At 52.1% G+C, this 230,686-nt stretch carries 198 protein-coding genes and 7 tRNA genes (1 of these 205 running past the window's edge); 91 read left to right on the forward strand and 114 right to left on the reverse strand.

Going from position 1 to position 230,686, the window contains the following annotated elements; genetic code table 11:
- Positions 1–264: 264 nt before the first annotated feature.
- A complete protein-coding gene (locus OGV74_RS06020; RefSeq protein WP_086504452.1) occupies positions 265–765 on the reverse strand; it encodes an anti-virulence regulator CigR family protein in 501 nt (166 codons plus the stop codon).
- A gap of 309 nt (positions 766–1,074) precedes the next feature.
- On the opposite strand from OGV74_RS06020, the gene melR reads away from it, so the two are divergent.
- The 6 genes from melR to galE all read left to right on the forward strand — a co-directional run bounded on the left by melR (position 1,075) and on the right by galE (position 7,971).
- Positions 1,075–2,013: a transcriptional regulator MelR gene (gene melR / locus OGV74_RS06025; RefSeq protein ID WP_086504453.1), complete on the forward strand. Its 939-nt coding sequence runs from the start codon at positions 1,075–1,077 to the stop codon at positions 2,011–2,013.
- Positions 2,014–2,206: 193 nt separating this feature from the next.
- Positions 2,207–3,667, forward strand: coding sequence for a Na+/H+ antiporter NhaC (gene nhaC / locus OGV74_RS06030; RefSeq protein WP_086504454.1), 1,461 nt, complete (start codon positions 2,207–2,209; stop codon positions 3,665–3,667).
- A gap of 124 nt (positions 3,668–3,791) precedes the next feature.
- Complete coding sequence (locus tag OGV74_RS06035) at positions 3,792–4,964, forward strand: MalY/PatB family protein (protein WP_286520527.1); 1,173 nt, start codon at positions 3,792–3,794, stop codon at positions 4,962–4,964.
- Positions 4,965–5,118: 154 nt separating this feature from the next.
- On the forward strand, positions 5,119–5,754 hold the full coding sequence (locus OGV74_RS06040) for a carbonic anhydrase (protein WP_003839748.1): 636 nt from the start codon (positions 5,119–5,121) through the stop codon (positions 5,752–5,754).
- Between the two features lie 209 nt (positions 5,755–5,963).
- On the forward strand, positions 5,964–6,902 hold the full coding sequence (locus tag OGV74_RS06045; protein WP_003839746.1) for a glucosamine inositolphosphorylceramide transferase family protein: 939 nt from the start codon (positions 5,964–5,966) through the stop codon (positions 6,900–6,902).
- Between the two features lie 52 nt (positions 6,903–6,954).
- Positions 6,955–7,971 (forward strand): UDP-glucose 4-epimerase GalE, encoded by a 1,017-nt coding sequence (gene galE, locus OGV74_RS06050; RefSeq protein WP_286520530.1) that lies wholly within the window; start codon positions 6,955–6,957, stop codon positions 7,969–7,971.
- 46 nt (positions 7,972–8,017) lie between these two features.
- On the opposite strand, the gene OGV74_RS06055 is transcribed toward galE, so the two are convergent.
- From OGV74_RS06055 to tctD, 13 genes are all read right to left on the reverse strand, one after another.
- Entirely contained in the window at positions 8,018–9,409 is a 1,392-nt protein-coding gene (locus OGV74_RS06055; protein ID WP_086504457.1) for a DUF4832 domain-containing protein, read from the reverse strand.
- 31 nt (positions 9,410–9,440) lie between these two features.
- Positions 9,441–9,848, reverse strand: a complete 408-nt coding sequence (locus OGV74_RS06060; RefSeq protein WP_016150846.1) for a hypothetical protein — start codon at positions 9,846–9,848, stop codon at positions 9,441–9,443.
- A gap of 2 nt (positions 9,849–9,850) precedes the next feature.
- On the reverse strand, positions 9,851–10,963 hold the full coding sequence (locus OGV74_RS06065; protein ID WP_003037168.1) for a glycosyltransferase family 4 protein: 1,113 nt from the start codon (positions 10,961–10,963) through the stop codon (positions 9,851–9,853).
- Between the two features lies 1 nt (position 10,964).
- The gene (locus OGV74_RS06070) at positions 10,965–12,176 is read right to left on the reverse strand and encodes a glycosyltransferase family 4 protein (RefSeq protein ID WP_016150847.1); all 1,212 of its coding nucleotides are present in this window, start codon (positions 12,174–12,176) and stop codon (positions 10,965–10,967) included.
- Positions 12,177–12,190: 14 nt separating this feature from the next.
- Positions 12,191–13,180, reverse strand: coding sequence for a glycosyltransferase family 2 protein (locus OGV74_RS06075; RefSeq protein ID WP_003037172.1), 990 nt, complete (start codon positions 13,178–13,180; stop codon positions 12,191–12,193).
- 4 nt (positions 13,181–13,184) lie between these two features.
- Positions 13,185–14,555 carry a hypothetical protein gene (locus OGV74_RS06080; RefSeq protein ID WP_016150849.1) on the reverse strand — a complete coding sequence of 457 codons (1,371 nt, stop codon included), beginning with the start codon at positions 14,553–14,555 and terminating at the stop codon, positions 13,185–13,187.
- Complete coding sequence (locus OGV74_RS06085) at positions 14,552–15,763, reverse strand: lipopolysaccharide biosynthesis protein (RefSeq protein ID WP_016150850.1); 1,212 nt, start codon at positions 15,761–15,763, stop codon at positions 14,552–14,554. Before OGV74_RS06085 ends, OGV74_RS06080 begins: the two co-directional genes overlap by 4 nt.
- Complete coding sequence (locus OGV74_RS06090; protein ID WP_286520534.1) at positions 15,760–17,889, reverse strand: GumC family protein; 2,130 nt, start codon at positions 17,887–17,889, stop codon at positions 15,760–15,762. Before OGV74_RS06090 ends, OGV74_RS06085 begins: the two co-directional genes overlap by 4 nt.
- A 2-nt stretch (positions 17,890–17,891) precedes the next feature.
- Positions 17,892–18,449, reverse strand: coding sequence for a polysaccharide biosynthesis/export family protein (locus tag OGV74_RS06095; RefSeq protein WP_003037180.1), 558 nt, complete (start codon positions 18,447–18,449; stop codon positions 17,892–17,894).
- 1 nt (position 18,450) lies between these two features.
- Positions 18,451–19,737, reverse strand: coding sequence for an outer membrane beta-barrel protein (locus OGV74_RS06100; protein ID WP_086504460.1), 1,287 nt, complete (start codon positions 19,735–19,737; stop codon positions 18,451–18,453).
- The gene (locus OGV74_RS06105) at positions 19,727–21,142 is read right to left on the reverse strand and encodes an undecaprenyl-phosphate glucose phosphotransferase (RefSeq protein WP_086504461.1); all 1,416 of its coding nucleotides are present in this window, start codon (positions 21,140–21,142) and stop codon (positions 19,727–19,729) included. The genes OGV74_RS06100 and OGV74_RS06105 overlap by 11 nt, the downstream gene beginning before the upstream one ends.
- A gap of 453 nt (positions 21,143–21,595) precedes the next feature.
- Entirely contained in the window at positions 21,596–23,008 is a 1,413-nt protein-coding gene (locus OGV74_RS06110) for a sensor histidine kinase (RefSeq protein WP_086504462.1), read from the reverse strand.
- Positions 22,995–23,669 carry a transcriptional regulator TctD gene (gene tctD, locus OGV74_RS06115; protein WP_003826032.1) on the reverse strand — a complete coding sequence of 225 codons (675 nt, stop codon included), beginning with the start codon at positions 23,667–23,669 and terminating at the stop codon, positions 22,995–22,997. Before tctD ends, OGV74_RS06110 begins: the two co-directional genes overlap by 14 nt.
- A 153-nt stretch (positions 23,670–23,822) precedes the next feature.
- On the opposite strand from tctD, the gene OGV74_RS06120 reads away from it, so the two are divergent.
- The 3 genes from OGV74_RS06120 to OGV74_RS06130 are packed head-to-tail and all read left to right on the forward strand — an operon-like array spanning position 23,823 to position 26,774.
- Positions 23,823–24,800: a Bug family tripartite tricarboxylate transporter substrate binding protein gene (locus OGV74_RS06120; RefSeq protein ID WP_086504463.1), complete on the forward strand. Its 978-nt coding sequence runs from the start codon at positions 23,823–23,825 to the stop codon at positions 24,798–24,800.
- A 14-nt stretch (positions 24,801–24,814) separates the two neighbouring features.
- Positions 24,815–25,249: a tripartite tricarboxylate transporter TctB family protein gene (locus OGV74_RS06125; protein WP_008321484.1), complete on the forward strand. Its 435-nt coding sequence runs from the start codon at positions 24,815–24,817 to the stop codon at positions 25,247–25,249.
- 10 nt (positions 25,250–25,259) lie between these two features.
- Positions 25,260–26,774: a tripartite tricarboxylate transporter permease gene (locus tag OGV74_RS06130; protein WP_003826025.1), complete on the forward strand. Its 1,515-nt coding sequence runs from the start codon at positions 25,260–25,262 to the stop codon at positions 26,772–26,774.
- A gap of 79 nt (positions 26,775–26,853) precedes the next feature.
- Here OGV74_RS06130 and OGV74_RS06135 read toward each other — a convergent pair whose 3' ends face one another.
- On the reverse strand, positions 26,854–27,744 hold the full coding sequence (locus tag OGV74_RS06135) for a LysR substrate-binding domain-containing protein (protein ID WP_086504464.1): 891 nt from the start codon (positions 27,742–27,744) through the stop codon (positions 26,854–26,856).
- Between the two features lie 98 nt (positions 27,745–27,842).
- Here OGV74_RS06135 and OGV74_RS06140 point away from each other — a divergent pair, with 98 nt between their 5' ends.
- The gene (locus tag OGV74_RS06140; protein ID WP_003037207.1) at positions 27,843–28,448 is read left to right on the forward strand and encodes a short chain dehydrogenase; all 606 of its coding nucleotides are present in this window, start codon (positions 27,843–27,845) and stop codon (positions 28,446–28,448) included.
- A 52-nt stretch (positions 28,449–28,500) separates the two neighbouring features.
- On the opposite strand, the gene OGV74_RS06145 is transcribed toward OGV74_RS06140, so the two are convergent.
- Positions 28,501–30,675, reverse strand: a complete 2,175-nt coding sequence (locus tag OGV74_RS06145; RefSeq protein ID WP_061548184.1) for an extracellular solute-binding protein — start codon at positions 30,673–30,675, stop codon at positions 28,501–28,503.
- A gap of 334 nt (positions 30,676–31,009) precedes the next feature.
- Here OGV74_RS06145 and OGV74_RS06150 point away from each other — a divergent pair, with 334 nt between their 5' ends.
- The 9 genes from OGV74_RS06150 (at position 31,010) to csiR (ending at position 41,387) form a co-directional block, all read left to right on the forward strand.
- Positions 31,010–31,834 carry an MBL fold metallo-hydrolase gene (locus OGV74_RS06150; protein ID WP_003037212.1) on the forward strand — a complete coding sequence of 275 codons (825 nt, stop codon included), beginning with the start codon at positions 31,010–31,012 and terminating at the stop codon, positions 31,832–31,834.
- A gap of 11 nt (positions 31,835–31,845) precedes the next feature.
- Positions 31,846–33,081, forward strand: coding sequence for an MFS transporter (locus OGV74_RS06155; RefSeq protein ID WP_003037215.1), 1,236 nt, complete (start codon positions 31,846–31,848; stop codon positions 33,079–33,081).
- A 31-nt stretch (positions 33,082–33,112) separates the two neighbouring features.
- The gene (locus OGV74_RS06160) at positions 33,113–33,826 is read left to right on the forward strand and encodes an MgtC/SapB family protein (RefSeq protein ID WP_003037218.1); all 714 of its coding nucleotides are present in this window, start codon (positions 33,113–33,115) and stop codon (positions 33,824–33,826) included.
- A 239-nt stretch (positions 33,827–34,065) separates the two neighbouring features.
- Positions 34,066–35,043 (forward strand): glutarate dioxygenase GlaH, encoded by a 978-nt coding sequence (gene glaH / locus OGV74_RS06165; RefSeq protein WP_049016144.1) that lies wholly within the window; start codon positions 34,066–34,068, stop codon positions 35,041–35,043.
- Between the two features lie 19 nt (positions 35,044–35,062).
- Positions 35,063–36,331 carry an L-2-hydroxyglutarate dehydrogenase gene (gene lhgD, locus OGV74_RS06170; RefSeq protein ID WP_049016145.1) on the forward strand — a complete coding sequence of 423 codons (1,269 nt, stop codon included), beginning with the start codon at positions 35,063–35,065 and terminating at the stop codon, positions 36,329–36,331.
- A 23-nt stretch (positions 36,332–36,354) separates the two neighbouring features.
- Positions 36,355–37,803, forward strand: a complete 1,449-nt coding sequence (gabD, locus tag OGV74_RS06175) for an NADP-dependent succinate-semialdehyde dehydrogenase (protein WP_003037227.1) — start codon at positions 36,355–36,357, stop codon at positions 37,801–37,803.
- A gap of 25 nt (positions 37,804–37,828) precedes the next feature.
- Positions 37,829–39,112, forward strand: a complete 1,284-nt coding sequence (gene gabT, locus OGV74_RS06180) for a 4-aminobutyrate--2-oxoglutarate transaminase (RefSeq protein ID WP_086504466.1) — start codon at positions 37,829–37,831, stop codon at positions 39,110–39,112.
- A 142-nt stretch (positions 39,113–39,254) separates the two neighbouring features.
- Positions 39,255–40,655 carry a GABA permease gene (gabP, locus tag OGV74_RS06185; protein ID WP_003839698.1) on the forward strand — a complete coding sequence of 467 codons (1,401 nt, stop codon included), beginning with the start codon at positions 39,255–39,257 and terminating at the stop codon, positions 40,653–40,655.
- A gap of 45 nt (positions 40,656–40,700) precedes the next feature.
- Positions 40,701–41,387: a DNA-binding transcriptional regulator CsiR gene (csiR, locus tag OGV74_RS06190; protein ID WP_003037236.1), complete on the forward strand. Its 687-nt coding sequence runs from the start codon at positions 40,701–40,703 to the stop codon at positions 41,385–41,387.
- Positions 41,388–41,399: 12 nt separating this feature from the next.
- Here csiR and lysM read toward each other — a convergent pair whose 3' ends face one another.
- Together lysM and OGV74_RS06200 are read right to left on the reverse strand one after the other, a co-directional pair.
- The gene (gene lysM, locus OGV74_RS06195; RefSeq protein WP_003037241.1) at positions 41,400–41,849 is read right to left on the reverse strand and encodes a peptidoglycan-binding protein LysM; all 450 of its coding nucleotides are present in this window, start codon (positions 41,847–41,849) and stop codon (positions 41,400–41,402) included.
- 95 nt (positions 41,850–41,944) lie between these two features.
- Positions 41,945–42,103 (reverse strand): YqaE/Pmp3 family membrane protein, encoded by a 159-nt coding sequence (locus tag OGV74_RS06200; RefSeq protein WP_003037242.1) that lies wholly within the window; start codon positions 42,101–42,103, stop codon positions 41,945–41,947.
- A gap of 184 nt (positions 42,104–42,287) precedes the next feature.
- Here OGV74_RS06200 and OGV74_RS06205 point away from each other — a divergent pair, with 184 nt between their 5' ends.
- The 3 genes from OGV74_RS06205 (at position 42,288) to OGV74_RS06215 (ending at position 43,394) form a co-directional block, all read left to right on the forward strand.
- Positions 42,288–42,587 (forward strand): ArsR/SmtB family transcription factor, encoded by a 300-nt coding sequence (locus OGV74_RS06205; protein ID WP_003037247.1) that lies wholly within the window; start codon positions 42,288–42,290, stop codon positions 42,585–42,587.
- A 9-nt stretch (positions 42,588–42,596) separates the two neighbouring features.
- Positions 42,597–43,124, forward strand: coding sequence for a rhodanese family protein (locus tag OGV74_RS06210; RefSeq protein ID WP_032949883.1), 528 nt, complete (start codon positions 42,597–42,599; stop codon positions 43,122–43,124).
- A 90-nt stretch (positions 43,125–43,214) separates the two neighbouring features.
- Complete coding sequence (locus OGV74_RS06215; RefSeq protein WP_003037253.1) at positions 43,215–43,394, forward strand: GDFGVC terminal motif YodC-like protein; 180 nt, start codon at positions 43,215–43,217, stop codon at positions 43,392–43,394.
- Positions 43,395–43,430: 36 nt separating this feature from the next.
- Here the strand turns inward: OGV74_RS06215 and stpA are convergent, their stop codons facing one another.
- The gene (gene stpA / locus OGV74_RS06220; protein ID WP_003839690.1) at positions 43,431–43,832 is read right to left on the reverse strand and encodes a DNA-binding protein StpA; all 402 of its coding nucleotides are present in this window, start codon (positions 43,830–43,832) and stop codon (positions 43,431–43,433) included.
- Positions 43,833–44,388: 556 nt separating this feature from the next.
- Here stpA and alaE point away from each other — a divergent pair.
- Positions 44,389–44,838, forward strand: a complete 450-nt coding sequence (gene alaE, locus OGV74_RS06225; RefSeq protein WP_003037259.1) for an L-alanine exporter AlaE — start codon at positions 44,389–44,391, stop codon at positions 44,836–44,838.
- Between the two features lie 36 nt (positions 44,839–44,874).
- Here the strand turns inward: alaE and OGV74_RS06230 are convergent, their stop codons facing one another.
- Both OGV74_RS06230 and pdxR read right to left on the reverse strand, forming a co-directional pair.
- A complete protein-coding gene (locus OGV74_RS06230) occupies positions 44,875–45,225 on the reverse strand; it encodes a DUF2002 family protein (protein ID WP_003037262.1) in 351 nt (116 codons plus the stop codon).
- A gap of 248 nt (positions 45,226–45,473) precedes the next feature.
- Positions 45,474–46,808 carry a MocR-like pyridoxine biosynthesis transcription factor PdxR gene (gene pdxR, locus OGV74_RS06235; protein WP_086504467.1) on the reverse strand — a complete coding sequence of 445 codons (1,335 nt, stop codon included), beginning with the start codon at positions 46,806–46,808 and terminating at the stop codon, positions 45,474–45,476.
- A gap of 90 nt (positions 46,809–46,898) precedes the next feature.
- Between pdxR and OGV74_RS06240 the strand changes: the two genes are divergently transcribed.
- From OGV74_RS06240 to emrB, 14 genes are all read left to right on the forward strand, one after another.
- Positions 46,899–47,330 (forward strand): carboxymuconolactone decarboxylase family protein, encoded by a 432-nt coding sequence (locus OGV74_RS06240; protein WP_003037267.1) that lies wholly within the window; start codon positions 46,899–46,901, stop codon positions 47,328–47,330.
- Between the two features lie 279 nt (positions 47,331–47,609).
- Positions 47,610–47,855, forward strand: a complete 246-nt coding sequence (nrdH, locus tag OGV74_RS06245; protein WP_003846033.1) for a glutaredoxin-like protein NrdH — start codon at positions 47,610–47,612, stop codon at positions 47,853–47,855.
- Positions 47,852–48,262 (forward strand): class Ib ribonucleoside-diphosphate reductase assembly flavoprotein NrdI, encoded by a 411-nt coding sequence (gene nrdI, locus OGV74_RS06250; RefSeq protein WP_086504468.1) that lies wholly within the window; start codon positions 47,852–47,854, stop codon positions 48,260–48,262. Before nrdH ends, nrdI begins: the two co-directional genes overlap by 4 nt.
- Entirely contained in the window at positions 48,235–50,379 is a 2,145-nt protein-coding gene (gene nrdE, locus OGV74_RS06255) for a class 1b ribonucleoside-diphosphate reductase subunit alpha (protein WP_086504469.1), read from the forward strand. Before nrdI ends, nrdE begins: the two co-directional genes overlap by 28 nt.
- A gap of 10 nt (positions 50,380–50,389) precedes the next feature.
- Positions 50,390–51,349 (forward strand): class 1b ribonucleoside-diphosphate reductase subunit beta, encoded by a 960-nt coding sequence (gene nrdF, locus OGV74_RS06260; RefSeq protein WP_086504470.1) that lies wholly within the window; start codon positions 50,390–50,392, stop codon positions 51,347–51,349.
- Between the two features lie 354 nt (positions 51,350–51,703).
- On the forward strand, positions 51,704–52,906 hold the full coding sequence (gene proV / locus OGV74_RS06265) for a glycine betaine/L-proline ABC transporter ATP-binding protein ProV (RefSeq protein ID WP_003037282.1): 1,203 nt from the start codon (positions 51,704–51,706) through the stop codon (positions 52,904–52,906).
- The gene (proW, locus tag OGV74_RS06270) at positions 52,899–53,963 is read left to right on the forward strand and encodes a glycine betaine/L-proline ABC transporter permease ProW (RefSeq protein ID WP_003846040.1); all 1,065 of its coding nucleotides are present in this window, start codon (positions 52,899–52,901) and stop codon (positions 53,961–53,963) included. The genes proV and proW overlap by 8 nt, the downstream gene beginning before the upstream one ends.
- A gap of 68 nt (positions 53,964–54,031) precedes the next feature.
- On the forward strand, positions 54,032–55,027 hold the full coding sequence (gene proX, locus OGV74_RS06275; protein WP_003037288.1) for a glycine betaine/L-proline ABC transporter substrate-binding protein ProX: 996 nt from the start codon (positions 54,032–54,034) through the stop codon (positions 55,025–55,027).
- A gap of 191 nt (positions 55,028–55,218) precedes the next feature.
- A complete protein-coding gene (locus OGV74_RS06280; protein WP_003839673.1) occupies positions 55,219–56,403 on the forward strand; it encodes an MFS transporter in 1,185 nt (394 codons plus the stop codon).
- 122 nt (positions 56,404–56,525) lie between these two features.
- A complete protein-coding gene (locus tag OGV74_RS06285; RefSeq protein ID WP_003839672.1) occupies positions 56,526–57,263 on the forward strand; it encodes an AzlC family ABC transporter permease in 738 nt (245 codons plus the stop codon).
- Positions 57,253–57,588 (forward strand): L-valine transporter subunit YgaH, encoded by a 336-nt coding sequence (gene ygaH / locus OGV74_RS06290; RefSeq protein WP_003037297.1) that lies wholly within the window; start codon positions 57,253–57,255, stop codon positions 57,586–57,588. Before OGV74_RS06285 ends, ygaH begins: the two co-directional genes overlap by 11 nt.
- A gap of 90 nt (positions 57,589–57,678) precedes the next feature.
- Positions 57,679–58,209 carry a multidrug efflux transporter EmrAB transcriptional repressor EmrR gene (gene emrR / locus OGV74_RS06295; RefSeq protein WP_003037300.1) on the forward strand — a complete coding sequence of 177 codons (531 nt, stop codon included), beginning with the start codon at positions 57,679–57,681 and terminating at the stop codon, positions 58,207–58,209.
- A 130-nt stretch (positions 58,210–58,339) separates the two neighbouring features.
- Positions 58,340–59,512, forward strand: a complete 1,173-nt coding sequence (emrA, locus tag OGV74_RS06300) for a multidrug efflux MFS transporter periplasmic adaptor subunit EmrA (protein WP_003037303.1) — start codon at positions 58,340–58,342, stop codon at positions 59,510–59,512.
- 16 nt (positions 59,513–59,528) lie between these two features.
- Positions 59,529–61,067: a multidrug efflux MFS transporter permease subunit EmrB gene (emrB, locus tag OGV74_RS06305; RefSeq protein WP_086504472.1), complete on the forward strand. Its 1,539-nt coding sequence runs from the start codon at positions 59,529–59,531 to the stop codon at positions 61,065–61,067.
- A 48-nt stretch (positions 61,068–61,115) separates the two neighbouring features.
- Here the strand turns inward: emrB and OGV74_RS06310 are convergent, their stop codons facing one another.
- The 15 genes from OGV74_RS06310 to mltB all read right to left on the reverse strand — a co-directional run bounded on the left by OGV74_RS06310 (position 61,116) and on the right by mltB (position 73,980).
- Positions 61,116–62,483 (reverse strand): carbohydrate porin, encoded by a 1,368-nt coding sequence (locus OGV74_RS06310; protein ID WP_086504473.1) that lies wholly within the window; start codon positions 62,481–62,483, stop codon positions 61,116–61,118.
- Positions 62,484–62,829: 346 nt separating this feature from the next.
- Entirely contained in the window at positions 62,830–63,345 is a 516-nt protein-coding gene (gene luxS / locus OGV74_RS06315; protein WP_003037312.1) for an S-ribosylhomocysteine lyase, read from the reverse strand.
- A 149-nt stretch (positions 63,346–63,494) separates the two neighbouring features.
- Positions 63,495–65,051: a glutamate--cysteine ligase gene (gene gshA, locus OGV74_RS06320; RefSeq protein ID WP_003037314.1), complete on the reverse strand. Its 1,557-nt coding sequence runs from the start codon at positions 65,049–65,051 to the stop codon at positions 63,495–63,497.
- Positions 65,052–65,128: 77 nt separating this feature from the next.
- Positions 65,129–65,557, reverse strand: coding sequence for a YqaA family protein (locus OGV74_RS06325; RefSeq protein ID WP_003037317.1), 429 nt, complete (start codon positions 65,555–65,557; stop codon positions 65,129–65,131).
- The gene (gene yqaB, locus OGV74_RS06330) at positions 65,554–66,120 is read right to left on the reverse strand and encodes a fructose-1-phosphate/6-phosphogluconate phosphatase (RefSeq protein WP_003037319.1); all 567 of its coding nucleotides are present in this window, start codon (positions 66,118–66,120) and stop codon (positions 65,554–65,556) included. Before yqaB ends, OGV74_RS06325 begins: the two co-directional genes overlap by 4 nt.
- Before the next feature lie 247 nt (positions 66,121–66,367).
- Positions 66,368–66,444: transfer RNA gene (locus tag OGV74_RS06335), tRNA-Arg, on the reverse strand.
- A 171-nt stretch (positions 66,445–66,615) separates the two neighbouring features.
- Positions 66,616–66,692, reverse strand: a tRNA-Arg gene (locus tag OGV74_RS06340).
- Between the two features lie 90 nt (positions 66,693–66,782).
- Positions 66,783–66,859 (reverse strand) — tRNA-Arg (locus OGV74_RS06345).
- Positions 66,860–66,862: 3 nt separating this feature from the next.
- Positions 66,863–66,955, reverse strand: a tRNA-Ser gene (locus OGV74_RS06350).
- 346 nt (positions 66,956–67,301) lie between these two features.
- Positions 67,302–67,487: a carbon storage regulator CsrA gene (gene csrA / locus OGV74_RS06355; protein ID WP_000906486.1), complete on the reverse strand. Its 186-nt coding sequence runs from the start codon at positions 67,485–67,487 to the stop codon at positions 67,302–67,304.
- 237 nt (positions 67,488–67,724) lie between these two features.
- Positions 67,725–70,352 carry an alanine--tRNA ligase gene (gene alaS, locus OGV74_RS06360; RefSeq protein WP_003037323.1) on the reverse strand — a complete coding sequence of 876 codons (2,628 nt, stop codon included), beginning with the start codon at positions 70,350–70,352 and terminating at the stop codon, positions 67,725–67,727.
- A gap of 128 nt (positions 70,353–70,480) precedes the next feature.
- On the reverse strand, positions 70,481–70,981 hold the full coding sequence (gene recX / locus OGV74_RS06365; protein ID WP_003037326.1) for a recombination regulator RecX: 501 nt from the start codon (positions 70,979–70,981) through the stop codon (positions 70,481–70,483).
- A 72-nt stretch (positions 70,982–71,053) separates the two neighbouring features.
- Positions 71,054–72,118 (reverse strand): recombinase RecA, encoded by a 1,065-nt coding sequence (gene recA / locus OGV74_RS06370; RefSeq protein ID WP_003037330.1) that lies wholly within the window; start codon positions 72,116–72,118, stop codon positions 71,054–71,056.
- 92 nt (positions 72,119–72,210) lie between these two features.
- A complete protein-coding gene (pncC, locus tag OGV74_RS06375; RefSeq protein ID WP_048218485.1) occupies positions 72,211–72,708 on the reverse strand; it encodes a nicotinamide-nucleotide amidase in 498 nt (165 codons plus the stop codon).
- Positions 72,709–72,900: 192 nt separating this feature from the next.
- Positions 72,901–73,980, reverse strand: coding sequence for a lytic murein transglycosylase B (mltB, locus tag OGV74_RS06380; protein ID WP_003037336.1), 1,080 nt, complete (start codon positions 73,978–73,980; stop codon positions 72,901–72,903).
- Positions 73,981–74,245: 265 nt separating this feature from the next.
- On the opposite strand from mltB, the gene srlA reads away from it, so the two are divergent.
- The 7 genes from srlA (at position 74,246) to gutQ (ending at position 79,234) form a co-directional block, all read left to right on the forward strand.
- Positions 74,246–74,809 carry a PTS glucitol/sorbitol transporter subunit IIC gene (gene srlA, locus OGV74_RS06385; RefSeq protein ID WP_003037339.1) on the forward strand — a complete coding sequence of 188 codons (564 nt, stop codon included), beginning with the start codon at positions 74,246–74,248 and terminating at the stop codon, positions 74,807–74,809.
- Positions 74,806–75,777 carry a PTS glucitol/sorbitol transporter subunit IIB gene (srlE, locus tag OGV74_RS06390; RefSeq protein WP_003840246.1) on the forward strand — a complete coding sequence of 324 codons (972 nt, stop codon included), beginning with the start codon at positions 74,806–74,808 and terminating at the stop codon, positions 75,775–75,777. Before srlA ends, srlE begins: the two co-directional genes overlap by 4 nt.
- A gap of 13 nt (positions 75,778–75,790) precedes the next feature.
- Positions 75,791–76,153: a PTS glucitol/sorbitol transporter subunit IIA gene (srlB, locus tag OGV74_RS06395; protein ID WP_003846051.1), complete on the forward strand. Its 363-nt coding sequence runs from the start codon at positions 75,791–75,793 to the stop codon at positions 76,151–76,153.
- A gap of 17 nt (positions 76,154–76,170) precedes the next feature.
- Positions 76,171–76,950, forward strand: a complete 780-nt coding sequence (gene srlD, locus OGV74_RS06400) for a sorbitol-6-phosphate dehydrogenase (protein WP_003037345.1) — start codon at positions 76,171–76,173, stop codon at positions 76,948–76,950.
- 55 nt (positions 76,951–77,005) lie between these two features.
- Positions 77,006–77,365, forward strand: coding sequence for a transcriptional regulator GutM (gene gutM / locus OGV74_RS06405; RefSeq protein WP_086504475.1), 360 nt, complete (start codon positions 77,006–77,008; stop codon positions 77,363–77,365).
- Positions 77,366–77,502: 137 nt separating this feature from the next.
- Positions 77,503–78,276: a glucitol operon DNA-binding transcriptional repressor SrlR gene (gene srlR / locus OGV74_RS06410; protein WP_003037350.1), complete on the forward strand. Its 774-nt coding sequence runs from the start codon at positions 77,503–77,505 to the stop codon at positions 78,274–78,276.
- Entirely contained in the window at positions 78,269–79,234 is a 966-nt protein-coding gene (gene gutQ / locus OGV74_RS06415) for an arabinose-5-phosphate isomerase GutQ (protein WP_086504476.1), read from the forward strand. The genes srlR and gutQ overlap by 8 nt, the downstream gene beginning before the upstream one ends.
- On the opposite strand, the gene norR is transcribed toward gutQ, so the two are convergent.
- On the reverse strand, positions 79,231–80,751 hold the full coding sequence (gene norR / locus OGV74_RS06420) for a nitric oxide reductase transcriptional regulator NorR (RefSeq protein ID WP_086504477.1): 1,521 nt from the start codon (positions 80,749–80,751) through the stop codon (positions 79,231–79,233). The two genes, gutQ and norR, sit on opposite strands and share 4 nt — an antisense overlap.
- 188 nt (positions 80,752–80,939) lie before the next feature.
- Here norR and norV point away from each other — a divergent pair, with 188 nt between their 5' ends.
- Together norV and norW are read left to right on the forward strand one after the other, a co-directional pair.
- On the forward strand, positions 80,940–82,388 hold the full coding sequence (gene norV / locus OGV74_RS06425) for an anaerobic nitric oxide reductase flavorubredoxin (protein WP_003037359.1): 1,449 nt from the start codon (positions 80,940–80,942) through the stop codon (positions 82,386–82,388).
- Positions 82,385–83,518, forward strand: a complete 1,134-nt coding sequence (gene norW, locus OGV74_RS06430) for an NADH:flavorubredoxin reductase NorW (protein WP_086504478.1) — start codon at positions 82,385–82,387, stop codon at positions 83,516–83,518. The genes norV and norW overlap by 4 nt, the downstream gene beginning before the upstream one ends.
- A gap of 161 nt (positions 83,519–83,679) precedes the next feature.
- Here norW and hypF read toward each other — a convergent pair whose 3' ends face one another.
- The 3 genes from hypF to OGV74_RS06445 form a co-directional block, all read right to left on the reverse strand.
- Positions 83,680–85,920 (reverse strand): carbamoyltransferase HypF, encoded by a 2,241-nt coding sequence (gene hypF, locus OGV74_RS06435; protein ID WP_286520551.1) that lies wholly within the window; start codon positions 85,918–85,920, stop codon positions 83,680–83,682.
- 143 nt (positions 85,921–86,063) lie between these two features.
- Positions 86,064–86,609, reverse strand: a complete 546-nt coding sequence (hydN, locus tag OGV74_RS06440) for an electron transport protein HydN (protein WP_003037366.1) — start codon at positions 86,607–86,609, stop codon at positions 86,064–86,066.
- Between the two features lie 145 nt (positions 86,610–86,754).
- Complete coding sequence (locus tag OGV74_RS06445) at positions 86,755–87,768, reverse strand: LacI family DNA-binding transcriptional regulator (RefSeq protein ID WP_016150882.1); 1,014 nt, start codon at positions 87,766–87,768, stop codon at positions 86,755–86,757.
- 264 nt (positions 87,769–88,032) lie between these two features.
- On the opposite strand from OGV74_RS06445, the gene ascF reads away from it, so the two are divergent.
- From ascF to OGV74_RS06460, 3 genes are all read left to right on the forward strand, one after another.
- A complete protein-coding gene (ascF, locus tag OGV74_RS06450) occupies positions 88,033–89,487 on the forward strand; it encodes a PTS cellobiose/arbutin/salicin transporter subunit IIBC (RefSeq protein ID WP_086504480.1) in 1,455 nt (484 codons plus the stop codon).
- Positions 89,488–89,509: 22 nt separating this feature from the next.
- On the forward strand, positions 89,510–90,934 hold the full coding sequence (locus OGV74_RS06455; protein ID WP_086504968.1) for a 6-phospho-beta-glucosidase: 1,425 nt from the start codon (positions 89,510–89,512) through the stop codon (positions 90,932–90,934).
- Positions 90,935–91,106: 172 nt separating this feature from the next.
- Positions 91,107–91,346, forward strand: coding sequence for a SymE family type I addiction module toxin (locus OGV74_RS06460; protein ID WP_003037379.1), 240 nt, complete (start codon positions 91,107–91,109; stop codon positions 91,344–91,346).
- 56 nt (positions 91,347–91,402) lie between these two features.
- Here OGV74_RS06460 and hycI read toward each other — a convergent pair whose 3' ends face one another.
- The 9 genes from hycI to hycA form a co-directional block, all read right to left on the reverse strand.
- Positions 91,403–91,873: a hydrogenase maturation peptidase HycI gene (gene hycI / locus OGV74_RS06465; RefSeq protein ID WP_003037382.1), complete on the reverse strand. Its 471-nt coding sequence runs from the start codon at positions 91,871–91,873 to the stop codon at positions 91,403–91,405.
- On the reverse strand, positions 91,866–92,276 hold the full coding sequence (locus tag OGV74_RS06470) for a formate hydrogenlyase maturation HycH family protein (protein ID WP_003037385.1): 411 nt from the start codon (positions 92,274–92,276) through the stop codon (positions 91,866–91,868). Before OGV74_RS06470 ends, hycI begins: the two co-directional genes overlap by 8 nt.
- Positions 92,273–93,040, reverse strand: coding sequence for a formate hydrogenlyase subunit HycG (hycG, locus tag OGV74_RS06475; RefSeq protein ID WP_003037388.1), 768 nt, complete (start codon positions 93,038–93,040; stop codon positions 92,273–92,275). Before hycG ends, OGV74_RS06470 begins: the two co-directional genes overlap by 4 nt.
- On the reverse strand, positions 93,040–93,582 hold the full coding sequence (gene hycF / locus OGV74_RS06480) for a formate hydrogenlyase subunit HycF (RefSeq protein WP_003037391.1): 543 nt from the start codon (positions 93,580–93,582) through the stop codon (positions 93,040–93,042). The genes hycG and hycF overlap by 1 nt, the downstream gene beginning before the upstream one ends.
- Positions 93,583–93,591: 9 nt before the next feature.
- Complete coding sequence (gene hycE / locus OGV74_RS06485; RefSeq protein ID WP_003037393.1) at positions 93,592–95,301, reverse strand: formate hydrogenlyase subunit HycE; 1,710 nt, start codon at positions 95,299–95,301, stop codon at positions 93,592–93,594.
- A gap of 17 nt (positions 95,302–95,318) precedes the next feature.
- Positions 95,319–96,242, reverse strand: a complete 924-nt coding sequence (locus tag OGV74_RS06490) for a respiratory chain complex I subunit 1 family protein (protein ID WP_003037395.1) — start codon at positions 96,240–96,242, stop codon at positions 95,319–95,321.
- A gap of 2 nt (positions 96,243–96,244) precedes the next feature.
- Positions 96,245–98,071, reverse strand: coding sequence for a formate hydrogenlyase subunit 3 (gene hycC / locus OGV74_RS06495; RefSeq protein ID WP_032938321.1), 1,827 nt, complete (start codon positions 98,069–98,071; stop codon positions 96,245–96,247).
- Positions 98,068–98,679 carry a formate hydrogenlyase subunit HycB gene (gene hycB, locus OGV74_RS06500; RefSeq protein ID WP_003825909.1) on the reverse strand — a complete coding sequence of 204 codons (612 nt, stop codon included), beginning with the start codon at positions 98,677–98,679 and terminating at the stop codon, positions 98,068–98,070. The genes hycC and hycB overlap by 4 nt, the downstream gene beginning before the upstream one ends.
- 143 nt (positions 98,680–98,822) lie before the next feature.
- Positions 98,823–99,281: a formate hydrogenlyase regulator HycA gene (gene hycA, locus OGV74_RS06505; protein WP_003840271.1), complete on the reverse strand. Its 459-nt coding sequence runs from the start codon at positions 99,279–99,281 to the stop codon at positions 98,823–98,825.
- A 198-nt stretch (positions 99,282–99,479) separates the two neighbouring features.
- Between hycA and hypA the strand changes: the two genes are divergently transcribed.
- From hypA to OGV74_RS06540, 7 genes are all read left to right on the forward strand, one after another.
- Positions 99,480–99,851, forward strand: coding sequence for a hydrogenase maturation nickel metallochaperone HypA (hypA, locus tag OGV74_RS06510; protein WP_003037406.1), 372 nt, complete (start codon positions 99,480–99,482; stop codon positions 99,849–99,851).
- A 103-nt stretch (positions 99,852–99,954) separates the two neighbouring features.
- Positions 99,955–100,827 (forward strand): hydrogenase nickel incorporation protein HypB, encoded by an 873-nt coding sequence (hypB, locus tag OGV74_RS06515; RefSeq protein WP_003037409.1) that lies wholly within the window; start codon positions 99,955–99,957, stop codon positions 100,825–100,827.
- The gene (gene hypC / locus OGV74_RS06520) at positions 100,818–101,090 is read left to right on the forward strand and encodes a hydrogenase 3 maturation protein HypC (RefSeq protein ID WP_003037411.1); all 273 of its coding nucleotides are present in this window, start codon (positions 100,818–100,820) and stop codon (positions 101,088–101,090) included. Before hypB ends, hypC begins: the two co-directional genes overlap by 10 nt.
- Positions 101,091–102,212 (forward strand): hydrogenase formation protein HypD, encoded by a 1,122-nt coding sequence (gene hypD, locus OGV74_RS06525; protein ID WP_003037413.1) that lies wholly within the window; start codon positions 101,091–101,093, stop codon positions 102,210–102,212. It abuts the gene before it with no gap.
- Entirely contained in the window at positions 102,209–103,219 is a 1,011-nt protein-coding gene (gene hypE, locus OGV74_RS06530) for a hydrogenase expression/formation protein HypE (RefSeq protein ID WP_003037416.1), read from the forward strand. Before hypD ends, hypE begins: the two co-directional genes overlap by 4 nt.
- Positions 103,220–103,346: 127 nt before the next feature.
- The gene (flhA, locus tag OGV74_RS06535; RefSeq protein WP_061547642.1) at positions 103,347–105,425 is read left to right on the forward strand and encodes a formate hydrogenlyase transcriptional activator FlhA; all 2,079 of its coding nucleotides are present in this window, start codon (positions 103,347–103,349) and stop codon (positions 105,423–105,425) included.
- Positions 105,426–105,469: 44 nt separating this feature from the next.
- Positions 105,470–105,898, forward strand: coding sequence for a TOBE domain-containing protein (locus tag OGV74_RS06540; protein ID WP_003037421.1), 429 nt, complete (start codon positions 105,470–105,472; stop codon positions 105,896–105,898).
- 121 nt (positions 105,899–106,019) lie between these two features.
- Here the strand turns inward: OGV74_RS06540 and OGV74_RS06545 are convergent, their stop codons facing one another.
- Positions 106,020–106,364 (reverse strand): nitrous oxide-stimulated promoter family protein, encoded by a 345-nt coding sequence (locus OGV74_RS06545; protein ID WP_003037424.1) that lies wholly within the window; start codon positions 106,362–106,364, stop codon positions 106,020–106,022.
- 187 nt (positions 106,365–106,551) lie between these two features.
- On the opposite strand from OGV74_RS06545, the gene OGV74_RS06550 reads away from it, so the two are divergent.
- Genes OGV74_RS06550 through sitD form a run of 4 tightly spaced genes read left to right on the forward strand, consistent with a single transcriptional unit; the run spans position 106,552 to position 109,989 of the window.
- A complete protein-coding gene (locus OGV74_RS06550) occupies positions 106,552–107,469 on the forward strand; it encodes a metal ABC transporter substrate-binding protein (RefSeq protein WP_032949907.1) in 918 nt (305 codons plus the stop codon).
- Positions 107,466–108,281 (forward strand): iron/manganese ABC transporter ATP-binding protein SitB, encoded by an 816-nt coding sequence (sitB, locus tag OGV74_RS06555; RefSeq protein ID WP_086504481.1) that lies wholly within the window; start codon positions 107,466–107,468, stop codon positions 108,279–108,281. Before OGV74_RS06550 ends, sitB begins: the two co-directional genes overlap by 4 nt.
- A 2-nt stretch (positions 108,282–108,283) precedes the next feature.
- Entirely contained in the window at positions 108,284–109,141 is an 858-nt protein-coding gene (gene sitC / locus OGV74_RS06560) for an iron/manganese ABC transporter permease subunit SitC (RefSeq protein ID WP_286520556.1), read from the forward strand.
- Positions 109,138–109,989 (forward strand): iron/manganese ABC transporter permease subunit SitD, encoded by an 852-nt coding sequence (gene sitD, locus OGV74_RS06565; protein ID WP_071696690.1) that lies wholly within the window; start codon positions 109,138–109,140, stop codon positions 109,987–109,989. Before sitC ends, sitD begins: the two co-directional genes overlap by 4 nt.
- 6 nt (positions 109,990–109,995) lie before the next feature.
- Here sitD and OGV74_RS06570 read toward each other — a convergent pair whose 3' ends face one another.
- From OGV74_RS06570 to OGV74_RS06610, 9 genes are read right to left on the reverse strand one after another with little or no spacing between them, the layout of a single operon-like run.
- Positions 109,996–110,355 (reverse strand): hypothetical protein, encoded by a 360-nt coding sequence (locus tag OGV74_RS06570; protein ID WP_115490140.1) that lies wholly within the window; start codon positions 110,353–110,355, stop codon positions 109,996–109,998.
- Positions 110,339–110,863 carry a chemotaxis protein CheW gene (locus tag OGV74_RS06575; RefSeq protein ID WP_086504483.1) on the reverse strand — a complete coding sequence of 175 codons (525 nt, stop codon included), beginning with the start codon at positions 110,861–110,863 and terminating at the stop codon, positions 110,339–110,341. The genes OGV74_RS06570 and OGV74_RS06575 overlap by 17 nt, the downstream gene beginning before the upstream one ends.
- 11 nt (positions 110,864–110,874) lie before the next feature.
- On the reverse strand, positions 110,875–112,551 hold the full coding sequence (locus tag OGV74_RS06580; RefSeq protein ID WP_071696689.1) for a diguanylate cyclase: 1,677 nt from the start codon (positions 112,549–112,551) through the stop codon (positions 110,875–110,877).
- Between the two features lie 17 nt (positions 112,552–112,568).
- Complete coding sequence (locus tag OGV74_RS06585) at positions 112,569–112,928, reverse strand: response regulator (protein ID WP_286520561.1); 360 nt, start codon at positions 112,926–112,928, stop codon at positions 112,569–112,571.
- Positions 112,929–112,950: 22 nt separating this feature from the next.
- On the reverse strand, positions 112,951–115,083 hold the full coding sequence (locus tag OGV74_RS06590) for a hybrid sensor histidine kinase/response regulator (RefSeq protein WP_286520563.1): 2,133 nt from the start codon (positions 115,081–115,083) through the stop codon (positions 112,951–112,953).
- Between the two features lie 11 nt (positions 115,084–115,094).
- Complete coding sequence (locus OGV74_RS06595) at positions 115,095–116,507, reverse strand: CheR family methyltransferase (protein ID WP_086504486.1); 1,413 nt, start codon at positions 116,505–116,507, stop codon at positions 115,095–115,097.
- Positions 116,504–117,571, reverse strand: a complete 1,068-nt coding sequence (locus tag OGV74_RS06600; RefSeq protein ID WP_071696685.1) for a chemotaxis protein CheB — start codon at positions 117,569–117,571, stop codon at positions 116,504–116,506. Before OGV74_RS06600 ends, OGV74_RS06595 begins: the two co-directional genes overlap by 4 nt.
- Positions 117,568–119,658 carry a methyl-accepting chemotaxis protein gene (locus OGV74_RS06605; RefSeq protein ID WP_071696684.1) on the reverse strand — a complete coding sequence of 697 codons (2,091 nt, stop codon included), beginning with the start codon at positions 119,656–119,658 and terminating at the stop codon, positions 117,568–117,570. The genes OGV74_RS06600 and OGV74_RS06605 overlap by 4 nt, the downstream gene beginning before the upstream one ends.
- A 27-nt stretch (positions 119,659–119,685) precedes the next feature.
- Entirely contained in the window at positions 119,686–121,695 is a 2,010-nt protein-coding gene (locus tag OGV74_RS06610; RefSeq protein WP_228099671.1) for a sensor domain-containing phosphodiesterase, read from the reverse strand.
- Positions 121,696–122,524: 829 nt separating this feature from the next.
- On the opposite strand from OGV74_RS06610, the gene OGV74_RS06615 reads away from it, so the two are divergent.
- The 5 genes from OGV74_RS06615 to OGV74_RS06635 are packed head-to-tail and all read left to right on the forward strand — an operon-like array spanning position 122,525 to position 129,158.
- Positions 122,525–124,717, forward strand: a complete 2,193-nt coding sequence (locus OGV74_RS06615; RefSeq protein ID WP_086504488.1) for a putative bifunctional diguanylate cyclase/phosphodiesterase — start codon at positions 122,525–122,527, stop codon at positions 124,715–124,717.
- Positions 124,710–125,642, forward strand: a complete 933-nt coding sequence (locus OGV74_RS06620; protein ID WP_086504489.1) for an amino acid ABC transporter substrate-binding protein — start codon at positions 124,710–124,712, stop codon at positions 125,640–125,642. The genes OGV74_RS06615 and OGV74_RS06620 overlap by 8 nt, the downstream gene beginning before the upstream one ends.
- Positions 125,643–125,658: 16 nt before the next feature.
- On the forward strand, positions 125,659–126,519 hold the full coding sequence (locus tag OGV74_RS06625) for a transporter substrate-binding domain-containing protein (protein ID WP_234400778.1): 861 nt from the start codon (positions 125,659–125,661) through the stop codon (positions 126,517–126,519).
- Positions 126,520–126,521: 2 nt separating this feature from the next.
- The gene (gene lapG, locus OGV74_RS06630; protein ID WP_407712526.1) at positions 126,522–127,214 is read left to right on the forward strand and encodes a cysteine protease LapG; all 693 of its coding nucleotides are present in this window, start codon (positions 126,522–126,524) and stop codon (positions 127,212–127,214) included.
- 9 nt (positions 127,215–127,223) lie between these two features.
- A complete protein-coding gene (locus OGV74_RS06635; protein WP_086504492.1) occupies positions 127,224–129,158 on the forward strand; it encodes a bifunctional diguanylate cyclase/phosphodiesterase in 1,935 nt (644 codons plus the stop codon).
- An 83-nt stretch (positions 129,159–129,241) separates the two neighbouring features.
- Here the strand turns inward: OGV74_RS06635 and OGV74_RS06640 are convergent, their stop codons facing one another.
- Together OGV74_RS06640 and OGV74_RS06645 are read right to left on the reverse strand one after the other, a co-directional pair.
- Complete coding sequence (locus OGV74_RS06640) at positions 129,242–129,502, reverse strand: hypothetical protein (RefSeq protein ID WP_071696678.1); 261 nt, start codon at positions 129,500–129,502, stop codon at positions 129,242–129,244.
- A gap of 58 nt (positions 129,503–129,560) precedes the next feature.
- Positions 129,561–138,998 carry a retention module-containing protein gene (locus OGV74_RS06645; protein WP_286520572.1) on the reverse strand — a complete coding sequence of 3,146 codons (9,438 nt, stop codon included), beginning with the start codon at positions 138,996–138,998 and terminating at the stop codon, positions 129,561–129,563.
- A gap of 332 nt (positions 138,999–139,330) precedes the next feature.
- On the opposite strand from OGV74_RS06645, the gene OGV74_RS06650 reads away from it, so the two are divergent.
- The 3 genes from OGV74_RS06650 (at position 139,331) to OGV74_RS06660 (ending at position 144,316) form a co-directional block, all read left to right on the forward strand.
- Positions 139,331–140,674: a TolC family outer membrane protein gene (locus tag OGV74_RS06650; protein ID WP_086504494.1), complete on the forward strand. Its 1,344-nt coding sequence runs from the start codon at positions 139,331–139,333 to the stop codon at positions 140,672–140,674.
- Positions 140,675–140,763: 89 nt separating this feature from the next.
- Entirely contained in the window at positions 140,764–142,956 is a 2,193-nt protein-coding gene (locus OGV74_RS06655; protein WP_234400779.1) for a type I secretion system permease/ATPase, read from the forward strand.
- Positions 142,943–144,316, forward strand: a complete 1,374-nt coding sequence (locus OGV74_RS06660) for an HlyD family type I secretion periplasmic adaptor subunit (RefSeq protein WP_081366203.1) — start codon at positions 142,943–142,945, stop codon at positions 144,314–144,316. The genes OGV74_RS06655 and OGV74_RS06660 overlap by 14 nt, the downstream gene beginning before the upstream one ends.
- Before the next feature lie 42 nt (positions 144,317–144,358).
- On the opposite strand, the gene OGV74_RS06665 is transcribed toward OGV74_RS06660, so the two are convergent.
- Positions 144,359–144,964, reverse strand: coding sequence for a helix-turn-helix domain-containing protein (locus OGV74_RS06665; RefSeq protein WP_071687043.1), 606 nt, complete (start codon positions 144,962–144,964; stop codon positions 144,359–144,361).
- A 455-nt stretch (positions 144,965–145,419) separates the two neighbouring features.
- On the opposite strand from OGV74_RS06665, the gene OGV74_RS06670 reads away from it, so the two are divergent.
- The 3 genes from OGV74_RS06670 to mutS all read left to right on the forward strand — a co-directional run bounded on the left by OGV74_RS06670 (position 145,420) and on the right by mutS (position 149,500).
- Positions 145,420–146,214, forward strand: a complete 795-nt coding sequence (locus tag OGV74_RS06670; protein ID WP_086504496.1) for a winged helix-turn-helix domain-containing protein — start codon at positions 145,420–145,422, stop codon at positions 146,212–146,214.
- Positions 146,214–146,726, forward strand: a complete 513-nt coding sequence (locus OGV74_RS06675) for a YqeJ family protein (RefSeq protein WP_071696828.1) — start codon at positions 146,214–146,216, stop codon at positions 146,724–146,726. Before OGV74_RS06670 ends, OGV74_RS06675 begins: the two co-directional genes overlap by 1 nt.
- Before the next feature lie 206 nt (positions 146,727–146,932).
- Positions 146,933–149,500 (forward strand): DNA mismatch repair protein MutS, encoded by a 2,568-nt coding sequence (gene mutS / locus OGV74_RS06680; protein ID WP_086504497.1) that lies wholly within the window; start codon positions 146,933–146,935, stop codon positions 149,498–149,500.
- A 109-nt stretch (positions 149,501–149,609) separates the two neighbouring features.
- Here mutS and OGV74_RS06685 read toward each other — a convergent pair whose 3' ends face one another.
- The 4 genes from OGV74_RS06685 to OGV74_RS06700 form a co-directional block, all read right to left on the reverse strand.
- On the reverse strand, positions 149,610–149,762 hold the full coding sequence (locus tag OGV74_RS06685) for a Hok/Gef family protein (protein WP_003034202.1): 153 nt from the start codon (positions 149,760–149,762) through the stop codon (positions 149,610–149,612).
- A gap of 240 nt (positions 149,763–150,002) precedes the next feature.
- On the reverse strand, positions 150,003–150,239 hold the full coding sequence (locus OGV74_RS06690; RefSeq protein ID WP_071696826.1) for a non-oxidative hydroxyarylic acid decarboxylases subunit D: 237 nt from the start codon (positions 150,237–150,239) through the stop codon (positions 150,003–150,005).
- Positions 150,240–150,249: 10 nt separating this feature from the next.
- Complete coding sequence (locus OGV74_RS06695) at positions 150,250–151,677, reverse strand: non-oxidative hydroxyarylic acid decarboxylases subunit C (protein WP_086504498.1); 1,428 nt, start codon at positions 151,675–151,677, stop codon at positions 150,250–150,252.
- Positions 151,677–152,270 (reverse strand): non-oxidative hydroxyarylic acid decarboxylases subunit B, encoded by a 594-nt coding sequence (locus OGV74_RS06700; protein ID WP_003034196.1) that lies wholly within the window; start codon positions 152,268–152,270, stop codon positions 151,677–151,679. The genes OGV74_RS06695 and OGV74_RS06700 overlap by 1 nt, the downstream gene beginning before the upstream one ends.
- Before the next feature lie 157 nt (positions 152,271–152,427).
- On the opposite strand from OGV74_RS06700, the gene OGV74_RS06705 reads away from it, so the two are divergent.
- Entirely contained in the window at positions 152,428–152,832 is a 405-nt protein-coding gene (locus OGV74_RS06705; RefSeq protein WP_032938341.1) for a MarR family winged helix-turn-helix transcriptional regulator, read from the forward strand.
- A 142-nt stretch (positions 152,833–152,974) separates the two neighbouring features.
- Here the strand turns inward: OGV74_RS06705 and rpoS are convergent, their stop codons facing one another.
- The 12 genes from rpoS to cysD form a co-directional block, all read right to left on the reverse strand.
- A complete protein-coding gene (rpoS, locus tag OGV74_RS06710) occupies positions 152,975–153,967 on the reverse strand; it encodes an RNA polymerase sigma factor RpoS (protein ID WP_000081498.1) in 993 nt (330 codons plus the stop codon).
- A 62-nt stretch (positions 153,968–154,029) separates the two neighbouring features.
- Entirely contained in the window at positions 154,030–155,112 is a 1,083-nt protein-coding gene (nlpD, locus tag OGV74_RS06715; protein ID WP_223232897.1) for a murein hydrolase activator NlpD, read from the reverse strand.
- Between the two features lie 184 nt (positions 155,113–155,296).
- Positions 155,297–155,923: a protein-L-isoaspartate(D-aspartate) O-methyltransferase gene (locus OGV74_RS06720; protein ID WP_003034172.1), complete on the reverse strand. Its 627-nt coding sequence runs from the start codon at positions 155,921–155,923 to the stop codon at positions 155,297–155,299.
- Positions 155,917–156,678, reverse strand: a complete 762-nt coding sequence (surE, locus tag OGV74_RS06725; RefSeq protein ID WP_003825728.1) for a 5'/3'-nucleotidase SurE — start codon at positions 156,676–156,678, stop codon at positions 155,917–155,919. The genes OGV74_RS06720 and surE overlap by 7 nt, the downstream gene beginning before the upstream one ends.
- On the reverse strand, positions 156,659–157,708 hold the full coding sequence (gene truD / locus OGV74_RS06730; protein WP_016150904.1) for a tRNA pseudouridine(13) synthase TruD: 1,050 nt from the start codon (positions 157,706–157,708) through the stop codon (positions 156,659–156,661). The genes surE and truD overlap by 20 nt, the downstream gene beginning before the upstream one ends.
- Complete coding sequence (gene ispF / locus OGV74_RS06735; protein ID WP_003034167.1) at positions 157,705–158,184, reverse strand: 2-C-methyl-D-erythritol 2,4-cyclodiphosphate synthase; 480 nt, start codon at positions 158,182–158,184, stop codon at positions 157,705–157,707. The genes truD and ispF overlap by 4 nt, the downstream gene beginning before the upstream one ends.
- A 55-nt stretch (positions 158,185–158,239) precedes the next feature.
- Positions 158,240–158,935, reverse strand: a complete 696-nt coding sequence (gene ispD, locus OGV74_RS06740; protein ID WP_003034165.1) for a 2-C-methyl-D-erythritol 4-phosphate cytidylyltransferase — start codon at positions 158,933–158,935, stop codon at positions 158,240–158,242.
- 18 nt (positions 158,936–158,953) lie between these two features.
- On the reverse strand, positions 158,954–159,265 hold the full coding sequence (gene ftsB / locus OGV74_RS06745; RefSeq protein ID WP_003034163.1) for a cell division protein FtsB: 312 nt from the start codon (positions 159,263–159,265) through the stop codon (positions 158,954–158,956).
- Between the two features lie 215 nt (positions 159,266–159,480).
- Complete coding sequence (locus OGV74_RS06750; protein ID WP_003034160.1) at positions 159,481–159,804, reverse strand: DUF3561 family protein; 324 nt, start codon at positions 159,802–159,804, stop codon at positions 159,481–159,483.
- 47 nt (positions 159,805–159,851) lie between these two features.
- Positions 159,852–160,457, reverse strand: a complete 606-nt coding sequence (gene cysC / locus OGV74_RS06755) for an adenylyl-sulfate kinase (protein WP_003034157.1) — start codon at positions 160,455–160,457, stop codon at positions 159,852–159,854.
- The gene (gene cysN, locus OGV74_RS06760; protein WP_086504500.1) at positions 160,457–161,884 is read right to left on the reverse strand and encodes a sulfate adenylyltransferase subunit CysN; all 1,428 of its coding nucleotides are present in this window, start codon (positions 161,882–161,884) and stop codon (positions 160,457–160,459) included. The genes cysC and cysN overlap by 1 nt, the downstream gene beginning before the upstream one ends.
- A 9-nt stretch (positions 161,885–161,893) precedes the next feature.
- Entirely contained in the window at positions 161,894–162,802 is a 909-nt protein-coding gene (cysD, locus tag OGV74_RS06765; protein ID WP_003034152.1) for a sulfate adenylyltransferase subunit CysD, read from the reverse strand.
- Positions 162,803–163,204: 402 nt separating this feature from the next.
- Between cysD and OGV74_RS06770 the strand changes: the two genes are divergently transcribed.
- Positions 163,205–164,248 carry an aminopeptidase gene (locus OGV74_RS06770; protein ID WP_071696820.1) on the forward strand — a complete coding sequence of 348 codons (1,044 nt, stop codon included), beginning with the start codon at positions 163,205–163,207 and terminating at the stop codon, positions 164,246–164,248.
- A 44-nt stretch (positions 164,249–164,292) separates the two neighbouring features.
- On the opposite strand, the gene cysH is transcribed toward OGV74_RS06770, so the two are convergent.
- From cysH to cysJ, 3 genes are all read right to left on the reverse strand, one after another.
- On the reverse strand, positions 164,293–165,027 hold the full coding sequence (gene cysH, locus OGV74_RS06775) for a phosphoadenosine phosphosulfate reductase (RefSeq protein ID WP_003034149.1): 735 nt from the start codon (positions 165,025–165,027) through the stop codon (positions 164,293–164,295).
- Positions 165,028–165,110: 83 nt separating this feature from the next.
- On the reverse strand, positions 165,111–166,823 hold the full coding sequence (gene cysI / locus OGV74_RS06780; RefSeq protein WP_086504502.1) for an assimilatory sulfite reductase (NADPH) hemoprotein subunit: 1,713 nt from the start codon (positions 166,821–166,823) through the stop codon (positions 165,111–165,113).
- Positions 166,823–168,622: an NADPH-dependent assimilatory sulfite reductase flavoprotein subunit gene (gene cysJ / locus OGV74_RS06785; RefSeq protein WP_032949926.1), complete on the reverse strand. Its 1,800-nt coding sequence runs from the start codon at positions 168,620–168,622 to the stop codon at positions 166,823–166,825. The genes cysI and cysJ overlap by 1 nt, the downstream gene beginning before the upstream one ends.
- 305 nt (positions 168,623–168,927) lie before the next feature.
- Between cysJ and queD the strand changes: the two genes are divergently transcribed.
- On the forward strand, positions 168,928–169,290 hold the full coding sequence (gene queD, locus OGV74_RS06790) for a 6-carboxytetrahydropterin synthase QueD (RefSeq protein ID WP_003034142.1): 363 nt from the start codon (positions 168,928–168,930) through the stop codon (positions 169,288–169,290).
- A 91-nt stretch (positions 169,291–169,381) separates the two neighbouring features.
- On the opposite strand, the gene queE is transcribed toward queD, so the two are convergent.
- From queE to OGV74_RS06805, 3 genes are all read right to left on the reverse strand, one after another.
- A complete protein-coding gene (queE, locus tag OGV74_RS06795) occupies positions 169,382–170,053 on the reverse strand; it encodes a 7-carboxy-7-deazaguanine synthase QueE (protein ID WP_003034139.1) in 672 nt (223 codons plus the stop codon).
- Between the two features lie 71 nt (positions 170,054–170,124).
- Positions 170,125–170,814: an N-acetylmannosamine-6-phosphate 2-epimerase gene (locus OGV74_RS06800; protein ID WP_003034135.1), complete on the reverse strand. Its 690-nt coding sequence runs from the start codon at positions 170,812–170,814 to the stop codon at positions 170,125–170,127.
- On the reverse strand, positions 170,814–172,370 hold the full coding sequence (locus OGV74_RS06805; RefSeq protein ID WP_003034134.1) for a maltose/glucose-specific PTS transporter subunit IIC: 1,557 nt from the start codon (positions 172,368–172,370) through the stop codon (positions 170,814–170,816). The genes OGV74_RS06800 and OGV74_RS06805 overlap by 1 nt, the downstream gene beginning before the upstream one ends.
- Positions 172,371–172,535: 165 nt before the next feature.
- Between OGV74_RS06805 and OGV74_RS06810 the strand changes: the two genes are divergently transcribed.
- Positions 172,536–173,360 carry a MurR/RpiR family transcriptional regulator gene (locus OGV74_RS06810; RefSeq protein ID WP_003034131.1) on the forward strand — a complete coding sequence of 275 codons (825 nt, stop codon included), beginning with the start codon at positions 172,536–172,538 and terminating at the stop codon, positions 173,358–173,360.
- Positions 173,361–173,415: 55 nt separating this feature from the next.
- Here OGV74_RS06810 and eno read toward each other — a convergent pair whose 3' ends face one another.
- From eno to rlmD, 5 genes are all read right to left on the reverse strand, one after another.
- On the reverse strand, positions 173,416–174,714 hold the full coding sequence (gene eno, locus OGV74_RS06815) for a phosphopyruvate hydratase (RefSeq protein WP_003034129.1): 1,299 nt from the start codon (positions 174,712–174,714) through the stop codon (positions 173,416–173,418).
- Positions 174,715–174,801: 87 nt separating this feature from the next.
- Positions 174,802–176,439: a glutamine hydrolyzing CTP synthase gene (pyrG, locus tag OGV74_RS06820; RefSeq protein WP_003034127.1), complete on the reverse strand. Its 1,638-nt coding sequence runs from the start codon at positions 176,437–176,439 to the stop codon at positions 174,802–174,804.
- A 224-nt stretch (positions 176,440–176,663) separates the two neighbouring features.
- Complete coding sequence (mazG, locus tag OGV74_RS06825) at positions 176,664–177,455, reverse strand: nucleoside triphosphate pyrophosphohydrolase (RefSeq protein ID WP_003840346.1); 792 nt, start codon at positions 177,453–177,455, stop codon at positions 176,664–176,666.
- 123 nt (positions 177,456–177,578) lie between these two features.
- Entirely contained in the window at positions 177,579–179,813 is a 2,235-nt protein-coding gene (relA, locus tag OGV74_RS06830; RefSeq protein ID WP_003034123.1) for a GTP diphosphokinase, read from the reverse strand.
- 100 nt (positions 179,814–179,913) lie between these two features.
- Complete coding sequence (gene rlmD, locus OGV74_RS06835; RefSeq protein ID WP_086504503.1) at positions 179,914–181,212, reverse strand: 23S rRNA (uracil(1939)-C(5))-methyltransferase RlmD; 1,299 nt, start codon at positions 181,210–181,212, stop codon at positions 179,914–179,916.
- A gap of 57 nt (positions 181,213–181,269) precedes the next feature.
- On the opposite strand from rlmD, the gene barA reads away from it, so the two are divergent.
- Positions 181,270–184,026, forward strand: a complete 2,757-nt coding sequence (barA, locus tag OGV74_RS06840; protein WP_003840349.1) for a two-component sensor histidine kinase BarA — start codon at positions 181,270–181,272, stop codon at positions 184,024–184,026.
- Positions 184,027–184,069: 43 nt separating this feature from the next.
- On the opposite strand, the gene OGV74_RS06845 is transcribed toward barA, so the two are convergent.
- The 8 genes from OGV74_RS06845 to syd all read right to left on the reverse strand — a co-directional run bounded on the left by OGV74_RS06845 (position 184,070) and on the right by syd (position 192,453).
- Positions 184,070–185,212: a glycerate kinase gene (locus tag OGV74_RS06845; RefSeq protein WP_003034114.1), complete on the reverse strand. Its 1,143-nt coding sequence runs from the start codon at positions 185,210–185,212 to the stop codon at positions 184,070–184,072.
- Between the two features lie 81 nt (positions 185,213–185,293).
- Positions 185,294–186,634 carry a glucarate dehydratase gene (gudD, locus tag OGV74_RS06850; RefSeq protein ID WP_003840351.1) on the reverse strand — a complete coding sequence of 447 codons (1,341 nt, stop codon included), beginning with the start codon at positions 186,632–186,634 and terminating at the stop codon, positions 185,294–185,296.
- A gap of 20 nt (positions 186,635–186,654) precedes the next feature.
- Entirely contained in the window at positions 186,655–187,995 is a 1,341-nt protein-coding gene (locus OGV74_RS06855) for an enolase C-terminal domain-like protein (protein ID WP_048218513.1), read from the reverse strand.
- Positions 187,996–187,997: 2 nt separating this feature from the next.
- The gene (gene gudP, locus OGV74_RS06860) at positions 187,998–189,350 is read right to left on the reverse strand and encodes a galactarate/glucarate/glycerate transporter GudP (RefSeq protein ID WP_003034105.1); all 1,353 of its coding nucleotides are present in this window, start codon (positions 189,348–189,350) and stop codon (positions 187,998–188,000) included.
- Positions 189,351–189,692: 342 nt separating this feature from the next.
- On the reverse strand, positions 189,693–190,142 hold the full coding sequence (locus tag OGV74_RS06865) for a flavodoxin (RefSeq protein WP_003034096.1): 450 nt from the start codon (positions 190,140–190,142) through the stop codon (positions 189,693–189,695).
- A gap of 31 nt (positions 190,143–190,173) precedes the next feature.
- The gene (truC, locus tag OGV74_RS06870; protein WP_086504504.1) at positions 190,174–190,944 is read right to left on the reverse strand and encodes a tRNA pseudouridine(65) synthase TruC; all 771 of its coding nucleotides are present in this window, start codon (positions 190,942–190,944) and stop codon (positions 190,174–190,176) included.
- Positions 190,944–191,273: a YqcC family protein gene (locus OGV74_RS06875; protein ID WP_003034091.1), complete on the reverse strand. Its 330-nt coding sequence runs from the start codon at positions 191,271–191,273 to the stop codon at positions 190,944–190,946. The genes truC and OGV74_RS06875 overlap by 1 nt, the downstream gene beginning before the upstream one ends.
- Positions 191,274–191,907: 634 nt before the next feature.
- Positions 191,908–192,453 carry a SecY-interacting protein gene (gene syd / locus OGV74_RS06880; protein ID WP_086504505.1) on the reverse strand — a complete coding sequence of 182 codons (546 nt, stop codon included), beginning with the start codon at positions 192,451–192,453 and terminating at the stop codon, positions 191,908–191,910.
- A 68-nt stretch (positions 192,454–192,521) separates the two neighbouring features.
- On the opposite strand from syd, the gene queF reads away from it, so the two are divergent.
- From queF to xni, 5 genes are all read left to right on the forward strand, one after another.
- Positions 192,522–193,370: an NADPH-dependent 7-cyano-7-deazaguanine reductase QueF gene (queF, locus tag OGV74_RS06885; protein WP_286520583.1), complete on the forward strand. Its 849-nt coding sequence runs from the start codon at positions 192,522–192,524 to the stop codon at positions 193,368–193,370.
- Between the two features lie 112 nt (positions 193,371–193,482).
- Entirely contained in the window at positions 193,483–194,847 is a 1,365-nt protein-coding gene (ppnN, locus tag OGV74_RS06890) for a nucleotide 5'-monophosphate nucleosidase PpnN (protein ID WP_003034076.1), read from the forward strand.
- A 560-nt stretch (positions 194,848–195,407) separates the two neighbouring features.
- Entirely contained in the window at positions 195,408–196,697 is a 1,290-nt protein-coding gene (locus tag OGV74_RS06895; protein WP_003840368.1) for an HAAAP family serine/threonine permease, read from the forward strand.
- Positions 196,698–196,750: 53 nt separating this feature from the next.
- Entirely contained in the window at positions 196,751–198,118 is a 1,368-nt protein-coding gene (locus OGV74_RS06900) for an L-serine ammonia-lyase (protein ID WP_003034070.1), read from the forward strand.
- 166 nt (positions 198,119–198,284) lie between these two features.
- The gene (gene xni, locus OGV74_RS06905; protein ID WP_003840372.1) at positions 198,285–199,040 is read left to right on the forward strand and encodes a flap endonuclease Xni; all 756 of its coding nucleotides are present in this window, start codon (positions 198,285–198,287) and stop codon (positions 199,038–199,040) included.
- A 76-nt stretch (positions 199,041–199,116) separates the two neighbouring features.
- Here the strand turns inward: xni and fucO are convergent, their stop codons facing one another.
- The 7 genes from fucO to OGV74_RS06940 all read right to left on the reverse strand — a co-directional run bounded on the left by fucO (position 199,117) and on the right by OGV74_RS06940 (position 207,291).
- Positions 199,117–200,265, reverse strand: coding sequence for a lactaldehyde reductase (gene fucO, locus OGV74_RS06910; RefSeq protein ID WP_086504506.1), 1,149 nt, complete (start codon positions 200,263–200,265; stop codon positions 199,117–199,119).
- A 27-nt stretch (positions 200,266–200,292) separates the two neighbouring features.
- On the reverse strand, positions 200,293–200,940 hold the full coding sequence (gene fucA, locus OGV74_RS06915) for an L-fuculose-phosphate aldolase (protein WP_003846518.1): 648 nt from the start codon (positions 200,938–200,940) through the stop codon (positions 200,293–200,295).
- 141 nt (positions 200,941–201,081) lie between these two features.
- Positions 201,082–202,080: a LacI family DNA-binding transcriptional regulator gene (locus tag OGV74_RS06920; RefSeq protein WP_003034060.1), complete on the reverse strand. Its 999-nt coding sequence runs from the start codon at positions 202,078–202,080 to the stop codon at positions 201,082–201,084.
- Positions 202,081–202,146: 66 nt separating this feature from the next.
- Complete coding sequence (locus tag OGV74_RS06925; RefSeq protein ID WP_086504507.1) at positions 202,147–203,727, reverse strand: FGGY-family carbohydrate kinase; 1,581 nt, start codon at positions 203,725–203,727, stop codon at positions 202,147–202,149.
- Positions 203,728–203,780: 53 nt separating this feature from the next.
- Positions 203,781–204,731 carry an ABC transporter substrate-binding protein gene (locus OGV74_RS06930; protein ID WP_003034057.1) on the reverse strand — a complete coding sequence of 317 codons (951 nt, stop codon included), beginning with the start codon at positions 204,729–204,731 and terminating at the stop codon, positions 203,781–203,783.
- A gap of 73 nt (positions 204,732–204,804) precedes the next feature.
- Positions 204,805–205,788, reverse strand: coding sequence for an ABC transporter permease (locus tag OGV74_RS06935; RefSeq protein ID WP_003034055.1), 984 nt, complete (start codon positions 205,786–205,788; stop codon positions 204,805–204,807).
- 3 nt (positions 205,789–205,791) lie between these two features.
- Positions 205,792–207,291, reverse strand: a complete 1,500-nt coding sequence (locus OGV74_RS06940; protein WP_003034052.1) for a sugar ABC transporter ATP-binding protein — start codon at positions 207,289–207,291, stop codon at positions 205,792–205,794.
- A 464-nt stretch (positions 207,292–207,755) separates the two neighbouring features.
- On the opposite strand from OGV74_RS06940, the gene fucI reads away from it, so the two are divergent.
- The 4 genes from fucI to fucR all read left to right on the forward strand — a co-directional run bounded on the left by fucI (position 207,756) and on the right by fucR (position 212,282).
- Complete coding sequence (gene fucI, locus OGV74_RS06945; protein ID WP_086504508.1) at positions 207,756–209,531, forward strand: L-fucose isomerase; 1,776 nt, start codon at positions 207,756–207,758, stop codon at positions 209,529–209,531.
- A gap of 122 nt (positions 209,532–209,653) precedes the next feature.
- Positions 209,654–211,072 (forward strand): L-fuculokinase, encoded by a 1,419-nt coding sequence (gene fucK, locus OGV74_RS06950; RefSeq protein ID WP_086504509.1) that lies wholly within the window; start codon positions 209,654–209,656, stop codon positions 211,070–211,072.
- A 1-nt stretch (position 211,073) separates the two neighbouring features.
- Positions 211,074–211,496: an L-fucose mutarotase gene (gene fucU / locus OGV74_RS06955; protein WP_003840383.1), complete on the forward strand. Its 423-nt coding sequence runs from the start codon at positions 211,074–211,076 to the stop codon at positions 211,494–211,496.
- Positions 211,497–211,553: 57 nt separating this feature from the next.
- Positions 211,554–212,282, forward strand: a complete 729-nt coding sequence (gene fucR, locus OGV74_RS06960; protein ID WP_003034043.1) for an L-fucose operon activator — start codon at positions 211,554–211,556, stop codon at positions 212,280–212,282.
- Positions 212,283–212,317: 35 nt separating this feature from the next.
- Here the strand turns inward: fucR and rlmM are convergent, their stop codons facing one another.
- From rlmM to OGV74_RS06980, 4 genes are all read right to left on the reverse strand, one after another.
- Positions 212,318–213,418, reverse strand: coding sequence for a 23S rRNA (cytidine(2498)-2'-O)-methyltransferase RlmM (rlmM, locus tag OGV74_RS06965; RefSeq protein ID WP_086504510.1), 1,101 nt, complete (start codon positions 213,416–213,418; stop codon positions 212,318–212,320).
- Positions 213,411–213,806 carry a DUF423 domain-containing protein gene (locus tag OGV74_RS06970; protein WP_086504511.1) on the reverse strand — a complete coding sequence of 132 codons (396 nt, stop codon included), beginning with the start codon at positions 213,804–213,806 and terminating at the stop codon, positions 213,411–213,413. The genes rlmM and OGV74_RS06970 overlap by 8 nt, the downstream gene beginning before the upstream one ends.
- A gap of 18 nt (positions 213,807–213,824) precedes the next feature.
- Entirely contained in the window at positions 213,825–214,742 is a 918-nt protein-coding gene (gene gcvA, locus OGV74_RS06975; RefSeq protein ID WP_003034035.1) for a glycine cleavage system transcriptional regulator GcvA, read from the reverse strand.
- 363 nt (positions 214,743–215,105) lie between these two features.
- Positions 215,106–215,333, reverse strand: a complete 228-nt coding sequence (locus tag OGV74_RS06980) for a YgdI/YgdR family lipoprotein (protein ID WP_003034032.1) — start codon at positions 215,331–215,333, stop codon at positions 215,106–215,108.
- 192 nt (positions 215,334–215,525) lie between these two features.
- Between OGV74_RS06980 and csdA the strand changes: the two genes are divergently transcribed.
- Both csdA and csdE read left to right on the forward strand, forming a co-directional pair.
- The gene (csdA, locus tag OGV74_RS06985; RefSeq protein WP_048218526.1) at positions 215,526–216,731 is read left to right on the forward strand and encodes a cysteine desulfurase CsdA; all 1,206 of its coding nucleotides are present in this window, start codon (positions 215,526–215,528) and stop codon (positions 216,729–216,731) included.
- A complete protein-coding gene (gene csdE / locus OGV74_RS06990) occupies positions 216,731–217,177 on the forward strand; it encodes a cysteine desulfurase sulfur acceptor subunit CsdE (RefSeq protein ID WP_048218527.1) in 447 nt (148 codons plus the stop codon). The genes csdA and csdE overlap by 1 nt, the downstream gene beginning before the upstream one ends.
- A 77-nt stretch (positions 217,178–217,254) precedes the next feature.
- On the opposite strand, the gene tcdA is transcribed toward csdE, so the two are convergent.
- Complete coding sequence (gene tcdA / locus OGV74_RS06995; RefSeq protein ID WP_048218528.1) at positions 217,255–218,061, reverse strand: tRNA cyclic N6-threonylcarbamoyladenosine(37) synthase TcdA; 807 nt, start codon at positions 218,059–218,061, stop codon at positions 217,255–217,257.
- Positions 218,062–218,195: 134 nt separating this feature from the next.
- Entirely contained in the window at positions 218,196–219,293 is a 1,098-nt protein-coding gene (gene mltA / locus OGV74_RS07000; RefSeq protein ID WP_003034021.1) for a murein transglycosylase A, read from the reverse strand.
- 205 nt (positions 219,294–219,498) lie between these two features.
- On the opposite strand from mltA, the gene OGV74_RS07005 reads away from it, so the two are divergent.
- The 3 genes from OGV74_RS07005 to OGV74_RS07015 all read left to right on the forward strand — a co-directional run bounded on the left by OGV74_RS07005 (position 219,499) and on the right by OGV74_RS07015 (position 219,820).
- Positions 219,499–219,575 (forward strand) — tRNA-Met (locus tag OGV74_RS07005).
- A gap of 48 nt (positions 219,576–219,623) precedes the next feature.
- Positions 219,624–219,700: transfer RNA gene (locus tag OGV74_RS07010), tRNA-Met, on the forward strand.
- 43 nt (positions 219,701–219,743) lie between these two features.
- Positions 219,744–219,820, forward strand: a tRNA-Met gene (locus OGV74_RS07015).
- A 74-nt stretch (positions 219,821–219,894) separates the two neighbouring features.
- Here the strand turns inward: OGV74_RS07015 and amiC are convergent.
- Positions 219,895–221,148, reverse strand: a complete 1,254-nt coding sequence (gene amiC / locus OGV74_RS07020; protein WP_003034016.1) for an N-acetylmuramoyl-L-alanine amidase AmiC — start codon at positions 221,146–221,148, stop codon at positions 219,895–219,897.
- Between the two features lie 234 nt (positions 221,149–221,382).
- On the opposite strand from amiC, the gene argA reads away from it, so the two are divergent.
- Positions 221,383–222,714, forward strand: a complete 1,332-nt coding sequence (gene argA, locus OGV74_RS07025; RefSeq protein WP_003034012.1) for an amino-acid N-acetyltransferase — start codon at positions 221,383–221,385, stop codon at positions 222,712–222,714.
- Positions 222,715–222,837: 123 nt separating this feature from the next.
- On the opposite strand, the gene recD is transcribed toward argA, so the two are convergent.
- The 3 genes in view from recD to ptrA are tightly spaced (each overlapping or abutting the next) and all read right to left on the reverse strand, a layout consistent with a single transcriptional unit that may run on beyond the window.
- Complete coding sequence (recD, locus tag OGV74_RS07030) at positions 222,838–224,667, reverse strand: exodeoxyribonuclease V subunit alpha (RefSeq protein ID WP_086504512.1); 1,830 nt, start codon at positions 224,665–224,667, stop codon at positions 222,838–222,840.
- Positions 224,664–228,209 carry an exodeoxyribonuclease V subunit beta gene (gene recB, locus OGV74_RS07035; protein WP_086504513.1) on the reverse strand — a complete coding sequence of 1,182 codons (3,546 nt, stop codon included), beginning with the start codon at positions 228,207–228,209 and terminating at the stop codon, positions 224,664–224,666. The genes recD and recB overlap by 4 nt, the downstream gene beginning before the upstream one ends.
- A protein-coding gene (gene ptrA, locus OGV74_RS07040; RefSeq protein ID WP_086504514.1) for a pitrilysin crosses the window boundary here: on the reverse strand, positions 228,202–230,686 show its 3' portion. Its footprint extends 404 nt past the window's final position; only the last 2,485 of its 2,889 coding nucleotides appear in the window; its start codon lies beyond the right edge, outside the window — the gene reads right to left on this strand; the stop codon is at positions 228,202–228,204. Before ptrA ends, recB begins: the two co-directional genes overlap by 8 nt.

Here is a 230,686-nt window from a genome sequence, read left to right on the forward strand (position 1 = left end):
ACAATATTCCGATGAAAGTGAAGACGAGGAGAGACCGAATGTTCATAAAACGTAACCCTTGTTAAAAAAGGCACATAATGGAGATTCCCCAATGGCAATAAAAATTATTTAACTACGATTGTGATCCACGTCGGAACTATCAGGTATTAACTGGATAATGTGCAAAATATAATTCTTTGACCATTCAGGTGATCCTTACTGAATAACGCATAAAAAAAAGCCATGTTAATGACATGGCCTTTCCTCAACACATGGTGTTGAAACTTAATCAAACACACCATTAATAACAGCGGTGACAATCGCCGTGCTCAGTGCAATCAGCACCAGATTATCGCCAATGACCTGCCATTCATAGCCAGGGTAATACGGAAGTTGATTCAACATTGATGGTGGAACGCTCTTCCTGGCGATCCCCGGAGGAAGCGGTTTTCCTCGCGCCAGATTTTTGGCAATACCTGGCGGCAGTGACTTATAGCCCGTTAGACCGTATCTTACGGCATACTGCCTGGCCACGTTATAGCTGATATCACTATCAACATGGTCCGGCTTACCATAATTTTTACGCTGTTCTGATTGTGCGTTATTTTTTTGGCCCGCGTTTCCTTTCTGGCTATGACCACTATTCCCCTTGTTCCCGCTATTACCATGGTTGCCACTATTACCATTTCCGTTGCCATTACCGGGGTTAGCCAATACAGGAGTGGTACACATCGTCATCGCAGCAACGGCAACTACCGCTGCGACTAAAGTACGAAGCTTGGGCATGATGATTCCTTAACCTGTGGATACAAATAAAAATGTACGGTATTCGATGAATACTGGCTATCGCTACAACTCCGATTTATGGGCAAATAAAGGATGTTGTTTTGCCATGAGCTCCCCAGTTTGAGCGTTTTTGAGATTACAGCTCGCCATTCCCGCTATCTCAGATCGACAAGCGACAGGCACAGGATCTGAGTTTTCGGGAATAACTTCGCGAAAATGGAGAGAAAACGACGTTTTTTTTCGGTTAAGCTATGTTCATGCTTTGGCGTTACCCCATGGCCGGAATCACTATCCAGGAACCCAACCATAATGGCAAAAAGTACCCCGCAGCTGCCGCTCGACCCACATATGTGTCGCAGCTATGAGAAAAAGTCGCGAAGTCCGCTAGCGCTCTATTCAGAGTATCAGCGTATGGATGTCGAACTGCGGGCGCCACTGGCCATGACCTACAGCCACTGGCATGGTCAGGTTGAGGTGAATGTGCCGTTTGATGGTGATGTGGAGTATCTTTTTAATGACGAAGTGGTGAAGAGCAAACAGGGCTTTATCACCTTGTTCTGGGCCTGTACTCCCCATCAACTCACGGATGCCGGGCACTGTAAACAGATGGCCATCTTCAACTTACCGATGCATCTGTTTTTGTCCTGGCCGCTGGACAGGGATCTGATTAATCACGTGACCCATGGGATGGTGATTACTTCGTTGGCTTCACAGCAGCTGAGCGCGTTTGAAGTGCAGCGTTGGCAGAATGAACTCAATAGCGATAACGAACAAATTCGCCAGTTAGCCATTGATGAAATCGCGCTAATGCTCAAGCGCTTTAGCCTCGCTGGCTGGCGGCCGGTACTGGGTAACAAAACGTCGCGCACCCAGAAAAACAGTATTTCACGGCATTCACAGTTTTACGTCAGCCAGATGCTGGAGTTTATTGCCGCCAACTGCAACAAACAGCTTACGGTTGATGCTATTGCCGAACACGTTAAGCTCAATCCAAATTATGCGATGGGTATTTTTCATCGGGTGATGCAACTGACGATGAAACAGTATATTACCGCGATGCGCATCAACCATGTGCGGGCTTTACTCAGCGATACGGATAAAACAATTCTGGATATCGCTACAATTGCAGGTTTTCGCTCCAGCAGTCGATTTTACAGCTCATTCCATAAATACGTCGGCATGCCGCCGCAGCAGTATCGCAAACTGAGTCAACAACGCCGACATCATTCACCTTATGCCGAGGGGTAATTTATTCGCCAAACGTTCTCTTACCTTACTTCTAAAATATAAGCACCAAAATAGCAGGTCAAAAAATATAATCTGCAGCAGTTAATAAAATAGGGTTCAGCCATGAGCCCTGGCAACTATGTCACTCAGATATGAGTGACCTGTAGCAGGTATTTATTTGACGTGTTCAACCATTAACGATTGGGATGGAATTATGGAATTAAATAACTGCACCGCCAACAACAGAAAGCCATTGTCTTTCTTTTGGTCAGTTTTACCCATGGTAGTCATGCTGGGCGGGATTAGTATCGGATATTTTATCTTCAATATTCGTGCTGAGCCCATGATCCTGATGGGAACGGCAACCGCCTCGTTTATCGCCATCGCTCACGGCTATACGTGGGATGACATTCTACAATCTATTTGCAATAAAATATCTGAAGCGCTGCCGGTCATATTAATCGTCGCCAGTATCGGTTTCTTAATTGGCGCATGGATGGTGTCAGGCACTATTCCAATGATGATTTATTATGGTCTGAAGTGGATTAACCCGCAGTATTTCTATATCTCGGCATTTATGCTGGGAGCCTTAATCTCAGTATGCACCGGTACCTCCTGGGGTTCTATCGGGACCGTTGGTATTGCCATGATTGGCGTCGCAATTGGTCTGAATGTCTCACTGCCCGTTGCCGCTGGTGCCATTGTTTCAGGCTGCTGGTTTGGTGATAAGCTCTCACCGGTTTCTGATTCAACCAACATGGCCGCACTGGCTGCCGGGGTAAACCTGTACTCGCATATCGGCCACCTGCTGTGGACTACCGGCCCAGGTTTTATTATTTGCTGCGTCGTTTACAGCTATATGGGCATGGGCATTGATGCCTCGTCCAGCGCACCTGAAAATATCACCAACTTGATGAATTCTATTGGTCAGATTTATCACTTTAATATTCTGCTGCTGCTCCCGCCGATCATCGTTTTATATGGCTCACTGTCAAAAAGACCGCCCATTCCGATGCTCTTTTTATCTACGATTGTTTCAATGATATTGGCGTTAGTCTTTCAGCAATTTACCGCATCCTCTGTCGGTGAATCCGTGGTTAGTGGCTTTAAGCTCGCAATGCTTACCGGAGATAATCTGCCGACACTGTCTTCCGATGTTTCCCGCTTACTGGAGCGAGGCGGCGCTATTTCAATGTTTAGCAGCTTCGTTACCGTCTTCAGCGCCTTCAGCTTTGCCGGAGCAATGAGTGCGACAGGCTCTCTGCACACCGTAATAAACGCACTGACAAAAGGCGTTAAATCCACATTCCGCCTGGTGGCTACCACGATTGTGACGACATTTACCATCTGTGCCTGCACGGCAAATGGGACCTTGCCGCTACTGCTGTGCGGTGATGCCTTTAAAGAGGAGTACAAAAAACGAGGGCTTGCGGCAAAAAACCTCTCGCGAACCACTGAAGATGCCGGAACCGTTGTCGAACCGATTATCCCCTGGTCCGCTTCAGGCGTTTATTGCGCCACTATGCTGGGTGTTGCCACACTTGATTATTTGCCCTGGGCAATCCTCTGTTACAGCGGCGTCATCTTTGCCCTACTGTGGGCGGCAACCGGTATTGGCATTGCTAAATATGAGCCTAATGAAACCACTGAGAATATGGTTGAGCAAAAATCATAAACTATTAATTAGCTAAATATTAGCTATCACCAGGGTAAATTTAATATATCCATTAGATATACATAAATATTCTTCGCTTTTAGCGTGGCTTACACTATTTTCAGAGACTTTCCAGGAGTCAGCAATGTCTTTGTTTGATGATATTGTCACAAGGGATGTTAATTGTCGTAAATACGGGCAATTACAACAGATGTACGGTACCATCGATGTAGTACCGCTGTGGATTGCAGATATGGATTTTGCGACACCAGAGCCAATCATGAGCACGCTGCGTTCGGTGGTATCGCAGCCGGTGCAAGGCTATAACCTGGATTATCCACAATGGAAAGAATCTGTTATCCATTGGTATGCACAACAGTATGATGCCGATATCAAGGCAGACTGGTTACATTTTATTCCCGGTGTCATAAAAACTATCGTACTCTCTTTAATAGCGTTTACCCGTCCGGGCGATAATATTTTAACCTGTACGCCAATCTATGATCCCTATCCTAATCTGGTAAACACCAGCGGCAGGAATTTGATTCAGACGCGCCTCATTGAGAAGAACGGGCACTATGAATTTGACTGGCATGATTTCAGCGAGAAACTCAAGCAGTGCAAAATGTTTTTGTTCCCTTCACCACATAATCCAGGTGGAATGGTTTGGTCGCGGGAAACGCTGGGAAAAATAAGCCACTATTGCCAGCAGGCTGGCGTCATCATTCTGTCTGATGAAGTGCATAGTGATTTAACCCTGCCAGGGAAGCATCATTTGCCGTTTTTTACTCTTGATGAAGCGTCAGATAGTCGGGCAATCGTGCTTACTTCCATCAGCAAGACCTTCAATACGGCGGCGATCCAGGGTGGAATCGCCATTATTAAGAATGATGAATTACGCCATCAGTTCTACCACTTTCTGGATAACTGCTACCTTGCCGAGACGCATTCATTGCAGCAGGCGGCTATTTATAGCGCTTTTACCCATTGCGCCGACTGGCACCAAAAATTATTAGCCTATCTGGCCGACAATGTAGCGTTTGTAAAAAGTGAAATCGAAAGGCACTGTCCCTTGATTTCCATTGTGTATGGCGGCGCATCGTATCTTTTATTTCTGAACGCGGAAAAAATGGAGCTAAGCGATGATCAGCTAAGCGCTTTTTTTGTGCATGACGCCAGGCTTGGCCTTTCGCCTGGCGCGCAATATGGTCCCGGTGGAGAGGGGCACATGAGGCTCAACGTTGGCTGCTCACGTTCCATCCTGGTAGACGCGATGAACAGGCTAAAAGCGGCATACCAGAAATGGCAGAACGCATAGCGTACATCACACGATTTGCCCTGCCACGGTGGGGCAAAATTATCCAAAGATGTTGCTGAACTGCTATAAAGTCTTTCCCTTCTGTCGGCTGGTGTTAAACTGGAAAGTGTGATCTTCATCATAACCTGCTTAAACAGAGACAAGAGACACTGCTATGCAACATATCATCGAGGGCTTCCTCAACTTCCAAAAAGAGATATTCCCTCAACGCAAGGAACTCTTCCGCAGCCTGGCATCCAGCCAGAATCCTAAGGCACTTTTCATCTCCTGTTCCGATAGCCGCCTGGTACCTGAACTCGTTACTCAGCAAGATCCAGGACAGCTTTTCGTTATCCGCAACGCCGGTAATATCGTACCGTCATTTGGTCCGGAACCGGGTGGTGTATCCGCAACCATCGAATACGCGGTTGTCGCACTTGGCGTAACGGATATCGTCATCTGCGGTCACTCCAATTGTGGCGCGATGAAAGCCATTGCCGATAGCCAGCCCTTGGATCCGATGCCCGCTGTCGCTCACTGGCTGCACTATGCCGATGCCGCGAAAGCCGTGGTCGAGAAAAAAACCTGGGATAACCCAATCGACAAAGTTAACGCCATGGTAGAAGAGAACGTTATCGCACAGCTTAACAACATTAAAACGCATCCTTGTGTCGCGGTTGGGCTGCGCAATAATGCGCTTCGTTTGCACGGTTGGGTGTATGACATCGAAAGCGGTGAAATCCGTACCCTGGATAAAAACAGCAAAACCTACGTTTCCCTTGCAGAAAACCCACAAGTGCATTTCGAGTAATTCCTCCACTGGAGCAAGGATGCTCTGGACATCTCCTCCCCCTATTTCTGTTAGTAGACAAAAAACGGACTTGCGACTAGCTTTAAAGTGGCCACTGGTGTTCCCACATCGGTTTTCGCACATTTTATAAAATATTGCGACAGGTCTCATTTCCTGAGTCGCAAACAGCTGTTCATACATGGTGCAGGCGATAAAAGGAGCCGGTACGAATGCAAGCAAAAATAAAAAGAATAATGAATATGTTATTTTATCATGAGTCGTGGGATATCATGCTTATTAAGGATAATGGCACACACTTATTCCCTGATAACACCCTGGAGATATTAAGCAAATCCACTGCACAGCAGTTAAAAAAGAAATATACATTTCAGGCTGACCCTTTTCTGATTGAAAAAGACGATAAACTGTATGTTTTCTATGAAGCTCTTAGCTTTCGCAACTCAAAAGGCACGCTACGATGTCGCGTTCTTGACCGTGAACTGGTTGAACTTGATGATATTAAGCTTGAGGGCTTTGACGACTTAAAGTGTCATTTGTCATTCCCTTATCTGATTCATATCAACGATCAACTCTTCATGATCCCCGAGTCTTCAGAAAGAAAAGAGGTAATACTGTTTCAGTCAATAGAGTTCCCTGCACGCTGGAAGCAAGTTAAAGTTTTAATCTCTGATATCGAATTAACCGACAACGTATTTATATCAATTAATGAAGCCTGTTATCTTTTGTCCACCACGATGGATAATGAAATAATTATTCATTCGGCAGATCATATTTATGGACAATGGCAGCGGATTACCCCCTCATTGAAGGTGAGCAATCCTCATCATCGAGGCGCAGGAGCCTCCTATCAGGTCGAAAATAAAATGTACTTCCTTACTCAGGAGTGCACACCTGAAACTTATGGAAAATCAATCTATATCAAAGAATTAGTGACACTGAACGACGCTAATTTTGATGAGAACCTAATCGAACAAATCAATTCGTCGATCAACCACAGTGACGGCGTCCACACGCTGAACTTCTCAAATAACTATATTGTTTATGATACAAAAATAAACCAATTCAGCTTTTTATCTATACTTAAAAAAATATCTTATAAATGCATGGTGAGGTATCGCAACTATAACCTTACCAAACGTCACCAATAACGCGTTCTCTATGGTACTGGCGTGACTCAATCCCCGTTTATCTGGAGTCTGTATGGCAATTCTGGTCACTGGTGGTGCAGGTTATATTGGTTCACATACTGTTTTAACGCTACTGGAAAGAGGCGATGATGTCGTTGTTATCGATAATCTGGCGAACGCCAGCCAAACCTCGCTGGACAGGGTCGCGGAACTCACTGGTAGAGAACCTATTGTCTATATCGCCGATGTTCTCGACAGGTCGGCATTGAAAAACATTTTCGCCAACCATAACATCACCGATGTCATTCATTTTGCCGGGCTTAAATCGGTTTCAGAGTCGATAAAAGAGCCCCTCGCCTACTATGAAAACAACGTCACCGGAACGCTGGTTTTACTGGATGAGATGCTGGCCGCAGGCGTTAATCGTTTCATTTTTAGCTCATCCGCCACGGTATATGGTAATCCGGAAAGCGTACCGCTTAGCGAGCAATCGCGTACGGGCGGCACCACCAATCCGTACGGCACGTCTAAGTTGATGGTCGAACAAATTCTGGCTGACTTCTCTCGTGCACAACCCGATTTCCGCATTACCTGCCTGCGCTATTTCAACCCGGTCGGCGCCCATCCATCGGGTCGGATTGGTGAGGATCCTAACGGTATCCCCAATAATCTGGTTCCGTACATCTCCCAGGTCGCGATTGGTAAGCTGGAAACCGTGTCGGTGTACGGTAATGATTATCCCACTCCCGACGGTACCGGCGTGCGTGATTATATTCACGTCATGGATCTGGCGACCGGTCATTTAGCCGCGCTGGATTGCCTGAACAAAGGCGCGGCTTACAAGGTGATTAATCTCGGTACCGGTGTCGGTTATTCCGTGATTAAGTTGATTGAAGCATTTGAAAAAGCAGCGCAGACTAAAATTAATTATAAGGTTGTCGCCAGAAGACCTGGAGACATTGCCGAATGTTGGTCTGACCCATCGCTGGCATATAAGGAGTTAGGTTGGAAGGCCATCTACAGCCTTGATGAAATGATGCGTGACACCTGGAACTGGCAAAAAAACAACCCGAATGGGTATCAAATTTAATGTTCACAGCAGCGAGCCTGACCGTCAGGCTCGCTGCTGTGTCTGACTATTGTACTGTTATTGTTGATACCCGGTACCAGCCGCTGTTCTGCTTCCCTTCATTGGCAAAGTTAATTCTCGCCGCCCCCGACTTATCCAACATCGCAACCTCAATCGCGTACTGCCCTTTTGCCAGTCGGCCTGGCATAGATAACGCATAACTGACCTGATACTTACCGGGGAGCCAGCGGCGAATATCCTCCGCGGAATTCCCCTGTGCCACCACCTTATTAGCATTGTCCACAACACGGAATGCCAGCATATAAGGCAGATAAATCGGAGCGATACCCTCATTGTACCAGGTACTGTTCAATGTCAGCGTTTGTCCGCTGTCCCACACGGACTCATGGCTCAGGGACGCCAGGCGAAATCGATAGCCCAATTTGGTCAGCGCATCGTCGACAATAGGTCGATAGTCGCTCGGTATCGCTCTCGATTTCAGGTTAATGGTACTGGCGTGCTGTTTGACCGCCCAGTCAAAAATCCCCTGCACTTCAGCACGTGTATAGTGAAAGGTATTCTTCCAGTCCTGCATATACGAGCAGATCTCCAGGCTCACCGGCGCACGTTTCCATGCGTCGTTGAACCCTGAATAACTCTGCTGCGCAGCCAGCAATCGCTGCGGGTAATCATCAGTCATATGGTTCCAGGAGTCCGAAAATACGCGCAGGTCCCCCCAACAGTCCGCACGCCATCCTGCCCCACGCTCCACCGCATTCGCCAGACTTTGTCCGCCGCTTATCAGCATGGTTTTTGGCGTCACCGGAAAAGCAGAAAAGTGCATCGCGACGTAGCGATCCAGTTGCGCCGTGGTGTATCGCTCCAGTAATGGCTTCAGGTTCGGGAAGTTGCTGTTATGCCATTCTCCCCATGATCCCACCATGCCAATATCAACAAACGCGAGATTCTCATTACCATCGTAGCGCTTACCAAATGCGTTCAACAGACGCTGGCTGTATTGAATAAACAGAGGATCGTCTAAATCCGGGGCAAATGTCTTTTTATCCGGCGTCCAGGTACCTTTCACGCCTTTTTTAATCAGCCAGTCAGGAATTTGCGAGCCGCTTTCCGGCTCTGCCAGTACCATAAATCGTAGCCCGACATTCATCGCTGGACGATGTGCCGCCGCGTATTTGAAGGCATCATCCACCAACGCAAAATTGTACTGGCCTTCGACTGGCTCCAGGTCCCGCCAGTAAAAACGCTCGTATTCAAATCCGGTATTGGGATAGTCCGCCAGCCCCAGCGTTTCACCGTATCCCTGATGAAAACTTGCCACGCCAATCCCCGGATTGGTTAGCGGGCCCGTCAATGCTTTGGGGGTAACGGTCGTCAATGCGGCCATGACCGTCAGCGGGAAAAACATGCTCAACAACGCACAAACCCATTTACGTTTCATCGCAATGACATCCTCCACCAATTTGTAAACGCTAGCGGTCTTTAAGGCTTAACCACCAGTCCCAGATACCTACGTGAAAATTTTGGAACACATCAATACCTAACGCGGATTTGATCATATACAGCGTCAGCAATATGCAGCAGGTGACGAATAGCACGGCAATCAACAGCAAAAATGTGAGCAGCATTCTCGACAGGGTTGATTCCTGGCGATGCTGACGGCGTAAATCTCTGCCAAACAAAAAAACCAGATAATAACGCTTACTGAAAAAGGGAAAGCTTCTGCGAATATCGATCTGATGCCGCGAAGCCAGCGTCGAGGCCAGGATCGCATTTTCCACCCCTTCTTTTTGTTCAGGGGTCAACCCCTGCGCAATCGTCTCATCAAGATGAGTATAAAATCGTTCGATTACGGGGGGACGATTTTGAGGACTGGTCAAAATTAACCTATATCTTTATCAATTGAGTGATAGACGTTAACCGTCTTTTTGGCGATTTCATGCCAATTGTAGTTTTGCAAATATACACGATAGTCCACGCTATTTGCTGTTACCCCTTGGCCTAATTTTTCGGCCAGACCGGTTACATCTCCCACCTTAAAATAGGTCTCGGCAGGCAGTTGAACTTCAAGGTTAGCAGGAATATCACTGACGACGGCCGGAAGAGAAAATGACATTGCCTCCAGCAGAGCAATGGGCAATCCTTCATGGTATGAAGGCATCACAAATAGCCTGGCCTGCGAAAACACCGCCTGCAGCTCATCACCACGTAAGAAACCGGTCATCACTACGCCTGGCGTGTCGGCGGCAAGCTTTTTGAGGCGAATGCTGTATTCGGTTGGATGATCCGCATCACCAATTAACACTAACGGCATGGTCAAACCGCTGTGTTGATAGGCGGCAATGGCATCATGCATCCCTTTTTCTTCCACAAACCGTCCAACCACAACGAGATAATTTTTCGGCTGCAGCCCAAAGCGGGAGAGCGTATTGTCGATGGTGAGCTCTGATAACAACCGCGGCTCGTTTACGCCATTGTGAATTAAATGCGCATCATAGCGACCATGTTTTTTCTGGATCAGTTGATTAATAACTTCAGAAATCACAATCACCTCGTTGGCATATCTCACCGCCCAACGTTCGCCCAGCAGCAATATTTTTTTTGCAACGAAACCCCATTTCTGACGATCGTAATCAGGTCCGTGGTGGGTGAAAACCACCTTCTTACCCATCACGCGTAAGAGTGGGATCACAAGGCCAGGGCCGATAGCATGGACATGCACAATATCCGAATGGTCGATACGTGTCCTAAACGCCGCTAAAACGGAATGGACAATAGCTTCCAGCGAGCGCTTTTTGGGGGCCCACAGCGCGTAGGTTTCGACTTTTTTATAGACCGAACGTTTGTAATTTACATATGGCGAGCGAGCAATCACGCAAATATCCACATCGAACTGCTGTTTAATGGCAGGATAAAGATTCTGACAGTGTGTCTCCACACCGCCCAATACATCGGGAATACCACGCGTTCCAAAAACCGTTATTTTTTTACTCATTCTATGGCCTGCTCAGCAGTTCTTTATACAACGCCTGTAAGGTATCCATATGTTTACTCAGCGCATATTTTTCACTCAACCGCGCACGGCCATGTAAGCCCATATTCCGCGCCTTCTCTTGCGAGCCTGCCAGGACGTCCATCGCATTTGCCAACTCCTGCGCATTGCCTGGTTCGAATAAAATCCCTTCGATACCGTCACGAATTTGTTCCGGGATGCCGCCAATGCGCGACCCAATAACCGGCTTGCCTAAGGACATCGCTTCCAATATCGCCATAGAACAGTTTTCATAGCATTCAGAAGGAAGGATCACCGCTCGCGCATGCTTAATAAGCTTGTCGAGGGCTTCTCCTTGTTGCACATAACCTAAAAATTCAACATCAGGGTATTTGGCGGCTAATTCATCATGCAACGGACCGTGCCCCACAACTTTCAGCGGCGCACTGTTCTGCATTTTTTTATGCGCTGCCAACAACGTTGCCACGCCCTTTTCACGGCTCAGACGGCCAAAGTACAGCATATAGCCCTCATCGCTCACTTCGGCCTGGGGACGACTGTCATCAACGCCATTGACGATGACATCAATGCGCGAATTTGGCAGCGTACGCAGCAGGATACCTCGTAAAAAAACACTCGGTGAAATAATCACATCCAGCGCCTGATAGTTTTGTGCAATGTACTGCCAGGTTGCCTCCAGGGAGAGCAGAAAGCTTTTTGAGGCTGAACCTTCCTGGCAACGATACCTGAAGGCATTGAAAACCGTCCCGGTAATACAGGAATCGCACACTTTGCCGTCACGCAGCATGGAATACGAGGGGCACACAATCTTATAGTCATGCGCAGTCAGCACCGTTTTGCAGCCAAAATTACGCGCAACTTTAATCAACGCCGGTGTTAACTGATGGTAGATGTTGTGAAAGTGGACAATATCCGGACGCTCTTTTTCTAATAGCGCCAGCATTTTTTTGCAGGCCTGCGAATTATGAATAAAGTTAACCGCCGTTTTGATACCGCCCAGCAGATTGCTCTCTTTGTGGTAGTCCACATTGCTGACGAAATAATCCGCATAGTCCGAGGGGAAATTATTATCATGATGCATAGAGAAATCAATAACCTGCACTCCGGCCTGTTTCAGCATATCGCGCTCTTGAAAATAAACCGTTTCCGCGCCGCCTTTAATGAAAAAAAACTTGTTAACTAATAATACTTTCATGGCGCCTGCCCCGGTTATTCATGAATGATTTTACTGTTAGGTGGAGTCAACGGATCGCGTACGGGATAAAAAATACCTTTGATCAGCCCCGCTGAGCGTACGATTAAGTTAATAACGCTTTGCAGCCCATCTGTTAACGAGCGGTTTTGCACAATCTTCAACAAGGTAAATGCCAGTAATGGTAGAAGCGCAACGGCAAACACGTCGATATTAAAAGTGAGCAGCGCCACAAATAAGAGAATAAGGTAGAGCGCAAATACCGCCTCATTCTTCACGATGTTGAATGACTGGGAAAACCAGGGTTTCCCCCAACTACAACGCAAAAGCTCACCCGGAGCCTGGTAATAACCGCTGGTCCAGCGTCGCGCCAGCATCTTAAACGTCGGTAGCGTATGTGACGTATGGCTGAAGTAAGGAATATCCAGACGCCGCAGTTTATAGCCCGCTTCGATTAAACGCAGACCCAGCTCAGCCTCTTCATACGCGTGCAAATTACGGTTAGTCAGATAACCAATTTTCTCAATCGCAGAGCGACGATATAATCCACCACCGCCTAAATGGTCACTATCCCCGAGCGGATATATTTTATTAATGCGTTGCTTACGAGACTTAAATTCATAGTTAACGGCATCATCCATTTCAACGGTTCCCGCAACGCCTGCATATTCTGGTTCAGCCTGCAAAAAGGCGACGGCCTGATCCACAAATCCTTCTTCCAGCTCCATGTCGCCGTCCATCAACAACAGATATTCCCCTTCACTATACAGATAACCTAACTGGTGCCCGACGCCACAACAGCGATCGCCAGGGTCAGTTAAGGACACTACGGTCACCCCTTTATCGATCGCAAGCTGTTGGGTGTTATCCGTTGAGAGACTATCTGCCACAATAATTTTATGTGGATAGTCAATAAGCTGCTTACGGATGCTGTCAATCGTCTTCTCAATACATTTAGATTCATTGAGTGTTTTAATGCTCACTGAAATAAACGGTTTTTGGTCCATACAATTACCCTACGCAGCGAAGGACGGTTCGACGAATCACTAAACTTGCCCCTAGTGATAAATAGAACAGGAATTGTAACATCGGTGTAATCATCAGTATCTGGCTGTAAGGTAAGCTAATTAAGCAACTGATAGCAAAAGCGTTAAACGCCGGTGCAAAACTCAGCAACTGGAGATCCTGCTGGTCCAGTTGTTCAAGTCTCAGTAATGGCTTTGGCTGACAAACTTTCAGGATATAAATGAATAAGCTAACAAAGAGTAATGTACCAATCGCCCCCACTTCCCACAGCAGCATACTCAGGGAAGTCGAGTCGAGAATTAAGTTGTAGATAATATTCAAAAATCCCGGAGACACCGTACTACCACTGTTAGTGGCGTTGAGTCCGTAGCCAAATAACGTTCCTGAAAGCCCCCACAGATCGTTATTTTTCAACCAGAACAGGAACGTCGTAAAGCGCCCTAATTCACCGGTAGACATAATGTAGTTCGGATCAAAGATATAGCTTAAGGAGTCGATAAAAATACTTAACGAGCTTTTCGATGGATCGCCACCGAACGCCGTAGAATAATAGTACGCGAGGATCACAATCGACAGGCTAATGAGCAACAGCATTCCCGCCACAATAACCAATAACGTCTTCAGATTAACCTTACTAACGTCTTTGACGTAGCTCGGTGAGAGCCACACCCACGCCAGGAATATTGGCGATAGCAGGATGACAAACTTCACTTCACCAATTATGCATAACCCGATACCGAGAACAATATGCAGCGCCATGGATTTGAACGTGGTGAGCCCATGCTTATATTCGGAGACTTTTAACAACATAATTAACAGGCAAAACAGCCCCATTGCGGCAGTATTCCCGCCACCCATGGGGTCACCGCCAAACGTGCCAACCACGGAGTCCCATTTCTCATCTTCGCCGCGCACCGCAACGCGCTGAGGAACGACCAGTAAAACCTGATAAATCATTACCGGGATCTGCGCGTAAAAAATCCAGTACAGATAGCGTGTTACACGATAAATCTGCGACTCCCGGCAAAACCCTAGCAGCAAACAGATCATCACCAGCGACAATGCAATTTCGTTTTTAAATGCCACAATCGCGACGGTGATCCCGCCCTGAATCAACGTCGATGTCCCAGCCAGTACCAGGAACGAGAAATACAACGCCAGAACAATCGTCTCCTGCGCATCCAGTTGCAGCGAGCCATCACGCGTCTGCATCACCAATAATCCCACCATCAATAAGGTGAGGAAAAAAGGTATCCACAGCACTGACTGCATACCGGTAAAGTATTGCACCAAGCCACACAGGATCAGCGTGACAAAAGTATAAACCTGTAAATAGTATCCGGTATTCAGTGTCATATTATCACCGGCTTGTCTTTCAGGAGATTGGCTCGCTTATTCATTTTCAGATAAATGAAGGCGTAGCGAATAAATGTCAGTGAAGAAAACAAGATGACCGACGTTGCATAATCTTTATAAAAATAGGGCGTCACGACAAAAGCGAATAGTACAATCGCCAGCTGTTCCAGTTGGATACGCAGAAAATAGCGATGGGAACCAAAAATAAGTTCTATCACCGTCAGAGGGCTTATCGCCAGCGCAGGGAATAAATAGGGCAACATGTAGCGCGACGTCTCAATGGAGTTAATCCAGTCTTCGCTAAAACCGAGGCGCATCACAATCGGATAGAAAATAAAAACCCCAAGGGTACAGATAACCCCTAGTACCAGCAATAGCATACGTACCTTGGTATATTCCTGATAGTTAAAGGTATTATTTCTGAAGTCGATAGACCACTTGGAAAAAATAGTATTGCGTACCGCGTTGCCGATGATCACCACCGGTGCCAGGCAAAAGCGGCTAACCACGGAAAAATAACCCGCCGTCAGCGCCGAGAACCAAAAGTTAATCAGCATAATCGGCAAATTGCTGCTGGCCATCGCCAGCACTTCCGCACTGCCCACTTTGGTAATGTGATGAATATTCTGTTTGAAAAAATGCCAATTACTGGCGGGTCGCAGATGTCTGGCTGCCACCGAACGAATATCAAACGAATGCAAAATACAGCTTATGGTCAGCACCATCGTCGCGCAGGCCCACGACCAATAAAACAGCTGTACATAATGCGTAACCAGAACCGAAAGTAATACCACCACTGAAACAGAAATACGCTGGAAAATCAGAAAACGAAAGTTGGCCGTGCGTAGCGACAGGTTTTCCGAGATCAAAACCCACGCCGTTGCCAGCGTCAGCAAATAGAGAAACAGGATGTTCTGGTGAAACAGCCACGCGGTGAGCACGGCGTAAGGTAAGGCAATGATCGTGCTTTGGATCAGGCAAAACACAACATTCTGTACCAGTTCGTCATCCTGCTGTTTAGGAATTAACAGCTGTGATGCAAAGGTACATACCTGAGCGCCCACCACGGCGATACTGTAGTTGAGCGCATAAAGCCCCACCTCAGCCATATCGTACTTGTGTGAAATCAACCAAATAGACAGTGCACCAATCAGCTGCGAGATGACTGATGAACCGGCTATCGTGGAAGCGCTCTTCAGTAGACTCATACGCGGCCTGGCGTGGTCATCAGTTGATCGGTACTGAAGTTCAGTGAACGCAGACCTTCTTGCGTCTCAAGATCTTTTTCTTCAACCGCATTAAGTACCGCGCCAATTACCACGCCGTTATTTTCTTCCAGCTTATCCAGCGCGTTGGCGATTTGCCCGGCGGACCCCGTCCCGGCTTTCACAATGAAAATCACCCCATCAACGGCGCGTTTAATCAGTTGAACATCCTGACTCTGATTCACAGCAGCGACATCAATAATAATGCGCTGATAGTGCGATTTCAGTTCACGCATTAAGGGCTCAACGTGCCCCGACGACAGCATCAGTAAAGAAGAGATGGTTGTCTTGCCGTGCGGAATAAAATCGAGATGATCACCGAGCGTAATCCGCGCCTGTTCAAGCTGAACCTCCCCGCGCAACAGTTCCGCCAAACCTGCGGATGTTGCCGACGCCAGTTCAGAAGATAGCCCGTCAGTGTTAAAGAAATCCGCATCAATAAGCAGTGTTTTCTGGTCGAAACTAAAAGAGTTAGCTAACAGATTCGCCAACAAAGAACGCCCATCACCGTGCTCCGTCGACGCCACGGCAAGCGTCTGTAAAGGTCGATTATCCAGCATAATCCGGGTACGGATACCGTGCACAATATCGGCATTCAGCGGGTTCTTCATGATCATGTCCCGCACCTGCGCGCGCCCTGAGGTTCCGCTAAAACGACGGATTTCACCCAGCGGAGCAACATTGAGCCGTTTTTTCATGCGACTGAGAGTACCGATTGAGTTATCCATTGCCGCTTTAACAATGAAATACATGATGCTGAACACCACCACTAGCATGACCACCATCAGCAACAGCAAAGATTTATTCGGTTTCGCCGGTTTTAACGCGGGTGCCGCAGGGTCGTATAACACCGCATCAGCATTCACACCGGACAGCGACAGCTCTTGAGTACGTTGATAAAGCGATTTATACAGGTCTTCCATTTTATCTAACGACAGCTTTTGACTGTTCCAGGCATCCCGTTTTGACGCCATTTTCTGGAAGATCTCTTTCTGCTCAGTCACCTGCTGTTGATAGTTTTTTTCGTCCGCCAGCGCCGCCAGATATTGCTGGCGTAAACCGACTTTCAGCTCACCCAATACTCGTCCAGTCTGGTTTTGGATCGACTGAACATCGGCCTCTGCTTTTAAAATGGCGGGATTTTTTGGCCCGTAGACTTTACGCTGTTCGGACAACGTTCGTTGCGCCTGAATCAACGCAATGCGCAAATCCTGGATCTGAGCATGATTAGAGACCGAAGGCAGCGAGATAACGCTCTCAATGGACTTACCTCCCCCGTTCACCTCGTTATAGACGGATTCAGCGGCAACCCGACGCTGAGTTGCATCGGCAAGGCGATTGGTTACGATACTTAGCTGCTCGGTTTCAAAACCATCGATTCCACGGAAGGTCAGCAGCCCGGCATTTTTCAGATAGTTGTCCATCTCGTCTTTTTGCTTAGCTATCGACGTCTGAATCTCTTCCATTTTTTCAAAATTCAGTTCACGAGCTTGCTCCACTTTCAGACGCTTCTGCTCCACCGTGTAGTTGATGAAAGCCTGCGCGACGCCATTCGCAATGTCAGCCGCAACCTGTGGGGACGTTGATTCATAGGTAATAGACGCCAGGTTCGTCGTACGAATACCAATGACATTCAGATTTTTCGCCAGCGTTTTCAGCGCCTGTTCCATTCTCAGTTGCCGACTTTCATTGCTATCAGCCCCCCGAGCACCGGCTTTTTCCCCGGTAAACTCCGGGTTTTCATCCAGCTTCATATCACGTATGGCTTTCTCCAGCACAATACGTGAATGCATCAACGCATATTGTGTTTCGTAGTAACCACTACGCGTTGAATCGAAACCATCAACCTGTGGAAACGGAGAAACGTTATCAGCTTGCGCCTTAATCAGCACCGTCGCCGTTGAAACATACTTTGAGGACATCATACTGATTAATGGATACGCGACGACCCCAGCAACGATACCGGCCAGCGCGATTTTCCAGGCGTTCTTTTTCAGCTCTTTGGCAAAGCGGGAGAATTCGACACTGCTTTCTCGTTTTTTGCCGTTTTCCACTATAGATAGTTTCATCGTTAGAAGAACCCCATGCCAATAATCACGACATCCCCTGGATGAACAGAGTGCGTTAAATCGACATTCTCAAGCAGCTGATTGCTACCCGACAGACGAATGTTGATATCTTGACGGTCCGCACGGTCTGTAAACCCACCCGCCTGCGCAATAGACTTCTCGACGGTAAGCCCTGGCTCATAGGCGAAGCCATTTGGACTTTTCACCTCGCCTGAAACATAGTATTTGCGGAACTCGGCAATGCTCACCGTCACCATCGGAGTGGTAAAATAATCTCCGGTCAGGCGTTGAGTTAATTCTTTTGTCACTTGATCAACGGTTTTATCTTGTAATTTAAGAGCACCAACAAATGGGAAATTAATTTCCCCACTCTTATCCAAAATAAACCGCATCGTCATATCGGGTTGACCATGAACAGCGATATTGACCGTATCCCCCGCCCCAAGTCGGTAATCCTGCTGAACAGTAGCAGGATCGTCCATTAATCGCGGGCTGGACGTTGTGCATCCGACCAACAGGATACTGAAAAGCAAAACCGCGCACAGTTCTATTATTTTCATTTTAGATCTGAACCTTAGCTTTAAGCATAATCATAGAATTATCATAACCCAACGTTCTAATGACTTCCTGATTGTCGTTGGGACCGATATAAAACGAGTCAGTATCCCTATTCGAATTTAATGTATCTATCTGATATTTAATCTCAAAATTAACCGACGGCGTATAGTCATAGCTCATGGTTACGCTAAACACACCATCTTTATCATGTCGATCCTTGTTCTGTTTTTTATAGTCTTCCGAAGTGAATGAGTAGTCCAATAAAGTAGAAAAACGAGTGCCTAACCAGAAATGCTGGTAAGAAAGGCCATACTGGGTCACTAAAATATATCCCCCAACTTCCGAGGGGTCTTTAATGCTTTGCGCAGAGTGGGCCGTGAAAACAGATTGTTGTAATGGCTTCCACTCCGCTTTTATGTCCCAGTTTAGACCATTAAAATCATGCGAGTTTGCGTTGTTTTCAAATGTTTTATACAGCCATGAAATATTCATGTCGACATTGGTTTTCCCCGTCAACTGCGACTTCAGGCCATACAGCAAATAGTACTCATTAGTGTCTTTTTCTGAGTTGTTATCATAGCGACGCTGGTTAGTAATAAAACTATAGCGAAAGCGTGTTCTGGATGAGTATTGGTCAAAAACTTCCGCTATCAGGCTATTTTCATGCCATTCCTGTTCCTGAATATAATTGTAGAAGTCTTCACTGCTGTCCCGAACATCAGAAGTGTTACCGAAAGTCAGTTTTTTGTATAACAACGCCAGTTCCGCTTTGCCGCGACCATCAGGCGCACCATAGCTGTAGCGCAATTCACTATTGATAAAATTTGTCGTCAGCGGGGATTTAATCCCATATTGCTCAAATTGACTCGGTAGAAAACCCTCGGTGATGTCACGACCACGGGATTCATGCCCAAGCGAATCCTCCAGATTAAGGGTTAAACCATGCTTGAGCCCATAACGCCAGGCACCGTTAAAACGGAAAAAATGATCGTTGTAGTTATCAGCAGAATCGCTTGAGTAGTTACGGTAATCCCCGGAGTACATCAACAAATACTTATCCTGACCACGCTCTCCACTCATACTCAGCACTGGCGCTGCACTCTGAAATGAGGAACCGATAGCATCATTGCTATGTGGCTGATAAGAGACGTTATCATTATAACCGTAGTCCACAGCAACCTTGCCCTGGAAGTCTATCCCCGCAAAGCCAATGTGTGATTTCGGTGTTAAATCAGCCCATGCGGACTGCGATATCACGATTCCGGTAATAACGAGTAATTTAGTATGCATTCTTACCGACAAATCCTTTGAAAATAGTTTTAATAATAATTTTTAAATCCAGCCATAACGACCAGTTTTGAATGTACTCAATATCGTACTGAACCCGTTTTTCCATCTTATAAAGCGCATCAATTTCCCCACGGAACCCGTTGATCTGCGCAAGCCCAGTGATCCCAGGCTTAACTTTATGGCGGATCATGTAATTTTCAACCTGTTTGCGGTACTGCTCATTATGCGTAACCGCATGAGGTCTGGGACCGACAATCGACATACTTCCCTGCAAAACGTTAATAAATTGCGGAAGTTCATCCAGCGAAGTGCGGCGTAAAAAGCTCCCGAATTTGGTTACCCGCGGATCGTTTTTCGTGGCCTGAACAACCGTATCGGAATTCTCCATGACGCGCATAGAACGAAACTTCCAGACCTTAATTTTTTGCCCGCTAAGACCATAGCGGTCCTGTTTGAAAAACACCGGCCCGCGGGACGTGAGTTTGATACCAATGGCAATAGCCAGCATCAGGGAGGAAATCATCACCATAATGATGCTGCCAAGAACCAGATCTTCCGCCCGCTTAATAAACGACCCCGCCCCTTCAAACGGTGAACTGAAGATACCGATAGTTTGCAGGTTGTGGATGGAGCGTAACTTGGACATGTTGTTACTATAGGTATAAAAGTCAGGGACAATATAGGTATCTACGGTGGTGTCAGACATCATCGCTAAAAAATGACGAATTCGGTGTAAAGCAACCATCGGTAAAGCGATGTAGATTTCGTCTATATTTCCCTGCCGGGCTTCCTCAACCAGATTGATCACCGGACCACGAAAGGGACTTTTAACTTTATCAACGATATCGCCACAGCGAGATAAGGCGCGCTCATCATAAAAAGCCAAATCTAATGTGATATTGGCGTATTCATTCATTAGCGCAGTTTCTGCAGCCAGACCATTGTCGGTCAGACCAATAATCGCCACGCGTATACTCTTTTTCGTTGAATACTTAAAAATAAAAAAGCGAATGTAGTAAAGAAAAGGTAATGGAATGAAGTACCAGTAAATAATCGCTGAATAAAATGGTGAAGGCAGTCTGTCTAAGTAGCCGAGTGATTCAGGCTCAGCCACCGTCATACTGACCAGTTCGTTAAAAAAAATCGCCAGCAGCGTACAAAAAACCAAGCGTTTTTGATTACGTAAACCGATCGTCTTAATCTTTTGCTGGTACATTTTAATGTATTCAGCAAACAGTAAGAAAAAGATCGAGAAGAGAAGACTCAAAATCGCAATGGTGTTAAAGGGCAGCAAACCCAACAGATGGGCGCTAAAAATTAACACCACATTGATAACAATGAAATCGACCAGTTTTAAAAAGACTGGATATCCTTGGCTGCTAATCTTTAGCGATTTTTTAAGCATATCTCAGCCCATTATTTATTGATCTTTAATTGTTTTTTTCTCATTTCATGTTGCTAATTATATCACAAGTCTAAAAAACGCAATGGTACATTGTCAGTAAATGTAAAAAATAATACTCATTACTGTGACAAACCTCTCCAGAAAAATCGTATCTATATGATTTTAATGCAAATAAAATCAATAACAGTTTTATCCACCTCAGCAAAAAAGATAATATTTAACAACATCATTGCTATTGACAGGTAACAATTCATGGTCTATGAAAAAGTGTTTTATGTATGATGAATTGCAAAAAATATTGTTTCATTGACGCTGAATCACCTTAGAGGTGCTGTTTAATACGGTAATTAAAATAAAAACAACGGCCTTAAGACAACATTTCAAATGATATTAATAATAAAGTTAATTACTTTTTATTATAATAAAACAACAAATATCATCATCGCGAATATATCATGCCGTAACTCTTAAAAAGCGGACCCGAACCATCAGCCCACCCAATGTCTCACTACGTGTTAACTGAGGATGCGTGCGGTGCAGACGAGCAATATCATTAACCAGCGCCAGGCCGATCCCGGCGCCTGGGATATTGCCTACGTTATCAAGACGATGAAACGGTAGCAGAGCCTGATGAACCATCTGCTCGTCTATGCCCGGCCCACTATCTTCGACTACCAGCACCACGGCCTCTCCTTCTCTTTGCAGCCGGGCGGTCACCATCCCCTGCGTCGGCGTGTATTTCAGTGCGTTATCCAGCAGATTCCCACACAGTTCGCCGAGCAGCACTTCATCTCCCTCAACCCATACCGCGTCCTGATCCCCTTCATAGCCCAGATCGATCCCTTTACTACGCGCTTGCGCCAGTCGGGTAAAACAGCTGGTTTGCACCACCTCATACAGATTAACCGGCGAGAAATGCCTTTCCCCTTGCTCTTTGCGCTTCACCGCAGACAACTGCAACAGCCTCTCTGTCAGTTGAATGGTGTTATCCAGCGTGGTACTCATGGCTTGCAGACTCTCGTACCACTGCTGCGGCTGCTGACTGGCGAGAGCCACCGCCGCCTGAGTTTTCAGCACTGCCAACGGCGTTTTAAGCTGATGGGAAGCATCCGCGCTGAAGCGCTCCTGGCGAGAAATCAGGCCGCGAAGTCGGTCCAGATAGCGGTTAAACGCCACAATCAGTAGACGGGTTTCCGACCACGGCAGCAGCTCCGGCAGCGGCGTCAGTAGCCCCGGCTCACGACGCACCATCAGCGATGACAGCTGGCGCATCGGGCGTAGCACCCGGCGCAGCAGCCAGCCAACCAGCACCAGAGTCAGTAGTACCAGCAGCCCTTGCGAGACCCACGAGGAAAACAACAGCTGTCGCGCCAGATAACGCCGCGATTGCAGCGTTTCGGCAACATAAATCTCCGCCATGCCAACAATGCCACCTTCGTTGACAGGCTGCAGCAGACGCGCCACACGGATTGCCTCACCGCGATATTCAGTGTGATAAAACCATGCCAGCGCCGGATAAAGCCGCGTGCGCGAGGTAGCAGGCGGCATCGCCGGTAAATCGTCATAACCAGAGATAACCTTCCCCGCCGGATCAACCACTTTGTAATACAGTCGGTCGTTCATATTCAATTCAAAGCTGTCCAGCACCACCCATGGCACATTCACTTCTAACTGTTTATTGCGCACCACCAGCCGCTCGGAGACGGTCCTGGCGGATGAAAGCAGCGTGCGGTCATACGCCTGGGTCGCCGCCTGTAGCGCACTGACATAGCTGTTAAATGCTGACAGGCCCCACAGCAACATTAGCGGCAGGCCCAAAAACATCAGCAGTTGCAGGTATAACGATTGGGGTTTAACCCACTTCATCGCTACGCTCCAGCACATAGCCCAGACCACGCAACGTGGCGATGCGCACATCACTTCCCTGTAGCTTTTTGCGCAAACGATGGATATACAGCTCAATGCTTTCAGGACTGACCTCATCACTCAGGCTGAAGACCTGCTCAAACAACTGCTGGCGTGAAACCGGTCGCAACCGACGGTACATCAGCACCGTCAACAGCGCCTGTTCGCGCGGCGTGAGCGCCAACGGCTGCCCCTGCAAGAGAAAATAGCCTTCATCGTGAAACGCCAGTTCCCCCAGTTGCTGGATGCCTTGTACCTGCCCCGCGCTGCGCCGTAGCAAGGCCCGCAGCCGGGCATCCAACTCCTCGATTTCAAACGGCTTTGCCAGATAATCATCGGCCCCGACGTTCAGTCCCTTCACCCGATCGGCCACCGCGCTGCGCGCCGTAAGCAGCAGAACGGGAAGCGTCTGTCCGCGTTTACGCAGGCGCTGAACGACTTCGAGGCCGTCCAGCCCCGGCATATTGATATCCAGCACCGCCAGCGCGTACGTTTCACTATGTAAAAGGTGATCGGCCGCCAGGCCATCAAAAACGCAGTCAACGGCAAAACCGTTTTGCACCAGCGCTTTCTCCAGCCAGTGAGCTAACTCACGGTTATCTTCCGCTAATAAGAGACGCATATCACATCCTGTAAAGTTTCTGCCGCATTGAAAGGGAATTGAAAGGTTAATGTTTTAACAATCACGCAACCGAACTGCTACACATCGGCTCACATAATCACAAAAATCTTCTTCCGTACCCGAAAATCCGGTTTTCCGGCGTGAGGATAAACAATGAAAAAACAGTTACTTCGTACCCTTACTGCAAGCATTTTACTGATGAGTACCTCTGTACTGGCCGAACAAGCGCCATCGCGCACTGAATGTATCGCCCCTGCTAAACCCGGCGGTGGTTTCGATCTCACCTGTAAGTTGATTCAGGTGAGCATGATGGAAACCGGCGCTATCGAAAAACCGATGCGCGTAACCTACATGCCCGGCGGCGTTGGTGCCGTGGCCTATAACGCTATCGTCGCTCAACGCCCGGCTGAAGCGGGAACCGTGGTGGCCTTCTCCGGCGGCTCCCTGCTGAACCTGTCTCAGGGCAAGTTTGGTCGCTACGGTGTGGATGATGTCCGCTGGCTGGCAAGTGTCGGCACCGACTACGGCATGATTGCCGTACGTCAGGATGCGCCATGGAAGACGCTGAAAGATCTGCTTACGGCAATGGAGAAAGACCCTAACAGCGTGGTCATTGGCGCAGGTGCTTCTATCGGTAGCCAGGACTGGATCAAGTCGGCGCTGCTGGCGCAAAAAGCCAATGTCGATCCGCATAAGATGCGCTATGTGGCTTTTGAAGGCGGTGGCGAACCGGTTACCGCATTGATGGGAAATCACGTACAGGTGGTTTCCGGCGATCTCAGTGAGATGGTGCCCTACCTCAGCGGCGACAAAATCCGCGTGCTCGCGGTGTTCTCTGATGAACGCCTACCGGGCCAGTTAGCCAACGTGCCAACCGCCAAAGAGCAGGGTTATGACCTCGTGTGGCCTATCATTCGTGGCTTCTACGTTGGGCCAAAAGTCAGCGACGCTGAGTATCAGTGGTGGGTTGATGCCTTTAACAAACTCCAGCAGACCGATGAGTTTAAAAAACAACGCGATCTGCGCGGTCTGTTTGAGTTCAACATGAGCGGCAAACAGCTCGACGACTACGTGAAAAAACAGGTTACGGATTATCGTGAGCAGGCGAAAGCCTTCGGTCTGGCGAAGTAAACGCAGAGGCAAAGATGATGAGCGATCGTATTTTTGCAGGTATCTGGCTGTTGCTCTGCATAGCCGGGCTGTTCGTGGCCTGGCAAATCAGCAGCGAATACAGCTATGAACCCGTAGGGCCGCGTCCCTTCCCGCTGGGCATTATCAGTCTGATGTTGGTATGCGCCGTGGCGCTGCTGTTGCGCCATCCGGATACCATCAGTTGGCCCCGTCGCCACGTGCTGCAAAAGCTGCTGACGATGGTAATTGTTCTGTTGATGTACGCCTGGGGTTTTGAGTGGCTCGGTTTTCCCATCGCCACTGCCATTCTCACCGTGGTGATTGGCATGCTGTTCGGCGCAACCATCCCGGCTGCGGGTATTTCCGGCGCGGTGCTCGGCATTCTGCTGTGGTATGCCTTTGACCGACTGCTTGACGTCACCTTACCACTCGGCGCCTGGCTGGGTTAACGGAGAAACGATGGATACCTGGATTTATCTTTCTCAGGGTTTCGCGGTGGCAATGACGCCGGAAAACCTGGTCATCGCCTTGATAGGCTGTTTTGTAGGCACCATTGTGGGTTTGCTGCCTGGCCTTGGGCCAATCAACGGCGTGGCGATCCTGCTGCCGCTGGCCTTTGCTTTGCATCTGCCCGCAGAATCCGCGCTGATCCTGCTGGCTACGGTCTACATTGGCTGTGAATATGGCGGGCGCATCTCCTCCATCCTGCTGAATGTTCCCGGCGATGCGGCGGCGATTATGACCGCGCTGGATGGTTATCCGATGGCGCAGCAAGGACGCGGCGGCGTGGCGCTCTCTATCTCGGCGGTCAGCTCTTTCTTTGGTTCACTTATCGCCATCGGCGGCATCATTCTGTTTGCCCCGGCGTTAGCCCAATGGTCGCTGGCCTTCGGTCCGGCAGAATACTTTGCCTTAATGGTTTTCGCCATTGCCTGTCTCGGCAGCATGATGGCGCAAAATCCGCTGAAATCATTTCTGGCAGCGCTTATCGGTCTCGGACTTGCGACCGTCGGCGTAGACGCCAACACCGGGGTTTATCGCTTTACTTTTGACAGTGTCCATCTCTCCGACGGTGTGCAGTTTATCGTAGTGGTGATTGGGCTGTTCTCTGTCTCTGAAATACTGTTAATGCTGGAACATACCAGCAGTGGCCAGACGCTGGTGCGTAAAACGGGCCGCATGTTGTTCAACGCCAAAGAAGGCGCACAGTGCGTAGGAGCCACCCTGCGTTCATCAGTGATTGGCTTTTTCGTCGGCGTTCTGCCTGGCGCTGGCGCCACCATTGCCAGTGCCATCACCTACATGACCGAGAAAAAGCTCAGCGGCAACAGCGACAGCTTTGGCAAGGGGGATATTCGTGGCGTAGCGGCACCAGAAGCCGCCAACAACGCCTCGGCCTGCGGCTCTTTCATCCCAATGCTGACGCTCGGCGTGCCGGGCTCCGGTACCACGGCGGTGATGATGGGTGCGCTGACGCTGTACAACATCACCCCGGGGCCGGCGATGTTCACTGAACAGCCGGATATCGTCTGGGGGCTGATTGCGGCGCTGCTGATCGCTAACGTAATGCTGCTGGTGATGAACATTCCACTGATCGGTCTGTTTACCCGCATGCTGACCATTCCGCTGTGGTTTTTGGTACCCGCTATTGCGGCAGTCTCCGCGGTAGGTGTGTACGCTGTCCACAGCACTACCTTCGATTTGGTGTTGATGGTCGCCCTCGGCGTGCTGGGCTACATTTTGCGTAAAATGCACTTCCCAATGTCGCCATTGATTCTGGGCTTCGTTCTCGGGGAAATGCTGGAGCAGAACCTGCGCCGGGCGTTGTCTATCAGTAACGGGAGTATGGATATTCTGTGGGCCAGCGGCGTGGCGAAAGTGCTGCTGGTGATGGCGGTACTGGTTATCGTGGTCCCGCCGGTGCTGCGCATGATCCGTAAACGCAACAGCAAACCGCAGGTGGATATCGGTTAGTAACGCGCCTTGTCCGGCCTACGATTAATCGCCACTGTAGGCCGGATAAGCGCAGCGCCATCCGGCATTTTCATCTTATTCATCTTAATTCCTGAACTGCACTAAGAACGTGTTCAACAAACCGTGTCAGCTTGGGCAACGGACGCAAATCCTGTCGCCACAGCAAATGAATCGGTCGCGGCTGTGGCGTAAATCCTTCCAGAATACGAACCAACTTGCCAGTAGTCAGCTCTTCTGCCAACAGCACCTCCGGTTGCAATAACAGCCCAGCCCCCGCTACCGCCGCCATACGCAGTCCATGACCATCGTTACAGCGCAGGATCGCATCGCGTTTCCATCTGACTTCCCCCGTCACGCCAGGCAGTATCCACTCGTTGCGGGCCGTCCACACGGTATGGGACAGACACAGATGATCCACCAGATCCGCGGGCGTCCGGGGGGTGCCATGGCGGGCAAGATATTCTGGCGAAGCACAAATTGCCATACGGTAGGGACACAGGTATTTCGCCACCACGTCAGTCTGATGGATATCGCCAATGCGGATCGCCAGATCAACACCTTCATTAACCAGATCAACCATCCGGTTGGTTAGATCCAGTTCAATGCGCACCTCTGGCCAGGTCTGTAAAAACGCAGCGGCCAGTGGCGAGATCACGCAAGCGCCAAAAGACGTGGGCGCGCTTATGCGCAGCGTCCCTGCTGGTGCCAGCCGCAGACGCTCTACCGAACGTTCAGCTATCGATACCTGCTCCAGCACGCGACGAGCTTCTTCAAAATAGACGCGTCCGGCATCGGTCAGACTCTGGCGACGCGTATTGCGCTCCAGCAAACGCGTGCCGAGCTGCGCTTCCAGTTGGGCGATATATTTTCCCACCATCACCGCAGACATCTCGAGCCTCGTCGCCGCAGAAGTAAAGCTCCCGCTCTCCACCACGGCGACAAACGTTTCCATGCCGCGTAACTTATCCATATTGCAAACCTCTGGTTAGTAATCATCTAACTTTTAGCCAGTTTATCCGATTTCATTTTCATTAAAGAATAGCGGCTCACACTATTGCGGAGGTGGTTATGAAAATCGTCATTATTGGTGCCAGTGGTACAGTGGGTCGCGCAGTCACAGAAACGTTAAGCCGTAAACATGAGGTGATCCGCGTAGGTCGCACGCAGGGGGATTACCAGGTCGATATCACCTCGCAGGAGAGTGTCGAGGCATTGTTCGAAAAAGTCGGTCGGGTAGATGCGATCGTTTCCGCCACCGGCAATCTGTTCTTTGGACCGCTGTCGACAATGACCGACCAGGACTTTAATCAGGGGCTTCAGGATAAACTGTTAGGCCAGATACGTCTGGCCTTAACCGGGCAGCATTTCCTCAATGATGGCGGTTCGATAACGTTAATTAGCGGCATTATCGCCCACGAGCCCATCGCACAAGGCGCAAATGCGGCAACGATCAATGCCGGTCTGGAAGGATTTGTGCGCGCTGCTGCCTGTGAGCTAGAGCGTGGTCAGCGTATTAACCTGATAAGTCCGACCGTACTGAGTGAATCCGCCGAAGCCTTTGACGGGTTCTTCCCCGGCTTTGAAAGCGTCCCCGCCGTCACGGTCGCCAACGCCTATCGCCGCAGCGTCGAAGGCATCCAGAGCGGGCGCATTTATAAAGTGGGTTACTGTTAACCGCTTTTTCTCGCCTCTTACGTCATCAGTAAGAGGCGAGGAGTCGCATATTTCAGGCACCCGTTTCGTTTCTGATCCGCGCATTGATGTATTCCACGGCCTGCGTGACGTCCATAATGCCGTTAATCGCATTCGTCACGCCTTGCCCGATAATAATCTCTGCCTGTCGCAGGTTAAAAGACTCACCTTTACTTCCCTGAGACTCCCGTATTCCCGTCATGCCTTTTTCATTCAGTAAATTAAACCACGGGTAGAGATTGAGAACATTTTGATCGTGACATATTCCAGACCAGGCGCTGTTGCCCCCCAATAGAACCAGATGGCGCGAAATTTCATCGGAATAAAGCCAATGAAAAAACTGCTCAACCTGTTTTTTCTTCTTACTGTAGCGAGACATTCCAATAGAGCCACCGCCCAATTGTGGAAGCTGCCCCGGAACGGGAGCATAGCCGATCGTGGGGGCGATGGTCGTATGCGCAACATCGTTAAACAAATTGAGATACATAATCAGCATGGCGAGATTTCCACGCTCAAACTGTTTAACCGCATCACTCCACCACTCACCAGGGAGATTCACGGCGATAGAAAGCTGGTGCAGATATTCTTCGAGTGCAGCGGCAGCAAGCGAAGCATCAAGTTGTACCGGCTCGCCCTCACGCACCAATCGTCCACCTAACGCGTAGTAACGTAGCAAGTACTCAGTGGCGATAAGTCCTGAGCTGCCCAACGTCACCGCCGTTCCCATTGGGCGCTGTCTGTTTTCTGGCTGATGCAATTGACTAAAGAAAGCGGCAATCTCATCAAATTGTGCGAAATTCTCTGGTAGCGTTAACTCTTTGCCTGTTGATTCATAAAACATCCGTTTAATCGTCGCATCTTCAAACAGATCTCGTCGATAAAACAGAAGCTGCATACTGGCATCAAAGGGAATTGCCCATGCAGTCCCATTCACCAGGCTGAAGTGCTGCTGAATTTGCTCAGAGAAGTTATCCAGCAATAACGGGAGTTCGGGGGAGACCGACTCCAGCGGCAATAATGCTTTTTCTGCAAACCAGGGAAAACATGCCATATCGATTCGCAGTAAATCGTAATAAGGGTGCAGGTGAAGATGAGAGAGAATTTCAAAAACCTCATCATACGGATAAACCGCAAGATTAACCTTAATACCGGTCTGGCGATAAAAGTGAGGTAACAGTTTCTTCAGCGCATCGGTCGAAGGGCTGGGCAAAATTAACATATTCAGCGTCGCCTCCGTCTCATGAGGCGGAGCGTATTGCCCATTCCAGGAAAAACCGCAATTCGTCAGAATACGGTGCTTCTCTTTACTTTTGGGTTGGCGAATACATGAAGCAATAGTTGTCCCCAGGCGGGCATAATCCATCTGATAGCTGGTGATTCCATCAAAAGATGCAGGAAGATTATCACTCAGTTGTACTATCGGCGGGCAGGACTGAGAACTCCCAAACCAGGACGCTTGCGTCAACGCACGCGTCTTCTCACTGTCCTGAACAATAAACAGATCGGGTATCGCCCCCCGGAAAAAGTCAAACGCGACGGTGTTAACTTCACTGGCATGCGCAGGTATAACCGTAAGCTTTGTGTGCGGACTTAACTCCCGGCATACCTTCTGTATCGCTTGAGTAAAGCGTGCGCTGTGGGCAAATTCCAGCGGCTCGCAGAAAACACCAATATGACCCGGCAACTGCGCCAGTGCCCTTCTTGCGGTTTCTTCCCCTGCGGTCACATAGTCAAGGCTAAAATAACAAACTGCACCGGCTGGCTGGCGATACGCAAAAAGCACATTCTCCGGGGAGAGCCTGAGCATATCGTAATAGGGCTGGCTGTTGTCCAGGCAACTCACGGTAACAACAGCCTGGTAAGACTTTGCCGCCAGTGTTTGCAAAATATCCAGTTCCAGATTGGGCAAATCATTAGTCAGGTAAAGATCAACCGGTTCGCTGAGTGAAGGTTGCCAGGCCTGGTGTAATCCCCGATAAAGTTGATAGTAACGTTCCGCATTGATGTCCGGCAGAATCAAGGCCACTCCCTGACTTTTGCTGGCTCTCAATGATTGCGCCTGCGCATTCAACTGATAGCCAACTTCTCGGGCCGCACGTTGAACCGCTTCAATCTTCTCAACGCTTACATTTCCTCTGCCATTGAGCACATTCGAGACAGTCCCATGCGATACACCGGCAATTCTTGCTATGTCTTTGATAGTTGGCATTTTTACACCCTTCCCCTGATGTTTTGATGCTAGCACGGCGCTCATCAGGAAACTATCTCCAGCAAGATAATTTGAACGTTACAATATTAAAAAGTGCATTTTATCAACACATTCTTATAACCACCTCTCAACCCCACATAGCACGAAGAAATGAACTAAAAATCTCAACACCATGAAATATAAAAATAAATTATTAAATTCTTGAAGAGGATCACTTATGCAACAAAAGATCGTTGTTGCCTTGAAGCTGCAGGATAATAATTGACACGTTCCAATTACGTTTCATTACATTTTCGTTCAAAAAACAACACTCTGTTTTGATCAAGAGGGAAACATGAATATTCATTTTCTGGGAACCGCAGCATCCGAAGGGATACCCAATCCTTTTTGCCGTTGTGAGCACTGTCAGCAAGCCCGTATTCGTAAAGGCAAAGACATACGCACGCACTCCTCAGCGATCATCGACGATGAACTGTTGATTGATGTCGCGCCTGAATTCAGCCAGCAACTGCTGCGAGATGGCCTGGACGCAACAGAGATCAAATCGCTGCTGTTCACGCATACACATCCCGATCATTTCAACGTCGGCGATCTTTTTAGCCGAATGGAAGGGTACGGATTTGAGATTACTCATCCGTTGCACATTTTTGGTAATGACCGTGCGATTAACGGCGCGGCACAAGTGTTACCAGGCTACAGCGCAGAAAGATTTGCTTTTCATTGCCTGGTTCCCTTCGTAACCGTTGAAACCCGCGGATACCGAATCACTCCACTGCTGGCGAACCATGCCAAATGGGAGCTTTGTTATACCTGGTTTATCGAAAAAGATGGTCAGTCAATTTTCTATGGACATGATTCGGGCTGGTTCCCTGAACTCACCTGGCAATGGTTGAAAGGGAAAAAGATCGATTTAACGGTGCTGGAATGTACCTACGGTTTTAATGGTGATAACCGTACAAATAACCACATGAGTCTGGAAACCGTTTTCGCCGCCAGAGACAGGCTTGCAGAACTGGGCTGCCTTGAGAAAAATAGCCAACTCATCGTCTCGCATGTCTCACACAGCGGCGGTCTACTGCACGACGATCTCGTGGCGGCGTGCGACAAAGAGAACATTCTTGTCGCCTGGGATGGGCTTAACCTGAGCATCAACCAATAAGGATATGCAATATGGACCTTAATAAAACACCACGCCTGCTGGTTATGATGTTCATACAATATTTCATGCAGGGCGCCTGGAATATGACCATGGGACTGGTATTAAGTACCTATGGTATGGCGACCATTATTGGCTCATCTTATGCTTTGCTTGGTCTGGCGACCATTCTTTCGCCACTCTTTATTGGCATGGTAGCCGACCGTTTCTTTTCGTCACAAAAAGTCATGGCGATCCTGCATTTAATTAATGCTGGCGTACTGTTGTTTGTTCCACAATTTATTGAGGCGCAAAACACGGGCATGACGTTGACCATGATCTTCCTGGTCGGTCTGCTGTTTTATCCAACAACTGCGCTGGCTAACAGCATCAGTTTCAGCCACATTAACGGGGTGAAATACTTCCCCTTTATTCGTGTGTTCGGCACATTTGGCTTTATGGTCATCGGTTTTATTATTGGTGAAATGGGCTATTCTGGAAATACCATCACCTGGTATATTGCGTCAGCCTCCGGTGTCGTGCTCGGCCTTTACTGCTTTACGTTGCCAAACACCCCACCGAAAGCAAAAGGAAGCGTATTTACACTCCGCGATCTGTTATGTCTGGACGCTCTGGCACTCTTCAAGGACCGCAGTTTCTCGGTTTTGATGCTCAGTATTTTTGTCCTGATGATCCCCAAAACAGCTTATTCCGCCTATATCCCGGTCTTTTTAAAAGCGCTTGGATTCGATAACGCCGCGTCAATGATGCAGGTCGGCATCGCCTGTGAAGTCATTTTTATGTTCCTGCTCTCGTTTTTCTTACTGAAAGCCGGCTTCAAAATTACTCTCATGTTGGGCGCCGTTTGCTGGATCATCCGCACACTGTTGTTTGCTCATGCATCACTGGATGCCAACATGATGTTTGTGCTGATCGGCCTGATGTTGCAGGGATTCTGCTGGGACTTTTTCTTTACCGTGGGCGACATTTATGTTGACCGTAAAGCCGCGCCAGAGATCAAAGCACAAGCCCAAAGCTTGCGATTTATCGTCTCCAACGGCGTCGGTTTGCTGTTTGCCTCTACCGTATGCGGTCAAATCTTCAACAGCACCGTGACGGAACAAGGCCCACAGGCGTTACCGCAATGGGAAACATTCTGGCTAGTTTCAGCAGGCGTTGCCGCAGTGGTCAGCGTATTCTTCCTGATATTCTTCCGGGACGATATTTCAAAACGCAAAGCAGACCTCCCATTGAAAAAAGCAAACTCCTGATCGTTAAAGACTCTTTCATTAAGGTAATTGCATGAATAATCTGGCCGCCATCATCAATGAGCAAGGATTGTTGCCTTTAACTACGATCATCAAAATCAGCATTGCATTTATTCTGGGTGGCATTATAGGCCTGGAAAGAGAATCGAAAGGGAAACCGGTTGGCTTCAAAACTTGCGTTATTTTATCCGTAGCCAGCTGTGTGTTAACTGTCGTATCAATACAATCTGCAGAATACTATGCTGAAATTTCGATGAACATCCGTAGCGATCCTATGCGTCTGGCGGCTCAGATTATTAGTGGCGTTGGTTTTCTCGGTGCGGGAGTCATTCTGCACCGACACGACGATGCTATTTCTGGTCTCACTACTGCGGCAATTGTCTGGGCATCTGCTGGGGTGGGAATCACCTGTGGGGCCGGTTTTTATTTTCATGCTTTTTTTGCCACGGCTTTATTTTTATTGGCAATTAAATTAAGCCCGTTCATTATTTTCTTACAGACTAAAAACCAGTTCCCCGGAAAAGTAAAAGTCAGGGTTATTCTTGATGAACGCGATGCGCTCGAAAATCTGATAACCCGCATCCATCAACAGAAAAACATTATTGAAAACATAACGATCAGGGATATTAAGAAGGGTAAAATCGAGGTTAATCTCAAAATCGTAATTCGTAAGAAGATGACCTTGCCTGACTTGTACCACGATCTCACTCATGTTGAACACGTCTGCGCTATTGCTCTTGAACATTAAGATGCTTTATTTCCCTCTTTAAAATCAGGTGGTTACCACCTGATATAACCGCTCTATCCCTGTCTTCGCTTTAAATCCCTATTGTTTGAAATGTTAAATATTTGTTGCTTTTGATCACAAATAATAAACAAACAAGCTCATTATGTGCGCGTTTTTCAAAAATGTAGATATTTTTAATTTATGGCTACGAAACGAGCTGCGCCATATCTCCCTGACAATCTACTGAGAGGAACGATTTGATGAACGCACTGACTGCCGTAAAACCGAACGCTGAAGATCCAGCCCAGCACTACAGCGGTTTCACGCTGAAACCATCAGCCCAGTCCCCACGCCTGCTGGAGCTGACTTTTTCTGCTGAGACCACTGAGCAATTTCTGCAGGCCGTCGCGCAGTGGCCGGTGCAGGCGCTGGAATACAAATCCTTCTTGCGCTTCAAAGTGGGCAAGATCCTCGACGACCTGTGCGGCAATCAGTTGCAGCCTCTGCTGCTGAAAACGTTGCTCGATCGTGCCGAAGGCGCACTGCTGATCAATGCCGTTGGCGTGGATGATGTGGCGCAAGCGGAAGAGATGGTCAAGCTGGCGACGGCGGTAGCGCATCTAATTGGACGCTCGAATTTTGATGCGATGAGCGGCCAATATTACGCACGTTTTGTGGTGAAAAACGTCGATAACTCAGACAGCTATCTGCGCCAGCCTCACCGAGTGATGGAATTGCACAACGACGGAACCTATCTCGAAGAAATCACCGATTACGTGCTGATGATGAAGATTGACGAGCAGAACATGACCGGCGGTAACTCGCTGCTGCTGCACCTCGACGACTGGGAACATCTGGATCAGTACTTTACCCATCCGCTGGCGCGTCGCCCTATGCGCTTTGCCGCACCGCCAAGCAAAAACGTGAGCCAGGAAGTGTTCCATCCGATATTTGACGTTGACCAGCAGGGTCGTCCGGTGATGCGCTACATCGACCAGTTCGTCCAGCCAAAAGACTATGAAGAAGGCGTCTGGCTGAGTGACCTGTCCGACGCGCTGGAAACCAGCAAAAGTATTATTTCCGTACCGGTTTCAGTGGGTAAATTCCTGCTGATCAACAACCTGTTCTGGCTACACGGTCGCGATCGTTTCACCTCGCATCCTGACCTGCGCCGCGAACTGATGCGCCAACGTGGTTATTTCGCTTACGCGACAAACCACTACCAGACTCATCAGTAAGCGCGAAGGAAAAAAGCGGATGTATGATTTTGTGATTATTGGCGGCGGCATTATCGGCATGTCGACCGCCATGCAGCTGATTGATGTCTATCCGGACGCCAGAATTGCGCTGTTGGAAAAAGAGTCCGGCCCGGCCTGTCACCAGACGGGCCACAACAGCGGCGTCATTCATGCTGGGGTCTATTACACTCCCGGCAGCCTGAAGGCGCAGTTTTGCCTGGCCGGAAATCGCGCCACAAAAGCCTTTTGCGACCAAAACAGCATCCGCTACGACGTCTGCGGAAAAATGCTGGTTGCCACCTCCCCTCTGGAAATGGAGCGCATGCGCGCGCTATGGGATCGCACCGCCGCTAACGGTTTGGAGCGCGAATGGCTGAATGCGCAGGAGCTTCGCGAGCGTGAACCGAATATCACCGGTCTGGGCGGCATTTTTGTTCCGTCGAGCGGGATCGTCAGCTACCGTGAAGTCACCGCCGCGATGGCGAATATTTTCCAGGCCAAAGGCGGTGAGATTATTTACAACGCCGAGGTCAGCGCGCTGAAAGAGCACGCTACGGGCGTGATTGTCCATACCCGTCAGGGCCAGGAATATGAAGGCGCGACGCTGATTAGTTGTTCTGGCCTGATGGCGGACCGACTGGTGAAAATGCTCGGCGTTGAACCTGGCTTTATCATCTGCCCGTTCCGTGGCGAATATTTCCGCCTGGCGCCAGAACATAATCAGATAGTTAACCATCTGATCTACCCCATCCCCGACCCGGCAATGCCGTTTCTCGGTGTTCATCTGACCCGGATGATTGACGGCAGCGTCACGGTCGGCCCCAACGCGGTGCTGGCATTTAAACGTGAAGGCTACCGTAAGCGTGACTTCTCGCTCAGCGATACGCTGGAGATCCTCGGCTCTTCTGGTATTCGCCGCGTGCTGCAAAACAACCTGCGCTCAGGGCTTGGCGAAATGAAGAATTCGCTGTGCAAAAGCGGTTATCTGCGGCTGGTACAAAAGTACTGTCCGAGCCTGACGCTTAAGGATCTGCAACCGTGGCCTGCGGGCGTGCGGGCACAGGCGGTATCACCTGATGGCAAGCTTATCGACGATTTTCTGTTTGTCACCACGCCACGCTCAATTCACACCTGTAACGCGCCTTCTCCGGCGGCAACATCGGCAATCCCTATCGGTGCACATATTGTCAGCAAAGTTCATGCGCTGCTGGAGAACCAGAGTAATCCCGGACGCACGCTGCGTGCGGCACGTAGCGTGGAGACATTACACGCCGCATTTACCCGTTAAACCGATTAAGACAGGAAGCAATCATGCAACTTAACGATCCAACCTTATTTCGCCAGCAGGCACTGATCGACGGCAACTGGCGTGACGCTAACAGCGGCGAGACCATCGCGGTGACCAATCCCGCCAACGGTCAGCAATTGGGTAGCGTACCTAAAATGGGGGCAGATGAAACCCGCGAAGCGATTAACGCCGCAAACCGCGCTCTGCCGGCCTGGCGTGCGCTGACTGCCAAAGAGCGAGCCAATATCCTGCGCCGCTGGTTCAACCTGATGATTGAGCATCAGGACGATCTCGCCCGCTTGATGACCCTGGAACAGGGTAAACCGCTGGCGGAGGCCAAAGGCGAAATCACCTATGCCGCCTCATTTATTGAGTGGTTTGCCGAAGAGGGCAAACGCATCTATGGCGATACAATCCCTGGTCATCAGGCCGATAAGCGTCTGATCGTCATCAAGCAGCCGATCGGCGTTACCGCCGCGATTACGCCGTGGAACTTTCCCTCAGCGATGATCACCCGTAAAGCTGGTCCGGCGCTGGCAGCAGGCTGTACGATGGTGCTTAAACCCGCCAGCCAGACCCCCTACTCCGCTCTGGCGCTGGCAGAACTGGCTAATCGCGCCGGGATCCCGGCTGGCGTTTTCAGCGTGGTGACAGGTTCTGCGAGCGCGGTCGGTAACGAGCTGACCGGCAACCCGCTGGTGCGCAAACTGTCATTTACCGGCTCAACCGAAATTGGCCGTCAGTTAATGCAGCAGTGCGCCAAAGACATCAAAAAGGTATCGCTGGAACTGGGCGGCAATGCGCCGTTTATCGTCTTTGACGATGCCGATCTTGATAAAGCCGTGGAAGGTGCGCTGGCCTCGAAGTTCCGTAACGCCGGGCAAACCTGCGTCTGCGCCAACCGCCTGTACGTACAGGACGGTGTGTATGAGCGTTTTGCCGAAAAACTCCAGCATGCAGTGAGCAAACTCCATCTCGGCGATGGTCTGCAACCAGAGGTCACCACCGGACCGCTGATCGACGATAAAGCGGTTGCCAAAGTGCAGGAGCACATCGCCGATGCTCTGGATAAAGGCGCGCGCATTATCGCGGGCGGTAAACCTCATGCGCTCGGCGGTAACTTCTTCCAGCCCACCATTCTGGTGGATGTGCCTGACAACGCGAAGGTCGCCAAAGAAGAGACGTTCGGACCGCTGGCTCCGCTGTTTCGTTTTAAAGACGAAGCCGACGTCATCGCTCAGGCCAACGACACCGAGTTTGGTCTGGCCGCCTATTTCTACGCCCGTGATTTAAGCCGCGTCTTCCGCGTTGGCGAAGCGCTGGAGTACGGCATCGTCGGGATTAACACCGGCATTATCTCCAACGAAGTCGCCCCGTTTGGGGGAATCAAAGCCTCCGGTCTTGGCCGTGAAGGATCAAAATACGGCATCGAAGACTACTTAGAAATCAAATATATGTGCATCGGCCTTTAATAAAATAAATACTGGAGAACACCTGATGAGCACCAACAAAGAACTTATGCAACGTCGCAGCAACGCCGTTCCCCGTGGCGTAGGCCAGATCCACCCTATTTTTGCCGAGCGTGCAGAAAACTGTCGGGTCTGGGACGTTGAAGGCCGTGAATTCCTTGACTTTGCTGGCGGTATTGCAGTGTTGAACACCGGTCACCTGCACCCGCAGATCGTCTCTGCGGTAGAAGCGCAGTTGAAAAAGCTGTCCCATACCTGTTTCCAGGTACTGGCCTATGAGCCATACCTGGAGCTGTGCGAAATCATGAATAAGAAAGTGCCGGGTGATTTCGCCAAGAAAACCCTGCTGGTGACCACCGGTTCTGAAGCGGTAGAAAATGCGGTGAAAATCGCCCGCGCCGCCACCAAACGCACCGGCACAATCGCCTTCAGCGGTGCTTACCACGGCCGTACCCACTACACCTTGTCACTGACCGGGAAAGTGAACCCATACTCTGCCGGAATGGGGCTGATGCCGGGCCACGTGTATCGCGCACTTTATCCTTGCCCGCTGCACGGCATCAGTGACGACGATGCTATCGCCAGCATTCACCGCATTTTCAAAAACGATGCCGCGCCAGAAGACGTCGCCGCCATCGTAATTGAACCCGTCCAGGGCGAAGGTGGTTTTTACGCCGCTTCTCCTGCTTTTATGCAACGTCTGCGCGCTATTTGTGACGAACACGGGATCATGCTGATTGCTGATGAAGTACAGAGCGGTGCGGGCCGCACCGGTACGCTGTTTGCCATGGAGCAGATGGGCGTTGCGCCCGATCTCACCACCTTCGCCAAATCCATCGCCGGAGGCTTCCCGCTGGCAGGCGTGACCGGACGCGCCGACGTCATGGACGCTATTCCACCGGGCGGTCTGGGCGGTACCTATGCCGGTAACCCAATTGCCTGTGCCGCTGCGCTGGCGGTACTAAACATTTTCGAGCAGGAAAATCTGCTGCAAAAAGCCAACGAGCTGGGGCAAACCCTGCGTGAAGGCCTGTTGGCTATCGCGGAAACCCACCGCGAGATTGGCGACGTACGCGGGCTGGGCGCGATGATTGCTATCGAACTGTTCGAAAACGGCGATCGCACGAAACCAGACGCCAAACTGACAGCTGAAATTGTCGCTCGTGCCCGCGATAAAGGGCTAATCCTCCTCTCCTGCGGACCGTACTACAACGTGCTGCGCATTCTTGTCCCGCTGACTATTGAAGATGCGCAAATCCGCCAGGGGCTGGACATTATCGCCCAGTGTTTTGCCGAGGCAAAGCAGGGTTAAACCCGTATCAAAACGGGGAGTTTTAAGCCGGATAAGGCGGAGCCGCCATCCGGCAAACAGGGTCAATAACAATAATACGCGTGCCCCGGCGCGGGAATGCCGGGGTGCTCTCCCAAGTGAAATACTTTCGAGAGGTTTAAAGATGGGGCAAGTGTCACAATCACATGATTTAGGGGGCGGGCTGAAATCACGCCACGTCACCATGCTGTCTATTGCCGGGGTAATCGGCGCAAGTCTGTTTGTCGGTTCAAGCGTGGCGATTGCAGAAGCCGGCCCCGCTGTATTATTAGCCTATCTGTTCGCCGGATTGCTGGTGGTGATGATTATGCGCATGTTGGCCGAAATGGCCGTCGCCACACCGGATACCGGTTCTTTTTCCACATACGCCGATAAGGCCATCGGCCCTTGGGCAGGTTACACCATCGGCTGGTTGTACTGGTGGTTCTGGGTGTTGGTTATCCCGCTGGAGGCGAATATCGCCGCCATCATTCTTCACTCCTGGGTGCCTGGCATTCCTATCTGGCTGTTTTCTCTGGTTATCACGCTGGCATTAACCGGCAGTAATTTACTGAGCGTCAAAAATTACGGTGAGTTCGAGTTCTGGCTGGCGCTGTGCAAAGTGATTGCCATTCTGGCGTTTATAACCCTCGGCGCAGCGGCGATTAGCGGTTTCTACCCTTATGCCGATGTCAGCGGGGTTTCGCGCCTGTGGGATCAGGGCGGCTTTATGCCCAACGGTTTTGGCGCCGTGATCAGCGCAATGTTAATCACTATGTTCTCCTTTATGGGCGCAGAGATAGTTACCATCGCCGCCGCCGAATCCGATACCCCGGATAAACATATCGTTCGCGCCACCAACTCGGTTATCTGGCGTATCTCCATCTTCTATCTGTGCTCTATTTTTGTGGTGGTGGCGCTGATCCCGTGGAACATGCCGGGACTGAAAGAAGTCGGTTCTTACCGCTCGGTACTGGAGCTACTGCATATCCCGCACGCGAAACTGATCATGGATTGCGTCATTTTGCTGTCGGTGACTAGCTGTCTCAACTCCGCGCTGTATACGTCCTCGCGTATGCTCTACTCCCTGAGCCGCCGTGGCGATGCCCCCGCTTTTATGGGTAAAACGAACCGCAGTAAAACGCCTTATGTGGCGGTGTTGCTGTCTACCGGTGCCGCATTCCTCACCGTCATCGTCAACTATTACGCCCCGGCCAAGGTGTTTAAATTCCTGATCGACAGTTCCGGTGCCATCGCACTGCTGGTCTATCTGGTCATTGCCGTTTCTCAACTGCGGATGCGCAAAATCCTGCTGGCGCGAGGCGGTGAAATTAAACTGAAAATGTGGCTCTATCCGTGGCTTACCTGGCTGGTCATCGCGTTTATTATCTTTGTGCTGGTGGTCATGCTGTTTCGCCCGGCACAACAGCTGGAAGTTATCTCTACCGGGTTGTTAGCCATAGGAATTATTTGCACCGTGCCCATTATGTCACGCTGGAAAAAACTGCTATCGTGGCAAAAAGCACCATTGCAAAATACGCATTAAACCTGTTCCCGGCGCAGGCCGGGAAATCCTTTCAGGAGTATGACCATGACCGCCATTCCCCAACCGACGGCCATTGATGGATACCGCTGGCTGAAGAACGACATCATCCGCGGTGTGTATCAGCCTGATGAAAAACTGCGTATGAGCCTGCTGACCTCACGCTATGAGCTTGGCGTGGGACCGCTACGCGAAGCGCTTTCGCAGTTAGTTGCCGAGCGGTTAGTGACGGTAGTAAATCAGAAAGGGTATCGTGTTGCCCCGATGTCAGAGCAGGAGTTGCTCGATATTTTCGATGCCCGCGCCAATATGGAAGCCATGCTGGTCGCGCTGGCCATTGAACGCGGCGACGACGCCTGGGAAGCTGAAATTCTGGCGCGCGCGCATATGCTTAGTAAGCTTGAAGCCATTGATGCCAGCGAACAGATGCTCGACGAGTGGGATCAGCGCCATCAGGCGTTTCACTCGGCGATTGTCGCTGGCTGTGGTTCACAATATCTGCTGCAAATGCGCGAACGACTGTTCGATTTGGCGGCGCGCTACCGGTTTATCTGGCTGCGAAAAACGGTGCTGTCGGTGGAGATGCTGGAAGACAAACACGATCAGCACCAAACGTTAACCGAAGCAATTCTGGCACGCGATGCCGCGCGCGCCAGCGAATTAATGCGCCAGCACCTGCTGACGCCGATTCCGATTATTCAACAGGCGATGTCCGGTAAATTGCTGACGGAATAAGCCTGAATAATATTACTGCTCCGGAATACGTAACACCTGCCCAGGATAGATTTTATCCGGACTTTTCAGCATGGGTTTATTCGCTTCAAATATCTGGTTATACAGGTTGGCATTACCGTAAACCTGTTTAGCAATAGCGCTCAGGGTATCCCCTGATTTCACGGTATAAAACTGGCTTTCGCTCGCGGGCGCAGAGGTTTTAACCTGATCATCTACGCTGGCAATACCGGAGATATTACCAATCGCGATCAGAATTTTTTCTTTCGCCTCCTGACTTAATCCATCACCAGAAACAGTGGCTTTGCCTTCGTTAATTTGCACGTCCACTTTATCCGCATCAGGGATGCCAGTTTTGTTCAGGTGTTCCTGCACTTTTTTTGCCAGATCGGCTGTGTCATGGTTTCCAGTGACCGCATCCCACAGTTTTTCACCCGCATCTTTTACAAAATTGAAGAGTCCCATATCCACCTCGGTAATTAACAATTAACACCCAAAAGTGTAGCAGAGGAGAAAGGGGGCCAAAGAAAACGGCACCAAAGCGCCGTAGTTGAAAGGAATTAATTACGCGTCTGTATCCAGAAGGCATGGATCAAACCAGGGATGTAGCCCAGCAGCGTCAGAACGATATTGAGGATAAATGCCCAGCCGAACCCCTTCCCCAGCAGCACGCCAAGCGGGGGCAGAATAATAGTAAAAACGATTCTCCAGAAACCCATACACACTCCCTACAAGCAAAAAATTAATCATTGTTTAAAAAGAGATTTTATCTCTAAGAGTAGCCATTCTACCCAACTCCGCCAGCATTCCGCGGCTGTTTTACCCTCCTTTACGCTCTTTACGCTGGCGTACGTTGGTTGTTTATTTTAGAATATGCTTAATTTAGATCATGCTTAAATACATATGACTGAACTTGAACAACTCCAGGCCAGCGCAGAACAAGCTGCCGCCCTGCTAAAAGCGATGAGTAACCCGAAACGGTTGCTGATTTTGTGCATGCTCTGCGGTTCACCCGGTACCAGCGCAGGCGAGTTAGCCCGTGTTACCGGCCTTAGCCCTTCCGCCACTTCCCAGCATCTGGCGCGTATGCGTGAAGAAGGTCTGATAGAAAGCCAGCGCGATGCCCAGCGCATCCTCTACTCCATTAAAAATGCGGCCGTGAATTCGCTGATCGCCACATTAAAAACACTGTATTGCCCATAAGGAGCCATCATGACTATTGGGACGATTTCCCCGCGCGAGGCGCAGACACTGGTCGCGCAAGGTGCAAAACTGATTGATATCCGCGACGCTGACGAGTATCTGCACGAGCATATTCCTGAGGCTCATCTGGCGCCGTTGCCCGCGCTTGAACAGGGATCGCTGCCTGCGAATTTACGCGCCGAGCAGGTGATTTTTCACTGCCAGTCAGGCAAACGTACACAAAATGCGGCAACAAAACTGAGCGCCATTGCTGCGCCAGCGCAGGTCTGGCTGCTGGAAGGTGGAATTGACGGCTGGAAAGCCGCAGGGTTGCCGGTGACGAAAGACAGTTCACAACCGTTACCGCTGATGCGTCAGGTGCAGATAGCCGCGGGTAGCCTTGCCTTACTCGGTGTTATTCTGGGTTACGCCGTCAGCAGTGCTTTCTTCCTGCTGAGCGGTTTTGTCGGGGCCGGGCTGATTCTCGCTGGCGTGACTGGCTTTTGCGGCATGGCGCGTCTGCTGGACAAAATGCCCTGGAACCGACGTACTCATTAAGCGGTAATCATTGAAACAGCACTGTACCCGCCGGTTGACGTGATCTATGGTGAGTTCTGCGATAAATGATAAATAAAGGAGCGCAACAATATGTTTAAACCTGGCGATCTGGTTCAACCGCGTATGGGCGGTCCAAAACTGAAGGTTGTTGAAGTCAATGACGATCAAATTGTGGCGGTACAAGCCAGTAATGAAAACGGTGATAAATTCACGCTGAAAGCAGCTGATGTCACGCGATATACCGAAGAGGGTGATTTCGGCGTTTGCTGAAAATAAGCGGTGAGGATCTCCTCACCGCCTTCGTAATTAGATCAAAAAGTCATCAAGAGATTTACCAGTAGCCAGCGCCTGGGCAATTGGCTTCGGTGTGCGACCTTGCCCGGTCCATGTTTTCGTTTCACCATTGAGATCGATAAAACGATATTTCGCCGGGCGCGGTTGGCGTTTTTTAACTGAACGTGTCGTAGCCGGTGTTATGCTCAGCAGCTCCTCCGGGCTAATCCCGTCTGCCTGCATCTGCGCCAGCAAGGCATTAATTTTTGCCTGCTGTTCTGCGCGTTGGCGCTGTAGCTGTTCTTCTTCATCGCGCCGTTCTTTGGTCACTACCCTGAATTTTTCAAGCATATCTTCCAGTACATCAACGGAAAATTCACGAGCCATTGCACGCAGCGAGCGGATATTATTTAAGTTTTTTAACATTGAACTCATATTAACAAAACCTCTTTAACGTAAAACATAAAAACGGTATTACGCTAAATATTGTATGCAACTGATTATTATATTTCCAGTCTAATTTATTCACAGGTCATTAAACAAATAGCCAACTCTGATATTTATAGCATCCATTCTGCTATCGCTCAGACAATATATTCTATTACCCTGATTGCAGCTTTGAATATACCTGCAAGGTATCTCAGTGCGTCACTTAAGAAACAGGCCACAGCATCGCGTGGAACCAACGAGTATACATATTGCACATCAGTCAACATTCAGAAAAGGAGCGCAAAAAATTCAGAAAAACAAGCAAAAATAACTCTTTGATCTAAAAGAATTTTAATTAACACAGCAACGAAAACACCAAAACGAACAAAAAACAAACCATTGCAGAGCATTTTATCGACAAAAAGACAATAAATAAAAATTTTAAGCTAGTTGCTAGTTATTATCCAGGCAGATATCCTATTAAAACGCGAAAGCAGCAAGACAAATCACTAGCAGTTAAGGTATTCAAACCTTTTTCCCCCTTTTTACAAGGAGCATTAACATGTTCTCTCCGCAGTCACGCTTGCGTCATGCAGTAGCAGACACGTTCGCGATGGTTGTTTATTGTTCTGTCGTGAACATGTTGATCGAAATATTCCTTTCTGGAATGAGCTTCGAACAGTCGCTGTATTCCAGATTAGTCGCTATCCCTGTCAACATACTGATCGCGTGGCCATACGGCATGTACCGTGATTTGTTCATGCGCGCGGCGCGTAAAGCCACGCAGGCAGGATGGGCAAAAAATCTGGCGGATGTGCTGGCTTATGTCACCTTCCAGTCGCCGGTGTATGTGATTATTCTGCTGACGGTTGGCGCAGACTGGCACCAGATTACGGCTGCAGTAAGTTCGAACATCGTGGTGTCAATGCTGATGGGCGCTGTCTATGGCTACTTTCTTGATTATTGCCGCCGCTTGTTTAAGGTCAGCAGCTATCATCAGGCTAAAGCCTGACACGCTTCTTTGCGACTGGCACTGCCAGTCGCGTTATTAGTTAGAATTAACGTCGCCAAACAACCCACTCAGATAACGCTCCAGCGCAATTCGCGAGCTAAAGCCGTGCGGAATACCATAATGTTCGTGTGTCTCACCGGCTAAATACAGTGGGAATTGCTGATAATGATCGCAGGTTTTAATATCCGTCGCTGGTTCTGCCAGCGAAGAGCTGCGCTCTTTTAGCGTGGGATGGATAATTAATGCGGTACGTCCCATGCGTGCTTCACGGTTAACGTACACATAATTTTCGCCACGACGATAGCCGTACGTTTTCTGCGTCACTACATCAACGGTAAAGCCCACTTTTTCAAGTACGCGCGCCACCTCATCAGGTCGTAAATACATATTATTTTCCTCGTTATCTTTTACTGCGGGCTTACCTTACCTGATTCAGCATTAGCAACGCTTTCAGAAAAGTCCATAAACGGGTGGCGATGGTGGGACACATATCGTAAGAACCTTATATACCCTAAATAATTCGAGTTGCAGGAAGGCGGCAAGGGAGCGAATCCCCAGGAGCTTACTAAAGTAAGTGACTGGGGTGAACGAACGCAGCCAACGCACATGCAACTTGAAGTATGACGGGTATAGATTTATGTCAGCGCCATCCGCAGTTGGTACGCCGCCTGTTGCGCCATTTCCGCCGAGCTGATATTGGTAAATGACAGCAATATTCCCCCCTTTCCTTCTGACGTTATGCGCCAGCGGCTTAAAGCCTGAACAGCTAACCCGGCTTGATTCGCTTTGCGCACCAGCGCAATATCATCTCCGTCCACACTCATCACCAGTTGAATCCCACCTTCCTGAGGAATGACGCTAAATCCTTGTTCGGTCAGGGCGTTTTCCATCCATTGTCGTCGTTCGGCATAATGTTGTCGCATACGTTTTAAGTGTCGCCAGAAGTGGCCGTCTCGCATAAAATCCGCCAGCGTTTGCTGCCATAGAACCGGAACGCTACAGGCCGTTAGCGCCGCTTGTTGGCGAAAGTGTTCAACCTGGGTCAGGGGCACCACCAGCCATGCCGTACGCAAAGCCGGAAACATCGATTTGCTGAACGTTCCGGCATAAATCACCCGCTGGGGCGCATCCAGACTTTTTAGCGGCGGCAACGGCTTACCGTGGTAACGAAATTCACTGTCATAATCATCTTCGATTACCCACGCCTGCGCACGAGTCGCCCACTTCAGCAACTGGTGGCGACGGTCTAAAGACAGTGCTACCCCCAGTGGGCTTTGATGTGCGGGAGTGAGCAGTACAAAACGCGCCTGCGGGTAGTCGCGGATCCCGGCGCTGACATCCAGACCATCGGCATCCACCGCTACCGGCTTCAACTCAATGCGTTCTTGAGCCACCACAGGCCGAATCAGCGGAAAGCCGGGATCTTCGACCCACATTCCCTCTCCGGGATGCGCCAGAGCGCGCAGGATTAACGTCATTGATGCCGCATAGCCTGAAGTGATAAAAATCTGCTCAGGCTGGCATTCAATGCTGCGTGAGACCCGCAGGTAATCCACAATCGCCTGACGTAACGCCCGCTCGCCACACACATCGCCCACCGCCAGATCAAAACGCGTTTGGGTGCGTAAACGCCGTCCCATCACCCGCGCCCAGACTTCGCGCGGAAAAAGATCGAGTGCGGGTAATCCCATCTGAAAAGTTTGCGGTCTGGGATTTTCTCCGGCAAAAATGGCAGGAGAAGCAGGTGCCCTTTCTGGTCGCAGTTGCTCACTGACAAACGTTCCTGCCTGTCCACGCCGCGCGAGCCAGCCCTGCGCCACCAGCTCTGCATAGGCATTTTCTACCGTCGAGCGTGATACTCCCAGCTCCTGGGCCCAGGTCCGACTGGAGGGCAATCTGGTACCGGGCTTGAGTTCACCTTTCTCAATTGCGTTTTTTAACTGACGGGCGATTTGCTGATAGCGCGGCATTTATGGTCTGCTTTTTTGGCAACAATATGGCTCTCTGTAGCAGTCCATTATAGTGCTACATTGCGGGTCATCCAAACGAGGAGAAATACCATGACCATGTTACGCCAGCCCTATTATGAACTCAGCCCTGAAATCTATAACGCTCTGGTTCAGGCAAGCAAAGCGCTGGAGAACTGCGCGCTGGAACCTACGCTGACGGAACTGATTTACCTGCGGGTCTCGCAAATCAACGGCTGCGCCTTTTGTCTGGAAATGCACAGTAAAGCACTGCGCAAATCCGGAGTTGCGCAGGCCAAACTGGATGCGCTGGCAGGCTGGCGGGTGAGTCACCACTTCAGCGAGCAGGAACGTGCGGCGCTGGCGTGGGCCGAATCGGTCACTCAAATTGCCACTAGTCACGCCGAAGATGACGTTTATCTGCCGCTGCTCGACCATTTCAGCGCGAAAGAGATTAGCGACCTGACATTTGCCATTAGCCTGATGAACTGCTTTAACCGCCTGGCGGTGGGGATGCGCATGTGATTCTGCGCTTCCGGATGGCGGCATAAACGCCTTATCCGGCCTGGGAAGTGCTTTCCTGTAGGCCGGATTTGACGCGACGCGCGCCATCCGGCAACCTGCGATGGTACATATCACTTCCCCTGCCATGCCCATAACCCAGCCCATCATCAATCTAAAATTCCCATATCTTGTATGGTTGAATCTTTTTAAAACTACATCTAGTATCTTTCCTATCAGGACACACACAACCCGACGCCCTCTATCGCGCCGATCTTTTATTTTTAAATGGAAATACGAATCATGCGTATTATTATTTACACTCGCAATAACTGTGTTCAGTGCCATGCCACCAAACGGGCAATGGAAAGCCGTGGTTTTGACTTTGAGATGGTAAACGTCGATTTACAGCCCGATTTGGCTGATAACCTGCGCGATCAAGGGTTTCGCCAGTTACCGGTCGTAGTCGCGGGTGAAACCAGTTGGTCAGGGTTTCGCCCGGACATGATCAACCGTCTGCATCCGGAACACCGTGTGGTCAGCGCATGAGTCAGCTCGTCTTCTTCTCCAGCAGCTCCGAAAATACGCACCGCTTTATGCAGCGTCTGGGGCTGCCTGCCATCCGCATTCCGCTTAACGAACGCGAGCCGATCCGGGTAGACGAACCTTACATATTAATCGTGCCGTCCTACGGCGGCGGCGGCACTGCTGGCGCGGTCCCAAGACAGGTGATCCGCTTTTTAAACGATACGCACAACCGGGCGTTAATCCGTGGAGTGATCGCCTCCGGCAATCGTAATTTTGGTGACGCCTACGGTCGCGCGGGTGATGTCATCTCACAAAAATGCGGCGTGCCGTGGCTCTATCGCTTTGAGCTGATGGGCACCCAAAGCGATATCGACAACGTTCGAAAAGGAGTGAGCGAATTTTGGCAACGACAACCGCAGAACGTGTAATGCAGCCAACGCTGGATTATCACGCCCTGAACGCCATGCTGAATCTGTATGATAAAGCCGGGCGCATTCAGTTCGACAAAGACCATCAGGCGGTGGAGGCTTTCTTTGCCGCACACGTCCGCCCCAACTCGGTGGCGTTTGCCAGCCAGCAGGAGCGCCTGGAAACGTTGGTGGATGAAGGCTATTACGATGCCAGCGTGTTAGCCCGCTACGATCGCGCGTTCGTGCTGAAGCTATTTGCCCACGCCCACGCCAGCGGATTCCGTTTCCAGACGTTCCTCGGCGCATGGAAGTTCTACACCAGCTATACGTTGAAAACGTTCGACGGTAAGCGCTATCTCGAAGACTTTGAGGATCGGGTAACGATGGTGGCACTCACGCTGGCGCAGGGCGATGAAGCACTCGCGACGCAACTGACCGATGAAATGCTCTCCGGGCGCTTTCAGCCCGCCACACCAACCTTTTTAAACTGCGGTAAACAGCAACGCGGTGAGCTGGTCTCCTGCTTCCTGTTGCGTATTGAAGACAACATGGAGTCTATTGGTCGGGCGGTCAACTCCGCACTTCAGCTCTCCAAACGCGGCGGCGGCGTGGCATTTTTGCTCTCCAACCTGCGCGAGGCAGGTGCGCCCATTAAACGCATTGAGAACCAGTCCTCTGGGGTGATCCCGGTAATGAAAATGCTGGAAGATGCGTTTTCTTATGCGAATCAACTCGGGGCTCGTCAGGGCGCAGGCGCGGTGTATCTGCACGCACACCATCCGGATATTTTACGTTTTCTCGATACCAAGCGCGAAAACGCCGACGAGAAAATCCGTATCAAAACGCTCTCGCTTGGCGTGGTGATCCCCGACGTCACCTTCCGGCTAGCGAAAGAAAATGCCCGGATGGCACTGTTCTCACCGTATGACGTGGAACGGATTTACGGCAAACCGTTCGGTGATATCGCCGTGAGTGAACGGTATGACGAACTGGTGGCCGACGAACGCGTGCGCAAAAAATACATTAACGCCCGCGAATTCTTCCAGCGGTTGGCCGAGATCCAGTTTGAGTCTGGTTATCCTTACATCATGTTTGAAGATACGGTGAATCGCGCCAATCCGATTGCCGGTCGGATCAATATGAGCAACCTGTGCTCGGAGATTTTGCAAGTTAACAGTGCCTCCACCTACGATGAAAATCTCAATTACGAGCAGATCGGGCACGATATCTCCTGCAATCTCGGCTCCTTGAACATTGCCCATACCATGGATTCACCCGATTTTGGTCGTACCGTGGAAACGGCGGTTCGCGGCTTAACCGCCGTTTCGGACATGAGCCACATCCGCAGCGTGCCTTCGATCGACGCCGGGAACAGCGCGTCGCACGCGATTGGTCTTGGGCAGATGAATCTGCACGGGTATCTGGCGCGGGAAGGGATCGCCTACGGCTCGCCGGAAGGGCTGGATTTCACCAATCTCTATTTCTACACCATCACATGGCATGCGCTGAATACGTCAATGAAGATCGCTCGCGAGCGGGGTCAAACCTTTGCCGGATTCAAACAGTCACGCTACGCCAGCGGCGAGTATTTTAACCAGTATCTGCAGAGCGACTGGCAGCCAAAAACCGACAAGGTCCGCACACTGTTTGCCGCCAGCGGCATTACGCTACCGACGCGCGAGATGTGGGCACAACTGCGTGAAGATGTGATGCGCTACGGTATTTATAACCAGAATTTACAGGCGGTTCCGCCCACCGGTTCTATCTCCTACATCAACCATGCCACGTCAAGCATTCACCCGATCGTGTCGAAAGTGGAGATTCGCAAAGAGGGCAAAACCGGGCGCGTTTACTACCCTGCCCCGTTTATGACCAATGAGAATCTGGCCTTGTATCAGGATGCCTACGAGATCGGTCCACAAAAAATCATTGATACCTACGCTGAAGCAACACGACATGTCGATCAGGGGCTTTCACTGACGCTCTTTTTCCCCGATACCGCCACCACGCGCGATATCAACAAAGCGCAGATTTACGCCTGGCGTAAGGGCATCAAATCCTTGTACTACATCCGACTACGCCAACTGGCGCTGGAAGGCACCGAAATCGAAGGCTGCGTGTCATGCGCGCTGTAAGGAGGAGAAAATGACATTATCCCGCGTGAGCGCCATCAACTGGAACAAGATTGAAGATGATAAAGATCTTGAGGTATGGAACCGTCTGACCAGTAACTTCTGGCTCCCGGAAAAGGTCCCGCTCTCCAATGACATTCCGGCCTGGCAAACGTTGAACGCAGCCGAACAGCAGCTAACAATCCGCGTTTTTACCGGGCTGACGCTGCTCGACACCATTCAGAATGTTGCCGGAGCACCATCGTTAATGACTGATTCGTTAACGCCGCATGAAGAGGCGGTGCTGTCGAATATCAGCTTTATGGAGGCGGTGCACGCCCGTTCCTATAGCTCTATTTTCTCCACCCTTTGCCAGACCAAAGATGTGGATGCAGCTTACGCCTGGAGTGAAGAAAATACCCCACTCCAGCGCAAGGCGCAGATCGTTTTGGCACATTACGCCAGCGACGAACCGCTGAAGAAAAAAATAGCCAGCGTGTTTCTGGAATCCTTCCTGTTCTATTCTGGCTTCTGGTTACCGATGTATTTCTCCAGTCGCGGTAAACTGACCAATACCGCCGATCTCATTCGTCTGATCATTCGTGATGAAGCGGTTCATGGATATTACATTGGTTATAAATATCAAAAAGGTCTGGAGCATATTTCCGAATCAGCACGCGAAGAGTTAAAGCATTTTGCCTTTGACCTGTTGATGGAATTGTATGATAACGAAGCGCGTTATACGGAAGAATTGTATGCACAGACCGGCTGGGTTGATGACGTCAAAGCCTTCCTTTGTTACAACGCCAATAAGGCATTAATGAATTTGGGATATGAGGCGCTATTTCCGCCTGAAATGGCGGAGGTTAATCCGGCAATCCTTGCCGCGCTGTCGCCCAACGCTGACGAAAACCACGATTTCTTCTCGGGTTCCGGTTCATCCTATGTGATGGGAAAAGCGGTCGAAACCGAAGATGACGACTGGAATTTCTAGCACTCATTTTCACGGGAAATACCGTACATTTTTCGCGGAAATATTTTAACAGGATCACACTTTTGTCGTGCAAATATAATTGTGTGATCTACACTCAATATCAGCCGCATTATTCGCCTGCATTCCAGCAATTCAGGCGATTTTTCATTGCCATTTACAAAAAATATTAAGCCGCTCACATTCGCGCTCAGCCCTTATATCATGGGAAGTCCCGCCACCTGGCCTTTGGCAATATTCATGCCACAACCAAATTCAGGGTTGTCTCAGATTCTCAGTATGTTAGGGTAGAAAAAGGTCACTATTTCCATCAGGTAATATATCGATATAAACAAATAACAGGAATCATTCTATTGCATGGCAATTAAATTAGAAGTTAAAAATCTCTATAAGATATTTGGAGAGCATCCCCAGAGAGCCTTCAAATATATTGAAAAAGGACTTTCAAAAGAGCAGATTCTGGATAAAACGGGGCTATCGCTTGGCGTTAAGAACGCCAGTCTGGCCATTGAAGAAGGCGAGATATTTGTCATCATGGGATTATCCGGTTCGGGTAAATCCACAATGGTACGCCTTCTCAATCGCCTGATTGAACCCACCCGCGGGCAGGTATTGATTGACGGCGTAGACATCGCCCGGATATCCGATGCTGAGCTTCGCGAGGTGCGCAGAAAAAAGATTGCGATGGTGTTCCAGTCCTTTGCCCTGATGCCGCACATGACGGTGCTGGACAATACGGCATTCGGCATGGAATTAGCCGGTGTTGGTGCGGATGAACGTCGTGAAAAAGCGTTAGATGCGCTACGTCAGGTTGGTCTGGAGAATTATGCTCACGGATACCCGGATGAACTTTCCGGGGGTATGCGCCAGCGTGTAGGCCTCGCCCGCGCATTAGCCATTAACCCTGATATCTTATTAATGGATGAGGCCTTCTCAGCCCTCGATCCATTAATTCGTACTGAGATGCAGGATGAACTGGTAAAACTACAGGCGAAGCATCAACGCACCGTGGTCTTTATATCGCATGATCTCGACGAAGCTATGCGTATTGGCGACAGAATTGCCATTATGCAAAACGGTGAAGTGGTCCAGGTCGGCACGCCGGATGAAATCCTGAATAATCCAGCCAATGATTATGTACGCACCTTCTTCCGCGGCGTTGATATTAGCCAGGTCTTCAGTGCGAAAGATATTTCACGCCGTAGCCCCGAAGGTTTAATTCGTAAAACGCCCGGGGTGGGCCCACGTTCGGCGCTGCAATTATTGCAGGACAAAGATCGCGAATATGGTTACGTGATCGAACGCGGCAATAAATTCGTTGGCGTTGTTTCAATCGACTCCTTAAAAACAGCGTTAAGTCAGGCGCAAGGTATTGAAGCGGCATTGATCGATGAGCCGTTAGCCGTAGATGCACAAACTCCTCTCAGCGAGTTGCTTTCTCATGTCGGCCAGGCCCCGTGCGCGGTGCCGGTTGTTGATGAGGAACAGCAGTATGTGGGCGTCATTTCAAAACGCATGCTGTTACAGGCTTTAGATCGTGAGGGGGTAAACAATGGCTGATCAAACTAATCCGTGGGATACCACACCAGTGGCCGACAGCGCCGCACAAACTGCCGATGCCTGGAGCACGCCATCCGGTGCGCCCACTGATGGCGGTGGCGCGGACTGGCTGACCAGCGCCCCCGCGCCGGCACCAGAGCATTTCAATATTATGGATCCGTTCCATAAAACGCTGATCCCGCTGGACAGCTGGGTCACAGAGGGGATCGACTGGGTCGTTACCCATTTCCGTCCAGTCTTCCAGGGCATTCGTGTCCCGGTGGATTACATTCTCAACGGTTTTCAACAGCTGCTGTTAGGTATGCCAGCCCCGGTGGCGATTATCCTGTTCGCGCTGATTGCCTGGCAAATTTCCGGCGTTGGGATGGGCGTTGCTACGCTGATTTCCTTGATTGCCATCGGTGCCATCGGCGCGTGGTCGCAGGCCATGATAACCCTGGCGCTGGTGTTGACCGCGTTGCTGTTCTGCGTGGTGATCGGTCTGCCGATGGGGATCTGGTTGGCGCGCAGTCCACGGGCAGCAAAAATTGTTCGCCCGCTGCTGGACGCCATGCAAACCACACCCGCGTTTGTCTATCTGGTGCCTATTGTCATGTTGTTCGGTATTGGTAACGTCCCGGGCGTAGTGGTGACGATTATCTTCGCCCTGCCGCCAATCGTACGTCTGACTATTCTGGGAATTAACCAGGTGCCAGCCGATCTGATTGAAGCCTCGCGTTCGTTTGGTGCCAGCCCGCGTCAGATGCTGTTTAAAGTGCAGCTCCCGCTGGCAATGCCCACCATTATGGCCGGGGTTAACCAGACGCTGATGCTGGCGCTCTCAATGGTCGTCATCGCGTCGATGATTGCCGTGGGCGGGCTGGGTCAGATGGTTCTGCGCGGAATTGGTCGTCTGGATATGGGGCTTGCCACCGTCGGCGGAGTTGGGATTGTGATCCTCGCTATCATTCTGGATCGCCTGACGCAGGCCGTTGGTCGCGATTCGCGTAGCCGTGGCAACCGTCGCTGGTACACCACTGGTCCCGTTGGGCTTATCACTCGCCCTTTCACGAAGTAATTCACCCGTTGCCCGGTGGCGCATTGCTTACCGGGCCTACACGTCCCTCCAATAATTAAGGAACAACGATGCGACAGAAAGCAATTATTGCCACAGCGTTTGCCACCCTTGTCTCCACCAGCACTTTCGCTGCCGACCTGCCGGGCAAAGGCATTACCGTACAGCCAATCCAGAGCACTATCTCTGAAGAATCCTTCCAGACGCAGTTAGTCGCCCGTGCGCTGGAGAAACTGGGTTACACCGTTAACAAAACCAGCGAAGTTGACTACAACGTCGGCTATACCTCCATTGCCTCTGGCGATGCAACTTTTACCGCCGTGAACTGGCAGCCGCTGCATGATGATATGTACGCCGCGGCGGGCGGAGACAAAAAGTTTTATCGCGAGGGGGTATTCGTTACGGGTGCCGCACAGGGTTATCTGATCGACAAAAAAACCGCTGAGCAGTACAAAATCACCAATATCGCCCAGTTAAAAGATCCGAAGATCGCCAAAATCTTTGACACCAACGGTGACGGAAAAGCCGATATGATGGGCTGTTCACCGGGCTGGGGTTGTGAAGCAGTAATCAACCACCAGAACAAAGCTTTCGATTTGGAAAAAACCGTCGAAGTCAGCCACGGTAACTATGCAGCGATGATGGCTGACACCATTACCCGCTTCAAAGAAGGTAAACCCATTCTTTACTACACCTGGACACCGTACTGGGTCAGCGACGTAATGAAGCCGGGTAAAGATGTGGTCTGGCTGCAGGTGCCGTTCTCTTCCCTGCCTGGCGAGCAGAAAGATATTGATACCAAGCTGCCAAACGGCGCCAACTACGGCTTCCCGGTGAACACGATGCATATTGTCGCCAATAAAGCCTGGGCGGAGAAAAACCCGGCTGCGGCGAAACTGTTTGCCATCATGAAGCTGCCGCTGGCGGATATCAACGCGCAAAACGCAATGATGCACGACGGGAAAGCGTCTGAAGCCGACGTGCAGGGTCACGTTGACGGCTGGATCAAAGCCCACCAGCAGCAGTTTGACGGCTGGGTGAACGAAGCGCTGGCCGCGCAGAAATAACCCACTCGCAGGCCTGATGAGCGTAGCGTCATCAGGCACAATAACCATACCAATGCCGGATGGTGGCGCGATGCGCCTTATCCGGCCTATCCACCCTCCACCAATCGCACAATCCATCACTCAACAAATCAGCAACATTTAATCACTTCCGTTATGATTGTTTTCTGCAATCCATTATTCAGTTGAAAACCATGACGAAAACAACTCAGGGACTTAGCCCTTCGCTAATCCTGTTAATGTCTATCGCCACCGGCCTCGCCGTCGCCAGTAACTATTATGCGCAGCCGCTGCTCGACACCATCGCGCGCAACTTTTCGCTCTCTGCCAGTACCGCAGGGTTTATCGTCACCGCGGCCCAGCTCGGCTACGCCGCCGGCCTGCTGTTCTTAGTGCCGCTCGGCGATATGTTTGAACGCCGGATGCTGATTGTCTCCATGACACTGTTAGCGGCTGGTGGCATGCTGATCACCGCCAGCAGCCAGTCGCTGGGTATGCTGATCCTCGGTACTGCCCTGACCGGGCTGTTCTCGGTAGTGGCACAGATTTTGGTTCCGCTGGCGGCAACGCTTGCCACACCGGACAAGCGCGGTAAAGTTGTTGGGACGATTATGAGCGGCCTGCTGCTAGGTATTCTACTGGCGCGCACCGTGGCGGGATTACTGGCGAATCTTGGCGGCTGGCGCACCGTATTTTGGGTCGCATCAGTATTAATGGCGCTGATGGCGGTTGCACTGTGGCGCGGCCTGCCGAAGATGAAATCCGATACCCATCTCAACTATCCGCAGCTGTTAGGCTCCGTATTCAGCCTGTTTATTCACGATAAATTGCTGCGTACCCGCGCGATGCTGGGCTGCCTGACTTTTGCCAATTTCAGTATTCTGTGGACCTCGATGGCATTTTTGCTCGCCGCGCCACCGTTTAACTATTCGGAAGGAATGATTGGTCTGTTCGGTCTGGCGGGTGCCGCAGGGGCGTTAGGCGCACGTCCGGCGGGCGGTTTTGCCGATAAAGGTAAATCCCACCTGACCACAACTATGGGGCTGCTATTACTACTGCTCTCCTGGCTTGCTATTTGGTTTGGGCATGCTTCAGTCCCCATGCTGATTATCGGTATTCTGGTGTTGGACCTCACCGTTCAGGGAGTGCACATCACCAACCAGACGGTTATCTATCGCATTCATCCTGACGCGCGTAATCGCCTGACCGCCGGATACATGACCAGCTATTTTATTGGCGGAGCGGCAGGTTCGCTGATTTCAGCCTCTGCCTGGCAGCATGCCGGGTGGGCTGGCGTTTGTCTGGCAGGTACGACCGTTGCCATACTCAACCTGTTGGTCTGGTGGCGAGGTTTTCACCGTCAGGAAGCCGTAAATTAAGCGTATAACGCATGTTTACCGCTGATTGGGCCCCACAGGGTGTTAAGGAGCCCATCAGTCTGCTAAGGTTATAACTCATTGAACCAAGTTATATTAATTTCGGTAATGAAACCTATAACCCTATGGAAAGCCCTGTACCCCAGTCTGAATCCAGTTCGGCAACGTTAACGGAAGGATTCAAAGACAGCCTGCCAATAGTTATCAGCTATATTCCGGTCGCTTTTGCATTTGGTCTCAATGCCACTCGCCTTGGCTTTACGCCGGTTGAAAGCGTCTTTTTCTCCTGCATTATCTATGCGGGAGCCAGCCAGTTTGTCATTACCACCATGCTCGCCGCAGGCAGTTCGCTGTGGGTCGCCGCGCTGACCGTCATGGCCATGGATGTCCGTCATGTTTTGTACGGCCCTTCCCTGCGTAGTCGGATCGCCCAGCGACTGAGTAAACCCAAAAGCGCGCTGTGGGCTTTTGGCCTTACCGATGAAGTCTTTGCCGCTGCAACGGCGAAACTGGTACGGGATAACCGGCGCTGGAGTGAAAACTGGATGATCGGCATTGCGCTATGCTCCTGGGCCTCCTGGGTGTTTGGTACGGTGCTCGGCGCGTTTTCCGGCAGTGGTTTACTCAAAGATTACCCGGCGGTTGAAGCGGCACTGGGCTTCATGCTCCCGGCGCTGTTTATGAGCTTCCTGCTCGCGTCATTCCAACGAAAACAGGCGCTCTGCGTGACTGCGGCCCTGGCCGGGGCGCTGGCTGGCGTCATGCTGTTTTCCATCCCTGCCGCTATCCTTGCAGGTATTGTCTGTGGATGCCTGACGGCGCTCATCCAGTCATTTTGGCAAGGAGGTCCTGATGAGCTATGAAGTTCTGCTACTTGGCCTGTTGGTCGGCTGCGTAAATTACTGTTTTCGCTATTTGCCGCTCCGTCTTGGGGTCGGCAATGTTCGCCCGACGAAGCGCGGCGCGACGGGCATATTACTCGACACTATTGGCATTACATCAATTTGCGCCCTGCTGGTGGTGTCTACCGCGCCAGAAGTGATGCACGACGCTCGTCGGTTCGTGCCTACTCTGGTGGGGTTTGTCATACTGGGTGCAAGCTTCTATAAGACCCGCAGCATCATCATTCCAACGTTACTGAGTGCTCTGGGCTATGGATTAGCCTGGAAAATGCTGGTTGTCTTATAGATAAAAACAATCATTTTAAATTAATAATACATTTACTTTATTTGTCACCGTCGTTACTATATCGGCTGAAATTAATGAGGTTATACCCAAATGGATAGTTCGTTTACGCCCATTGAACAAATGCTAAAATTTCGCGCCAGCCGCTACGAAGAGTTCCCTTATCAGGAAGTGCTTCTGACTCGTCTATGCATGCACATGCAGGGCAAGCTGCTGGAAAATCGCAATAAGATGCTGAAAGCTCAAGGGATTAACGAGACGTTGTTTATGGCGTTGATTACGCTGGAGTCTCAGGAAAACCACAGTATTCAGCCTTCTGAACTGAGTTGTGCGCTTGGCTCGTCACGTACTAACGCTACCCGCATCGCGGATGAGTTAGAAAAACGTGGCTGGATCGAACGTCGCGAAAGCGATAACGATCGCCGCTGTCTGCATCTGCAATTGACCGAGAAAGGCCATGCATTTTTGCAAGAGGTGTTACCGCCTCAGCATAATTGCCTGCACCAGCTCTGGTCGTCTCTTAGCACCACCGAAAAAGATCAGCTTGAGCAAATTACCCGTAAACTCCTGACCCGTCTTGATCAGATGGAGCAGGATGGCGCGGTGTTAGAAGCGCTGCGCTAAGGCGTTGACTCGCTCAGAAATCCAGATTTATAAATGAAAAAACCGACAGGCCAGCACGCATACTGCTGGCCTGTCTGATAAACAGGTCGGCTCAGCCGATGTGAATAAAAAGAAGATCGTGGAGAACAACATGAGCGCAAATGCGGAGACTCAAACCCCGCAGCAACCGGTCAAGAAGAATGGCAAACGTAAAAGTCTGCTTCTCCTTCTGACCTTGCTCTTTATTATCATTGCCGTGGCATATGGGATTTATTGGTTTTTAGTACTGCGTCATTACGAAGATACAGACGATGCATACGTGGCAGGGAACCAGGTTCAAATCATGGCGCAGGTATCAGGCAGCGTGACGAAAGTCTGGGCTGATAACACTGACTTTGTAAAACAAGGCGATGTGCTGGTCACCCTCGACCAGACAGATGCCAAACAGGCATTTGAAAAAGCCAAAACTGCGCTGGCCTCCAGCGTGCGTCAGACGCACCAGTTGATGATCAACAGCAAGCAGTTACAGGCCAACATTGAAGTGCAGAAAACAGCTCTGGCGCAGGCACAAAGCGATTTTAATCGCCGAGTCCCGCTGGGCAACGCCAACCTGATTGGCCGCGAAGAGCTGCAACATGCGCGTGATGCCGTCGCCAGCGCTCAGGCTCAGCTTGATGTCGCAATCCAACAATATAATGCTAACCAGGCAATGATTCTCGGCAGCAAGCTGGAAGATCAACCCGCCGTACAACAGGCCGCCACCGAAGTGCGCGATGCCTGGCTGGCGCTGGAACGTACCAGAATTGTCAGCCCAATGACCGGTTATGTATCCCGCCGCGCCGTACAGCCTGGTGCGCAGATTAGCCCAACCACGCCGTTAATGGCGGTTGTTCCGGCCACCAACCTGTGGGTGGATGCCAACTTCAAAGAAACACAGCTCGCCCACATTCGTATTGGTCAACCCGCGACGGTTGTCAGCGATATTTATGGCGATGACGTGAAATATACCGGTAAAGTTGTCGGCCTCGATATGGGAACGGGCAGCGCCTTCTCCTTGCTGCCAGCACAAAACGCGACCGGGAACTGGATCAAAGTCGTCCAGCGTCTGCCGGTGCGTATCGAACTGGATGCGCAGCAGCTGGCACAGCATCCTCTGCGGATCGGTTTGTCTACGCTGGTTACAGTCGATACTTCCAATCGTGACGGACAAATTCTGGCAAGCCAGGTCCGCACCACGCCGGTATCAGAAAGTAATGCACGTGAAATCGACCTTGCTCCGGTCAATAAGATGATCGAAGAGATCGTGCGGGCCAACGCGGGCTAATTCAAAGGTGCGTGTGATGCAACAGCAAAAACCGCTGGAAGGCGCGCAGCTCGTCATAATGACGATCGCGCTGTCCCTGGCGACATTCATGCAGGTGCTGGACTCCACCATTGCTAACGTGGCGATCCCCACTATCGCCGGGAACCTCGGCTCTTCATTGAGCCAGGGAACCTGGGTGATCACCTCATTCGGGGTAGCGAACGCTATCTCTATTCCGATCACCGGCTGGCTGGCAAAACGCTTTGGCGAAGTAAGACTCTTTATGTGGTCAACTATCGCCTTCGTCATTGCGTCATGGGCATGCGGGATGTCCACCAGCCTGAACATGCTGATTTTCTTCCGCGTAATCCAGGGTATTGTCGCCGGTCCATTAATTCCGCTGTCACAGAGCCTGTTGCTGAATAACTATCCACCCGCCAAGCGTTCCATCGCCCTCGCGCTATGGTCGATGACGGTGATTGTTGCCCCGATATGTGGTCCTATTCTGGGGGGCTATATCAGCGACAACTATCACTGGGGCTGGATATTTTTTATCAACGTGCCAATCGGGGCTTCGGTGGTATTGATGACGCTGCAAACCCTGCGCGGTCGGGAAACCAAAACCGAGCAGCGGCGCATTGACGCCATTGGTCTGGCACTGCTGGTCATCGGTATCGGCAGTTTGCAGATTATGCTCGACCGCGGCAAAGAGCTGGACTGGTTCGCCTCGCAGGAGATTATCATCCTGACGGTGGTCGCCGTGGTTGCTATCAGCTTCCTGATCGTCTGGGAACTTACCGACGAGCACCCCATTGTCGATCTCTCGCTGTTTAAATCGCGTAACTTTACCATCGGCTGCCTGTGTATTAGCCTGGCCTATATGCTCTACTTCGGTGCCATCGTCTTGCTGCCGCAGCTGTTGCAGGAGGTATACGGCTATACGGCAACCTGGGCCGGTCTGGCGTCCGCGCCGGTAGGGATTATTCCGGTGATCCTGTCGCCAATTATCGGCCGCTTCGCGCACAAGCTGGATATGCGTCGGCTGGTGACGTTCAGTTTTATTATGTACGCCGTCTGTTTCTACTGGCGTGCGTGGACTTTCGAGCCGGGTATGGACTTTGGCGCATCGGCCTGGCCGCAGTTTATTCAGGGGTTCGCAGTAGCCTGCTTCTTTATGCCGCTGACGACCATTACGCTGTCCGGTTTACCGCCTGAGCGTCTGGCGGCTGCATCGAGCTTGTCTAACTTTACGCGAACGCTAGCCGGCTCTATTGGTACATCGATTACAACAACGATGTGGACTAACCGTGAGTCGCTGCACCATGCGCAATTGACGGAATCCGTTAACCCCTACAACCCAAATGCTCAGGCAATGTACGACAAGCTGCAGGATTTAGGGATGACGCACCAGCAGGCGTCAGGGTGGATAGCCCAGCAGATCACTAATCAGGGTCTGATTATTTCCGCCAACGAAATCTTCTGGATGTCGGCGGGGATCTTCCTGGTTTTGCTTGGTCTGGTGTGGTTCGCTAAACCGCCCTTCGGCGCGGGCGGCGGCGGCGGTGGAGCGCATTAACTATCTGATAAAAGGGATCTGCGGATCCCTTTTTTATTGTGGCCAGCATCAGAAATAATATTTGAATCTCAGGCGTCCGCCGTAACGTGCATCTTCGCTGTTGTCGCCATTGTTCGGATCGGCCTCAACCCATGAGGCATAAGCACCGAGATAGATATTAAAGTTTTTCATATCCATCACATTGGGGAATAAATATGAGGCATGAATAGTGTGAATGTCATAATTGCCGGGATCGGTGATCCAGCAATCGTTCTCACAAACGGCATCGATATTGGTAGCATTGAAGGCTTCGATTTTGTTATGCGCATAGATATAGCCCAGTTCGAATCGATGCCACAACGCGTTCACCCCAGCGGTAAAATCGGTCTCATCGGTCGCGTCCATATAAGCAGTATTCAGGTTAATCACCGCGCCGTCTTCCGCATCGGTTTTTTGTCCGTCCCAGGTCATGGTAAAACCATACCCCGTACGATCGGACTGATCGATCCACTTCCCGTTCTCATAATAGCCGTAGGCGTTGTTAACGACGTTACTTTCTATCGCCACTGCCGTCGAGAAACGCCCGTTTTGCCAGGCGATCACCGGGCGCACGTAAGCCACGTTTTTATCATTGGTTAAGTCCATCCCGTGGTACTGCTTCTCGGTATAGAGCGTACTGCCATTTTCCATCAATGTATTCACTTCAAAATACCAGTTATCGATGGTTTTACTGATCAGGAAATTACCGCCGCTGTCGCTACGTCCACGCCCCTCTTTCATCATATAAATATAGCCATAGCCATCACTGTAAAGATCATTCGCCGTATTACCTGAATATTCAATAAACGTATCCTGATTCAGCGGGAACATATCGTACGCTTCAAAACGTCCGACCTTAATTTGCCAGTCTTTTTCCTGGCCAAAAAAGAACACTGCATCATCGAGATTCATTTTTCCGGTCAGGTCTGCCAGCGGCTGAACTGAGAATCCGGCGAAATTACCGTTGTTCAGTCGTTGGTAGCCATCAAACCCTAATAGCAGACGCCCGTTGATATCCCAACGTTCATTCGTTCCCGGCGCCCAATCTTTATTTGCCGAAGTTCTGGTTGATGTCAGACTACCAGAGCGGCTTGCCGCATCCATATTAAACTCAACGTCGCCATAGAACTTGATATCGCTAAAACCGGATAGCGTTAACTTGGGTGGATTTTCCGTAGAGGCGGAGGGTTCAGCAGACTGTACTTGCACCGTCGGCGCTGCAGCTACCTGCTGCTGCCTCAGCGAGCGAATTTGCGATTCAGCATCTGCAGCTCGCTGTTCGGCATTAATCACGCGCTGCTCCAGTTCGACAAGACGCTGTTCAATAGCGGTATTTGCTGCCCAAAGGTTATGCGAAAAGCAAGCGCCGACCACAAGCGCTAAATATTTCACCTTCATTTTTTATCCCTAAAGTTTAATGTATACCAGATAAGATTTGATAAAAACCCCATCCACCAGCGATGAAAAGAGTCTTTTTATTACCTGGATACCTGGCGTATTCCATTATGTTTTTCTATTAATTATTTATGATTTTTGATTTATGTGATCGGTGTGGGCTGGCATCGTTAATTATCCATTATTTTCTGTTTGCCAGATCACGTTTTATTATTTAACAGGTCACCCATTAATTAACTGAAATTATATTCCTGTCGTAAATATAATAGATATAGATTATATTACGAAATAAAAAACCCCGGACATAAACCGGGGTTAATTTAAATACTGGAACAGTTAATCAATAAGACTAAATATGCAGTTCCTGCAATTTCTCTTTCGGCAGCGCCAGCTCTTCATTGCTGTTCACGCGTACATCCCGCTCCAGAATATGACGCGCGATATCCTGTGCTTCGCTAAGAGAGTGCATCTGATACGTACCGCACTGGTAAACGTTCAGCTCCGGGATCTGGTTCTGATCCTGTACTTTCAGCACGTCCGCCATTGCCGCTTTCCACGCATCGGCAACACGCTGCTCGTCCGGCGTACCAATCAGGCTCATGTAGAAGCCGGTACGGCATCCCATCGGAGAGATATCAATAATCTCAACGCCATTACCGTTCAGGTGGTTACGCATAAAACCTGCAAACAGGTGCTCCAGCGTATGGATACCTTTCTCAGGCATGACTTCTTTGTTCGGAATGCAGAAACGCAGATCAAACACGGTGATTGCGTCGCCATGCGGGGTATTCATCGTTTTTGCAACCCGGACTGCGGGAGCTTCCATCCGGGTGTGATCGACAGTAAAACTATCTAACAACGGCATTTAGCCACCTCCGATAAATTTTTTAAAAATAATCTGAACTCTTTGTTCCGGGGCGAGTCTGAGTATATGAAAGACGCGCATTTGTTATCATCATCCCTGTTTTCAGAGATGAAATTTTGGCCACTCCCGAGTGGCCTTTTTCTTTTGTATCAAGCGTGCTTTTCCAGCCACACGCTAAACGGCTCAGTATCAGCCGCTTCTATCTCCTGCTGACGACGCTTCGAAGCCTCGGTTTCAGCAATAAATTCAGCTTCCTGCAATATTTCTAATGGCTCTTCACGCAGCAGATTTCGGTAAGCCTCACCCAGCGCTTTGCCCGTGCCGCCAATGCCTTCATCAATCATAGACCGTAGGATCCGGGCAGAGAAAGTCAGTTCAGGATTGTCAAAACAGACAACCAGTTCATCACAGACCTTCTGATACTCCTCTCCCCCATCGATGCTGTCCAGCGTTTGTGCCACACGTTTAAGATCGCGGAACAAATCTTTCCCAACCTTAGGCAGCGGGAACTGGGCTGTTTCACAGCCAATACCTAACGTCAGTCCAGGCTTACGCCCTTCGAGAATCACACGATTCCAGTTTTTACGCGTGCACAGCAATTCATCGCTGCTCATTTCCGGGGCATCGGCCAGCGCACACCAGACCATAAACAGATCGAGGAAGCGCACCTGCTGCTCGTCCACGCCGATCGGTGAGAACGGGTTGATATCAAGCGAGCGTACTTCGATGTACTCGATACCGCCACGCAGAAGCGCATCAGATGGTGTTTCACCACGACGAGTAACGCGTTTCGGGCGGATAGGCGCATACAGCTCATTTTCAATCTGCAGAACGTTGCTGTTGATTTGCAGACGCTTACCGTCTTTCTCCAGACCGATCGCCGCGTACTCCTCGGAAGGAGTCTTAATCGCGCGCTTTAATCCTGCCACATACTCATGCAAATCGTTAAACGTAATTCCAAGATTGCTTTGCGACTTATTGGTATAGCCCAAATCACTCAGACGCAACGAGGTCGCGTACGGCAGGTAGTACATCCCGCAGTCGGTTTTTTCAAACGGCAGGGTTGTTGGTTTTCCTTGCAGGAATGAGGAACAAATGGCCGGAGAGGCGCCAAACAGATACGGGATCACCCAACCAAAACGGTAGTAGTTGCGGATCAGACGGAAGTAGCCCGCGGAGATCTTCTCTTTAGCATCTTCGCCTTCGGTTACGCCGCACTTCGCCTGCCAGAAAGCCATTGGCAGCGAGAAGTTGTAGTGTACGCCTGAGATTGTCTGCATCAACGCACCGTAACGGTTTTTAAGGCCTTCACGGTACAGCGTCTTCAGGCGACCGGTGTTCGACGTGCCGTACTGCGCCAGTTCGATATCCTGGCCTTCGGCAATATAGCAAGGCATGCTCAACGGCCACATACGCTCGTCGCCCAGGTTTCTGGCGGTATAACGATGCAGGTCGCGCATGAATGTGAGCATTTTCTCAATGTCATCGCCTGGCGGAGTGATAAATTCCAGCAGCGCTTCGGCAAAGTCAGTAGTTATCCATTTATGCGTTAGCGCTGAGCCTAACACCTCAGGATGGCCTGTCGTTGCTAATGACCCATCTGCATTAACACGCAGCGTTTCGCGCTCCAGACCACGTTGAATCCCCTTTAACGCCTGAGGATGGTTTTCCAGCCAGGCCAGCGCCTGTGATACGTCCGGGATCAAATTGACCTCCCGCCTGTCAAAATCGTTTTAATTAGCATAATGGTATTGGTTACCCTGAAGGCTATCTCACAACACAATTAGTGCCACCACATAATGCCTTGCGTCGTAACCGCTGCGACAACAACATAGCGCAGCGCCTTGCCAAGGCATAAGAAAAAGAGAACTGGACCCCACGAGATGCGCATCCACCCGGCTAACAGGCACAATAAATCACCTACAACCGGCATCCAGCTTAATAATAGTGTGACAGCGCCATAGCGCTGCAGCCAGCCAGTGGCTTTTTCTTGCCAGCGCGATGTTTTACGCAAAGGAAAGAAACGCCCAAGGATAACGTTAGTTAACCCTCCAAGGCTATTACCCATTGTTGCTGTTAAGACTAAGACCCAGGGATGACTTATCCCGGAGACCAGCAAAGCAACTAAAACGACTTCAGAATTACCGGGTAATAGCGTGGCGCTGAGAAAACTGCTGGCAAACAGTGACAGGAGCGACAGTCCATCACTCACAATAACCGGACATCCACGGCGTCCATTCCCGCAGCGTGCGCCGCCTGTATTCCAAAATCGGCATCTTCAAACACGACGCAACGAGCCGGAATAACCCCCATACGTTCGGCACAAAGCAAAAACGTATCAGGAGCAGGTTTGTGGCGTTGTACGTGATCGGCTGCGACGACAGCATCAAAATAGCGACGCAGTCCAAGGTGAGCGAGCAGCGCTTCTGCAATTGCGCTTTCACTCCCCGTTCCTACCGCCATAGGCCGGCGACCATACCAGGCTTTCACGACGTCAACCAACGGTAGAGGCTGGACGCTATCCAGCAACATGCTTTTCACCTTGTCAGTTTTCTCGCGCGCTAAGGCATGGGGGTCAAGATCGGCATGATTCAATTCAATTACCGACTGGGCAATACGCCACGTTGGGGAGCCGTTGAGGGCGACCATGGCTTGTTCATCAAACCGCAGCCCATAATGCCCCAATACCTCATGCCACGCCTTACGGTGCGTTGGCTCAGTATCCAGGATGGTGCCATCCATATCAAAAATCAAACCCGCATAACGTTCGTACATCGTCTTCTCACAAGCCGAATGACCAGACGTTATTTTATCGTAATTGATTGATTTTGTCGCTGACAGCGAATTGAGGGGTGTTCAGAGAGTATGTGGAAATAATTTAAAGGGGGAGATGGTGCATCCGGGAGGATGACTCACTAGCGTTCGCCCTGCGGGCCGTTGCTGGAGCAACGTTATCCTTCCTGGTGCTCGCGATTATCTCGCAGACCATGAAACAACAGTTTTGCTGCTATCTCGGAGAAGATGGTGCATCCGGGAGGATTCGAACCTCCGACCGCTCGGTTCGTAGCCGAGTACTCTATCCAGCTGAGCTACGGATGCATCGGGAATTGCTGATTACTACTGATACTGCAAAGAAGATGGTGCATCCGGGAGGATTACTCGGCTGCGCCTCGCCCTGCGGGCCGTTGCTGAAGCAACGTTATTCTCCCTGGTACTGGCGATTATCTCGCAGACCATGAAACAACAGTTTTGCTGCTATCTCGGAGAAGATGGTGCATCCGGGAGGATTCGAACCTCCGACCGCTCGGTTCGTAGCCGAGTACTCTATCCAGCTGAGCTACGGATGCATCAGGAAAACTTACTTACTGCAGATTTGATATCGCTACTAAAGTGATATCGATTTCCGTAACAACGCTAATGCGTTATTGCAGAGAAGATGGTGCATCCGGGAGGATTCGAACCTCCGACCGCTCGGTTCGTAGCCGAGTACTCTATCCAGCTGAGCTACGGATGCAAATGGCGGTGAGGCGGGGATTCGAACCCCGGATGCAGCTTTTGACCGCATACTCCCTTAGCAGGGGAGCGCCTTCAGCCTCTCGGCCACCTCACCAACACGCCTCTTGCGAGTGCTTCGAAGAACTTGTTTCTGCTCATCGTCGCTGCGTGGCGCACATATTACTTTCTGGGACTTATAAGTCAAACAATTTTTCCAGAGCTTTTATCGTTTGCACATTTCACGCGCAATTAGTCTGCAAAAACGGCAAAAAGAGTGTTTTATCAACAGATAAATTGGCAATTTCCTGAAGCAGTGAACAAACGGAAACTTCGTCGGGAAAGGCATTACGCCCAGTAGAATCGAAAAAATGGGGAGGACGAAGAAGAAAAGAGAAGAAAAGAAAAGAAAAAGGGTGACTCAATCAGGTTGCGCCTCACCAGAAAGGTGAGACGCGAAAACCTTAGTAACTGGACTGCTGGGATTTTTCAGCCTGGATACGCTGGTAGATCTCTTCACGATGGACAGAAACTTCTTTCGGGGCGTTTACGCCAATGCGCACCTGGTTGCCCTTCACCCCTAAAACTGTCACGGTGACCTCATCGCCTATCATGAGGGTCTCACCAACTCGACGAGTCAGAATCAGCATTCTTTGCTCCTTGAAAGATTAAAAGAGTCGGGTCTCTCTGTATCCCGGCATTATCCATCATATAACGCCAAAAAGTAAGCGATGACAAACACCTAAGTGTAAGCAGTCACGGCATCACATTCTGTTAAACCTAAGTTTAGCCGATATACACAACTTCAACCTGACTTTATCATTGTCGATAGCGTTGATTCGCATGCCGTAACTTAGGGTTTCGGCATGCGCTGACGCTTATAGTTATTACAGTTTTGCGCTGACCCAGCCTTTCACACTGGCTAACGCTGCAGGCAGAGCCGCTGCATCCGTACCACCGGCTTGCGCCATGTCCGGACGACCGCCACCCTTACCGCCGACCTGCTGAGCGACCATTCCAACCAGTTCCCCTGCTTTCACGCGATCTGTCACGTCCTTAGACACACCCGCAATCAGAGAAACCTTACCTTCCACTACCGTTGCCAGAACGATAACGGTAGACCCCAGTTGATTTTTCAGATCATCAACCATGGTACGCAACATTTTCGGCTCAACGTCCGCGAGTTCACTGACCAGCAGCTTCACACCGTTGATATCAACCGCTTTGCTGGAAAGATTTGCACTCTCCTGCGCCGCAGCCTGTTCCTTCAATTGCTGCAATTCTTTTTCCAGTTGACGTGTACGCTCCAGCACGGAACGAACTTTGTCAGCGATATTCTGGCTATCGCCTTTCAGCAGCTGCGCAACATCGCTTAAGCGATCGCTCTCAGCATGCACGGTTTGTATAGCGCCTTCACCGGTTACCGCTTCGATACGACGAACGCCTGCCGCAGTACCTGACTCGGACACTATGCGGAACAGACCGATATCACCCGTACGGCTGGCGTGAGTACCGCCACACAGTTCGGTAGAGAAATCACCCATGCTCAGAACGCGCACATGGTCGTCATATTTCTCGCCAAACAGCGCCATTGCGCCTTTGGCTTTTGCCGCTTCGAGATCCATGATGTTCGTTTCAATCGGCAAGTTGCGACGGATTTGCGCATTCACCAGATCTTCAACAGCACGGATTTCAGCAGGCTTCATCGCTTCGGTATGAGAGAAGTCGAAGCGCAGTAGTTTATCGTTAACCAGCGAGCCTTTCTGTGCCACATGTGTGCCCAGAACCTGGCGCAGCGCCGCGTGCATCAGATGCGTTGCGGAGTGGTTCAGGCGAATACGCGCACGACGTGCTTCATCCACATCAGCCTGTACTGCATCACCAATTTTCAGAGAACCCGCAGACAGCTTGCCAATGTGACCAATGGCCTGGCCATATTTCTGTGTGTCGCTAACGGCAAACGCAAAACCTGCGCCTTTCAGTTCACCCTTATCGCCAACCTGACCACCAGACTCCGCATAGAACGGCGTCTGATCCAGTACGACAACAGCGTCCTGACCTGCGTTAATTGCGTCTACCGCTTTACCATCAACAAACAGCGCGGTGACTTTGCCGTTCAGTTCCAGGTGCTCGTAGCCTTTAAATTCAGAGGCGCCATCAACACGAATCATTGCATTGTAGTCTGCGCCAAAACCGCTGGCTTCACGTGCGCGACGGCGCTGTTCTTCCATTGCAGCTTCAAAGCCAGCTTCATCAACCTTGATGTTACGCTCGCGGCAAACGTCTGCCGTCAGGTCAACCGGGAAACCGTAAGTGTCATACAGACGGAATGCGGTTTCGCCGTCCAGCGTATCGCCAGACAGTTTTGCCAGTTCTTCATCCAGCAGCGCCAGACCACGCTCCAGAGTACGTGCAAACTGCTCTTCTTCGGTTTTCAGAACCTGCTCAACCATAGCCTGCTGACGCTTCAGTTCTTCACCTGCAGAGCCCATGACGTCCACCAACGGACCAACCAGCTTGTAGAAGAAGGTATCCTTCGCGCCCAGCATGTTGCCATGACGTACCGCGCGACGAATGATACGGCGCAACACATAGCCACGGTTTTCATTCGACGGCACAACGCCATCAGCAATCAGGAACGCACAGGAACGGATATGGTCGGCGATAACGCGCAGCGACTTGTTGCTCAGATCGGTCGCGCCGGTGACTTTCGCCACGGACTCAATCAGTGAACGGAACAGGTCGATTTCATAGTTGGAGTTAACGTGTTGCAGCACGGCCGCAATACGCTCCAGACCCATACCGGTATCCACGGACGGTTTCGGCAGCGGTTCCATGGTGCCGTCAGCCTGACGGTTGAACTGCATGAAGACGATGTTCCAAATCTCAATGTAGCGATCGCCATCTTCTTCTGCGCTTCCCGGAGGCCCACCCCAGATATGGTCGCCGTGGTCGTAGAAAATTTCGGTGCATGGACCGCAAGGACCGGTATCACCCATCTGCCAGAAGTTGTCGGAAGCATAAGCCGCACCTTTGTTATCACCGATGCGGATGATACGTTCGCGCGGAATACCGACTTCTTTTTCCCAGATTTCATAGGCTTCATCGTCAGTTTCATAGACGGTGACCCACAGACGCTCTTTTGGCAGGGCAAACCAGTTTTCACCGGTCAGTAGTTCCCATGCATATTGAATAGCATCGTGTTTGAAGTAATCGCCGAAGCTGAAGTTGCCCAGCATTTCGAAGAAAGTGTGGTGACGTGCAGTGTAACCGACGTTTTCCAGGTCATTGTGCTTACCACCCGCACGTACACAACGCTGCGAGGTGGTTGCGCGGGAATAATTACGCTTGTCGAGGCCAAGGAAAACATCCTTGAACTGGTTCATCCCGGCGTTGGTAAACAACAAAGTAGGGTCATTGTTCGGTACCAGGGAGCTGCTGGCAACTACCTGGTGTCCTTTACTATGGAAAAAATCGAGAAACGCCTGACGGATCTCAGCGGTGCTCTTGCTCATAATTATCCTGAAGAAATCAAGCTAACGAAATGTCATTACCAGCATCGGCAAGCAAACTGCGCCTCTGGCAATCGAAAAGTGGGAATAAGATAAGTTTTCTTTACTGGGAAGTAAAATCCCGTATGCGGTCAATCGTCAAAATTTCGCCATATTGCCTGAATATCTTCCATCAGATAGCCGCGATAGAGCAAAAAACGCTGGACCTTTACCTTATCTGAAAAATCGACAGGTAAAGGTTCACCGTACTTCCGAATGGCCTGCTCACGCGCAAGCACTGCCCAGTCAATTTCGCACTCACGCATGGCCCGCTCGATAGCTTCACGCGTGATCCCTTTTTGGTTTAATTCCTGGCGCACCCGGGCAGGTCCATAACCTTTGCGGCTACGGCTGGCGATAAACTGTTGCACGAAGCGATCATCATCCAGATAACGACTTTCAATACACCAGGCGATGACCTTGTCGTAATCCTCCGGCGTGGCATCAATTTCTTCTGGTCCATTTTTCCCCATCACCGGAGCGGCCAGCTTGCGCCGCAGTTCCTGCTCGCTGTGATCGCGCATCGCCAGAATACGTACGGCGCGGTCAAGCAGTCGGGAATAAGCGGAACGGCGGGAAGTTGCTTCTGTCATAGTAAACCTTCAGAAATGAAAAAGGGCTGCATGATATGCAGCCCTTTACTATATGCGATTCAAAACAGATTATCAGAAATCTTCGTTCGTTTCTTTTACGTCTTCGCCGCTGTCATCAACGGAGAAATCAGGCGTTGAATCCTGGTTATTGAGCAGTAGCTCACGTAATTTCTTCTCAATTTCTTTCGCAGTTGCCGGGTTTTCTTTCAGCCAGTTGGTCGCATTCGCTTTACCCTGACCGATTTTCTCACCGTTGTAGCTGTACCATGCACCAGCTTTTTCAATCAGCTTCTCTTTCACGCCCAGGTCAACCAGTTCGCCGTAGAAGTTGATGCCTTCACCGTAAAGGATCTGGAATTCAGCCTGTTTGAACGGCGCTGCAATTTTATTTTTCACAACCTTAACGCGGGTTTCGCTGCCGACCACGTTGTCACCTTCTTTCACCGCACCAATACGACGGATATCCAGACGAACAGACGCATAGAATTTCAGGGCGTTACCACCGGTGGTGGTTTCCGGGTTACCGAACATAACGCCAATCTTCATACGGATCTGGTTGATGAAAATCAGCAGCGTGTTGGACTGCTTCAGGTTACCGGCCAGCTTACGCATCGCCTGGCTCATCATACGCGCCGCAAGGCCCATGTGAGAGTCGCCAATCTCGCCTTCGATTTCAGCCTTCGGCGTCAATGCGGCAACGGAGTCGACAACGATAACGTCAACCGCACCGGAGCGCGCCAGCGCATCACAGATTTCCAGCGCTTGCTCACCGGTATCCGGCTGAGAACACAGCAGGTTATCAATATCAACGCCAAGCTTACGGGCATAGACCGGGTCCAGTGCGTGTTCTGCATCGATAAATGCACAGGTTTTACCTTCACGCTGCGCAGCGGCAATAACCTGCAGGGTCAGCGTTGTTTTACCGGAGGATTCAGGCCCGTAGATTTCGACGATACGGCCCATTGGCAAACCGCCCGCGCCCAATGCGATATCCAGAGAAAGCGAACCGGTGGAGATAGTTTCCACATCCATGGAACGGTCTTCACCCAGGCGCATGATGGAGCCTTTACCGAATTGCTTTTCGATCTGACCCAGCGCTGCCGCCAACGCTTTCTGTTTGTTTTCGTCGATAGCCATTAATTACTCCTGTCATGCCGCTTTCGGGTTAAACCGCGAAACGTGATAGATAATGTTCTGTTGAGGCAATTATACTGTATACTCATACAGTATCAAGTATTTTGTAGAAATTGTTGCCACAGGGTTTGTAACGCGTAGGCGGTCGCCTGTCGACGGACCGCATCGCGATCGCCGCTAAAGCATTCCCGGCGGGTAATCCCCTCGCCGCTCGCGCTGGCAAAGGCAAACCATACCGTTCCCACGGGTTTTTCTTCACTACCGCCATCCGGCCCCGCAATACCGCTTATCGAAACAGCGAAATGCGCGCGGGCGGCTTTTAACGCGCCTATCGCCATCTCCACCACCACAGGCTCACTCACCGCGCCATGCTGGGCCAGCGTCTCTTCGCGCACGCCAATCATCTGCGCTTTGGCTTCATTGCTGTAGGTCACAAACCCACGTTCAAACCAGGCGGAGCTTCCGGCAATATCCGTAATCGCTTTGGCTACCCAGCCGCCGGTGCAGGATTCCGCCGTCGTCATGGTTGCCCCGCGCGCTTTCAGCGCCAGGCCAACCTGCTCGCTTAACTGCATCAGTTCACTGTCGGTCATTTCAGCCTCTGTCAGTTAAAAAAATATGCCGGACAAGATAGCACTTTCATGACCAATGTGGGGATGGGGAGAACGTTTTACGAGGGGGATTCCAAAAATTGCTCCGTTGCACAAATAAGACCTGCCGGATGGCGATGCCAGGACATCTTATCCGGCCTACCAGAGATATCTTCCGGTAGGCCGGTGGAGCGATTACTGTACGCGCGCCAGCGCCACCGCCTGACCTAACTGCCAGACTGCCATCGCGTAATGCGTGCTGTGGTTATAGCGGGTAATCGTGTAGAAGTTCGGCAGTCCGTACCAGTACTGATAACCCGTGCCAATATCCAGGCGCAGCAGGCTGGCCTGCTGATGATTCCCCAACGACTGCTGCGGCGTCAGACCCGCGGCAGCAAGCTGAGAAATGCTGTACTGGGTTTTAAAGCCGTTCGCAAGCCCAGGTGCCTGACCATTTGCCGGAACCGCGACCGTATCGCCTTTCACCCAGCCGTGGCCCTTGAAGTAGTTCGCCACACTACCGATGGCATCAACCGGATCCCACAGGTTAATGTGTCCATCGCCATTGAAATCAACGGCATATTGTTTATAGGAAGACGGCATAAACTGGCCGTATCCCATTGCCCCCGCGAAAGAACCTTTCAAATCGAGCGGATCGTCGCTTTCATCTCGCGCCATCAGCAGGAAGGTTTCCAGTTCACCAGAGAAGTATTCCGCACGACGAGGATAGTTAAACGACAACGTCGCCAGCGCATCCAGAATCCGCGTTTTACCCATCACGCGGCCCCAGCGAGTCTCTACACCAATAATACCGACAATAATTTCCGGCGGAACTCCGTAGACCTGCCACGCACGGTTCAGCGCATCTTCATATTGATTCCAGAAAGCCACGCCGTTTTGCACGTTGTCAGGTGTGATGAACTGTTTGCGATAGCGCAGCCATGCGCCGTTAGGTCCGGCTGGCGGTTGAGTCGTCGGTGCCTGGCGGTCCATCAAACGCAATACCGAGTCCAGACGCTTGGCCTGCGACAGGATCTCCTGCAGCTGCTGGCGGTCAAAGCCGTGCTTGTTCACCATTTTCTCGATGAACTGCTGCGCGTTCGGATTATTGGCAAAATCGCCGCCCGTTTGCATGACGTTGTGCTGTGGCTCAAGCAGGAAGCCGCCGGATGGCGCACCCGTAGTCGTTTGAGTCTCTGAAGGTTTAGGTTTGCTGCTACAGGCAGCGAGCAGTACGAAAAGGGGGAGTAACGCTACATAACGACGCTTGAACATGAGACATCCATTAAACAAATTCAGCCTGGGAGAAGTATGGTAAAGCATCCTCCGCCATACAAGGAAGCGGTAGTCGCTCTCCTTCACAGAATTTACATCCCCTTTCATCTCTGACCATCACATTTGCGAGCTTTCACGCAAAAACTTTCAAATTAAAATATTTATCTTTTATCTTGAGATCAAAATAACACTTTTATATCTTTCAATCTGATTAAAATCAGCCACCGTTTGGCAAGATAACTAAAAATCCCTACAGGAGAGAATAATGATCGACACCATCACACTCGGTGCTGAGTGGTTTATCGGGCTGTTCCAGAAAGGCGGAGAAGTGTTTACCGGCATGGTGACCGGTATTCTGCCCCTGCTGATCAGTCTGCTGGTCATCATGAATGCGCTGATTAACTTTATCGGTCAGCAGCGCATTGAACGTTTTGCCCAGCGTTGCGCCGGAAACCCGCTGTCCCGCTATTTGCTACTGCCGTGCATCGGCACATTTGTATTTTGTAACCCAATGACGCTGAGTCTGGGTCGCTTTATGCCAGAAAAATACAAGCCCAGTTACTACGCCGCCGCGTCTTACAGTTGCCATTCCATGAACGGCTTATTCCCGCACATCAACCCCGGCGAACTGTTTGTCTATCTGGGGATCGCCAGCGGACTGACCACGCTGGGGCTTCCGCTTGGCCCACTGGCGGTGAGCTATTTACTGGTCGGTCTGGTGACCAACTTCTTCCGTGGCTGGGTGACCGATTTCACCACCACTATCTTCGAGAAAAAAATGGGCATTCAACTTGAGCAGAAGGTACATCTGGCGGGAGCAACATCATGACACGTATTCGTATTGAAAAAGGCACCGGCGGCTGGGGTGGCCCGCTTGAACTGGATGCCGTTCCGGGCAAGAAAATTGTCTATATCACCGCAGGAACTCGCCCCGCGATCGTCGACAGGATAGCAAGCCTGACCGGCTGGCAGGCCGTTGATGGCTTCAAAGAGGGCGAGCCGCCGGAGAGCGAAATTGGTGTGGCGATCATCGACTGCGGCGGCACGCTGCGCTGTGGGATCTACCCTAAACGCCGTATACCGACGGTGAATATTCACGCTACGGGTAAATCCGGCCCACTGGCTCAGTACATTGTCGAAGATATCTATGTCTCTGGCGTAAAAGAGGAAAATATTACTGTTGTCGGCGAAGCGTCCGCCACGCCAACGCCCGCAAGCAGCAGCATGGGACGCGATTACGACACCAGCAAGAAAATTACCGAGCAAAGTGATGGTCTGTTGGCAAAAGTGGGGATGGGCATGGGTTCAGCCGTTGCGGTTCTGTTCCAGGCCGGGCGCGACACCATCGATACCGTCCTGAAAACTATTTTGCCATTTATGGCGTTCGTCTCAGCACTGATCGGCATCATTATGGCTTCGGGTCTGGGGGACTGGATTGCCCATGGACTTGCACCACTGGCCAGCCATCCGCTGGGATTGGTCACTCTGGCACTTATCTGCTCTTTCCCACTGCTGTCGCCTTTCCTCGGCCCCGGTGCGGTTATCGCCCAGGTTATCGGCGTGCTAATCGGTGTACAGATTGGTTTGGGGAATATTCCCCCACATCTGGCGCTACCAGCCCTGTTCGCCATTAACGCCCAGGCCGCATGTGACTTTATTCCTGTCGGGCTGTCGCTTGCCGAAGCGCGTCAGGACACGGTCCGCGTCGGCGTGCCATCTGTTCTGGTGAGCCGCTTTCTGACCGGCGCGCCAACCGTTCTCATCGCCTGGTTTGTTTCCGGCTTTATTTACCAATAAGAGGCACTCAAAAATGACCGTGATTTATCAAACCACCATCACCCGTATCGGCCAGAGCGCCCCGGATGCATTGTGCGACCAGATGCTGATTACCTTTCGTGAAGGCGCGCCCGCGGATATCGAGGAGTTTTGCTTCATCCATTGCCACGGCGAGCTGAACGGTTCGTTGCAAGCTGGGATCCAGTTTGAACTAGGCCAGCATCACTACCCGGTCACCGCCGTTGGCAGCGTGGCGGAACAAAACTTACGTGAACTCGGGCATATCACTCTGCGCTTTGACGGACTGAGTGAAGCGGAATTCCCCGGTACCGTACACGTTGCAGGTCCCGTACCGGACGGTATTGCGCCGGGCTGTATTTTGAAGTTTGTTGCTTAAGATTGAAGGAGATAAAGATGAATCAGGTTGCCGTTGTCATTGGTGGAGGCCAGACCCTTGGGGCATTCCTTTGCCGTGGGCTTGCGACAGAAGGATACCGCGTCGCGGTGGTGGATATTCAAAGCGATAAAGCCGCCAACGTGGCGCAGGAAATTAACGCCGAGTTTGGCGAAGGTACAGCCTACGGTTTTGGCGCAGATGCCACCAGCGAACAGAGCGTGCTGGCGCTGTCGCGCGGAGTGGATGAAATATTCGGTCGTGTTGATCTGCTGGTTTACAGCGCGGGTATCGCTAAAGCCGCGTTTATCAGCGACTTTCAGCTTGGGGATTTCGACCGCTCGCTGCAGGTCAATCTGGTTGGCTACTTTCTCTGTGCACGTGAATTCTCACGCCTGATGATCCGCGATGGCGTGCAGGGACGCATTATCCAGATCAACTCCAAATCAGGGAAAGTGGGCAGCAAACACAATTCAGGCTACAGTGCGGCAAAATTTGGCGGCGTGGGCTTAACCCAGTCACTGGCGCTGGATCTGGCGGAATACGGCATTACCGTGCATTCACTGATGCTCGGCAATCTGTTGAAATCACCGATGTTCCAGTCGTTATTACCGCAATATGCAACCAAACTTGGCCTTAAGCCAGATGAAGTTGAGCAGTACTACATTGATAAGGTTCCGCTTAAGCGCGGCTGCGATTATCAGGACGTGCTAAACATGCTGCTGTTTTACGCCAGTCCGAAAGCCTCTTACTGCACCGGGCAGTCCATCAACGTCACCGGCGGTCAGGTGATGTTTTAATGTTGAATTGCCGGATGGCGTCTGCGCTTATCCGGCAAAATCAAAGGAGTAGATAATGGTTTCCGCACTGATTACCGTCGCCGCTATCGCCTGGTGTCTGCAACTGGCGCTTGGTGGCTGGCAAATATCCCGCTTTAACCGGGCGTTTGATAGGCTTTGCCAACAGGGTCGGGTTGGTGTTGGTCGCTCCGGTGGGCGTTTTAAACCACGCGTGGTAGTGGTCATCGCGTTGAATGAGCAGCAGCGGGTGACCGACACGTTATTTATGAAAGGTCTTACAGTATTCGCCAGACCCGGCAAAATTGCCACGATAACCGGCAAACATATTGATGATTTACAGCCTGATGTGATCTTTCCCCATGATCCGTTAGCGCAGAATGCACTATCATTGGCGCTTAAACTGAAACATGGGTAATTTCGTTGTGAATGCTAATAGCTTGCGAAATTATCATTTTGCAACCTATACCCCAAATAATTCGAGTTGCAGGAAGACCAACGCACATGCAGCTTGAAGTATGACGGGTAAATACATAAGTCAGGGTAATCACGCCTATGAAACCTCGTCAGCGTCAGGCTGCCATATTGGAGCACCTGCAAAAGCAGGGAAAATGCTCGGTTGAAGAACTGGCCCACTACTTTGACACGACTGGCACGACCATTCGCAAAGACCTGGTCATTCTGGAGAACGCCGGAACCGTCATTCGTACCTATGGCGGCGTAGTATTAAATAAAGACGAATCCGATCCGCCAATCGATCACAAAACGCTAATTAATACGCATAAAAAAGAGCAGATTGCCGAAGCTGCCGTCCGTTTTATACACGATGGAGACTCTATTATCCTGGATGCGGGCAGCACCGTACTGCAGATGGTGCCGATGCTCACGCGCTTTAGCAATATCACCGTCATGACCAACAGTCTGCACATTGTTAACGCCCTTTCGGAGCTGGACAACGAGCAAACCATCCTGATGCCGGGCGGGACCTTTCGCAAAAAATCTGCGTCATTTCACGGTCAGCTGGCAGAAAACGCCTTTGAGCAGTTCAGCTTTGATAAACTCTTCATGGGCACCGATGGCATTGATCTCAATGCCGGCGTGACCACTTTTAATGAGGTGTTTAGCGTCAGTAAAGCGATGTGTAATGCCGCTCGCGAAGTGATTCTGATGGCTGACTCGTCAAAATTTGGGCGCAAAAGTCCTAATGTTGTATGCAGTCTGGAAAGCGTCGACAAGCTGATTACCGATGCAGGTATCGACCCTGCATTTCGTCAGGCGCTGGAAGCAAAAGGGATTGAAGTGATCATAACCGGAGAAACCAATGAGTGATGCACTACTGAACGCGGGCCGTCAGACGTTAATGCTGGAACTACAGGAAGCCAGCCGTTTGCCTGAGCGACTGGGCGATGATTTTGTCCGCGCCGCCAATACTATCATCCACTGTGAAGGCAAAGTCATTGTCTCCGGTATTGGTAAATCAGGTCATATTGGCAAAAAAATTGCGGCGACCCTCGCCAGTACCGGCACGCCTGCCTTTTTTGTGCATCCGGCGGAAGCGCTGCACGGTGACTTAGGGATGATCGAAAGCCGTGATGTCATGCTGTTTATCTCCTACTCCGGCGGTGCGAAAGAGCTGGATCTCATCATTCCGCGCCTGGAAGACAAATCCGTCGCCCTGCTGGCAATGACCGGAAAACCGACCTCACCGTTGGGCCTGGCCGCCAAAGCCGTGCTGGATATTTCCGTTGAGCGCGAAGCCTGTCCGATGCGCCTGGCACCGACGTCCAGTACCGTAAATACGTTGATGATGGGCGATGCGCTGGCAATCGCCGTAATGCAGGCGCGCGGCTTTAACGAGGAAGATTTTGCCCGCTCGCATCCGGCAGGTGCGCTGGGCGCTCGTCTGTTAAATAAAGTGCATCATCTGATGCGCCGTGACGATGCCATCCCGCAGGTGACGCTTACCGCCAGCGTCATGGACGCGATGCTGGAGCTCAGCCGCACGGGTCTTGGCCTGGTCGCGGTCTGCGACGAACAGTCACTGGTGAAAGGGGTCTTTACCGACGGCGACCTGCGCCGCTGGCTGGTTGGCGGCGGAGCGCTCACCACTCAGGTTAGCGAAGCAATGACCCAGAATGGCATTACACTGCAGGCGCAGAGCCGCGCGATTGACGCCAAAGAGATCCTGATGAAGCGCAAAATCACTGCCGCACCGGTGGTCGATGAAAACGGTAAACTCACCGGTGCTATCAACCTGCAGGATTTCTATCAGGCCGGTATTATCTAATCCTTCAACCCCAGACGCTTCGCCAGCCGGTGCAGGTTGGCGACGTCTGTTTCCAGCGCCCGCGCACTTGCCGCCCAACTATGGTTATTTTGTGCCAGCGCCCGGCGGATCATCTCCCGCTGGAACGACGCTGTTGCTTCACGCAGGTTGTGATGCTGTGGGATCTCCGCAACAACTTCCGCCGCCGGTGTTACTGGCGCTTCATCCTGCAGGGCAAAATGCTGCGTCTCCAGCACCACTTCATCCCCTGCTCTGGTCGCCCTTGCCAGAACCACCGCGCGGTGAATGGCATGTTCCAGCTCGCGCACATTCCCGGGCCAGGCGTAGCTCAACAGATGGCTACGCGCACCGGGGCTTAACACCACGCGGGACAGTCCCAGCCGCAGCCGACATTGCTCGCAAAAATAGCCTGCCAGCAGCACCACGTCTTCACCGCGTTCACGAAGAGGCGGTACCGAAAGGGGAAAGACGCTCAGCCGGTGGAACAAATCCGCACGGAAATTCCCAGCCAACACCTCTTCGCGTAAATCACGGTTCGTCGCCGCCAGCACTCGTACATCCACGCGCAAGCTGCGATCGTCACCTACGCGCTGAATATCACCGTACTGCAATACGCGCAGCAGCTTAGCCTGTAGCGCCAGCGAGAGTTCGCCTATCTCGTCGAGAAATAGCGTCCCATTGTCGGCCATTTCAAACTTACCGCTACGATTGCTGATAGCCCCGGTAAACGCGCCTTTTACGTGACCAAACAGTTCGCTTTCGGCAACGCTTTCCGGCAACGCCGCGCAGTTCAGATACACCAGTGGATTCACCGCGCGCGGTGAACCTTCATGGATAGCTTTAGCCACCAGCTCCTTCCCGGTCCCTGTTTCGCCGCTAATCAGCACGTTGAGATCGGACCCCGCCACAATCTCAATCTCTTTTTTCAACTGCATCATATTGGGCGACAGGCCAATCATCTGGGTTTCCGTCACCTGCTCGAAAGCCGTCGACGAACCTGGCAGCATATTCTGGCTTTCCAGCTGTTCAATCAGCAACGCATTGCTCAATGCGCCAGCCGCCAGCGCGGCAATCAGCCTAAGCTCCTCATCGCTGAAAACATCGAACTGATCAGGCTCCATGCCATCCAGGGTTAACGCACCAATCAAATTTTGACCGGCGAACAACGGCAGCCCAATACAGGCATGCACCTTCAGACTCTCCTGCCCCGGAATCAGACCATCATACGGATCTGGCAAATCGCTGTTGGCAGGGAAACGAACCACGTCCCCGGCGCGGGCAATCGCCTCCAGACGCGGATGCCCTTCCAGAGTAAAGCGTCTGCCGAGAACATCCTGCGCCAGCCCATCGATCGCCAGCGGAATAAACTGTCGCGACTCGTAGCGCAGCAGTGCCGACGCGTCGCACTCCAGCACCTGACGCAAGGTGGTTATCAGTCGTTGAAAACGGTCCTGATGCCCAATACCGCTTTGTAATTCAATGGCGATGCCCGCCAGCACGTCTACGGAAAAGCTCATGGCTACCTCATTGTCATTTTGACAATTCATATTGTCATATTGACAATAAAACATATAGTCATTTTGACTACCACCTTATAGGTGGTATAACAACTAATCCTTTAAAATCAAACAAATAAAAAGTTGGCACGCAACCTGCAATTAGCAAAACATCTTTTTTGAAAAACGCTGAATTAATTGAGGTTGTTATGTCTATTCTGGTTAAAAATAACATTCATTGGGTTGGCCAACGTGACTGGGAAGTGCGTGATTTCCACGGAACTGAATACAAAACGCTGCGCGGCAGCAGCTACAACAGCTACCTCATCCGTGAAGAAAAAAATGTTCTGATTGATACAGTAGACCACAAGTTTAGTCGTGAATTCGTGCAGAACCTGCGCAGTGAAATTGACCTCGCGGATATCGACTACATCATCATTAACCACGCTGAAGAAGACCATGCCGGGGCGCTGACCGAGCTGATGTCCTGCATCCCGGACACGCCGATTTACTGCACCGCCAACGCCATTGACTCTATCAACGGGCACCACCATCACCCGGAATGGAACTTTAACGTAGTGAAAACCGGTGATTCGCTGGACATTGGTAACGGCAAGCAGCTGATCTTCGTTGAAACGCCGATGCTGCACTGGCCGGACAGTATGATGACCTACATGACCGGCGATGCGGTGCTGTTCAGTAACGACGCCTTCGGTCAGCACTACTGCGACGAACGTCTGTTTAACGACGAAGTTGACCAGACTGAACTGTTCGAACAGTGCCAGCGTTACTACGCCAACATCCTGACGCCATTCAGCCGTCTGGTTACACCGAAAATTACTGAGATCCTCGGCTTCAACCTGCCGGTCGATATGATTGCCACTTCCCATGGCGTGGTATGGCGCGACAACCCGACACAAATCGTTGAGCTGTACCTGAAATGGGCGGCAGATTATCAGGAAGACCGCATCACCATTTTCTACGACACTATGTCCAACAACACCCGCATGATGGCGGACGCGATTGCCCAGGGCATCAACGAAGTTGACCCGAATGTAGCGGTGAAAATCTTTAACGTCGCCCGCAGCGACAAAAACGAAGTTTTGACCAACGTCTTCCGCTCTAAAGGCGTGCTGGTCGGGACTTCCACAATGAACAACGTGATGATGCCGAAAATCGCCGGTCTGGTGGAAGAGATGACCGGCCTGCGTTTTCGTAACAAGCGTGCCAGCGCCTTTGGTTCACACGGCTGGAGCGGCGGTGCAGTAGACCGTTTGTCCACGCGTTTGCAGGATGCAGGTTTCGAGATGTCACTGAGCCTGAAAGCGAAATGGCGTCCGGACCAGGATGCACTGGAACTGTGCCGCCAGCACGGCCGTGAAATCGCGCGTCAGTGGGCGCTGGCTCCATTGCCGGAAACAACCGTGAAAGCCGTAGCCCAGGAAGAAGCCTGTGCATGTGCCGCTGCGGCTGCCGCCGATCTTGGTCCAAGCATGCAGTGCAGCGTGTGCCAGTGGATTTACGATCCGGCGAAAGGCGAACCGTTGCAGGACGTTGCACCGGGTACGCCATGGAGCGAAGTTCCGGACAACTTCCTGTGCCCGGAATGCTCACTAGGTAAAGACGTCTTCGACGTACTGGCAACGGAGGCAAAATGAGTCACGGCATTGTCATCATTGGTTCGGGCTTCGCCGCCCGCCAGTTAGTCAAAAATATCCGTAAGCAGGATGCGAATGTTCCGCTGACCTTGATTGCCGCGGACAGCATGGATGAGTACAACAAGCCCGATCTCAGCCATGTTATCAGTCAGTCGCAGCGTGCAGACGACCTCACCCGCCAGTCGGCGGGGGAGTTTGCCGAACAGTTTAATTTGCGCCTGTTCCCACATACCTGGGTAACCGACATCAACGCCGATGCCCACGTAGTGAAAAGTCAGGACAAGCAGTGGCAGTATGACAAGCTGGTGCTGGCGACGGGCGCTTCAGCCTTTGTACCGCCGGTTACCGGACGTGAGTTAATGCTCACGTTGAACAGCCAACAAGAGTATCGCGCTTGTGAAACGCAGCTGCGTGACGCCCAGCGGGTGCTGATTGTCGGCGGCGGCTTGATTGGTAGTGAACTGGCGATGGATTTTTGTCGTGCCGGTAAAGCGGTAACGCTTATCGACAACGCCGCCAGCATTCTGGCTTCGCTGATGCCGCCGGAAGTCAGCAGTCGCTTACAGCATCGTCTGACCGATATGGGCGTACACCTGCTGCTGAAATCACAGCTTCAGAGTCTGGAGAAAACCAGCACCGGTATTCGCGCCACGCTCGATCGTAGCCGCAACGTAGAAGTCGATGCGGTGATTGCCGCCACCGGCCTGCGCCCGGAAACCGCACTGGCGCGTCGCGCCGGATTGAACATCAATCGTGGTGTCTGCGTCGACAGCTACCTGCAAACCAGCCACCCGGACATTTATGCTCTCGGCGACTGTGCAGAGATTAACGGTCAGGTGCTCCCGTTCCTGCAGCCGATTCAGCTGAGCGCCATGTATCTGGCGAAAAACCTGCTCGGCGGCAATGCGCCATTGAAACTGCCAGCCATGCTGGTAAAAGTCAAAACGCCAGAACTGCCTTTACATTTGGCCGGGGAAACCCAGCGCCGCGATCTGAACTGGCACATCACCGCCGAAGCACAGGGAATGGTCGCCAGAGGGATAAACGATGAAGGCCAGCTGTGTGCGTTTGTCGTCAGTGAAGACCGCATGAAAGAGGCCTTTGCGCTGCTGAAAACGTTGCCCGTGTAAGTCTGTGATGCCGGATGGCGCCGCTTCGCGTCTTATCCGGCCTATGACTTTGCCCGGCAACGCTGCTACTGATTTATTAACCTCACACACATGGATGTGCGTTGCCACTTGTCGGTATGCCCCGACATGTTTTTCTTGCCCCGCCAGTCCCGGGGCTTTTTTTATTTTTGCATCAACACCCGCGCCGCGGCAATCACGCCCTGCCCCAATGACAACCCGCCGTCGCCCGCCGGTAAACGCTGCGGGAACAGTAAGGTAAAATCACGCAGATAAATCGCCAGCCGGGATGACAGCAAGCGGTTATGCATCACGCCACCACTGAATACTAACGTTTTAATTCCGCGCGCTTCGGCCTGCTCACGCATCAGCGTGGCAAAACCACACGCCAGCGCGTCGTGAAACGCCCACGCTCTTTCTGCAGGGGCGGTCTGCCAGGCCAGCCATTGCTGCCAAAAAATTGCTAAGTCCAGTTGATTGCCATTAAGCGGCACCGTAACAGGGTGATCAACACCTGCACACTGCGATGCCAGCGCCTCCAGCGCACAGGCCGCCTCACCTTCATAACTCAACGATTCCGGCGCACAATGCAACGCGGCGGCAACCGCATCAAACAGTCGTCCGCACGACGATGCCAGCGGGGCATTGATTCTCCGCTCGATGGCGCGCGCCAGTACGTTCCAGTTTTGATGCTGTAGCCCCGATGTTTCTGGGTAACGCTGCCAGTCAGGAACAAAACGCAGGCACTGCACGAGCAGATTGCGCCATGGCTGTTTTGCCGCTAAATCGCCGCCCGCCAGCGCTACCGCCGGTAAGCCGCCAAGGTGTTCGTATTCACGATAGTTGACCCGCAGACATTCGCCGCCCCACAGCTCGCCATTTTCCCCCATGCCGATACCGTCCAGCGTCAGAGCAATCACATCGCCGCCATCGAGCGGCCAACCGTGCTCGGCAAGACATGCAGCGGCATGAGCATGGTGATGCAATACCGTTTCGGTTGGCAGATTCATTTCGCTGGCCCACTGACTGGAAACATAGCCAGGGTGGGCATCATGCACGATACGCTGTGGCGTAAAATCATAAATATTCTGGATCAGGCGTAGCGCATCACGCCACTGCTGCTGAATGCCGTCATCGCTGAGATCGCCTAAATGCTGGCTGATAACCGCCTGTTCGCCACGCACCAGGCAGAAGGTATTTTTCAGATCCGCGCCTAAGCACAGCATCGGTGGCACGTCGCGAAATCCTGGCGGCAGCGCGACCGCATCCGGCACGTAACCCCGGGAACGACGCAGCATTTCCCCACTGTCACGCACCACGGAGTCATCCATCCGCTGCACAATTTCGCGGTTATGCAGCAGGAAACCATCAGCAATCGCACTTAAATCTTCCAGCGCCTGGGCGTTGGTAATGGCCGGAGGCCTGCCGCTGAGGTTGCCGGAGGTCATCACCAGTGGACAATTCATCTCTTGTAAGAGCAAATGCTGCAACGGATTCGCGGGCAGCATAACTCCAACCTCCGTTAACCCTGGCGCAATGCCCTCGCTCAATGCAGCGACATAGCGTTTCTGCACCAGCACGATCGGTGCGGCGGGGGTTGTGAGTAAACGACGCGCGGGTTCAGGCAGTCCGTCATCACCTGGCAGCATTACCGCCAGCGGTTTCGCCGGACGGTGTTTACGCAGCCTGAGCAGCGTGACGGCGTCATCATTGCGCGCATCGCACACCAGATGAAACCCACCAATGCCTTTAACCGCCACAATACCGCCGGCTTTCAGTCGCGATACCGCCGCCTGCAGCGCCTCTTCTTTCTCCGCCCGCTCATCCGTGCTGAACCACTCAAGATGAGGGCCGCACGCCGGACAGGCAACGGGCTGGGCATGGAAGCGACGATCATACGGGTCACGATACTCTTTGTCGCATTGCGCACAGAGTGGGAACGACGCCATCACGGTGAACGGGCGGTCATAGGGCATGGCGCGGATAATCGTAAAGCGTGGACCACAGTGGGTGCAGTTGATAAAGGGGTATCGGTAGCGACGTTCGCCGGGGGTATTCATTTCAACAAGGCATTCGGGACAAGTCGCGGCATCCGGAACGATTTGCGTATTCATCGTACCGCCAGCACTTTGACGAATCGAGAAATCGGCAGGCTGCTGCGTCCAGGCGATTGCTTCGCTCTCAACGCTGTCAATGCGCGCCAGCGGTGGGCAGTGTTGATGTAACTGCGCAATAAATTCCGCCGGATCTTCCTGTAAACGCACAACCACACCATCACCGTCGTTACACACATCGCCATGCAGTTGTAACCGCTGCGCCAGTTGCCAGACGTAGGGGCGAAATCCGACGCCCTGTACTTTGCCGCGAATACGCAACTGTACGCCGGAGAGGGTGTTTATTGTCATTAGATTATTCCCGCAGTCATCAATCCCGGTTAGCCTGATGGCGCGATGCTTATCAGGCCTACGGGGATGCAAACAGTAGGCCGGATAAGGCGAAGCCGCCATCCGGCATAAGTACTACCGTATTTTACGCGGATTTTCAGATATCAGAACAGCAAAGATGCGGTGGAATCCAGCGCCGCGCGACGGCGTTTTTCCGCACTAAGTTGCTCAAGCTTATTGCGATCGACATAAATCAGCGCGTGAGTCGGGCACACTTCCATACAGGCAGGACCGGCCTCGCGATGGTGGCACAGGTCGCACTTATTGGCTTCAGCTTTTTCTGCACGGACGTTCAGACCCGCGCCGCTGTTACGCACAACCGGACGCACGACTACTTCCATTGCGCCGTAAGGACAAGCCACAACGCAAGTTTTACAGCCAATGCAGCGTTCCTGCATTACGTGAACAAAACCTTTATCACGGCTGATCGCACCGTTCGGGCAGACGTTAGCGCACGGCGCGTCTTCACACTGGCGGCACAGCGTCGCCGTGGAGACATTAACGCCTTTGATGACGTGAATGCGGGGTAAAAAAGTTTCAGGGGTCAGCGATGCGCAGTCCTGGTTATCCTGATGGGATACCACGCAGGCCACTTCACAGGTACGGCAACCAATGCATTTATTGGCGTCTGCAATGATGAAACGGTTCATCAATTTCTCCAGCAATGACAGAATATCTGCCGAAGCATTCACAAATCGTGCCAGAATTTAATTCACTGTTATTAAAGGAATTTTATTTTGAAGAACGCAAGAAGAGCGTGTCATCGTCACTAGTGACGATGACAAATGACAGCCGTCAGCGCGAAGCGGGCGGCGCAACTGAGTCGCGCTGGATGAGTTCACCGGTGAAAGTCTTTGGCGGCGTAAACGCCCCGTCACCCAACATAAAGATCAGGCGCCCAATCGTTTCCTGAATCATTTCTGTTACCGGAATTTTAACGCTGGAAAGCGCCGGAATAGTGTATGCCGCGAGGGCGATATCATCAAAGCCAATCACCGACACCTGTGCAGGAACGCTCACGCCATGCTCGTGCAACTGCTTCATCGCGCCGATCGCCATATCGTCATTACTGGCCACCAGCGCGGTAAAATTGACCTTGCGCGAAAGCAAAGTATCCACACCCGCTGCGCCGCAGGCTGGCGTCCATTTCCCTTTAACAATCAGATCATTATTTAGCGCGATACCATGATGTGCCAGCGCGTCTTTATAACCTGAAAGTCGCTCCACGCCGGTTGGAGAATCCATCGAGCCGGTAATAAAACCAATCTCTTTATGCCCGGCGGCAATGAGCTGAGTAACGGCGTTAAAGCTGGTCTGCTTTTGATCACACCATACACTGTGGCTACTGTTTTTCCGCAGGCGTCGATTAAGCACCATAATCGGCTGGCTGTGGGCATCGATGATATCGTCTATCTCATCCACGCTGAGAAAACGCGGATAAATCATAATCGCGTCACAGCGCAGGTCGAGCAGGTACTGGATCGCCTGACGCTCTTCCTCAGCGCTGTGCTTACCGTCAGCCAGCAACAACTGGCGTCCTTTATCTTCCGCCATCCGCGCGGTATGAAACAGCAGCTCGCTGAAATAGACGCCGTGATAAAGGGTATTTGTTACCACCAGGCCCAGCGTCTGCGTGGTTTTCGCCGCCAGACTGCGCGCCAGCAAGTTTGGGCGGTAACCACTCTCTTCAATGGCCTGAAACACGCGGTCTTTGGTCTCCTGGCTGACGTAGCCGTTCCCGGAAAGCACCCGGGAAACTGTCGCTTTCGACACCCCGGCACGCTTCGCCACCTCCAGCATCGTGGTCATATTACTCATCCCTATTCTCTCAATGTGACGCAGTGTACTGCACCGTTTCGCCGCTGTCCTTGCTGCTAAATCGCAGACGCTGACATCTGGTGATCGGAGTCACAATTACAAAAAATAATCAAAATTAAATCTTGCTCACTAGTAATATTTTAAACATTATTTTGTGGAACCGGTTTCCTATCTGCGTTTCATAACCCAGAAAAGCGACCCAACGTAAACGGATAAAACATAACGTACCCTACTGATAAAACAGGATTAAATCCGATGTCCAAGAATTATGCAGCGCTGGCGCGCTCCGTTGTGACGGCTCTGGGAGGCGTCGACAACATCACAGCAGTGACCCACTGTATGACCCGTTTGCGTTTCGTTATCAAAGATGACTCGCAGGTCGACAGCGCGACGCTGAAGACGCTTTCTGGCGTACTTGGCGTGGTGCGTAGCGATAACCAGTGCCAGGTGATCATCGGCAACACCGTTTCGCAGGCGTATCGCGAAGTGGTCAGCCTGTTGCCTGCCAATATGCAGCCCGCTGAGCCGCAAACCAAACCCCGACTGACGCTGAAGCGGATTGGCGCGGGGATCCTCGACGCGCTGATCGGCACCATGTCGCCGTTGATCCCGGCAATTATCGGTGGATCAATGCTCAAGCTGCTGGCAATGATCCTCGAAATGACCGGCGTGCTGGAGAAAGGATCGTCCACGCTCACCATTCTTACCGTTATCGGTGACGGCGCATTTTTCTTCCTGCCGCTGATGGTCGCCGCGTCGGCCGCTATCAAATTCAAAACCAACATGTCGTTGGCAATCGCCATCGCGGGCGTACTGGTGCATCCCAGCTTCATCGATCTGATGGCGAAGGCTGCGCAGGGTGAGCACGTTGAGTTTGCCCTAATCCCGGTGACGGCAGTGAAATACACCTACACGGTGATCCCGGCGCTGGTGATGACCTGGTGCCTGTCATACATCGAACGTTGGGTCGATCGTATTACTCCGGCGGTAACCAAAAACTTCCTCAAACCAATGCTAATCGTGCTGATCGCCGCGCCACTCGCCATCGTCATCATTGGCCCGATCGGTATCTGGATCGGTAGCGCAATTTCAGCGCTGGTCTATACCATTCACGGCTATCTCGGCTGGCTGTCGGTGGCCATTATGGGTGCGCTGTGGCCGCTGCTGGTAATGACCGGTATGCATCGCGTCTTCACGCCAACCATTATTCAGACCATTGCCGAAACCGGAAAAGAAGGCATGGTGATGCCGTCGGAAATCGGCGCCAACTTGTCGTTAGGTGGTTCATCGCTGGCAGTGGCATGGAAAACCAAAAACCCGGAACTGCGTCAGACGGCGTTAGCGGCAGCCGCCTCCGCCATCATGGCGGGGATTTCCGAACCTGCGCTTTATGGCGTAGCGATCCGCCTGAAACGACCACTAATTGCAAGTCTTATCAGCGGTTTTATCTGCGGTGCCGTTGCCGGAATGGCCGGACTTGCAAGCCACTCCATGGCAGCTCCTGGCCTGTTCACCAGCGTCCAGTTTTTCGATCCGGTCAATCCGATGACCATCGTTTGGGTATTTGGCGTGATGGCGCTGGCGGTAGTGCTTTCCTTTGTATTAACGCTGATTCTCGGCTTTGAAGATATCCCTGTCGAAGATGCAGCCGCGCAGGCCAGAAAAAACCAGGCCGCACAACCGGGCAATATCAATGGAGCCAGCATTTGACTGGTATGAACTGAGGTTAATTATGTCTGTTTTTCCGCAAGGATTTTTATGGGGCGGCGCACTGGCCGCCAACCAGTCTGAAGGGGCATACCGGGAAGGCGGCAAAGGACTGACTACCGTCGATATGATCCCCCACGGCACACATCGGATGCCCGTCAAGCTGGGTCAGGAAAAGCGCTTTGCGCTGCGGGATAACGAATTTTATCCTAGCCATCAGGCGATCGACTTTTATCATCGCTATAAAGAAGATATCGCGCTGATGGCAGAAATGGGTTTTACGGTATTTCGTACTTCCATTGCCTGGAGCCGTCTCTACCCTAACGGCGATGAGCTGACGCCGAATAAAGAGGGCATCGCGTTTTACCAGAGCGTGTTTGCCGAGTGTAAAAAATACGGTATTGAGCCATTAGTCACGCTATGTCACTTCGATGTGCCAATGCATCTGGTCACCGAGTACGGCTCCTGGCGTAACCGCAAAATGGTTGAGTTCTTTACCCGCTACGCCCGTACCTGCTTCGAGACCTTTGACGGTCTGGTGAAGTACTGGCTGACGTTCAACGAAATCAACATTATGCTGCACAGCCCCTTTTCAGGCGCCGGGCTGGTATTTGAAGAAGGTGAAAATCAGGATCAGGTGAAATATCAGTCCGCTCACCACGAACTGATAGCCAGTGCCCTGGCGACTAAAATAGCCCATGAAATTAATCCGCAAAACCAGGTCGGTTGTATGCTGGCTGGCGGTAATTTTTATCCTTATTCCTGTAAACCAGAAGATGTGTGGACCGCGCTGGAAAAAGACCGCGAAAACCTGTTCTTTATTGATGTGCAGGCGCGCGGGGCCTACCCGGCTTATTCTGCCCGCGTGTTTCGCGAAAAAGGCGTGGTCATAGAAAAATCCCCAGAAGATGACGACATCCTGAAAAACACCGTCGATTTCGTCTCGTTCAGCTATTACGCATCGCGCTGCGCCTCGGCGGAAATGAACACCGGCAATACCAGCGCCGCCAACGTGGTGAAGTCGCTGCGTAATCCGTATATTGCGGCCAGCGAATGGGGCTGGGGCATCGATCCGCTTGGTCTGCGCATCACCATGAATATGATGTATGACCGCTACCAGAAACCGCTATTTCTGGTGGAGAACGGGCTGGGAGCGAAGGATGAAATCGATGCCAATGGTGAGATCAATGACGACTATCGCATTAGCTATTTACGCGAACATATTCGCGCCATGGCAGACGCGATTGAAGATGGCGTGCCCCTGATGGGTTACACCACCTGGGGCTGTATCGATCTGGTTTCTGCCTCAACCGGTGAGATGAGCAAACGCTACGGTTTTGTGTATGTGGACCGCGATGACGCGGGCAACGGCACGCTGGAGCGCACCCGTAAGAAATCATTCTGGTGGTACAAAAAAGTAATCGCCAGCAACGGCGCCGATCTGGCATAACAGATCTGCCGGAGGGGGTTACAGTCTTCCGGCAGAATTACATATTTTCATTTCATTTATTACATTCCAGATGTGGAATCGTCCTTCCAGTTTCAGGTTTGCCCTCATCCTTTTTTACTGGCATTTTATTCAGTAGTTTTTAATCCTGGCCGTTCACCACAAGGAAGCGTGCATGTTTGATAAAAAGGGTAAATCAGCAGAGGTAATCACCAAACCGGTACGTCGCTTGAAAGTCAGCTATGTCAGAAAACGCCATGAAGATCCAAAAACGGGTTACACGCGACGAATCAGTCGGCACGCCTCGCTCACGCTGAACGGCGACTGGCTGGAACAAGCTGGATTTCCGACCGGTACGGCAGTGAATGTATCAGTGATGCAGGGGAAATTAATTATTGAGCAGGCAATTGAATGACGAGGATACACTGGGAAAACAGGCCGGATGTCGTTCACATCCGGCACTGATACGGTTTACTCTTCTGGCGCTTCCAGCTCGGAGAATCCACCGTGTCCTTCCCAACCGGCTAATCGCTGATAGACGGTATCAACAGCATCTTTGATCGGCTGTGTCATCGGGTAGTAAAAACCGACGATGTCCGGTTGAATGCCGAGGAAAATCACCTCACCAACGTCGTCTTTCAGCTGATCGACCAGGTAATTCAGCGGCATGTTATGGGTGGTCATCATGAACATCTCGGCAATGTCATCGGGATCGATAATGCGGATTTCACCTGGGTTCAGCCCCATATCGGTAGCATCAACAATCAACAAACGTTGCGGACGCAGTTCACGGATGGCGACAATATCGTTTTCTGGCGCACTACCACCGTCGATGACAACCCAGTTGCCTTGAGGATTTGCAGCACACATTTCAGCCAGCAGCGGGCCCGCGCCGTCATCGCCCATCATGCTGTTACCCACACATAATAAAACGTCAGTCACGGTGTCTCCTCACCATCAGATAGATGGCGCTTTCCTGGTGTATGTCGTGCAGCATGCTAAGCATCAGTTTGCTCCACTCCTGCTGCTGCGGGGTCTGTACGGCACGCGCATCATCGAACGCGCGTGCCAGCATTTGCACATGGTTGAAATCGATAACGATCTCGCCGTATTTCGGCACACCTTCCATTTTCCGGCGAGCTTCGCTTCCCTCAGCAAGGGTAGCAATCCATGCCAGATATTCGTCCCATGGACAAGTTAACGCCGCTTCCAGGCAATCGATGATCCCAAGGTGGTGACCAATCGCCAGGCTGTAATAGACAACCTGCTGCGCCTCAGCGGGCGTCGCATCGTTCTCATCAATAAACTTACGGCTCAGTTGACTGAACACCACCGTTTCACTCATCGGATACGCGCCTCTTCGACAACATGGTTAAGATGCGTGACGATCTCGGTCAGACGCGGATCGTTTTCCGCCTCCAGCCAGCGCGCCACCTGATGCTCGCCCTGCCCTAACTGCGTCATATAGTCATCAGCAATCTGGCGACCGTAGCGGTATCCCGCCAGACGGCGAGCCTCGCGATCCACCTTCACTCGCAGCGGCTGAACCATATCCGGATGCAGAATTTCGGCGGGCTGTTCGTCCAGTTCACCCGGCGCACGCGCGTGAATTTTTTGTTCCAGCAGACCCAGCGCCATGGCAAAACCATACAGCGTGGCTGCAGGCGTTGGCGGGCAGCCAGGGATATAGACATCCACCGGTACGATTTTGTCCGTGCCGCCCCATACGCAGTATAAGTCGTGGAAAATACCGCCGCTGTTACCGCAAGCACCGTAAGAGATACAAATTTTCGGGTCTGGCGCAGACTGCCAGGCGCGTAGCGCCGGAGAGCGCATGGCACGGGTTACCGCGCCGGTAAACAGCAGGATATCCGCATGGCGCGGGGACGGTACCACTTTGATGCCAAAACGTTCGGCGTCAAACAGCGGAGAAAGCGTGGCGAAGATTTCGATTTCGCAACCGTTGCAGCCGCCGCAGTCCACACGGTAAACGTACGCTGAACGCTTGATGCTTTTTAGCAGCGACGCTTTCATGCTGGCAATGGATTCATCCACCGTCATCGGTACCGGAATACCGTTGGCGTCACGTGGGCCTAATAAATTGCTCATCAGCTGGCCTCTTTCATATGGCGAGTCAGTTCAATACGATCAGACGGCACCAGGCATTTCTGGCGCTTACAGTCCGGGCAGGTCTCAAAGCTTTCACGGTGGTTTTCCGCGCGGCTATCACCGTTGTGCTTAAGCAGCGCAATGGCGTAATCAATCTCTTTTTGTACCGCAAACGGACGGTTACATACGCGGCAATTACACAGCGCAAAGCGGGACTGCTGCAGGAAATCCTCTTTCTTCCACACCGCCAGCTCATACTCCTGCGACAGCTTGATCGCCGCCGTCGGGCAAACTTCTTCGCAACGGGCGCAGAAGATGCAGCGACCGAGGTTGAACTGCCACGCCAGCTCATTGGTGGCCAGATCGGTTTCGACCGTCAGCGCGTTCGACGGGCACGCATTCACACAGGCCGCACAGCCGATGCACTGTTGCGGATTATGTTCCGGTTTGCCACGGAAGTTTTTATCGACCGCGATCGGCTCCAGCGGATACGACGACGTCGGTGCCCCGGTTTTGATGACTTTTTTGATAAAGGTAAACATGGCGATTCCTTATTTCAGCGGCGAGTTTTTACGCTCGATGCTGTAGCGCTCAAGTTCTTTGTACGGCACGACTTTGCTCTTCTTCTTACGTACATCGACCACGGTCATACGGTCAGTACAGGAGTAGCAGGGATCGAGGCTACCGATAATCAGCGGCGCATCGGAAACGGTATTACCACGCAGCATGTAGCGCAGCGTCGGCCAGTTGGCGTAGGTCGCCGCACGGCAGCGCCAGCGATACAGTTTCTGGTTGTCGCCGGTCATGCTCCAGTGAATGTCATCTCCGCGCGGCGCTTCAGCAAAGCCCAGTGCGAAACGGTGAGGAATGTAGGTAAAGCCTTCCACCATCAGCGGGCCGCCCGGCAGGTTATCCAGACCAAAGTCGATCATATTTAGTGCGGTGTAGACTTCATTAATACGAACTTTCAGACGAGAAATAACATCGCAGCCTTGCTCGCTATGAACTTCCATCGGCAGCAGACCATAGCCGACAAACGGGTGATCGGCGCGGGTGTCACGCGCGTGGCCGCTGGCGCGAACCATCGGGCCGACGTTACTGAAGTCACGGGCAATTTCCGGATCCAGACGACCAATACCAACGGTACGCTGTTCCATATTCGGCGTACTGAGCAGCATATCGACCAGTTCCTGCACGTCACGACGCATCTGCTGCGCCAGTTGACGGGTCTGGATCATATCTTCTTTCAGCAGATCACGACGGATACCGCCGATCAGGTTCAGACCGTAAGTTTTACGTGCCCCGGTGAGGATCTCAGCCATCTTCATCGACGTTTCACGCACGCGGAAGAACTGCATAAAGCCGGAGTCAAAACCGGTGAAGTGACAGGCCAGGCCCAGGTTCAGCAGGTGCGAGTGCAGACGCTCAACTTCCAGTAGAATGGCACGGATCATCTGCGCACGTTCCGGCACCACGATGCCCATCGCATTCTCAACGGAAGTGGTATAGGCGGTGCTATGCGCAAAGCCGCAGATACCACACACGCGATCTGACAGGAACGTCACTTCGTTGTAACCCATACGGGTTTCCGCCAGTTTCTCCATGCCGCGGTGGACATAGAACAGACGGTAGTCGGCATCGATAATGTTCTCGCCGTCCACGAACAGGCGGAAGTGACCAGGTTCATCGGAGGTGACGTGCAACGGGCCAATCGGCACCACGTTATTTTTCTTGTCGCCCAGTTCGTTGATGAACTCGTAGGTTTCAGCATCGGTAGTCGGCGCCGGGCGCTGACGATAATCCATGCTGTCTTTACGCAGCGGATAGAGTTCGTCCGGCCAGTCATCGGGCAGTACCAGACGGCGCTCATCCGGCAAACCAACCGGGATCAAACCGTACATATCGCGCACTTCGCGCTCGCCCCAGACCGCAGCCGGAACGCGCGGCGTGACGGACGGGAACTCCAGCTTGTTGGCATCGACTTCAACGCGGACGGTTATCCAGCATTTGGTGCCCTGCTCCATCGACATCACGTAATAAACAGCGTAATGGCCGCACAGCTGGCGTTCGTCGTTACCAAACAACACGGACAACCAGCCGCCCTGTTTGTAGTACAGGAACTCCACCACTTCCGGCAGGTAGTTCACCTTGACGGTGATCGTCAGCTGATCTTTGGTCTGCCAGGCTTCATCCAGTACCACGCCCGGAAAGGCCTGATGCAGCGCAGCGAGATATTGTTGACCTAATTTTTCTTCAGACATGCTCAAACTCTCTTAAATCACGCCACCAGCAAGGAGACGAACGCTAAAAACGCAAACCCAAAACCGGCCCAGGTCACGCGTGAAGTGGCGCAAAAACGCAAACGCGCCATGCTGTTTTCGAACAGGGCGATGACCAGCACGCCGAGGACCAGCTTAACGACGGCAATCACCAGCGCCAGCAGCAGCCCACCCGCGGTGAAGGTTTCCATCTGTCCCCACGGCAGGAACACACCAACGAACATTTGCAGAACGACCAGTTGCTTGAGGCTAATGCCCCATTTCAGCACGGCAAAACCGCTGCCGCTGTATTCAGTCAATGGACCTTCCTGCAGCTCTTGCTCTGCTTCTGCCAGATCGAATGGCAGTTTGCCCATTTCGATAAAGGTGGCGAAAGCACAGGCACACAGTGCCAGAATCAGCGGGATGCTGTGCGCAGCAGGCCAGTGGTAAATGGTATCGGCGATATTGCTGATATGGGTTGAACCCGCAACCTGTGCCGCTACCCACAGCCCCAGCAACAGGATAGGTTCAACCAGCACGCCGAGCATCGCTTCACGGCTGGCACCAATGGCGGTAAACGGGCTACCGGTATCCAGTCCCGCGATAGAGAAGAAGAAACGGGCAATGGCGAACAGGTAAATTAAGGTGATCAGATCGCCCAGTTGTGGCAGCGGTGAGCCAACGGTCACTACCGGTAGCGCAGTGGCGATAGTCAGCATCACGCCCACCATCACAAACGGCGTCAGGCGGAAGACCCAGCTGGAATCCGCAGGCGCAATGCTCTGACGACCCAGCAGTTTGATAATGTCGCGGTATTCCTGCAAAACGCCAGGACCACGGCGATTGTGCAAACGCGCACGCGCCACGCGGGTAACGCCGGACAGCAGCGGCGCAACGGCAAACAGCACCAGCGCCTGAATTAACGGATATAAAACACTCATTTTCAGGCTCCTCGTGAAACCACAATCACCACCAGCACCGCCAGTTCAATCAGCGCCAGGCGACGGAACAGCACCGGCGCAGCCGCATTCTGCCAGCCCGGAACCAGTGATACCGGATTCAACCACTTACGCAGTTTGAGTACCGGGGCAAAGGCTTCTTTCACCGGCATGGCAAAACCGTGCGCGGTAATGACCATTGACTGCTCGTGATCGTAACCACACACCCATGCCGCACCGCGTGAACGCGACGGCAGACGGTTGCCTTTGAAAATTGCCATGATGATGAACGGCAGCAGCGGACATGCGATCAGCAGCAGCGTGATCATTGGCTGAGAAACGGTGGTGTTCGCAGTTTCCAGCGGCAGCGGAACGGCAGAGGAGATCATCGGCAGCAGCCACGGCGCAGCCACGCCGCCAATCACACAGCAGATAGCCAGCGCAACGACGCTCACGCTCATCAGGATTGGTGCGCAGCAGGCATTCTCAGCTTCCTTCGTACGCGGTGCGCCAAGGAACGTTACGCCATAGACTTTCGCCATACACATCACCGCCAGCGCGCCGGTAATTGCCAGCCCAACCGCCAGCAACGGTCCTAACAGACGACCGACAAACGCCCCGCTGTTACCCAGCTTGAAGAAGGATTGATAGATAACCCACTCACCGGCAAAACCGTTCAGCGGCGGCAGCGCGGCCATCGCCATCAGGCCAACCAACATCGCCAGAGAGATAACCGGCATGCGTTTGCCGATACCGCCCAGTTTTTCGATATCACGATGACCGGTACGGAACCAGATGCTGCCTGCGCCCAGGAACAGAACGCTTTTGAACAGGCTGTGGTTTACCAGGTGGTACAGACCGCCGGTCAAACCCAGCGCAATCAGCGCCGGTTGATTCAGGGAAATCCCGGTCACGCCAGCGCCTAGCCCCAGCAGAATAATGCCGATGTTTTCCAGCGTGTGGTACGCCAGCAGGCGCTGGATATTGTGTTCCATCAGCGCATACAGACCGCCAACAAATGCGGTGATCATGCCCAACACCAGAAGCGTAACCCCCCACCACAGCGGTGCATTACCGCCCAGCAGCGACAGGGAGAGAATACCCAGTAGACCAACCTTCATGACGACGGTAGAGAACAGTGCCGCAGCCGGTGCGCTGGCATTGGCGTGTGCCTGTGGCACCCAACCATGCAGAGGAATAATCCCGGCCAGCAGGCCAAAACCTGCCACGCCCAGCAGCCAGATGTCAGACCCGAGCGGCAGCTCCTGGGTGCGCAGGTCTAGCAGACGCAGCTCCAGAGTGCCGTAACGTTGCCACACAAGGTAGCAGGCAACCGCCAGCAGCAGCGTACCAATACGCCCCAGCGCAAACCACAGTTTGCCTTCTTTACTGCAGCCGGTGAGGAACACGGCACACAGCGCCATGATTTCCGCCATCACCACCAGCGTACCGAGGTTGCTGGCAACCACCGCACATACCGCCGCGGCCATCAGCAGATTCACCAGCAGGCCGTTAGCTTTCACCTGCGGATGACGATGCCAGTCAATGTTGTACAGGCTGACAAACAGGCCGCACAGTCCCAGCGTAATCAGCCAGATAGCATTCAGCGGAGTAATTTGCAGACTGTGCCCAATAAACGGCATCACGCCGCTCACCGCCAGCGCATTAGTCAGAACGGTAAAACCAGCGGCTGCCGTACACAAGCTGCCGACCGCACCGCCAACTCCAGCAATCCAGCCGCTCAGCGATTTATGAAATGAAAACAGAAATGCCAGAACCGCAGCCGCTGTAAACCAGGCCACGCCGCTGTTAATCAGTGAAATTGCGCTCATTTTGCATCCCCACTCTGAGCCTGCTGAAACAAGGTGAGATCGCCGAAATCGGTATTGAAAGTCAGCTCACGCTTACGTTTGCTGGCGCGGGCGATATCCATGTTGCTCACCAGGTGCAGGGCTTTGGTCGGACACATGCGCACGCAGGCCGGACCTTGCTCATCAAAACTGCACAGATCGCATTTCACCGCGATGGCACGAACGCCTGGAACCCAGTCCAGCAGCGAACTCACGCGAGCAGGCGCTGGCGGAGCCGGAGGCGCTTTTGGCGTATTGGCGTTTGCCGGGATATGCAGCGGACGGCTACCAGAAAACTCTATCGCGCCAAACGGACAAGCGATCCCGCACAGTTTGCAGCTTACGCACAGGCTTTCATTCAGCTGTACGGCGCCATCAACGCGGTTAATGGCATTAACCGGACACACGGTGGCGCAAGGCGCATCTTCACACTGGTGGCAAAGCTGCGGCGCGGATTCTTTTTCATTTAACATCACTTTCAGGCGCGGCATTGACTGCAGGCCATGCTGGCGATGTGTCTCTGAGCAGGCGGCTTCACAGGTGTGGCAGCCAATACAAAGAGTGGAGTCAGCAATTACAAAACGATTCACCAGGCATTCCTCAGGTGATAGTCATTTTTGACGAAAACATGTCTGCAAAATGTCATTTCGACATTTTTCGACATGTCCATTCCCTAAAACATCGTGACGCAGTATGTAAACCGCATCATGACAAAGTGGACAGCACCTGAGGCTTAAGCCGGGCTATGTCCCTCAACCAGTTGGCTTAAATTCACCGGCATATTGTTCTCAACCGCGGTGTACAGGCTGTCGTAGACGGTGGCGATTTTCTCGAGATAGTGCTCCAGCACCTGTTCGCGATCGCGGTTACTGAAACGCTCATCGACTTGACCGTCGATGGTCAACTGTGCCTGTGCAATCAGTTGCTTATCATCACCATCTTTTGTTTCGACGTAGTACTCGATGGTGTGGCTATTGAAGCCATCCGCCAGCGTGACGTAGATAGTGAAGTGTTCAAAAAGGACAAAGCAGAGATCTTTGTCCGGCGCACAGCTCATTGCATGATGCAAACGCGCTTTCGACAGGGTGATCCCCTGAACCAGCGAGTTACAGTAAATACGCCACTGGTCCTGTAGGCGACGATGCCGTTCAGCGATGTAATCGGCTTTTTCGCTTATTTCCCAAATAGTCATGTCAGGTTACCCGTTTAGCAGAGATGAACAGCCTTAAGCATATTTCATGCCAAAATTAAATTTCTTAATTTTCATATAGATAAAAAATTAAAGGCGGGTGACGACATGTCATTTCGTCATTATCGTCATTGTCACGAATGAAAAAAATCAACCTGGCATGCTTATTGCTTTTGATACGGCAACTTCACAGGAGGCGGTATGCACGAAATAACCCTCTGCCAACGGGCACTGGAATTGATTGAACAACAGGCCACGCAACACGGTGCTCAGCGAGTAACTGGGGTCTGGCTCAAAATTGGCGCATTTTCTTGCGTAGAAACCAGCGCTCTCTCCTTTTGTTTTGATCTGGTATGCCGCGGGACCCTTGCAGAAGGTTGTAAACTCCACCTCGAAGAACAAGAAGCCGAATGTTGGTGCGAATCTTGTCAACAATACGTCACGTTACTGACGCAACGCGTGCGCCGATGTCCGCAATGCAACAGCGATATGCTGAGAATTGTGGCCGATGACGGCCTACAGATTCGACGTATTGAAATAGATCAGACTCCAGCGCCGGATGGCGACGCTTAAGCGTCTTATCCAGCCTACAGAAAGAGCTCGTTTGTAGGCCGGATAAGGCAACGCAGTCATCCGGCAACAGATGTATCGCAAGTAAAAAGATCAGGAGTGAGCGATGTGTACGACATGTGGTTGCGCTGAAGGCAACCTATATATAGAGGGTGATGAGCATAATCCCCACTCGGCGTTTCGCAGCGCGCCATTTGCCCCAGCGGCTCGTCCAGCGCTGAATATTACCGGTGTGAAGACCTCAAATTTCACACCGAGCCAGACCGAAGAAGGCGATTTGCACTACGGTCACGGTGAGGCAGGAACCCACGCACCAGGTATGAGCCAACGCCGTATGCTGGAAGTGGAAATTGACGTACTGGACAAAAACAACCGCCTGGCCGAACGCAACCGTGCCCGCTTTGCGGCCCGTCAGCATCTGGTGCTGAACCTTGTTTCAAGCCCGGGCTCCGGTAAAACCACGCTGCTGACCGAAACGCTGATGAAGCTGAAAGATAGCGTGCCGTGCGCCGTTATTGAAGGTGACCAGCAGACGGTGAACGATGCTGCCCGTATTCGCGCCACAGGCACGCCCGCCATTCAGGTCAACACCGGTAAAGGCTGCCACCTTGACGCACAAATGATTGCTGACGCCGCGCCGCGTTTGCCGCTTGACGATAACGGCATTCTGTTCATTGAAAACGTCGGCAACCTGGTCTGCCCTGCCAGCTTCGACCTCGGCGAGCGCCATAAAGTGGCCGTGCTTTCCGTCACCGAAGGTGAAGACAAACCGCTGAAATATCCACATATGTTTGCCGCCGCATCGCTGATGCTGCTCAACAAAGTGGATCTGCTACCGTACCTCAATTTTGACGTTGAAAAATGCATCGCCAGCGCCCGGGAAGTGAACCCGGGAATTGAGATTATCCTGATTTCCGCCACCAGTGGTGAAGGGATGGATCAATGGCTCTCCTGGCTGGAGACGCAGCGATGTGCATAGGTGTTCCGGGTCAAATCCGCACCATTGATGGCAACCAGGCCAAAGTCGACGTTTGCGGTATTCAGCGCGACGTCGACCTGACGCTGGTCGGTAGCTGTGATGAACATGGCCAACCGCGCCTCGGCCAGTGGGTACTGGTCCACGTCGGTTTTGCCATGAGCATCATTAATGAAGCTGAAGCGCGCGATACGCTCGACGCGCTGCAAAACATGTTTGACGTTGAGCCGGATGTCGGCGCGTTGCTGTACGGCGAGGAAAAATAAATGCGTTTTGTTGACGAATACCGCGCACCAGAGCAGGTGATGCAACTGATAGAGCACCTGTCTGAACGTGCCGCCCACCTCCCCTACACGGCTGAACGCCCACTGCGCATCATGGAAGTTTGTGGTGGTCATACCCACGCTATCTTCAAATTCGGCCTCGACCAGTTGCTACCGGAAAACGTGGAGTTTATTCATGGTCCGGGTTGCCCGGTTTGCGTTTTGCCGATGGGTAGAATCGACAGCTGTGTAGAAATCGCCAGCCATCCAGAAGTGATTTTCTGCACCTTTGGCGATGCGATGCGCGTCCCGGGTAAGCAAGGCTCCCTGCTGCAAGCCAAGGCGCGCGGTGCAGATATCCGTATCGTCTATTCACCGATGGATGCGCTGAAGCTGGCACAGGAAAACCCAACGCGTAAGGTGGTGTTCTTTGGTCTGGGTTTTGAAACCACAATGCCAACGACCGCTATCACTCTGCAACAGGCAAAGCAGCGTGACGTGCAGAACTTTTACTTTTTCTGCCAGCACATCACGCTTATCCCTACGCTGCGCAGCCTGCTGGAACAGCCGGACAACGGTATTGACGCCTTTTTAGCACCAGGCCACGTCAGCATGGTGATTGGCACAGATGCCTATAATTTCATTGCTTCAGACTTCCATCGTCCGTTAGTGGTCGCCGGTTTTGAACCGCTCGATCTCCTGCAAGGCGTGGTGATGTTAATTGAGCAGAAAATTGCCGCGCACAGCCAGGTAGAAAACCAGTACCGTCGCGTGGTACCGGACGCCGGTAACGCGTTAGCGCAACAGGCCATCGCCGAGGTGTTCTGCGTCAATGGCGACAGCGAATGGCGCGGTCTGGGCGTTATCGAATCCTCTGGCGTTCACCTGACGCCTGACTATCAGCGCTTTGATGCCGAAGCCCATTTCCAGCCAGCGCCGCAGCAGGTGTATGACGATCCGCGCGCGCGTTGTGGGGAAGTGCTGACGGGCAGATGTAAACCACATCAGTGCCCATTATTTGGCAAAACGTGTAACCCGGAGACAGCGTTTGGCGCCCTGATGGTCTCCTCAGAAGGCGCATGTGCCGCCTGGTATCAGTATCGTCAGCAGGAGTGTGAAGCATGAGCAGCGTACAACTCGCCCACGGTAGCGGCGGTCAGGCTATGCAGCAGTTGATCAACAGTCTGTTTATGGAGGCATTCGCGAATCCGTGGCTGGCGGAACAAGAAGATCAGGCACGTCTGGAACTGGCGCAACTGGTCGCTGAAGGCGATCGTCTGGCGTTTTCAACCGACAGCTATGTTATCGATCCGTTGTTCTTCCCGGGCGGTAATATCGGCAAGCTGGCTATCTGTGGTACGGCTAACGACGTGGCGGTCAGCGGCGCGATCCCGCGCTATCTCTCCTGCGGTTTTATCCTCGAAGAAGGTTTACCAATGGAGACGCTGAAAACCGTCGTTAACAGCATGGCGGCAACCGCGCGCGAAGCGGGTATCGCCATCGTCACCGGCGACACCAAGGTTGTACAGCGCGGCGCGGCGGACAAACTTTTTATCAACACCGCCGGAATGGGCGCGATCCCCGCCAACATTCACTGGGGCGCACAGACCCTGAGCGTGGGCGATGTGCTGCTGGTCAGCGGTACGCTTGGCGATCACGGCGCAACCATCCTTAACCTGCGCGAACAGTTGGGTCTTGATGGCGAACTGGTCAGCGACTGCGCGGTATTGACGCCGCTTATCCAGACGCTGCGTGATATTCCTGGCGTGAAGGCGCTGCGTGACGCCACCCGTGGCGGCGTGAATGCGGTAACGCATGAATTTGCCGCATCATGCGGGTTTGGTATTGAGCTGTCTGAAGCAGCCTTGCCCGTGAAGCCCGCAGTGCGTGGAGTTTGCGAACTGCTGGGACTGGATGCGCTCAACTTTGCTAACGAAGGTAAGCTGGTGATTGCCGTTGAACGTCAGGCCGCTGAAACGGCACTTGCCGCGCTGCGCGCGCATCCATTAGGACGCGATGCCGCAATGATTGGCGAAGTGGTAGAACGCAAAGGTGTGCGTCTGGCCGGACTTTACGGCGTGAAACGAACCCTCGATTTACCACACGCCGAACCTTTACCTCGTATATGCTAACTGCCCATTAGCAGCAACGTGTAGGCCGGATAAGCGAAATCGCTATCCGGCAATAATTTACGACTTATACCTATAATTCATTTACCGTTTTCGCACCGTTCTGCGGTGCTTTTCCTGGAAAAGCAATATGTCGTATACACCGATGAGTGACCTCGGACAGCAAGGCCTGTTCGATATTACTCGTACATTATTACAGCAGCCCGATCTCCCGTCTCTTAGCGAGGCGCTTTCGCAGCTGGTCAAGCGTTCAGCTCTGGCCGACTGTGCGGCTATTGTCTTATGGCAGGCACAAACGCAGCGTGCGCGTTATTTTGCGACGCGTGAAAATGGTAAACCCATCGATTATGAAGACGAAACGGTACTGGCTCATGGCCCGGTACGCCGTATTTTGTCTCGCCCCGATGCGCTGCACTGCAACTATCACGAGTTTACGGAAACCTGGCCACAGCTGGCCTCTGGCGGACTGTATTCTGAATTTGGCCACTACTGCCTGCTGCCGCTAGCGGCAGATGGGCGCATCTTTGGCGGTTGCGAGTTCATCCGTAACGAGGATCGTCCGTGGAGTGAAAAAGAGTACAACCGACTTCAGACCTTTACCCAGATAGTCGGCGTCGTTGCTGAACAAATTCAAAGTAGGGTCAGCAACAACGTCGATTACGATCTGCTGTGTCGTGAGCGTGACAACTTTCGCATCCTGGTCGCCATCACCAATGCGGTACTCTCCCGCCTGGACATTGACGAACTGGTCAGCGAAGTCGCCAAAGAGATCCATCACTACTTCGACATTGATGCCATCAGCATCGTGTTACGCAGCGATCGCAAAAACAAGCTCAGCATTTATTCCACCCACTATCTGGATGAACATCATCCGGCTCACGAACAGAGCGAAGTGGACGAAGCGGGCACGCTCTCTGAACGCGTTTTCAAAAGCAAAGAGATGCTGCTGATTAATCTGAGCGAACGCGATACGCTCGCCCCTTACGAACGGATGCTGTTCGAAACCTGGGGCAACCAGCTACAAACCCTGTGTCTGTTACCGCTGATGTCCGGCAATACTATGCTCGGCGTACTCAAGCTGGCACAGTGCGAAGAGAAAGTTTTCACTACCGCCAACCTCAAGCTATTGCGCCAAATTGCCGAGCGAGTGGCAATTGCCGTGGATAACGCGCTTGCCTATCAGGAGATTCACCGCCTGAAAGAACGTCTGGTAGATGAAAACCTGGCGCTGACTGAACAACTCAACAATGTAGAGAGTGAGTTCGGTGAAATCATTGGCCGCAGCGAAGCGATGTACAGCGTACTCAAGCAGGTCGAAATGGTGGCGCAAAGCGACAGCACCGTCCTGATTCTGGGTGAGACCGGAACGGGTAAAGAGCTGATCGCACGGGCCATTCACAACCTGAGCGGACGTAACGCCCGTCGGATGGTGAAGATGAACTGTGCGGCAATGCCTGCCGGATTACTGGAAAGCGATCTGTTTGGTCATGAGCGTGGCGCGTTTACCGGCGCCAGCACGCAGCGGATTGGTCGTTTCGAGCTGGCAGATAAAAGTTCGCTGTTCCTCGATGAAGTTGGCGATATGCCGCTGGAGCTTCAGCCTAAGCTACTGCGCGTTCTGCAAGAGCAGGAGTTTGAACGTCTGGGCAGTAATAAGCTGATCCAGACCGACGTGCGCTTGATCGCCGCTACCAACCGCGATCTGAAGAAGATGGTCGCCGATCGCGAATTTCGTAACGATCTCTACTATCGACTGAACGTCTTCCCGATCCATCTGCCGCCGCTGCGTGAGCGCCCGGAAGATATTCCGCTGCTGGTAAAAGCCTTTACCTTTAAAATTGCTCGTCGGATGGGACGCAATATCGACAGTATTCCCGCCGAGGCTCTGCGCACGCTGAGCTGTATGGAATGGCCGGGTAACGTGCGTGAGCTGGAAAACGTGGTTGAACGTGCGGTTCTGCTTACCCGAGGCAACGTACTGCAACTGTCTCTTCCGGATATTGCCCCTTTGACGCCGTCTACCCCTCCGGTGGCAACCGAAGTCGCACAGGACGGCGAAGATGAATACCAGTTGATTATGCGCGTACTGAAAGAAACCAACGGTGTGGTTGCCGGTCCCAAAGGCGCGGCACAACGGCTGGGGCTGAAACGTACAACGTTACTCTCACGCATGAAGCGATTGGGTATTGATAAGGATGCACTGGTTTAGCCAGTGTGGCTATACTGGGTGATATCTCAACGAAAGGAGGCAGTATGGCGGTATCAGCACGTAATCAATTAACCGGTACAGTGAGCGCAGTCGCTACAGGCGCAGTGAATGATGAAGTTGAACTGACGCTGGCTGGCGGCGCAAAACTGGTCGCGATTGTGACCCATAGTAGTCAGCAGGCACTGGGTCTGGCGAAAGGAAAAGAAGCCATTGCGCTGATCAAAGCGCCGTGGGTGACGCTGGCGACTGAAGACTGTGGCCTGAAATTCTCTGCCCGTAACCAATTTGCCGGTAGCGTTTCACAGGTAACCGAAGGCGCCGTTAACGCCACCGTACACATCAAAACTGATGCCGGTTTTGACATTGTCGCGGTCGTGACGAACGAAAGTCAGCAAGAGATGAAACTGAGTCAGGGAAGCCGGGTCATCGCGCTGATCAAAGCCTCGGCCATTCTGATTGCCACCAAAGCGTAATCGCCATTCATCACCGCATGGCCAGATTACCCGATGGCGCTACGCTTATCGGATTTACACAACGGTTCCGTTTACCTTGTAGGCCGGATAAGGCATCGCCACCATCCGGCACACAAAGACGCTATTTTTTCCGCTGGTATTTCTCTGGCAATTCCGGGACAGGGCGTTTGTCATCAATCAGATGACGCACGGTCAGAATCGGATGACGCCAGAGCATTCTTGGCCCAGCCCAACGCATAATTTGCTTCATCTCTTCGCGTTTGGCAGATTGATAGCAGTGCACCGGACACTGCTTACAGGCCGGTTTTTCCTCACCAAAGACACACTTATCGAGGCGCTTTTGCGCATAGGCAAACAACGCATCGTAATGCCCCGGCTCGTCTGAAGCCTGCGGACACTGGCGCTCGTAGAGTGAGATCATTCTCTGGATCGTCATTTTTTCACGTGCAATACGTTTGCCGGACATGATGCCTCCATAATTAAGTTGCATAAATAATACACCTTAACTAAGCACAGGACTATTGCTGGAGGTCATCCATTCCTTAGCACCCTACGCAAATAAGAATTATTTTCATTTATTTATGCCATGTGCTATATAACATAGCAAAGGCTATATTCGATGATAAATTAACCATTTTGTTGTGAGGGATACTATGCCGCATCTGCCCCATCTCAAGTCATTTCTCCTTGCCAGCGCGTTAACGGCGCTGACGCTGTCACCCGCCTGGGCGAAAGAAAAATTCAAAGTGGTAACCACCTTTACGGTGATTGCCGATATGGCAAGCAATGTAGCAGGTGACGCGGCGGACGTTAGTTCTATCACCAAACCGGGGGCTGAAATTCACGAATATCAACCAACCCCAGGTGATATTAAACGGGCGCAAGGCGCACAGCTTATTCTCTCCAACGGTCTGAACCTCGAACTATGGTTTGCCCGCTTCTACCAAAATTTGTCCGGCGTACCAGAAGTGATGGTCTCAAACGGCGTCCAGCCAATGGGCATCAGCGAAGGACCGTACAACGGTAAACCAAACCCGCATGCCTGGATGTCAGCGGAGAACGCACTTATCTACGTGGATAACATTCGCGATGCGCTGATGAAATACGATCCGGACAATGCCGCGACCTACCAGAAAAACGCACAGAATTATAAAGCGAAAATCCAGCAGACCCTGGCGCCACTGCATACAGAACTGGCAAAGCTCCCTGCTGATAAACGCTGGCTGGTCACCAGTGAAGGCGCATTCTCTTACCTGGCACGTGATAACGGCCTGAAAGAGCTGTATCTGTGGCCGATCAATGCCGATCAGCAAGGTACGCCGAAGCAGGTACGCAAGGTAATCGATGCGATCAGAGAGCATCATATCCCAACGGTATTTAGCGAAAGCACCGTGTCCGACAAACCAGCGCGTCAGGTTGCCCGTGAGTCTGGTGCGTATTACGGCGGCGTGCTGTATGTCGATTCGCTCAGCGCTGCCGATGGTCCGGTACCGACCTATCTGGATTTACTGCGCGTCACCACGCAAACCATTGTTAACGGCATCAACAAGGGTCTGGAGAGCCAACCATGAGTCACTCTGCGATTACCGTAAATCAGGTTACGGTGACGTATCGCAACGGTCATACCGCATTGCGGGACGCCACTTTTCAGGTTCCGGGCGGCTCAATTGCCGCTCTGGTCGGCGTCAACGGGTCGGGAAAATCAACGCTTTTTAAAGCGCTGATGGGTTTTGTCCGCCTGGCGCAAGGGGAAATCTCAATTCTGCAACAGCCGGTAAACAAGGCGCTCAAACAGAATCTGATCGCCTATGTCCCTCAGTCAGAAGAGGTGGACTGGTCGTTTCCGGTACTGGTGGAAGATGTGGTGATGATGGGACGCTTTGGCCATATGGGCTGGCTGCGTCGACCAAAACAGATCGACCACGCCTGCGTGGATGCGGCGCTGGCGCGGGTTGATATGCTGGACTATCGCCATCGTCAGATAGGTGAACTGTCCGGTGGGCAGAAAAAGCGAGTTTTTCTGGCAAGGGCCATCGCACAGGACGGACAGGTTATTTTACTGGATGAACCCTTCACCGGCGTGGATGTAAAAACCGAGGCCCGGATCATCGACCTGCTGCGTGAACTGCGTGATGAAGGTCGAACCATGCTGGTCTCTACCCATAATCTGGGATCCGTCACCGAGTTTTGTGATTACACGGTGATGATTAAGGGCACGGTGCTGGCAAGTGGACCAACCGATACCACCTTTACCCCCGATAATCTCGAGCTGGCATTTAGCGGCGTACTGCGTCACGTTGCGCTGAGCGGCGGCGAACAACACGTGATTACCGACGATGAACGCCCGTTTATTTCGCGACGTGCGGCAAGCGAGGGGAAATAATCATGAACTGGCTGACAGAGCCGTTTGGTTACCAGTATATGCTCAACGCCATGTGGGTCTCGGCGATGGTCGGCGGCCTGTGCGCGTTTCTCTCCTGCTATTTGATGCTCAAAGGCTGGTCGCTGATCGGCGATGCGCTGTCGCACTCTATTGTTCCGGGCGTGGCAGGCGTTTATATGTTAGGGCTTCCCTTCGCGCTTGGCGCATTCCTTTCCGGCGGCCTGGCGGCGGGCAGTATGCTGTTTCTTAATCAGCGTTCGCGCCTGAAGGAAGATGCGATTATCGGACTGATTTTTTCGTCTTTTTTCGGTATCGGGCTTTTTATGGTGTCGCTCAATCCGATGTCAGTGAACATTCAGACCATTATTCTCGGCAACGTGCTGGCGATTGCACCGGAAGATATTCTGCAACTGGCCATCATCGGGGTTATCTCGCTGACTATCCTGTTTTTGAAGTGGAAAGATCTGATGGTGGTCTTTTTTGATGAAAACCACGCGCGCTCTATCGGTTTGAATCCGGGCCGGTTGAAGCTGTTGTTTTTTACGCTGCTCTCCGTTTCAACGGTAGCCGCCCTGCAAACCGTCGGTGCATTTCTGGTGATTTGCCTGGTGGTTACGCCCGGAGCGACGGCCTGGCTGCTGACCGATCGTTTTCCACGCCTGCTCACCATCGCCGTAGCTATCGGCAGCCTGACCAGCTTTTTCGGCGCCTGGCTGAGCTACTGGCTGGACGGCGCAACCGGCGGAATTATCGTCGTTCTGCAAACATTGCTGTTCCTGCTGGCATTTGTCTTCGCACCAAAACACGGTCTGCTGGCGAATCGCCGACGCGCCCGGCTGGTGAACAAGGAGTCAGTATGATCTTAACAACGCTATTAGAACCCTTTCAGTTTAGCTTTATGGTCAATGCGCTGGTTATCTCCACCATTGTCGCCGTGCCCTGCGCGCTGCTATCGGTATTTTTAGTACTCAAAGGCTGGGCGCTGATGGGCGATGCCATGAGCCACGCGGTTTTCCCGGGAATTGTACTGGCGTGGATTGCGGGTATCCCACTGGCAATTGGCGCATTTATCGCTGGGCTGTTCTGTGCAGTAGCGACGGGTTATCTCGACGATAACAGCCGCATCAAACGCGATACCCTGATGGGGATTGTCTTCTCCGGCATGTTCGGTGCGGGGCTGGTGCTGTACGTCTCTATCCAGTCGGAAGTCCATCTCGATCATATTCTGTTCGGCGACATGCTGGGCGTATCGTTCAGCGACATCATACAAACCGCGGTTATTACGCTTGGGATAGCGCTTATTATTGGGCTTAAGTGGAAAGATCTGCTACTGCATGCGTTCGACCCGCATCAGGCAAAGGCCAGTGGGCTTAACACTGCACTGCTACATTACGGCCTGCTGTGCATGATCGCCCTGACGATTGTCGCCACGCTAAAATCAGTAGGGATTATTTTGTCGATCTCCTTACTGATTGCGCCTGGCGCCATTGCGATTTTAATGACGCGGAAATTTTCCCACGCCTTGTGGCTAGCGGTGATTATGTCGGTCGTTACCTCGTTTATGGGCGTGTACCTGTCTTTTTTCATCGACAGTGCACCGGCCCCCACCATCGTCGTACTATTTTCACTGCTGTTTGTGATGACCTTTATTTATTCCACCCAGCGCGATCGCCGTTTAGAACGGCAACGCCTGCATGATGTGCTATAGGCTATATCATCGCCAGCTTAATAACGGGCTAAACGCCTCGCAACCCACCAGGGCACGAAGCGCAGGCAAATGACAGTTACGCGCCAGAAGCGGAGGTACGGCAAAAATAATGTCGCTGGAGAGCATCACATTCTCAAGTTGTCCCCATAGGTACCAGCCGGTTTCAACACCACTGTCGGGGACGCGCAAATGCAAATGCCATCCTTCCTGTGGCTCATCAGTAATCCCCAGCCATTGGCTGAATTGGGGGATTTCAGGCACAACCTGAGTCACTAACGAGCACATACCAACCTGGTTTGCCGGTATATACAAAGTTAGCGCTCCCAAAGTAATACGTACCGCCGCCAGATTAGTGGGAGCCGTCATAACCGCTGGTCTCCTGATAACGCTCAAAGACCAGATTCAGATCGAGCAACGTGTACCAGGTTTCCATCACGTTAACTACACCCACAGCGATGCTTTGTAACGCCGGGGGCAACGAATCTCCTGGCAAATGAATCTGGCTTTCGGCGACTTCCAACACATCAATCAATTTATCTATCAGGATCCCGCTTTGCATTTTCTCGGCGCAACCAATCAGAATAGTGCGCTTACCTGCCGAATTGACGGTAGGTTTATCGATCAGGCTGTCCAGCCTCATCACCGATTCCACCCGTCCACGATAGTTGATGACCCCTTCAAGCATTGGCGCGCAACAGGGAACCCTGGAAATCGGGCGCTCTGCAAGGATCTCTTTAATTTGCGCCCCATAGAAGGCAAAATTCTTACCCGCCAGTTGGAATAACACCAGCGTACGCTGGGGTTCATCAACGTTTTCACACTCCGGCTTTTCACCATGGTTCAGCGCAAGAATCTGCTCCAGCTGTTGGCTCATATTGACTCCTTTTACTCGGCAATGCAGAAAGTGTTACGGCCATTTTGTTTCGCGGCGTACAGCGCCTGATCGGCACGTTCGCGTAGCGTTTCAATCCGATCGCCAAACTGCCACTGGGCAATGCCCGCGCTGAAGGTGCTGTGAAAACTGGCGTCGTTAACGGAAAAGGCGACCTGCTCGTAATCCTTGCGCAATCTTTCAACCACCCGCGCCGCTTTCTCACTGCTGGTATTAGGCATAATGATGACAAACTCTTCACCGCCGTAACGGCCTACGATATCGGTACTGCGTAGGCGATGGGAAAACAGTTGCGAAATGCCTACAATAACCTGGTCGCCAACGGCATGGCCGTAGGTGTCGTTAATGCTTTTGAAACGATCCAGATCCACCATCACCATACAGAACTGATTACCGCTGTAGTTCGACTCGGCAATCGCGCTTTTGAGAAAATGGGTAGTCGTCGAGTGGTTATATAATCCACTCAGGCTGTCCTGTGACATGCGGGCACGCAGGACGCGCATTCTTTCAGCGCGGATCGTGACGGCACGGATAAGCTCCTCTGGGTCGGCCTGTTTAAGAATAAAATCCTCCGCGCCAATGCTCATTGCGCCAAGCTGCGCATGCTTGTTGGTCTCGCTGGAGAGATAGGCGATTGGCAGGCCAATATGCTGCGGTATCTGGCGAATGAGTTTCGTCAACTCTTCACCGCTGAACTCGGGCATATGGTAGTCCATCAGCACCAGATCGATAGGTTGCGCATTCAGTACGTGCAACAAATGGTGTGGTTTCTCCAGCACATGTACTTCCATTCCCGCCATGCGTAGCATTTCAGCGTTATATTCCGCCACCGCAGGCTCATCATCGATCAACAGCACCTGATACGGTTTTTTCAGCGACGGTTGGGTTAAACGATGCAACTCCTGCACTAAATCGGTGATAGATGCGGGTTTAACATAGTAGCCGTCGCAGCCGGATTTAATGGCATTTATCCGGGCGTTAAAATCACTGTGACACGAGAGGAACAGCACCGGAAAGGCCTTGCCAACTTTTTGTTTCAGGTCCGACATCGTCAACGGCCCGCCGTAGGCATTGTCCGGAAAGCTGACATCCATAATCACCACAGCAGGCGGTTGCGACAGTACGGCCTGAGTAAAATCCTGGGTGCTTGAGAACACATGACAGGTAAAACCAAAGCAGCGCAATTGGGTGGCGAGCAGCTCAACCTGATCGACGTCATCATCGCACAGGTAGATAGGCTGACTGGCCCGCCGAACATATCCCTCTTCCGGACGCTGCGCGGTGATCGGTAAAGTGAAATCCGTATCGCTGATACGATGCTCCAGGTTGAGCTGCTCCTGGGTCAGGGTATACAACCACCTGATAATTCGCCGCAGCTCGTCATAATGCAGCGGGCTTTGCTCTGTTTCCGGTTCGGTAAGTAAACGCTCACCTTCTGCTGAGGCATCCGCCAGTGGGCTAAAGCCAAAGGAACCCGCCGAACCGTGAATACTGTGCAGCAGAATATGCAGCTGTTTGCGACAGGCTTCGCTGGGCTCTGCGACCAGTTGAACGAGTAATCTTTCCGCTTGTGCCAGCATGTCTGGGATTCGGCGTAAAAAACCCTGGCGCAAACGCGCTATTTTTTCCTGCGCAGCCGCCATCGCTATATGCTTATTTTCTTGTTTCATCAAACACGTAGGCTTATTCAGTTAATCGCAGACGGTTGCAGTAGCGCATTGACAGCAGCCCCCAGATTTTCCGCAAGGTTTTCATCTTTTTTCACCCAACGGTCGTACAGAGTGTCGCTGGCCATCACTTCATTGGCGCTCAGTAAAATAAAAGGCTTAACCCAATTCTGAGCGCGTAACAGCGTCAGCAAATCCAACCCGCTGATCTCTGGCATATGCAGATCGCTAATCACCAGATCGATGTTGCTATCCGAGTCCAGGCACACCAGGGCGGAAATCGCGCTTTCCACAATCACTACATCGTAGCCGTCCATTTGCAAAAATATGGTTGCCAGTTCAGCCGCAAAAAGATCATCATCAACTAATAAAATTCGCATTTTCTCTCTCGATTTTGCGCCATCAGCACAAAAGCATTTTTAATGTTTTTATCAAACTGTCCTGCTCGAAATCGCCCTTGGCGATGTAGGCATCCGCGCCCACCTGAATCCCTCGTCGCCGGTCCTCTTCCTTCGCGCGGGACGTCACGATGATGATTGGCGTATGCTGGTAGTTTTTCTCCCCACGCAACGATTTGGTGAAGGTGAAACCATCCATAAACGGCATTTCGACATCCGTCAGTACGGCATCAAACTGGGTCAGTTTCGCTTTTTGCAGTCCCGATAGCCCGTCTTCTGCCAGTGTCACCTGATAGCCGTGCGCTTCCAGCACGTTCTTTTCTATCTCACGAGTATTCAGTGAGTCATCGACCACCAGCACATGCCATGCATCCTGCGTTACGCTCGTGGCAGGAGCAGGTGTACTGGTTTGCCGTGATTGTTGCGCCATCGCCATCAGCGCGGGAACGTGCAGGATGCTGACCAGTTGGTTTTCCGGCGTTTGTACCATCCCGGAGACCAGCGACTGCTGTTGCATATGCTTCGGTAACGGTTTGATCATCATCTTGCGTTCATCGAGCAGCTTATCCACCCGCAGCGCCATTTTGCTGTACGGGTTTTGCACCACGATTAATCGCTGTCCAGGCGTTGAAAAACTGCTCTGGCGTTCATTAATACCCAGCAAGGCGCCTGCGCAGACCACCGGGATAAACTCGTTATGCAAGATAATGGCAGGACGTCCGGCGATATCGCTAATCCCCTGCGCCGTGCATTCCACTACCTCAACCACATACTGCGCAGCCAGTCCAAACAGGTGTCCCTGCTCTTCAAATTGCAGAATTCGCATCATGGTTAACGAAACAGGCAACCGCAGGTTAAAGCTGGTTCCGACCCCTGGGCAGCTATAAACCTGCAAATCGCCTTGCAGGTCAGTCACCACCGTTTTACGCACCACATCTAAGCCAACGCCGCGACCGGAAAGCTCGGAGACTATCTTGCTGGTCGAAAAGCCGGGATGAAAAATCAGCTCATTACACTCCAGCTCGGAGAGTTGCCCGGCCATTGAAGCAGGAACCAGACCTTTACTGACCGCCTTCGCGCTGATGGCATCATAGTTAAGACCACGGCCATCATCTTCGATACGCAGTAGTATCCCGCTGCCATCCTGCTGGGTGGTGATGGTAATCGTGCCGCGGGTGGATTTACCGAGCGCCAGACGTTCGTCGATCTCACCAATCCCGTGATCGACGGCATTACGCAGTAGATGCGTCAGCGACTCCGATAAGCGGTCAATCAGCTGACGATCGATTTCCACTTCTCCGCCGACAAAGCGGCATACCACCTGCTTATTCAGCGTGGAAGCCAGCTCACTAACCTGCAGCGAAATCGGTTCAAACAACGTTGAAAGTGGCAGCATGCGGATCCGCGCCGCCACGTCGTATAGTTCAAACATCTGCAAATGCTGGAGCTGAACACTCTCTTTTAACTGGGCGCTGAAATCATGGATTTGCTGGCGAAGCTGTTCAGCACTCAATCCCGGTAACCGCGGTACCAGCTGACTCAGGTTTTGTATCTGCTGTTCCAGGCGGTCATGTCCGGCGAGCACCTCCCCCAGAATGTCGATCAGGCCATCGAGCTTATTCAGCTTTACCCGCACGAAATCCGCCTGCTTAATACCGGCATCCATACTGGCTGGCGTCGCAGGCGTAGGGACCACCAGTTTTTCTGTTACCCCGGCAGTTTCGACAGTCAGCGTGATGTCCTCTCCCCGACTGGCGCGGGCAAGACGTTCGCACAGCCCGGCATCAGCCGGTGGTAACTGATTATCCCCTTCATTGACAAAAAGCTGAGTAAGCTGACCAGAAAGATACTCCACGGACTCATGGATCAGATTGCCCAACGCCCTGTCCGGTGTCAGTTTGTTATCACGCAGTTCACTCAATACATCCTCAAGATGATGCGTGACATCGGCAATACTTTGCAGCTTCAGCATCCGCGCCCCCCCTTTCAGGGTATGCGCAGCACGAAACATCTCGCCTATCCAGGCGTCGGTATGTTCATCAGCAGAGAGAAGAAACGCCCCTTCGCTGATCATCTGCAAATGACCTCTCCCTTCATCAATAAAGCGCAGAACGAATTTTTTCAGATCGATAGCCATAATCGCTCTTATTAGCCACTTTGATGGGCGAATTGCGCCAGTTGATGTTCACACAGGAAACGAAACGTATTGCCAGGAAATACTATTGGCAAACGTAGACGACAAACCGAGGACGGATTGTTTATCTCGTCGTTCAGTAACCGCATCACCACGCGATAAGTCCGTTGAGCGGGCTGACGTAACTCGCTTTGCCGGTACATTTCGGCCAGATAATAGTGTGCAGGCCAGTAGCCGGGCTCCTGATAAACCACCTGCTTGAACCAGGCGATGGCCTGCTGGGTCTGGTGTTGCCACATCGTCGCCAGCCCCAGCAGCATTTTTGCCTCTGCCGACCACTCATCCTGCGCGAGGATCTTCTGCGCGTTTCCCGCCGTCTGAGAAAACTCCCGCTGCTCAAGGGCAATCACCCCCTGAATCAACAGCGCATCCTGATTACGGGGATCGTCGCGTAATACGCAGGCGATACATTTTTTGGCTTCAGAAAAACATTTTTCATCGAGACAGGCCCGCGCCTTCGTTAGCCAGTCATCACACTGCGGCGCCAGCAGCTCGTCAGGTGCATACCTGAGCGATGTTTTCGGCGGCGAAACGCGTACCGCCAGCCTGGGGACGGGGGCGCTCCTTGCCGCTTCACGATGGGGGCAAAAATAGAAAATCCCCTCTTCCTGCTCCAGCTTCAGAATGTCGAAATTGTTGGCCAGCGTTTCCGCATTGCCAAAAAATAAGGCTCCCTGCGGCTGCAGCATCTTCAGCAAATTAGCGTGTAATTCACGGCGCGTTGGCGTGTCGAAATAGATGGACACGTTGCGCAGCAAAATGATGTCCACGCCTGGCAGCAGTTGCTCTTTGACAATATTGCTGCGGTGAAACGAGACTTTCTCACGAATCTCATCATGCAGCCGGTAGAGGTTGCCCGAACGGGTAAAGTAGCGCTGCTGAATACTCGCCTCGACGCCGCGAAACGAATAGCTTGAATAGCTGGCGTTTCGGGCCTTCGCCAAGATAACCGGGTCAATATCGCAGCCGTAGATTTCAATCTGCTGAGTCATAGCGTCGCGGTATTGTTCATGTAGCTTAATCGCCAGCGAGTAGGCCTCTTCGCCGGATGAACATCCGGCACTCAGAATGCGTACCGGGCCGCTGCGCTGTTGCAGCAGACGCGGAACCCATTTGTCGCAGATTAAATCCAGCGTATCGCTTTCACGGAAAAAGTAAGTTTCGTTAATCGTAATCAGCGTAATGAAGCTATCGAACTCAACCTGCGAAATACGCAGTTGTTCATAGTATTCATAGTAATCCGCGATTTTTCGCTCGCCCATACGCCGACTCAGCGCCGATTTCAGCAAGTCTTCCATTGCATTATCAAAGTGCAAGCCCACCCGCTCTTTGATCAACCGGGCATAATCAGGAAGATTGGGGATCATGGCAATTTACTCTCAACAAGCCCGTGAAAAGCCATCGCAAGCAGCACCTTCGCCAGACCGTCCAGCGGGATCGTACGGTGTATCAGTTGCTTGTCGATCGCGTTCTTATTCATACCGAATACCACCGAGCTTTCTTCATCCTGCGCCAGCGTCCTTCCTCCACGGCGGAAAATCAGCTCAATGCCACGGCAGCCATCGCTGCCCATGCCCGTCATAATCAGCCCCACGGCCTTTTCACGAAACACCTCAGCCACCGACTCCAGCAGCAGATTGCAGCTGGGATGATAAACATCGCTTTCCTGTCTGGGGATCGCCGCTAAACGCTGGTTGCTTTTGACGATCAGGTGCTGCTCCGGTGGCAATATATACACATACCCCGCTTCCACCCGATCGTCTTCCTGCGCCAGTCGCACCTTCAGATCGGTCACGCTGTCCAGCCAGTGCACCATCTCTTTGGCGAAACCGTCGGCAATATGCTGCGCGATGAGCACCGGGCACGGGAACGTCGCGGGTAGAGCCTGCAAGAGTTTACTCAACGCCTGCGGCCCGCCCGTCGAACAGGCAATTGCCAGCACAAAAGGCCAGTCCTGCGGCGTCTGTACGATGTCCATTATCGGTCGTACAGGCGGCATTATCGGTTCGGTTGGATGGCGTAATCCTTTGATATGGCGAATCACCTTCACGCCGACCAGCAATTCCACTTTGCGGTGCAGCGCATCGGTTGAGAGTGTGAAATCGCTGCTATGGTGCAGCACCGCCAGTGCGCCACGAGAAATGTAATCGTCATCCCATTGGTTTTCATGGCAAAATCGCATAACCAGGATGGGAATAGCACTGGTCGCCATGATGGTTTCCACAACCTCGACGTTATCCGCGCTCGAGGTATCCAGCGTGAGGATCAACAGGTCGGGCATCAGCTGTTGCACCAGTCGAATCGCCTGTCTGCGATGAGCAGCTTGTCCCACCACCTTAATATGCGGGTGCTCTTCCAGTTGCCTGACCAACGCATTACGCGATACGCTGTCAAGGTCAAGGATCAGCACCCGAATGTTGCCGCTACTCATGCATCCGTTTCCGTCAGTGTGAATGAGGACGAAGCCTCTTTCAGCGCTTTCGACAGTTGTGTCATATCCTGACTGACAACCAGAATGTCTTTGATAGATTGCGAGGTATAGTTACTGGCAACAACGATCTCACGCAGCGCCATGACCACCTGATTACTCGCCGTTTTCTGTTGCTGTGTTGATAGCGATATTTGCAGCGCCGCCGTCGAGGTTTGCTCGGCCGTAACAACGATATCGTTCAGATGCTCGGCGCTGACTTTACAGGCCCTGGCGCCTGCTTTAATACTCTCGCCGCCTTTTTCCGCGTTCAGCACCAGACGGTTAATCGCGTTTTGGATCTCGCTGATCTTATTTTCAATTTCAACCGTTGATTCGGTCACCGAATCGGCCAGACGACGGATTTCAGCCGCTACCACCGAGAAGCGTTTACCAGCTTCTCCGGCGCTGGCGGCTTCCAGCGCCGCGTTAAAGGCGATCAATTTCGTTTGATCCGCGACGCTGTTAATGATCACCATCACCCGGCTGATTTCCGCCGATTTATTGCCGAGCATCATAATTTCACGCATGTTTTGCTGATTGTCGGTATCAATATCCGCCATACGCATCAGCAATTGCGACATCGATTCTGAGCCTTTATTGCAATCCTCAAGTGTCTGGTTGGCAATATCCACAACAGCCCGCGAGTGTTCGGCGATCTGCGTCGATGAGGCGGACAACTCTTCCATAGTTGAGGTAATTTCAGCCACCGAAGAGGACGTTTCCACGCTGGTGGACGCCTGCCCATCTACCGCTTCAGTGATATGCAGGGAAGCCTGGTGTACCGAACTGGCGTGAGAAACCATCCCGCCCACCAGCGAATGCAGGCGCTGGCGCATCGTTTCTACCGCACTCAAAAGTTCGCCGATCTCATCGTGATGATCGACCTGAACATCCACCGTCAAGTCACCTTCCGCTATGGTCTGGGCAATCCCCAGTACGCGGTTTAAGCGGCGAGAAATCAGAAAACGGCTGGCAACGGCAATCAGCAGTAAAATAATCGGCAACAGCAAGACGGTGAACAGCAACAGGCCGTTGCGTACCAAATTGCTGCTCTTGGCGACATCATCAACATAGCTGGTGGTCGCGATTATCCAATTGATCCCTTCTACGTATTCATAGACGGCGACTTTGGTCTTCGGCGGTGTGCCATAGCCGCTCACCCAGTTGTAATAGGTGATGCCATTTTTATGTTCGAGCATATCGGCGAAGAGCTTATAACCGTTGGCATCGGTGATATTAATCACCTGCTGGTGACCCAGCGACGGATGAACCAGCATCCGACCCGGTTCAAATCCGGCATCGAGCACGTAGGCGTAGCCATCTTTACCAATACGTACACTCAATAAATGCTGGATGATCGGTTGCAGACTTTGTTTGACATCAAAGCCCACCGCAACTGCCCCAATCACCTGACCATACTTATCGGCAATCGGTTCGTAGTGGCTAATAAATTGCTTACCAAACAGCGTGACCACACCGGAAAAAGGTTTATTTTTCAATAATAATGGTAATGCCGGGTTGTCATGCCCCAATGCCGTTGCTGTTGCCGTATTACCTGAACTCGCCAGCAAGGTGCTGCTGACGCGCACAAACTGCTCGCCTTGCAGAATAAACGTACTGGCAAATACACTGGTTAATTCGGTGAAATGCGCGTTGGTATTGGGGTTGCTCAATACAGCTTTTAATTCAGCGGAGTCCATGTAGCGCAGCGGTTTATTCGCCACGTTTTGGTAGTTATTAATGTAAACATTGCTGTAATGCTCCGCATCCTTATTAATTCGCTGAAATTCATTCGCAATACTGTTATGAAAAATACGGGTGTTAGTTTTAATCATCTCCAGCGCATTCACCTGCAGCTCTCTGGACAGATAAGACGATAATATAAAAGAGGCGCCAATCAGCAACGTGGCGATGCAAACCACCAAAATCATACCGAGCTTCATCGCCACACCTGGATGGATATTGTGTAGCCAGGATATCAGTCGCGCGCGCAGTCCCTCACCGGTAGTATCCGTCGTTCGATTTTTCACTTTGATAAGGTCACTCATGATTTTTATTCTCTACCTGAGAAGAAATTACTTTTTTGGTCGTAAGGTGTTCGTACGATGCGTTTCCAGCGTGATCAGCGGCATAGGCTTGCCAATGTGATATCCCTGTAACCACCCCACATCCATTTTTTCCAGGCACGCCTGAATCGTGGCGTTTTCAACAAATTCAGCGACGACTTGCATATTTTTCATTTCGGCAACGCGACAGAATGACTCGACGATGTAGTAGCTGATTTCACTTTCGGTGATCCGTCGAATAAAAGAGCCATCTATTTTCAGGATATCGGCTTCGATATTCATCAAACGTGCATGGCTGGCAAACCCAGTACCAAAATCATCAATCGCCACCCGGCACCCCAACTGGCGGATTAAACGCAGGGTTTCAACAGTTTGTTCTTTATCTGAAAGCGTATCGGCTTCCGTTATCTCAAAAATAATCCGCTGCGGTTCCACAGCGTAGTCGTGCAGAAGCTGGGTTATCTGCGTGACAATATTTGATCGACATACCGTCACTGGCGCAAGGTTAATGGAAAAACAGTGCTGCGGATGGTTACACATAAATTTCAGGGTGTTTTCGATAACCCACAGATCGATATCCGGCGCCAGCCCCGCATCATGCGCAACCGGCAGGAAACTGTTCGGTGGAATGAATTCCCCCCGCTCGTTAAGCATACGGATCAATATCTCATGATACGGTTCTTCACCGTTGGTACTGACTATCGGCTGGGCCATCAGGACAAACGCATTGTTATCCAAAGCATTTTGCAAAGCGGTACGGATTTCTGTTTTATCAACAATGTGATTGCCGAGGATCCGGCTGTGCTGCGCTTCGAGGTTTTCCGGTCTGCCGTTGGTCAGTGATAACCCCGCAACCATGCCGAGTTTACCCACCAGCTGGTAGACATCATCGCTAACATCGTTAATCAGGCAGTAGCCCAAGCCGCTGCGAAAACCCAGCCGATGGTTGTTATAAAACAGGCGGAAACTGTTGGCGGCTTGGTATAAGTCGCATAACCGCTCCCAGGTGCTATTTTCGAGTCGGATAAGCAGATCGTAGCCCGCGTGGTAATAGACCTTTTCGCTTTTGACGAGGTGCCTTTGGAGGTGCTCCGCAAGAATTTTCTGGTAGCGGGCGCGAAAATGAAAACCATAGCGACGCGAAAATAGCTCAAGCTCGGGGATCTGTATCAGGCACACGGTCGCGCGTTCAGTGGTAAACAACTCCGTCTTCAGCGCGCGCAGGTTCGCCATGCCCGTCATCGGGTCAGTCAGCCCCAGCAATAGAACCTGGTTAAACCGTTGGCGGGTAAATTTTGCCAGCGCCCCCATGATCACAATGGTGAGGGAAAAAACAAAGATCAGCGTTGAAACCAGCGCCTGATGCAGCATGAAGTTAATGTCGCTGGCGATATAGCTGTCGTTATGCTTACCTAAAATAATCAGTACGACCGTCCACACCAGCATGGTAAACGAGTGACCAATCTTGATCGCCCCCCACAACATCAATGGAAACAGCAGGATCAGGCTATAGAAAGAGAAAAAGATATTTGGATTATGCGGCGACGTTAAACAAAACATCAGTAAAATCAGTAGGACACACCAAAAGCCAATGCCACAGGCACTGATATTGCCTTTACACTGAAAGGCAATCGCCTTGATAAAGGTAAAGAGGTAAGACGGTCGACGAATGATGCGATAAATCTTGTAGATAAAGGGAATGCCCGTCAGACAGCCGTTGATGATCCCCTGAATACGCACCAGCATTTCCAGACTCATCACCGGAATGCTATCCACATCCGGGCGATGGCCGTGTGCGACGAACAGCGCAAATATTCTGCTCAACACCAGATACAGCAATATGTTGAAGCCGCATAGCCAGATCAGACGATTCAGGCTAATTTTTATACGACCAAAACTGGCGCAACTGCGTCTTCCCGTCGCCTGGCGGTAAATAGCGTAGCTTAAGGTCGAAGCCATAATCAGGCACAACGCTTCCACTCGTTCGCTTTGTGGACCGACCGCAAACATGAGCGCCATGAATAGCATGAATCCCGGCAATACCCGAAAACCAAACAGGACTAAGGCAGCGGAAAATACGGCGAGTTTGAGATCGTAAACTGTTAAAATATTATTATTGAAAATACAGTAACCGTTAAGATATTGTGCCAGTGGGTAAAAAAGGCCCGGTAAAACAAGTGGCAGACACCATTTCCGAATGTTTTTTGCAGTATATGTATTTATTATCGCGTCCAAACCAATTTATCCGTCATGCACTATACCAATAGGACTTTAATCCAGACTCGAATGTCACAAACAAATCCTTTTGGGTCAGTCGATGAACCATAACAAAATTGTCAACATTGACCGCGCACTGAGAAAATAAAATAATGTTCTATATTGAAGCGAGCATCTTAGGCAGTTCACATCAGGAAATAAACACCCACGTATAGACAAAAATGGACATCTCGTCGAGATAAAATCATTCGGATACGCGATAAGAGAAAAGCTAATTCATTGATGCTGCGTAAAAAAACAAAATTACCTATCGTGATTTCCCAACACCTCCAACCAGTACGCACAAAAAGCATTCTCAGACGGCGTTAATGTCAACTTTAATAGCGTACGCTGCACCTGATGAAAAATGTATTTTTATGTGCAATTTTGCCTGTTGACGAAAAGAACTGCACTATCTATATTCGCATACCGTTATTTTTGTCATTACTCTGCATGGTTCAATGTTAGCTATTTGTTACGTCGTTGCATTTCATATCTTTCATCTACTTATTTGTAGCAGCGGTATTCCATTAAGTAATAACAAAAATTAAATTCAGCAATGAGCACTCTTTTTCAGGAATTAGCATAATCCGTGGCAAAATCTCTGTTTTCCCTTAAAGCAATAAAAGGGTGGCAACATTCAATCACTGGCAAAATAACGCAATTTTTGCTGACAGGTATCATTATTGCTTTTAGCGCTGGCGCCTTTACCAACTGGAGCCTGATAGACAACTTTTCTTATCAGCAGTGGGTGCAACGGGCTGAGGCGAATGCACAGATTATGACCTACATCATCCGTAGCGTGTATACCACCGTTTCGGTTGAAACCAGCGATACCGGGCAGATATCCCGCATCGTATCCGACAGACAGATCGGCGACGCCGACTCCATTATGCAAACCGGTTATAACCCGGTCGATGTCCTGGCACTGGCATCAGTCCAGACCCATAACCCCACCTGGCTGTTTCTCTATACACCCGAGAAAGGATTTATTGGCATCAACAACAGGTCAGAAGATGGCGAAGGAGTCATCACCTTTTCCGGTCGCCTGCCGCGCGATGTGCTGGTCAACTACTATGTTGGCTTCGCCCAGATTAACGGCGAAGAGTGCTTTATCAGCGCCATACCTATTTTGACGCCTTCCGGTGAGATCCTCGGGAGCCTGATAAGCAGCATCGGTAAAAAAAGCGAGTTATACGCAACCTACGATGCGATGCTAAAAAAGAGCAGCATCATTTTTGTCCTGATTTTACTGGTGACGCTGGCACTGGTAACGATGTTTATGCGCAGATTATTCCGCCCGGTTCCGCTGCTGATTAACTCTCTCACCCGCATCGCCCATGAAGAGACGGACTGTATTACCCCCTACCTTGACCAGGATGATGAGATTGGACATCTGGCGGGGGCGATTGAAAAATTGCGCGTCGCCATGGAAGAGCGCGGCTATCTGCAACGCATGCATGAAATGTCGCAAAAAATGGAGCATATGGCCCACCACGATTCGCTGACCGGATTACCCAACCGCGTTTCGTTTGGCCAGGCGTTAGATAAGCGCGTGAATGAACTTCATCAGGAAGAAAAATCGTTCAACCTGCTGCTGATTGACCTCGACAACTTCAAACCGGTGAACGACACCTTCGGCCATAAGGCGGGCGATGAACTGCTCATTAGCGTTGCTCAGCGTCTGCAGCTCTTGCTGGGACCCAATGATATCGCCGCGCGCCTGGGTGGTGATGAATTCGCCATCCTGCAACATGTCAGCGACAACGCCATCAGGGAGGCGAATCGTCTGGCGAAACGTATCATCCGCGCGCTGAGTACCCCGTTTACCTGGAGTACCCATACTTTTTCGATCAGCTGTAGCATCGGTATTACTACCGCCCCCTGGCAGGGCAATAATACCTCGACGTTGATGATCAATGCCGACCTTGCCATGTACGCGTCAAAACATCATGGTCGCGGTTGCTTCCATTTCTTCGAAGACGGCATGGTCATGAAGCAAACCCACAGCCTGTTTATTAATCAGGAAATCATTGATGGTATTGATAACAAAGAGTTCGAACTTCATTACCAGCCCATTATTAATCTGGATGATGAAAGCGTTTATGGCTATGAATCGCTGATCCGCTGGAATCACCCCACCAAGGGCCTGATTTACCCCGATTATTTTATCAGCATCGCCGAGAGTTCCGGTCTGATTGTCCGCTTAGGCGAATGGATTATTCGTCAGTCCTGTGAAGCCGCCGCCAAATGGCCGGAGCGCATCAGGATTGCCGTGAATATATCCGCCTACCAGTTGCACAGCCCGGGGCTGGTTGACGTTATCAAAGATGCGTTACGCATCAGCCAGCTTTCAGCCGGACGCCTTGAAATAGAAATTACAGAATCCGAGAAACTGGATAAGTCGATTGCGTTACCCGTACTGCAAGAGATCCGCGCTCTGGGTATCGAAATCGCGATGGACGATTTGGGCACCGGCTACGCGGCTCTGGATTACCTGCTGATCTACCCTTTCACGCGCATCAAGATCGCGCGCACACTGGTCGACAAGCTGCAGCAAGATAATGCCAGCCAGTATTTGATTGTGATGCTGATCCAGTTTGCCCATAAGTACGAGATGTCGGTTACCGCCGAAGGGGTGGAGACCGCGCAGCAACGCGACATTCTGCGCGATACTGGGTGCCAGAATGTCCAGGGCTATTTCTTTAGCTACCCACTTCGCGAGCGTGAGGTACTTTCCGCGTTTACCGAAGAGGTCATTGATGAAGGGCTTTGCAATGTCTGACATCCTTCGCCTGGCCTGGCGCATGCTGGTGGGGATTTTCCTGCTGATGGTATTGGAGATGCCGTGCATGGCGAGCACTCCGCAGCAACTGCACACGCTGGAGCAGATCGCCAGTAAGAAAACCATCACCCTCGGTTATCAGGATGATGCATTTCCATTCTCCTGGCAGAACGGAAACGCCCCCGCAGGCTACTCCATTGATATTTGCAACAGTATCGTTAGCGCGCTCAAAACAAAACTTCAGCTCAAAAACCTGAAAATCGAGTGGGTAAAAACCAATTCGGCATCGCAGTTTGTGCTGATTAAAAATCACATGGCAGACATCATGTGTATCCCGGCCTTTTATTCAAAAAACCGCCACAGCATTAGCGAGTTCTCGCTGCCGTTTTATTTTTCCAGCACTCGCTTTGTGATGCGAAAAAATGAAAGCAACAACAACCTGGCGCAACTTTCCGGGCACAGCGTGCTGGTAAAAAGCGGGACAATTTACGTTGAGCAGTTGCAAAAAGTGAATGTCGCCAATGACCTGGATATTAACATCCAGCTCGACACGAATAATATTACGGCCTTTAATGAACTGAAAAATGGCGAATATTATGCGCTCATTTCCAGCACGGTTTTGCTCAAAGGGATGATTGCGCAAACGGCAAACCCTGAAGACTATGAACTTTCCGACATTGCGCTTAGCGCACCGCTGCCAGCAGGCTTGTTACTCCCGTTACACGATAAAGAATTTAAAGCGTTTGTTGACGGTGCAATCTCCTCGCTGATGACCAGCAACGAATTTACTGCGCTGTATAACAAATGGTTTCAGTCGCCGATTCCGTCGAAAGCCATTAATTTGAACATTCCTATGTCAGATAACCTGAAAGCACTAACGGCTGCTAAAAAGAAGATCAGTTTTGATTATGAAAAATATAATTAATCGAGGGACGACAAGGGTGAAACGCACGGTGCAATGGCTTATTTTACTGGCAGGCATCATCATCTCCCCCACGCTGATGGCGCAGCAGAATGCCGCAACGCTCGACCATATTCAGAACAGCAGCGTGCTAAACGTGGGTTATCGACAGCTGCCGCCGTTCTCATTTACCGACAGCAATGGCAAGGTCACGGGGTATACCATCGCGGTATGTAAGATGATTGCCGATAAGTTACGCCTGTACCTGAAGCTCAACAGCTTAACCATTAATTATATTCCTGTGAACTTTGGCGAACGGTTCGCCGCATTAAGCTCACATAAAATAGATATGGACTGCAGCGTTAATACCAATGCGCCAGAGCGGATGTCCAGCGTGTCATTTTCTACCGACTATTACGTTGCCAAAATGCGCATCATCTCTTTACGTAAAAATAACATCCATTCGCTTGCCGATCTCAAGGGGCGCACGGTAAGCCTGACCGGAAGCTCAAAAGATTTGCTGGAATTCAATAAAACGAACAGAGAGCAACATCTTAATATTTCGATAATTACCGCCCCGACTATCCACGGCGCATTTAATAAAATGGCGCATAATGAATCCGCCGCTTTTTTTGTCGATGATATTCTGGCCTGGCCGCTTATCAGCCATAGCGAACAACCTGAATTATTTAGCGTGTCTAGCGAGAGCATCGGCAACGATATGCATTATGGCATTATGATGAGGAAAAACGATCCGCAGTTTGTGACGTTTGTTAACAGTACGCTGAAAGATATATTTGCCTCGCCGGTCAACGCGCAACTACGCAACAAGTGGCTGTCTCCGTGGTCCTGCGAGAAGTTGAAAAACCCATCACCAGGCAGCTGTCAAAATAACAATTGAATATTATCAGCCGCTGTTTACGCCGCCGCCTGCTTCGCCTGTGGAAAATCCCCGGGGCGTTGCTGTTATTGCTATCGATCCATTCCCTGCGCGCGGCCTGGGATTTTGCCAATATTTTGCAGAAGTCCGATGCGCTTTACGGCCCTTCCACCCCAGAAGCGCAACAGCGGATCAACGCCTGGCAACAACTTCTGATCCAGTTGCACAAAGCCGACGAGCAAATGCAATTACGCGCCGTAAATCAATTCTTTAACGATAAGATCCGCTATGCCGAAGATATTGATGTCTGGCATAACGTGGATTACTGGGCCACCCCCATTGAGTCGTTACGCAAAGGCGAGGCGGATTGTGAGGATTACGCAATCGCCAAATATTTCACCCTCCGCCAGTTAGGCGTCTCCGAAGACAAACTGCGCATCACCTACGTCAAGGCTCTGCGCTATAACCGGGCGCATATGGTGCTGACCTGGTATGCCACGCCTGAAGCGATCCCTCTGGTGCTCGATAGCCTGACGAGCACCATTTCACCTGCAACGCAGCGTATGGATTTATTACCTGTTTACTCCTTTAACAACAATGGCCTATGGCTTCCGGGCAACCAGAACAATCAACGTGTTGGAGACAGCAAGAGACTTTCTCGCTGGCAGCAAGTTTTCACCAAAATGCGGGAAGAGGGCTTCCCGATGGATAAATAGGAATCACCTGTGTCTCTTTTTAAACAGTTACTCCTGGCAATCTCTCTCTTTATGATGGTTGTGTTTAGCGGCAATTTTATTGTGACGCTGAAGAGTTCTCGCAATCAATCCAATAACCAACTCCTTTCGCATGCCCAGGATGCGGCAACCGCGCTGGGCGTTTCGTTGACGCCCAATGTCAACGACCCGGCGATGATCGAGCTCATGGTCAGCTCCATTTTCGATAGCGGCTACTACAAAAAGATTCGTATCGTTAATCTGGAAAACGGCAAGATTATGCTTGAGCGTAGCGCGACGGCGTCCATTCCTGATGTCCCCGGTTGGTTTGTTGATCTGGTGGATGTCACCCCGCAAACCGGCGATGCGACGATTATGCGCGGCTGGAAGCAAGCAGCGCGCGTGGAAGTCACCAGCGATCCTCTCTTTGCGGTACAGCGCCTGTGGGACAACACATTAGGTAATCTATTGTGGATGCTGTCATGCAGCTTCGCCTGCTTAATCGCTGGCATTCTGCTGCTGCGTAAGCTCCTGCGCCCGCTCAATTATCTGGCAAAGCAGTCGGAAGCCATTACCCGCCGCGAGTTTCTGACGCTACAAGAGCTGCCCAAAACGCCGGAATTACGCCGGGTGGTTGGCGCGATGAATTTGATGGCTGCAAAGCTCAAGTCATTATTTGAAGAGCAAGCCGTCAACAGCGAACGTCTGCATAATGAAGCTTATCTCGACAGCCAGACCGGTGTTGCCAATCGTCGGGCGTTTGATATGCAACTTCAGGTGCGACTGAGCGATGCCGATACGGCGCCGGGATACCTGATGTTGCTCCGCGTTCAGGATTTAGGTGGCCTGAATCAGCGTTTCGGCGGACCGCATACTGATAAGCTGCTGCTCAACATCGCTAACCTGCTAAACGCGCACAGAGAAAAATATGCGTCTCTCGACAGCACGCTCGCCCGCATTCGCGGCGGAGAATTCGCCCTGCTCTGTCCTGGCGTTACGCACGATGAAATGCTGGATATGTGCAACTCACTGAGCCAGAAACTCACGGCCTTTTACGCCACCGGAATGTCAGACCAACAACCGGTCGCCTATACCAGCATGGTGCCATTTAGCGCCGGAGATAACGCGCAATCATTGCTGATTCAGGCCGATCGCCTGCTGGTGGAAGCAGAAACACATACCGACCACCAGGTGGGGCCTGGCACAGAGTTACCAGCAGCTACTGAAGACCAGCATTTGTGGTTTGTTCGTCTGGAGCATGCGCTGGAAAATCAGCAGTTCCAGTTGGTTTATCAACCTGTGGTGGATTGCCGCCAGCCGGAAAAAATCCTGCATTACAAGGTACTGTCGCGAATTATTGATGAGCAGGGCAACACCATTACCGCCGGGCGCTTCCTGCCGTGGATCCATCGCTTTGGTTGGAGCCATCGCCTTGATAAAGTAATGCTGAAGCTGACGCTGAACCAATTAAAAACCGCGCCGGGAAAATTAGCGCTGAGTATTTCTGGCAGTTCTGTCGCCAGCGCGGTCACCATTTCTGATCTGCTCCATCCGCTACGGTATTCACAGCGATTAGCCAGCCAGTTGATTCTGGAACTGGATGAAAACCAACTGCCTGTGCCACATCAAATGGCGGTGTTTGTGAAAGCCGTAAGCCAGCATCGTTGCGCGCTGGGTCTGCAACACTTTGGCAGCCGTTTCGATATGATCGGTCATCTGTCACAGTGGGGGCTTGCTTACCTGAAAATAGACAGCAGCTATATCCGCAACATTGATAAAGAAAACGATAAACGTTTATTTATTGAAGTGTTATGCAACGCCACGCGCAATATTGACTTACCGCTAATTGCCGAACGCGTTGAAACGGAAGGCGAACTTAAGGTGCTGCGGGAGTTAGGTGTCGATGGCGCAATGGGTCAACTATTAGGTGAACCCGCGCCGCTGTGATAAACGCAGGAAGCCTTGATACGCTTGTATGTTGCCGGATGGCGCTTCGCTTATCCGGCCAGGAAACTGACTGCCTGCGTCAGCTAAAAAATACTGTCATCGCCACCGAGCAGTTGTTCTAACCCGCCAAGCTCCTGACGTGCGTTTGCACGATTCATTAATTTAACCTGCGCCATCGGCGGTAGATCGGTAATGGCGATCACGCCTTTGCGGATTAGCAGGTAAATCAGATCATCGAGTACACGCACCATCTCCAGATCGCTTTTTTGCAGCATGGCTAAAGGCTGCTGCGGGTCATTTTCGCAGCTTTTGCCGCTCTCTTCGTTTGGTGGAACAGAATTCATATTGTTGCCTTATCGATGAGATGCCACTGCCCTGTTGACACAGGGCAGTGAACATACGCTAGTGATTGTGATTTTGCTCAGGTTTAGCTATCAGGTGATCCAGCGAATAGGACGGAGAATGTAAATCTCCGCTCACCGGGGTAGAAAGCGCAAGAGCCATCCCGTGTGCGGCCTTCGCCGGGCTGGCGATAAACTGGTGATCGCCGCCGCTTTGAATGTACTTCGCAATATCGACGCCTTCGTGCAGTTCTCGCGCCAGATCGCTGAGATCGACCTTAGCGAGAATGCTCTGCGCTTTATCGTCAGCACTCAATGCGCCCACCGTCTGGCCGTGCGCGGTTGCCGCAGGCGCGTAAGACAGAGACAACGTGCTGTCATCAAACAGGTTGTGCAGTGCCTGTTGAAAAGCAGCATGTTGCCCCTTATCTGCCGTGTGCCCTTTGTGTGAAAGCGGATCGTCCATCATGACATCAACCTGCTGCCCATATAGCGCCACGTTGCCGTGATTATCATGCGCTTCAATGCTCACCATGACCCTGTTATGACCGCCATGAAATTCAGAAACGTTCGCAGCAATGTCGTAGCGCAGCTCGTTATTGTCCAGATACACCACCACATCGTGATCATGGCCGTTAACCAGCGCGTTGATATGATCGCCAGCGTGCACATCACCTGTCACGCTGCCGGTGATGTGCATAATGCCGGACTGCGATTCGGCCGCGGATATATGGTTATCCCCGGTTATCTTGTCCACCACGATGCTGGCATCGGTATGCGTATCAAGCACCACATTTTTATGATTCGTCACCTCCAGCGTATTTCCGGCGTCATCGTGTAACGTCGTTTTCACCTCAACGTTATTGTTGCCTTCATGCAGGTACGTGCCCGGAACCGCAATCTGATAATCCCTGGAGGTGCCGGGGATCAGTGTGGCCACCGCGTCGTGACCATTGATGCTGACCGTGACAACGTCCGTCGGATGTGCGTCCCCTGAAACCGTAAAGCGGATCAACGTGTCCGACTGCGATTCTTGCAGGTTCACGGTGTTGTCGCCTGCGATACTGTCATGGATGGTAATCGCGCCGTTGGCGTGCTCATCAACCGAGTAAGTATGCGTGGACTGTGCCGTGAATGAATTCCCAGGCGCATCATGCCCGGTAAGCTCAACCTTGATTGACGTGTTGGCGCGCAGAGTGGCTGAATCCACAGCGATCTGATATCCCAGATCACCGTTGTTCAGCTTAGTCACGTTGCCATGAAACGTATGCCCGCCAATGGTTAAGTTGATCGGATCATTAACCTGCGCATCGCCGCCCACAAGACCCGTGATCGTGACGTTCGGCCCCGACAGTTCCTGATGGTTCAGAATGTTGTCAGCGCTGACGTCATCAATCCCCACGGTTCCAGAAGCCAGGCGATCGACAGTAATCGTCTTGTCAGTATCAATCTGCTGGCGGTTACCGGCATCATCATGCGCCACGACGCGGGCGGTAATGTGCTGGTCATGCACCAAATCAACCGTACTGGCTTCAACACTGAATACCTTGTCACTGCCGTTGGCCCTGACTTTAGCCACCAGTTCTTTACCGTTCACGGTGACGGTAACCTGATCGCCAACCTCAACGTCGCCGGTCACGTGGCCAGTGATGGTCGTGGTTGCTTTCCCGGCTTCATCATTGTTCAACACATCGTCCCCGGACACCGGATCCAGAACGAGCATCGCATCCGCATGGGTATCAATCGTCACAGTTTTGTCGTTGACCGCCGTTTGGCTATTGCCCGCTGCATCATGCCCCGTCACGCTGACATGAATCGTGGGATCCGCCTGAAGATCGGTGGTGCTGACAAACTGTTTATAGCCCAGTTGGCCGTTCATATGCGGTAATTCTATGACGGTAGCGTCGACCGTAACGCCATTAACGGTGATCTGCACCGTATCGCCTTTGTGAACATCACCCGAAACGGTACCGCTAATCTCAACCTTACCGGCCTTGACCTCATCAGCATTAAGCGTGTTGTCACCGCCCACGGTGTTGATTGTCACGGTTCCCGTTGCCGTGGTATCCACAGCAAATGTTTGGGTAAAGGTAGCGTCCTGCACGTTGCCGTGAACGTCATGGCCGGTTACCGAGGCCTCAATGGAACGATCGGCCAGCAGATCCGCCGTGTTCACATCAACAACGTAGTGATTGTTCGCATCGATAACCGCGGTATACGTTTGACCATTCACCATCAGCGTCACGCTTTCGCCAGGGTGTACATCACCCGAAACTGTCCCGCTCACCGCGATCGTCGGTTGCAATGTTTCCTGAGCATTCAGTACGTTATCGGCGGTGATTTTATCAATCGACACACTCGCATCGGCCTTGAGGTCGACATCGACATGGCGGTTTGTCGAATCCGTCCCTGGATTGCCAGCCACATCGCTGGCGGCTACCGTCGCGACAATGTCCGGGTTGCTACGCAGGTCGTTGATACTGACATCCTGCGACCAGACCCACTGACCGTGATCCGCATGCACCACGGCAGTTAACGTATTGCCGTTCACCTGCAAAGTCACCACGCTGCCGTCGTGGATCCCATCACCGCTGACCGTACCGCGTACCGTCGTTACGCCGGTTTTCGCTTCCTGACCATTGATAACGTCATCACCCGCGATCTTATCCATCGTGATATGAACAGGATTATCGGTGTCGACGGCGATCGTTTTCGTTTCCTTCGCCGTGTCGCTACCCGCTGAATTGTGTACGGTAATTGATACATCAAACGTCGGATGCGCCGTCAGCACATCCGTTGGGACATTCACCTGATAGCCCAGCAATCCCGCAATCGCAATCGCTTTGCCGTGATAGGGAATGTTGTTAATAGTGACGATGACGTCATCACCAACATGCGCATCCCCGCTAACCAGGCCACGTATTGGCGTGGTATTTTTTTGCGCCTCCTGCTGATTAAGAATGTCGTCACCCGCCACCTTATCAACAGTGAGATGGACATGAGGCTGCGGTGGTTGCGTCGTTCCCATACCGGTGGTTGGGGTGGTGACGACCGGCGGTGTACCGAATCCGTAAGGCGTATTGCCGATTACGGCCATATGGTGCATCCAGGGCAGATTAATAAATTTATGCTCTGCCGCCGTCGCCGTGTTGCCATGATTATCATGAGTGGTGATAGACACCACAATATTGCCATCGTTATCGAATTTATCGGAGCTGATATTGGCCTGATAGCCCAGTTTACCGTCAGGTAATTTTGTTACCTGAGTGGTTATAACGACGCCATGCCCCACCGTAATGGTCACCGTGTCGCCAAAAACCGCATCGGGATCGACATGCCCGGTGACGGAGATAAAGTCAGGCCGCCAACCCGGCTGTAAATCATTCGCAACGGTTTGGCCGGGCACCAGTCCGCTGGAAGCAGTGTCAATGGTAATCCCCGCATCAGCAACGGTATCAATCACCACCGGCAGGCTATCTTGCCCATTCGCGACGTTGCCTGCCGCATCGGTTGCCGAGACCTTCGCCTGAATATTCGGGTCCATGAGCAGATCCAGCGTTGAGACCTCGGTGCTGAACACATGCTGACCATGGTCATCCCGTACCTGCGCGTAGTAGGTTTGATTGTTGATGGTGAGTGTGACCAGATCGCCAACCTGCACATCGCCGCCAACGCTTCCGGTGACGGTGGTCAGCGGGTTATGCGCCTCTTTGCCGTTGATTACCGCGTCATGGTCGTCAGTCACCAGCGGATCAATATGGACGCTCGCCACGGCGCTATCGTCAATCGTTAGCGTACTCTTCGCCTCCGCCGTCGCGGTGTTGTCGTGAGGATCTGTCGTGGTAATTGTCGCCGTGATATGCGGATCGTTTTGCAGCCACTGGGTATCAACATCGATCGAATAGCCTAACGCGCCCCCCAAATGCGGCAATGGGATCACCTTAGCATCCACCAAATGACCACCGATGTTCAGATGTACCACATCGTTTATCCGGGCATCGCCGCCGACCGTGCCGCTGATGGTTGTTTTCGGCGCCTGTAATTCAACGCCGTTCAAAACATCATCGCCCGTTACGCGTTCGAGGGTAATCGTCGCAGCGGCGCTATCGTCCAGACTGACGTTATGATGCGCAACGAATTGCGCGTGGTTCTGCGCGCCGTCGGTGACATCCATGGAGACTTCAATATGCGGGCTGGCGAGCAGATCGGTCGTGTCGACCGAGATATGGTAGCCCATCTTATTGCCGCCAAGATCGTCAACAACGCCATGATAAATATGACCGTTGATCTTCATTAGCAGCGGGTCGCCAGGTTTAACCTCTCCGCTCACGGTGCCGCTAACGAGGGTATGGGGCTGATGCTGCTCAGCATAGTTAAGCGTGTTATCAAGCGTAACGTCGTCGACCGTAATCGCGGCAACCACCCGGGTATCGATGTTTACCGTAGCCTGGGCATTGGCCGTGGCCGGATTGCCTGCTGCATCGGTGGTGCTGACGGTTGCCGTTAAATGCGGGTCGGCCAGCAGATCGGCAGTGCTGACCTTGATGCTATAGACTAAATCACCATTGCCCTGAGCAAACACTTTCCCCGTCAGCACATGACCATTAACGGTCAGATACACCGTATCGTTGACATGCACATCGCCGCCGACTGTGCCGGTGACCAGGGTAAATTGCTGGAGAGACTCCGCCCCGTTGATCGTATTGTCACTGGTGACCGGGTCGATAGTGAGGGTTGCATCCGCCTTAAGATCAACCTGCAAATCCTTATCCGCCTGCCCATCCTGAGTATTGTCAGCCGTATCAACACCTGTGATATGCGCGGTAATATGCGGATCGGCGACGAGGTCGCTGGTCGGGACATCCAGTTTATAGCCCTTCGCGCCGTTATGTTCAGGTAAGCGCTGAACGGTGGTCTCGTAGGTTGTGCCGTTAACGGTCACTTCAACTTTGTCACCCACTTTCACATCGCCAGAGACCGTCCCCATGACTTCGGTGGTGGGCTTAACGGATTCTGCGCCATTAATCATATTGTCGCCCGCCACGGTATCGAGGGTAATCGAAGCCCTGGCATGGTTATCAATATGGACGTCACGGTCAATAGGGGTGATGACCTCATTACCCACCGCATCGTGCGAGGTGACCGTCGCCCTGACGTTCACATTTTTATCCTGGTTGCCCTGGTTGTTGCTGAATGCCGAAGAGTCGACCGGGATGTGATAACCCAGTTGGTTATTGCCAAGCGCAATGACCTTGCCGGTATAGATGCGCCCATTAATCTCCAGGGTGACCACATCGTCAACTTTCGCATCCCCCCCGACGGTACCGGTGATGATTTGCTGTGCCATATTCAGCTCAGAATGGTTCAGCACATTGTCGCTCGTCACCTTATCAACGGTGATGCTCGCCTCAGCGTGCAGATCGATATGCACAATTTGGTCATGCGTTGCCGTGTAGGGGTTGCCGTGATCGTCGACGGTTGAGATAGAGACATGAACTTTTTGATCGCTGCCATCAGGCAGTTTGTCGGTGCTGACCTCAATGCGGTAGCCCAGCGAGTGGTCAGGAAGTTCAATAACCGTACCCGAATAGGTTTTGCCGTTGAAGGTTAAAGTGACATCATCTCCGGGCTTCGCATCGCCGCCTACCGGCCCGGTGATAGTGGCGATATGCTGGTCGGATTCCACCTTGCTGATAATGTCATCCCCTGCAACGGTATCAATACCGATGGTGGAGTCGGCATGCAGATCCACGCCAACGCGACGATCTGCCGTCGCGGTGGTTTCATTACCATGGTCATCCCGGGTATGAATACTCGCGTGAATAACCGGATCGTTGACCAGATCCCTGGTGTTAACAGGAATACTGTAGCCGAGGCCGCCGTTCGCCAGCGTCACCACCTCCCCCGAATAGTGCTGACCATTAATCACCAGCTCGACAGTATTGTGTGCCTTCGCATCGCCGCTGACCGAGCCGCTGATGGTCGTCTTGCCGTGGTTATCGGTAGATTCTTTAATATTGATAACGTTATCAGCCGTTACGCCATCAATGGTGATATGCGACTGGGTGTACATATCGCTGCTCACGGTCAAGGTAGCGTGATTTGTTATGCTGTTCCCCGCCGCGTCTCTGGAGGTTACCGAAACGGTCATCTCGGGGTGAGTCATCAGCATATGGGTATTGACCGGGAAACTATAGCCCAGACCGCCGCCGACCAGCGCGAGAACCACGCCCTGAATCACCGTACCGCCTTTCAGCTCCAGCGTAACGATATCCCCCGCTTTCGCATCCGCCCCACTGACGGCACCGGTAATTTGCGTAATACCGCCGTTTGCCGAAAACTCGTTGATATTGATAACGTTATCGCCAGCAACAGCGTCAATATGCACGCTGTTCTCAGCATAGTTATCGAGATGCACGCTGTGGGTATCGGTGGCAATCGCCAGGTTGCCCGCCGCATCGTGCGAGGTGACCGTGACCTTCACGTCCACGCTGGCGTCGACATTAAGGCTGTTACCGGCAAAGTCAGAAGTATTCACCGAAATACGGTAGCCCAGCGTGTTGTTGCCGAGATCGACTACCTGACCGTGATACTGATGGCCGTTAATCTCCACCAGCACCGGGTCGCCCGCTTTGGCGTCTTCCCCGCTCACCGTGCCGGAAATCACCTGGTTACGTGTGTACAGCTCACTACGATTCAGGGTGTTATCGCCGTCTACATCATTAATTGTCAGAGAGTTGTGCGCCTGGGTGTCCAGCGTGACGGTCCGGTGCTCAAGCGCGGTGACTTCATTGCCCGCCGCATCGTGGCTGACCAGCGTCACCACCACATCGTTTTTACCTTCCAGCAGCGTTCCTTTCGGTAATGCCACTTCGTAACGCATCTGGCCGTTATCATCGACCACCGTTCCGGCAAATTTAAGCCCCTGCACGCTAATGACAACGGCATCGCCCGCTTTCGCATCACCGCCCGCCACGCCGCTAATCAGCGTGGGCATACTGTTTTCAATGGCGTTGACCACATCATCATGTGCCACCGTTTCGACAGTGACAGCATTTTGGGCAACGTTGTCGAGATGCACGCTGTGGGTCCCGGTGGCGATCGCCATGTTGCCCGCCGCATCGTACGAGGTGACCGTGACCTTCACGTCCACATTACCGTCAATCGGTACGCTGTTGTTAGCAAAGTCTGAAGTGTCTACCGTGATACGGTAGCCCAGCGCGTTGTTGCCTAAATCGATAACCTCCCCGCGGTACTGGTGGCCGTTAATCTCCACCAGCACCGGGTCGCCCGCTTTGGCGTCTTCCCCGCTCACCGTGCCGGAAATCACCTGGTTACGTGTGTACAGCTCACTACGATTCAGGGTGTTATCGCCGTCTACATCATTAATTGTCAGAGAGTTGTGCGCCTGGGTGTCCAGCGTGACGGTCCGGTGCTCAAGCGCGGTGACTTCATTACCCGCCGCGTCGTGGCTGACCAGCGTCACCACCACATCGTTTTTACCTTCCAGCAGCGCCCCTTTCGGTAATGCCACTTCGTAACGCATCTGGCCGTTATCATCGACCACCGTTCCGGAAAAGGTCTGCCCCTGCACGCTGACGGTAACCGGATCGCCCGCTTTGGCATCACCGCTGGCGACGCCAGAAATGAGGGTCGGCATATGAAACTCATGGGCGTTGACCACATCATCCGTCGCTACCACGCCAATGTTGACCTGATTAGTCGCGAGATTATCAATGTGTACGCTGTGGGTATCGGTGGCAATCGCCTGGTTGCCCGCCGCATCGTGCGAGGTGACCGTGACCTTCACGTCCACATTACCGTCAATCGGTACGCTGTTGTTGGCAAAGTCTGAAGTGTCTACCGTGATACGGTAGCCCAGCGCGTTGTTGCCGAGATCGATAACCTCTCCGCGATACTGGTGGCCGTTAATCTCCACCAGCAGCGGGTCGCCCGCTTTAGCGTCTTCCCCGCTCACCGTGCCGGAAATCACCTGGTTACGCATATACAGCTCTACACGGTTCAGGGTGTTATCGTCGGTAACGTTGTCGATGGTCAAGGCGTTATGCGCCTGGGTGTCCAGTACCACAGTGCGGTGCGTAATTGCAGTAGCTTCATTGCCTACCGCGTCATGGCTGACCAGCGTCACCTGCACATCGTTTGCCCCTTCTTTGAGGGTTGCGGAAGGCACAACGATTTCATAGCGTAACTGGCCATGATCGTCGAAAACCGTGCCGTGAAACGCTTTGCCCTGAATGGTCAACGTAACCGGATCACCTGCTTTGGCATCACCGCTGGCAACGCCAGAAATAATGGTCGGCATACGAAACTCATTAGCGTTTACGACATCATCATTCGCCACCATTTCAATGGTCACGGCATTTTGCGCATACAGATCGTTATCGACATGATGATCCGTGGAAACAATGGTGGTGTTTCCTGCGTCGTCAGTAGAGGTTAATGTGGCGTGAATGCTCGGGTCATTCAGTAATCCCTGGGTCAGTACCGGAATGGTATAAGTCAGAGTCCCATTACCTGGATCGGTGACAAAGCTGGTATATTCGTTACCATCAACCAATAAAGTGACGATATCGCCGGGTTTAGCATCGCCGCCGACCATCCCGTGGATCAGGGTTTGCGGCTGACGTGACTCTTCGTAGTTAATGAGGTTATCCGGCGTGACGTTTTCAACGCTAATACTGATATTTGGCCCGGTAATATCAATCAGCGCATGGTCAACACTTTCAGCCGTTCGTCCCGTCACATCGGTCGCGATGGCCACCACTGTTACATTTCCCGGAACCAGTCCCCCCAGATCAGTCTCAATATTCCAGTGCCCGTTGCTCACCGGAACAGTAACGGTAAATGTGTTTTTTTGGCTATCGGTGAAGGTGAGTGTGATGTGATTTTGATTACTGGTGCCGCTTAAATGGGTCTGGTGGAATTCATTTTTGTTAATGAAACCGTCGTTGCCGGCAAACTCGGTAATTTGCACCTCAGGCGGGAAAACACTCGCGGAACCGGCATCAATCCCCCCAATTGGCAAGTTGATATCCCAGTTCGGGCTTCCCAGACCTTTGGTGTTAAAACCTGCAGTCGGATCAACCACCTGTCCGGTTAATTCAAGCTGAACCAGAGTATGACCACCGCCGCCACCTTCTAATGTTACCGGTGCTTCATTACCCGCCGCGGTGGCTTCCAGCACCTGCGTCGGGTCAGCACCATCGGCAATGGCCTTTTGTGCAGCAGCAATATCCTGAGCGCTACTTTCCTGATTATGACTGGCCCGTAGACCGTGCTCACCCCAATGGCTATTGCGGCCTATATCAAGCGTTTTTCCGTCTGGTAAAGAGATACTTACCGCGCCGCTGACTCCGGTTACAATTTCCTCACCGCTATATACCCTGTCGCCTTCATGAACCTGTCGTTGTGCGCCATTGGCATCAACAACGTAAACCTGTCCAATGATTGCTTTGATCACACCGAGTAATTTGCTCACCGTAACCTCACTTAATTACCATCATTATTTTTATAAACTCGTTAATATATTAACGAACAAATATCACATTCAATTAATGTAAACATTAATATCTCAATGTAGAAAAAAACACATTTTACAGAATGCAATTACATGAGACTTGACTGGCAAATGAATATAATAAAAAATAACCAAAAATAAAACACGATGTGACAAAACATATCGCTGAATAGCTGATTACAGCCATCAATCAAGATAATTCACATTTGTTAATTAATATAACGTGTTTGTAAAAATGGATGATAGCGACGACAACTGGATGTCATAACCGTGAGATATAAGGCATTCATGTCATGAAGAAGTTTTTAGTTTTTCTGCTTTCATGTTTTTCAATAAATGCAGTTAACGCAGAAGACTTACAAAATACCGTTAAAGATGCATTAGCGAATCATCCTGAAGTTAATGCTGCAATAAATAGCCGTTATTCCTCAGAGCAAGAACTGCGAGCGGCACAAGGTGGCTATTTACCATCACTGAATTTAAATGCAGAGGCCGGGCGCAAAAATGTTGATGATGCAACTACCCGTGCGACAGGCCGCAATAACGGTCTGACTCAGTCACCTAACGAGGCGACTATCAGCCTCGAGCAAAATGTGTTTAACGGCTTTGCGACCAACAGCGAAGTGGCGCGGCAAAAAGCGACCGTTGACTCACGCGCCTACGGTGTGATGAACACCAGCGAAAGCACTGCTTATGCGGTGATCCAGGCCTATTTTGATGTGCTGCAACGCGAAGAGTTTGTGCGTCTTGCTGAAGACGATCTGGCTAACCACGAACGCATTTACGACCAGATAAAACTGCGTACCGATCAGGGAGTTGGGCGCTCCGGGGACTTTATGCAGGCCGAAGCACGTCTGGCACAGGCGCGTAACAACCTGCTAACCGAGCAGACTAACCTTGAAGATGCGAAAACCACCTTTGTCAGCGTGACCGGCATGGATCCGCTGGACTTAAGCCAGCCAGAGAGCATTGACTCTCTGTTGCCAACCTCGCTGGAAGATGCCAAAAGCCGGATGGAAAAAAACAGTCCATTACTGAAGTCCGCCAATGCGGATATAGAAGCTGCGCACCAGCAGTATGAAGCCTCGAAATCGACCTTCTATCCGCGAGTGGACGTTGAACTTTCCCGCGGAATCAGCAATAACACCGATACCACCCAAGCCCACACCGAAGAGTGGGAAGCGATGGTAAAACTGCATTACAACCTGTACCAGGGCGGCAGCGACAAAGCCAACATGAACTCCCGTGCTTATCTGCACAAGCAGGCTCAGGATGTACGTAATAACACGCTGCGCCAGCTGAATCAGGAGCTGCGCCTGGCCTGGACCGCACTGCAAAACGCACGCGCTCAGCTTCCTTCGGCAGAAGAATACGCCGACCGCAGCGTCAAAGTGCGCACGGCTTATCAGGATCAATTTAGTCTTGGCGAGCGTACGCTGCTGGATTTACTCGATAGTGAAAATGAAGTGTTTTCCTCTAAACGCCGTCTTGTTGAATTACGTTATCTGGCTATGACCAGTGGCTATCGTATTAGCGAACGCACCGGTGAATTAATGAATATTCTAAAAATCACACCTCCGCCTTCGGGGCAACCGGTAGATTCAGCAGAAGAAAATAACTTACCGGAACTTCATTAATAATTATTAATCCCCAATAAATCTCTGACCTGCATGCTTATAATTAGCTTGCTATTATTTAACCATGCACTGTCAGAATGGTTGCGAAAATGAGTGCACAAGCCGAATTATTAAATGACGTCCCTGAGAATTACGCTAGCCCTAATTCTCAACATCACGACCCACGTAGCCATAATGACGACCCGTTATTAGATAGCTTACTTATTCTGTGTTCTCTGCACGGCAAACCGGCGAGTCGTTCAACATTAAGCAATGGCCTGCCATTAGAAAACGATCGGCTCACGCTGAATATATTTCCACGCGCTGCGGCAAGGGCCGGTTTAAAGGCGCGAGTCGTCACGCGCACGCTCGATAAAATTCCAGCGATGTCGCTGCCAGCGGTCTTGTTATTGAACTCTGGGGGAACCGGGGTGTTGTTGGCCTGGAACGATGACGGCAGCGCCCGCTTTATGCCCAGCGAAAGCGAAGGCGGGGAAATCTGCGTTGATTTACCCACGCTCAGGCAGAACTATGCGGGCAAAGTCATTTTTGCGCATCCGCGCCACGAATTCGATTTGCAGGCAGAGGCCTTTCTGCCGCGTACCAAATCCTGGTTTAAAGACACACTGAAACTGTCGCGTTTTCTGTATATGGATGCGGTGTTGGCCAGCCTGCTGATCAACCTGATTGCGCTCGGCACACCGCTCTTTACCATGAATGTCTATGATCGCGTTGTGCCGAACCAGGCAACGGCCACACTGTGGGTGTTAGCGATCGGCATCTGCCTGGCCTTTATCTTTGATCTGATTTTAAAAATGCTGCGCGGTATCTGCCTTGATATTGCAGGTAAGAAAAGCGATCTCATCATCTCCTCGACCCTGTTTGAGCGCATTATCGGTATGGAGATGAAAGAGCGCCCGGCACGCGTGGGCAGCTTTGCACAAAACATTCACGAGTTTCAGTCACTGCGTGATTTCCTCTCATCACTCACTCTGACGACAATTATCGATCTGCCCTTCACCCTGCTGCTGTTGATCGTCATCGGCATTATCGGCGGATCGCTGGCCTGGATCCCCGTGCTGACGCTACCGATTGCCCTGCTGTGCAGTTGGGCACTACAAAAGCCGGTCAACGCCGCGGTAGCAAAAACCATGAGCCTCGCCAGCGAACGCCAGGCGCTACTGATTGAAACCCTGAGCAGTCTGGATGCCATCAAAGTAAATAATGCCCAGAGCGAACGCCAGTTCCAGTGGGAACAAACGCTGGGTAGCCTGAGCCGCCTCGAACTACGGGTGAAAACCTTATCCAGCCTGGCCAGCAACCTCACCGGCTGGTTCCAGCAAATTTCAGGCGTGGTGATGATCATCGTCGGGGTGTACATGATTATCGACGGCAAACTGAGTATGGGTGGCTTGATCGCCTGTTACATGCTCAACGGTCGGGCACTCATGCCACTGGGCCAGCTTACCGGCCTTATCGCCCGCTATCAGCAGGCGAAGCTGACCATCAAAAATACTGAGAAAATGATGTCGCTGGCGCAGGAGCGCCGTGCGGATGAAAACCCACTCAAGCGTGAACAGTTACAGGGCAGCATTGAATTTCGCGATGTGGATTTCAGCTATCCGGAGCAACAAAACCTGTCTCTGCACAAAATTAACCTGACCATTCAGCCTGGCGAGCGCATCGGCATTATCGGGCGCAGCGGTTCCGGTAAAAGTTCACTGAGTAAACTTATCGTCAATTTATACCAGCCGAGCGCCGGGAACCTGCTGATCGATGGTATCGACTCTCGTCAGCTGGATGCGAACGATCTGCGCCACAGCATCGGTTACGTGCCGCAGGATATCCAGCTATTCAATGGCACACTGCGCGATAACCTGCTGTGCGGGGCGCGTTATATCGATGACGAAACCATGCTGCGGGCAGCGGAACTGGCGGGCGTCAACGATTTCGCACGCCTGCATCCCGACGGCTATAACCTGCAGGTCGGCGAACGCGGATCTCAGCTTTCCGGCGGGCAACGGCAGGCTGTGGCACTCGCGCGTGCGCTGTTGCTAGATCCCCCTCTCCTGCTACTGGATGAACCCACCAGTTCGATGGACAACACCAGCGAAGAGAAGATCAAACACGCGCTGGCTCCCTTCATCGCGGGAAAAACGTTATTGCTGATCACCCACCGCGCGTCGATGCTGTCGCTGGTTGACCGCCTGATTATTGTTGATAAAGGACGCATCATCGCGGATGGCCCGAAAGCTGTGGTGATGGATGCGTTGAAAAAGGGGCAGATTAATGCATCTCGCTGATTTCCTGGCTCACGCTCGCCGCTATATGCAGCACTATTTTCGTGGTCGTGACGAAAATCAAACCGACAGTATTAATGAGGTCAGCCAGGCCATTATTGATGACTCCCCAAGAGTGATTCGACTGACGCTGTGGACGATCCTCGCCCTGGTCGTACTGTCTTTCGTGTGGGCCGGCTTTGCGAAAATTGATGAAGTCACCCGCGGCGAAGGCAAAGCAATCCCTTCATCCAAACTGCAAAAAATCCAGAACCTGGAAGGGGGAATTGTCACCGAGTTGTATGTGCACGAGGGGCAAATTGTTAACGCCGGAACGCCGTTACTGCACCTCGACGACACGCGTTTCGCCTCCAACGTCGGCGAAACGGAAGCCGACAAACTCGGTCTGCGCGCCAAGGTAGAACGTCTGACGGCTGAAGTCGAAAACCGGGACTTTGTTATTTCACCAGAGATTGCCAGCCAGGCGCCGGATGTCGCCAGAGGAGAAACCGAACTGTACAACAGCCGCCGGAAGCAATTTCACAACGAAATTTCCGGGCTTGAAGAACAACTGGTGCAGAAAAAACAGGAACTGCGCGATTTTGAATCGAAGGAGGAACAGTTTAAGCACAGTCTCGGGTTACTGCGTCAGGAAATCAAAATGTCCGAGCCGCTGCTCGCCTCGGGCGCCATTTCAAAAGTCGAGCTGCTGCGCCTGCGTCGTACCGAAGTGGAAACCGCCGGGCAGCTCAATTCTATTAGCCTGTCGCTACCCAAGGCCACGTCAGAAATTAAAGAGATTGAGAATAAAATCGGTGAAAGCCGTGGCCGTTTCCAGAGTGATGCACTGGCCCAACTCAATGAGGCGCGTACGAATCTGAGCAAAACGCAGGCCAGCGTTAAAGCACTGGAGGATCGGGTGAACCGTACCATGGTCACCTCACCAGTGCGGGGTATCGTTCAGCAGGTGATGGTGAATACTATCGGCGGCGTCATTCAGCCGGGCAGCGACCTAGTGGAAATCGTTCCGCTGGATGACAAGCTGTTAATCGAGGCCAAAATACAGCCGCGCGATATCGCCTTCCTCCACCCGGGTCAGCATGCGATGGTGAAATTTACCGCTTACGATTACACCATCTATGGCGGTCTGCAAGGAGAAGTGGTGCAAATAAGCCCGGACACCGTTACCGATAAACAGGGGCGAAGCTTTTATATTGTGCGTTTGCAGACGGATAAAAATTACCTGGGTACAAAAGAGCATCCAATGTTGATCATTCCCGGGATGGTGGCGAGCGTCGATATTCTCACTGGTAAGAAAACGATTCTGAGCTACCTGTTAAAACCGATTATTCGCGCACGTGCGGAAGCACTCAGAGAACGTTGAGCGATTGCGCTCCCTTTCATTATTGCCGGAGAGCGCATAGGTTTATAACGGCGTGCAAAAAGAGAGCTTTCCACGATTCAGGATGATCTTCCCGTCATTAACCAGTTCCTGTAACACCTTATGGATGGCGCTACGAGAGATATGGTTACGGGTCAAAATAAAAGTATACACGGACGTTTTCTCACGCACCCCAGGCTCCATCGCCCAGATATATTTTACGTGTTCAATAATCTGCTCACGTATAGTGCGGTGCGACTGCAACGCCTCACGCTGGAAATAACGTTGAAGATGATGCGTTAAGATATCAAACGCCTGCTTCCATAAGTTTTTAGCTGTAAACAGGAGATCGGCATTTTGTACGCTCATCGCCCACATTTCGCAATCGGTATCACAACGTAAATAGTGACCGGCCACTTCCGTACGCATTTGTGGCAGGCCGAGAATGGCAGGTGCAGAAATACTCACCGTGACTAAATCGTTTTCCACACGATAAACAGAGACAGTCCCTTTCTCCAGAAACAAGATATGTCCATCGGTCTTCAAATCAATACGCTGACGTTTTTTACGTAACGACAGCCAGGCATTATCCGACTTCTTCATTTCATCGCCAACGAGCACTACAGCATTTTCAATTTCTTTCTGGAACATGGGACTCTCTACCGCAAATTATGGCTTTGTCAAAAAGATGGTTAAATTTACTCAGCACTAAAAATAAATGTCAGCCCGCAAACAAGCTGACATTTATTCCCATCTACATCTACCACCGGCATTCCCTGGTGCCGTTGACGCGTTAAGGTTCATGCTGTTTTCGCGTGGTGGTGTCAGGCAGTATATGGCGCTGTCCATAAAGAATTAATGGCAATCATCTTTGTCGACATTTTTTCATCTTTCTGTTCTTTGTATAGTAGCAAAAAAGATACAATTAATTGATTTCAATGGATTTTATTTTCATTAAAAAATTATCATTCTTGTTATATCATGATACTAAATTGCAACACTTCTCGGTTCTCGCTGTGGGATTAGGTCCATGCTGGTGGTCTTTATAGGCTCAGTGGTATCATGACTAATCAACCATCTGACGCATCATCAAGAGTAGAGACAATATGTCTGAGACTGGCAATGTCAGTTATCTGATTGAAAATAGAATAATATTTACGCCAGCCGCACAATGTCTGGCGCGGGTAGATCACCCCAATCAGCGGATAAAACTCAAACACTCAGCGTCGTTATGTCTTTTATTACTTATTCAACATCGCGGGCAAGTGGTTTCTCAAAACGAATTGCTGGAATTCGGTTGGGGTAAAAATCACCGCCAGGTAAGTTTCAACGCCTTTTATCAAAGTATTCTCTCGTTGCGTAAAAGCTTGCTGCAGCTGGAGCTTGAACAACCGCTGATCACAACGATTCCCCGCAAAGGGCTGATCATTCAGGAAGAGTTTGATATTCAGGTCATTGATACACCGGAGAATAACTCTGCTTCTGTTGAAGAATCCTTAGCGCCATTAGCGCCAGATGCCGCCATTGAGGAACTTTTGTCTGACACGCCGCGTCAACCTTTGATAACGACAGCAGAAACGATTATGTTGGCACTTACCCTGATAATTTGTGTGCTTATATTATATCCGTGGCAAGCCAGTGATGATTATTTCTCCGGCTATATCGCCGCGAGCAAAACACCAACAGACTGTCAGTATTATTTCAATAGCGATGCCAGTAACTTTTCCCGGCATACCGCGTTTATCGACAAAAACCCAGGATTGTGTCAGAGCCATAAATTTATTTATATCACAACCTATCCTGAGTCTAAGAAACTGTCCGCGCTAGTGTGTCGCTCGCCGATAAAAGCCAGGCAGGAAAACGCCTGTCAGCCGGTATATTACCCGCGGTATGATAGCTAATGAATTTATATCCCCGAACCTCCCGCATCCAGACAGGTATTATCCTGCTGCTTTGTTTTGCTACGCTAATTCTTACTGTCGTCTATCGGTACAGTAAGAACAATGGTGAGTTACAAGATCTTACCTGCCGCTCTGCCATCGAAATTGTACGCAATACAAGCTCGTTCCGAGGGATTATTGATATCAAAACCGGGGGCAGTAAAGGTATTGTTAATATTGATGGTATTATCAAAGATGCCGAAAATAATGAGCAGACCGTGCAACGCATGGTACTTTTTACACAATCCAGCTACGGCTCAAGCCCGGTTTGGATTTCACAGAAAATCCAAATTTCCAATCGCGAAACGGCTCCCGCCAGCCTTATTCAGGAACTCCTCCCCGACTTTTTCCTGACCAACACCAGCGTATCCAACGTCGATTTTTTTGCGCTGAACAGCGAGACATACCTGATTACCAAAGAGGGGATCCCCTATCTGTATTGCCAGAATTATGCTTTGCCGGAAAATGAATAATCAATAAGCGTTCTGGCGGCAAAACCTACGGATGAATCTCAGCCGTTGTCGGTGATAAGATAGACCATTCAGGCCGAGCCAACGCTCGTCGTTACTGCCCTTCAGGCGGCTTTCGAATGACAAATTTGTGGGTTTATGTGAGTTTCCAGGGGCTCACGTGAGACTGCCCAGGCACCCAAAAAGATTAAAAAAAGAGCAAAAGCGATATGAAAGAGTCACTTGATACGGACTTCACGAACCACACCCCGATGATGCAGCAGTATCTCAAGCTAAAAGCCCAGCATCCGGAGATACTGTTGTTTTACCGCATGGGCGACTTTTACGAACTGTTTTATGACGATGCGAAACGCGCGTCTCAGCTGCTTGATATCTCCCTGACCAAACGCGGCGCATCAGCAGGCGAGCCTATCCCGATGGCGGGTATTCCTCACCATGCGGTAGAAAACTACCTCGCCAAGCTGGTCAATCAGGGGGAATCTGTCGCTATTTGTGAGCAAATCGGCGATCCGGCAACCAGCAAAGGCCCGGTTGAGCGCAAAGTGGTGCGTATCGTCACGCCTGGCACCATCAGTGATGAAGCGCTGTTGCAAGAACGCCAGGACAACCTGCTGGCCGCTATCTGGCAAGACAGTAAAGGTTACGGCTACGCCACGCTGGATATCAGCTCCGGGCGTTTTCGCGTCAGCGAACCGGCCGACCGCGAGACCATGGCCGCAGAATTGCAGCGCACCAATCCCGCTGAACTGCTGTATGCCGAAGATTTCGCTGAAACATCACTGATTGAGGGGCGTCGCGGATTGCGTCGTCGTCCACTATGGGAATTTGAAATCGATACTGCTCGCCAGCAACTAAACTTGCAGTTTGGCACGCGGGATCTGATTGGTTTTGGCGTGGAAAACGCCCCGCGCGGATTATGTGCTGCTGGCTGTCTGCTGCAATACGTAAAAGATACCCAGCGCACCTCGCTGCCGCATATTCGTTCTATCACCATGGAACGTCAACAGGACAGCATCATTATGGATGCCGCCACGCGCCGCAATCTGGAAATTACCCAGAACCTGGCGGGCGGCGTTGAAAACACACTGGCTTCAGTACTCGACTGCACCGTGACGCCGATGGGCAGCCGTATGCTCAAACGCTGGCTGCATATGCCGGTCCGTGACACCAGAGTCCTTATCGAGCGTCAACAGACTATCGGCGCGCTACAGGATTCCACCAGTGAATTGCAACCCGTGCTGCGTCAGGTCGGCGATCTGGAACGTATCCTGGCGCGTTTGGCCCTGCGTACTGCGCGTCCGCGCGATCTGGCCCGTATGCGTCATGCCTTCCAGCAATTACCGGAACTGCGCGCGCAACTGGAAAGTGTAGACAGTGCCCCCGTGCAGATGCTGCGCGAGAAAATGGGTGAGTTTGCTGAGCTGCGTGAACTGCTGGAACGCGCTGTTGTGGAAGCTCCGCCAGTGCTGGTTCGCGACGGTGGCGTCATCGCCCCGGGCTATAACGAAGAATTGGACGAATGGCGAGCGCTGGCTGATGGCGCAACTGACTATCTGGACAGACTGGAAATCCGTGAGCGCGAGCGCACCGGTCTGGATACGCTGAAGGTTGGGTTTAACGCCGTTCATGGCTACTACATTCAGATCAGCCGTGGGCAGAGCCATCTGGCGCCGATTAACTATGTGCGTCGTCAGACGCTGAAAAACGCCGAACGCTACATTATTCCGGAACTGAAAGAGTACGAAGACAAAGTTCTGACGTCAAAAGGTAAAGCACTGGCGCTGGAAAAACAGCTGTACGATGAGCTGTTCGACATGCTGTTGCCGCATCTGGCTGATTTGCAACAGAGCGCCAGCGCGCTGGCGGAGCTGGACGTACTGGTCAACCTTGCAGAACGCGCTTATACCCTGAATTACACCTGCCCGACCTTCACCGATAAACCCGGCATTCGTATTACTGAGGGACGTCATCCGGTGGTTGAACAGGTGCTAACCGAGCCGTTTATCGCCAACCCGCTTAACCTCTCGCCTCAGCGACGGATGCTGATCATCACCGGTCCGAATATGGGGGGTAAAAGTACCTATATGCGCCAGACCGCGTTGATTGCGCTGTTGGCCTACATCGGCAGCTACGTTCCGGCGCAGAAAGTGGAAATAGGCCCGATCGATCGGATCTTTACCCGCGTGGGCGCGGCGGATGATTTGGCATCCGGTCGTTCTACCTTCATGGTAGAAATGACCGAAACCGCCAACATTCTGCATAATGCCACCGAGAACAGCCTGGTGCTGATGGATGAGATTGGACGCGGCACCTCCACCTACGACGGCCTGTCGCTGGCATGGGCGTGCGCGGAAAACCTGGCCAATAAAATCAAAGCATTAACGTTGTTTGCCACCCACTACTTCGAACTGACTCAGTTACCGGAAAAAATGGAGGGCGTCGCGAATGTGCATCTGGATGCGTTAGAGCACGGCGATACCATCGCCTTCATGCACAGCGTACAGGATGGTGCGGCGAGCAAGAGCTATGGTCTGGCAGTAGCAGCCCTGGCTGGCGTGCCGAAAGAGGTTATTAAACGCGCGCGGCAAAAACTGCGCGAACTGGAAAGCATTGCGCCAAACGTTGCTGCGACCCAGGTCGATGGAACACAGATGTCGCTGCTTTCAGTGCCTGAAGAAACCTCGCCCGCCGTTGAAGCGCTGGAAAACCTCGACCCGGATTCACTAACGCCTCGCCAGGCGCTGGAGTGGATCTACCGGTTGAAAAGTCTGGTGTAACGTTGTAATGCCCGATGGCGCTTTGCTTATCGGGCCTACGGCAATGCGAGAATGGGTGCAAGAGGACGAAACCAGACCATCAAGACGCGGGGTTTCCCCCGCGTTGTTGCTACTTCTTCGGTTCGTAAGCGAGAACAGCTTTAAACTCCATACCACGTTCTTTAATGCTTAACTCGCACAACGAATCTCGCACCATTAACGTGAATCCCAGCGCCGTGAAACACAGCACTACAATTGCCACAAGAGCATATTTTGTCAGCATGTCTTGCCTCCCTGCAAAGAAGAGACTAACATCCAAATTGTTCAGGTTTGTACGCTAGCCTCAGGTTGATAGAACTATCTCTTGGGGCTTTTGTCTTTCCGGGACCTTACAAATGCTCAAAGCCCAGATAGCCTCAAGCACCCGCAGCTATTCTATTCCCGATGCCGCTGTAACAAATCAATTTATCAATACGTTACGAGTCTGCTCGCAAAAAAGACCCGGAATCCCGGGCCTTCAGTATTAGCGCTTACCTTCCGCCAGCAGCGGTGGAATACTCGGCACCATCGGTGCGTCATCCATATCCTTCTGCGTCATACGAAACGCCTCCGGGTAGTGCTCGCGGCTGGTACGACGTAGCGGTTCGGTATTACGCCAGGTGTACAGACAATGCTGGCACTGATATACCGTCCAGACATCTTTTACCGGCGAGTTTGCCATCACTTCAATATGTTCATCGGCACAACGTGGACAAATCATCTGCTACTCCTTATTTACGGTTGGCCAGCATGGCGGTCAGTTTTTCTGCCCAGGCTTTCGTTTCCGGTAAATCACATACCGGCTGGCTGTAGTGCCCACGGTTATCCGGCGCGACCGGCGTGGTGGCATCAATAATTAACTTGTCGGTAATCCCCGCCGGACTGGAACCCGGATCAAGCTCAAGCACCGACATATTCGGCAGTTGCACCAGATCGCCCGCCGGGTTGACCTTCGAAGACAGCGCCCACATCACCTGCGGCAGGTTGAACGGGTCAACATCCTCATCAACCATAATCACCATTTTCACGTAACCCAGGCCATGCGGCGTCGTCATTGCACGCAGCCCCACCGCGCGGGCAAAGCCGCCGTAGCGTTTTTTGGTGGAGATAATCGCCAGCAAACCGTGGGTGTACATGGCATTCACCGCCTGCACTTCCGGGAACTCGGCTTTCAGCTGTTGATACAGCGGTACGCAGGTTGCCGGCCCCATCAGGTAGTCAATCTCCGTCCACGGCATCCCCAGATATAGCGATTCAAAAATCGGTTTGGTGCGATAAGAGACTTTATCGATACGTACGACCGTCATATTACGTCCACCGGAATAGTGCCCGGTAAACTCGCCAAACGGCCCTTCGATTTCACGCTTACGGCTTTCAATGACCCCTTCGAGGATCACTTCCGAACCCCAAGGCACGTCAAAGCCGGTGAGCGGTGCGGTAGCGATCGGGTACGGGCTTTCACGCAGCGCTCCCGCCATTTCGTATTCCGACTGATCGTACTTCAGCGGCGTGGCCCCCATCAGGGTGATGATAGGATCGTTACCCAGCGTGATGGCAATCGGCAGATCTTCACCGCGCTCTTCAGCTTTATGCAGATGCAGCGCGATATCATGCATCGGCACCGGCTGCAGGCCAAGCTTGCGTTTGCCCTTCACTTCCATACGATAAATGCCGACGTTCTGTTTGCCGAAGTTGTCCGGATCCAGCGGATCGCGCGACACCACGCAAGCTTTATCAAGATAGAAACCGCCGTCACCATCGTTCAGACGAAACAGCGGCAGAATATCAAACAGGTTGATCTCCTCACCATCAACACAGTTTTCAGCCCACGTCGGGTTGGCACGACGCTCCGGCGTAACCGGAAATTTATCCCAACGACGGATAAACTCATCAATTTGTTTTTTCACCGGCGTATTGGGCGGCAGGCCTAATGAAATGGCATGATTCTGCCATGAGCCGATGGTATTCATCGCCACGCGGGCGTCGGTAAAACCACTAATATTGTCAAACCACAGCGCTGGCGCACCGTCGCCAATACGTCCGGTCGCGTTAGCCGCCGCAGCCAGATCCGGCTCAGCGTTGACTTCTTCACTGATTTTCAGCAATTGTCCCTGGTCGTCCAGCGCTTGTAAAAAGCTGCGCAAATCATCAAATGCCATTATTCATTCTCCTGTGAAAAATTCTGCGCCTGCCGTAAACCCTGCCAGCGACGGGCGTTTGGATGCTCCAGACCAAACTGATCGAGCACACGCGCAACGATATGCTGAGTGATGTCATCGACCGTTTGCGGGTGGTTGTAAAACGCGGGCATCGGCGGGACCATCGCCACGCCCATGCGGGAAAGTGCGAGCATGTTTTCCAGATGAATAGTGCTGAGCGGCATTTCGCGCGGAACCAGCACCAGCTTGCGCCCTTCTTTCAGCACCACATCAGCAGCGCGCCCCACCAGTCCTTCCGCGTAGCCTGCTCGAATACCGGCCAGCGTTTTCATACTGCAGGGGATAATGATCATGCCGTCAGTACGAAACGATCCTGAGGATATGGTCGCCGACTGGTCCGCCGGGTTGTGGCAATAATCGGCCAACGCCGACACATCACGGACGCTGTATGGTGTTTCCAGTTCAATGGTGGTTTTGGCCCACTTTGACAGCACCAGATGGGTTTCTACCCCCGGCATTTCCCGCAGTGCCAGCAATAGCGACACACCAAGCGGTGCGCCGGTCGCCCCGGTCATTCCTACAATCAGTCTCATTTCGCCCTCAATTTTGTTCGTGTACGAACATTTTATTAAAATACTCCCTCGATACATTCCGGACAAGAGCACCTCGCACAGATTGCTAAAGCAGCAATGGTTAAACTATGACGCGTTACCCGTTAAGATAGAGACTGACAGATATTCCGGAGCTCTCATGCCGTTAAGAAACACAGCCTTTCACCTTTTACGTCAGCTTTTTCAGCAACATACGGCTCGCTGGCAACATGAATTACCGGATCTGACCAAACCGCAGTATGCGGTGATGCGCGCCATTGCCGAGCATCCCGGCATTGAGCAGGTCGCCCTGACCGAAGCCGCAGTCTGTACCAAGGCAACGCTTGCGGAAATGCTGAGCCGGATGGAAAAACGGGAGTTGGTCAGACGTGAACACGACCCGGCAGATAAGCGTCGGCGGTTTGTTTATTTGACCGCGCAAGGAGAAGCATTACTGGCCAGCGCAACCCCGTTAGGCGATAGCGTGGATGATGAGTTTCTGGGGCGATTATCTGATGAAGAACGTGAGCAGTTCACACGTCTGGTGCGTAAGATGATGAACTAATCTGCCGGATGGCGACATAAATGTCTTATCCGGCCTACAAAGTCCGGCTCCCCATAGGCCTGATAAACGCAGTGCCATCAGGCAACAAACATAGAAAAAGGCCAGTCTCAATGAGACTGGCCTTTCTTGATAGAACTTGTGCTTACTCGCGGAACAGCGCTTCGATATTCAGTCCCTGAGTCTGCAGGATTTCACGCAGACGACGCAGACCTTCAACCTGAATCTGGCGAACACGTTCACGGGTGAGGCCAATTTCGCGGCCCACATCTTCCAGTGTCGCAGCTTCATACCCCAGCAGACCAAAGCGACGTGCCAGTACCTCACGCTGTTTGGCGTTCAGTTCGAACAGCCATTTGACGATGCTCTGTTTCATATCATCGTCTTGCGTGGTGTCTTCCGGGCCGTTTTCCTTTTCATCGGCCAGAATATCCAGCAACGCTTTTTCGGAATCGCCACCCAGCGGGGTGTCTACCGAGGTAATACGCTCGTTGAGTCGGAGCATACGGCTGACGTCATCAACCGGTTTGTCCAGTTGTTCAGCAATCTCTTCTGCGCTCGGTTCGTGGTCCAGTTTATGCGACAACTCACGCGCGGTACGCAGATAGACGTTCAGCTCTTTTACAATGTGAATTGGCAGTCGGATCGTACGGGTTTGGTTCATTATCGCCCGTTCGATCGTCTGGCGGATCCACCAGGTTGCGTATGTTGAGAAGCGGAACCCGCGTTCCGGGTCAAACTTCTCGACTGCACGGATCAGTCCCAGATTGCCCTCTTCAATCAGGTCCAGCAATGCCAGACCACGATTGCCATAACGACGAGCAATTTTCACCACCAGACGCAGGTTACTTTCAATCATGCGACGGCGGGATGCGACATCCCCACGCAGTGCGCGACGCGCAAAATAAACTTCTTCTTCGGCTGTTAACAGTGGTGAATAACCAATCTCACCAAGGTAAAGCTGAGTCGCGTCCAACACACGCTGTGTGGCCCCCTGCGATAACAGCTCTTCTTCAGCCAGGTCGTTATCACTGGGTTCCTCTTCACTCAAGGCTTTTTCATCAAAAGCCTCTACTCCGTTCTCATCAAATTCCGCATCTTCATTTAAATCATGAACTTTCAGCGTATTCTGACTCATAAAGGTGGCTCCTACCCGTGATCCCTAACGGAACTAGCACGTGAAAGCCTGGTTCCGCCGAATTATCGCTGCGGTAAATAACGCAGCGGGTTTACGGATTTCCCCTTGTAACGAATTTCAAAATGCAAGCGTGTTGAACTGGTTCCGGTACTACCCATGGTAGCTATTTTCTGCCCCGCCTTGATTTCTTGTTGTTCCCGGACCAGCATTGTATCGTTATGGGCGTAGGCACTCAGGTAATCATCGTTATGTTTGATGATAATAAGATTACCGTAACCACGCAGCGCGTTACCGGCATAGACGACGCGTCCATCTGCGGTCGCGACAATAGCCTGTCCCTTGCTGCCTGCAATGTCGATCCCTTTATTGCCACCTTCGGTAGCCGCAAAGTTTTCGATCACTTTGCCGTCGGTCGGCCAGCGCCAGGTAGAGATTGGCGAGCTGGTTGACGTTGAGCTTGCAGTTGATTCGGTTGCGCTAACTGCCGGAGCCGTTACAGGCGCTGTGACCACAGTCCCAGCAGGCTTGTTGTTCGGCAACATTTTATTAGCACTTTGTTCACCTGAATCCTCAGAATACGTAATTGTTGGTTTCGAAGCAACAGCAACGGTGGAATTTTGTGCAGGGTTGGTCACAACTCCTTGCTGTGCTGCATCCGCCTGGGTGATGGCATTTCCACCGGTAATCGGTGCGCCAGACGCATTGCCCACTTGCAGAGTTTGACCGACATTCAGGCCATACGGGGCCGGAACGTTATTGCGTTGTGCGAGATCACGGAAATCGTTCCCGGTAATCCAGGCAATATAGAAAAGGGTATCGCCTTTCTTAACAGTATAGGTACTGCCGCCCGTATAGCTACCTTTCGGAATGTTCCCATACTTACGGTTGTACACAATACGACCGTTTTCCATCTGCACAGGTTGTTCCGCAACAGGCTGGATCTGTGTTGACTGTGTGGTCGGACGCTGCACCGGCTGGATCTGCGGCGTTTGCTGTACTGTCGACGTCGAGCCCATTTTTGGTGGAGGCGTAATCAGCATACCGGAATTGGTGTTCGTTGATGCACCGCCATCAACGGAACTGACCGGTGCAGGTGGATTCGAGGTATTTGAACAACCTGCCAGCCATAATGAAACCAGTGACAATGCCGCAATGCGGCGAACGGTAAATTTGTGGCTTCCCGCGCTCATTTATCCCCCAGGAAAATTTGGTTAAAACCAGTGACGTAATCACCGTGCAAGGCATCGGACTGGGCACTGGAAACGTGACCACGATACGCTTACTAATTCCAGAATATCCAGGAAAACTCCAGGTATTCAGAGCCTGTATCTACGCAAGCTCCCCTTTTACTAAGGGAACGAAGCGTACGGCCTCCACGGTATCGATAATAAATTCGCCTCCCCGACGACGCACCCGTTTCAGAAACTGGTGCTCGTCACCCACGGGTAAGACGAGAATGCCGCCTTCATCCAACTGCATCATCAATGCGGTTGGGATCTCAGGCGGCGCTGCCGTAACAATGATAGCGTCAAAAGGGGCTCGCGCTTGCCAGCCTTGCCATCCATCACCATGACGGGTAGAAACATTATGTAAATCAAGCTGTTTAAGTCGACGACGCGCCTGCCACTGCAAACCTTTAATGCGCTCAACAGAGCACACATGGTGCACCAGGTGCGCCAGAATCGCCGTTTGGTAGCCAGAGCCGGTACCAATTTCCAGCACCCGGGACTGTGGCGTTAACTCCAGCAGCTCGGTCATCCGTGCAACCATATAGGGCTGCGAAATCGTCTGCCCCTGACCAATCGGCAGGGCAATATTGTCCCAGGCCTTATGTTCAAACGCCTCATCAATGAATTTTTCACGCGGCACGGCGGCGAGTGCATCGAGAACAAGCTCATCTCTGATGCCCTGCGCACGTAATTGTTCAAGAAGAGTGTGTACGCGTCTGCTTACCATTGCGTGTCGGCTCCCACGCTGTCTAACCAGTCAGAAACAACTTCATGCGCGCCGTATGCGGTTAAATCGACATGCAGCGGCGTGATGGAAACATAGCCTTCATCGACGGCGGCAAAATCAGTATCCGGTCCGGCGTCGCACTTTTCGCCCGGTGGCCCGATCCAGTACAGCGTATTACCGCGCGGGTCCTGCTGTGGTATCACCTGATCCGCAGGATGGCGACTACCGCAGCGGGTGACGCGGATACCTTTAATCTGATCCAGCGGTAAATCCGGCACGTTGATATTCAAAATGCGCCCGGTGCGCAGCGGTTCACGACTCAGCGCCCGTAAGATACGGCAGGTTACTGCGGCAGCAGTATCGTAGTGTTTATGCCCATCAAGTGAGACAGCCAGCGCAGGGAAGCCCAGGTGACGACCTTCCATCGCTGCCGCAACGGTACCGGAATAGATAACATCATCGCCGAGATTAGGACCTGCGTTAATACCAGACACGACAATGTCCGGACGCGGACGCATTAATGCGTTAACGCCCAGATAGACGCAATCGGTAGGTGTACCCATTTGTACGGCGATATCACCGTTATCATAGGTGAACGTGCGAAGTGAGGATTCCAGCGTCAGCGAGTTGGACGCGCCACTGCGGTTACGATCCGGGGCAACCACCTGTACGTCAGCAAACTCACGCAGCGCTTTCGCCAGCGTTTGTATACCGGGTGCGTGAACCCCATCATCGTTACTCAGCAATATACGCATAATCACCCATTGTGTTAATAAGTTCCCTTACAACACTGGTGGCGAAGCTACCTGCCGGTAGCCAGAAACGTAACTCAACGGTTACGTCATCCCACCAGTTCCAGCTTAATTGTTGTGGATACAGCAACATAGCGCGACGCGACGCGTCGACTTTCTCGCGCAATAACAGAGACTGCAGCGCGGTTTCATCAGCAACAGCGGCTTCTTCAAACGCCAGCGCGTCGCGTTGAGTTCCCCACTCACCGCTGCCCGGTAATGCCGCTGTAATCATCAATTCTTTCTCATCGACGCGACGCTGTAATTCAGTTTGTTCTTCCTGTGCGGCGACAAACCAGCTTCCGCGCCCCGATAATTGTAGCGCATCGCCGTCAACAACTTGATTAAAGTCTGTTTTTTTCAGGCGTTCACTGACTATCTGATTAAACAACGCGCTACGGGCCGCCGACAACCAAAAACTGCGTTTATTGCGATCGCGCACCGGCGCATCGCTTTGCGCCCAGCGCAGCGCCCCTTGCAGGTTGCTGCCGCCGATACCAAAACGCTGAGCGCCAAAATAGTTCGGAACGCCGCGCTCGTTAATTGCCTGCAAACGCGCTTCAACATCATTTCGCTCGCTCACTTCACGCAGCACCAGCGTAAATTCGTTGCCTTTCAGCGCCCCTAAACGCAGCTTACGCTTGTGGCGTGCGTACTCCAGCACTTTACAGCCTTCAAGCTCAAATTTGCTTAAATCAGGCATCGCATTGCCCGGCACACGCGCACACAGCCACTGTTCCGTGACCGCATGCTTGTCTTTCTGACCAGCAAAGCTCACTTCGCGGGCATGAATTTTCAGGAATTTCGCCAGCGCGTCAGCCACAAAACGGGTGTTACAACCGTTTTTCAGGATACGCACCAAAATGTGCTCGCCTTCGCCATCGGGTTCGAAGCCTAAATCTTCGACGACGACAAAGTCTTCCGGATTCGCTTTCAGAACGCCATGGCCTTGTGGTTTGCCATGGAGATACGTCAGATCTTCAAACGCAGTCATTTCGTTGCCTTAATGAGTAACGCCACCGCTTCACAGGCAATCCCTTCCCCACGCCCGGTAAAACCGAGTTTTTCCGTGGTGGTCGCTTTCACGTTAACATCATCCATATGGCAGCCGAGGTCTTCGGCAATAAACACTCGCATTTGTGGAATGTGCGGCAGCATCTTCGGCGCCTGGGCAATAATTGTCACATCCACATTACCAAGCGTATAGCCTTTGGCCTGAATACGCCGCCAGGCTTCACGCAATAATTCACGACTATCTGCACCTTTAAAGGCTGGGTCGGTGTCCGGGAATAGCTTACCGATATCCCCCAGCGCAGCCGCGCCCAGCAGAGCATCGGTTAACGCGTGTAACGCCACGTCACCATCAGAATGCGCCAGCAATCCTTTTTCATACGGGATGCGCACACCACCAATGATAATTGGGCCAACTCCTCCAAAAGCGTGTACGTCGAAACCGTGTCCAATTCGCATTATGCCTTCTCCTGATATACACAGCGTCCTCCAGGCAGCCTGAAGGATGATGTATCTAGATAGTTCGGGTCAGATAAAATTCCGCCAGCGCCAGATCTTCCGGGCGGGTGACTTTGATGTTGTCAGCACGCCCTTCGACCAGCTGCGGATGAAAGCCGCAATATTCCAGCGCCGAAGCTTCGTCTGTAATAGTTGCACCTTCGTTGAGTGCACGCGTCAGGCAATCGTGCAATAACTCGCGCGGGAAAAACTGCGGCGTCAACGCATGCCATAAATCGGTACGATCGACCGTATGGGCGATGTCTGTTCGCCCCGGCTCCGCGCGCTTCATTGTGTCACGTACCGGTGCGGCAAGGATCCCGCCGGTACGGCTGCACTCGCTAATTGCCAGCAAACGGGCCAAATCATCCTGGTGCAGGCACGGACGCGCGGCGTCATGCACCAGCACCCAACGGGCCTCCCCTGCGGCTTGCAAACCGGCAAGGACAGAATCGGCACGCTCGTTGCCGCCATCCACCACCGTAATTTGCGGGTGCGCAGCAAGTGGAAGTTGGGCAAAGCGACTGTCGCCTGGGCTGATAGCGATGACGACTCGCGTCACCCGGGGATGAGCCAGCAGCGCATCAACCGAGTGTTCAAGAATGGTTTTATTGCCAATAGAGAGGTACTGCTTAGGACACTCTGTTTGCATTCGGCGGCCAAACCCGGCAGCCGGCACCACGGCGCAAACGTCCAATAAAGTGGCTGCCATGTTAAATCCCTGGACGGTTTATCGATTGTTTTGCCCTGCAGTCTGAGCGCGTTTAGACGCGTCAGGCACCAGACGATAAAAAGTTTCGCCCGGCTTAGTCATACTGAGTTCGTTGCGCGCACGCTCCTCAATAGCCTCTTGTCCGCCATTGAGATCGTCAATTTCGGCAAAGAGCTGATCGTTACGCGCTTTAAGTTTCGCGTTTGTAGCTTGCTGCGCAGCAACATCATCGTTGACGCGACTATAGTCATGTATGCCGTTCTTACCGAACCACAGCGAATACTGCAGCCAGACTAATAAAGCCAGCAACAGCAGCGTTAGTTTACCCATCCTGCCCCCTGAAAAACGGCATTAATATCCCATAACTTCCGCAGACAACTTTACATCAACGGTCGGGAATGCCGCGACAACGCGGGCAAATGTACCACATTTGCCCGTTGTTACGTATACCCCGTGTAAGGAGAACATAATCTCATTGTTGGTTACGGTTTGAATTATGACCAGAGAGTGAACAACGTCGGCGATTGTTAAAAAAAAGCGTTTGCCTAACCCAATAACCATAAAAATAGGGCGCCAAACATCGCCCCAACCACCAGCAGGGTACAGGTAATGCTCAACAGCAACCTTCCCTTCAATAGCGAGTGTAAGGCAATACCCGCGACAATCGCCACGGGCAGCAACGCGAGGAAAAAGGGCCAGGTATAAATGAAGAAAAACAGTGTATTAGGGCCATACATCAGACACGGGAATCCCAGCGCCAACAACCACGCGATAAAACCGACCACGGCCCCCGGTAGTGACCAGGTGGTTTCGTCGTCGGCGGCGAAGGTATCTGACTCTGTAATAGTAATGTTATGGCTGTTACGCATATCTAATCCTGTGACCGTGACTGACCGGGCATGTGAGCTCGGGTGTCTCAGGATCTGATAATATCTTCCTGCCTCAGCAGGTCTAATAATTGGGGTACCAAATTTGTTACCAATTGTTCACCATCAAGATGAATCTCTGGCGATTCAGGCGCTTCGTATACCGAATCAATTCCGGTGAAATTGCGTAACTCACCCGCCCGCGCTTTTTTATACAACCCTTTTGGATCGCGTGCTTCACACGTTGCTAATGGCGTATCGACAAAAACTTCAATAAAACGCCCTTCGCCAACCCGCTCACGAACCATTTTGCGCTCAGCGCGATGCGGTGAGATAAAGGCGGTCAACACCACAAGCCCCGCATCCACCATCAGGTTAGCCACTTCACCAACCCGGCGAATATTCTCCTTACGATCGGCATCACTAAATCCAAGATCGCTGCACAGACCGTGACGCACGTTATCGCCATCCAAGAGATAAGTACTCACCCCCAGCTTATGCAACGCTTCTTCAAGCGCCCCTGCTACCGTGGATTTACCGGAACCAGACAGCCCGGTAAACCACAGTACAACACCACGATGACCGTGGCGTTGTTCCCGCTGTTGCGGTGTAACAGGATGGGCATGCCAGACGACGTTTTCGTCATGCAGCGCCATTATTTTCCTCCCAGCAGATCGCGCGCACCCCAGTGTGGGAAGTGGCGACGCACCAGTGCATTAAGCTCCAGCTCAAACGCGCAGAACTGAGAAGCCGCGGCGAGCTCCTGGACGATTGGCTCACGCACCAGTCCCGCGCCAACGGTAACGTTGGTCAGGCGGTCAATAATTATCAGCCCGCCCGTCACCGGGTTCTGCTGATAGGTATCCAGCACCAGCGGTTCATCAAAAGTCAGATTAACCAGACCGATGCCGTTCAGCGGTAACGCTTCAACATCACGTTGGGTCAGGTTGTTTATATCGACCTGATATTGCACGCTATCAACGCGTGCGCGGGTCTTCTTGCCTGCGATTTTTATGTCGTAGCTCTGCCCTGGCGACAACGGTTGTTCCGCCATCCACACCACATCAACGGCAGCGCTTTGTACTGTCGGCAGCGTTTCACCGGCATCAAGTAACAGGTCGCCCCGGCTGATATCGATCTCATCTTTTAGCACCAGGGTGATCGCTTCACCTGCATACGCTTCCTGTAAATCGCCATCAAAGGTCACGATCCGCGCTACGCTCGACTCAACGCCGGACGGCAGCACTTTGACGCGCTGCCCGACCTTCACGCTACCGGAAGCCAGCGTTCCGGCATAACCACGAAAATCCAGATTCGGTCGGTTCACATACTGCACCGGGAAGCGCATCGGCTGAGTATCAATACTGCGCTGGATCTCAACGGTTTCCAGCACTTCCAGCAGCGTCGGACCGCTGTACCACGGCATACTGGCGCTTTGCGAAGCCACGTTATCGCCTTCCAGCGCAGAGAGCGGCACAAACCGGATATCCAGGTTGCCCGGCAGTTGTTCAGCAAAAGTAAGATAGTCTTCGCGAATACGGTTAAATGTCTCTTCGCTAAAGTCCACCAGATCCATTTTGTTGATCGCCACCACCAGGTGTTTGATCCCAAGCAGCGTGGAGATAAAGCTATGACGACGAGTCTGATCCAGCACACCTTTACGCGCATCGATCAATAGGATCGCCAGGTCGCAGGTCGACGCACCGGTCGCCATGTTACGGGTGTACTGTTCATGCCCGGGAGTGTCCGCAATAATAAATTTACGCTTCTCGGTAGAGAAATAACGGTAAGCCACGTCGATGGTGATGCCCTGCTCGCGCTCGGCCTGCAAGCCGTCAACCAATAACGCCAGATCAAGCTTTTCGCCCTGAGTTCCGTGACGTTTACTGTCATTGTGCAGCGATGAAAGCTGGTCTTCATAAATCTGACGCGTGTCATGCAGCAAGCGACCAATCAGGGTGCTTTTCCCGTCATCCACGCTACCGCAGGTTAAAAAGCGCAGCAGACTTTTGTGTTGCTGGGCGACCATCCAGGCTTCAACGCCGCCTTCATTAGCAATTTGTTGTGCAAGTGTCGTATTCATGGCGGCTCCTTAGAAATACCCCTGACGTTTCTTCAGCTCCATGGAGCCCGCCTGGTCGCGGTCAATCACGCGGCCCTGACGTTCACTGGTGGTTGAGACCAGCATCTCTTCGATAATTTCCGGCAGCGTCTGCGCATTCGACTCCACCGCGCCTGTCAGTGGCCAACAGCCGAGCGTACGGAAACGCACCATGCGTTTTTTAATCACTTCCCCGGGTTGCAGATCGATTCTGTCGTCATCAATCATCATCAACATGCCGTCGCGTTCAAGCACCGGACGCTCCGCCGCCAGGTACAGTGGCACGATGTCGATATTTTCCAGCCAGATGTACTGCCAGATATCCTGTTCGGTCCAGTTGGAGAGCGGGAAGACGCGAATACTTTCGCCTTTGTTAATTTGTCCGTTGTAGTTGTGCCACAGCTCCGGGCGCTGATTTTTAGGATCCCAGCGATGAAAACGATCGCGGAAAGAGTAAATACGCTCTTTGGCACGTGATTTCTCTTCGTCACGACGAGCACCGCCAAACGCGGCATCAAAACCGTATTTATTGAGCGCCTGCTTCAGCCCTTCGGTTTTCATAATGTCGGTATGCTTGGCGCTGCCGTGGACGAACGGGTTGATGCCCATCGCCACCCCTTCCGGGTTTTTATGCACCAGCAGTTCGCAGCCGTAGGCTTTCGCCGTACGGTCACGAAACTCGTACATTTCGCTGAACTTCCAGCCGGTATCAACGTGCAGTAATGGGAACGGCAGCGTGCCAGGATAAAACGCTTTACGCGCCAGATGCAGCATTACGCTGGAATCTTTGCCGATGGAATACATCATCACCGGATTAGAAAACTCGGCGGCCACCTCACGAATGATATGGATGCTTTCCGCTTCCAGTTGCCGCAGGTGGGTAAGTCGTTTTTGATCCATAACCGTTCCTATGTAATGCCGTTATTTTGCTAACGATGCTCAGATAACCTGACTATAGGGAGGGCAAGAGGGCGAATGAAATTACGAATTGGAATGAGTAGTTCCTCAAAGGAATAACGATCCGGAAAAGCAAATATCAAAAAGTGCTTAAGCTACCGGATTTCGGGCATTTAGGAGCAAATGAAATTGTTTTACCTCGATCACGGTTTCATACTAGCGGCTGAAAATTTCTGCTTGGTATTCAGAGCCTATCCCATTAGGCGTACATTGTTGCAGTCAGTTTGGACACGGACAGCGCGGAACAACCGGAGCGTACATGCAGTACGTGAGGATTGTGAGCACTGCCCGGGTTCAAAATGACAAATAAAATAGCCAAATGGGATAGGCTCTTAAGGACTCATTATGTTTCTCGCAACGCGCCACCTTATTGCTGCTATGGCGCTCGGCGCGTGTTTTATCCTCCCTGCACAGGCAACATCCTCCAAACCTGGCGATATCGCAAATACCCAGGCTCGATATATCGCAACGTTTTTCCCGGGCCGCGTGACGGGATCTCCGGCTGAAATGTTATCTGCTGATTATATACGTCAGCAATTTCAGCAGATGGGCTACAGCAGTGATATTCGGACGTTTAATAGCCGTTATGTTTATACCGCCAAAAATAACCGTAAAAACTGGCATAACGTAACGGGAAGCACCGTTATTGCAGCACATGAAGGCAAAGCGCCGCAGCAGATTATTATTATGGCGCACCTCGACACCTACGCCGCACAAAGCGATGCCGATTCAGATGCCAATCTGGGTGGGTTAACCCTGCAAGGTATCGACGACAACGCTGCAGGCGTTGGCGTGATGCTGGAACTGGCGGAAAAACTCAAAGACGTGCCGACGCAGTACGGCATCCGATTTATCGCCACCAGCGGCGAGGAAGAAGGCAAACTGGGCGCGGAGAACATCCTGAAGCGAATGAGCGCCGCCGAGAAGAAAAACACGCTGCTGGTTATCAACCTCGATAACCTGATTGTCGGTGATAAGCTCTATTTCAACAGCGGTAAGAAAACCCCGGAAGCGGTGCGAAAACTGACGCGCGACCGGGCACTGGCTATCGCGCATAGTCGCGGCATTGTAGCCAGCACCAATCCAGGCCTGAACAAAGACTATCCGAAGGGAACAGGATGTTGTAACGATGCGGAGGTCTTCGACGACGCGGGTATTGCTGTGCTCTCCGTTGAAGCGACCAACTGGAACCTGGGCAAGAAAGATGGCTACCAACAGCGCGCCAAAAGCGCCTCGTTCCCGTCTGGCAACAGCTGGCATGATGTGCGACTGGATAACCAGCAGCATATCGATAAAGCCTTACCGGGCCGGATAGAGCGCCGTAGCCGCGACGTAGTACGCATTATGCTGCCGCTGGTAAAAGAACTGGCGAAAGCAGGTAAATCCTGAAGAAGAAGCCCGGTAATAAGTAAACGTTACCGGGCTTTTAACAGTTAGCCTTCGTGCAGCCCGCACTCTCTTTTCAGCCCAAAAAAACGCGTCTCTTCTTCCGCCATTCCCGGCTCCCATTTGCGGGTGGTATGGGTATCGCCGACTGACAGATAGCCCTGATCCCACAGTGGATGGTACTTCAGACCATGCTTTTGCAGATACTGGTAAACCGTACGGTTGTCCCAGTCGATGATCGGCAGAACTTTAAACACACCACGCTGAATAGCCAGCACCGGTAAATGCGCACGACTGCCCGATTGCTCACGGCGCAGACCGGCAAACCAGGTCTGCGCGTCGAGCTCCTGTAGCGCCCGGTTCATCGGCTCGACTTTGTTGATGTCATTGTATTTTTCAATGCCCTCAACGCCCTGCTCCCACAGTTTGCCATAGCGCGCTTCCTGCCAGGCCGCACTTTCCTTCGCCCGGTAGACTTGCAGATTAAGCTTGAGCTTGTCCGTTAACTCGTCAATAAACTGGTAGGTTTCCGGGAACAGATAACCGGTATCGGTGAGGATCACCGGGATATCCGGGCGAACCTGATTTACCAGGTGCAGGCTCACTGCCGCCTGAATACCAAAACTTGATGACAGTACATATTCGCCAGGCAGGTTTTCCAGCGCCCACGCCACGCGATCCTCGGCGCTCAATTTTTCCAGTTGGTCGTTGGTTTGCGCCAACGCCATAACGCGTTCAACTTTCGGCAGTTCGTTCAACGCGTTGAGATCGAGTTTGGACATAAGTTCCTCACTGTTTGCCTTGCCTGATGGCGCTGCGCTTATCAGATCTACCAATTCAGTAGACCCGATAAGTCAATTTCACATTATTCCCAGAAATCCCGGGCAGGATCGAGCACCGGGCGAATAATGCCCGCACGCACCGTAAAGTCACCGAAGCCTTCACCCGCTTCGCGCTCTTTCGCCCAGCGCCCAATCAGTTCATCCAGCGATGCCAGAATTTCCGGCTCGGTGATGTTCTCTTTAAACATCCGGGGAATGCGAGTTCCAATACGGTTGCCCCCTAAATGGAGGTTGTAACGTCCGGGCGCTTTCCCCACCAGACCAACTTCCGCCAGCATCGCGCGGCCGCAACCGTTCGGGCAGCCAGTCACACGCATGACAATATTTTCATCACTCAGGCTGTGCTTCGCCATCAGCGTGTCGATGTTGTCGATAAACGTTGGCAGGAAGCGCTCGGCCTCCGCCATCGCCAGCGGACAGGTTGGGAACGACACGCAGGCCATCGAGTTTTCACGCTGCGGAGTGACCGCATTCATTAAGCCACTCTTCTGCGCAATCTTCTCGATCTTCGCCTTTTCACTCTCAGGAACACCTGCAATGATCAGGTTCTGGTTCGCGGTAATACGGAACTCACCTTTGTGGATCTTCGCGATCTCAAGCAGACCGGTTTTCAATGGACGGCCCGGATAATCCAGGATACGGCCGTTTTCAATAAACAGCGTCAGATGCCATTTATTGTCGATCCCTTTCACCCAGCCGATACGATCGCCGCGACCGGTGAACTCGTACGGGCGGATAGGCTCAAACTTGATCCCCGCGCGGCGCTCAACTTCAGCTTTAAAGGTCTCAACGCCTACGCGTTCCAGCGTGTATTTGGTTTTGGCGTTTTTACGATCGGTACGGTTACCCCAGTCACGCTGAGTCGTCACCACCGCTTCCGCCACGGCCAGTGTATGCTCAAGCGGCAGATAACCAAATTCGCTTGCCGTCCGGGCGTAAGTTTTCTTATTGCCATGCTCAATGGACAAACCGCCGCCCACCAGCAGGTTAAAGCCCACCAACTTGCCGTTTTCCGCAATCGCCACGAAGTTCATGTCGTTGGCATGCAGATCGATGTCGTTCTGCGGTGGGATCACCACCGTGGTTTTAAACTTACGCGGCAGATAGGTTTGACCGAGGATCGGCTCCTCGTCGGTGGTCGCAACTTTTTCCTGATCAAGCCAGATCTCTGCATAGGCGCGGGTGCGCGGCAGCAGATGTTCGGAGATCTTTTTCGCCCACTCGTAGGCTTCGGCGTGCAGCTCAGATTCATACGGGTTGGAGGTACACAGCACGTTACGGTTCATATCGTTGGCGGTCGCCAGTGCGTCCAGGCCGACGGAGTGCAGCATCTGGTGTACCGGTTTAACGTTCTTCTTCAGAATGCCGTGAAACTGGAAGGTCTGACGGTTGGTCAGACGAATGCTGCCGTAAATAGTGTTGTCATGGGCGAACTTGTCGATCGCCTGCCACTGTTTGGTGGTGATCACTCCACCCGGCAGACGACAGCGCAGCAGCATCGCGTGACGCGGCTCAAGCTTTTGCTCGGCACGTTCAGCGCGGATATCGCGGTCGTCCTGCTGGTACATACCGTGAAAACGGATCAGCAGGAAGTTGTCGCCTTTAAACCCGCCGGTCAGGCCGTCGTTTAAATCTTCGGCAATGGTACCGCGCAGATAGTTGCTTTCCAGCTTCATACGCTCAGCGTCGGACAGATTGCCTTCGACCACCAATGGTCCTGGATGTTTTTCGCTCATTAGTAGACATCTCGCTGATAACGGCGCTCAATGCGCAGCTCACTTAAAAATTCATCCGCCGCTTCGATATCCATACCACCGAATTCGGCAATCACTTCCAACAACGCCTGCTCAACGTCTTTCGCCATACGATTGGCGTCGCCGCAGACATAAATGTGGGCACCGTCGTTAATCCAGCGCCACAGTTCCGCGCCCTGTTGGCGCAGTTTATCTTGTACGTAGACTTTTTCTTTTTGATCGCGGGACCAGGCGAGATCGATACGGCTCAGTACGCCCTCTTTGACGTAACGCTGCCATTCCACCTGATACAGGAAATCTTCGGTAAAGTGCGGGTTACCGAAAAACAGCCAGTTTTTGCCTTCGGCTCCATCAGCCGCACGCTGCTGCATGAAGGCACGGAACGGTGCAATTCCCGTACCCGGGCCAATCATAATCACCGGCGTCTGCGGGTTTGACGGCAGGCGGAAATTGTCATTGTGTTCAATGAACACGCGAACTTCACCTTCTTCTTCCACGCGGTCGGCGAGGAAACTGGAAGCACCACCAGCACGGGCGCGACCTTCTATCTCATAACGCACCACGCCCACGGTGACGTGCACTTCGCTTTCCACTTCCGCCTGAGAAGAGGCAATGGAGTACAAACGCGGCGTCAACGGACGCAGAAGATCAACTAACGCCTGAGCATCCAGTTGCGCCGGGGAAAAGCGCACCATATCGACGATGGGCGTGGTGGCGGCATAATGCTGCAACTGTGCTTTGTCACCCACTAACGGCAGCAATGTTTCGCTGCGGGTTAAGGTGGCATAGTTCTCCACGATATTGCCGGTATTCACCGTCAGCTCGAAATGCCACCGCAACGCTTCAGCGAGCGACAAGGTTTTGCCTTCAACCGTCACCGGCTCATCACCTTTCAGCCACAGCAGTTCAACCAGTTCTTTAACCAGATCCGGGTCATTCTGATACCAGACGCCCAATGCATCGCCCGGCTGATAACGCAGGCCGGAATCGCCTAAATCAATTTCAATATGGCGTACGTCTTTTTCAGAGTCACGGCCGGTAATTTTCTGATTCACCGCAAGCGACGCCGTCAGCGGCGCTTCTTTGGTGTACGGACTGGTGTGTACTTCATTTACCGCACCGCTCGCGGCAACTTGCACAGACGGTACCGCAGGCGCACGTGCTTTCAGGACATCAACCAAACGGGCACGCCACTGCGCAGCGGCGGCCTGATATTCAACGTCGGCATCTACACGATCGAGCAGACGTTCACCGCCCAGCTCAGCCAGTTTCGCATCGAAGTCTTTTCCTGACTGACAGAAAAACTCATAGGAGGTGTCGCCAAGGCCAAACACGGCAAAAGCGGTGTTATCGAGCTTTGGCGCTTTTTTCGAGAACAGGAATTTATGCAACGCCACGGCTTCTTCCGCCGGTTCACCTTCCCCTTGCGTCGACGCCACCACGATCAGCAGTTTTTCATTGGCGATTTGTTTGAATTTATAGTCGCCAGCGTTGATCAGAGTGACGTTGAGCTTCGCGGCGATCAGATCATCGCGCAGGGCTTCCGCCACACGACGCGCATTACCGGTTTGCGAGGCAGAGATAAGCGTAATGCCTGGCATTTCAGCGACAGGCGCAAGCGCCGCTGCATTGCTACCAGGCTGCTGATTCAGCACGCCCCAAAAATAGCCAGAAACCCACGCAAGCTGTGCGGGAGTGAAATCGGTCGTGGCTGCCTGAAGGCGTGCCAGTTGCTCCGGGTTTAGCGGTAGCAGAGCGGAAGGTGGGGCCTGTGTCGTCATGCGTTGTCATGTTCCAGTAAGCAAAGCGGATTTCAGCAATAAAACCCAAACTGAAGATAAGGTTAACGGCGGGGATAGTAACAATTAAAGAAGGGATAGAAATAACAAATAACCAAATGGACTAACCTGTTTTAGTTATAGTCATTAACGACAAAAACGATTTAATAACTATATGATATATAAATAGTTATTAAACATTAACAGCGTAAATATGACGTTCTGATGCTTAGCGCCCTTTTAACTAATGATAAAAATTGTGCTTTACGGTACCCTACGGCGGTTTTTCGCATTCTTGAGAGTAAATAATGTCCACCACCTTGTTTAAAGATTTCACCTTCGAAGCCGCTCACCGCCTGCCGCACGTACCGGAAGGGCATAAGTGTGGCCGCCTGCATGGTCACTCATTTATGGTGCGTCTTGAAATTACCGGTGAAGTCGATCCGCATACTGGTTGGATCATGGATTTTGCTGAGTTAAAAGCCGCGTTTAAGCCGACTTACGACAGACTCGATCACTACTATTTGAACGATATTCCTGGCTTAGAAAATCCAACCAGTGAAGTGCTGGCCAAATGGATTTGGGATCAGATTAAACCTGTGGTCCCTCTGCTAAGTGCTGTAATGGTGAAAGAAACCTGCACAGCAGGCTGCGTGTACCGCGGCGAGTGATTGTAGGCTTGCCGGATGGCAATGCGTCTTATCCGGCCTGCAACAAGCAACAAACTCTGGCCGGGTAAGCGAAACGCTCCCGGCACAGTTATCAGGCAATATTCAGATATTTATGGGTTTGCATCGACAGACGCCAGTTGCGCGCAATACAGGTATCAATACACAAACGCGTCGCATCTTCTTTCTGGCTGATTGGCTGTAAGGCGATGATTCGTGGTTTGTCGTCGCTCAACGTCGCCAGCAGTTCATCCAGCGCTTCAATATCGCGAACGCGACCAACCGGATGTTTGATTTCATTCGCGCGCTCCAGCGCCTGCGACAGCACATCATAACCGCCACGCATATTTACCTTCGGCGATACGGTCACCCAGGTATTCGGCGTACAGCGTACTTCGTGGGTGCCACTGGTTTCAATCTGGCAGCTAAAGCCGTTCTTTTCCAGCAGGTCAGTCAGCGGCATCAGGTCATGAATGCAAGGCTCGCCGCCGGTGATCACCACATGACGGGCGGTATACCCCTGACGCGAAATGACCGCCAGCAGATCCTCACTGCTCGCCGCCCCCCATTTGTCGCTTTCTTTGGTCTTGGCCAGGATGCTGTACAGGGAGACTTCCCGATCTTCAAGCTTATCCCAGGTGTGTTTGGTATCGCACCAGGCACAGCCAACCGGGCATCCCTGTAAACGAATAAAAATGGCGGGGACGCCGGTAAAGTAACCCTCACCTTGCAGGGTCTGGAACATCTCGTTAATCGGGTACTGCATAGCGCTCTCAATATGGGGATAAACGATAATTATCGCAGATCCCCGCCAAAGTATCATGCCCCATCGATGCTTTACGAGGCGATCGCCGCGACAAAGCGTGCCGTTATCTGCTGCGGACGCGTGATTGCGCCACCAACCACCACGGTATGGGCACCTAATTCCAGGCATCGTGCGGCACGTTCCGGAGTATCGACGTTTCCTTCTGCCACGACAGGTACGCTGACCGCCGCCAATACCTCACGTAAAAAACCGCAGTCGTTTTCCGCCAGCACATGCCCGGCAGTGTCATCGGTATAGCCGTAGAGCGTGGTGCCCACGCAGTCAAAACCCAGACGCTCAGCTGTCACCGCCTCGTCTATGGTGGCGATATCCGCCATCAGCAGCACAGACGGGTAGCGAGCGCGGATTTGCATAACTAATTCTTCCAGCGTTTGTCCACCAGGGCGCGGGCGCGCTGTCGCATCCAGAGCAATAATCTCCGGCTCAACGGTCATTAGCTCATCCACTTCCTGGAGCGTAGCCGTGATAAACACATCGCTACCCGGATAATCACGCTTGATAATCCCAATCACCGGCAGGGAGACGCTCTGTTTGATCGCGCGAATATCCACCACGCTGTTCGCACGAATACCTACAGCACCTCCCTGCGCTGCCGCCAGTGCCATACGCGACATAATAAACGGACTGTGCAGGGGCTCATTTTCCAGCGCCTGGCAGGAGACGATTAATTTACCTTTCAGGGAATCCAGTACAGTTTTCATTACGATAAGATCTCTTCGACTTCGTTTTTGATGATGGTGACATGCGGGCCATAAATCACCTGAACCCCGTTGCCGCGAATAATTACGCCACGCGCTCCGGTCGCTTTCAGCGCCGCTTCATCGACCTTGCTACTCTCTTTTACCGTCACGCGCAGACGTGTGGCGCAACAGTCCACCTCTTCCAGATTCTCTTTACCTCCCAGTCCGGCAATCACAGCCGCAGCACGCTCACTTTGCGGCAGGCCGGATTCAGTCGGTGCTGCGTTTTCACGACCAGGCGTCAACCAGTTAAAGCGGTTAATCAAATAGCGGAAGGTGAAGTAGTAAAGGAAGAACCACGGGATCCCCACCATAGGGACGTACATCCAGTTGGTTTTAGCTTCCCCCTGTAGCACACCAAAGAGGAGGAAATCGATAAGCCCACCCGAAAAGGTTTGCCCGATGGTGATATGTAAAATATGCGCCATCATAAACGCCAGACCATCGAAGAAGGCGTGAATGACGTATAACACAGGTGCGACAAACAGGAAGGAGAACTCGATAGGCTCAGTGATCCCCGTCAGGAAAGAGGTCAGGGCCGCAGACAACAGCAGTCCGGCGACAAGCTTTCTGTTCTCTGGTTTTGCAGTATGGTACATCGCAAGACATGCGCCAAGCAGGCCAAACATCATGGTGATAAAGCGCCCGGACATAAAGCGCGAGGTGCCCGCATAGAACTGCTGCGTATTCGGATCGGCAAGTTGCGCGAAGAAAATACGCTGCGTGCCTTCAACCAACTGGCCGTTGACGATTTCACTTCCGCCAAGCGCTGTGGTCCAGAACGGTAAATAAAAGATATGGTGTAACCCCAGTGGGCCAAGCATACGCAGGATGAAGCCGTACAACAGCGTACCCAGATAACCGGTCGCATCCACCAGACCACCCAGTCCAAAAATGAGTTTCTGGAAATGCGGCCAAACCACCGTCATGACCGCACCCACTACAATCGCGGCAAGGGAGCTAATAATCGGCACAAAGCGCGAACCGCTGAAGAAACCAAGGAACTGAGGTAGCGAGACTTTATTGAAACGGCTATGCAGCGCGCAGGTGACAAGCCCAATCACCACCCCACCAAATACGCCTGTTTCCAGCGTCTGAATACCCAGCGTCATCCCCTGGCCTACGGCACCGGGATTCTCGTGCGCCAGCGTTCCGTTGAGTGTCAATAAAGCGTTGATGGTGGCGTTCATCACCAGAAATGCCAGCAATGCAGCAAGCCCGGCGGTGCCTTTGTCCGTTTTCGCCAATCCTACTGCCACACCCACCGCAAAAAGTACCGACAGGTTGGCAAACACAATAGAACCTGCGCTGGTCATGATCGTGAAGATTGCCTGTAACCAGTCAACGTCCAAAAACGGATACGCCGTCAATGTGTTTGGATTCGACAGCGCACCGCCAATCCCTAACAACAGCCCCGCAGCGGGCAGTACCGCAATCGGCAGCATGAACGATTTGCCGAACCGCTGTGCCTTTTCAAACCATGCGCCCGATGAGGCGCCGCTAAACATTTGCATCATTTTTTCATCTCCCCGATTAATGATGAAAATTTTTACCATAATTAATTTTATAAATGAAAATTATCATCAAAAACCAGGAAGCCGATCATACTTTTTTAAAATGACTGGCATCTCTCCCCTGCTTTCCGCCACACTATTAGCAGAGAAACGCATTAAGGATTTTGCATGTCAGAAAATGAAAACCTGCTGCTGAGATTGCGCCAGGGCGTTGACGGATATAGCCGAACACAGCAGAAGCTGGGAGAGTTTGTGCTTAGTGATCCGGCAAAAGTTGTCTACCTGACGATTACCGAACTGGCGCGTGAAAGCGACACCAGCGAGGCGAGCGTCACACGTCTGTGCCGCACGCTTGGGTGTAAGGGTTATAACGAATTCAAAATGGCGCTGGCTCTCGATCTCCAGCAAGGACAGCCGGTAGAGCACAGCGGGGATGAAATTGACAATGTGGTCAATGAATCCGTGCAAGCGCTGCAGGACACAGCAAAGTTACTCGACAGGACATTACTGGAATCCGCCGCTCTGGCGCTACATCAGGCTCAGTCGGTACAGATTTATGGCGTAGCGGCCAGCGCTATTCTGGGGGAGTATTTACATTACAAACTCCTGCGCCTCGGCAAACCCGCGCAACTGTTCAGCGACATGCACCGCGCAGCCATGAATGCCACTACGCTTAGCAAAAATACGCTCGTGGTAGCGATCTCCAGTTCAGGCTCCACGCGCGATCTGCTGCATGTCGTGAAACTGGCGCGTAAGCAAGGCGTGCGCGTACTGGCGCTGAGTAATACGCCGCGCAGTCCGCTGGCCTCGCTGAGCGATATTCAACTGGTCGCAGCCAAACCAGAAGGTCCGTTGAGTGCTGGTGCGCTAAACGCCAAGGTGGGTGTGATGCTGTTGGTAGAACTTCTCACCACGTCGCTGATTGCGCTGGATGAAAAGTACAGTGACGTGAGCCAGCAAACCGCCAGCGCAACACTTCCTCTACTGCTTTAAAAGCATAAAAAAACCCGCCGCAGCGGGTTTTTAAGTTAAGAGTTAAAGAACAGGATTACGCCTGACCTTTGATCTCTTTACGACCGTTGTACGGTGCTTGTTCACCCAGAGCTTCTTCGATACGAATCAGCTGGTTGTACTTAGCAACGCGGTCAGAACGGCTCATAGAACCAGTTTTGATCTGGCCTGCAGCGGTACCAACAGCCAGGTCAGCGATGGTAGCATCTTCAGTTTCGCCAGAACGGTGAGAGATGACAGCGGTGTAGCCAGCGTCTTTCGCCATTTTGATCGCAGCCAGAGTTTCGGTCAGAGAACCGATCTGGTTGAATTTGATCAGGATGGAGTTAACGATGCCTTTTTCGATGCCTTCTTTCAGGATCTTGGTGTTGGTTACGAACAGATCGTCACCAACCAGCTGGATTTTGTCGCCCAGTACTTTAGTCTGGTATGCGAAACCGTCCCAGTCAGACTCGTCCAGACCATCTTCGATGGACACGATCGGGTACTGTTTGGTCAGTTCTTCCAGGAAGTGAGTGAATTCTTCGGAGGTGAATGCTTTGTTGCCTTCGCCAGCCAGAACGTATTTACCGTCTTTGTAGAATTCAGAAGCTGCACAGTCCATCGCCAGAGTGATGTCTTTGCCCAGCTCGTAGCCAGCTGCTTTAACCGCTTCAGCGATTACAGCCAGAGCTTCAGCGTTGGAACCCAGGTTCGGCGCGTAGCCACCTTCGTCACCAACTGCAGTGTTCATACCTTTAGCTTTCAGAACTTTAGCCAGGTTGTGGAACACTTCAGAACCCATACGAACGGCTTCTTTCAGAGTCTTAGCGCCAACCGGCTGAATCATGAATTCCTGGATGTCGACGTTGTTGTCAGCGTGCTCACCACCGTTGATGATGTTCATCATCGGAACCGGCATGGAGTATTTACCCGGAGTACCGTTCAGTTCAGCGATGTGTGCATACAGCGGCAGGCCTTTAGCAGCAGCTGCTGCTTTGGCGTTCGCCAGGGACACAGCCAGGATGGCGTTTGCACCGAAGTTGGATTTGTTTTCAGTACCGTCCAGATCGATCATGATCTTGTCGATGCCAGCCTGATCTTTAGCATCTTTACCCAGCAGAGCCTGAGCAATTGGGCCGTTAACAGCTGCAACAGCTTTCAGTACGCCTTTACCCATGAAACGGGATTTGTCGCCATCGCGCAGTTCCAGTGCTTCGCGGGAACCAGTAGAAGCACCTGACGGAGCTGCTGCCATACCAACGAAACCACCTTCCAGGTGTACTTCGGCTTCAACAGTCGGGTTACCACGGGAGTCGATGATTTCACGACCGATGATTTTAACGATTTTGGACATTAGATTTTCCTCAGTACAAGTTAAACTAAAACTCCAGACAAACAATGCACCCTGATGGGTGCATTGCCGTTCTAACTTATTTACTTCTTACTTCGCCTGACGCTTCTGATGTTCACTGGCGGCTTTCACAAAGCCGGCAAACAGCGGGTGCCCATCACGTGGCGTGGAAGTAAATTCCGGGTGGAACTGACAGGCCACGAACCACGGATGATTCGGTACCTCAATGATCTCGACCAACTGATCATCACCGGAACGGCCTGCAATACGCAGACCCGCAGCTTCAATCTGTTTCAACAGCATATTGTTGACTTCATAACGGTGGCGGTGGCGTTCAACAATTGTCGGTGCGCCGTACAGTTGACGAACCAGGCTATCGTCGCTCAACTGACACTGCTGCGCACCAAGACGCATAGTGCCGCCCAGATCGCTCTTCTCGGTACGGACTTCGACGTTGCCGTCTTCATCGCGCCATTCGGTAATCAGGGCCACCACCGGGTACTTACAGTCTGGCACAAATTCCGTGGAGTTGGCGTTGTCCATACCCACTACGTTACGTGCAAACTCAATCAACGCAACCTGCATACCCAGGCAAATGCCCAGATAAGGAATATTGTTCTCACGCGCAAAGCGCGCCGTCGCGATTTTACCTTCAACACCACGGTAGCCGAAGCCGCCAGGGATCAGGATGGCATCAAGACCTTTCAGGATCTCAACGCCACGCGTTTCGACATCTTGTGAATCGATCAGCTTGATATTGACGGTGACACGATTCTTCAGACCGCCATGCTTCAGCGCTTCGATAACTGACTTATAGGCATCCGGCAGTTCAATGTACTTGCCGACCATACCGATAGTCACTTCGCCTGCCGGATTAGCTTCTTCGTAGATAACCTGTTCCCATTCTGACAGATTAGCTTCCGGACAGTTCAAGCTGAATCGTTTACAAATATAATCGTCAAGGCCCTGAGATTTCAACAGGCCCGGGATTTTATAGATGGAATCGACATCTTTCAGAGAAATCACCGCTTTTTCCGGAACGTTACAGAACAATGCAATTTTTGCACGTTCATTAGCCGGAACTGCGCGATCGGAGCGGCAAATCAGGATATCTGGCTGAATACCGATAGAAAGCAGCTCTTTTACAGAGTGCTGAGTCGGTTTAGTTTTGACTTCACCTGCCGCCGCCATGTACGGAACCAGCGTCAGATGCATAAACAGCGTGTGCTCGCGGCCAATTTCTACGGCCATCTGGCGAATCGCTTCAAGGAACGGCAGAGATTCGATATCCCCAACGGTTCCGCCGATTTCAACCAGAACAACATCATGACCTTCACCGCCTTCCAGAACACGCTCTTTAATTGCATTCGTGATGTGCGGGATAACCTGAACGGTCGCGCCCAGGTAGTCGCCACGGCGTTCTTTACGCAGAACGTCGGAGTAGATACGACCCGTAGTGAAGTTGTTGCGGCGGCTCATTTTGGTACGAATGAAGCGCTCATAGTGACCCAGGTCCAGGTCGGTTTCAGCGCCGTCTTCGGTAACGAACACTTCCCCGTGTTGGATTGGGCTCATAGTACCTGGATCGACGTTGATGTACGGATCCAGTTTCATCATGGTTACATTGAGGCCACGGGCTTCAAGAATGGCTGCCAGGGAGGCTGCGGCAATGCCTTTTCCCAGAGAGGATACGACCCCGCCGGTCACAAAAATATAGTTCGTTGTCATGCTGGACCTGAGAAGTTAGGGTGAAACGATGGAATTACCAAGACGGGAAAGTAGTATACCCGAACATGACGAGCGCCACAAACTTTCATTATTCCTCCTCTTCACCAGGCTCACATTAACATCGGGAGTGAGAAAATAGCCCCTTTGGGGTAAATGTTTTTGACGTAAATCAAGCGCTTGTTATTTAAAAAATCACACAAATCGCCCTTGACCGACGAAATCCCTTAGAGATCAATTTCCTGCCGTTTTACCTGTTGCCAGACTTCTTCCATAGTTTCCAGATCAACACCAGTCATTTCCAGACCGCGAGCAGCCACAATTCGCTCAACCTCACGAAAACGTCGCTCAAATTTCTCGTTCGCTTTTTGCAAAGCAGTCTCTGCTTTAGTGCCTAAATGCCGGGCCATATTGACCGTGGCAAACAGCAGATCGCCCATTTCCTCCTCCAGTTTAGCCTGGTCGACAACAGCCTGCTTCGCCTCAAACATGACTTCGTCGATCTCTTCGTAAACCTTGTCGACAACCGGTCCTAATGTTTTCCAGTCGAAGCCAACATTTGAGCAGCGTTTCTGGATTTTTTGGGCGCGCATTAATGCCGGTAAACTACGGGGAATATCGTCGAGCGCGGAATGCTGTGCCTTCTCAGCACGTTCTTCGGTTTTGATTTGCTCCCAACGGGTAAGCACCTCGGTGCTGTTACTGGCAGAAACGTCAGCAAAAACATGCGGGTGGCGGCGTTCAAGCTTATCGCTTATCGCTGCGCAGATATCATCAAAGTTGAAGCGCCCTTCTTCCTGAGCCATCTGGGCGTAAAACACCACCTGGAACAGCAGATCCCCCAACTCTCCACGCAGGTCGTCGAAGTCTTCTCGCGCAATCGCGTCCAGCACTTCATAAGTCTCTTCGAGGGTGTAAGGAGCAATAGTGGCGAATGTCTGCTCTTTGTCCCACGGACAGCCGTTCTCCGGGTCGCGCAAGCGCTGCATAATACCGAGCAGTCGGTCGATTTGATTCATTGGAATATCCTGAAATTTCAATACAGTAGGCCGGATAAGGCAACATCCGGCAACATAGCAATGCCTGATGGCAACGCTAACGCGTCTTATCAGGCCTACAAGGTTATCCGGCCTACATAATGATTAATTACCGTGCAGACGACGTGCGTCGATCACATCCGGTACCTGGTTCAGCTTGCCGAGCACGCGCCCGAGCACCTGCAGGTTGTAGATTTCGATGGTCATATCAATGGTGGCAAGCTGTTGTTTGGTATCACTCCGGCTGGCAACTCCCAGCACGTTTACCTTCTCGTTGGCGAGAATCGTGGTGATATCACGTAACAAGCCACTGCGATCGTTGGCCTGGACGCGAACCACCAGCGAATACCCTGCAGAGTAACTTTCGCCCCAGACCGCATCAACAATACGTTCCGGCGCATGGGAGCGCAGCTCAGTCAGCTGTTCACAATCCGCCCGGTGCACAGAAATACCGCGTCCCTGGGTAATAAACCCGACAATCTCATCGCCTGGAATCGGCTGGCAGCAGCGAGCGATGTGGTGCATCAGGTTACCTACCCCTTCTACCACGACACGACCGTCGTCTTTACGGCGACTCTGCGGTGCGTGCGTTTTCTGCTGAAGCTGTTTCAGCGCGGCGGCATCCTGTTCGGCAGCGCTTGGCTTATTAAACTGCGCCTGCAGGAAATTCACCATCTGGTTGAGGCGGATGTCTCCTCCGCCAATCGCCGCCAGCAGTTCATCCAGCTCATTGAAACTGTAGCGCGGCAGCAGATGTTTTTCCGCTTCTTTCAGGCTGATGCCTAAATGCGCCAGCTCATCGTCGAGGATCTGGCGACCTGCAAGAATGTTCTTATCACGGTCCTGTTTACGGAACCAGGCGTGGATCTTCGAACGCCCACGACTGGTGGTTACGTAGCCAAGGTTAGGGTTCAACCAGTCGCGGCTTGGGTTTGGCTGTTTCTGGGTGATAATTTCAATTTGATCGCCCATCTGCAGTTGGTAGGTAAACGGTACGATGCGTCCACCAATTTTCGCGCCAATGCAACGATGCCCCACATCACTATGAATGTGGTAAGCAAAATCGAGCGGCGTGGAGCCTGCAGGCAGATCCACAACGTCGCCTTTCGGCGTAAAGACATACACGCGGTCATCAAAGACCTGGCTACGAACTTCATCCAGCATTTCACCGGAATCTGCCATCTCTTCCTGCCAGGCGATCAGCTTACGCAGCCATGCAATGCGATCTTCATGACCAGAGCGCGCCGCGCCTGAAGCGGTGCCCTCTTTGTACTTCCAGTGCGCCGCGACGCCCAGTTCGGCATCTTCGTGCATCTGTTTGGTACGGATCTGAATTTCAATGGTTTTCCCGCCCGGCCCCAGCACAACCGTATGGATTGACTGGTAGCCGTTGGGTTTCGGGTTCGCGACGTAGTCATCAAACTCATCCGGCAGATGGCGATAGTGAGTATGTACTATCCCGAGCGCGGCATAGCAGTCCTGTAAACGCTCTGCCACGATACGCACTGCGCGCACATCGAACAGTTCATCGAAGGCCAACTGCTTTTTCTGCATTTTGCGCCAGATGCTGTAGATATGCTTCGGACGCCCGTACACTTCAGCTTTGACGCCTTCCGTTTTCATCTCTGAGCGCAAATGACCAACGAACTCATCAATGTAATGCTCCCTGTCGATACGACGTTCATGCAGCAGCTTGGCAATGCGTTTGTATTCAGCCGGGTGCAGATAACGGAAGCAATAATCTTCCAGCTCCCATTTTAATTGCCCGATTCCCAAACGGTTGGCCAGCGGTGCATAGATATTGGTGCACTCTTTTGCCGCCAGAACGCGTTCATCTTCCGGCGCGTCTTTCACTTCACGCAGATGGGCAATCCGCTCTGCCAGCTTGATGACCACACAGCGGAAGTCATCTACCATTGCCAGCAGCATGCGGCGGACGTTATCGACCTGCTCGGAAGAAACTGAATCGGTATGCGTGGCTTTAAGCTGGCGTATCGCCGCCATATCACGCACGCCGTGGATAAGATGAACAATGGATTTGCCCACGCTCTCGCGCAGGATGTCTTCACTTACCACGTTGGCATCAGCCAGAGGGAACAGCATTGCTGCACGCAGCGTGTCGATATCCATGCTCAACATGGAGAGAATTTCTACCATCTCCACGCCACGCCACAGCAGCAGATCCGCATCCGGATGCCCCTGTGTCTGCTGGAGGCAGTACGCCCAGGTTTCGGCTAAGCGTTCACACGACTGCTGGCTGGAGATCCCCAGACTCGCGATCCATTTCTTGGGATCAAACTCACCAGCTTTATTTAAATGTGCACTTCTTACCGCAACCATCGTCCTCTCCTTAAGGGGCATGGCCTGTCGAAGTCGACAAGCCGAACCCATTGTCTTTCACACAGCATTACAAGGCGAAATCCAATGGGTATTAAGTTCATTACAAACGCTCAAACAGGACCATTGATTCCAGGTGTCCAGTGTGCGGGAACATATCGAGCATCGCCAGCCGCCGGATGGCATATCCCGCATTGAGCAAAGCATCGCTGTCACGAGCCAGCGTTGCCGGGTTACAGGATACATAAACAACGCGTATAGGTTCTAATTTTATAATATGTTGCATCACACCAGCAGCCCCCGCACGCGCAGGATCGAGCAAAACTTTGTCGAATCCGTTTTTCGCCCACGGCTGCCGGGTAACATCTTCCTCAAGGTTCTCATGAAAGAATGTCACATTGTGTAATCCGTTATTCAGTGCATTTTCCCGACCTTTTCCAACCAGCGCCGGAACACCTTCCACGCCAACCACGCTTGCTGCTCGAGTTGCCAGCGGCAGGGTAAAATTCCCCATTCCACAGAACAGATCGAGTACGCGATCTTCAGGTTGCACATCGAGCCATTCCAGCGCACGGGCCACCATTTGTTGGTTTACCCCTTCGTTAACCTGAATAAAATCGCGCGGGCTGAAGGTTAACCGTAGTCCATTTGAATCATACCAGGGCGATTCTTCTGATATTGATTCCAGTATCTCGCTTTGCGGGGCCAGAAACAAAGACAGCCCCTGAGAATGCGAAAAGCATTCCAGTTTTTCTTTATCCGCTGCACTTAATGGCGCCGTGTGGCGCAAAATCATCAGGGTTCCGCTCCCTGCCTGCACCAGTTCAACATGTCCAAGGTGGCGTAACCCTTGAAGACTTTCCAGACACGCCCTGAGATGGGGCAATAACGCTTCAAGCTGGGGCACCAAAACAGGGCATTGTTTGACATCGATAATGTCGCTGGAGCCTGATTTGCGAAACCCCATCTGCAATTTGTGTTCTTTTGGCCGATAGTTCAGGCTCAATCGGGCACGACGACGATAGCCCCACGGCGTATCAGCTATAACATCCGACACGTCACATTTCATTAAACGCGACAACGCCGCGCTTTTACTACGCTGCTGTAACGAGATGCTGGCATGCTGCTGCTGGCAACCGCCGCATACGCCAAAATGCGGGCAACGTGGCACTTCACGCTCAGGGCTGTTGTTCAAACGTCGTTTTACTTGCGCGCGGGCGAACTGTTTTTTATCTTCGGTAATCACCACCTCGGCGCTTTCCTGGGGTAGCAATTCCGGTATAAACAACGCTTTTCCGTTATGGCGAGCGACGCCCTGACCAAAAGGATCGAGGTCATTGACGGTAACGGTTATGATCTGACGCGTCGTCACGCGTCGTTTTGCAGAGTAGAATTGCGCCATCGACGAGATATTTCTCTATTTAACAGTGTGACCCTAATTGTCCCATAACGGAACTCCATGACCAACTACAGCCTGCGCGCACGCATGATGATTCTGATCCTGGCCCCGACCGTCCTGATAGGTTTGTTGCTCAGTATCTTTTTTGTTGTGCATCGCTATAACGACTTGCAGCGTCAACTGGAAGATGCTGGTGCCAGCATCATAGAACCACTCGCGGTCTCCAGCGAATATGGCATGAACCTGCAAAACAGGGAATCCATCGGCCAGCTTATCAGCGTGCTGCATCGTCGCCATTCCGATATCGTGCGGGCAATTTCTGTTTATGACGAAAATAACCGACTGTTCGTCACCTCTAATTTTCATCTCGATCCGTCTGAAATGCAGTTGGCGACAGGTTCACCGTTTCCCCGTAAGCTGAGCGTCACCCGGCACGGGGATATCATGATCCTGCGTACCCCGATTATATCGGAAAGCTATTCACCAGATGAATCCGCCGTAAGCGATGCGAAAAACACCAAAAATATGCTGGGGTATGTGGCGCTTGAGCTGGATCTTAAGTCCGTGCGATTGCAGCAGTACAAAGAGATCTTTATCTCCAGCGTAATGATGCTGTTTTGTATTGGTATTGCGTTAATTTTTGGCTGGCGTCTGATGCGCGACGTAACCGGCCCGATTCGCAATATGGTGAATACCGTTGACCGAATACGTAGAGGACAGCTCGACAGCCGCGTGGAAGGTTTCATGCTGGGCGAGTTGGATATGCTCAAAAATGGTATCAACTCGATGGCGATGTCACTTGCGGCTTACCATGAAGAGATGCAGCACAACATCGATCAGGCCACCTCTGACCTGCGTGAAACGCTGGAGCAGATGGAAATCCAGAACGTCGAACTGGATCTGGCGAAGAAACGCGCCCAGGAAGCGGCGCGTATTAAGTCTGAGTTTCTGGCTAACATGTCGCACGAACTGCGAACACCGCTGAATGGCGTGATTGGCTTCACCCGTCTTACGCTAAAAACCGAGCTCAACACCACGCAGCGCGATCACCTGAATACCATTGAACGCTCGGCTAACAATCTGCTGGCTATCATCAATGATGTACTCGACTTCTCCAAACTTGAGGCGGGCAAGCTGATTCTGGAAAGCATTCCCTTCCCGCTGCGCAGCACGCTGGATGACGTCGTTACGCTGTTAGCGCATTCATCCCATGATAAAGGGCTTGAGCTGACGCTGAATATTAAGAATGACGTGCCGGACAACGTCATCGGCGATCCGCTGCGCTTACAGCAGGTAATCACTAATCTGGTTGGCAATGCCATCAAATTTACCGAAGGCGGCAATATCGACATTCTGGTCGAGAAGCGCGCCCTTAGTAACACGAAAGTGCAGATTGAAGTACAAATCCGCGATACCGGAATTGGTATTCCTGAGCGCGATCAGTCACGCTTGTTCCAGGCCTTCCGCCAGGCGGATGCCAGTATTTCCCGCCGCCACGGCGGTACCGGGCTGGGCCTGGTCATTACGCAAAAACTGGTCAACGAAATGGGCGGGGATATCTCCTTCCATAGTCAACCGAACCGGGGTTCCACGTTCTGGTTCCATATCAGCCTCGATCTTAACCCTAACGTTCTCGTTGACCGCTCAACCACGCTCTGCCTGGCCGGTAAACGACTGGCCTACGTCGAACCGAACGCCACTGCCGCACAGTGCACGTTAGATATCTTGAGCGAAACGCCGTTGGAGGTGATTTACAGCCCTTCATTCTCCGGGCTGCCGAAGGATCACTACGATATTCTGCTGCTCGGCATTCCGGTCACTTTACGCGAACCGCTCACCATGCAGCATGAGCGGCTGGCAAACGCTGCGGCGATGACCGACTTTTTGTTACTGGCCCTGCCTTGCCATGCGCAGATTAACGCCGAGAAGTTAAAACAGGGCGGCGCGGCGGCATGTCTGTTGAAACCTCTCACCTCAACTCGCTTACTGCCTGCGCTGACAGAGTATTGTCAGGTGAATCACAGCGCGGATCCGCTGCTGTTAGACGATAGCAAAATCGCAATGACCGTTATGGCGGTAGACGACAACCCGGCGAACCTCAAGCTGATTGGCGCACTGTTGGAAGATAAGGTGCAGCACGTCGTGCTCTGCGACAGTGGGCATCAAGCGGTGGATCGCGCCAGACAAATGCAATTTGATCTGATCCTGATGGATATTCAGATGCCAGACATGGACGGCATTCGCGCTTGCGAACTAATCCACCAGCTTCCTCATCAACAGCAGACACCGGTCATTGCGGTCACCGCACACGCCATGGCCGGGCAGAAAGAGAAGCTGCTCAGCGCCGGGATGAACGATTACCTGGCGAAGCCTATCGAGGAAGATAAGCTGCATAATCTGCTGTTACGCTACAAACCCGGCGCAAGCACAGCGCTTAGGGCGATCGCCGTTGAACCCGTTGAGCCGGTCGTCAATCCGAATACAACGCTCGACTGGCAACTGGCATTAAGGCAAGCTGCGGGTAAGAACGATTTGGCGCGGGATATGCTGCAAATGCTGCTCGATTTTCTGCCCGAAGTACGTAACAAAATTGAAGAACAGCTGGTCGGTGAAAACCCTGAAGGGCTGGTGGATATGATCCACAAGCTGCACGGCAGCTGCGGTTATAGCGGCGTTCCCCGCATGAAAAACCTGTGTCAGCTTATTGAGCAGCAATTACGTAGCGGGACCAAGGAAGAAGAGCTGGAGCCTGAGTTTTTAGAGCTTCTGGATGAAATGGACAACGTTGCGCGCGAAGCGAAGAAGTTGTTGGGGTAATATTCGCAGGAAGGCGGCGTGACCGCCTTATCCAACCTACAACTCAGCGTAATTGCTGCCCGGCTTTAAGCGTTGCGGCCACGTTTCGCGCCGTCATTCGTACGTTGTCGCTCGCGTTCTTTAGCGCCTCATCCAGGGTACAGATGGTATAGATGACACTGAAAACCGCATCCAGCCCATGCTCGTGGACCACACCGACATCCGCCGTCAGGCTACCGGCAATGCCGATAACCGGTTTGTTGTAACGCTTTGCGACCTTCGCCACGCCAACCGGAACCTTACCGTGAATGGTCTGACTATCAATGCGCCCTTCACCCGTTACCACTAAATCCGCATCCGCAACGCAGGCGTCAAGGTGCAACGCATCCGTTACTATCTCAATACCGCAGCGCAACTGTGCGCCGCAAAACGCATATAGCGCCGCCCCCATACCACCAGCGGCGCCACCGCCGGCCAGATCCAGCACGTTGACGTCCAGATCGCGGACAATGAGTTGCGCATAGTGCGTGAGTGCCCGATCCAGGCGGGAAATCATCTCCGGCGTCGCCCCTTTTTGCGGGCCAAAAACCGCAGAAGCGCCCTCTTCACCGGTCAACGGATTAGTCACGTCGCAAGCCACTTCAATACGACACGCAGCAAGTCGCTGGTCTAACTGAGAAATATCAATCCGAGCGAGCGATTCGAGGCCAGCCCCGCCATGGGCAATATCGTTATTTTGCGTATCCAGCAATTTTGCTCCCAGCGCTTGCACCATCCCGGCACCGCCATCATTGGTGGCACTTCCGCCAATTCCAATGATGATATGCTCAACGCCAGCGTCCAACGCATGACGGATTAACTCCCCGGTTCCCCAGGATGTCGTTTTCAGCGGATCGCGTAACCCCGCAGGAACCTGTTCCAGTCCGCTGGCGGCCGCCATTTCGATAAACGCCGAGCGCTCATCACCGGATAAACCATAAAATGCCTGAATTGTGTTGCCCAAAGGGCCGGTAACATCAACATGCACAAGGTGACCTTGCGTTGCGGCAACCATCGCTTCGACCGTTCCTTCACCGCCATCTGCAACCGGAATCTTCACGTAATCCGCATCAGGCCAGATCTCACGAAACCCCTGCTCAATAGCCGTTGCCACTTCAAGCGCACTCAAACTTTCCTTATAGGAATCCGGTGCGATTACTATTTTCATAAAGCATCCTTACGCATGTTGACTGTGTTAAGCATATACCAGGATAAAAACCGCCCCTCAATGGGAGCGGTCCCAGCTCACTTAGCGTACCATGCACGGACGCTTATTATCAAACGTCCAGTTCGGGATCAGATACTGCATTCCCATCGCATCATCACGCGCCCCCAGCCCATGTTGCTGGTACAGCTCATGCGCTTTCATGACCTGATCCATATCCAGCTCCACGCCCAGACCCGGTTTTGCCGGAACCTGCACCATGCCGCCTTTGATTTCAAATGGCTCTTTGGTCAGGCGTTGATTGCCTTCCTGCCAGATCCAGTGGGTGTCAATCGCGGTAATTTTGCCCGGAGCCGCTGCCGCGACATGCGTAAACATCGCCAGCGAAATATCAAAGTGGTTGTTGGAGTGCGATCCCCAGGTCAACCCAAACTCATGGCACATTTGCGCCACGCGGACAGAACCCTGCATGGTCCAGAAGTGCGGGTCCGCCAGTGGGATATCCACGGACTGCAGCGACAGCGTATGCCCCATCTGACGCCAGTCGGTAGCGATCATGTTGGTGGCGGTCGGCAGACCGGTAGCGCGGCGGAATTCCGCCATCACTTCACGACCAGAGAAGCCCTGCTCGGCTCCGCACGGATCTTCCGCATAGGCCAGAGAACCCTTCAGATATTTGCCGATCTTAATCGCTTCATTTAGCGACCACGCGCCGTTCGGATCCAGCGTGACGCGGGCCTGCGGGAAACGCTTCGCCAGCGCAACGATAGATTCTGCTTCCTCAACACCTGCCAGCACGCCGCCTTTCAGTTTAAAGTCGTTGAAACCATACTTCTCATACGCAGCTTCCGCCAGGCGCACTACCGCATCCGGGGTCATCGCCTCTTCATGACGCAGACGATACCAGTCGCACTTCTCATCCGGCTGACTCTGGTACGGCAGCGGCGTTGCCTTACGGTTACCGACAAAGAACAGATAACCCAACATTTCAACTTCGCTACGCTGCTGTCCATCCCCCAGCAGAGAGGCGACGTTTACGCCCAGATGCTGACCTAACAGATCCAACATGGCCGCTTCGATCCCAGTAACCACATGAATAGTGGTACGTAAATCAAAGGTCTGCAAACCGCGACCGCCCGCATCACGATCGGCAAAAGTATTGCGTACCGCATTCAGCACGTTTTTGTATTCACCTAACGTTTTGCCTACCACCAGCGGGATAGCATCTTCCAGCGTTTTGCGGATTTTTTCTCCGCCGGGAATTTCACCCACGCCGGTATGACCGGAGTTATCTTTAATAATCACAATATTGCGCGTGAAGAATGGAGCATGTGCGCCGCTCAGGTTCATCAGCATACTGTCATGACCCGCAACCGGAATAACCTGCATAGAGGTAACCAATGGGGTAGAAAATTGTGCGCTCATAATTAAGTCCTTATTCAAAATTAGTGGCGGCCGAAAACGGGACGTTTACGGTCAAAAGTCCATCCGGGGATCAGATACTGCATTGGGCCTGCGTCATTACGCGCGCCGCCGGGCAGCGCCTTATAAGCCTCATGCGCTTTCTGTATCTGATCCCAGTCCAGTTCCACGCCCAGACCGGGCGCATCGGGTACCGCAATTTTTCCGTTTTTAATCTCCAGCGGATTTTTGGTCAGGCGGCAATCACCCTCCTGCCAGATCCAGTGGGTATCAATAGCCGTTGGATTACCCGGCGCAGCCGCACCGACGTGGGTAAACATCGCCAGCGAAATATCAAAATGATTGTTAGAATGGCAGCCCCAGGTCAGGCCCCAGTCATCGCATAACTGTGCCACGCGCACCGCGCCGGAAAGGGTCCAGAAGTGCGGATCGGCCAGCGGAATATCTACTGAGTTCAGCATCACCGCATGGCCCATTTCACGCCAGTTGGTGGCTATCATGTTCGTTGCTACCGGCAGACCGGTTGCACGGCGGAACTCGGCCATCACTTCGCGGCCAGAAAAACCCTGTTCAGCGCCACATGGATCTTCGGCGTAGGTCAGAACATCGTTCAGCCCTTTACACAGGGAGATGGCTTCATCCAGTAACCAGGCTCCGTTGGGATCAACCGTAATACGCGCATCCGGGAAGCATTTTTTCAGCGCACGAGCGGTGTCGATTTCCTGCTCGCCAGGCAGTACACCACCTTTGAGTTTGAAATCTTTAAAGCCGTAGCGATCCTGCGAAGCCTGAGCCAGACGTACCACCGCCTCACTGTTCATCGCTTGCTGGTGACGCAGGTGATACCACTCATGGTTTCCCGGCGTGCTTTCCAGATACGGTAAATCGGTCTTTGTGCGATCGCCCACGTAGAACAGATAGCCGAGTACGGTGACCGCATCGCGCTGCTTGCCCGGCCCTAACAGTTCACAGACAGGTACGTTGAGCGCCTTGCCCAACAGGTCAAGCAGCGCAGCTTCCAGCGCCGCCACTGCGTTTACCCGTAGCTCAAACGTCCAGGCGCCTTTGCCAAAGGTGTCAAAATCAGCGGCCTGGTTGCCTTTATGCACCTGCTGTACCACCTTATTCAGGCGCGCAACCTCCTGACCCAATACCATCGGGATAGCGTCAACCAGCGTCTGATAAATCACTTCGCCGCCCGGCGCTTCACCGACGCCGGTATTGCCGGCGTTATCGGTAAGAACCACAATATTGCGGGTGAAATATGCATTGTGCGCACCGCCAATATTGAGCAGCATGCTGTCATGACCGGCCACCGGGATGACCTTCATATCGGTAATAACGGGACTCGATTGTGTTGTCATCATCATTGTCCTGCGACAGGTTTCAGTTCGATACGTTTAATATCGCCCACCAGTACCAGATAGCTCACCACCGCAATCAACGCATGCACCCCGACGTAAATCAACGCGCCGTTAAACGAGCCGGTGGTCCCTACGATGTAGCCGATAGCAATTGGCGTGACGATGCCGGAGATGTTGCCAAACATGTTGAACAAACCGCCGCTCAGACCGCTGATCTCTTTAGGTGCAGTATCAGCCATCACCGCCCATCCCAACGCACCGATACCTTTGCCGAAGAAGGCCAGCGCCATAAAGCCGATGATCATCCACTCCACGTTGACGTAGTTACAGAACACCATCACCATCGACAGCAGCATGCCGAGTACGATTGGCGTTTTACGGGCGATATTTAGCGAACCGGTACGGCGCATCAGCCAGTCGGAAATAATGCCGCCGAGCACGCCGCCGGCGAATCCGCAAATGGCCGGGACCGAAGCGACAAAACCTGCTTTCAAAATCGACATACCGCGAGCCTGCACCAGATAAACCGGGAACCAGGTGATAAAGAAGTAGGTCAGCGCGTTAATGCAGTATTGCCCGATGTAAATACCGATCATCATCCGTGAGCCCAGCAGCTGTTTGATTTGCCCCCACTTCACGCTGAACGGCACTTTAGCTTTGGCGGCCGCCTGATCCATATTGATCAGCGCCCCGCCTTCAGCAATGTACTCCAGCTCTTTTTGGTTTACGCCCGGGTGCTGGTTTGGTTCATGAATCACCTTCAGCCAGATAAAGCTGATAACAATCCCGAGGCCGCCCATAAAGAAGAACACATGCGACCAGCCCACTTCGTGGGTCAGCCACCCCATGATTGGCGCAAAAATAACGGTGGCAAAGTACTGCGCAGAGTTAAAGATTGCGACCGCCGTGCCCCTCTCCTGTGCCGGGAACCATGCCGCAACTATACGACTATTGCCGGGGAAGGAAGGAGCTTCAGCTAAACCGACAAGGAATCGCAACGTAAACAGCGCAACGATAATGCCGAAGCCGCTAAAGATATCGACGAAGCCCTGCAGCAGGGTAAACATGGACCAAATAAAGATGGACCAGAAATAAACACGTTTTGAACCGAAGCGGTCGAGCAACCAGCCGCCAGGGATCTGGCCGATAACATAGGCCCATGAGAAAGCGGAGAATACATAACCCATCCCTACCGCATCCAGACCAATGTCTTTGGCCATCTCCGAACCGGCAATGGATAAGGTGGCGCGATCGCCGTAGTTGAAGGATGTGACGATAAACAACATCACCACTATCCAGTAGCGAGCGTTAGTGCGTTTTTCCGCGCTGCTCGCCGCCTGACTTAATGAACTCATTGTTGCACTCCTGAATCTTGGCTGTCGCCAGTTCATTCTGTACAGCACCTGTAGGGTGATCAGAATGAGAGGTTAGTGTGTGGCAGTTTTGGTACAGCTCAGGGCCGTTTTATTCTGACTCGCTGCCTTTTCGGGAACTGACGGGAAAAGTATATGAAGGAGTGGCTCTTACCCTCACCGTGCATGAACACAACATTCGGGAGGCAGTAAGAAGTTGTTTGGGGCATAAGCCCAAAGCAGTGGAAGTTAGTTCACGTAATTGAGGTTTTATTGCCGGGTGGCGGCTTCGCCTGACCCGGCCTACGGTTCAAATGGGGGTTGTATGCCCGTACGGGCGAGAGATTATTTGAGCAAGGTTCCCCAGTTTTCTACCCAGGGGTTGGATTCGCTTTCCGGTTCAGGATGTTCGCTGGCATCAATCAGCAACATTTCACCCACGCGCTGTGCGCTTTGCTCCTGTAAAAGCGCATCAAACTGTTTGCCACCATTGCAGAAATTAACGTAGCTGCTGTCGCCCAGCGCAATGACTCCGTAATGCAGATTTGGCTGGAAACCGAGATTATCTTTGATCCCCTGAAACAGCGGCACGATGCTATCGGGCAGATCGCCCTGCCCGGTCGTTGAGGTCACCACCAGCACATATTTATCCTGATATGCCTGCCAGTCGCTGAGCTCCGGATCTTCAAACACCGTGGCTTTATGACCCTGTGCCGTCAAAATGGCCTCGGCCTCTTCAGCAACCAGCAGTGCGTTTCCGTACATCGTGCCGACAAAAATTCCAATTTCCGCCATAACCGTAATCTCCTGGGACTTAAGAATCTATCTATTCATCCTGACCTGACATCCCGCTGAACTCAACCCTTTCATTCTCAGGGAGAAGTCCACGCCAGCCAAATTGTGACAATGCCTGCATCCAGACGTCATCCAGCCCGGCGCGAATAACCAGCGGCTCACCGGTGAATGGATGTGTCAGCGCAAGCTGGCTGGCATGCAGCATCAATCGCTGACAGCCAAAATGCTCTGCGGCGCTGCGGTTTTGCCGTAAATCACCGTGCTTGCTGTCGCCAATTATCGGATGGCGTAAGTGGGCCAGATGGCGCCTGAGCTGGTGTTTCCGACCGGTTTTAGGATCCAGCTCCACCAGCCCGTAACGGGTGGTCGGATAACGTCCGGTCGCTACCGGCATTTCTACCGTTGCCAGGCCGCGATAATGGGTGACGGCAGGCTGCGGGCCTTTATCATCGCGGGCAAACTTATCGGCAATCTTATCCAGCTCTTCGACCAACGGGTAATCCAGCACGGCATCATCCATCAGCCAGCCACGCACAATCGCATGATAGCGTTTCTGAATTTGATGATGTTCAAACTGCTGAGACAACAAACGCCCGGCTTCGCTGGACAGTCCCATCAGCAGCACACCGGAGGTTGGTCTGTCGAGTCGATGGGCGGTAAAAACGTGCTGACCAATTTGGTCTCGCACCGTTTGCATCACCACCACTTTCTCATCCCGGTCGAGCCAACTGCGGTGAACCAACCAGCCCGAAGGTTTATTGACTGCAACCAGCCATTCATCCTGATAGAGAATCTCCAGCATCAGGCGTTATCACTGGTAAACAGCGCATCCAGCTCCTGCAATGCAGCCAGGAGAATGTCACGTTGCGGATGATCGGCTGCTAGCGCCATTTCGTAATACGGTGCGACGGCAAAAGCCTGCGGAAGCGGCTGCGCGTTATCGAGTAGCGTATGCATGCGGGGAATCAACACCCACTGCAGCCACTCGACCGGCTCCATGGTATCCATACAAAAAGGCTGCGTACTGGTAAACAGATGCTCTGCTGGCTCATCCATCCGCCAGTGATTATGTTCACGCAGTAGCGCTTCAAGTGCGTGTAACTGCTGGCGCACACGGTCATGAGTCGTCATGAAATAAACCTCAATGATGAAAAATCTGGCGCGAAGAATAGCACTAGTGGAGGGAAATAAAAAAAGGGAGCACTGTAAAAAAAACAGTGCTCCCGGTTCGTTTCGCAGCATTCCAGCTACTTTTAGTGCTCCCTGCTCATCCGTGACAACTTTTCCTGTGGTCTTGCGACCTTGTTCATCCTGAACTTTTGCATCCTGCTCACATCACCCCGATGTGAAAACTTCATCCTGAAGTATCCTGGCCATCCTGACCCGCCGAACATCCTGACCGGCTCTCATTCTCCGTCCTGGAGGTGTCCTTTAACGCATCCAGCGTCTTCCTCTTTGCTTCGTCCTGAAGCCTGTCCTTGCAACACCGTCCTGGTGTGTCCAGGTGAAGAGCCATCATCCTGATGTTCTCTTCGTTGTGCGACTCCTTGTCGACAGATATAGAATCGCCTGTTTCGCTTTGTCTTACAAGATGCTTACAGGCTTACCCTTACGATTATTTTCGTATGAAAGTTGACAATAAAATACTAACCAATTGAATAATAATAAATTATTATTTTATCAATTCATTAAGTCTTTACTTATCACCTGGCAATGTCCTACAGGGTATGTAAGAGATCTCTCACAAGATTCAGGGCAAACAGGATTACAGAACTGGCTTAAGTTGAGTGAGGAATTCCGCAAGTGAGGCCGCCAGCACCGTTCGTTTACGGGTTCCCAGCGTTTCTTTGCACACTTCACCGGACAGATTGCACACCGAAATGACGTCAAGCTCATTATCTTGTGTGGCAATAAAAAGCGTAGGCGAAAGCTTAAGTCGCTTTTGCGTAACCAAGTGACCAATCAGGTTTTCCTGAACGCGCCTGAAGTCATCTTCACTCCAGGTCTGCAGCAGCGTCAGCTTTCCATCCGCAAACTGCGCGTGCATATCCCCGGCAAACTGGGTGGTGTAAAAAGCGTGAACGGCAGGTTGTATCACAATATCAAATGCCCGTTCAACCGCATTGAGGTTTTTTTCGCCGACAAAAGGTTGAGGCTGCCAAAATACCGCATCGTCTGTGGAAGAAATGATGCACGGAGAAGGTACGCCATACAGCTCTTCACTGAGTGGCCAACTGTTGTTTTTTTCATGCCATGCGTCGCAATAACGCGTCGTAAAGGCTACCAACGCCTGCGCTGTCAATTCGTCCACTGATTTCTCTCTTCACAAAAGCCAGGATACACTTGTCGCATAGTGTATCTGGTTTATGACGGTGAAACATGTCCTCTTATGAAAATCATCAGGCGCTTGACGGCCTGACTCTAGGTAAATCAACGGATTACCGAGACAATTACGATGCAAGTCTGTTGCAGGGTGTTCCGCGCAGCCTGAACCGCGATCCGCTGGATTTAAAGGCCGATGCCCTGCCTTTTCACGGTGCGGATATCTGGACGCTGTATGAACTGTCGTGGCTGAATGCCAACGGCTTACCGCAGGTCGCAGTCGGTCACGTGGAACTGGATTACACCAGCGTAAATCTGATTGAATCGAAAAGCTTTAAGCTTTACCTGAACAGTTTTAATCAGACGCGTTTTGATTCCTGGGATGCGGTACGTCAGACACTGGAAAACGATCTTCGCGCCTGCGCTCAGGGCGATGTCAGCGTGGCGCTGTACCGCCTTGACGAACTGGAAGGGCAGCCTATAGCCCACTTTAACGGCACCTGTATCGACAATCAGGATATCATCATCGATAACTACCAGTTCAGCACTGCGTATCTGGAAAATGCCGTGAGCGGTGAAAAGGCAGTGGAAGAGACACTGGTCAGCCATCTGCTGAAGTCCAACTGTTTAATCACCCACCAGCCAGACTGGGGCTCCATACAAATTCAGTATCGCGGACGTAAAATCGACAGAGAGAAGCTGCTGCGTTACCTGGTCTCCTTCCGCCACCATAACGAGTTTCATGAACAGTGTGTGGAACGCATTTTCAATGACATTCTGCGCTTCTGCCAGCCGGAGAAACTGAGCGTTTACGCACGCTACACGCGACGTGGTGGCCTGGACATTAACCCATGGCGCACCAACACCGATTTCACTCCGGCAACCGGTCGTCTGGTACGTCAGTAATCTTTTTTCTCAATTTTGCGTGTCGGATTTCGCGCACAAGGTTGTGAAAGGCCATAAGCCAGGGCTATTGTAATCACAGGGAATGACGTGTTGCGTCCCATAAGGAGTTTACTTGATTACACATATTAGCCCGCTTGGCTCAATGGACATGTTGTCGCAGCTGGAAGTCGATATGCTTAAACGCACGGCCAGCAGCGACCTGTATCAACTGTTTCGTAACTGTTCGCTTGCCGTTCTGAACTCCGGCAGTTTGACCGACAACAGTAAAGAACTGCTGTCACGCTTTGAAAGTTTCGATATTAACGTACTGCGCCGCGAACGGGGCGTGAAGCTGGAACTGATCAACCCACCTGAAGATGCGTTTGTTGATGGACGCATTATTCGTGCGCTACAGGCTAACCTGTTTGCCGTGCTGCGCGACATTCTGTTCGTCAATGGCCAGATCCATAACGCCGGTCGTTTTCAGCATCTGGATCTCGAAAGCTCGGTCCATATCACCAACCTCGTATTCTCGATCCTGCGTAATGCCCGGGCGCTGCACGTCGGTGAAGCGCCGAACATGGTCGTCTGCTGGGGCGGTCACTCAATCAACGAAAATGAGTACCTGTACGCCCGTCGCGTCGGCACCCAGTTGGGCCTGCGCGAACTGAACATCTGTACCGGCTGCGGTCCAGGGGCGATGGAAGCGCCAATGAAAGGCGCTGCGGTAGGCCACGCCCAGCAGCGATACAAAGACAGCCGCTTTATTGGCATGACCGAACCGTCAATCATCGCCGCTGAACCGCCTAACCCGCTGGTAAACGAACTGATCATCATGCCGGACATTGAAAAACGTCTTGAAGCGTTCGTGCGTATCGCCCACGGTATTATCATCTTCCCGGGTGGCGTAGGGACAGCAGAAGAGCTGCTGTATCTTCTGGGGATCCTGATGAATCCGGCCAACAAAGATCAGGTTCTACCACTGATCCTGACCGGACCAAAAGAGAGTGCGGATTACTTCCGCGTGCTTGACGAATTTATCGTGCACACGCTGGGGGAAGATGCGCGTCGCCACTATCGCATTATCATTGACGATGCAGCGGAAGTGGCGCGTCTGATGAAAAAAGCGATGCCGCTGGTGAAAGAAAACCGTCGCGACACAGGTGATGCTTACAGCTTTAACTGGTCGATTCGTATCGCGCCCGATCTGCAGATGCCGTTCGAACCGTCCCATGAAAACATGGCCAACCTGAAGCTGTACCCGGATCAACCCGTTGAAGTACTGGCGGCCGATCTACGTCGCGCATTCTCCGGTATTGTGGCTGGTAACGTGAAGGAAGTCGGCATCCGCGCTATTGAAGAGTTTGGCCCGTACAAAATCCACGGTGACCGCGAAATGATGCGCCGCATGGACGATCTCCTGCAGGGCTTTGTTGCACAACATCGTATGAAGTTACCGGGCACTGCGTATATCCCTTGTTACGAGATCTGCGCCTAACCTTCTACACCCGCTAGCAGCACTATAGCGATGACAGTTTTGTCCATATCAAAGCCGGGTTTGGCGCATTTGCCTCCCGGCTTTTTTTAGTGATACCAGTCACATAGCTCTGACAATCACATAAATACCAGTGATGATTCATTAAAAACAGCGTGCCACGCAAACGATTACCTTGAAAAACCAACCGTGATTTATCTTAGTAAATTATTATTAGTCGCCGAAATCATCTAAAAACAACAGTTTTTACAGCTGAACACGCCTATCTTCGCGCCTTCGCTTTCATGAGATATGTCGTTAATGTTAGCCTTCGCGCCCGTAAATTCGCTTTGACTATTTTTTAACAGATTAATGGCCCAAATTTATCCACATAAAAGGTGGATTATTGCATTTGGGATCCCGATCACTGATACATTCATTACTAAAATGTATCTTTCCGCCCGAAAATTATTACGGCGAAAAATTATATAAAAATCGCTCAACGAATTTCGATTTACAGCCGGGTACTTTCTCATTGGATTGACCTCAAACCCGGCTTTTTAAGCTTCCTCCAGGAGAAATAGATGGAAAACACTCAAACCGGCACTATCGTTACGGGCCAGACCCGCAGCGCATGGCGCAAGACAGACACCATGTGGATGCTGGGCCTTTACGGCACGGCGATTGGCGCGGGTGTATTGTTCCTGCCGATCAACGCAGGCGTAGGCGGTATGATCCCACTGATCATCATGGCGATCCTTGCCTTCCCAATGACCTTCTTTGCACACCGCGGTCTGACTCGCTTTGTGCTGTCCGGTAAAAATCCGGGTGAAGACATCACCGAAGTTGTAGAAGAACACTTCGGCGTTGGCGCAGGTAAACTGATTACCCTGCTCTACTTCTTCGCTATCTACCCGATTCTGTTGGTTTACAGCGTAGCAATCACCAATACCGTTGAAAGCTTCCTGACCCATCAGCTGGCGATTACTCCTCCGCCGCGTGCAATCCTGTCTCTGATCCTGATTGTCGGCATGATGACCATCGTGCGCTTCGGTGAGCAGATGATCGTTAAGGCGATGAGCATCCTGGTATTCCCGTTCGTTGCGGCTCTGATGCTGCTGGCGCTGTATCTGATCCCTCAGTGGAGCGGTGCGATTCTGGAAACCATGTCTTTTGACTCTGCGGCAACCACCGGGAACGGCCTGCTGTTGACCCTGTGGCTGGCGATTCCGGTAATGGTGTTCTCCTTCAACCACTCCCCGATCATCTCCTCCTTCGCCGTGGCGAAGCGTGAAGAGTACGGTGATGAAGCTGAGAAGAAATGCTCCAAGATTCTGGCATTCGCTCACATCATGATGGTACTGACCGTTATGTTCTTCGTCTTCAGCTGTGTATTCAGCCTGACCCCGGCGGACCTGGCAGCAGCAAAAGAGCAGAACATCTCGATTCTGTCTTACCTGGCGAACCACTTTAACGCGCCGATTATTGCCTGGATGGCACCGATCATCGCGATTATCGCTATCACCAAATCCTTCCTCGGCCACTACCTGGGCGCACGTGAAGGCTTCAACGGGATGGTGATTAAGTCTCTGCGCGGCAAAGGCAAATCCATCGAAATCAACAAACTGAACAAAATCACTGCACTGTTCATGCTGGTAACCACCTGGATTGTGGCGACACTGAACCCGAGCATCCTCGGTATGATTGAGACCCTGGGTGGCCCAATCATCGCGATGATTCTGTTCCTGATGCCGATGTATGCCATCCAGAAAGTACCGGCAATGCGTAAGTACAGCGGCCATATCAGCAACGTCTTCGTTGTGATTATGGGCCTGATCGCTATCTCCGCTATTTTCTACTCTCTGTTCAGTTAATTCCCCTGCGCCGCTCTTCGGGGCGGCGCATCTCGATACACAATGGACGCCTCATGATTAGCGTATTCGATATTTTCAAAATCGGCATTGGCCCTTCCAGCTCCCACACTGTTGGCCCGATGAAAGCAGGCAAACAATTCACGGATGACCTGATTGCACGCGGAATTCTCACTGACGTAACCCGCGTAGTGGTTGATGTCTATGGCTCCTTGTCTCTGACGGGGAAAGGTCACCATACCGACATCGCGATTATTATGGGCCTGGCGGGTAATCTGCCGGATACCGTAGACATTGATGCCATCCCTTCCTTTATCCAGGATGTGAATACTCATGGGCGTTTGCTGCTGGCAGACGGTCAACATGAGGTCGAGTTCCCGGTCGACAAGTGCATGAATTTCCATGCGGACAATTTGTCCCTGCACGAAAACGGGATGCGTATTACCGCACTGGCGGGCGAAAAAGCCATTTACAGCCAGACTTACTATTCCATTGGCGGTGGGTTCATCGTTGATGAAGAACATTTTGGTTTACCGAACAACTCTCCGGTAAACGTGCCGTATCCGTATAAATCCGCAGCTGATTTGCAACGTCATTGCCAGGAAACCGGCCTGTCACTTTCCGGTCTGATGATGCAAAACGAACTGGCCCTGCACAGTAAAGAAGAGCTGGAACAGCACTTTGCTAACGTCTGGGAAGTGATGCGTAGCGGGATTGAGCGCGGCATCACCACCGAAGGTGTATTGCCGGGCAAACTGCGCGTTCCGCGTCGTGCCGCTGCGCTGCGTCGCATGCTGGTCAGCAGCGACAAAACCACCACTGACCCGATGGCGGTTGTTGACTGGATCAACATGTTCGCGCTGGCCGTGAACGAAGAAAACGCAGCAGGTGGACGTGTAGTTACCGCGCCAACCAACGGTGCATGCGGGATTGTTCCTGCCGTACTGGCGTATTACGACAAGTTTATCCGTGAAGTGAACGCTAACTCGCTGGCACGCTACATGCTGGTCGCGAGCGCCATTGGTTCACTGTATAAAATGAACGCCTCTATCTCTGGTGCTGAAGTCGGCTGTCAGGGTGAAGTTGGCGTGGCCTGCTCCATGGCAGCGGCTGGTCTGGCTGAACTGCTGGGTGGTAGTCCAATGCAGGTGTGCATCGCGGCGGAAATCGGTATGGAACATAACCTGGGTCTGACCTGCGATCCGGTTGCCGGCCAGGTACAAGTACCGTGCATTGAACGTAACGCGATCGCGTCCGTGAAAGCGGTGAACGCCGCACGTATGGCGCTGCGCCGTACCAGTGAGCCACGCGTGTGCCTCGATAAAGTTATCGAGACCATGTACGAAACCGGTAAAGACATGAATGCCAAATACCGCGAAACATCTCGCGGCGGTTTGGCAATGAAAATTGTCACCTGCGATTAAGTCCCACCCCATTGCCGGATGGCGCAAGCTTATCCGGCCTACAGTGCCGTATTCATTTGTAGGCCGGATAAGGCTTCAGCCGCCATCCGGCAAAATGTTGTATCAGATCTTCGCCTCCACTCGCCGTGAATGTTACCCTACAGACTGATTTGTTAGGGAGAACACCGTGGCCGTCCATCTGCTCATTGTCGATGCACTGAATCTTATCCGCCGAATTCACGCCGTACAGGGCTCACCCTGCGTGGAAACGTGCCAGCACGCGCTCGATCAGTTGATTGTGCACAGTCAGCCCACACACGCCGTGGCGGTATTTGATGACGAAGCACGCAACAGCGGCTGGCGTCACCAACGCTTACCTGACTACAAAGCCGGTCGCCCGCCAATGCCTGACGATTTACACAAGGAAATGCCCGCCTTACGCGCCGCTTTTGAACAGCGCGGTGTCTGCTGCTGGGAATCCAGCGGGAATGAAGCCGATGATTTAGCCGCAACTCTGGCGGTGAAAGTTAGCCAGGCCGGACATCAGGCAACCATCGTCTCAACCGATAAAGGCTATTGTCAGCTACTCTCCCCAACGCTGCGTATTCGCGATTATTTCCAGAAACGCTGGCTGGATGCGCCGTTTATCGAGAAAGAGTTCGGCGTACTGCCGCAACAGTTGCCTGATTACTGGGGATTGGCAGGGATCAGCAGTTCTAAGATACCTGGGGTTGCCGGTATTGGTCCTAAAAGCGCCACACAATTGCTGACGCAGTTTCCAACGCTGGAAGCACTGTATGAACATCTGGATGACGTACCGGAGAAATGGCGTAAGAAACTCGAAGAACATCGGGAGATGGCGTTTTTGTGCCGCGATATCGCGCGGCTGCAAACGGACTTACATATCGACGGAAACCTACAGCAGCTACGGCTGGCACGGTAGTCTTATTTTCGGATGGCGCTGCGCTTATCCGGCCTACTTAACGTATAACCCTGTAGGCCAGATAAACGCCAGGTGATTACCAGGCAGTATGGTACAGCTCGACGATATCCCCAAGGCTCGCTTCACGCGGATTTCCCCCGGTACAAACATCGTCAAATGCGGCCTGCGCCAGCGCAGGAATATCCTCTTTACGGACGCCAACATCGCGTAAGTGCAGTGGGATCCCTACATCGCGATTAAGGGCGAAGACAGCATCCACTGCCGCTTTGCGTGCTTGCGCCAACGTCAGTCCTTCAACCTTAACCCCCATTACCCGGGCAATATCGCGGAATTTTTCCCCAGTGAATTCGGCGTTATAGTGCATCACGTGCGGCAGCAAAATGGCATTCGCGATGCCGTGCGGCGTGTTGTAGAACGCGCCTAACGGGTGTGCCATGCCATGCACTAATCCCAGACCAACGTTGGAGAAGCCCATCCCGGCAACGTACTGGCCCAGGGCCATCGCTTCACCCGCCTGGCTGTCACCCGCAACGGAACCGCGCAATGACCCGGCAATAATTTCGATGGCTTTAATGTGCAGCGCATCGGTAAGCGCCCACGCTGCCCGGGTGATGTAACCTTCAATGGCATGAGTCAGTGCATCTACCCCAGTAGCCGCTTTTAATGCAGCAGGCATGCCGTCCATCATATCAGCATCGATGAACGCCACCTGCGGGATGTCATGTGGATCGACACAAACAAACTTACGCCGATTCTCTTCGTCAGTGATCACGTAGTTAATGGTCACTTCCGCCGCTGTTCCCGCGGTGGTTGGGATAGCCATAACCGGCACGCTCGGGCTGCGCGTCGGCGATAACCCTTCAAGGCTGCGTACATCCGCAAACTCCGGGTTATTATTGATAATGCCAATCGCTTTACAGGTATCCTGCGGGGAGCCTCCGCCGATGGCTATCAGATAGTCTGCGCCGCTTTGCTGAAAGACACTCAATCCCTCCTGCACTACCGCAATGGTTGGATTAGGAATAACGCCTGAATAGATTTCCCATGCCAGACCTGCAGCATCCATTCGGGAAGTCACCTTCTCAACAACGCCGCACTGCACCAGATTTTTATCAGTCACAATCAACGCCTTGCGATAACCGCGACGAATAACTTCATCGGTTAATGCGCCAACAGCCCCCCGGCCAAACCATGCCGTTTCATTCAGAATCATTCTGTTCGCCATTGTATTTCTCCTTTTCGCTATGCGAAATTACTCTTCAATGCGTAATCCGTAAGATTTGAATTTCTCCAGCACAATAGCGATCTCCTCGTCATCCAGCTCCGGCACCGGGTCAACAATCGCCAGCGTGCTCAGGTACAGACGGGCCAGAACTTCCACTTCATGCGCCAACCACAGTGCTTTTTCCAAATTCGCTTCGCAAGCAATCAACCCATGGTGCTGTAAAAGCGTTGCCTTACGGTTTTTCAGGGCGACGCTCACATGCTCTGACAGCTCTCGTGTACCAAACGTCGCATAAGGCGCACACGGAATAGAGTTCCCCCCCGCCGCTGCAATCATGTAGTGAATTGCCGGGATAGGGCGATTAAGAATTGAAACGGCCGTGCAGTGTACGGCATGGTTATGGACAACCGCATTGGCATCCGGACGCGTCTGGTATGCCGCCAGGTGAAAACGCCATTCACTGGAGGGTAATTGTCCTTTATCATATTTCCCGTCGTTATCTACATACACGATCATGTTTTCAGTAAGTCTTTCGTAAGGAATACCGCTGGGCGTGATCAGCATCCCGTTTTCATAACGCGCACTCACATTTCCCGCCGTCCCCTGATTCAATCCAAGGCTGGTCATTTCCAGACAGGTTTCAATGATTTCTCGCGACAAACGCATTCTTTCCATAATGATTCTCCGGGTACAGTTTCCCCTCGTCTTTATTGCGAAAAATGCAGCCGCAGAATAAGACGGGTCAGGTTTCAGGTACAGGCAGCCACTGAACGTATTTATTCAGATTCAGTTGGCCGATTTATTTATAGCGACATATTAAGGTTGTCTTACGCGCTTAATAAGTTTCATCTCAACTTTTACAGTTTCTTTAATTGGGTGATCATCAATAGCACTCATCATCATATCGAATGCTTTTTCCGCCCAGACATTTTCATCCTGTTGCATTGACCAGACATTATTGGCGAGGAATCCCAGCATTGGGTGTTCATCGAATGTCCCAATATTAATTTCCGGTGGAATTGTGCCCAAACGATTACGAATAGCGTTAATGGCCCCCTCCAGTACCGGTAATGATGAGGCGATAAACGCCTGCGGACAGCCCTGTTCGCCGATCAACTCATCCATCAGTCGATAACCACCTTCAGGTGTGTTGTCCGGACCTTCGCGCACCCAATCTCTATGTGAAATACCATTATTGTTCAATGCATTAAGATAACCTTGCAAACGATCACCAATGCTGGGTAATCCGGTATCCCCCACTAAAAACCAGATTGGCGACTTTCCAGCGTCAAACAGACTCTGCGTCAATTTCTCGCCGCCCAAGATGTTATGACTTTCTACCAGTGCGTTATCGGTATACTTAAAATCACGGTCAAGTAACACCATCGGTTTTCTGACCTGACGTAAATGGTGTTGCTGATTCTCTAACGTTGAGGGAACAATAAAAAGGCCATCAACATTACGGGCGATTAACGCTTTGGTCAGTTTATTTTCGTAATCAACATCGTCATAGGTACAGCTAATCGTTAACTGATAACCTGAACGACGACAGCGTTGCTCAAGTTTTTCTGCGAGTGTGGCAAAAAAGACGTTGGAAATATTGGGTACAATCAATCCCAAAGTATCCGTTTTATTTAATTTCAGGCTACGTGCTGAATGGTTAATGACGTAACCATAGCGCTCGACATATTCATTAATACGCGTTTGGGTTTTGACACTGATTCGATATTGCTCTGCTTTCCCGTTCAGCACCAGTCGTACGGTCGTAACCGATAAATTCAGATCGCTGGCTATCTGTTCTACTGTTTTAGCCATCTATATGCCCCAGTCCACATCCAAAAACGTCAATCTACAATCATAAAAGTATTTTAAACTTTTGTCTTACTGCATAAGTTGGTTAATCGCCTGCTGCTGATCCCACAGCATCAGATAAGCCTGGTATTTGCGATCATAGAAGTTCCGCCGCACCGGGTTCGCCTTAATCACCTCGCCCGATCGAACCATTGCCCGGCATGCGGACGGTATAGTTGCCCACGCGCCGCATGCTACCGCGCCAGTGATAGCCGCACCTAACGTCACCGCATCCTCTTCCTGCATAAGATGAATATCGCATCCGGTAGCATCGGCATATTCTCTCATCCACAGTGGGTTATGCGTTGCGCCGCCGCACAGCGTCAGTCGGGAAATGGTGTGACCGTTTTCACGCATCACTTCCATAATATGCCGCGTACCGCAGGCGATCGCCTGTAATGTCGCCAGGTACAGACGAGCTACCTGCATCTCACCTCGTTCCAGCGTCAAACCACAGATGCTGCCTCGAGCATCGGGCCGTGCGCGCGGCGAACGATTACCGTGGTGATCGGCAAGCACATGCAGATAACGACCAGGCTCAGACTCCTGCTCCTCAAGTGCGGCAACCCATTCATTAACTAAAACAATGGGATGGCAGCCCCGGGCCTCAGCTTTGTGAAACAGCTCAGCACTGGCTCCTGATTCCTGAAGCGTCCAGTCGACTAACGCCCCAGCAGCACTCTGCCCCCCTTCCGTCAGCCAGTAGCCTGGTAGCATGGCTGACCAATAAGGCCCCCAAACACCTGGCGTATGAATTTCCTGCTCGCTGCACAGCATATGGCAATTTGACGTTCCGCTAATCAGCGCCAACGTCCCCTCAGGCTCAACCCCGGCAAGCGCAACTCCGCCAGCATGGGCATCAATCATACCGCTGGCAACGACCACTGCAGTCGTCAGCCCCAACGCCTGGGCCGAATCGCTGCTAAGCGTTCCAACGCCAGCGCCTGGCGGAAGAATACGCGACGGGATTTTGCCCAACAAATCCGTTAATTCAACGGCGTCTAGCAGGGAGTGGCTAAAGCGTTGTTCATGTGCCAGATAGTTCCATTTACAGGTCAGCGTGCACAAACCGGCAACATCAGTGGCGGTAGCTTTAGAGACCAGAAAGTCCGCAAGATCATAGAAACGATGTGCACTCTGCCACGTTGCGGGAAAATGATTTTTCAGCCACAGCACCTTGGGAAGTTCCATCTCTACGCTGACTTCGCCGCCGACATAGCGCAGAGCCGGATCTTGCGTGGCATTAATGCGTTTGGCCTCATCTACCGCGCGATGATCCATCCACATGATGATGTTATGGTCTGGCGATTCACCAGGCGAAACCGCCAGTCCCTGCCCGTGTTCATCCAGTACCACCAATGAACAGGTGGCATCAAATCCCAATGAGCGAATATCCTCAATACAAACCCCGGATGACGACACCGCCTCCTTCACTGCCTGGCAAACCTGCTGCCAGATTTCTGCAGATGACTGCTCAACCCGCTCAGGACCGGGTCGAAACTGCGAGATGGGGCGTGTCGCAAAAGCCAGCCGTGTGCCACAGGCATCAAAGACACCAGCCCTGACGCTGGCGGAACCGACATCCACACCGAGGAAATATCCACTGCCCATAGTAACTCCCTGACGCTGGCTAATGATGGGGCGAGCACCTCGCCCCAACGGTCTTATTTTTTACCGAATGGGTGTAACAATTTGTCAATTTCTGGGGTATCAATGTTCTTCGCACTGACAAATTTCACCGGAATATCAATCTCTTTCGGTACAGACTGACCCGATACCGCTGCATTCAGCGTCTTGATACCCTGGTAGCCAATCTGATAAGCGTCCTGCACCACAAAGCCCTGAATAACCCCAGACTTCAGGAAGGCTATGATTGCCTCAGTGCTATCAAAACCAATCACTTTCACTTTGCCTTTCAGGTTCTGACTATCAATAGCGTTTGCTACGCCCAGCGTTGAACCTTCATTCGTGCCATAAATCCCTGCAATATCAGGATTGGCCTGGATCATATCGATGGTTTTATCCATCGCCTTTTGCGGATCGCCATCACTGTACTGGACCGGTAGCACCTGAATATCCGGATATTTCTCCTTCATACGGGCAATAAACCCTTCCGAACGCTCAATCGCAGAAGAGGTCCCTGCTACGTGCGCAATAATGCCCACTTTCCCTTTACTGCCCACTTCCGCTGCCAGCGCGTCTGCGGCTTCTGCACCGGCTTTACGGTTATTCGTGGCGACAAAGCTCACCGGAATATCGGAATTCACGCCGGAGTCAAACGTCACAACTTTAATACCGCGTGAATTTGCGGTCTCAACTAATGGCGCAAGCGCATTGGCATCTAACGCGGCCAGTAATAGCCCATTAGGTTTTTGCGCCATCGCGTTTTCAACTAGCTGAATCTGCTCGGCAATCTGAGTTTCATCCGCCGGGCCAACATAGCTGGTTTTATCGCCCAACTCTTTTGCTGCTGCTTCCGTCCCCATTTTTACGGTTTGCCAGAATTCATGCTGGAAACCTTTACTGACCACCGGAAGGTTCATATCTTTAGCCAATACGCTGGATGTCATACAGGCCAGCAGGGATAACGCATAGACAAAATTCCTGGTTCTCATTGTTTTACTCCGTTCTGAGTGAGTCACCCTAAACGTCAGGGTTATGATGCCCCGTGACTTCCGGGAGCGTAAATCAACGAATTTTTTTGCGTAATGTATCGAGATAAACCGCGGCAATGACCACCACGCCCATGGCTACCATTTGCCAGAACTGGGAGACGCCCATCAGGTTCAGACCATTCTTCAACACGCTCATAATGAATGCGCCGATGATCGTGCCGCCGATGGTACCAATTCCGCCCATCAGGCTCGTACCGCCAATAACAACCGCTGCAATGGCTTCCAGCTCATAACCCACGCCGACTGTTGGCTGACCAGAGTTCAAACGAGAAGCCAGAATAACCCCGGCAATCCCGGTCAACAGACCGCAAAAGGCGTAGACGAAAATTTTGACGCGCTGAACTTTAATACCGGAAAGATGGGCGGCCACCTCATTGCTCCCCACGGCGTAAACATAGCGACCAATCACCGTTTTCTTCAGGATGTAGGCGGCGATTAGCGCTACCACCACCAGATAAAAAACGGGATAAGGCAGCACATCGAACAAACGTCCCTGGGCCAGCATTTTGAAGGTGGGGTAATCAGCGAAATAAATCGCACGACCATCGGTCATCACCATATTGATGCCTCTAACTGACATCATCAGGCCCAGCGTGGCGATAAAAGGCGGGATAGTCATTTTGGTAACCAGCAGGCCGTTGATATAGCCGCATAATCCCCCGGCCAGCACCCCCGCCAGAATACATACGGGCAGAGGCAATCCCAGCGTGGCGCTGATGCCTACCGCAACACCAGAAAAGGCCACTACCGAGCCAAGAGAAAGATCGATTCCTGAAGTGATAATGACGAAGGTAACGCCAATTGCCATGATGCCAATCACTGACGTTTGCAAGGCAATTGTCATGATGTTTTCAGTGTTAAAGAAAAATGGCGAACCAAAACTAAAAAATATTACTAAAATAATCAGACTCAAAAGCGGCGCCAGGCGCATTAAAAGTTCTTTGTTAATTTTTATTTTCTTATTATTGCTGTCTGAAGAGGTTACAGAGATAGTCATAAATTAGTCCTCTAACGTCGCGTATTGCATGATTTTTTCTTGTGTGGCGTCATCAGAAGCTAACTCCCCGGTAATACGTCCATTACGCATAACCAAAATGCGATCGCACATACCCAGCACTTCCGGTAATTCAGAGGAGATCATGATAATTGACTTCCCTTTTGCCACCAGTCGATTCATTAATTCATAAATTTCAAGTTTGGCCCCCACATCAATACCGCGAGTGGGTTCGTCAAAGATGAGAATATCGGTATCTTTACACACCCATCTGGCAATAATAATTTTCTGCTGATTACCGCCACTTAAATTCAGTGCAGCCTGCTCTAAATGTGGTGTTTTAATCCGTAGGGCTTTAACCTGTTCCTCGCTGGTTTTCTGACAACGTTTGCTGTCCACATTGCCATAGCGGTCAGAATATTCAGGATAATTGCCCAACATAATATTACGCTCAACGGACAGTCCTAATGCCAGCCCCTCTTTTTTTCTGTCCTCGGTTAAATAGCTGATACCCTGTTGGATAGCATCAGGAATATCTTTAATTACCGTCACTTTTCCGTTTAGCTTGAGGGTACCGCCATCAATGGGATCCGCGCCAAAAATCGCCCGCGCCAGCTCGGTACGCCCTGCGCCCATCAGACCGGCAAAACCCAATATTTCGCCCTGATACAGGGTGAAATCAATGTTGTTCAGTACACCATTGCGAGTCAGACCGCTGACTTCCAACACCGGCTTACGTTGAGCCAAAGGTCCACGACGAGGATAGATATTGCCGAGGTCCCGCCCAACCATCATGGCAATCAGGTCGCTAATTTTAACCGCATCATAATCTACAGTGGCAATAAACTGACCATCACGCATCACCGTCGCACGATCGGCTATCAGCGCCAGTTCTTCCAGCCTGTGCGAGATATAAACAATGCCCGTCCCCTGTTCTTTCAGCAAACGGGTTACCTGAAATAAGCTGTCGATTTCCGTTTCCGTCAGTGCCGCCGTCGGTTCATCCATAATAAGGATCTTGGCATTCACCGATATCGCTTTAGCAATCTCAACCATTTGTTGTTGCGCGACGGTCAGATCGGCCACCAGCGTTTCTGGGGAGATATTCAGGTTTAATTTTTGCAAAATATCGATAGCAGCCTGTCGCTGTTGTTTTTCATCCAGACGCCAGCGGTTATTTTTGCAAAACTCCCTGCCAATAAAAATATTTTCTTCTACCGTGAGTTCAGGGAAAAGATTAAATTCCTGGTGAATAATCGTGATACCTGCGCTTTGTGCGCTCAACGGGTTCGCAAAAGAAACAGATTGCCCTTCAAAAATAATATCTCCTTCATCAGGCTGATAAACACCGGATAAAATCTTCATCAACGTAGACTTTCCTGCGCCATTCTCACCCAGCAGCGCATGAACCTCGCCTTTGCGTAAAGCAAAATCCACATTACTCAACGCTAATACGCCGGGAAAACGTTTCGTAATATGACTCATCTGTAAAAATGTTTCAGACATTGCTGCTTTCCTCAATATACAGAAACTGCAATCAGTGAATCAGGCGAAAAAACGTTGCCAGGAAGCCATCGTCACCGTTAATGCGAATACTACCTATACGTTCATATGCGTTTTATCAATTATGCTAACTCGAGTTAGCGAAGTGCCTTTTAAAGCTATTTTAGCTACTCAAATTAGCCAAATCATTTGGTTTAAATCTGTGACGCTGAACAAACAATTTATTGCAAATACTTAATTTAAAAGAATTTATATAAAAATATGCGCTCTGGTTTATTTGACGCAGATCGAATTTTAACCACTTCTCGTGAAGCCTCTCACAGTTCCACAACAAAAAAGTTGTGCAAAAAACTCTCTAATACCTAAGCTAACTCGAGTTAGCAAAAATGAGTTATTCAGCCAACTGCGACGGTGGTGTTCAACATCCGCTTTTGCAGCACGGCATAAAGTGAGATGAGGAACCTCGAATGAAAAAAAATAGCTTACCGAAGATTGGCATTCGTCCGGTGATAGATGGGCGCCGTATGGGTGTTCGTGAATCGCTCGAAGAGCAAACCATGAATATGGCTAAAGCCACCGCTGCGCTGATCGCTGAGAAACTTCGTCACGCCTGCGGCGCGCAAATTGAATGTGTCATTGCCGACACCTGTATCGCCGGGATGGCGGAATCTGCCGCCTGCGAAGAAAAATTCAGCAGCCTGAATGTGGGCGTGACCATCACCGTGACCCCATGCTGGTGCTACGGTAGCGAAACCATCGACATGGATCCAATGCGGCCGAAAGCTATCTGGGGTTTCAACGGTACAGAACGTCCGGGGGCCGTTTATCTGGCTGCCGCGCTGGCTGCGCATAATCAAAAAGGACTTCCTGCCTTCTCTATTTACGGCCATGACGTACAGGACGCCGGCGACACCACGATCCCTGCCGATGTGGAAGAAAAATTGCTGCGCTTTGCCCGCGCGGGCTTAGCCGTCGCCGGTATGAAAGGCAAAACCTACCTGTCCGTAGGCGGCGTTTCAATGGGTATTGCCGGCTCTATTGTCGATCATAACTTCTTTGAATCCTGGCTGGGAATGAAAGTTCAACCCGTTGATATGACCGAACTGCGTCGTCGCATCGACCAAAAAATCTATGACGAAGCTGAGCTGGAAATGGCGCTGGCGTGGGCGGACAAAAACTTCCGCTACGGCGAGGATCAGAACGCGCAGCAATATAAGCGCAACGCAGAGCAAAGCCGTGCGGTGCTGAAAGAGAGCCTGCTGATGGCCATGTGCATTCGCGACATGATGCAGGGTAACCAGAAGCTGGCCGACAAAGGTCGGGTTGAAGAGTCGCTGGGATACAACGCGATTGCCGCAGGCTTCCAGGGCCAGCGTCACTGGACCGATCAATATCCGAATGGTGATACCGCCGAAGCGCTGCTCAACAGCTCCTTCGACTGGAATGGCGTGCGTGAGCCGTTCGTTGTCGCCACCGAAAACGACAGCCTGAACGGCGTGGCGATGCTGTTCGGCCATCAACTCACCGGCACGGCGCAGGTCTTTGCCGATGTGCGCACCTACTGGTCGCCAGAGGCGGTGGAGCGTGTCACGGGTAAACCGCTGATCGGCCTTGCTGAGCACGGCATTATTCACCTGATTAACTCGGGATCGGCTGCACTGGATGGTTCCTGCAAACAGCGCGACGACGCAGGGAAACCGACCATGAAACCGCACTGGGAAATCTCGCAAAAAGAGGTCGATGATTGCCTGGCGGCAACCGAATGGTGTCCGGCTATTCACGAATACTTCCGCGGCGGCGGCTACTCCTCTCGCTTCCTGACCGAGGGCGGCGTGCCGTTCACCATGACTCGCATCAACATCATCAAGGGCCTGGGGCCGGTACTGCAAATCGCAGAAGGCTGGAGCGTGGAATTACCGGAAGATATGCATGACCAGCTCGATGCGCGCACCAACTCTACCTGGCCGACCACCTGGTTTGCCCCGCGCTTAACCGGTAAAGGCCCGTTCAGCGATGTCTATTCGGTTATGGCTAACTGGGGCGCAAACCACGGAGTGCTGACAATTGGTCACGTGGGCGCAGACTTTATCACTCTGGCCGCCATGCTGCGTATCCCGGTTTGCATGCACAACGTGGAAGACGAAAAAATTTACCGTCCTTCAGCCTGGGCAGCCCACGGAATGGATACGGAAGGCCAGGATTATCGTGCCTGCCAGAACTACGGTCCGCTGTATAAGCGTTAAACATCGAGCAATTGCCTGATGGTGGCGCTTACGCGTCTTATCAGGCCTACGAAGCGCACGGTTTTGTAGGCTGGATAAGGCGAAGCCGCCATCCGGCAATAGGTAATCTCCCAGGAGCAATTATGAAACAAGAGGTTATCCTGGTCCTCGACTGTGGCGCGACCAACGTGCGGGCCATAGCCGTTGACCGTCAGGGAAAAATTATCGCCCGCGCCTCTACGCCCAACGCCAGTGATATTGCCGCGGAGAACAGTATCTGGCATCAGTGGTCGCTGGAAGCCATTTTGCAACGCTTCGCCGGCTGCTGTCAGCGGCTCTCCACGCAACTGGCCAATTGCCGTATCTGCGGGATCGCCGTCACCACCTTCGGCGTAGACGGTGCGCTGGTCGATCAACACGGCAGGCAGTTATATCCGGTAATCAGTTGGAAGTGCCCGCGAACCGCAGCAGTAATGGAAAATATCCATCGCTACATGTCACCGCAGCAGTTGCAGGAAATCTCCGGCGTCGGCGCGTTTAGCTTTAACACGCTGTATAAACTGGTGTGGCTGAAAGAAAACCATCCACAATTACTGGAACAGGCGCACGCCTGGCTGTTTATCTCATCGCTTATCAACCACCGTTTAACCGGCGAGTTCACCACAGATATCACCATGGCGGGCACCAGCCAGATGCTGAACATCCAGCAGCGCGATTTCAGTGATGACATTTTGCAGGCGACCGGCATACCGCGCCGACTGTTTCCACGTCTGGTGGAAGCGGGCGAACAAATTGGGGTACTGCAACACGAGGCCGCCAGCCTGCTCGGGCTACCAGTGGGTATTCCTGTGATATCTGCCGGGCACGACACGCAGTTTGCGCTCTTTGGCGCGGGAGCTCAGCCAGACGAACCGGTGCTCTCTTCCGGTACATGGGAAATTCTGATGGTACGCAGCGCACAGGTGGACACCTCTCTGCTCAGCCATTATGCGGGTTCCACTTGTGAATTAGACAGTCATGCCGGGCTGTATAATCCCGGCATGCAGTGGCTGGCTTCCGGCGTGCTTGAATGGGTGCGTAAGCTGTTTTGGACTGCCGAATCGCCCTGGCAGACACTGATTGACGAAGCCCGGTCCATTCCTGCCGGCGCAGAAGGCGTCAAGATGCACTGCGACCTGCTGACCTCTCAGAATGCGGGCTGGCAGGGGGTTACACTCAATACCACCCGCGGGCATTTTTATCGCGCCGCACTGGAAGGACTGACAGAACAGTTGCAGCGGAATTTACACATGCTGGAAAAAATCGGTCATTTCCAGGCCACTGAATTGTTATTGGTTGGCGGGGGAAGCCGTAACGCATTGTGGAACCAGATTAAAGCTAATGTTCTCGGGATCCCTGTCAAAGTGCTGGATGACGCCGAAACCACCGTCGCAGGCGCCGCGATGTTTGCCTGGTCAGGCATTAGGGAATTTACCTCACCGGAACAGGCCCGTGCACAGGTGCGCTACCAGTACCGTTACTTCTATCCGCAAACCGAATCCGAACTGACAGGAGTCGAGTAACATGCTCAAAACAATATCCCCCTTAATTTCCCCCGACCTGCTGAAGGTGCTGGCTGAAATGGGTCACGGCGATGAGATTATCTTTTCCGATGCTCATTTTCCGGCTCATAGCATGGGACCGCAGGTGATTCGCGCCGACGGTCTGCTGGTCAGTGACCTGCTGCAGGCGATTATTCCGCTTTTTGAACTGGACAGCTACGCCCCACCGCTGGTGATGATGGCCGCAGTAGAAGGCGACGCTCTCGATCCTGACGTCGAGGCTCGCTATCGACAGGCGCTTTCATTGCAGGCCCCCTGTCCAGACATCACGCGTATTGACCGTTATGCCTTTTACGAACGAGCGCAAAAGGCGTTTGCGATCGTTATCACAGGAGAGCGGGCAAAGTACGGGAATATTCTTTTAAAAAAAGGGGTAACGCCGTAATCTCTGGTCAGAATGCCCGTCTGGTACGGGCATTTATCATCAGATGAGGATCTGAACATGAAAGCGGCGCGCCAGCAGGCAATCGTAGATCTGCTTACCCACCACAAAAGCCTGACAACTGAAGCCCTGTCTTTGCAGCTAAACGTTAGCAAAGAGACCATCCGCCGCGATCTCAGTGAATTACAAACCCAGGGCAAGGTGCTACGCAATCATGGGCGGGCCAAGGCTATTCATCGGGAAAATCAGGACAGTGGCGACCCGTTCCATATACGACTAAAAAGCCACTATGCCCACAAAGCAAATATTGCCCGCGAAGCGCTGGCATGGATCGAAGAAGGTATGGTGATAGCTTTAGACGCCAGCTCAACCTGCTGGTACCTGGCGCGACAGCTACCGGACATCAACATTCACGTTTTTACCAACAGCCAGCCCATCTGCCAGGAATTGGCTAAACGTGAACACATTCAGCTTATCAGCTCCGGCGGTCGCCTTGAGCGCAAATACGGTTGCTACGTTAATCCCTCGCTTATCTCGCAGCTTAAATCCCTCGATATTGACCTGTTTATTTTTTCCTGCGAAGGGATCAATAGCGACGGTGCGCTCTGGGACTCAAATGCAACCAACGCAGACTTCAAATCCATTCTGCTTAAGCGCGCATCGCAATCTTTATTGTTGATCGATAAAAGTAAATTTAATCGTTCGGGAGAGGCCAGAATTGGGCATCTGGATGATGTGACGCATATTGTTTCAGATACACAGCTGATTGAATCAATCCAGGCCGAATAGGGCGATTTCGCCGCCATCCGACCTGGATTGTAGCCTTATCGCTCGTCGCGACGACCGCCGACGGCCGCCCACAGACGACGTACGTGAACGGTTACTTCTTCACGGTCATGATACAGCTGACGCGCCTGAATTTGGGCATTTACGCCATGTTCATCAAGCTGGGCCTGAATGTAAGCCAGGTTCTGTGATACCTCTTCGTAGCGTTTTTTCATCGGCAGCTTGAGGTTGAATATTGCCTCACGACACCAGCCGTTGACCAGCCATTGTGCCATCAGCGCGGCGACCTTCGCCGGCTTCTCCACCATATCGCAGACCATCCACGAAATATTGTTCCGATTCGGACGGTATTTAAATCCGTCTTCACGCAGCCAGGTGACCTGTCCGGTATCCATCAGGCTTTGTGCCATTGGACCGTTATCCACGGAGTAAACCCACATGTTGCGTTTAACCAGCTGATAGGTCCATCCGCCCGGGCAGGCCCCTAAATCCACCGCATACATTCCGTTCGCCAGACGCTCATCCCATTCATCGGCAGGGATAAACACGTGCAGCGCTTCTTCCAGTTTCAGCGTTGAGCGGCTCGGCGCATCGGCCGGGAATTTCAGTCGCGGAATACCCATGTAGAACGGTGAGTTATTGTCAGGCCAGGAATAACCGGTATAACAACAGCCAGGGGCGATAAAGAAAACATGAACCACCGGACGTTTCGGCGTTTCATATTTTGCCAGTACGCCCGCTTCACGCAGCGCCGCGCGCAGCGGTACGGTAAATTTACGGCAGAACTTAACCAGCTCTTTGCTTTCATTGGTGTCGGCGACTTCGACACGCAGATCGCCACCCTTTTCCACCACGCCCTGCAGCATGCCAACGATCGGCGTAATGCGGTCTTCCGGCGGTAAATATTGCAGCAGTTCGCCCACCACAAACATTTGACGGGCAAAAATCAGTGAGCTAAACGGCAGCTCTTTCACTAGCTTTTCGGCATCATCCTGCTGATAGCATTCGAAGATGACGTAACCCGCATTGTCTTTCACGCGGGCAAAACCGAAGATTTCCCGGCGCCCTGCTTTATCCGTAATTTCTGCGGCGCACTCTTTTTCAAAACCCGGGCGACACAACAACACAACCTTATTCATGGCTAACGCTCTTACGTTTCAATCTAATAGCACCCACTAACATCAGCGCCCAGCCCACAAGGAAGCTGAAACCGCCGACGGGGGTAACAAACGCCCACAGGCGTAAATGAGAGAGTGCAAGGCAATACAGGCTGCCGCTAAACAGCACCGTTCCTAATGCCAGAAACACGCTACTCCAGTAAAACCAAATGCTAATGCGTCGCTGCATGGCGACGGCCAGGCCAAAGATAGCCAACGTATGGAACGCTTGATACTCAAGGCCAGTCTGGATCCACCCCATCTCAACGACACCGAGGGTTTTACTCAGAACATGTGCCCCAAAGGCACCCAACGCCACAAAGATAAAGCCACTTACGGCGGCAAAAATCAGCATAAAACGGCTGGTCATGTGAATACCCTACGTAAATTATTGTTCATAACGAAAGCGGAATTTTTCTTGTTCCGTGGCCGCTTTAGCCAAAATCCACTGACGGAAGGCGGCTATTTTACCCAGTTCTGCCTGACTGTCATGACAAACCAGATAAAATGCGTTTTTGCTGACCAGAACATCGTTAAACGGACAGACCAGACGTCCGGCTTCTATTTCGGACTGCGCCATGACGTTATTCGCCAGCGCAATCCCCTGTCCGTGGATAGCAGCCTGTAGCACCATGGCGCTATGGCTGAAGATAGGTCCCTGCTGTACGTTGATATGATTCAGGCCAAGCTGGCGCGTATAGGCTTGCCAGTCACGGCGCGACGCATCGTGCAATAATGTATGTTTAGCCAGATCGTCGGGCGTCTTCAACGGTTTATCACCGGTGAGTAATAGCGGCGAGCAGACCGGCAATAAATATTCTGCGTACAATTTTTCAACGCGCAGACCCGGCCAGTTGCCGCGTCCGTAGAAAATCGCCACATCTACATCGTCCGCCAGTTTGTCTTCCTGACGGTCCACCGCCTGGATCCTGACATCGATTCCCGGATAAGCTGAGTTAAAGCTAGAGAGTCTGGGCACCAGCCATTGGATCGCAAAACTGGGCAATAAACTGACGGTAAGTGCACCTTTTGCACTACGTGCCTGAAGTTTACGCGTCGCGTCGGTTAATTGCGAAAAAATCTCTTTGATGTCGAGGAAGTAGCTTTGACCTTCTTCCGTTAACAGCAAAGATCGATTGCGTCGACGAAACAGCTTCAGCCCCAGGAAATCCTCAAGAGACTTGATTTGATGACTTACTGCGGCCTGCGTCACAAAAAGCTCTTCTGCTGCGCGAGTAAAGCTCAAATGACGCGCTGCAGCATCAAAAACACGCAACGCATTTAAGGGTGGTAATCGTTTTGACATGACTTTTAGGCTTTGATGTTAAATGAATTTAACAATTAGCTAACAGGCTGTAACCTATTAGTTTTTTTTATCTGAGCCATTATAAATTGTCCGTTGAGGTTCTACCAGCAAATACCTATAGTGGCGGCACTTCCTGAAGCCGGAACGAAAAGTTTTATCGGAATGCGTGTTCTGGTGGGCTTTTGGCTTACGGTTGTGATGTTGTGTTGTTGTGTTTGCAATTGGTCTGCGATTCAGACCATGGTAGCAAAGCTACCCTTTTTCACTTCCTGTACATTTACCCTGTCTGTCCATAGTGATTAATGTAGCACCGCCAAATTGCGGTGCTTTTTTTTGTCCGACTCTTTGTCGATGGATGACCGGTTAGTTATCCAGTTCTACCATCTCTTTCACGTCAGTGCGGTTAATCTGCTGTTTGTTGCCGTTAGCGTCTTTATACGAAATCATCCCCGTTTCACTATCGGTCTGTGGCTTACCGTCAGCTACGATTGATCGACCATCGTTGGTGTGCATCACGTAATTCGAACCGGAACAGGCGCTCAGGGCAAAAGTCAGCATACAGGCAGAAATTATGGCGGCAGTCTTTTTCATCTTCTTCTCCTTAAAGCGATTTATGCTATTAAAAACACACTCCGTAACAGGCAAAATTGTTCACCTAACGCTATTTAGCATAAGACACTGAGCGGGCTTTGCCAGGATATCCAGAGTATTCCGATGGTTAGCGCAACCCTTGTATCAATGCCCTTTTTGCGCCACGATCGGTTTACTGAACTGAGGAATACCATGAACGCTTTTAACCCCGCGCAGTTTCGCGCACAATTTCCCGCACTCAACGATGCTGGCGTCTATCTCGACAGCGCTGCTACGGCGCTGAAGCCACAGGCGGTGATTGAGGCTACCCACCAGTTTTATAGCCTGAGCGCCGGAAACGTCCATCGCAGCCAGTTTGCTGAAGCCCAGCGCCTGACCGCACGCTATGAAGCCGCGCGGGAAAAAGTCGCAAGCCTGATTAATGCGCCGGATGACAAAACCATCGTCTGGACCCGCGGCACAACGGAAGCGATCAACATGGTTGCTCAAAGCTATGCGCGTCCACGCCTTCAGCCGGGTGATGAGATTATCGTTAGCGCAGCGGAACATCACGCCAACCTCGTGCCCTGGCTGATGGTCGCGGAGCAAACGGGGGCTAAGGTCGTCAAACTCCCACTCACCCCCGATTTATTGCCAGACGTTGAGCGCCTTACGCAACTCATTACCCCGCGCAGCCGCATTCTGGCACTCGGGCAAATGTCGAACGTCACCGGTGGCTGCCCGGATCTGGCCCGCGCCATCACGCTCGCCCATGCGGCTGGCATGGTGGTGATGGTTGATGGTGCCCAGGGGATTGTCCATTTTCCTGCCGACGTACAACAGTTAGATATTGATTTCTATGCGTTCTCGGGCCACAAGCTGTATGGCCCAACCGGTATTGGCGTGCTGTACGGTAAGCCTGAATTACTGGAAGCTATGTCACCGTGGCTCGGCGGCGGAAAGATGATTAGCGAAGTCAGCTTCGACGGTTTCACCACCCAGGCAGCCCCATGGAAGCTGGAGGCCGGTACGCCTAACGTTGCTGGCGTTATCGGGCTAAGCGCAGCGCTCGAATGGCTGGCGGACGTCGACGTTGCACAGGCCGAAAACTGGAGCCGGGGTCTGGCGACGCTGGCAGAAGATGCGCTGGCGAAACGCCCCGGCTTTCGGTCCTTCCGCAGCCAGGATTCCAGTCTGTTAGCCTTTGATTTCTCGGGTGTTCATCACAGCGATATGGTTACGCTATTGGCCGAATATGGCATTGCGCTGCGCGCGGGGCAACACTGCGCGCAACCGCTACTGGCAGAACTGGGCGTATCCGGGACACTACGCGCCTCATTTGCCCCTTATAATACACAAAGCGATGTGGATGCGTTGGTCGCAGCCGTCGACCGCGCGCTGGAAATATTGGTGGATTAATGACAAGCCCTTTGTTCGCCGGACACCCGTTTGGCACAACCGTAACCGAAGAGACGTTACGCAATACCTTTATCCCGCTCACTCAGTGGGAAGATAAATATCGTCAGCTGATACTGCTGGGTAAGCAGTTGCCGGCGCTTCCGGATGCGCTAAAAGCACGGGCCAAAGAAATCGCGGGCTGTGAAAACCGCGTCTGGCTGGGGCATACTCTTCATGAGAATGGCACTCTGCATTTCTTTGGTGACAGCGAAGGTCGAATAGTACGCGGGCTGTTGGCGGTATTACTCACCGCGGTCGAAGGTAAAACGGCCGCCGAGTTACTGGCGCATTCACCAATGGAATTATTTGACGAGCTGGGTTTACGCGCGCAGCTCAGCGCCTCGCGTAGCCAGGGGCTACATGCTCTTAACGAGGCGATTCTTGAGGTTGCTCAGAAAGCCGGATGACGGCGCTGATACGTCTTATCCGGCTTACAACACCGCACAAACCGTAGGTCGGATAAGCATAGCGCCATCCGACACAATCAGAGCTGGCGCGCCGCTTTGGCCATCATCTTCTTCAGCGCATGGGAGACGGCAACAAAACCAAAGGTGGCGGTCACCATCGTGGCCGCGCCAAACCCGGATGCGCAATCCATACGTTTCGGCCCTTCCGCCGTCGCTTTCATCGCACATACCGAGCCATCTGCCTGCGGGTACACCAGCGCTTCGGTCGAGAACACACAGTCCACGCCCAGCTTGCCTTTGCTGTTTTTCACCACGCCAAAATCGCTTTTCAGCCGCTCACGTAGCTTGGCCGCCAACGGATCCTGGATGGTTTTTGCCAAATCAACGACCTGAATCTGCGTAGGATCGATCTGTCCGCCCGCACCACCGGTGGTCACCAGCGGAATTTTGTTACGCCGACAGTACGCGATCAGTGCCGCTTTTGGGCGCACGCTATCAATCGCATCAATGACATACGAAAATCCCGCACTCATATATTCAGCAACGTTATCCGGCGTGACAAAATCATCGACCACGTTCACCCGGCACTCCGGGTTAATCTGGCGGATACGTTCAGCCATCACTTCAGCTTTTGCCAGGCCGACGTTATCGCGTAAAGCATGGATCTGGCGGTTAGTATTGGTGACACACACATCATCCATATCGATGAGCGTGATGGCGCCAATGCCGGTTCGCGCTAGCGCTTCCGCCGCCCATGACCCCACTCCGCCAATCCCAACCACGCAAACGTGCGATTGAGCAAACAGTTGCAGCGCATTTTCGCCATACAGACGCGCCGTACCGCCAAAACGCTGACGCCAGGCATCACTTATAACCACAGACATAGAACCTCAGATATAGAAAACAAAAAGAGCGGACAAATACCGCCCTTGATGACTGCATCACTGCCTGATGGTGGCTGCGCCTTATCAGGCCTACTCAATAATTCAGGCTTGATAAGCGAAGCGCCATCCGGCAATTAACCGCTGAACACGTTACCCGCACCCGGCGCTGTTTTTAGTACCCATACGCGACCGTAATGATTATACCACCCGGCACGGTGTCCGGCGTCTGCGCCAATACCCTGATAGATGTCGAAGTGCTGCCCTTTTATCGCCCCGCCCACATCCAACGCCACCATCAGACGCAGTTCGTACTGGCCGGTAAACTTGCCGTTATTGTCCAGTAACGGGACTTCCGCCAGTAACGTTGTGCCCGCAGGAATGATACTGCGGTCAGAAGCCACTGATGCGCGGCCAATCAACGGTACCGCGCTGGCCCCTTTCACCGGAGCAAAAGATTGTGGTTTAAAGAAGACAAACGATGGGTTCTGCTCCAGCAGCTCACGCACTTCGGCTTCGCTGTGCGTTTCACCCCAATGACGAATAGCCTGCATCGACATATCTTCTTTTTTCACTTCGCCACGGTCGATAAGCACTTTACCGATACTGCGATAGGCGTGGCCGTTTTTCCCGGAATAGCTAAAGAAGTTGAGCGGGCTGCCATCGCCAAAATCGATGTAACCACTGCCCTGAACATCCATAATGAAGTTATCCATCAGGGAGTTGCTGTATGCCAGAATATAATTGTCGCTTAGCGCGCCCGCGTAGATCTCGGCACGGGATGGTAAGCGCCCACGTTTTGGCGGCATACGATAGATAGGATACTGAAACTCGCCCTGGCGCGTATGCCGCGCCTGGATAACCGGCGTGTAGTAACCGGTAAACTGGACGTTACCGTAGTTATCAGCCCCTTCCATTTGCCATGCATCAATACCAAACTGACGCATACTGCGCGTATCACCGCCCGCGCGTAACCATTGCTGGATAGCGTTGTAGACGTTGCTCTGGTTACCGTACAAACGTGGCGAAGCGCTGCGAATTTGATTAACCTGCTCGGCGAAATCACCGGCATTGATTGGTGCGCCAACCGCATCAGGCTGGTTCACCAGTGAGAAAGGCTGGGTAAATTTCCCGTCTTTATACTGCTGCCCACGATCGGTGGGTTTTGAGGAACACGCGGCGAGCATCGCGACTACTGCTCCCGCCAGAAGATATTTTGCCCAACGTCCTTTCATTGTTCTCGTCTTATGTTGCCTGAATGCGAGACGAAGATAACAAACCCCCGAACCTAATGAAATGCGTATACATACCCGAACGCAAATTTTGAGCAAAAAATAATCCAGAATGCGTTGTTTTTGTTCATTTTCACCCTAAAAACGTGATCAAGGTGAAAAAAGGGTTGCATGAAAATGCGAGCAGAGTATAGTGCGCATCCACGGACGCGGGGTGGAGCAGCCTGGTAGCTCGTCGGGCTCATAACCCGAAGGTCGTCAGTTCAAATCTGGCCCCCGCAACCAATTAAAATCAGAAGCAGTAACGTTACTCGATGGAAGAGTAATGACGGACGCGGGGTGGAGCAGCCTGGTAGCTCGTCGGGCTCATAACCCGAAGGTCGTCGGTTCAAATCCGGCCCCCGCAACCAATATAATCTGATACAAGTTTACTCGATGAAGAGTAAAGACGGACGCGGGGTGGAGCAGCCTGGTAGCTCGTCGGGCTCATAACCCGAAGGTCGTCGGTTCAAATCCGGCCCCCGCAACCAACATTATGAACACCCTGACGGGTGTTTTTTTGTATCTGCGGTCCGTAAAAAAAGCGCTTTTCAGCGCTTTTTTGTTATCCCCTTCTCGCCAGTGTCGCCCCATCGGCAAAATAGGCTTTAATCCCTGCCAGAATCGACTCTGCAACTTCCTGCTGGAAGGTCGCCGTTTTGAGTTTGCGCTCTTCCTCAACGTTACTGATAAATGCCGTTTCGACCAGAATGGACGGGATATCCGGCGCTTTCAGTACCGCAAACCCGGCCTGTTCAACTTGGTTTTTATGCAGGTTGTTGATTTTACCAAGCTTATTCAATACCGCTTTACCAAACTTCAGGCTGTCGGCGATGGTCAGCGACTGCACCATGTCAAACATGGTGTGGTCGACGTAACGGTCACCGCTCTTACTGACGCCACCAATGAGATCCGAGGCGTTCTGGGTCTGCGCCAGATATTTCGCTGCGGTACTGGTCGCGCCTTTGGTCGAGAGCGCAAACACCGAAGAACCGCTGGGTTGTCGACTGGTAAAGGCATCGGCGTGAATAGAGACAAACAGGTCTGCACGCTGCTTCTGCGCTTTCGCCACGCGGACTTTAAGCGGAATGAAGATATCTTCATTTCGTGTCATAAAGACCTTCATGTTGCCCTCTTTCTCTATGAGGGCTCGCAGGCGGCGGGCAATCTGCAGCACCACATCCTTTTCACGCGTCTTGTATTTCCCCACCGCACCGGAGTCTTCTCCGCCGTGGCCCGGATCCAACATAATGACAATGGGACGATCGCGCCCCGCTTTACCCGGCTGCGGGCCACTTTGTGCAGGTGGCACCTGTTTATCCAGATCGCCCTTGTTGTAATCTTCCAGCAATGCCAGCAGCGGGTCCTGAACGTCCTGGGCATTCGCGGGATAGAGATCCATCACCAGACGTTCTTTAAAGCCTGCCACCGGAGCCAGCGCAAAAAGTTGCGGCTTCACATTCTGTTTCAGCTCGAACACCATCCGCACAGTCTTTGGATCAAACTGGCCAACGCGCGCCGACTTAATATACGGATCGTCAGGACGAATCTGCGTCCCAATGCCCTTGAGCACCGAGTTCAAATTAACGTCTTCAATATCCACAACCACACGCTCAGGATTACTCAGGGCAAACTGTTTGTATTTCAGCAGACGGTTAGATTCTACCGTGACGCGAGTGTAGCTGGACGCAGGCCAGATACGTACGGCAACGACCTGACTCACGGCTGCCAGACCCACCTGGCTGACGCTCAAAAGCCACATAGCACCCGCACCTTTCAATAAACGGCGGCGACTGATTGCTGAATTGGATCCCGACATGCTTCTCCCGAGCAAAAGAAATCTTTTTAGAGGTAATACGTAAAACGTCCGAATTGACCGGAAACTTTAGCGAATGACGCATAATCTGTCATCTATAAAAGGGTAAACATTCTTTTTATATTCACGGTATTACTGATAAAAATCTTCAGCATGGGTAAAAATTACGCTTGCGCACAGAACCAAAACAGAATAAAAATACACAAATTACGAATAATCATGCAATGAGGGTGTGCCGTGGTGAAGGAGCGTAGAACCGAACTGGTACAGGGATTCCGCCATTCTGTTCCCTATATCAATACCCATCGGGGAAAAACGTTTGTCATTATGCTGGGCGGTGAAGCCATCGAGCATGAAAACTTTTCCAGTATCGTCAATGACATTGGTCTTCTTCATAGCCTCGGCATCCGCCTGGTCGTGGTCTATGGCGCTCGACCGCAGATTGATGCCAATCTTGCGGCGCATCATCATGAGCCGGTGTACCACAAAAACACGCGCGTCACCGATGCGAAAACCCTGGAGCTGGTCAAACAGGCTGCAGGGCTACTTCAGCTTGATATTACCGCCCGCCTGTCGATGAGCCTGAATAATACGCCATTGCAGGGTGCACACATCAATGTGGTCAGCGGTAATTTTATTATCTCCCAGCCGCTGGGCGTTGATGACGGCGTAGATTACTGCCATAGCGGGCGTATTCGTCGCATCGATGAAGATGCCATTCACCGCCAGTTAGATAGCGGCGCGATTGTGTTGATGGGCCCGGTCGCCGTTTCCGTCACTGGTGAGAGCTTTAATCTGACGTCAGAAGAGGTCGCCACACAGTTGGCTATCAAACTGAAGGCAGAGAAAATGATCGGTTTTTGCTCGTCTCAGGGTGTCACCAACGATGATGGCGATATTATTTCCGAGTTGTTTCCTAACGAAGCTCAGGCTCGCGTTGAGTTGCAGGAAGAGAAAGGCGATTACAGCTCCGGTACGGTGCGTTTCCTGCGCGGAGCAGTGAAAGCCTGTCGCAGTGGCGTACGCCGCTGCCATCTGATCAGCTATCAGGAAGATGGCGCCTTGTTGCAAGAACTGTTCTCCCGTGACGGCATCGGTACGCAGATCGTGATGGAAAGCGCCGAGCAGATCCGTCGCGCTACCATCAACGATATCGGCGGGATTCTGGAGCTTATCCGCCCGCTGGAACAGCAAGGTATTCTGGTCCGCCGCTCGCGCGAGCAGTTGGAAATGGAGATCGACAAATTCACGATTATTCAGCGTGATAACCTGACTATCGCCTGTGCCGCTCTTTACCCTTTCCCGGAAGAGAGAATTGGCGAAATGGCGTGCGTAGCGGTACATCCGGACTACCGTAGCTCGTCGCGCGGGGAAGTGTTGCTGGAACGGATCGCCGCGCAGGCCCGGCAGATGGGGCTGAGCAAGCTGTTCGTGCTGACCACGCGCAGCATTCACTGGTTTCAGGAGCGAGGCTTCACGCCGGTAGATATCGACCTGCTGCCGGAAAGCAAAAAAGAGATGTACAACTATCAGCGGCGGTCAAAAGTGCTGATGGCGGATTTGGCATAGGAGTGGTTGCCGGATGCGGCATACAGTTCGCTGGCACATCTTTGGTATGCAGATCGTAGGCTGATCAGACGCGATAGCGTCGCCATCAGGCACACAGCCGGATGGCGCTGACGCTTGTCCGGCCTACATCATGCCATCATTAAACAACGCCGACAATCCGCTGCGGCGTTCGGTTCGGGTGGCAATGGCGCCACTCAATATCCGCTCATCGGCATATAGCGACAAACGACGGCGCGCGCGGGTAACGGCGGTATAGACCAGTTCGCGAGTCACCACAGGTGAATGCTGGTTGGGTAAAATCAACGCCGCGTGGTCAAACTCAGATCCCTGCGATTTATGCACCGTCATTGCCCAGGTGGTTTCATGTTCAGGCAAGCGGCTGGGCTGAACCGATTTGATAGAACCGTCCGGCAGCGCAAACCACACCCTCAGACCCTGCCCACGATCCAGGGCAATGCCAATATCACCGTTAAATAATCCCAGCGAACTCTCATTGCGCGCGATCATCACTGGCCTTCCTTCATACCAGCGGCTATGCGTCGAACGGTGAATTTTGCGTTTTTGCGCCATCACCTGCTCAATGCGTTCATTCAAACCACCCACGCCAAACGGACCTTCCCGCAGGGCACACAATAGCTGATACTCATTGAAGGCCTGAATGACAGCATCCGGCTCGACGCGCTCGCGCAGTAAATCCAGATAGTGACCATAACCCGCCAGCGCTTCCTCCAGCATCGCAGCGTAATCTTCGCTGCTGTGCAGAGCGCGTTTTTCGATGTCGCCAAATCCCTGCTGGAAGACCGTTTTTATCGCGGCTTTGTCACCACGATTAATCGCCGCAGCCAACTGACCGATTCCGGAATCGCTACCGAAACGGTAGCTCTTTTGCAGCAGGCACAAACTGTCGCGCAGAGCAGCCGCCTGAGTTCCCGAACCAGCCGGAATAGTGGTTTCAGTCAGGCGACTAAGCTGGCGGGCACGCTCCGGGGTAAAACCATCACCGACGAAAGCACAGATATCCCCCAGTACCGCCCCCGCTTCAACAGAAGCGAGCTGGTCGCGATCGCCCAGAAAAATCACCCGCCCGTGTGGCGGTAGCGCATCGATAAGGCGCGACATCATCGGCAAATCGATCATCGAGGCTTCATCCACTACCAGCACGTCAAGATGCAGCGGGTTTCCTGCATGATGCCGCAAACGTTGGCTACCAGGCTGAGCGCCTAATAATCGATGCAGCGTACTGGCATCATCGGGAATGCGCTTCTTTTGCTCATCGGTCAGCGGCAGTTCACGCAACGCCGCGCCCAGCGAGGCGGTCAGACGTGCTGCTGCTTTTCCCGTGGGCGCCGCCAGGCGAATACGACAGCGTTCACCGTCCGCCATCTGAATCAACGCCGCCAGAAGCCTCGCCACCGTTGTTGTTTTTCCGGTCCCCGGTCCGCCGGAGATCACCGATATACGCCGGGTGAGCGCGACAGCAGCGGCCACTTTTTGCCAGTTAACGCCTTCAACGGGCGGAAACAGCGCTGCCAGCGTGTGGGTCAGCCGTTGTTCATCCACCTCAATGGCGTAGTTAACCTCACCGAAAAAGCGCGCCACCGCGCGTTCGTTATGCCACATCCGGTTCAGATACAAACGATCGCCGTACAGCACCAGCGGTGTGGGCTGCTCGCCACGGCTTACCGCCCCGGAGGCCAGCAGGCATTCCGCCCAGTCTTCGGGCTCTCCCGCTTCAGCGAGCCAGGCGCTTAACAGAGGATGGGCGTCCTCACTTCGGGATAGACGCGAAAGCGGTAAGCAGACGTGCCCTTCTCCTGCTTCACGGCTGAGCAACGCCGCTGCCAGCGCAACGGCAGGGTTATCATTTCCGGCAACCGCCAGCGCGAACTGGGCATCCAGAGGGCGGAGCTGCTTTTGCTCAACGGCTTCCAGTAATCGTTTCTGGATTGTCATGACATCTCCTCCAGCGGCACACCGGCAAACAACTCGTCCATCAAAGCGATCAACTCTCCGTCAGGTCGGGTCGCATAAATTCCCTGCTGCGGATTTTCACGGTCAACGCCACGCAGGAAGAGATAGATAACGCCGCCAAAATGGCGTTCATAATCGTAATCAGCAATGCGATGGCGCAAGTAGCGATGCAGCGCCAGAGTATAAAGTTGATACTGCAGGTCGTAGCGATGCGCCTGCATGGCAGAGGCCATCGCCTGCTGCGTATAGGCGGAGCTGTCTTCACCCAGCCAGTTCGATTTGTAATCGAGCAGGTAATAGCGCCCCTGGTGGCGGAATACCAGGTCAATAAAGCCTTTTAGCATGCCGCGCACCTGCATAAAGTCCAACGCAGGGCACCCCGCCGAGAGCGGATCGTACTGGCGAATTAACGCATCAAGTTGGCTGGCCATCAGCGGCTGCGAAATCGGCAGATAAAACTCCATCTCCACCTGTTTTTCTCGCGCGGAAAGCTGGCTCAAACTCACGCCCGTCTCGTTGAGAGGCGCCTGCAAAATGGCGTCCAGCCATTCGGCCAAAACCGGCGTCCAGTGCGCTTCATAACCGCCCAACGCCAGTTGCTCCTCGACCCAATGCGGATCCACCGGCTGCGTAAAATCGAGATTTTCAAACAGGCTATGCAAGAACGTACCCGGCGAAGCGCCGCGCGGGAACTGATGCGGTGTGAGTCCTGATTCTTCAATAACCTCACCGACGCCTGCGGCATCGATATCCAGTCGTGGGATCAGATCCTGCGCGATACCATGTCCACGCTGTTGCAGACCGGAATAACTGGTCACGCGCCAGCTATCGCCGGGCGTACGCTGCAGTATTTTTGCACTCAGTTCACTGCTAACAGACTGCGCAACCTGCCAGGGTTCGCCGTCAGGCTGCGCGGGAGTCTGGCAAGCAATATCGTTGCTGCAAAGCGCTTCAATCGCGCCACGCAGACCCGTGGCATCCATCGGCTCACCTTTTTGCAACAGGCGACCAAGGGCGCTCTGATGCACATCGGTATCCCCTTTTTTATCGCCCCGACGTCGTACCAACGGCGCAACGCCAAGGCTGCAGTGCCATACCGAACGGGTTAGCGCGACATACAGCAAACGCAGGTCTTCCGCCAGACGTTCCGCTTCTGCCAGCTCAACGCTCTCCTCGGCATCGCTGAGATCCAGCACTGCTTCAAAGGAGCTGCGATCGTGGTAGAAAGCCTGATCCTGGACGCGGAAATTGGTGATAAATGGCAGCCAGACCAGCGGATATTCCAGCCCTTTCGATTTATGGATGGTGACGATTTTAACCAAATGCTTGTCGCTTTCGAGCCTGAGCTGCTGACTGGACGCATTGCTGTCGGGTTCAAGAATATGCTGGGACAACCAGCGCACCAGCGCATGCTCGCTTTCCAGCTGCGAGCCCGCTTCCTGCAACAGTTCGCTGATATGTAAAATGTCGGTCAGTCGACGTTCGCCCCCCGCCGTCGCCAGCAGGTTCTCCGCAATCTGGCGGGCAGCCATCAGCGCGCGCAGCATCGGCATCACGCCGCGTTTATGCCAGATCTGACGATAACCATCGAACTCCTCGACCACCGCATCCCAGGCATTTTCGTCGTTATTTAACGCTTCAAGATCCTGCGCATTCAGCCCCATCATTGAGGTCGCCAGCGCGCTACGCAGCGTGTTCTCACGCTCCGGTGTCATCACCGCCTGCAGCACCCACAGCAGCTCCTGTGCTTCCAGCGTTTCAAATACGCTGTCACGGTTAGAGAGGTAGACGGAGGGAATGGCCAGTTGCGTCAGCGCATCGCGGACCAGCGCCGCTTCCTGGCGGCTACGTACCAGTACGCTGATGTCCGACGCGCGTACCGGGCTGGATGCTTTGCCACTGACCAGTTGCGCAGCGCCAGAATGTCCGGCCTTAAGCCAGTCGCGAATTTGCGTGGCGCACACCTGCGCCATGTAGTTCTGATAGTCGCCGACGCCACAGCTTTCCCCTTCCATCAGCCACATACTCATGGCTGGCTGCGTTTCACCGTGTAAAACAAACTGAAGCGACTGGTTTTTTTCTGCGAATTTTACCGGGCTGAAGGGGATTTCGCGGAACATAAAGGCGTCGTCCATCTGGCTGAAAAGCGTATTCACGCTATTGACCATGCCAGGGGCCGAACGCCAGTTGGTATCAAGCGTATAGTGTGCGCTGACTTCGCTGCGCGCCTTCATATAGGTGAAGATATCCGCGCCGCGAAACGCGTAAATCGCCTGTTTTGGATCGCCAATCAGCAGAAGTGCGGTATCCGGCTGATGCTGCCAGATCCGACGAAAAATACGGTACTGCTGCGGATCGGTATCCTGGAATTCATCGATCATGGCAACCGGAAAACGGGTGCGAATAGCCGTCGCCAGCGCATCGCCGCTTTCACTGCGCAACGCTGCATCCAGACGGCTGAGCATATCGTCAAAACCCAGCTCGCCGCGGCGGCGTTTCTCCTCGGCAACCGCCGCGCGGATCTCCGCCAGCGCCCGGGTGATCACCAGATCGCGCAGGGTTAACGGTTCGCTAAGCAGTTCATCAATAGCGACGAAAAGCGGGTGCTGAGGCGTTACGCCGCCCGCTTTGGTTCGCTCTTCTAAAAAGCGCTGGGAGAATTTCTCCAACGCATCAGGCAACTGATAGCTTTGGGTTTCTTCCTGCGCCCATGCGCTGATCTTTTCGATCCACTTACCCTGGTTAGCGCGATTAAATTTACGCCGATCGATCCCGGAGGCTTCCAGCAGACCATCCAGCTCATCAACAGAATCACGCCATTGCTGCTTGATCTGGTTAATGCGTGCAAGAATTTGTTCATGCCGGGAGGCCAGCGTTTCGTCATCGGGCGGAGGAGCCTTGATAACCGGTGCTTCCCCTTGCAGATAGCGATCGATATCTCTCAGCAGCGCCTGCGGCCCTTTCCACGTTTCAAAAACCACCTGCGCAATGTCGCGGGGCAACGGGTAGCAGTGCCGACGCCAGAAGTCCGCGCAGGCCTGATAGCGCAGCAGCGATTCATCCTCTATCAGCTGCTGTTCGAACAGCATGCCAGACTCAAAGGCGTTAAGGCTGAGCATACGCTGACAAAAACCGTGGATGGTAAACACCGCCGCTTCATCCATCTGTCTTTCAGCCAATAACAGCCACTGAGCAGCCTGTTTTTTATCGGCAATTTCATCTAACAAACGGGCATATAGCGGGTTGTCGGTGGTTTCACGCAGGCAGGCAATTCGCAGTTCATGAATGTTGCTACGAATTCGACCGCGCAACTCTTCGGTAGCCGCCTCAGTGAAGGTGACTACCAGCAGTTCTTCGACGGTCAGAGGACGAGGAAAGGCGGCAGAGCCGCCCAGTCCAAGCAGTAAACGTAAATACAGGGCGGCGATGGTAAAGGTTTTACCGGTGCCCGCAGAGGCTTCAATCAGACGCTCGCCCGTCAGGGGCAAACGCAGTGGATCAAGGGACTCAGCGGCATCATTCATTCTTATCACTCATCAGGGGTAAGGTTTGCTGCAACGCGCTGACGGTCTGCCACACTTTCCAGCCTTCCGGGTGCACATATTCTGCTTGCCCGTTCTGACTGCCGGAAACCTGTGACAATATCGCCATGCCTTGCGGCTCAACCACCGCCTGATGGAAGAAGTCGGCAAGTTTTTGCGGCGTCAGCAGTTTAATCTGAGCCACTATTTTATCACGTGAATCGAAGCGCATATTGCCGCGATCAAAATCTTTGCTTAACTGTGAGGCTTCTGCCCCCAGCGTTTGCGGCGCCTGCAGCATTTGCGCAATAATCGCCTGCTGAATTTGCGCGAACTCTTCAGGTTTCATCGCCCGCAGCTTCGCTTCCGCCGTCGGGAAGAACGCTTTATAACGCTCCCAGAGGTAAGACGGCTGCTTATCACTGCTTTGCAGCAGGAACCCCATTCCCCACTGACGGCCAACGCTCATCGGGAAAGCAAATACGGCGTAACCTAACTGTTCTTCAGTACGCAACTGATTGTAGAACCACGGCTGAACAATCTGCCCCAACATGGCGCTGTAGGCTGAACTGGTGTATTCATCGTATCCGGTTGGCACAAATACCGCCGCCAGTGCTGAATCCGTGCTGCTGCCTGCTTTTTCAAAGATGACGGACTGCTTCTTGTCCACCACCACATCTTTGTTGCGACACCACTGTGACCCGTTCGCACCAAGCTGTTTTTGGATATCCCGCGCCATGCTCGTTGTCTGAGCTTCGCTCATATTGCCAATGACCAGGAATTCAGGTCGCGCACCGGTTTTTAAGGCGTCGCGGTAGGTCATCACCTCTTTCAGGGTGATGGAAGGCAGCAACTGACGGCGCTCATCACGTGAAAAATAAGGCACCTGAGAAAGCATCTGCACCGGCATAATAGCCTGATCGTAGGCTTTACCCTTTTCTGCGGAATCCATCATCTGGGCATACCAGGATTTCGCCTGTTCCAGTTGTTCATCCGTTGAGGTATAGCTGAAATAGCCGCTCAGCAGCGCCTGAAAAAGCTGCGGCAAACGTTGGGTGTAGCCGTTGGCGTTAAGCATCAACCCATTGTTAGCGTTGGTAGAGAAACCAATTCCACCTACCGATGCCTGGTTACTTAACTGATCGAGCGCAATCCCCGCCAGGTAATCGTTAAGTGCGAATAAGACCTGGTTGCGGGCGCTGTCCATGGCTTTCGGGTTACGCAGGATCACGCTGACGTCAGCCTTCGGCTCGCTGGCAAAATACTGGCTTGGGGCATACACCACGCGTAAATCCGGCTCATCAACAATCAGCTCCGGATGAGCGTATTTTTTATCCGTCTTAATCAGCGTGAAATCATCCGGAATGTAGGGGTTCACCTCCGGTAACGACAGCGCAATGCCCTGTGCTTTTTGCTGCCAGTCGGCAAAGGTTTTGTCGCTGATTTTATCCACCTGGTAAGGCGCATCGACAAAATAAGCGGTTTTATTATGCGGCTCTTTCGCGCTGATATACCAGATACGCGCATTCTGCGGCGTCATCATTGCCAGACGTTGCTCAACAGCTTTCGCATCGTACTGGTCAGCAATATTCACCGCATCCAGCGTATGCTCGACGGGAACGCGGATCATGGTATCAGCTAGCCATTCCACGTAGTCCATATCACGGGTGATGGAGGGATAACGGAAATCGAGATCCAGCACATGTGCCAGCTCGTCAAAATAGCGTTTATCGACGCCTTTCTCGCGTAACAAATTGAGGTAGCTAAAGATTGCCGCGACAACTTCATCGCGATTCGCCAGCCCCTTGTCGGTTAACGTCGCGGAAATGGCTAACACGCCGCTGTTCCCGTTGACCACCGGATCGGAGTCTGCGCGAATACCTTCAACCAGGCCCTGCTTTTGCAGCCAGTCAGACAATGTGCCCGGACTACGATTGCCAATCAGGTAGGTCACCAGCTCATCGGTTTTACTGCGGAACTGCGCGCTGTTGTTATCGATACGAAACTCGACGCGCAATACTTTACGCGGCATTGCCGGAACATAGTGGATGATGATGCCCTTTTGCGCATCAGTGACGACCGGTACGGTAATTTCAGGCTTTTCGATATTTCTGTTCGGCACGCGCCCAAAGGTGTCAGCCGCTATCCGCGCCAGCTCTGGCAGCGGTTTATTGCTATAAATCACCGCCTTCATCAGGTTCGCGGAGTAGTACTTTTCATGAAATTTTTGTAACGCCTGTACCACCGGGTTGCCCGGTTTGTCACTTAATGTCTCTAGATTCCCGCCAGAGAAACGCGAGCCAGGGTGCGCCGGGTTGATAGTCTCAGCGCTCACCTGAGCCATACGCATCCCGTCTCGGGTACGCGCCAGCGTCAGCTCGGAGTTAACCGCGTTACGCTCACGGTCGGCATATTTTTTATCCAATAATGGATCGGCAATAGCATCCGCCAGGCGATCCACCGCCCCCACCAACGCGTCA

Origin of the sequence: Citrobacter sp. Cf116 (assembly GCF_030336505.1) — a bacterium.
Taxonomy (GTDB): domain Bacteria; phylum Pseudomonadota; class Gammaproteobacteria; order Enterobacterales; family Enterobacteriaceae; genus Citrobacter; species Citrobacter freundii.

What these genes read in the sequence shown, in the direction of transcription:
- OGV74_RS06020 (WP_086504452.1), bottom strand. Translation starts at nt 765, where the DNA reads ATGCCCAAGCTTCGTACTTTAGTCGCAGCGGTAGTTGCCGTTGCTGCG.
- melR (WP_086504453.1), top strand. Translation starts at nt 1,075, where the DNA reads ATGGCAAAAAGTACCCCGCAGCTGCCGCTCGACCCACATATGTGTCGC.
- nhaC (WP_086504454.1), top strand. Translation starts at nt 2,207, where the DNA reads ATGGAATTAAATAACTGCACCGCCAACAACAGAAAGCCATTGTCTTTC.
- OGV74_RS06035 (WP_286520527.1), top strand. Translation starts at nt 3,792, where the DNA reads ATGTCTTTGTTTGATGATATTGTCACAAGGGATGTTAATTGTCGTAAA.
- OGV74_RS06040 (WP_003839748.1), top strand. Translation starts at nt 5,119, where the DNA reads ATGCAACATATCATCGAGGGCTTCCTCAACTTCCAAAAAGAGATATTC.
- OGV74_RS06045 (WP_003839746.1), top strand. Translation starts at nt 5,964, where the DNA reads ATGCAAGCAAAAATAAAAAGAATAATGAATATGTTATTTTATCATGAG.
- galE (WP_286520530.1), top strand. Translation starts at nt 6,955, where the DNA reads ATGGCAATTCTGGTCACTGGTGGTGCAGGTTATATTGGTTCACATACT.
- OGV74_RS06055 (WP_086504457.1), bottom strand. Translation starts at nt 9,409, where the DNA reads ATGAAACGTAAATGGGTTTGTGCGTTGTTGAGCATGTTTTTCCCGCTG.
- OGV74_RS06065 (WP_003037168.1), bottom strand. Translation starts at nt 10,963, where the DNA reads ATGAGTAAAAAAATAACGGTTTTTGGAACGCGTGGTATTCCCGATGTA.
- OGV74_RS06070 (WP_016150847.1), bottom strand. Translation starts at nt 12,176, where the DNA reads ATGAAAGTATTATTAGTTAACAAGTTTTTTTTCATTAAAGGCGGCGCG.
- OGV74_RS06075 (WP_003037172.1), bottom strand. Translation starts at nt 13,180, where the DNA reads ATGGACCAAAAACCGTTTATTTCAGTGAGCATTAAAACACTCAATGAA.
- OGV74_RS06080 (WP_016150849.1), bottom strand. Translation starts at nt 14,555, where the DNA reads ATGACACTGAATACCGGATACTATTTACAGGTTTATACTTTTGTCACG.
- OGV74_RS06085 (WP_016150850.1), bottom strand. Translation starts at nt 15,763, where the DNA reads ATGAGTCTACTGAAGAGCGCTTCCACGATAGCCGGTTCATCAGTCATC.
- OGV74_RS06090 (WP_286520534.1), bottom strand. Translation starts at nt 17,889, where the DNA reads ATGAAACTATCTATAGTGGAAAACGGCAAAAAACGAGAAAGCAGTGTC.
- OGV74_RS06095 (WP_003037180.1), bottom strand. Translation starts at nt 18,449, where the DNA reads ATGAAAATAATAGAACTGTGCGCGGTTTTGCTTTTCAGTATCCTGTTG.
- OGV74_RS06100 (WP_086504460.1), bottom strand. Translation starts at nt 19,737, where the DNA reads ATGCATACTAAATTACTCGTTATTACCGGAATCGTGATATCGCAGTCC.
- OGV74_RS06105 (WP_086504461.1), bottom strand. Translation starts at nt 21,142, where the DNA reads ATGCTTAAAAAATCGCTAAAGATTAGCAGCCAAGGATATCCAGTCTTT.
- OGV74_RS06110 (WP_086504462.1), bottom strand. Translation starts at nt 23,008, where the DNA reads ATGAAGTGGGTTAAACCCCAATCGTTATACCTGCAACTGCTGATGTTT.
- tctD (WP_003826032.1), bottom strand. Translation starts at nt 23,669, where the DNA reads ATGCGTCTCTTATTAGCGGAAGATAACCGTGAGTTAGCTCACTGGCTG.
- OGV74_RS06120 (WP_086504463.1), top strand. Translation starts at nt 23,823, where the DNA reads ATGAAAAAACAGTTACTTCGTACCCTTACTGCAAGCATTTTACTGATG.
- OGV74_RS06125 (WP_008321484.1), top strand. Translation starts at nt 24,815, where the DNA reads ATGATGAGCGATCGTATTTTTGCAGGTATCTGGCTGTTGCTCTGCATA.
- OGV74_RS06130 (WP_003826025.1), top strand. Translation starts at nt 25,260, where the DNA reads ATGGATACCTGGATTTATCTTTCTCAGGGTTTCGCGGTGGCAATGACG.
- OGV74_RS06135 (WP_086504464.1), bottom strand. Translation starts at nt 27,744, where the DNA reads ATGGATAAGTTACGCGGCATGGAAACGTTTGTCGCCGTGGTGGAGAGC.
- OGV74_RS06140 (WP_003037207.1), top strand. Translation starts at nt 27,843, where the DNA reads ATGAAAATCGTCATTATTGGTGCCAGTGGTACAGTGGGTCGCGCAGTC.
- OGV74_RS06145 (WP_061548184.1), bottom strand. Translation starts at nt 30,675, where the DNA reads ATGCCAACTATCAAAGACATAGCAAGAATTGCCGGTGTATCGCATGGG.
- OGV74_RS06150 (WP_003037212.1), top strand. Translation starts at nt 31,010, where the DNA reads ATGAATATTCATTTTCTGGGAACCGCAGCATCCGAAGGGATACCCAAT.
- OGV74_RS06155 (WP_003037215.1), top strand. Translation starts at nt 31,846, where the DNA reads ATGGACCTTAATAAAACACCACGCCTGCTGGTTATGATGTTCATACAA.
- OGV74_RS06160 (WP_003037218.1), top strand. Translation starts at nt 33,113, where the DNA reads ATGAATAATCTGGCCGCCATCATCAATGAGCAAGGATTGTTGCCTTTA.
- glaH (WP_049016144.1), top strand. Translation starts at nt 34,066, where the DNA reads ATGAACGCACTGACTGCCGTAAAACCGAACGCTGAAGATCCAGCCCAG.
- lhgD (WP_049016145.1), top strand. Translation starts at nt 35,063, where the DNA reads ATGTATGATTTTGTGATTATTGGCGGCGGCATTATCGGCATGTCGACC.
- gabD (WP_003037227.1), top strand. Translation starts at nt 36,355, where the DNA reads ATGCAACTTAACGATCCAACCTTATTTCGCCAGCAGGCACTGATCGAC.
- gabT (WP_086504466.1), top strand. Translation starts at nt 37,829, where the DNA reads ATGAGCACCAACAAAGAACTTATGCAACGTCGCAGCAACGCCGTTCCC.
- gabP (WP_003839698.1), top strand. Translation starts at nt 39,255, where the DNA reads ATGGGGCAAGTGTCACAATCACATGATTTAGGGGGCGGGCTGAAATCA.
- csiR (WP_003037236.1), top strand. Translation starts at nt 40,701, where the DNA reads ATGACCGCCATTCCCCAACCGACGGCCATTGATGGATACCGCTGGCTG.
- lysM (WP_003037241.1), bottom strand. Translation starts at nt 41,849, where the DNA reads ATGGGACTCTTCAATTTTGTAAAAGATGCGGGTGAAAAACTGTGGGAT.
- OGV74_RS06200 (WP_003037242.1), bottom strand. Translation starts at nt 42,103, where the DNA reads ATGGGTTTCTGGAGAATCGTTTTTACTATTATTCTGCCCCCGCTTGGC.
- OGV74_RS06205 (WP_003037247.1), top strand. Translation starts at nt 42,288, where the DNA reads ATGACTGAACTTGAACAACTCCAGGCCAGCGCAGAACAAGCTGCCGCC.
- OGV74_RS06210 (WP_032949883.1), top strand. Translation starts at nt 42,597, where the DNA reads ATGACTATTGGGACGATTTCCCCGCGCGAGGCGCAGACACTGGTCGCG.
- OGV74_RS06215 (WP_003037253.1), top strand. Translation starts at nt 43,215, where the DNA reads ATGTTTAAACCTGGCGATCTGGTTCAACCGCGTATGGGCGGTCCAAAA.
- stpA (WP_003839690.1), bottom strand. Translation starts at nt 43,832, where the DNA reads ATGAGTTCAATGTTAAAAAACTTAAATAATATCCGCTCGCTGCGTGCA.
- alaE (WP_003037259.1), top strand. Translation starts at nt 44,389, where the DNA reads ATGTTCTCTCCGCAGTCACGCTTGCGTCATGCAGTAGCAGACACGTTC.
- OGV74_RS06230 (WP_003037262.1), bottom strand. Translation starts at nt 45,225, where the DNA reads ATGTATTTACGACCTGATGAGGTGGCGCGCGTACTTGAAAAAGTGGGC.
- pdxR (WP_086504467.1), bottom strand. Translation starts at nt 46,808, where the DNA reads ATGCCGCGCTATCAGCAAATCGCCCGTCAGTTAAAAAACGCAATTGAG.
- OGV74_RS06240 (WP_003037267.1), top strand. Translation starts at nt 46,899, where the DNA reads ATGACCATGTTACGCCAGCCCTATTATGAACTCAGCCCTGAAATCTAT.
- nrdH (WP_003846033.1), top strand. Translation starts at nt 47,610, where the DNA reads ATGCGTATTATTATTTACACTCGCAATAACTGTGTTCAGTGCCATGCC.
- nrdI (WP_086504468.1), top strand. Translation starts at nt 47,852, where the DNA reads ATGAGTCAGCTCGTCTTCTTCTCCAGCAGCTCCGAAAATACGCACCGC.
- nrdF (WP_086504470.1), top strand. Translation starts at nt 50,390, where the DNA reads ATGACATTATCCCGCGTGAGCGCCATCAACTGGAACAAGATTGAAGAT.
- proV (WP_003037282.1), top strand. Translation starts at nt 51,704, where the DNA reads ATGGCAATTAAATTAGAAGTTAAAAATCTCTATAAGATATTTGGAGAG.
- proW (WP_003846040.1), top strand. Translation starts at nt 52,899, where the DNA reads ATGGCTGATCAAACTAATCCGTGGGATACCACACCAGTGGCCGACAGC.
- proX (WP_003037288.1), top strand. Translation starts at nt 54,032, where the DNA reads ATGCGACAGAAAGCAATTATTGCCACAGCGTTTGCCACCCTTGTCTCC.
- OGV74_RS06280 (WP_003839673.1), top strand. Translation starts at nt 55,219, where the DNA reads ATGACGAAAACAACTCAGGGACTTAGCCCTTCGCTAATCCTGTTAATG.
- OGV74_RS06285 (WP_003839672.1), top strand. Translation starts at nt 56,526, where the DNA reads ATGGAAAGCCCTGTACCCCAGTCTGAATCCAGTTCGGCAACGTTAACG.
- ygaH (WP_003037297.1), top strand. Translation starts at nt 57,253, where the DNA reads ATGAGCTATGAAGTTCTGCTACTTGGCCTGTTGGTCGGCTGCGTAAAT.
- emrR (WP_003037300.1), top strand. Translation starts at nt 57,679, where the DNA reads ATGGATAGTTCGTTTACGCCCATTGAACAAATGCTAAAATTTCGCGCC.
- emrA (WP_003037303.1), top strand. Translation starts at nt 58,340, where the DNA reads ATGAGCGCAAATGCGGAGACTCAAACCCCGCAGCAACCGGTCAAGAAG.
- emrB (WP_086504472.1), top strand. Translation starts at nt 59,529, where the DNA reads ATGCAACAGCAAAAACCGCTGGAAGGCGCGCAGCTCGTCATAATGACG.
- OGV74_RS06310 (WP_086504473.1), bottom strand. Translation starts at nt 62,483, where the DNA reads ATGAAGGTGAAATATTTAGCGCTTGTGGTCGGCGCTTGCTTTTCGCAT.
- luxS (WP_003037312.1), bottom strand. Translation starts at nt 63,345, where the DNA reads ATGCCGTTGTTAGATAGTTTTACTGTCGATCACACCCGGATGGAAGCT.
- yqaB (WP_003037319.1), bottom strand. Translation starts at nt 66,120, where the DNA reads ATGTACGAACGTTATGCGGGTTTGATTTTTGATATGGATGGCACCATC.
- csrA (WP_000906486.1), bottom strand. Translation starts at nt 67,487, where the DNA reads ATGCTGATTCTGACTCGTCGAGTTGGTGAGACCCTCATGATAGGCGAT.
- alaS (WP_003037323.1), bottom strand. Translation starts at nt 70,352, where the DNA reads ATGAGCAAGAGCACCGCTGAGATCCGTCAGGCGTTTCTCGATTTTTTC.
- recX (WP_003037326.1), bottom strand. Translation starts at nt 70,981, where the DNA reads ATGACAGAAGCAACTTCCCGCCGTTCCGCTTATTCCCGACTGCTTGAC.
- recA (WP_003037330.1), bottom strand. Translation starts at nt 72,118, where the DNA reads ATGGCTATCGACGAAAACAAACAGAAAGCGTTGGCGGCAGCGCTGGGT.
- pncC (WP_048218485.1), bottom strand. Translation starts at nt 72,708, where the DNA reads ATGACCGACAGTGAACTGATGCAGTTAAGCGAGCAGGTTGGCCTGGCG.
- mltB (WP_003037336.1), bottom strand. Translation starts at nt 73,980, where the DNA reads ATGTTCAAGCGTCGTTATGTAGCGTTACTCCCCCTTTTCGTACTGCTC.
- srlA (WP_003037339.1), top strand. Translation starts at nt 74,246, where the DNA reads ATGATCGACACCATCACACTCGGTGCTGAGTGGTTTATCGGGCTGTTC.
- srlE (WP_003840246.1), top strand. Translation starts at nt 74,806, where the DNA reads ATGACACGTATTCGTATTGAAAAAGGCACCGGCGGCTGGGGTGGCCCG.
- srlB (WP_003846051.1), top strand. Translation starts at nt 75,791, where the DNA reads ATGACCGTGATTTATCAAACCACCATCACCCGTATCGGCCAGAGCGCC.
- srlD (WP_003037345.1), top strand. Translation starts at nt 76,171, where the DNA reads ATGAATCAGGTTGCCGTTGTCATTGGTGGAGGCCAGACCCTTGGGGCA.
- gutM (WP_086504475.1), top strand. Translation starts at nt 77,006, where the DNA reads ATGGTTTCCGCACTGATTACCGTCGCCGCTATCGCCTGGTGTCTGCAA.
- srlR (WP_003037350.1), top strand. Translation starts at nt 77,503, where the DNA reads ATGAAACCTCGTCAGCGTCAGGCTGCCATATTGGAGCACCTGCAAAAG.
- gutQ (WP_086504476.1), top strand. Translation starts at nt 78,269, where the DNA reads ATGAGTGATGCACTACTGAACGCGGGCCGTCAGACGTTAATGCTGGAA.
- norR (WP_086504477.1), bottom strand. Translation starts at nt 80,751, where the DNA reads ATGAGCTTTTCCGTAGACGTGCTGGCGGGCATCGCCATTGAATTACAA.
- norV (WP_003037359.1), top strand. Translation starts at nt 80,940, where the DNA reads ATGTCTATTCTGGTTAAAAATAACATTCATTGGGTTGGCCAACGTGAC.
- norW (WP_086504478.1), top strand. Translation starts at nt 82,385, where the DNA reads ATGAGTCACGGCATTGTCATCATTGGTTCGGGCTTCGCCGCCCGCCAG.
- hypF (WP_286520551.1), bottom strand. Translation starts at nt 85,920, where the DNA reads ATGACAATAAACACCCTCTCCGGCGTACAGTTGCGTATTCGCGGCAAA.
- hydN (WP_003037366.1), bottom strand. Translation starts at nt 86,609, where the DNA reads ATGAACCGTTTCATCATTGCAGACGCCAATAAATGCATTGGTTGCCGT.
- OGV74_RS06445 (WP_016150882.1), bottom strand. Translation starts at nt 87,768, where the DNA reads ATGACCACGATGCTGGAGGTGGCGAAGCGTGCCGGGGTGTCGAAAGCG.
- ascF (WP_086504480.1), top strand. Translation starts at nt 88,033, where the DNA reads ATGTCCAAGAATTATGCAGCGCTGGCGCGCTCCGTTGTGACGGCTCTG.
- OGV74_RS06455 (WP_086504968.1), top strand. Translation starts at nt 89,510, where the DNA reads ATGTCTGTTTTTCCGCAAGGATTTTTATGGGGCGGCGCACTGGCCGCC.
- OGV74_RS06460 (WP_003037379.1), top strand. Translation starts at nt 91,107, where the DNA reads ATGTTTGATAAAAAGGGTAAATCAGCAGAGGTAATCACCAAACCGGTA.
- OGV74_RS06470 (WP_003037385.1), bottom strand. Translation starts at nt 92,276, where the DNA reads ATGAGTGAAACGGTGGTGTTCAGTCAACTGAGCCGTAAGTTTATTGAT.
- hycG (WP_003037388.1), bottom strand. Translation starts at nt 93,040, where the DNA reads ATGAGCAATTTATTAGGCCCACGTGACGCCAACGGTATTCCGGTACCG.
- hycF (WP_003037391.1), bottom strand. Translation starts at nt 93,582, where the DNA reads ATGTTTACCTTTATCAAAAAAGTCATCAAAACCGGGGCACCGACGTCG.
- hycE (WP_003037393.1), bottom strand. Translation starts at nt 95,301, where the DNA reads ATGTCTGAAGAAAAATTAGGTCAACAATATCTCGCTGCGCTGCATCAG.
- OGV74_RS06490 (WP_003037395.1), bottom strand. Translation starts at nt 96,242, where the DNA reads ATGAGTGTTTTATATCCGTTAATTCAGGCGCTGGTGCTGTTTGCCGTT.
- hycC (WP_032938321.1), bottom strand. Translation starts at nt 98,071, where the DNA reads ATGAGCGCAATTTCACTGATTAACAGCGGCGTGGCCTGGTTTACAGCG.
- hycA (WP_003840271.1), bottom strand. Translation starts at nt 99,281, where the DNA reads ATGACTATTTGGGAAATAAGCGAAAAAGCCGATTACATCGCTGAACGG.
- hypA (WP_003037406.1), top strand. Translation starts at nt 99,480, where the DNA reads ATGCACGAAATAACCCTCTGCCAACGGGCACTGGAATTGATTGAACAA.
- hypB (WP_003037409.1), top strand. Translation starts at nt 99,955, where the DNA reads ATGTGTACGACATGTGGTTGCGCTGAAGGCAACCTATATATAGAGGGT.
- hypC (WP_003037411.1), top strand. Translation starts at nt 100,818, where the DNA reads ATGTGCATAGGTGTTCCGGGTCAAATCCGCACCATTGATGGCAACCAG.
- hypD (WP_003037413.1), top strand. Translation starts at nt 101,091, where the DNA reads ATGCGTTTTGTTGACGAATACCGCGCACCAGAGCAGGTGATGCAACTG.
- hypE (WP_003037416.1), top strand. Translation starts at nt 102,209, where the DNA reads ATGAGCAGCGTACAACTCGCCCACGGTAGCGGCGGTCAGGCTATGCAG.
- flhA (WP_061547642.1), top strand. Translation starts at nt 103,347, where the DNA reads ATGTCGTATACACCGATGAGTGACCTCGGACAGCAAGGCCTGTTCGAT.
- OGV74_RS06540 (WP_003037421.1), top strand. Translation starts at nt 105,470, where the DNA reads ATGGCGGTATCAGCACGTAATCAATTAACCGGTACAGTGAGCGCAGTC.
- OGV74_RS06545 (WP_003037424.1), bottom strand. Translation starts at nt 106,364, where the DNA reads ATGTCCGGCAAACGTATTGCACGTGAAAAAATGACGATCCAGAGAATG.
- OGV74_RS06550 (WP_032949907.1), top strand. Translation starts at nt 106,552, where the DNA reads ATGCCGCATCTGCCCCATCTCAAGTCATTTCTCCTTGCCAGCGCGTTA.
- sitB (WP_086504481.1), top strand. Translation starts at nt 107,466, where the DNA reads ATGAGTCACTCTGCGATTACCGTAAATCAGGTTACGGTGACGTATCGC.
- sitC (WP_286520556.1), top strand. Translation starts at nt 108,284, where the DNA reads ATGAACTGGCTGACAGAGCCGTTTGGTTACCAGTATATGCTCAACGCC.
- sitD (WP_071696690.1), top strand. Translation starts at nt 109,138, where the DNA reads ATGATCTTAACAACGCTATTAGAACCCTTTCAGTTTAGCTTTATGGTC.
- OGV74_RS06570 (WP_115490140.1), bottom strand. Translation starts at nt 110,355, where the DNA reads ATGACGGCTCCCACTAATCTGGCGGCGGTACGTATTACTTTGGGAGCG.
- OGV74_RS06575 (WP_086504483.1), bottom strand. Translation starts at nt 110,863, where the DNA reads ATGAGCCAACAGCTGGAGCAGATTCTTGCGCTGAACCATGGTGAAAAG.
- OGV74_RS06580 (WP_071696689.1), bottom strand. Translation starts at nt 112,551, where the DNA reads ATGAAACAAGAAAATAAGCATATAGCGATGGCGGCTGCGCAGGAAAAA.
- OGV74_RS06585 (WP_286520561.1), bottom strand. Translation starts at nt 112,928, where the DNA reads ATGCGAATTTTATTAGTTGATGATGATCTTTTTGCGGCTGAACTGGCA.
- OGV74_RS06590 (WP_286520563.1), bottom strand. Translation starts at nt 115,083, where the DNA reads ATGGCTATCGATCTGAAAAAATTCGTTCTGCGCTTTATTGATGAAGGG.
- OGV74_RS06595 (WP_086504486.1), bottom strand. Translation starts at nt 116,507, where the DNA reads ATGATCCCCAATCTTCCTGATTATGCCCGGTTGATCAAAGAGCGGGTG.
- OGV74_RS06600 (WP_071696685.1), bottom strand. Translation starts at nt 117,571, where the DNA reads ATGAGTAGCGGCAACATTCGGGTGCTGATCCTTGACCTTGACAGCGTA.
- OGV74_RS06605 (WP_071696684.1), bottom strand. Translation starts at nt 119,658, where the DNA reads ATGAGTGACCTTATCAAAGTGAAAAATCGAACGACGGATACTACCGGT.
- OGV74_RS06610 (WP_228099671.1), bottom strand. Translation starts at nt 121,695, where the DNA reads ATGGCGCTCATGTTTGCGGTCGGTCCACAAAGCGAACGAGTGGAAGCG.
- OGV74_RS06620 (WP_086504489.1), top strand. Translation starts at nt 124,710, where the DNA reads ATGTCTGACATCCTTCGCCTGGCCTGGCGCATGCTGGTGGGGATTTTC.
- OGV74_RS06640 (WP_071696678.1), bottom strand. Translation starts at nt 129,502, where the DNA reads ATGAATTCTGTTCCACCAAACGAAGAGAGCGGCAAAAGCTGCGAAAAT.
- OGV74_RS06650 (WP_086504494.1), top strand. Translation starts at nt 139,331, where the DNA reads ATGAAGAAGTTTTTAGTTTTTCTGCTTTCATGTTTTTCAATAAATGCA.
- OGV74_RS06655 (WP_234400779.1), top strand. Translation starts at nt 140,764, where the DNA reads ATGAGTGCACAAGCCGAATTATTAAATGACGTCCCTGAGAATTACGCT.
- OGV74_RS06660 (WP_081366203.1), top strand. Translation starts at nt 142,943, where the DNA reads ATGCATCTCGCTGATTTCCTGGCTCACGCTCGCCGCTATATGCAGCAC.
- OGV74_RS06665 (WP_071687043.1), bottom strand. Translation starts at nt 144,964, where the DNA reads ATGTTCCAGAAAGAAATTGAAAATGCTGTAGTGCTCGTTGGCGATGAA.
- OGV74_RS06670 (WP_086504496.1), top strand. Translation starts at nt 145,420, where the DNA reads ATGTCTGAGACTGGCAATGTCAGTTATCTGATTGAAAATAGAATAATA.
- OGV74_RS06675 (WP_071696828.1), top strand. Translation starts at nt 146,214, where the DNA reads ATGAATTTATATCCCCGAACCTCCCGCATCCAGACAGGTATTATCCTG.
- mutS (WP_086504497.1), top strand. Translation starts at nt 146,933, where the DNA reads ATGAAAGAGTCACTTGATACGGACTTCACGAACCACACCCCGATGATG.
- OGV74_RS06685 (WP_003034202.1), bottom strand. Translation starts at nt 149,762, where the DNA reads ATGCTGACAAAATATGCTCTTGTGGCAATTGTAGTGCTGTGTTTCACG.
- OGV74_RS06690 (WP_071696826.1), bottom strand. Translation starts at nt 150,239, where the DNA reads ATGATTTGTCCACGTTGTGCCGATGAACATATTGAAGTGATGGCAAAC.
- OGV74_RS06695 (WP_086504498.1), bottom strand. Translation starts at nt 151,677, where the DNA reads ATGGCATTTGATGATTTGCGCAGCTTTTTACAAGCGCTGGACGACCAG.
- OGV74_RS06700 (WP_003034196.1), bottom strand. Translation starts at nt 152,270, where the DNA reads ATGAGACTGATTGTAGGAATGACCGGGGCGACCGGCGCACCGCTTGGT.
- OGV74_RS06705 (WP_032938341.1), top strand. Translation starts at nt 152,428, where the DNA reads ATGCCGTTAAGAAACACAGCCTTTCACCTTTTACGTCAGCTTTTTCAG.
- rpoS (WP_000081498.1), bottom strand. Translation starts at nt 153,967, where the DNA reads ATGAGTCAGAATACGCTGAAAGTTCATGATTTAAATGAAGATGCGGAA.
- OGV74_RS06720 (WP_003034172.1), bottom strand. Translation starts at nt 155,923, where the DNA reads ATGGTAAGCAGACGCGTACACACTCTTCTTGAACAATTACGTGCGCAG.
- surE (WP_003825728.1), bottom strand. Translation starts at nt 156,678, where the DNA reads ATGCGTATATTGCTGAGTAACGATGATGGGGTTCACGCACCCGGTATA.
- truD (WP_016150904.1), bottom strand. Translation starts at nt 157,708, where the DNA reads ATGACTGCGTTTGAAGATCTGACGTATCTCCATGGCAAACCACAAGGC.
- ispF (WP_003034167.1), bottom strand. Translation starts at nt 158,184, where the DNA reads ATGCGAATTGGACACGGTTTCGACGTACACGCTTTTGGAGGAGTTGGC.
- ispD (WP_003034165.1), bottom strand. Translation starts at nt 158,935, where the DNA reads ATGGCAGCCACTTTATTGGACGTTTGCGCCGTGGTGCCGGCTGCCGGG.
- ftsB (WP_003034163.1), bottom strand. Translation starts at nt 159,265, where the DNA reads ATGGGTAAACTAACGCTGCTGTTGCTGGCTTTATTAGTCTGGCTGCAG.
- OGV74_RS06750 (WP_003034160.1), bottom strand. Translation starts at nt 159,804, where the DNA reads ATGCGTAACAGCCATAACATTACTATTACAGAGTCAGATACCTTCGCC.
- cysC (WP_003034157.1), bottom strand. Translation starts at nt 160,457, where the DNA reads ATGGCGCTGCATGACGAAAACGTCGTCTGGCATGCCCATCCTGTTACA.
- cysN (WP_086504500.1), bottom strand. Translation starts at nt 161,884, where the DNA reads ATGAATACGACACTTGCACAACAAATTGCTAATGAAGGCGGCGTTGAA.
- cysD (WP_003034152.1), bottom strand. Translation starts at nt 162,802, where the DNA reads ATGGATCAAAAACGACTTACCCACCTGCGGCAACTGGAAGCGGAAAGC.
- OGV74_RS06770 (WP_071696820.1), top strand. Translation starts at nt 163,205, where the DNA reads ATGTTTCTCGCAACGCGCCACCTTATTGCTGCTATGGCGCTCGGCGCG.
- cysH (WP_003034149.1), bottom strand. Translation starts at nt 165,027, where the DNA reads ATGTCCAAACTCGATCTCAACGCGTTGAACGAACTGCCGAAAGTTGAA.
- cysI (WP_086504502.1), bottom strand. Translation starts at nt 166,823, where the DNA reads ATGAGCGAAAAACATCCAGGACCATTGGTGGTCGAAGGCAATCTGTCC.
- cysJ (WP_032949926.1), bottom strand. Translation starts at nt 168,622, where the DNA reads ATGACGACACAGGCCCCACCTTCCGCTCTGCTACCGCTAAACCCGGAG.
- queD (WP_003034142.1), top strand. Translation starts at nt 168,928, where the DNA reads ATGTCCACCACCTTGTTTAAAGATTTCACCTTCGAAGCCGCTCACCGC.
- queE (WP_003034139.1), bottom strand. Translation starts at nt 170,053, where the DNA reads ATGCAGTACCCGATTAACGAGATGTTCCAGACCCTGCAAGGTGAGGGT.
- OGV74_RS06800 (WP_003034135.1), bottom strand. Translation starts at nt 170,814, where the DNA reads ATGAAAACTGTACTGGATTCCCTGAAAGGTAAATTAATCGTCTCCTGC.
- OGV74_RS06805 (WP_003034134.1), bottom strand. Translation starts at nt 172,370, where the DNA reads ATGATGCAAATGTTTAGCGGCGCCTCATCGGGCGCATGGTTTGAAAAG.
- OGV74_RS06810 (WP_003034131.1), top strand. Translation starts at nt 172,536, where the DNA reads ATGTCAGAAAATGAAAACCTGCTGCTGAGATTGCGCCAGGGCGTTGAC.
- eno (WP_003034129.1), bottom strand. Translation starts at nt 174,714, where the DNA reads ATGTCCAAAATCGTTAAAATCATCGGTCGTGAAATCATCGACTCCCGT.
- pyrG (WP_003034127.1), bottom strand. Translation starts at nt 176,439, where the DNA reads ATGACAACGAACTATATTTTTGTGACCGGCGGGGTCGTATCCTCTCTG.
- mazG (WP_003840346.1), bottom strand. Translation starts at nt 177,455, where the DNA reads ATGAATCAAATCGACCGACTGCTCGGTATTATGCAGCGCTTGCGCGAC.
- relA (WP_003034123.1), bottom strand. Translation starts at nt 179,813, where the DNA reads ATGGTTGCGGTAAGAAGTGCACATTTAAATAAAGCTGGTGAGTTTGAT.
- rlmD (WP_086504503.1), bottom strand. Translation starts at nt 181,212, where the DNA reads ATGGCGCAATTCTACTCTGCAAAACGACGCGTGACGACGCGTCAGATC.
- barA (WP_003840349.1), top strand. Translation starts at nt 181,270, where the DNA reads ATGACCAACTACAGCCTGCGCGCACGCATGATGATTCTGATCCTGGCC.
- OGV74_RS06845 (WP_003034114.1), bottom strand. Translation starts at nt 185,212, where the DNA reads ATGAAAATAGTAATCGCACCGGATTCCTATAAGGAAAGTTTGAGTGCG.
- gudD (WP_003840351.1), bottom strand. Translation starts at nt 186,634, where the DNA reads ATGAGCGCACAATTTTCTACCCCATTGGTTACCTCTATGCAGGTTATT.
- OGV74_RS06855 (WP_048218513.1), bottom strand. Translation starts at nt 187,995, where the DNA reads ATGACAACACAATCGAGTCCCGTTATTACCGATATGAAGGTCATCCCG.
- gudP (WP_003034105.1), bottom strand. Translation starts at nt 189,350, where the DNA reads ATGAGTTCATTAAGTCAGGCGGCGAGCAGCGCGGAAAAACGCACTAAC.
- OGV74_RS06865 (WP_003034096.1), bottom strand. Translation starts at nt 190,142, where the DNA reads ATGGCGGAAATTGGAATTTTTGTCGGCACGATGTACGGAAACGCACTG.
- truC (WP_086504504.1), bottom strand. Translation starts at nt 190,944, where the DNA reads ATGCTGGAGATTCTCTATCAGGATGAATGGCTGGTTGCAGTCAATAAA.
- OGV74_RS06875 (WP_003034091.1), bottom strand. Translation starts at nt 191,273, where the DNA reads ATGACGACTCATGACCGTGTGCGCCAGCAGTTACACGCACTTGAAGCG.
- queF (WP_286520583.1), top strand. Translation starts at nt 192,522, where the DNA reads ATGTCCTCTTATGAAAATCATCAGGCGCTTGACGGCCTGACTCTAGGT.
- OGV74_RS06895 (WP_003840368.1), top strand. Translation starts at nt 195,408, where the DNA reads ATGGAAAACACTCAAACCGGCACTATCGTTACGGGCCAGACCCGCAGC.
- OGV74_RS06900 (WP_003034070.1), top strand. Translation starts at nt 196,751, where the DNA reads ATGATTAGCGTATTCGATATTTTCAAAATCGGCATTGGCCCTTCCAGC.
- fucO (WP_086504506.1), bottom strand. Translation starts at nt 200,265, where the DNA reads ATGGCGAACAGAATGATTCTGAATGAAACGGCATGGTTTGGCCGGGGG.
- fucA (WP_003846518.1), bottom strand. Translation starts at nt 200,940, where the DNA reads ATGGAAAGAATGCGTTTGTCGCGAGAAATCATTGAAACCTGTCTGGAA.
- OGV74_RS06920 (WP_003034060.1), bottom strand. Translation starts at nt 202,080, where the DNA reads ATGGCTAAAACAGTAGAACAGATAGCCAGCGATCTGAATTTATCGGTT.
- OGV74_RS06925 (WP_086504507.1), bottom strand. Translation starts at nt 203,727, where the DNA reads ATGGGCAGTGGATATTTCCTCGGTGTGGATGTCGGTTCCGCCAGCGTC.
- OGV74_RS06930 (WP_003034057.1), bottom strand. Translation starts at nt 204,731, where the DNA reads ATGAGAACCAGGAATTTTGTCTATGCGTTATCCCTGCTGGCCTGTATG.
- OGV74_RS06935 (WP_003034055.1), bottom strand. Translation starts at nt 205,788, where the DNA reads ATGACTATCTCTGTAACCTCTTCAGACAGCAATAATAAGAAAATAAAA.
- OGV74_RS06940 (WP_003034052.1), bottom strand. Translation starts at nt 207,291, where the DNA reads ATGTCTGAAACATTTTTACAGATGAGTCATATTACGAAACGTTTTCCC.
- fucI (WP_086504508.1), top strand. Translation starts at nt 207,756, where the DNA reads ATGAAAAAAAATAGCTTACCGAAGATTGGCATTCGTCCGGTGATAGAT.
- fucK (WP_086504509.1), top strand. Translation starts at nt 209,654, where the DNA reads ATGAAACAAGAGGTTATCCTGGTCCTCGACTGTGGCGCGACCAACGTG.
- fucU (WP_003840383.1), top strand. Translation starts at nt 211,074, where the DNA reads ATGCTCAAAACAATATCCCCCTTAATTTCCCCCGACCTGCTGAAGGTG.
- fucR (WP_003034043.1), top strand. Translation starts at nt 211,554, where the DNA reads ATGAAAGCGGCGCGCCAGCAGGCAATCGTAGATCTGCTTACCCACCAC.
- rlmM (WP_086504510.1), bottom strand. Translation starts at nt 213,418, where the DNA reads ATGAATAAGGTTGTGTTGTTGTGTCGCCCGGGTTTTGAAAAAGAGTGC.
- OGV74_RS06970 (WP_086504511.1), bottom strand. Translation starts at nt 213,806, where the DNA reads ATGACCAGCCGTTTTATGCTGATTTTTGCCGCCGTAAGTGGCTTTATC.
- gcvA (WP_003034035.1), bottom strand. Translation starts at nt 214,742, where the DNA reads ATGTCAAAACGATTACCACCCTTAAATGCGTTGCGTGTTTTTGATGCT.
- OGV74_RS06980 (WP_003034032.1), bottom strand. Translation starts at nt 215,333, where the DNA reads ATGAAAAAGACTGCCGCCATAATTTCTGCCTGTATGCTGACTTTTGCC.
- csdA (WP_048218526.1), top strand. Translation starts at nt 215,526, where the DNA reads ATGAACGCTTTTAACCCCGCGCAGTTTCGCGCACAATTTCCCGCACTC.
- csdE (WP_048218527.1), top strand. Translation starts at nt 216,731, where the DNA reads ATGACAAGCCCTTTGTTCGCCGGACACCCGTTTGGCACAACCGTAACC.
- tcdA (WP_048218528.1), bottom strand. Translation starts at nt 218,061, where the DNA reads ATGTCTGTGGTTATAAGTGATGCCTGGCGTCAGCGTTTTGGCGGTACG.
- mltA (WP_003034021.1), bottom strand. Translation starts at nt 219,293, where the DNA reads ATGAAAGGACGTTGGGCAAAATATCTTCTGGCGGGAGCAGTAGTCGCG.
- amiC (WP_003034016.1), bottom strand. Translation starts at nt 221,148, where the DNA reads ATGTCGGGATCCAATTCAGCAATCAGTCGCCGCCGTTTATTGAAAGGT.
- recD (WP_086504512.1), bottom strand. Translation starts at nt 224,667, where the DNA reads ATGACAATCCAGAAACGATTACTGGAAGCCGTTGAGCAAAAGCAGCTC.
- recB (WP_086504513.1), bottom strand. Translation starts at nt 228,209, where the DNA reads ATGAATGATGCCGCTGAGTCCCTTGATCCACTGCGTTTGCCCCTGACG.